This is a genomic window from Robinsoniella sp. KNHs210, assembly GCF_000686105.1.
GTDB lineage: Bacteria > Bacillota > Clostridia > Lachnospirales > Lachnospiraceae > Robinsoniella > Robinsoniella peoriensis.
Genome location: NZ_JMLZ01000002.1, coordinates 2385316 through 2616001, shown reverse-complemented (window position 1 = coordinate 2616001; position 230686 = coordinate 2385316). Strand labels below are relative to the sequence as shown.

General features: G+C 40.6%; 222 protein-coding genes, 5 tRNA genes, 3 rRNA genes and 6 pseudogenes (1 of these 236 cut by a window edge). 187 read left to right on the top strand and 49 right to left on the bottom strand.

Going from position 1 to position 230686, the window contains the following annotated elements:
- Positions 1-149 precede the first annotated feature (149 nt).
- A complete protein-coding gene (locus CD03_RS0118570; RefSeq protein WP_027294912.1) occupies positions 150-2801 on the top strand; it encodes a calcium-translocating P-type ATPase, PMCA-type in 2652 nt (883 codons plus the stop codon).
- 85 nt (positions 2802-2886) lie between these two features.
- On the opposite strand, the gene CD03_RS0118565 is transcribed toward CD03_RS0118570, so the two are convergent.
- The gene (locus CD03_RS0118565; RefSeq protein ID WP_027294911.1) at positions 2887-3522 is read right to left on the bottom strand and encodes a superoxide dismutase; all 636 of its coding nucleotides are present in this window, start codon (positions 3520-3522) and stop codon (positions 2887-2889) included.
- Positions 3523-3697: 175 nt separating this feature from the next.
- Between CD03_RS0118565 and CD03_RS0118560 the strand changes: the two genes are divergently transcribed.
- The gene (locus CD03_RS0118560; protein ID WP_027294910.1) at positions 3698-5740 is read left to right on the top strand and encodes a HelD family protein; all 2043 of its coding nucleotides are present in this window, start codon (positions 3698-3700) and stop codon (positions 5738-5740) included.
- Positions 5741-5789: 49 nt separating this feature from the next.
- Here CD03_RS0118560 and CD03_RS0118555 read toward each other — a convergent pair whose 3' ends face one another.
- Positions 5790-6302, bottom strand: a complete 513-nt coding sequence (locus CD03_RS0118555) for a GNAT family N-acetyltransferase (RefSeq protein WP_052377866.1) — start codon at positions 6300-6302, stop codon at positions 5790-5792.
- A 162-nt stretch (positions 6303-6464) separates the two neighbouring features.
- Here CD03_RS0118555 and CD03_RS34045 point away from each other — a divergent pair, with 162 nt between their 5' ends.
- Positions 6465-7163 (top strand): GNAT family N-acetyltransferase, encoded by a 699-nt coding sequence (locus tag CD03_RS34045; RefSeq protein ID WP_052377865.1) that lies wholly within the window; start codon positions 6465-6467, stop codon positions 7161-7163.
- A gap of 30 nt (positions 7164-7193) precedes the next feature.
- Entirely contained in the window at positions 7194-7367 is a 174-nt protein-coding gene (locus tag CD03_RS37960) for a hypothetical protein (protein ID WP_197041676.1), read from the top strand.
- Positions 7368-7426: 59 nt separating this feature from the next.
- Here CD03_RS37960 and CD03_RS0118545 read toward each other — a convergent pair whose 3' ends face one another.
- On the bottom strand, positions 7427-8194 hold the full coding sequence (locus CD03_RS0118545) for a nucleoside phosphorylase (protein ID WP_027294908.1): 768 nt from the start codon (positions 8192-8194) through the stop codon (positions 7427-7429).
- Between the two features lie 72 nt (positions 8195-8266).
- Positions 8267-8857 carry a TetR/AcrR family transcriptional regulator gene (locus tag CD03_RS0118540; RefSeq protein ID WP_027294907.1) on the bottom strand — a complete coding sequence of 197 codons (591 nt, stop codon included), beginning with the start codon at positions 8855-8857 and terminating at the stop codon, positions 8267-8269.
- Positions 8858-9206: 349 nt separating this feature from the next.
- On the opposite strand from CD03_RS0118540, the gene CD03_RS0118535 reads away from it, so the two are divergent.
- The 9 genes from CD03_RS0118535 (at position 9207) to CD03_RS0118485 (ending at position 18552) form a co-directional block, all read left to right on the top strand.
- The gene (locus tag CD03_RS0118535; RefSeq protein WP_027294906.1) at positions 9207-10457 is read left to right on the top strand and encodes a competence protein CoiA family protein; all 1251 of its coding nucleotides are present in this window, start codon (positions 9207-9209) and stop codon (positions 10455-10457) included.
- A 131-nt stretch (positions 10458-10588) separates the two neighbouring features.
- On the top strand, positions 10589-11350 hold the full coding sequence (locus CD03_RS0118530) for an N-acetyltransferase (protein ID WP_027294905.1): 762 nt from the start codon (positions 10589-10591) through the stop codon (positions 11348-11350).
- Between the two features lie 36 nt (positions 11351-11386).
- Positions 11387-12592, top strand: coding sequence for a helix-turn-helix domain-containing protein (locus CD03_RS0118525; protein ID WP_027294904.1), 1206 nt, complete (start codon positions 11387-11389; stop codon positions 12590-12592).
- A gap of 119 nt (positions 12593-12711) precedes the next feature.
- Complete coding sequence (locus tag CD03_RS0118520) at positions 12712-14781, top strand: beta-galactosidase (RefSeq protein ID WP_027294903.1); 2070 nt, start codon at positions 12712-12714, stop codon at positions 14779-14781.
- 380 nt (positions 14782-15161) lie between these two features.
- Entirely contained in the window at positions 15162-15827 is a 666-nt protein-coding gene (locus CD03_RS0118505) for an HD domain-containing protein (RefSeq protein ID WP_027294901.1), read from the top strand.
- 55 nt (positions 15828-15882) lie between these two features.
- Positions 15883-18117, top strand: a complete 2235-nt coding sequence (gene ppk1, locus CD03_RS0118500; protein WP_330377269.1) for a polyphosphate kinase 1 — start codon at positions 15883-15885, stop codon at positions 18115-18117.
- A 165-nt stretch (positions 18118-18282) separates the two neighbouring features.
- A tRNA-Phe gene (locus CD03_RS0118495) sits at positions 18283-18355 on the top strand.
- 33 nt (positions 18356-18388) lie between these two features.
- A tRNA-Gly gene (locus tag CD03_RS0118490) sits at positions 18389-18459 on the top strand.
- Between the two features lie 20 nt (positions 18460-18479).
- Positions 18480-18552: transfer RNA gene (locus CD03_RS0118485), tRNA-Gly, on the top strand.
- An 86-nt stretch (positions 18553-18638) separates the two neighbouring features.
- Here CD03_RS0118485 and CD03_RS0118480 read toward each other — a convergent pair.
- The 5 genes from CD03_RS0118480 to CD03_RS0118465 form a co-directional block, all read right to left on the bottom strand.
- Positions 18639-19946 carry a tyrosine-type recombinase/integrase gene (locus CD03_RS0118480; protein ID WP_027294899.1) on the bottom strand — a complete coding sequence of 436 codons (1308 nt, stop codon included), beginning with the start codon at positions 19944-19946 and terminating at the stop codon, positions 18639-18641.
- A 426-nt stretch (positions 19947-20372) separates the two neighbouring features.
- Positions 20373-20846, bottom strand: coding sequence for an SHOCT domain-containing protein (locus CD03_RS37290; RefSeq protein ID WP_052377864.1), 474 nt, complete (start codon positions 20844-20846; stop codon positions 20373-20375).
- On the bottom strand, positions 20836-21129 hold the full coding sequence (locus CD03_RS37285) for a DUF4428 domain-containing protein (RefSeq protein WP_044289489.1): 294 nt from the start codon (positions 21127-21129) through the stop codon (positions 20836-20838). Before CD03_RS37285 ends, CD03_RS37290 begins: the two co-directional genes overlap by 11 nt.
- A 4-nt stretch (positions 21130-21133) precedes the next feature.
- Positions 21134-21577 carry an ImmA/IrrE family metallo-endopeptidase gene (locus CD03_RS0118470; RefSeq protein WP_044289488.1) on the bottom strand — a complete coding sequence of 148 codons (444 nt, stop codon included), beginning with the start codon at positions 21575-21577 and terminating at the stop codon, positions 21134-21136.
- A 19-nt stretch (positions 21578-21596) separates the two neighbouring features.
- Complete coding sequence (locus tag CD03_RS0118465) at positions 21597-21995, bottom strand: helix-turn-helix domain-containing protein (RefSeq protein WP_027294897.1); 399 nt, start codon at positions 21993-21995, stop codon at positions 21597-21599.
- Between the two features lie 256 nt (positions 21996-22251).
- Between CD03_RS0118465 and CD03_RS34030 the strand changes: the two genes are divergently transcribed.
- From CD03_RS34030 to CD03_RS33975, 56 genes are all read left to right on the top strand, one after another.
- Positions 22252-22557, top strand: a complete 306-nt coding sequence (locus CD03_RS34030; RefSeq protein ID WP_044289487.1) for a helix-turn-helix domain-containing protein — start codon at positions 22252-22254, stop codon at positions 22555-22557.
- Positions 22558-22559: 2 nt separating this feature from the next.
- Entirely contained in the window at positions 22560-22694 is a 135-nt protein-coding gene (locus CD03_RS38945) for a hypothetical protein (RefSeq protein ID WP_255348099.1), read from the top strand.
- A gap of 404 nt (positions 22695-23098) precedes the next feature.
- Entirely contained in the window at positions 23099-23803 is a 705-nt protein-coding gene (locus tag CD03_RS37280; protein ID WP_081820285.1) for a BRO family protein, read from the top strand.
- Complete coding sequence (locus tag CD03_RS0118440; protein ID WP_027294895.1) at positions 23803-24021, top strand: hypothetical protein; 219 nt, start codon at positions 23803-23805, stop codon at positions 24019-24021. The genes CD03_RS37280 and CD03_RS0118440 overlap by 1 nt, the downstream gene beginning before the upstream one ends.
- 3 nt (positions 24022-24024) lie before the next feature.
- Complete coding sequence (locus tag CD03_RS0118435; RefSeq protein ID WP_027294894.1) at positions 24025-24267, top strand: hypothetical protein; 243 nt, start codon at positions 24025-24027, stop codon at positions 24265-24267.
- 135 nt (positions 24268-24402) lie between these two features.
- On the top strand, positions 24403-24597 hold the full coding sequence (locus CD03_RS0118430; RefSeq protein WP_027294893.1) for a hypothetical protein: 195 nt from the start codon (positions 24403-24405) through the stop codon (positions 24595-24597).
- Positions 24597-24782 (top strand): hypothetical protein, encoded by a 186-nt coding sequence (locus CD03_RS0118425; RefSeq protein WP_027294892.1) that lies wholly within the window; start codon positions 24597-24599, stop codon positions 24780-24782. Before CD03_RS0118430 ends, CD03_RS0118425 begins: the two co-directional genes overlap by 1 nt.
- Before the next feature lie 167 nt (positions 24783-24949).
- Positions 24950-26155, top strand: a complete 1206-nt coding sequence (locus CD03_RS0118420; RefSeq protein WP_330377266.1) for an SNF2-related protein — start codon at positions 24950-24952, stop codon at positions 26153-26155.
- Positions 26152-26457, top strand: coding sequence for a helix-turn-helix domain-containing protein (locus CD03_RS34020; RefSeq protein WP_044289486.1), 306 nt, complete (start codon positions 26152-26154; stop codon positions 26455-26457). Before CD03_RS0118420 ends, CD03_RS34020 begins: the two co-directional genes overlap by 4 nt.
- The gene (locus CD03_RS34015) at positions 26435-26764 is read left to right on the top strand and encodes a hypothetical protein (protein ID WP_044289485.1); all 330 of its coding nucleotides are present in this window, start codon (positions 26435-26437) and stop codon (positions 26762-26764) included. The genes CD03_RS34020 and CD03_RS34015 overlap by 23 nt, the downstream gene beginning before the upstream one ends.
- A gap of 15 nt (positions 26765-26779) precedes the next feature.
- Entirely contained in the window at positions 26780-27337 is a 558-nt protein-coding gene (locus tag CD03_RS34010) for a hypothetical protein (protein WP_044289484.1), read from the top strand.
- Entirely contained in the window at positions 27324-27911 is a 588-nt protein-coding gene (locus CD03_RS0118400) for an HD family phosphohydrolase (RefSeq protein WP_156042949.1), read from the top strand. The genes CD03_RS34010 and CD03_RS0118400 overlap by 14 nt, the downstream gene beginning before the upstream one ends.
- Positions 27908-28189 (top strand): hypothetical protein, encoded by a 282-nt coding sequence (locus tag CD03_RS0118395; protein WP_027294889.1) that lies wholly within the window; start codon positions 27908-27910, stop codon positions 28187-28189. The genes CD03_RS0118400 and CD03_RS0118395 overlap by 4 nt, the downstream gene beginning before the upstream one ends.
- Positions 28186-28392 carry a hypothetical protein gene (locus tag CD03_RS0118390; RefSeq protein WP_027294888.1) on the top strand — a complete coding sequence of 69 codons (207 nt, stop codon included), beginning with the start codon at positions 28186-28188 and terminating at the stop codon, positions 28390-28392. The genes CD03_RS0118395 and CD03_RS0118390 overlap by 4 nt, the downstream gene beginning before the upstream one ends.
- Positions 28392-29429, top strand: coding sequence for an AAA family ATPase (locus tag CD03_RS36780; protein ID WP_063837251.1), 1038 nt, complete (start codon positions 28392-28394; stop codon positions 29427-29429). The genes CD03_RS0118390 and CD03_RS36780 overlap by 1 nt, the downstream gene beginning before the upstream one ends.
- Before the next feature lie 16 nt (positions 29430-29445).
- A complete protein-coding gene (locus tag CD03_RS0118380; RefSeq protein WP_027294887.1) occupies positions 29446-29916 on the top strand; it encodes a hypothetical protein in 471 nt (156 codons plus the stop codon).
- A gap of 31 nt (positions 29917-29947) precedes the next feature.
- Positions 29948-30397 carry a hypothetical protein gene (locus tag CD03_RS0118375; protein ID WP_027294886.1) on the top strand — a complete coding sequence of 150 codons (450 nt, stop codon included), beginning with the start codon at positions 29948-29950 and terminating at the stop codon, positions 30395-30397.
- Positions 30398-30424: 27 nt separating this feature from the next.
- Positions 30425-32167: a hypothetical protein gene (locus CD03_RS0118370; protein WP_242849123.1), complete on the top strand. Its 1743-nt coding sequence runs from the start codon at positions 30425-30427 to the stop codon at positions 32165-32167.
- Positions 32164-32337 carry a hypothetical protein gene (locus CD03_RS37955; RefSeq protein WP_156042948.1) on the top strand — a complete coding sequence of 58 codons (174 nt, stop codon included), beginning with the start codon at positions 32164-32166 and terminating at the stop codon, positions 32335-32337. The genes CD03_RS0118370 and CD03_RS37955 overlap by 4 nt, the downstream gene beginning before the upstream one ends.
- A 16-nt stretch (positions 32338-32353) precedes the next feature.
- Positions 32354-32575, top strand: coding sequence for a hypothetical protein (locus CD03_RS0118360; RefSeq protein ID WP_027294884.1), 222 nt, complete (start codon positions 32354-32356; stop codon positions 32573-32575).
- Between the two features lie 11 nt (positions 32576-32586).
- Positions 32587-32736 carry a hypothetical protein gene (locus CD03_RS37950; protein ID WP_156042946.1) on the top strand — a complete coding sequence of 50 codons (150 nt, stop codon included), beginning with the start codon at positions 32587-32589 and terminating at the stop codon, positions 32734-32736.
- 55 nt (positions 32737-32791) lie between these two features.
- Positions 32792-33040, top strand: a complete 249-nt coding sequence (locus tag CD03_RS0118350; RefSeq protein ID WP_330377265.1) for a hypothetical protein — start codon at positions 32792-32794, stop codon at positions 33038-33040.
- Complete coding sequence (locus CD03_RS0118345; RefSeq protein WP_027294882.1) at positions 33037-33594, top strand: HNH endonuclease signature motif containing protein; 558 nt, start codon at positions 33037-33039, stop codon at positions 33592-33594. The genes CD03_RS0118350 and CD03_RS0118345 overlap by 4 nt, the downstream gene beginning before the upstream one ends.
- Before the next feature lie 56 nt (positions 33595-33650).
- Positions 33651-33845, top strand: coding sequence for a hypothetical protein (locus CD03_RS0118340; protein WP_027294881.1), 195 nt, complete (start codon positions 33651-33653; stop codon positions 33843-33845).
- Positions 33846-34248: 403 nt separating this feature from the next.
- Positions 34249-34752 (top strand): hypothetical protein, encoded by a 504-nt coding sequence (locus CD03_RS38620; RefSeq protein ID WP_242849122.1) that lies wholly within the window; start codon positions 34249-34251, stop codon positions 34750-34752.
- Between the two features lie 34 nt (positions 34753-34786).
- Positions 34787-35266: a DUF7448 domain-containing protein gene (locus CD03_RS0118330; RefSeq protein ID WP_027294879.1), complete on the top strand. Its 480-nt coding sequence runs from the start codon at positions 34787-34789 to the stop codon at positions 35264-35266.
- 31 nt (positions 35267-35297) lie between these two features.
- The gene (locus CD03_RS0118325) at positions 35298-35552 is read left to right on the top strand and encodes a hypothetical protein (protein WP_027294878.1); all 255 of its coding nucleotides are present in this window, start codon (positions 35298-35300) and stop codon (positions 35550-35552) included.
- Positions 35553-35639: 87 nt separating this feature from the next.
- Positions 35640-35867, top strand: coding sequence for a hypothetical protein (locus tag CD03_RS0118315; protein ID WP_027294877.1), 228 nt, complete (start codon positions 35640-35642; stop codon positions 35865-35867).
- The gene (locus CD03_RS0118310; RefSeq protein ID WP_027294876.1) at positions 35864-36076 is read left to right on the top strand and encodes a hypothetical protein; all 213 of its coding nucleotides are present in this window, start codon (positions 35864-35866) and stop codon (positions 36074-36076) included. Before CD03_RS0118315 ends, CD03_RS0118310 begins: the two co-directional genes overlap by 4 nt.
- A 75-nt stretch (positions 36077-36151) precedes the next feature.
- Positions 36152-37975, top strand: coding sequence for a phage/plasmid primase, P4 family (locus tag CD03_RS0118305; RefSeq protein ID WP_242849121.1), 1824 nt, complete (start codon positions 36152-36154; stop codon positions 37973-37975).
- Between the two features lie 281 nt (positions 37976-38256).
- Positions 38257-38598: a hypothetical protein gene (locus tag CD03_RS0118300; protein WP_027294874.1), complete on the top strand. Its 342-nt coding sequence runs from the start codon at positions 38257-38259 to the stop codon at positions 38596-38598.
- 181 nt (positions 38599-38779) lie between these two features.
- Positions 38780-39055 (top strand): phage holin family protein, encoded by a 276-nt coding sequence (locus CD03_RS0118295; protein WP_027294873.1) that lies wholly within the window; start codon positions 38780-38782, stop codon positions 39053-39055.
- Between the two features lie 2 nt (positions 39056-39057).
- A complete protein-coding gene (locus tag CD03_RS0118290) occupies positions 39058-39291 on the top strand; it encodes a hypothetical protein (RefSeq protein WP_027294872.1) in 234 nt (77 codons plus the stop codon).
- On the top strand, positions 39288-40118 hold the full coding sequence (locus tag CD03_RS36230; RefSeq protein ID WP_052377863.1) for a LysM peptidoglycan-binding domain-containing protein: 831 nt from the start codon (positions 39288-39290) through the stop codon (positions 40116-40118). Before CD03_RS0118290 ends, CD03_RS36230 begins: the two co-directional genes overlap by 4 nt.
- 9 nt (positions 40119-40127) lie before the next feature.
- Entirely contained in the window at positions 40128-40463 is a 336-nt protein-coding gene (locus CD03_RS0118280) for a terminase small subunit (protein WP_027294871.1), read from the top strand.
- A 12-nt stretch (positions 40464-40475) separates the two neighbouring features.
- On the top strand, positions 40476-40880 hold the full coding sequence (locus CD03_RS0118275; protein WP_027294870.1) for a hypothetical protein: 405 nt from the start codon (positions 40476-40478) through the stop codon (positions 40878-40880).
- A complete protein-coding gene (locus CD03_RS0118270; protein ID WP_044289483.1) occupies positions 40880-41569 on the top strand; it encodes an HNH endonuclease in 690 nt (229 codons plus the stop codon). Before CD03_RS0118275 ends, CD03_RS0118270 begins: the two co-directional genes overlap by 1 nt.
- A gap of 111 nt (positions 41570-41680) precedes the next feature.
- The gene (locus tag CD03_RS0118265; protein ID WP_027294868.1) at positions 41681-42193 is read left to right on the top strand and encodes a hypothetical protein; all 513 of its coding nucleotides are present in this window, start codon (positions 41681-41683) and stop codon (positions 42191-42193) included.
- 12 nt (positions 42194-42205) lie between these two features.
- The gene (locus CD03_RS0118260) at positions 42206-43339 is read left to right on the top strand and encodes a hypothetical protein (RefSeq protein WP_027294867.1); all 1134 of its coding nucleotides are present in this window, start codon (positions 42206-42208) and stop codon (positions 43337-43339) included.
- 14 nt (positions 43340-43353) lie between these two features.
- On the top strand, positions 43354-44304 hold the full coding sequence (locus CD03_RS0118255; protein ID WP_027294866.1) for a hypothetical protein: 951 nt from the start codon (positions 43354-43356) through the stop codon (positions 44302-44304).
- A gap of 9 nt (positions 44305-44313) precedes the next feature.
- Positions 44314-44616 carry a hypothetical protein gene (locus CD03_RS0118250; protein ID WP_027294865.1) on the top strand — a complete coding sequence of 101 codons (303 nt, stop codon included), beginning with the start codon at positions 44314-44316 and terminating at the stop codon, positions 44614-44616.
- Positions 44616-46367 (top strand): terminase TerL endonuclease subunit, encoded by a 1752-nt coding sequence (locus CD03_RS0118245; protein ID WP_027294864.1) that lies wholly within the window; start codon positions 44616-44618, stop codon positions 46365-46367. The genes CD03_RS0118250 and CD03_RS0118245 overlap by 1 nt, the downstream gene beginning before the upstream one ends.
- Positions 46354-47622, top strand: coding sequence for a phage portal protein (locus CD03_RS33995; RefSeq protein WP_044289482.1), 1269 nt, complete (start codon positions 46354-46356; stop codon positions 47620-47622). Before CD03_RS0118245 ends, CD03_RS33995 begins: the two co-directional genes overlap by 14 nt.
- Positions 47579-48241, top strand: coding sequence for an HK97 family phage prohead protease (locus CD03_RS33990; protein WP_044289481.1), 663 nt, complete (start codon positions 47579-47581; stop codon positions 48239-48241). The genes CD03_RS33995 and CD03_RS33990 overlap by 44 nt, the downstream gene beginning before the upstream one ends.
- 1 nt (position 48242) lies before the next feature.
- The gene (locus CD03_RS33985) at positions 48243-49583 is read left to right on the top strand and encodes a phage major capsid protein (protein ID WP_052377862.1); all 1341 of its coding nucleotides are present in this window, start codon (positions 48243-48245) and stop codon (positions 49581-49583) included.
- Between the two features lie 12 nt (positions 49584-49595).
- On the top strand, positions 49596-49886 hold the full coding sequence (locus CD03_RS0118225; RefSeq protein WP_027294863.1) for a hypothetical protein: 291 nt from the start codon (positions 49596-49598) through the stop codon (positions 49884-49886).
- On the top strand, positions 49879-50217 hold the full coding sequence (locus CD03_RS0118220; protein WP_027294862.1) for a hypothetical protein: 339 nt from the start codon (positions 49879-49881) through the stop codon (positions 50215-50217). The genes CD03_RS0118225 and CD03_RS0118220 overlap by 8 nt, the downstream gene beginning before the upstream one ends.
- Positions 50218-50652: a hypothetical protein gene (locus CD03_RS0118215; RefSeq protein WP_027294861.1), complete on the top strand. Its 435-nt coding sequence runs from the start codon at positions 50218-50220 to the stop codon at positions 50650-50652.
- Positions 50653-50655: 3 nt separating this feature from the next.
- Positions 50656-51006 (top strand): hypothetical protein, encoded by a 351-nt coding sequence (locus tag CD03_RS0118210; RefSeq protein ID WP_027294860.1) that lies wholly within the window; start codon positions 50656-50658, stop codon positions 51004-51006.
- Positions 51007-51008: 2 nt separating this feature from the next.
- On the top strand, positions 51009-51623 hold the full coding sequence (locus CD03_RS0118205) for a major tail protein (RefSeq protein WP_027294859.1): 615 nt from the start codon (positions 51009-51011) through the stop codon (positions 51621-51623).
- A 73-nt stretch (positions 51624-51696) separates the two neighbouring features.
- A complete protein-coding gene (locus tag CD03_RS0118200; RefSeq protein WP_027294858.1) occupies positions 51697-52038 on the top strand; it encodes a hypothetical protein in 342 nt (113 codons plus the stop codon).
- A 29-nt stretch (positions 52039-52067) separates the two neighbouring features.
- Entirely contained in the window at positions 52068-52244 is a 177-nt protein-coding gene (locus tag CD03_RS37945) for a hypothetical protein (RefSeq protein WP_156042944.1), read from the top strand.
- A gap of 15 nt (positions 52245-52259) precedes the next feature.
- Positions 52260-56789 (top strand): phage tail tape measure protein, encoded by a 4530-nt coding sequence (locus CD03_RS36225; protein ID WP_027294857.1) that lies wholly within the window; start codon positions 52260-52262, stop codon positions 56787-56789.
- Between the two features lies 1 nt (position 56790).
- Positions 56791-57639, top strand: coding sequence for a phage tail domain-containing protein (locus CD03_RS0118185; RefSeq protein WP_027294856.1), 849 nt, complete (start codon positions 56791-56793; stop codon positions 57637-57639).
- Positions 57640-57642: 3 nt separating this feature from the next.
- On the top strand, positions 57643-58719 hold the full coding sequence (locus tag CD03_RS0118180; RefSeq protein WP_027294855.1) for a siphovirus ReqiPepy6 Gp37-like family protein: 1077 nt from the start codon (positions 57643-57645) through the stop codon (positions 58717-58719).
- Positions 58720-59631, top strand: a complete 912-nt coding sequence (locus CD03_RS33975; RefSeq protein ID WP_027294854.1) for a hypothetical protein — start codon at positions 58720-58722, stop codon at positions 59629-59631.
- 18 nt (positions 59632-59649) lie between these two features.
- Here the strand turns inward: CD03_RS33975 and CD03_RS0118170 are convergent, their stop codons facing one another.
- The gene (locus tag CD03_RS0118170; protein WP_027293007.1) at positions 59650-59868 is read right to left on the bottom strand and encodes a helix-turn-helix domain-containing protein; all 219 of its coding nucleotides are present in this window, start codon (positions 59866-59868) and stop codon (positions 59650-59652) included.
- A gap of 521 nt (positions 59869-60389) precedes the next feature.
- Between CD03_RS0118170 and CD03_RS0118160 the strand changes: the two genes are divergently transcribed.
- The 4 genes from CD03_RS0118160 (at position 60390) to CD03_RS0118145 (ending at position 61518) form a co-directional block, all read left to right on the top strand.
- A complete protein-coding gene (locus CD03_RS0118160) occupies positions 60390-60647 on the top strand; it encodes a hypothetical protein (protein WP_027293008.1) in 258 nt (85 codons plus the stop codon).
- Between the two features lie 62 nt (positions 60648-60709).
- Positions 60710-60919, top strand: coding sequence for a hypothetical protein (locus tag CD03_RS0118155; RefSeq protein ID WP_027293009.1), 210 nt, complete (start codon positions 60710-60712; stop codon positions 60917-60919).
- Between the two features lie 52 nt (positions 60920-60971).
- Entirely contained in the window at positions 60972-61172 is a 201-nt protein-coding gene (locus CD03_RS0118150) for a hypothetical protein (protein ID WP_027293010.1), read from the top strand.
- Positions 61173-61287: 115 nt separating this feature from the next.
- Positions 61288-61518: a hypothetical protein gene (locus CD03_RS0118145; RefSeq protein ID WP_027293011.1), complete on the top strand. Its 231-nt coding sequence runs from the start codon at positions 61288-61290 to the stop codon at positions 61516-61518.
- Between the two features lie 246 nt (positions 61519-61764).
- On the opposite strand, the gene CD03_RS0118140 is transcribed toward CD03_RS0118145, so the two are convergent.
- Both CD03_RS0118140 and CD03_RS0118135 read right to left on the bottom strand, forming a co-directional pair.
- Positions 61765-62070: a site-specific integrase gene (locus tag CD03_RS0118140; protein ID WP_027294853.1), complete on the bottom strand. Its 306-nt coding sequence runs from the start codon at positions 62068-62070 to the stop codon at positions 61765-61767.
- Positions 62057-62425 (bottom strand): hypothetical protein, encoded by a 369-nt coding sequence (locus CD03_RS0118135; protein ID WP_027294852.1) that lies wholly within the window; start codon positions 62423-62425, stop codon positions 62057-62059. Before CD03_RS0118135 ends, CD03_RS0118140 begins: the two co-directional genes overlap by 14 nt.
- Positions 62426-62617: 192 nt before the next feature.
- On the opposite strand from CD03_RS0118135, the gene CD03_RS0118130 reads away from it, so the two are divergent.
- Genes CD03_RS0118130 through CD03_RS0118120 form a run of 3 tightly spaced genes read left to right on the top strand, consistent with a single transcriptional unit; the run spans position 62618 to position 65394 of the window.
- Complete coding sequence (locus CD03_RS0118130) at positions 62618-63652, top strand: ROK family protein (protein ID WP_027294851.1); 1035 nt, start codon at positions 62618-62620, stop codon at positions 63650-63652.
- A gap of 1 nt (position 63653) precedes the next feature.
- A complete protein-coding gene (locus tag CD03_RS33970) occupies positions 63654-64502 on the top strand; it encodes an MFS transporter (RefSeq protein WP_052377861.1) in 849 nt (282 codons plus the stop codon).
- 1 nt (position 64503) lies between these two features.
- Positions 64504-65394 carry a PHP domain-containing protein gene (locus tag CD03_RS0118120; RefSeq protein ID WP_027294850.1) on the top strand — a complete coding sequence of 297 codons (891 nt, stop codon included), beginning with the start codon at positions 64504-64506 and terminating at the stop codon, positions 65392-65394.
- Between the two features lie 136 nt (positions 65395-65530).
- Here CD03_RS0118120 and CD03_RS0118115 read toward each other — a convergent pair whose 3' ends face one another.
- On the bottom strand, positions 65531-66538 hold the full coding sequence (locus tag CD03_RS0118115) for a substrate-binding domain-containing protein (RefSeq protein WP_027294849.1): 1008 nt from the start codon (positions 66536-66538) through the stop codon (positions 65531-65533).
- 327 nt (positions 66539-66865) lie between these two features.
- Between CD03_RS0118115 and CD03_RS0118110 the strand changes: the two genes are divergently transcribed.
- On the top strand, positions 66866-69247 hold the full coding sequence (locus tag CD03_RS0118110; protein ID WP_027294848.1) for an HAD-IC family P-type ATPase: 2382 nt from the start codon (positions 66866-66868) through the stop codon (positions 69245-69247).
- Between the two features lie 145 nt (positions 69248-69392).
- Here CD03_RS0118110 and CD03_RS0118105 read toward each other — a convergent pair whose 3' ends face one another.
- Complete coding sequence (locus tag CD03_RS0118105; RefSeq protein ID WP_027294847.1) at positions 69393-70277, bottom strand: helix-turn-helix domain-containing protein; 885 nt, start codon at positions 70275-70277, stop codon at positions 69393-69395.
- A gap of 217 nt (positions 70278-70494) precedes the next feature.
- Between CD03_RS0118105 and uxuA the strand changes: the two genes are divergently transcribed.
- From uxuA to CD03_RS40020, 4 genes are all read left to right on the top strand, one after another.
- The gene (gene uxuA, locus CD03_RS0118095; RefSeq protein ID WP_027294846.1) at positions 70495-71562 is read left to right on the top strand and encodes a mannonate dehydratase; all 1068 of its coding nucleotides are present in this window, start codon (positions 70495-70497) and stop codon (positions 71560-71562) included.
- Between the two features lie 41 nt (positions 71563-71603).
- On the top strand, positions 71604-73223 hold the full coding sequence (locus tag CD03_RS0118090; RefSeq protein WP_027294845.1) for a mannitol dehydrogenase family protein: 1620 nt from the start codon (positions 71604-71606) through the stop codon (positions 73221-73223).
- 111 nt (positions 73224-73334) lie between these two features.
- The gene (gene uxaC / locus CD03_RS0118085) at positions 73335-74741 is read left to right on the top strand and encodes a glucuronate isomerase (protein ID WP_027294844.1); all 1407 of its coding nucleotides are present in this window, start codon (positions 73335-73337) and stop codon (positions 74739-74741) included.
- A complete protein-coding gene (locus tag CD03_RS40020) occupies positions 74737-74850 on the top strand; it encodes a DUF6783 domain-containing protein (protein ID WP_442969742.1) in 114 nt (37 codons plus the stop codon). Before uxaC ends, CD03_RS40020 begins: the two co-directional genes overlap by 5 nt.
- Here CD03_RS40020 and CD03_RS40015 read toward each other — a convergent pair.
- Positions 74806-74907 (bottom strand): annotated as a pseudogene (locus tag CD03_RS40015) (DUF6783 domain-containing protein); the annotation flags it as partial. The gene CD03_RS40020 and the pseudogene CD03_RS40015 overlap by 45 nt on opposite strands.
- Here CD03_RS40015 and CD03_RS40010 point away from each other — a divergent pair.
- Together CD03_RS40010 and CD03_RS38940 are read left to right on the top strand one after the other, a co-directional pair.
- Positions 74887-74961, top strand: a complete 75-nt coding sequence (locus tag CD03_RS40010; protein WP_442969741.1) for a hypothetical protein — start codon at positions 74887-74889, stop codon at positions 74959-74961. The pseudogene CD03_RS40015 and the gene CD03_RS40010 sit on opposite strands and share 21 nt — an antisense overlap.
- 22 nt (positions 74962-74983) lie before the next feature.
- A complete protein-coding gene (locus CD03_RS38940) occupies positions 74984-75106 on the top strand; it encodes a hypothetical protein (protein ID WP_255348098.1) in 123 nt (40 codons plus the stop codon).
- Positions 75107-75197: 91 nt separating this feature from the next.
- Here CD03_RS38940 and CD03_RS0118075 read toward each other — a convergent pair whose 3' ends face one another.
- Together CD03_RS0118075 and CD03_RS0118070 are read right to left on the bottom strand one after the other, a co-directional pair.
- Entirely contained in the window at positions 75198-75425 is a 228-nt protein-coding gene (locus CD03_RS0118075; protein ID WP_156042942.1) for a hypothetical protein, read from the bottom strand.
- Between the two features lie 439 nt (positions 75426-75864).
- Positions 75865-76707, bottom strand: a complete 843-nt coding sequence (locus tag CD03_RS0118070) for an AraC family transcriptional regulator (protein WP_027294842.1) — start codon at positions 76705-76707, stop codon at positions 75865-75867.
- Positions 76708-76834: 127 nt separating this feature from the next.
- On the opposite strand from CD03_RS0118070, the gene CD03_RS0118065 reads away from it, so the two are divergent.
- Positions 76835-78319 carry an alpha-glucosidase/alpha-galactosidase gene (locus CD03_RS0118065; protein ID WP_027294841.1) on the top strand — a complete coding sequence of 495 codons (1485 nt, stop codon included), beginning with the start codon at positions 76835-76837 and terminating at the stop codon, positions 78317-78319.
- Between the two features lie 700 nt (positions 78320-79019).
- Here the strand turns inward: CD03_RS0118065 and CD03_RS38935 are convergent.
- Positions 79020-79142: a hypothetical protein gene (locus tag CD03_RS38935; protein WP_255348097.1), complete on the bottom strand. Its 123-nt coding sequence runs from the start codon at positions 79140-79142 to the stop codon at positions 79020-79022.
- Positions 79143-79312: 170 nt separating this feature from the next.
- On the opposite strand from CD03_RS38935, the gene CD03_RS0118055 reads away from it, so the two are divergent.
- Positions 79313-80068 (top strand): N-acetylmuramoyl-L-alanine amidase, encoded by a 756-nt coding sequence (locus CD03_RS0118055; RefSeq protein ID WP_027294840.1) that lies wholly within the window; start codon positions 79313-79315, stop codon positions 80066-80068.
- 260 nt (positions 80069-80328) lie between these two features.
- Positions 80329-81756 carry a L,D-transpeptidase family protein gene (locus CD03_RS0118050; protein WP_044289479.1) on the top strand — a complete coding sequence of 476 codons (1428 nt, stop codon included), beginning with the start codon at positions 80329-80331 and terminating at the stop codon, positions 81754-81756.
- Positions 81757-81975: 219 nt separating this feature from the next.
- Here CD03_RS0118050 and CD03_RS40005 read toward each other — a convergent pair whose 3' ends face one another.
- Positions 81976-82101: a DUF6783 domain-containing protein gene (locus CD03_RS40005; RefSeq protein WP_442969740.1), complete on the bottom strand. Its 126-nt coding sequence runs from the start codon at positions 82099-82101 to the stop codon at positions 81976-81978.
- Here CD03_RS40005 and CD03_RS39560 point away from each other — a divergent pair.
- The 5 genes from CD03_RS39560 to CD03_RS0118025 are packed head-to-tail and all read left to right on the top strand — an operon-like array spanning position 82042 to position 87173.
- Positions 82042-82218 (top strand): DUF6783 domain-containing protein, encoded by a 177-nt coding sequence (locus CD03_RS39560; RefSeq protein WP_334291673.1) that lies wholly within the window; start codon positions 82042-82044, stop codon positions 82216-82218. The genes CD03_RS40005 and CD03_RS39560 overlap by 60 nt on opposite strands.
- Positions 82219-82220: 2 nt before the next feature.
- Positions 82221-84353: a L,D-transpeptidase family protein gene (locus tag CD03_RS0118040; RefSeq protein ID WP_052377860.1), complete on the top strand. Its 2133-nt coding sequence runs from the start codon at positions 82221-82223 to the stop codon at positions 84351-84353.
- Between the two features lie 19 nt (positions 84354-84372).
- Positions 84373-85053, top strand: coding sequence for a DNA/RNA nuclease SfsA (gene sfsA, locus CD03_RS0118035; RefSeq protein ID WP_027294837.1), 681 nt, complete (start codon positions 84373-84375; stop codon positions 85051-85053).
- Between the two features lie 18 nt (positions 85054-85071).
- Positions 85072-86145, top strand: a complete 1074-nt coding sequence (mutY, locus tag CD03_RS0118030) for an A/G-specific adenine glycosylase (protein WP_081820282.1) — start codon at positions 85072-85074, stop codon at positions 86143-86145.
- An 11-nt stretch (positions 86146-86156) separates the two neighbouring features.
- Complete coding sequence (locus CD03_RS0118025; RefSeq protein ID WP_027294835.1) at positions 86157-87173, top strand: glycosyltransferase family 2 protein; 1017 nt, start codon at positions 86157-86159, stop codon at positions 87171-87173.
- A gap of 42 nt (positions 87174-87215) precedes the next feature.
- On the opposite strand, the gene CD03_RS0118020 is transcribed toward CD03_RS0118025, so the two are convergent.
- Entirely contained in the window at positions 87216-88133 is a 918-nt protein-coding gene (locus CD03_RS0118020; RefSeq protein ID WP_044289476.1) for a diacylglycerol/lipid kinase family protein, read from the bottom strand.
- A 238-nt stretch (positions 88134-88371) separates the two neighbouring features.
- On the opposite strand from CD03_RS0118020, the gene CD03_RS0118015 reads away from it, so the two are divergent.
- Both CD03_RS0118015 and pdxR read left to right on the top strand, forming a co-directional pair.
- On the top strand, positions 88372-90036 hold the full coding sequence (locus tag CD03_RS0118015; protein ID WP_027294833.1) for a glutamine--tRNA ligase/YqeY domain fusion protein: 1665 nt from the start codon (positions 88372-88374) through the stop codon (positions 90034-90036).
- 22 nt (positions 90037-90058) lie between these two features.
- Complete coding sequence (gene pdxR / locus CD03_RS0118010; RefSeq protein WP_027294832.1) at positions 90059-91462, top strand: MocR-like pyridoxine biosynthesis transcription factor PdxR; 1404 nt, start codon at positions 90059-90061, stop codon at positions 91460-91462.
- Positions 91463-91535: 73 nt separating this feature from the next.
- Here the strand turns inward: pdxR and CD03_RS36220 are convergent, their stop codons facing one another.
- From CD03_RS36220 to CD03_RS0117995, 3 genes are all read right to left on the bottom strand, one after another.
- Positions 91536-91841, bottom strand: coding sequence for a hypothetical protein (locus CD03_RS36220; protein WP_052377859.1), 306 nt, complete (start codon positions 91839-91841; stop codon positions 91536-91538).
- An 87-nt stretch (positions 91842-91928) separates the two neighbouring features.
- On the bottom strand, positions 91929-92285 hold the full coding sequence (locus CD03_RS0118000) for an ArsR/SmtB family transcription factor (RefSeq protein WP_027294831.1): 357 nt from the start codon (positions 92283-92285) through the stop codon (positions 91929-91931).
- A 243-nt stretch (positions 92286-92528) separates the two neighbouring features.
- A complete protein-coding gene (locus CD03_RS0117995) occupies positions 92529-95408 on the bottom strand; it encodes a heavy metal translocating P-type ATPase (RefSeq protein WP_197041675.1) in 2880 nt (959 codons plus the stop codon).
- Positions 95409-95689: 281 nt separating this feature from the next.
- Here CD03_RS0117995 and CD03_RS36215 point away from each other — a divergent pair, with 281 nt between their 5' ends.
- Complete coding sequence (locus CD03_RS36215; RefSeq protein ID WP_156042940.1) at positions 95690-96739, top strand: LiaF transmembrane domain-containing protein; 1050 nt, start codon at positions 95690-95692, stop codon at positions 96737-96739.
- Between the two features lie 64 nt (positions 96740-96803).
- On the opposite strand, the gene CD03_RS0117985 is transcribed toward CD03_RS36215, so the two are convergent.
- Both CD03_RS0117985 and CD03_RS0117980 read right to left on the bottom strand, forming a co-directional pair.
- Positions 96804-97139, bottom strand: a complete 336-nt coding sequence (locus CD03_RS0117985) for a branched-chain amino acid transporter permease (RefSeq protein ID WP_027294828.1) — start codon at positions 97137-97139, stop codon at positions 96804-96806.
- The gene (locus CD03_RS0117980; protein ID WP_052377858.1) at positions 97126-97833 is read right to left on the bottom strand and encodes an AzlC family ABC transporter permease; all 708 of its coding nucleotides are present in this window, start codon (positions 97831-97833) and stop codon (positions 97126-97128) included. The genes CD03_RS0117985 and CD03_RS0117980 overlap by 14 nt, the downstream gene beginning before the upstream one ends.
- A gap of 470 nt (positions 97834-98303) precedes the next feature.
- Here CD03_RS0117980 and CD03_RS0117975 point away from each other — a divergent pair, with 470 nt between their 5' ends.
- From CD03_RS0117975 to CD03_RS0117925, 8 genes are all read left to right on the top strand, one after another.
- The gene (locus CD03_RS0117975) at positions 98304-98903 is read left to right on the top strand and encodes a YdcF family protein (protein WP_027294826.1); all 600 of its coding nucleotides are present in this window, start codon (positions 98304-98306) and stop codon (positions 98901-98903) included.
- A gap of 1426 nt (positions 98904-100329) precedes the next feature.
- The gene (locus CD03_RS0117955; protein ID WP_027294824.1) at positions 100330-100956 is read left to right on the top strand and encodes a DUF4867 family protein; all 627 of its coding nucleotides are present in this window, start codon (positions 100330-100332) and stop codon (positions 100954-100956) included.
- An 81-nt stretch (positions 100957-101037) separates the two neighbouring features.
- Positions 101038-102522: an L-fucose/L-arabinose isomerase family protein gene (locus CD03_RS0117950; RefSeq protein WP_027294823.1), complete on the top strand. Its 1485-nt coding sequence runs from the start codon at positions 101038-101040 to the stop codon at positions 102520-102522.
- Positions 102523-102708: 186 nt separating this feature from the next.
- Positions 102709-104178, top strand: coding sequence for a xylulokinase (gene xylB, locus CD03_RS0117945; RefSeq protein WP_027294822.1), 1470 nt, complete (start codon positions 102709-102711; stop codon positions 104176-104178).
- A gap of 102 nt (positions 104179-104280) precedes the next feature.
- Positions 104281-104973, top strand: coding sequence for an HAD family hydrolase (locus CD03_RS0117940; protein WP_027294821.1), 693 nt, complete (start codon positions 104281-104283; stop codon positions 104971-104973).
- Between the two features lie 63 nt (positions 104974-105036).
- Positions 105037-105930 (top strand): HAD family hydrolase, encoded by an 894-nt coding sequence (locus CD03_RS33955; RefSeq protein WP_242849119.1) that lies wholly within the window; start codon positions 105037-105039, stop codon positions 105928-105930.
- A gap of 72 nt (positions 105931-106002) precedes the next feature.
- Entirely contained in the window at positions 106003-106809 is an 807-nt protein-coding gene (locus CD03_RS0117930; RefSeq protein ID WP_027294820.1) for an HAD family hydrolase, read from the top strand.
- Positions 106810-106847: 38 nt separating this feature from the next.
- A complete protein-coding gene (locus CD03_RS0117925; RefSeq protein WP_027294819.1) occupies positions 106848-107111 on the top strand; it encodes a glyoxalase in 264 nt (87 codons plus the stop codon).
- A gap of 5 nt (positions 107112-107116) precedes the next feature.
- Here CD03_RS0117925 and CD03_RS0117920 read toward each other — a convergent pair whose 3' ends face one another.
- Positions 107117-107833, bottom strand: coding sequence for a TraX family protein (locus CD03_RS0117920; RefSeq protein ID WP_027294818.1), 717 nt, complete (start codon positions 107831-107833; stop codon positions 107117-107119).
- Positions 107834-107963: 130 nt separating this feature from the next.
- On the opposite strand from CD03_RS0117920, the gene CD03_RS33950 reads away from it, so the two are divergent.
- The gene (locus CD03_RS33950) at positions 107964-108938 is read left to right on the top strand and encodes a TIM barrel protein (protein ID WP_052377857.1); all 975 of its coding nucleotides are present in this window, start codon (positions 107964-107966) and stop codon (positions 108936-108938) included.
- 157 nt (positions 108939-109095) lie between these two features.
- Here the strand turns inward: CD03_RS33950 and tig are convergent, their stop codons facing one another.
- Complete coding sequence (tig, locus tag CD03_RS0117910) at positions 109096-110208, bottom strand: trigger factor (RefSeq protein ID WP_027294817.1); 1113 nt, start codon at positions 110206-110208, stop codon at positions 109096-109098.
- 143 nt (positions 110209-110351) lie between these two features.
- Between tig and scfA the strand changes: the two genes are divergently transcribed.
- The 9 genes and pseudogenes from scfA to tnpB (CD03_RS40000) all read left to right on the top strand — a co-directional run.
- Positions 110352-110495, top strand: a complete 144-nt coding sequence (scfA, locus tag CD03_RS33945; protein WP_044289475.1) for a six-cysteine ranthipeptide SCIFF — start codon at positions 110352-110354, stop codon at positions 110493-110495.
- Positions 110496-110617: 122 nt separating this feature from the next.
- Positions 110618-111979, top strand: coding sequence for a thioether cross-link-forming SCIFF peptide maturase (gene scfB / locus CD03_RS0117900; RefSeq protein WP_027294816.1), 1362 nt, complete (start codon positions 110618-110620; stop codon positions 111977-111979).
- A 31-nt stretch (positions 111980-112010) separates the two neighbouring features.
- The gene (gene secD / locus CD03_RS0117895) at positions 112011-114158 is read left to right on the top strand and encodes a protein translocase subunit SecD (protein WP_027294815.1); all 2148 of its coding nucleotides are present in this window, start codon (positions 112011-112013) and stop codon (positions 114156-114158) included.
- A 79-nt stretch (positions 114159-114237) separates the two neighbouring features.
- On the top strand, positions 114238-115998 hold the full coding sequence (recJ, locus tag CD03_RS0117890; RefSeq protein ID WP_027294814.1) for a single-stranded-DNA-specific exonuclease RecJ: 1761 nt from the start codon (positions 114238-114240) through the stop codon (positions 115996-115998).
- A gap of 15 nt (positions 115999-116013) precedes the next feature.
- On the top strand, positions 116014-116850 hold the full coding sequence (locus CD03_RS0117885; protein WP_027294813.1) for a deoxyribonuclease IV: 837 nt from the start codon (positions 116014-116016) through the stop codon (positions 116848-116850).
- 78 nt (positions 116851-116928) lie between these two features.
- Entirely contained in the window at positions 116929-118521 is a 1593-nt protein-coding gene (locus tag CD03_RS0117880; RefSeq protein WP_027294812.1) for a hypothetical protein, read from the top strand.
- A gap of 843 nt (positions 118522-119364) precedes the next feature.
- Positions 119365-120135, top strand: coding sequence for an alpha-1,2-fucosyltransferase (locus CD03_RS0117865; protein WP_027294810.1), 771 nt, complete (start codon positions 119365-119367; stop codon positions 120133-120135).
- 83 nt (positions 120136-120218) lie between these two features.
- A complete protein-coding gene (locus CD03_RS0117860) occupies positions 120219-121211 on the top strand; it encodes an acyltransferase family protein (protein ID WP_027294809.1) in 993 nt (330 codons plus the stop codon).
- A gap of 150 nt (positions 121212-121361) precedes the next feature.
- A pseudogene (gene tnpB, locus CD03_RS40000) lies at positions 121362-121619 on the top strand (IS66 family insertion sequence element accessory protein TnpB); the annotation flags it as partial.
- Between the two features lie 226 nt (positions 121620-121845).
- Here the strand turns inward: tnpB (CD03_RS40000) and CD03_RS0117855 are convergent.
- The 6 genes from CD03_RS0117855 to CD03_RS37260 all read right to left on the bottom strand — a co-directional run bounded on the left by CD03_RS0117855 (position 121846) and on the right by CD03_RS37260 (position 125413).
- Positions 121846-122043 carry a mobility-associated LCxxNW protein gene (locus tag CD03_RS0117855; RefSeq protein ID WP_027294808.1) on the bottom strand — a complete coding sequence of 66 codons (198 nt, stop codon included), beginning with the start codon at positions 122041-122043 and terminating at the stop codon, positions 121846-121848.
- Positions 122036-122689: an ATP-binding protein gene (locus CD03_RS33940; protein ID WP_334291672.1), complete on the bottom strand. Its 654-nt coding sequence runs from the start codon at positions 122687-122689 to the stop codon at positions 122036-122038. Before CD03_RS33940 ends, CD03_RS0117855 begins: the two co-directional genes overlap by 8 nt.
- Positions 122690-122812: 123 nt before the next feature.
- Positions 122813-124048, bottom strand: a complete 1236-nt coding sequence (gene istA / locus CD03_RS33935) for an IS21 family transposase (RefSeq protein WP_330377482.1) — start codon at positions 124046-124048, stop codon at positions 122813-122815.
- Positions 123979-124362 (bottom strand): hypothetical protein, encoded by a 384-nt coding sequence (locus CD03_RS39200; protein WP_330377259.1) that lies wholly within the window; start codon positions 124360-124362, stop codon positions 123979-123981. The genes istA and CD03_RS39200 overlap by 70 nt, the downstream gene beginning before the upstream one ends.
- 288 nt (positions 124363-124650) lie before the next feature.
- On the bottom strand, positions 124651-124986 hold the full coding sequence (locus CD03_RS38615) for a transposase (protein WP_242849118.1): 336 nt from the start codon (positions 124984-124986) through the stop codon (positions 124651-124653).
- Between the two features lie 232 nt (positions 124987-125218).
- Positions 125219-125413 carry a transposase family protein gene (locus tag CD03_RS37260; RefSeq protein ID WP_052377856.1) on the bottom strand — a complete coding sequence of 65 codons (195 nt, stop codon included), beginning with the start codon at positions 125411-125413 and terminating at the stop codon, positions 125219-125221.
- Positions 125414-125592: 179 nt separating this feature from the next.
- Between CD03_RS37260 and CD03_RS0117835 the strand changes: the two genes are divergently transcribed.
- The 3 genes and pseudogenes from CD03_RS0117835 to tnpC all read left to right on the top strand — a co-directional run bounded on the left by CD03_RS0117835 (position 125593) and on the right by tnpC (position 128220).
- Positions 125593-125958 carry a hypothetical protein gene (locus tag CD03_RS0117835; protein ID WP_027294807.1) on the top strand — a complete coding sequence of 122 codons (366 nt, stop codon included), beginning with the start codon at positions 125593-125595 and terminating at the stop codon, positions 125956-125958.
- Positions 125948-126310 (top strand): IS66 family insertion sequence element accessory protein TnpB, encoded by a 363-nt coding sequence (gene tnpB / locus CD03_RS0117830; RefSeq protein ID WP_027294806.1) that lies wholly within the window; start codon positions 125948-125950, stop codon positions 126308-126310. The genes CD03_RS0117835 and tnpB (CD03_RS0117830) overlap by 11 nt, the downstream gene beginning before the upstream one ends.
- Before the next feature lie 291 nt (positions 126311-126601).
- Positions 126602-128220 (top strand): annotated as a pseudogene (gene tnpC / locus CD03_RS33925) (IS66 family transposase).
- A 239-nt stretch (positions 128221-128459) separates the two neighbouring features.
- On the opposite strand, the gene CD03_RS0117820 reads toward tnpC, so the two are convergent.
- Both CD03_RS0117820 and CD03_RS33920 read right to left on the bottom strand, forming a co-directional pair.
- Positions 128460-128900 (bottom strand): hypothetical protein, encoded by a 441-nt coding sequence (locus CD03_RS0117820; RefSeq protein WP_027294805.1) that lies wholly within the window; start codon positions 128898-128900, stop codon positions 128460-128462.
- An 88-nt stretch (positions 128901-128988) separates the two neighbouring features.
- Entirely contained in the window at positions 128989-129993 is a 1005-nt protein-coding gene (locus tag CD03_RS33920) for an LCP family protein (RefSeq protein ID WP_052377855.1), read from the bottom strand.
- A 276-nt stretch (positions 129994-130269) separates the two neighbouring features.
- On the opposite strand from CD03_RS33920, the gene CD03_RS33915 reads away from it, so the two are divergent.
- Positions 130270-130824, top strand: a complete 555-nt coding sequence (locus tag CD03_RS33915) for a VanZ family protein (protein WP_052377854.1) — start codon at positions 130270-130272, stop codon at positions 130822-130824.
- A 182-nt stretch (positions 130825-131006) separates the two neighbouring features.
- Here CD03_RS33915 and CD03_RS0117805 read toward each other — a convergent pair whose 3' ends face one another.
- Entirely contained in the window at positions 131007-131879 is an 873-nt protein-coding gene (locus CD03_RS0117805) for an AraC family transcriptional regulator (RefSeq protein ID WP_044289474.1), read from the bottom strand.
- 302 nt (positions 131880-132181) lie between these two features.
- On the opposite strand from CD03_RS0117805, the gene gmd reads away from it, so the two are divergent.
- The 5 genes from gmd (at position 132182) to CD03_RS0117780 (ending at position 140767) form a co-directional block, all read left to right on the top strand.
- On the top strand, positions 132182-133258 hold the full coding sequence (gmd, locus tag CD03_RS0117800) for a GDP-mannose 4,6-dehydratase (RefSeq protein WP_027294803.1): 1077 nt from the start codon (positions 132182-132184) through the stop codon (positions 133256-133258).
- Positions 133259-133276: 18 nt separating this feature from the next.
- Positions 133277-134218, top strand: a complete 942-nt coding sequence (locus tag CD03_RS0117795) for a GDP-L-fucose synthase family protein (protein ID WP_044289473.1) — start codon at positions 133277-133279, stop codon at positions 134216-134218.
- A complete protein-coding gene (locus CD03_RS0117790) occupies positions 134219-135286 on the top strand; it encodes a mannose-1-phosphate guanylyltransferase (RefSeq protein ID WP_027294801.1) in 1068 nt (355 codons plus the stop codon).
- A gap of 18 nt (positions 135287-135304) precedes the next feature.
- Positions 135305-137593: a type I phosphomannose isomerase catalytic subunit gene (locus CD03_RS37255; protein WP_081820278.1), complete on the top strand. Its 2289-nt coding sequence runs from the start codon at positions 135305-135307 to the stop codon at positions 137591-137593.
- Between the two features lie 114 nt (positions 137594-137707).
- The gene (locus CD03_RS0117780; RefSeq protein ID WP_027294799.1) at positions 137708-140767 is read left to right on the top strand and encodes a fucose pyrophosphorylase domain-containing protein; all 3060 of its coding nucleotides are present in this window, start codon (positions 137708-137710) and stop codon (positions 140765-140767) included.
- A 122-nt stretch (positions 140768-140889) separates the two neighbouring features.
- Here CD03_RS0117780 and CD03_RS0117775 read toward each other — a convergent pair whose 3' ends face one another.
- Entirely contained in the window at positions 140890-141633 is a 744-nt protein-coding gene (locus CD03_RS0117775; protein WP_027294798.1) for a hypothetical protein, read from the bottom strand.
- Positions 141634-141876: 243 nt separating this feature from the next.
- On the opposite strand from CD03_RS0117775, the gene CD03_RS33910 reads away from it, so the two are divergent.
- From CD03_RS33910 to CD03_RS0117725, 10 genes and pseudogenes are all read left to right on the top strand, one after another.
- Positions 141877-142551 carry a GTP pyrophosphokinase gene (locus CD03_RS33910; protein WP_044290089.1) on the top strand — a complete coding sequence of 225 codons (675 nt, stop codon included), beginning with the start codon at positions 141877-141879 and terminating at the stop codon, positions 142549-142551.
- Between the two features lie 47 nt (positions 142552-142598).
- Entirely contained in the window at positions 142599-143276 is a 678-nt protein-coding gene (locus tag CD03_RS0117765; RefSeq protein ID WP_027294797.1) for a response regulator transcription factor, read from the top strand.
- Positions 143277-144776: a sensor histidine kinase gene (locus tag CD03_RS0117760; RefSeq protein WP_027294796.1), complete on the top strand. Its 1500-nt coding sequence runs from the start codon at positions 143277-143279 to the stop codon at positions 144774-144776.
- Positions 144766-144954, top strand: a complete 189-nt coding sequence (locus tag CD03_RS0117755) for a (2Fe-2S)-binding protein (RefSeq protein WP_027294795.1) — start codon at positions 144766-144768, stop codon at positions 144952-144954. The genes CD03_RS0117760 and CD03_RS0117755 overlap by 11 nt, the downstream gene beginning before the upstream one ends.
- A gap of 572 nt (positions 144955-145526) precedes the next feature.
- A 16S ribosomal RNA gene (locus CD03_RS0117745) occupies positions 145527-147057 on the top strand.
- 125 nt (positions 147058-147182) lie between these two features.
- Positions 147183-147300, top strand: a 5S ribosomal RNA gene (gene rrf / locus CD03_RS0117740).
- A 6-nt stretch (positions 147301-147306) separates the two neighbouring features.
- Positions 147307-147379 (top strand) — tRNA-Ala (locus CD03_RS0117735).
- A gap of 234 nt (positions 147380-147613) precedes the next feature.
- Positions 147614-150499 (top strand): 23S ribosomal RNA (locus CD03_RS0117730).
- Together the 16S, 23S and 5S rRNA genes with 1 tRNA gene alongside form the textbook arrangement of a ribosomal RNA operon.
- 191 nt (positions 150500-150690) lie before the next feature.
- Positions 150691-150804: a maltose acetyltransferase domain-containing protein gene (locus CD03_RS39995; protein ID WP_138003437.1), complete on the top strand. Its 114-nt coding sequence runs from the start codon at positions 150691-150693 to the stop codon at positions 150802-150804.
- Positions 150752-150913 (top strand): annotated as a pseudogene (locus CD03_RS0117725) (DapH/DapD/GlmU-related protein); the annotation flags it as partial. The gene CD03_RS39995 and the pseudogene CD03_RS0117725, both read left to right, overlap by 53 nt.
- A gap of 216 nt (positions 150914-151129) precedes the next feature.
- Here CD03_RS0117725 and CD03_RS0117720 read toward each other — a convergent pair.
- Complete coding sequence (locus tag CD03_RS0117720; protein ID WP_027294793.1) at positions 151130-151666, bottom strand: PadR family transcriptional regulator; 537 nt, start codon at positions 151664-151666, stop codon at positions 151130-151132.
- A 449-nt stretch (positions 151667-152115) separates the two neighbouring features.
- Here CD03_RS0117720 and CD03_RS0117715 point away from each other — a divergent pair, with 449 nt between their 5' ends.
- The 6 genes from CD03_RS0117715 to CD03_RS0117690 all read left to right on the top strand — a co-directional run bounded on the left by CD03_RS0117715 (position 152116) and on the right by CD03_RS0117690 (position 157987).
- Positions 152116-154113: an FAD-dependent oxidoreductase gene (locus CD03_RS0117715; RefSeq protein ID WP_027294792.1), complete on the top strand. Its 1998-nt coding sequence runs from the start codon at positions 152116-152118 to the stop codon at positions 154111-154113.
- A 151-nt stretch (positions 154114-154264) separates the two neighbouring features.
- Positions 154265-154789, top strand: a complete 525-nt coding sequence (locus CD03_RS0117710) for a hypothetical protein (RefSeq protein ID WP_044289470.1) — start codon at positions 154265-154267, stop codon at positions 154787-154789.
- 247 nt (positions 154790-155036) lie between these two features.
- Positions 155037-155675, top strand: coding sequence for a hypothetical protein (locus tag CD03_RS0117705; RefSeq protein ID WP_027294790.1), 639 nt, complete (start codon positions 155037-155039; stop codon positions 155673-155675).
- 244 nt (positions 155676-155919) lie between these two features.
- Positions 155920-156525 carry an imidazole glycerol phosphate synthase subunit HisH gene (gene hisH / locus CD03_RS0117700; protein WP_027294789.1) on the top strand — a complete coding sequence of 202 codons (606 nt, stop codon included), beginning with the start codon at positions 155920-155922 and terminating at the stop codon, positions 156523-156525.
- A gap of 13 nt (positions 156526-156538) precedes the next feature.
- The gene (hisF, locus tag CD03_RS0117695; protein WP_027294788.1) at positions 156539-157300 is read left to right on the top strand and encodes an imidazole glycerol phosphate synthase subunit HisF; all 762 of its coding nucleotides are present in this window, start codon (positions 156539-156541) and stop codon (positions 157298-157300) included.
- A gap of 12 nt (positions 157301-157312) precedes the next feature.
- Positions 157313-157987, top strand: coding sequence for a uracil-DNA glycosylase (locus tag CD03_RS0117690; protein WP_027294787.1), 675 nt, complete (start codon positions 157313-157315; stop codon positions 157985-157987).
- Between the two features lie 159 nt (positions 157988-158146).
- Here the strand turns inward: CD03_RS0117690 and CD03_RS0117685 are convergent, their stop codons facing one another.
- The gene (locus CD03_RS0117685; RefSeq protein WP_242849117.1) at positions 158147-162403 is read right to left on the bottom strand and encodes a 2-hydroxyacyl-CoA dehydratase; all 4257 of its coding nucleotides are present in this window, start codon (positions 162401-162403) and stop codon (positions 158147-158149) included.
- Between the two features lie 286 nt (positions 162404-162689).
- On the opposite strand from CD03_RS0117685, the gene tgt reads away from it, so the two are divergent.
- The 4 genes from tgt (at position 162690) to CD03_RS0117665 (ending at position 168826) form a co-directional block, all read left to right on the top strand.
- Positions 162690-163832 (top strand): tRNA guanosine(34) transglycosylase Tgt, encoded by a 1143-nt coding sequence (gene tgt, locus CD03_RS0117680; protein WP_027294785.1) that lies wholly within the window; start codon positions 162690-162692, stop codon positions 163830-163832.
- An 82-nt stretch (positions 163833-163914) separates the two neighbouring features.
- Complete coding sequence (gene yajC, locus CD03_RS0117675; protein ID WP_044289468.1) at positions 163915-164223, top strand: preprotein translocase subunit YajC; 309 nt, start codon at positions 163915-163917, stop codon at positions 164221-164223.
- 181 nt (positions 164224-164404) lie between these two features.
- Positions 164405-165838 (top strand): extracellular solute-binding protein, encoded by a 1434-nt coding sequence (locus CD03_RS0117670; RefSeq protein WP_027294783.1) that lies wholly within the window; start codon positions 164405-164407, stop codon positions 165836-165838.
- A gap of 12 nt (positions 165839-165850) precedes the next feature.
- On the top strand, positions 165851-168826 hold the full coding sequence (locus CD03_RS0117665) for an EAL domain-containing protein (protein WP_027294782.1): 2976 nt from the start codon (positions 165851-165853) through the stop codon (positions 168824-168826).
- A gap of 37 nt (positions 168827-168863) precedes the next feature.
- Here CD03_RS0117665 and CD03_RS39555 read toward each other — a convergent pair.
- Positions 168864-169031: pseudogene (locus tag CD03_RS39555) on the bottom strand (DUF6783 domain-containing protein).
- Here CD03_RS39555 and leuB point away from each other — a divergent pair.
- From leuB to CD03_RS0117590, 15 genes and pseudogenes are all read left to right on the top strand, one after another.
- A pseudogene (gene leuB, locus CD03_RS0117660) lies at positions 168954-170162 on the top strand (3-isopropylmalate dehydrogenase); the annotation flags it as partial. The pseudogenes CD03_RS39555 and leuB sit on opposite strands and share 78 nt — an antisense overlap.
- Positions 170163-170229: 67 nt before the next feature.
- Entirely contained in the window at positions 170230-171900 is a 1671-nt protein-coding gene (gene ilvD / locus CD03_RS0117655) for a dihydroxy-acid dehydratase (protein ID WP_027294780.1), read from the top strand.
- A 15-nt stretch (positions 171901-171915) separates the two neighbouring features.
- A complete protein-coding gene (gene ilvB, locus CD03_RS0117650; RefSeq protein WP_027294779.1) occupies positions 171916-173589 on the top strand; it encodes a biosynthetic-type acetolactate synthase large subunit in 1674 nt (557 codons plus the stop codon).
- Between the two features lie 99 nt (positions 173590-173688).
- Positions 173689-174771 (top strand): 3-phosphoserine/phosphohydroxythreonine transaminase, encoded by a 1083-nt coding sequence (gene serC / locus CD03_RS0117645; RefSeq protein WP_027294778.1) that lies wholly within the window; start codon positions 173689-173691, stop codon positions 174769-174771.
- 1 nt (position 174772) lies between these two features.
- Positions 174773-175936, top strand: coding sequence for a phosphoglycerate dehydrogenase (locus CD03_RS0117640; RefSeq protein ID WP_027294777.1), 1164 nt, complete (start codon positions 174773-174775; stop codon positions 175934-175936).
- Positions 175937-176024: 88 nt separating this feature from the next.
- Positions 176025-176186, top strand: a complete 162-nt coding sequence (locus tag CD03_RS37930) for a hypothetical protein (protein WP_156042936.1) — start codon at positions 176025-176027, stop codon at positions 176184-176186.
- Positions 176174-177409, top strand: a complete 1236-nt coding sequence (locus tag CD03_RS0117630; protein WP_027294776.1) for a DUF1015 domain-containing protein — start codon at positions 176174-176176, stop codon at positions 177407-177409. The genes CD03_RS37930 and CD03_RS0117630 overlap by 13 nt, the downstream gene beginning before the upstream one ends.
- An 82-nt stretch (positions 177410-177491) precedes the next feature.
- Positions 177492-180020 (top strand): 1,4-alpha-glucan branching protein GlgB, encoded by a 2529-nt coding sequence (glgB, locus tag CD03_RS33905; RefSeq protein ID WP_081820276.1) that lies wholly within the window; start codon positions 177492-177494, stop codon positions 180018-180020.
- Positions 180021-180070: 50 nt separating this feature from the next.
- Positions 180071-180952 carry a mechanosensitive ion channel family protein gene (locus CD03_RS33900; RefSeq protein ID WP_242849116.1) on the top strand — a complete coding sequence of 294 codons (882 nt, stop codon included), beginning with the start codon at positions 180071-180073 and terminating at the stop codon, positions 180950-180952.
- Positions 180953-181062: 110 nt separating this feature from the next.
- The gene (locus CD03_RS0117615) at positions 181063-181380 is read left to right on the top strand and encodes a metal-sensing transcriptional repressor (RefSeq protein ID WP_242849185.1); all 318 of its coding nucleotides are present in this window, start codon (positions 181063-181065) and stop codon (positions 181378-181380) included.
- Between the two features lie 45 nt (positions 181381-181425).
- Positions 181426-182169, top strand: coding sequence for an SIR2 family NAD-dependent protein deacylase (locus CD03_RS0117610; RefSeq protein ID WP_027294774.1), 744 nt, complete (start codon positions 181426-181428; stop codon positions 182167-182169).
- A gap of 40 nt (positions 182170-182209) precedes the next feature.
- Positions 182210-183475, top strand: a complete 1266-nt coding sequence (locus CD03_RS33895; protein ID WP_044289463.1) for an LCP family protein — start codon at positions 182210-182212, stop codon at positions 183473-183475.
- Between the two features lie 225 nt (positions 183476-183700).
- Positions 183701-184978: a hypothetical protein gene (locus tag CD03_RS0117600; RefSeq protein ID WP_027294773.1), complete on the top strand. Its 1278-nt coding sequence runs from the start codon at positions 183701-183703 to the stop codon at positions 184976-184978.
- A 72-nt stretch (positions 184979-185050) separates the two neighbouring features.
- Positions 185051-185123, top strand: a tRNA-Thr gene (locus CD03_RS0117595).
- Positions 185124-185397: 274 nt separating this feature from the next.
- A complete protein-coding gene (locus CD03_RS0117590) occupies positions 185398-185772 on the top strand; it encodes a hypothetical protein (RefSeq protein ID WP_027294772.1) in 375 nt (124 codons plus the stop codon).
- A gap of 590 nt (positions 185773-186362) precedes the next feature.
- Here the strand turns inward: CD03_RS0117590 and CD03_RS0117580 are convergent.
- Both CD03_RS0117580 and CD03_RS0117575 read right to left on the bottom strand, forming a co-directional pair.
- The gene (locus tag CD03_RS0117580; protein ID WP_027294770.1) at positions 186363-186722 is read right to left on the bottom strand and encodes a hypothetical protein; all 360 of its coding nucleotides are present in this window, start codon (positions 186720-186722) and stop codon (positions 186363-186365) included.
- A gap of 78 nt (positions 186723-186800) precedes the next feature.
- Entirely contained in the window at positions 186801-187295 is a 495-nt protein-coding gene (locus CD03_RS0117575) for an MGMT family protein (protein ID WP_027294769.1), read from the bottom strand.
- A gap of 179 nt (positions 187296-187474) precedes the next feature.
- On the opposite strand from CD03_RS0117575, the gene CD03_RS0117570 reads away from it, so the two are divergent.
- The 7 genes from CD03_RS0117570 to CD03_RS0117540 all read left to right on the top strand — a co-directional run bounded on the left by CD03_RS0117570 (position 187475) and on the right by CD03_RS0117540 (position 192415).
- Positions 187475-187765, top strand: a complete 291-nt coding sequence (locus CD03_RS0117570) for a phage holin family protein (protein ID WP_027294768.1) — start codon at positions 187475-187477, stop codon at positions 187763-187765.
- Between the two features lie 331 nt (positions 187766-188096).
- Positions 188097-188492, top strand: coding sequence for a hypothetical protein (locus CD03_RS0117565; RefSeq protein ID WP_027294767.1), 396 nt, complete (start codon positions 188097-188099; stop codon positions 188490-188492).
- Positions 188493-188514: 22 nt separating this feature from the next.
- Complete coding sequence (locus tag CD03_RS0117560) at positions 188515-189363, top strand: DUF5685 family protein (protein WP_027294766.1); 849 nt, start codon at positions 188515-188517, stop codon at positions 189361-189363.
- A complete protein-coding gene (locus CD03_RS0117555) occupies positions 189347-189988 on the top strand; it encodes a DnaJ domain-containing protein (protein WP_027294765.1) in 642 nt (213 codons plus the stop codon). The genes CD03_RS0117560 and CD03_RS0117555 overlap by 17 nt, the downstream gene beginning before the upstream one ends.
- A 182-nt stretch (positions 189989-190170) precedes the next feature.
- Positions 190171-190842 carry a response regulator transcription factor gene (locus CD03_RS0117550; protein WP_027294764.1) on the top strand — a complete coding sequence of 224 codons (672 nt, stop codon included), beginning with the start codon at positions 190171-190173 and terminating at the stop codon, positions 190840-190842.
- Positions 190843-191856, top strand: coding sequence for a sensor histidine kinase (locus CD03_RS0117545; RefSeq protein ID WP_027294763.1), 1014 nt, complete (start codon positions 190843-190845; stop codon positions 191854-191856).
- A 202-nt stretch (positions 191857-192058) separates the two neighbouring features.
- Positions 192059-192415 carry a response regulator gene (locus CD03_RS0117540; RefSeq protein WP_197041672.1) on the top strand — a complete coding sequence of 119 codons (357 nt, stop codon included), beginning with the start codon at positions 192059-192061 and terminating at the stop codon, positions 192413-192415.
- Here CD03_RS0117540 and CD03_RS0117535 read toward each other — a convergent pair whose 3' ends face one another.
- A complete protein-coding gene (locus CD03_RS0117535; RefSeq protein WP_027294761.1) occupies positions 192416-193423 on the bottom strand; it encodes a uroporphyrinogen decarboxylase family protein in 1008 nt (335 codons plus the stop codon).
- A gap of 725 nt (positions 193424-194148) precedes the next feature.
- Here CD03_RS0117535 and CD03_RS0117525 point away from each other — a divergent pair.
- The 9 genes from CD03_RS0117525 to CD03_RS0117485 all read left to right on the top strand — a co-directional run bounded on the left by CD03_RS0117525 (position 194149) and on the right by CD03_RS0117485 (position 203195).
- Positions 194149-194916: an ABC transporter ATP-binding protein gene (locus CD03_RS0117525; protein ID WP_027294760.1), complete on the top strand. Its 768-nt coding sequence runs from the start codon at positions 194149-194151 to the stop codon at positions 194914-194916.
- On the top strand, positions 194909-196894 hold the full coding sequence (locus tag CD03_RS0117520) for an ABC transporter permease (protein ID WP_027294759.1): 1986 nt from the start codon (positions 194909-194911) through the stop codon (positions 196892-196894). The genes CD03_RS0117525 and CD03_RS0117520 overlap by 8 nt, the downstream gene beginning before the upstream one ends.
- Before the next feature lie 175 nt (positions 196895-197069).
- Positions 197070-197663, top strand: coding sequence for a recombinase family protein (locus tag CD03_RS0117515; RefSeq protein WP_027294758.1), 594 nt, complete (start codon positions 197070-197072; stop codon positions 197661-197663).
- Positions 197664-197839: 176 nt separating this feature from the next.
- On the top strand, positions 197840-198088 hold the full coding sequence (locus CD03_RS0117510) for a hypothetical protein (RefSeq protein ID WP_027294757.1): 249 nt from the start codon (positions 197840-197842) through the stop codon (positions 198086-198088).
- A gap of 369 nt (positions 198089-198457) precedes the next feature.
- The gene (locus tag CD03_RS0117505; RefSeq protein WP_027294756.1) at positions 198458-198847 is read left to right on the top strand and encodes a GntR family transcriptional regulator; all 390 of its coding nucleotides are present in this window, start codon (positions 198458-198460) and stop codon (positions 198845-198847) included.
- On the top strand, positions 198825-199727 hold the full coding sequence (locus CD03_RS0117500; protein ID WP_027294755.1) for an ABC transporter ATP-binding protein: 903 nt from the start codon (positions 198825-198827) through the stop codon (positions 199725-199727). The genes CD03_RS0117505 and CD03_RS0117500 overlap by 23 nt, the downstream gene beginning before the upstream one ends.
- Positions 199702-201711, top strand: a complete 2010-nt coding sequence (locus CD03_RS0117495) for a DUF6449 domain-containing protein (protein WP_027294754.1) — start codon at positions 199702-199704, stop codon at positions 201709-201711. The genes CD03_RS0117500 and CD03_RS0117495 overlap by 26 nt, the downstream gene beginning before the upstream one ends.
- 113 nt (positions 201712-201824) lie before the next feature.
- Positions 201825-202814: a 2-hydroxyacid dehydrogenase gene (locus CD03_RS0117490; RefSeq protein WP_027294753.1), complete on the top strand. Its 990-nt coding sequence runs from the start codon at positions 201825-201827 to the stop codon at positions 202812-202814.
- An 84-nt stretch (positions 202815-202898) separates the two neighbouring features.
- Positions 202899-203195, top strand: coding sequence for a DUF3892 domain-containing protein (locus tag CD03_RS0117485; RefSeq protein WP_027294752.1), 297 nt, complete (start codon positions 202899-202901; stop codon positions 203193-203195).
- Positions 203196-203320: 125 nt separating this feature from the next.
- On the opposite strand, the gene CD03_RS0117480 is transcribed toward CD03_RS0117485, so the two are convergent.
- Positions 203321-203893, bottom strand: a complete 573-nt coding sequence (locus tag CD03_RS0117480; protein ID WP_027294751.1) for a xanthine phosphoribosyltransferase — start codon at positions 203891-203893, stop codon at positions 203321-203323.
- Between the two features lie 214 nt (positions 203894-204107).
- Between CD03_RS0117480 and CD03_RS0117475 the strand changes: the two genes are divergently transcribed.
- The 10 genes from CD03_RS0117475 (at position 204108) to CD03_RS0117430 (ending at position 213670) form a co-directional block, all read left to right on the top strand.
- Complete coding sequence (locus tag CD03_RS0117475; protein WP_027294750.1) at positions 204108-205427, top strand: uracil-xanthine permease family protein; 1320 nt, start codon at positions 204108-204110, stop codon at positions 205425-205427.
- 76 nt (positions 205428-205503) lie between these two features.
- Positions 205504-206715, top strand: a complete 1212-nt coding sequence (locus tag CD03_RS33890; protein ID WP_052377853.1) for an ABC transporter substrate-binding protein — start codon at positions 205504-205506, stop codon at positions 206713-206715.
- A gap of 50 nt (positions 206716-206765) precedes the next feature.
- The gene (locus CD03_RS0117465; RefSeq protein ID WP_027294749.1) at positions 206766-207758 is read left to right on the top strand and encodes a FecCD family ABC transporter permease; all 993 of its coding nucleotides are present in this window, start codon (positions 206766-206768) and stop codon (positions 207756-207758) included.
- A complete protein-coding gene (locus tag CD03_RS33885; protein WP_044289461.1) occupies positions 207748-208584 on the top strand; it encodes an ABC transporter ATP-binding protein in 837 nt (278 codons plus the stop codon). Before CD03_RS0117465 ends, CD03_RS33885 begins: the two co-directional genes overlap by 11 nt.
- Complete coding sequence (locus CD03_RS0117455) at positions 208532-209308, top strand: FAD binding domain-containing protein (protein ID WP_027294748.1); 777 nt, start codon at positions 208532-208534, stop codon at positions 209306-209308. The genes CD03_RS33885 and CD03_RS0117455 overlap by 53 nt, the downstream gene beginning before the upstream one ends.
- Before the next feature lie 2 nt (positions 209309-209310).
- Positions 209311-209766: a (2Fe-2S)-binding protein gene (locus tag CD03_RS0117450; RefSeq protein WP_027294747.1), complete on the top strand. Its 456-nt coding sequence runs from the start codon at positions 209311-209313 to the stop codon at positions 209764-209766.
- A 28-nt stretch (positions 209767-209794) separates the two neighbouring features.
- Positions 209795-212089 (top strand): molybdopterin cofactor-binding domain-containing protein, encoded by a 2295-nt coding sequence (locus CD03_RS0117445; protein WP_242849115.1) that lies wholly within the window; start codon positions 209795-209797, stop codon positions 212087-212089.
- Entirely contained in the window at positions 212086-212655 is a 570-nt protein-coding gene (locus CD03_RS0117440) for a nucleotidyltransferase family protein (RefSeq protein WP_027294745.1), read from the top strand. The genes CD03_RS0117445 and CD03_RS0117440 overlap by 4 nt, the downstream gene beginning before the upstream one ends.
- A gap of 114 nt (positions 212656-212769) precedes the next feature.
- Positions 212770-213003, top strand: coding sequence for a hypothetical protein (locus CD03_RS0117435; RefSeq protein WP_027294744.1), 234 nt, complete (start codon positions 212770-212772; stop codon positions 213001-213003).
- 196 nt (positions 213004-213199) lie between these two features.
- Positions 213200-213670 carry a methylglyoxal synthase gene (locus tag CD03_RS0117430; RefSeq protein WP_027294743.1) on the top strand — a complete coding sequence of 157 codons (471 nt, stop codon included), beginning with the start codon at positions 213200-213202 and terminating at the stop codon, positions 213668-213670.
- Positions 213671-213760: 90 nt separating this feature from the next.
- Here CD03_RS0117430 and CD03_RS0117425 read toward each other — a convergent pair whose 3' ends face one another.
- The gene (locus tag CD03_RS0117425) at positions 213761-215056 is read right to left on the bottom strand and encodes an MFS transporter (RefSeq protein WP_242849114.1); all 1296 of its coding nucleotides are present in this window, start codon (positions 215054-215056) and stop codon (positions 213761-213763) included.
- 182 nt (positions 215057-215238) lie between these two features.
- Between CD03_RS0117425 and CD03_RS0117420 the strand changes: the two genes are divergently transcribed.
- Complete coding sequence (locus CD03_RS0117420) at positions 215239-216063, top strand: helix-turn-helix transcriptional regulator (protein ID WP_027294741.1); 825 nt, start codon at positions 215239-215241, stop codon at positions 216061-216063.
- A gap of 37 nt (positions 216064-216100) precedes the next feature.
- Here CD03_RS0117420 and CD03_RS0117415 read toward each other — a convergent pair whose 3' ends face one another.
- Positions 216101-217120: a LacI family DNA-binding transcriptional regulator gene (locus CD03_RS0117415; RefSeq protein ID WP_027294740.1), complete on the bottom strand. Its 1020-nt coding sequence runs from the start codon at positions 217118-217120 to the stop codon at positions 216101-216103.
- A 367-nt stretch (positions 217121-217487) separates the two neighbouring features.
- Between CD03_RS0117415 and CD03_RS0117405 the strand changes: the two genes are divergently transcribed.
- Positions 217488-219875 carry a glycoside hydrolase family 31 protein gene (locus CD03_RS0117405; protein ID WP_027294739.1) on the top strand — a complete coding sequence of 796 codons (2388 nt, stop codon included), beginning with the start codon at positions 217488-217490 and terminating at the stop codon, positions 219873-219875.
- Positions 219876-219982: 107 nt separating this feature from the next.
- Here CD03_RS0117405 and CD03_RS0117400 read toward each other — a convergent pair whose 3' ends face one another.
- Complete coding sequence (locus CD03_RS0117400) at positions 219983-222589, bottom strand: cation-translocating P-type ATPase (protein ID WP_027294738.1); 2607 nt, start codon at positions 222587-222589, stop codon at positions 219983-219985.
- A 992-nt stretch (positions 222590-223581) separates the two neighbouring features.
- On the opposite strand from CD03_RS0117400, the gene CD03_RS0117390 reads away from it, so the two are divergent.
- Together CD03_RS0117390 and CD03_RS0117385 are read left to right on the top strand one after the other, a co-directional pair.
- The gene (locus CD03_RS0117390; protein ID WP_052377851.1) at positions 223582-226518 is read left to right on the top strand and encodes an insulinase family protein; all 2937 of its coding nucleotides are present in this window, start codon (positions 223582-223584) and stop codon (positions 226516-226518) included.
- 181 nt (positions 226519-226699) lie between these two features.
- Complete coding sequence (locus CD03_RS0117385; protein ID WP_027294735.1) at positions 226700-227686, top strand: Gfo/Idh/MocA family protein; 987 nt, start codon at positions 226700-226702, stop codon at positions 227684-227686.
- A 154-nt stretch (positions 227687-227840) separates the two neighbouring features.
- Here the strand turns inward: CD03_RS0117385 and CD03_RS0117380 are convergent, their stop codons facing one another.
- On the bottom strand, positions 227841-229544 hold the full coding sequence (locus CD03_RS0117380; protein WP_027294734.1) for an ABC-ATPase domain-containing protein: 1704 nt from the start codon (positions 229542-229544) through the stop codon (positions 227841-227843).
- A gap of 312 nt (positions 229545-229856) precedes the next feature.
- Here CD03_RS0117380 and CD03_RS0117375 point away from each other — a divergent pair, with 312 nt between their 5' ends.
- The gene (locus CD03_RS0117375) at positions 229857-230429 is read left to right on the top strand and encodes an N-acetyltransferase (protein WP_027294733.1); all 573 of its coding nucleotides are present in this window, start codon (positions 229857-229859) and stop codon (positions 230427-230429) included.
- Between the two features lie 75 nt (positions 230430-230504).
- On the opposite strand, the gene CD03_RS0117370 is transcribed toward CD03_RS0117375, so the two are convergent.
- Positions 230505-230686, bottom strand: partial view of an HD domain-containing protein gene (locus CD03_RS0117370; protein WP_027294732.1) — the 3' portion only. The gene runs 580 nt beyond the window's last position; only the last 182 of its 762 coding nucleotides appear in the window; its start codon lies off the right edge, out of view; it ends in the stop codon at positions 230505-230507.

The following is a 230686-nucleotide window of genomic DNA, read 5'->3' as shown; positions in this document are numbered from 1 at the left end:
ACATACTGACCGTTTGGTCTGGCTTGCCTTAAATAATGAGACTCATGTATAGGACTTATACTATACATGCGCCTTTTTTTGACCCATGTATAGCTTAAGTGCTGTACCTGGGTCTTTTTGATTGCAAAACAAAAAGGAGGAAAAAGGATATGAAATATTATCTGGAGCCGAAAGACAAAGTGGTGCAGTATTTTCAAAGTGATGTTGACAAAGGACTCACATCAAAACAGGCAGAAGAAAGCCGGAGAAAAAACGGTGCCAATATCCTGAAGAAAGAAAAACCGGTTTCTTTAGGAAGGAGAATCTGGGAAGCGGCAAGAGAACCAATGATTATCATGCTGATTCTGGCTGGATTTATTACGCTGGGCGTGAATATTTCAAGAGCTGTGACCGGGGGAGAGGCGGATTATCTGGAGTGCGTTGGTATTTTTGCAGCAATTGCTTTATCGGTAGTAATCACAGTGATTATGGAAGGACGAAGTGCCAGGGCATTTGAAGAGCTGAGTAAAATAACAGACGATACCATGGTAAAGGTTATCCGAAATGGGGAAGTGGCGATGGTCTGTCAGAAGGAGATCGCAGCTGGTGACATCATATGTCTGGCAACGGGTGACAGGATTCCGGCAGATGGACGTTTACTGGAGTGCAATTCTCTTCAGGCGGATGAATCTGCGCTTACCGGAGAGAGCCTTCCGGCACAAAAGGATGAGACCGCAATAATTGAGGATGAAAAGACTCCAGTGGCGGAAAGGGTGAATATGGTTTATTCAGGCTGCTTTATTACCAGCGGTACCGGTAAGATGGTAGCGACCGGAGTAGGCGACCATACTGAATTTGGTAAGATTGCCGCGGAACTTTCTTCTGAGGATAAAACAAGTACTCCGTTACAGGAAAAATTAGCGGTACTTGGTAAAAAAATTACGATTTTGGGAGCTGCGGCAGCAGCAGTGGTATTTTTACTCCAGGTTTTATTATTTACTTTTCATGGGACGGCATCATGGGAGACCATTTCCGAAGCTTTTATTACAAGTATTGTACTGATTGTTGCCGCAGTGCCGGAAGGACTGCCTACCATTGTTGCGGTATCCCTTTCCATAAACATTATAAAAATGTCCAAACAGAATGCATTGGTAAAAAAAATGATAGCCTGCGAGACCGTTGGCTGCATCAATGTAATCTGTTCTGATAAAACAGGAACGCTGACGGAGAACCGTATGACAGTCACAAAAGTCTGTCAGGATATGAATATGGTGTATCCGGATCAGGTAAAGGATGTTCATCTGATCCGCAATTTCTGCATGAACAGTACGGCGGATATCCGGTATGCAGATGGAGAGAACCACTTTATTGGAAATCCCACAGAGTGTGCCCTGCTGGTTGCTGCAAATAAGGCAGTAGGCAATTACAAAAATATACGAAACAGTTTTCAGGCAGCTTATGTATTTCCCTTTTCTTCAGAAACAAAGAATATGACGACTGTTCTTCATAATGCCAAGGGATATCATATTTATTCCAAAGGAAGCCCGGAGAAGATCCTGGAAATGTGCGCATTATCGAAGGAGGAAAAAGAAAAAGCACAAGAAAAGATGTTTGAGTATGAAAGCAAGGCTTTTCGGGTAATTGCTTTTGCCCATAAAAGTCATGGGGATCTGATTGTGGATTTTGAAAAGGAGCGCAAGTCTCTGGAAGATGGACTGCATTTCGATGGATTTTCGGCAATTACGGATCCGCTCAGAAAGGATGTCTGTAATGCGGTGGACAAATGCCGTAAAGCGGGAATTGATGTAAAAATGCTGACAGGTGACAATATTATCACAGCATCTGCCATTGCGAAGGAACTGCGGTTGTTGGATGATGACCATATAGCCGTAGAAGCGAAAGTGTTAGAGAGTCTGACCGAAGAGCAGCTGGCAGAAACACTGCCCAGAATACGGGTGATAGCCAGAAGTACGCCAACGATTAAAATGCGTGTAGTAAAAGCTTTAAAATCCAGAGGTGATGTGGTGGCGGTTACCGGAGACGGGATTAATGACGCACCTGCGATTAAAAATGCCGATGTTGGAATTGCAATGGGAATATCGGGAACAGAAGTATCGAAAGAAGCAAGTGATATTGTACTCCTGGATGACAGCTTTTCAACGATTGTAAAAGCTGTTCAGTGGGGAAGAGGGATATATGAGAATTTCCAGCGTTTTATTCAATTTCAGCTTACCGTTAACTTATCCAGTGTAGTTGTAGTTCTGGCTTCTATTATTGCAGGTTTTGCCGCTCCGTTTTCAGCACTGCAGCTGTTATGGATTAATATAATCATGGATGGACCGCCGGCGCTTACCCTGGGACTGGAACCCATCCGGGGAGATTTGATGAAACAACAGCCAACCAGGCGGAATAGCAGCATAGTTACCAAAAGTATGATGTCAAGAATTGTTATAAACGGGCTATATATTTCAATTGTATTTATGGCTCAGCACTGGTTTAATTTTATGGGAGGTGCGGAAAGAGAACTGCCTACCATACTGTTTACGCTGTTTGTTGTTTTTCAACTGTTCAATGCATTCAACAGCCGTGAGCTTTCCGATACCAGTATCTTCTGTAATCTGGCATCTAACAGGCTGATGCTTGGAGTTTTTGCATTGACCTTTGCACTTCAGGTAATCATCACACAGATTGGAGGTGCCTTCTTTGGTACGGTTCCGTTAGATTTTCTGATGTGGTGCAAAATTATTGTAGTGGCGTTCAGTGTAATCCTGGTATCGGAAATTGCAAAATTAATGAAAAGAGTGTTGATGAGAAATAGATAGTCAGAAGAAAAAGATATAAAAGGGCCTTAAGAGCTGGGATAATGACGGAAAATGTATTTCCTGCATTATCCCATTTGTTTCTTAATCAGGTATAACCATTAATAAAAGCAAGATAATTCTGGCTTACTGTTTTCCAGTTCACTACATGAAACCAGTTGTGGATATAGGCAGGCCGGTTGTTATAGTGCTTTAGATAGTAGGCATGTTCCCATACATCCAGGTTGAGCAGAGGATGCAGATTCATGGAGAGGGGGGTATCCTGATTGGAAGTAGTAATAATCTTTAGTGTTCCATCATGATCTGCAACCAGCCAGGCATATCCGGATCCAAAGACCGACAGGGCAGCCGCAGCCATCTGGTCTTCAAAATTCTGAAAGCTTCCAAAAGCCTGGTTGATATAAAAAGCAAATATCCCTAAAGGCCTGTCGATGCCGGGGCTGGTCATATTATCAAAATAAAAACGATGATTATAGACACCTCCTGCGTTGTTAAGCAGAGGAGTTCTGATATTAGCCGGAAGAGTAGGGGCATACAGAATAAGCTGTTCCAATGTCATATTTTGCAGCTGGGGATTAGCCTTTAAAATAGCATTCAGATTGTCCACGTAAGTCTGCAGATGGCGGTCATGGTGAAGGTGCATGGTTTTTTCATCAATATAAGGCTCCAGTGCATTATAGCTGTATGGCAGTGGGTAATTTACAAAAGGATAGTGTTCACTCAAAGGTATCTGTTCCTTTTCTTTTTCTTCTATTATATGTTGCAGGATAAAATACATAACAAGAAAACACGCTCTAAGAAATACAGATGCCCTGAAACCCTCCACTATACCACCAGACATTTGATCAGCGGTATAATATGGTCTCTCAGTAAATGATTACACCTAAGGAGGAATCAATATGAATGAACCTTTTCCACAAGAACAAAGCCATCTTGAATTTACACAAAAACAATTGAAAAGTGCCTTTGATAAAGCCAATGAGGATTTCACTAAATGTGAAGACGATTACCGGAAATCAAAACGATATCTGGCGGAATATTGGAACGAACTGGATTCTATGGAAAAGTTCTCAAATCAGCGGTCTATCAACCAGATAGAAGGGGCAGGTAATTTATCACTGGATAAAAGAAGGAGAATTGGACAGCTGATGGATTCACCGTATTTTGCCAAAATAAATTTTCTTTACCAGGGGGATGATGAACCGGAGCAGATCTATATTGGAAAATATGCGTTTACCGATGATAGGAATCAGATGCTTATTTTTGACTGGCGTGCCCCCATTTCAAATATGTATTATGAATATGAGCTGGGAAAAGCATCTTACGAGGCGCCCATAGGTAACATAGAAGGAGAAATCACCTGTAGGCGCCAGTTTAAGATTCGAAAAGGAGAAATGGAATATGTCCTGGAAAGCACGATGAATATAGACGATGATATTTTGCAAAGAGAGTTAAGCAGTACTTCTGATGAAAAAATGAAAAATATCATCGCAACAATTCAAAAAGAACAAAACCGGATTATTCGTAATGAAAAGGCGGAAGTATTAATTATCCAGGGAGTTGCAGGCTGTGGGAAAACTTCAATTGCCCTGCATCGTGTAGCGTATTTGCTTTATCGAAATAAGGAAAGACTGTCTGATTCAAATGTTGTGATTATTTCTCCAAACAAAGTATTTGCAGATTATATCTCTAATGTTCTTCCGGAGTTAGGGGAAGAACCTATCATGGAACTAAGTTTTGCAGAGATAGCTGCAGAGGAATTAAACGGGAAGATCAATTTTACGAAAAATATATCGTGGATAGAGATAGAGAATGAGAACGCAGAGGATGTAAAGAGACTGAATTTTAAGGGTTCAGAGGAAATGCTGGCTCTTCTGGATAAATATCTGCGCTACGCCGTTGACAGGTATTTTGAAATAAAAGACTGCAGATTTGGGGAATTTTTTATTTCCAGAGAATACATTGCTGACCGCTGTTATGCCTGCAGCTATCTTCCGGTAATGGAGCGGTTTAAGCAGATAGCAGAGGATATATGGGAGGTATTTAAATCGAAAAACTTAGGGTGGGATAATTTGCCCAGTCAGAATGAGATTGGGAAAAAGCTCAGATCTATGTTTTTGGCCGACAGTACACTTTCTCTTTATGCAGATTTTTATAAATATATTCAAAAAGAAAGCTGGTTTTCGATGAAGCAGAAAGATACTCTGGAATGGGAGGATGTTTATCCTTATCTGTATTTGAAATCATCAATAGAAGGGATTGGTGAATACTCGTTTGTTCAGCATGTGGTAATTGATGAAATGCAGGACTATACCCCGGTACAATATGCAGTGATCAATCGGTTGTTTCGTTGTAAAAAAACAATACTGGGTGATTTTGGACAGTCACTGGTGCCTTCCAATATGTGTTCCCGTGAGATTTTCTGCAGATTGTATAAAAATGCAGAATTTATAGAGCTGAATAAAAGCTATCGTTCTACTTATGAAATTATTGCATTTTCCAGACGGATTAAAAATAATCAGAAGATAGAGGCATTTGAGAGACACGGAGATCAGCCGACGATTAGCTGCTGTCAGAACCTGGAGGAAGAAATAGCCATTATAAAAACGAAGATTGATGAGTTTCATAAAAAAGGTTATGGCTCTATGGGAATATTATGCAAAACACAGACACAGGCAGCCTTATTATATGAAGAACTTGCTTCTGACTGTGAAGTGCATTATTTAGATTTGAACAGTACGAAGTTTGAAAACGGAGTAACCGTCACCACTATTCCCGTATCAAAAGGATTAGAATTCGACCAGGTTACAGTACCCTTTGCCAATTGGGAGAACTACAGAATGGAGTGGGATCGAAACCTCTTGTATGTGGCATGTACAAGAGCGATGCATAAGCTGGATTTTACATGCCAGGGTTCATTTACAAAATTAGTGCTACAGTGAACAATTCAAGCTGGAATTGTTCACTGTAGTACTGGTTAATGTGAACTGATTAGCACAGATCTTTCAACATAAATACATCAGCATACGGATTATTATTATAACGTGAAATTTCATGGAATCCGTTTTTTTGGTATAGGGATATAGCAGATCGGCTTTCCTGTGTTGTATCCAGAAACATCTTCCTATATCCCTGCACAGCAGAATAGCGGATCGCGTGAGTTAAAAGCTTCTGGCCTAAGCCCCTTCCCTGGCAGGCACTGTACAAATACATCATTTTCAGTTCGCAGGTATAGGGAGAAAGACTTTTAACAGCAACGGTGCCTATAATCTGACCTCCATCTGTCAGATACCAGAAAGCATCATAAGAATTTGGAATATCATTTACTGCCTGGTGCCTTCCCAGGGGTTCAAAAGTTCTTCCTGATTCGGGCATACAATTCTCCAGGAATTGGAGAAGATCTTTTTGCAGATTCCGGTTATATTCCAGCAATTTAATATGATCCCATTCGATTGATAGCCCCTTGTCGGGCCTGATATCAGGTGCAGTATTTCGTATCTCCATGTTATCTCCTTAACAGTTCTTTTTTGCTTATTATAACAATGAATGCATAAAAGAAAAAGAACAATTTATACAATAATGGATGTCCCGGCGATGATTATAAGGTATAATAAAACAAAATTATTACAAATATAGAATTCGTATGGATAACAGGAGGAGTATAAAGTGAGTATACCAATAGAAAAGAGATGTGAAATAAAAATTGTCGACCCTCAGGATGCTAATATGCGCAGTGCCTATAACAGCCTGACCGAATCTGTTTTTGGATTTCAGTTTGAAAAATGGTATCAGGAGGGCTTCTGGAAGAAACAGCATGTGCCGTATGTGGTTATGTGTGAGGGGGAAATAGCAGCTAATATCTCGGCAAATATTATGGAATTGAATGTATTTGGCCAGCGTAAGACTTACCTCCAGCTGGGAACGGTAATGACGGCAAAGAAATACAGAGGACAGGGATTTGCAAAGCTAATAATGGAAAAAGTACTAAAAGAGTACAGGGACAGATTTGATCTGATCTATCTATTTGCAAATGATACCGTTTTAGATTTTTATCCCAAATATGGATTTGAGAAAATAACACAGTACTATTATTCTAAAGAAATCATGAGAGGTCAGCAAAATAAGAATCCGATAAATATAAGGAAGCTGGATCTGAACAGGGCTAAAGACAAAGTGCTGGCAATGAAATATATGGAGTTGGAAAATCCATTCTCCAGCCTGACAATGGTTAACAACGTAGAACTGTACATGTTTTATGCAATGATGTTTTATGGAGAGCAGCTTTACTATATAGAAGAGGCGGATACGCTTGTCTTTGCAGAGTATCAGGATGATACGCTGATTCTGGCGGAAGTATTTTGTTAGAAAAAAGTATCATTATCACAGGTTATAGAGATGCTGGCGAATGAAACCATTACACAGGTTAAGCTAATGTTTACGCCAGAGGACAAAGATGGATTTAGGATTGATGAAGTAAAGGAGGAAGAGACCTTATTATTCGGTAAAGGAAAAGATGCGGAATTTTTCCGCGAGAAAAAATGTATGTTTCCGGTATTATCACATACCTGAGAGTGTATAAAAGCTGTATCGGCAGTGTTACAGTGCAAGAGCGTGTCAGAAAGCAATTTTCAGACAAGTGCAAGACCGCATTCAAATGCAAGTGCCATGTATTTTTCAGCATTTGACAGGCCATAGAGTTCCAGATCCCGCGGTTCCCAGCAATCGGAATCCAGGTTATCCGCCCCATATAAAAATTGAATGAAAGGGATATTTCGGAATTGTGAAACAGCCAGCATGGAGGCATATTCCATTTCCACACCGATGCAGCCATTTTCTCTTCTCTGGGCAATGCGGTCCGGTGTTTCTCTGTATATGGCATCTGTGGTCCAGATTTTTCCTTTTACATAGGAGCATCCGAATCTATCCAGACAAGAGGTCAGTACATCAGTTGTCCATCGTTCAGCAGACAGCTCAAAGGAAGCCGGAGCATAGTGATAGCTGGTGCCTTCGTCACGGACAGCAGAAGTAGGAACGATGAGTTTAGATCCTACGGCAGTATCATCCAGGACACCGCAGCACCCGAATAATACAAATTTCTGCGCACCCATGGCGACTATTTCTTCAAAGCCTGCAACGCAGGCGGGAGCACCGACTCTGGAAAGATAGAACGCAATATCCACGCCGCCATAACTGGTCTTATATACGGGCAGTGTTCCGTTAGCTGAGTACAGATGGGCAATTACCTCCACCCCATCTCTTGAGGCAAACTTCTCGATAATATCATTAGAAAAAGTGGAGATACAGATCTCGGGAAAATGCTCTATGGGTTTTATAAAATCACAGGGATTGATAAATGCGGTCTTGGATGAATCAAATTTTTCCAAAATTGCTGCCATAATAATCCTCCTTATTCAGTGAAATGAAATTGTTTTTAGGTTGTTTTAAAGTTGTTTTGAATTTGTTTTGTATCATGCGCCTTCAGGCGGCAGAAGTAATTCTTTTATTTGTCTTACAATGCGGTCCGGAATATCTTTGTCAAGGGGCATAAGACGGCTGTACATTCGTACACCCTGATAAGAAAATACAATCAGATCAAATACAGCCGGAATATCCACCTGTTTGAATTCCTGCTGCTCTATCCCATATTGGATTAATCTGCTCCACATTTCTTTAGACAGCAGATATTGTTCCAGCAGGGCATTTGGAATATGTTCTGACTGGGGAAGGCTGTAAAATTCGTAGATGGCTACACTTAGCGAATTACCGGAATCCAACATTTCCAGGCGGTAACGTTCCAGAACGTCGTTAAGAATACAGAATGCAGATTCCTTCTTCTTGATTTTTTCTGAAAATTCATCTTCCTGGCGTTTTAATAGTTCTTCTAATATTTCAGCAAATATCTGGGACGTACTGTCGTAGTGGCGGTATAGCCCGCCGCGGCTGAGTCCTGTACATTCACAGATATCTTTCATGGTGACCTCTTTAAAACCCTTTTCCGCAAAAAGCGGATATGATTTCTTGAGAATTAGTCTGCGGGTTACGGTTCCTCTTCTATTCATTTTTTACCCCCTTGAATAGCGCAAGCCGGCTTGTGCTGTTCCTAAATTAGTAGTGTAAAAGCGATTTTCTTTATCATTAGATCAATCTTTGGTTATTATGAATTTATTAATGCGACACGCGTGTCTCTTAAAAGAATTATAAGACACGTGTGTCGCAATGTCAAGAGGAATATCAGAAATAAAATATAGGGAGATATACGACACAAAATATATAAAAAATAAGTCATAAAAATATTCAGGTTTATTGATATTGCGGGAGTGGTGTGCTAAATTAGAAAGTAAGAATATTTTTATATATTTTCAATACCGCAGCATTTATTACCGGAGATTGTTTGTGAGGAGGAACGTTATGATAACACAGGAAAATGCCTGCTATAAAAACGAGCTGTGGTGTGTCTATGAGTTAAAAGATGCCCAGGGAAATTATTATGAAGAAACCAGGCTGAAAATGAGAAAAGCAAGCCAGAACAATGAGTTTGTATGTCCGGACTGCGGAGAACACCTGGTTTTATGTGCGGGGAATAAAGTGGAACCTTATTTCCGGCACCATGAAAATGCGAATTGTCCTGTCCGCACCAATGGGCAGGGGAGCCGGCATCTGCTGGCAAGGCGGCTGCTGTTTCAGGCAGCGAAGAGAAGTTTTCCCAATGCAGAGATTACATGCAGCCGTCAGGGCGGTAAATATATATCGGATATATTTATAAAAGATGGGAATATGAAAATGGTATTGGAATATGCAGGACAGGATGTAAAACTGGAATTGTGGGAAAAGAAACATGCGTATTATAAAGAAGAGGGAATTATGGATCTCTGGTTTTTAAATGGGAAAAAATATGCAGATGATGTGCTGGCAACGTTTGAATATCTGATCTATTCTAATCAGGGAATTATTTTGCTGCTGGATATGGAAGATCAGGAGATCCGGCTGAAGCAGCGTTGTACCATACCTTTTAATCAGTCAGAAAGGGTATTTACAAAATCTTTTAAACTGGAAGAGATAACCATAGATCCGTCGGGTAAAATAAACTGCCCATTTGAAACCTGTAAAAACCAATTTATAGAAGATGTGGAAGAAATTTTAAAAAGTAAGAAAAGGGCGTATCAGTATAATGCTGACTCCGGAATATTTGATAAAAATCCTTACCGGGAGCGGGAAGCAGAAAAAGAGAGCGTACAGAAAATTGTTCAAAAATCAGGAGAAGTAATTGAAGTCAATCGGGAATATAAAAGGCTGCATATGGAAGCGGTGAAGGAAAGAGAAATCAGAAGGGACGGCGGAAAAAACTTTGAAAAGGATGGAACGCCCAGACAGGGTACGCTGGATGATAAGCTCCACAGGCGCAGTCTGACTTCTAAAGAAGGACCTTTGACAGTAAGAATGACGGCGATTGGAGAATCCTGGGATCTGCCCCAGTTGAAAGGGAACGAAGCCATGCTGCCAAAAGCAAGTACGAACCGGAAGTCCTATCTGGAAAGTCTGAATTTGAAACTGCAGAATATCCAGGATAGAAAAAAACAGGAGCTGCTCATATCAAAATCCATAGAAAAAATAAATTCCGAATTGAAAATATATTCCTGGCATTGCTATAAGAGAGGCTGAGTTTAAAAGTCTGTGGTAATAATTTATAATATGACACACAGTTGTCATATTCTGTGTCGTAAACTATAGTTATAAAACAAGAAAACGATAAGACACCACAAATAAATGTATCAGGTAAAGGAGACAGGGCGATGGGATTAATAACGGTAAATATAGAAAATATTGATAAGGAGCATATCTGCTGTGCAATTTCAGATAAAAAAGGGGAAACCTGCGTATCATCTAAGAAAGCATGGATGAAGGAACGATTTGCAGATGGTTTGGTATTTCGTAAACTAAATGAAAGAGGAAAAGTCTTTATAGAATATATTCCGGCTGAAAAAGCGTGGTTACCGATGGAAGCTCCCAATTATCTGCATATTAACTGCTTTTGGGTATCCGGTCAGTTCAAAGGACAGGGGTATGCTGATCAACTGTTGGAATCCTGTATCCAAGAAGCACGGGAAAAGAAAATGAATGGTGTAACGGTATTATCAGCAAAGAAGAAAATGCCTTTTTTATCCGACCCCAAGTATTTAAAGTACAAAGGGTTTTTGACTGCCGATACTGCAGCACCGTATTATGAGCTTTTATATTTACCATTAAAAGAAAATGCACCGGTTCCCTGGTTTAAGGAATGCGCAAAGGCAGGAGAGACAGATGAAAAGGGCATGGTGCTCTACTATACCAATCAATGTCCTCATACGGATAAATATGCACCTTTCATTCAGAAAATAGCAAGAGAGCACGGTACCGATGTCAAACTGTGTAAAATAGAAACAACACAGCAGGCTCAAAATGCACCCTCTCCATTTACGACATACAGCTTTTTCCATGAGGGAAAATTTGTCACAAACGAGATACTGAGTGAAAAAAAGTTTTTGAAATTTTTAGAAGACCACGGTATGTTATAATAACAGAGCAACTGCTGCATCACAGGAGGAAAAGGAATGTCAGTAGAATATACCTGCAGTCAGCTGGTAACTATGATACATGCACCGATTCGTGTTATGGATAAAAATGGTATGATAATAATGAGCTATGGCGGCATGGAGGATCATGAGGATCCTCTGGTCTGCGATAGCTCATTTCGGATGGAATTACGGAAGACAGAGCAGACAGGCGTACCCTTAATTATTCAGGAGCCGTGTCAGATTTTATATGGAATCGTCTGGGATTCCCGTGATAATGCCTACGTGGCAGGACCGGTCTGCACAGGCCGTGCCGGAAGAGATGTGAGCCGCAGCCTGGCAAGAAAGCACAAAATGAATCACGAAGAAGCTTATCGTGTGGGTGAAGTGGATATGGAGACATTTGGTGCGGGCATTTTAATGTTAAACGGATTATTAAATAATCAGGAAATTTCCCGTTATGAGCTTTGGCAGAGGAATGGATTAAAAGAAGAAAGCCTGGCTGGTTCCACAAAACAAATATCAGATGAAATATTTGACCGGCAGGAGAGGGCAGTTGCCCATAACCCATACAGTCAGGAAGTACGGGAAATGGACAGCATTCGAAAGGGAGACTGCAAGATGCTGGAAAAGAGCCTGTCGGAAACTTATCCCGGCAAAGTGGGCAAACTTGCCAGAAGCGAGCTGCGACAGGCAAAAAATCTGGCAATCTGTGTCATTACACTTGCATCCAGAGCTGCAATTGAGGGGGGCATACTTCCGGAGCTTGCATTTACCATGGTTGATGGTTACATTCAGAAAATAGAAGATATGGGGAGCGTAATGGAAATAGGTGCCCTGATGCGAAAGGCAGAGTACAATTTTGCCTTCCAGGTGTGGGAAGTGAAGCAAAAAGGAGACATGAATCCTTTGGTAGAACGTGCAAAAGATTACATTTTTAAAAATATGCATGTGAAAATCAGTGTGCAGGATATGGCAATGGAATTGGGAATTCATGCAGATTACCTCTCGGATTTATTTCACCGGACGGAGGGAATCACCCTGCAGCGTTATATTATGCAGAATCGGATTCAACTAAGTGAAAATCTGCTGCGTTATACCGATTATTCAGCCAAAGAAATCGGGTATTACTTTGCATTTCATTCCCAAAGCCATTTCGGGAAGGTTTTTAAGGAAGTTACCGGGATGACTCCGGGGGAGTATCGAAAGAGATTTGCAGTTATGGGGAATGACATTTGCTTGTAAAAGTAGATTTCAGGCATGTAAATATAAGATTAATAGTATTTATACAAGATTTGTGATATATATTGGAAATGCAGTCTGGTAAAATATCAGAAAATGATATTATACAGGAGGTTTTCTTTATGGATCAGATACTTTATGGAGCGGCTTATTATGATGAGTATATGCCCGTGGAACGGCTGGATCAGGATATTAAAATGATGAAGCAGGCGGGAATTAATGTGGTCAGGATTGCCGAATCTACCTGGAGTACTTGTGAACCCCAGGACGGCGTTTTTGATTTTACCCATGTGGAGCGGGTGATGGATGCTATGGAAGCAGCCGGCATATCTGTAATCATTGGCACCCCCACCTATGCAGTGCCGACCTGGATGGTAAAAGCTTATCCGGATGTACTGGCAACTACTGTTAAAGGTAAAGGAATGTATGGACCACGACAGATTATGGATATTACCAACCCGGTCTATCTCTTTTATTCCGAACGTATTATCCGTAAGCTGATGGAGTGTACTGCAAAGCGCAAATGCGTGATTGGCTATCAATTGGACAATGAAACCAAGTATTATGGAACTGCCGGAAAAAATGTACAGGAGAAGTTTGTAAAGTATTTAAGAAATAAATTTCACAATGACCTGGAAGCTATGAACCAGGCATTTGGTCTGGATTATTGGAGCAACCGTATTAATGCCTGGGAAGACTTTCCGGATGTCAGAGGCACAATTAATGGAAGCCTGGGAGCGGAGTTTGAGAAATTCCAGAGGTCTCTTGTGGTGGAATTTCTGGAATGGCAGTCGCAAATTGTTGCAGAGTATAAAAGAGAAAATCAGTTTGTTACACAAAACTTTGATTTTGAATGGAGAGGGTATTCTTATGGGGTACAGCCCGATGTAAATCATTACCAGGCAGCGAAATGCCTGAGCGTGGCAGGAACCGATATTTACCATCCTACCCAGGACGATCTGACCGGTGCAGAAATTGCTTTTGGCGGGGATTCTACCAGATCTCTTAAACAGGATAATTATCTGGTGCTGGAGACCGAAGCTCAGGGATTTCCATGCTGGGTGCCCTATCCCGGGCAGCTGAGGCTCCAGGCTTACAGCCACCTCGCCAGCGGTGCAAATGCAGTGATGTATTGGCATTGGCACTCCATTCATAATTCAATGGAGACTTACTGGAAAGGGTTGCTCAGTCATGATTTTAAGGAAAATGCAACCTATCAGGAAGCGGGAATTATAGGCAATGAGCTAAAAAGGATTGGGACAAAGCTGGTAAATTTAAAGAAGCGGAATAAGACGGCAATACTGGTAAGTAATGAATCCCTGACAGCACTGAAATGGTTCCCGATTGACATGGGAGCATCCACGGCGCCAAAGCTTTATTATAATGATGTGGTTCGCTGGATCTATGATGTACTGCATCAAAGCAATATAGAGTGTGACTTCATATTTCCGGAATCCGATAATCTGGAGCAGTATCAGGTACTGATCGTTCCGGCACTTTACAGTGCACCGTCAGTTCTTTTAGAGAGGATCAATTCCTTTGTGGACCAGGGCGGCCATCTGGTCACTACGTTTAAGAGCGGTTTTACAGATGAGAACGTAAAAGTACGCACTGAACAGCAGCCTGGGATTCTCAGTAAATGTCTGGGCGTAAATTACAGTCAATTTACCTTTCCGAAAAATGTGCGGTTGAAAAATAATATGCCGGATAATGACATGCTGGAGAACGTAATGCCGGAAGACAAATTAAATCAGCAAACCAATCTGGAAGTGAATGGGTTTATGGAATTATTAAAAACGGATACCGCAAAAGTGCTTGCATCTTACGAGCATGCGGCATGGAATAAATACGCAGCTGTTACGGTTAATGGATACGGAAAAGGGACTGCAGTTTATATTGGATGTATGACATCAGCGGAAGTATTGAAAAATATTATTAAATACACGTATCAAAATGCAGGCCTGTGGACAGCGGATCAACAAGTAGCATTTCCTATTATAATCCGAAGCGGGATAAACCAGCAGGGAAAAGAAATCCGTTATTATTTTAATTATTCACCGGAAGAAAGAACGGTAGAATACAGTCATCCCAAGGGGGTAGAATTGTTAAATCATAATTCTGTGGAACCGGGAGAGATGATTAATCTGAAACCCTGGGGGGCAGCAATTGTAGAAGAGGGCTCCAAAGACTAAATTCTAAAATATGCTTTGCTATTATCAGCGATAATATGCATAGCATATTTTTTTGCGTTAAGGCAGGGCAGAAGGCTAAGAATATACAAACTTATCAGGTATTTGATGGTTTGCCGAAGAGAAAACTGGAGATAATGTTAAGTAATAAAAGAATCAGTAACATTACATATATTTTACATATTCTTAACCAAGCCCGGATAGAGAAAGAAAATCTGTACTGCTATGATACATAGTGCAGCGTGTTATCCCGAAAGCACAGTTAACGGCAGATATTGGAAGCGGCTGCAGTGAAATGGGTGCAGGATCCTGCAGATAACATGTGCGGATATCAGGTATCCGCAGTTATTTACGCAATACTGTACTATTAACAAAGGAGATATATGGAGCAGATTACCTATAAGAAAATCAAGGAATCAGAAGAAATAAGAGCATATATAAAAAAGGGAAATGACAATCTGGGTGTGCTGGGATATACGGAGCATTCTCTGAGTCATGCAGTAAAGGTAGCGCAGATCGCCGGAAGAATTTTAAAAGAACTGGGTTATAGCAAAAAGGACATTGAACTTGCTAAGATTGCCGGTTATATGCATGATATCGGCAACAGTATCAATCGGAATGACCATGCCCACAGCGGTGCAATTATGGCATTTACACTGCTTCGCCAGTACGATATTCCGCCGGAAGATGCAGCTACGATTGTCAGTGCCATAGGGCAGCATGATGAGAAGACAGGAACGGCAGTAGATGCAGTATCAGCTGCTGTCATATTGGCTGATAAGACAGATGTTAGAAGGAACCGTGTGAGAAATGCAGTGAAAGAAAGTTTTGATAAACACGACCGGGTAAACTATGCAGCAGTTACTTCAGAACTGACCATTCAGACTGAGACAAAGACAATCCAGCTAAGTGTGGAACTGGATGAAAGTATTTGTTCAATTATGGATTATTTTGAAATCTTTTTGCAGCGGATGCTGATGTGCAAGCGTGCAGCCGAAATGCTGGGGTCGAAGTTTAAGCTGACAGCGAATGGTCATAAAGTCTGTTAAACAGCAAATGTGAGAGGTCATATACAAGAGATAAGAAAATGAGGATGTGAGCCACATGAAAGATAAAGACATGAAAGATAGAGATATGAAATATAAAGATACGAAAGATAAAGATAATAGAGATGTGAAAGATAAAGATACGAAAGATAAAGATATGAAAGATAAAGACATAAAAGATAAAGACATGAAAGATAAAGATAAAAAACATAAAGACATAAAAGATAAAGATATGAAAGGAAATGAGATGTCTTGCTTTGAAAACCGGGAATTATCCTGGCTGAAATTTAATGAACGTGTATTAGAAGAAGCTGCTGATCCAAAGGTGCCCACTTGTGAGCGCCTTACTTTTCTGTCCATTTTTCAGAGCAATTTGGATGAATTTTTTATGGTCAGGGTAGGTTCCCTACATGACCAGATGCTTTTATCAAAAGAAATCAGGGAAAATAAAACGCAGATGACCAGTAAGGAGCAGATGGAGGCCATTTTCAAACGGGTCAGGGAGTTGGGAAAAGCAAAAGACCAGATTTATGAGGAATTAATGCTACTTCTGGAAAAAGAAGAAATTCAAATGGTCAAAGTTAAAGAACTGACAACCGGGGAAATTGATTATTTGGAGCGCTACTTTGAACAGGAGATTATGCCGCTTCTATCCACCATGGTGGTAGGGAAAAAACAGCCGTTTCCATTTCTGAAAAATAACGAGATCTATGCTGCAGCAGTATTAGAAACAAAAACAGACCGTGAAAAATTTGGTATTGTTCCCTGCAGCAGTGAAGTATTCGGAAGACTCACGGCTATTCCGGGAAGAGCTGGAAGCTTCCTGCTGGTAGAAGAATTAATTCTTCATTTTCTGCCAAAAGTATTCAATAAATATCGGGTGAGTGCAAAGTCTCTGATTCGGATAACCAGAAATGCTGATATTGATGCAGATAGTATCTTTGATGAAGATCTGGATTATCGGGAGCATATGGCGGAGGTTGTAAAACTCAGAAGAAGACTTTGTCCCGTAAGGCTGGAATTGAGCAGGGAGCTGGATCATAAGATGACGGCTAAGCTGTGTGAACACCTGTTATTAAAAAAAGAGCAGGTATTTGTGTCCCAATCACCAATAGATCTTTCTTTTGTATTCCAGATTCAGGATCAGCTTAGAATGAAAAGCGAATTGTTTTTTGAAAAAAGAATCCCTCAAAAATCACCTGCTGTAGATGAAAAAAGACCGGTCATCGATCAGATACTGGAGCATGACATGTTACTGTCTTATCCATACGAGAGCATCAGACCATTTATTATGATGCTGAATCAGGCAGCGGAGGACCCTTATGTTGTATCAATAAAAATGACTCTTTACCGCCTGGCTAAGCATAGTGAAGTCATTGGAGCCCTGGTAGAAGCCGCGGAAAACGGTAAGCAGGTAGATGTCCTGGTAGAGTTAAAAGCCAGGTTTGATGAGGAAAATAACATAGAGTGGTCCAGAAGGCTGGAAGAGGCCGGATGCCATGTCATCTATGGCGTGGACGGGCTAAAGGTACATTCCAAACTTTGTCTGATTACCAGGAAAAGAGAAGGACAGATTGAATATATTACACAGGTGGGAACTGGAAACTATAATGAAAAGACAGCCCGCCTCTATACGGATTTATCCCTGATGACTGCGGATAACAGAATAGGTATAGAGGCAGCCGGTGTCTTCCAGGCACTAGCTATGGGAGAAGTAGTGGAATCAGCAGAACATCTTCTGATAGCCCCCAAATGCCTGCAAAACAAAGTACTGGAAATGATGGATGAAGAAATCCGTGCAGCAAAAAATAACGAACAGGCATATATCGGGCTAAAATTAAATTCCCTTACAGATAAGAAAATTATTGATAAACTAATAGAGGCATCAAGGGCCGGAGTAAAGATAGAGATGATTGTACGGGGAATCTGCTGCCTGCGTTCCCGTATTCCGGGGCAGACAGATCAGATAAAGATAATCAGCATCGTTGGCAGATACCTGGAGCATTCCAGAATCTATATTTTTGGTGACAGGGAAAGAGCAAAAATATATATAGCATCAGCTGATTTTATGACCAGGAATACACTGCGCAGAGTGGAAGTAGCAGTACCAATTTATGATACCCATCTAAAAGTGAGAATACATGAAATGTTTATTACAATGCTAAATGATAATGTAAAAGCAAGAGAGCAAATGGAAGATGGTTCCTATCAGAAAGTGGCAGCATCAGAAGTAGCGCTGGATTCCCAGAAGCTGTTTTATCAGGTTGCTTACCAGCATACAAATAAGCAGTAAAATGCCGGAGGACCACGAAATTAAAAGTGTTGTGGTCCTCCATTAGAAATAAATTAAAAAAATTCAAATTAAGTATTGACAAATCTTAGAAATCATTGTAGAATTATCTACGTTGCTGAACGGAACAAATACAGAAAAGCAAACAACAGGAACAGCAGTCTTTAAGCCCAGATAGCTCAGTCGGTAGAGCAGAGGACTGAAAATCCTCGTGTCGCTGGTTCGATTCCGGCTCTGGGCATTGCGAAAGCAAAAGCAACACACAATTTCATATGCGGGTGTAGTTCAATGGTAGAACACTAGCCTTCCAAGCTAGATACGTGGGTTCGATTCCCATCACCCGCTTTTCATCGAAAGATGATTATGCGCGAGTGGCTCAGTTGGTGGAGCGCGACCTTGCCAAGGTCGAGGCCGCGGGTTCGAGTCCCGTCTCGCGCTTTTGTTTTGCCCGTAAATACGGGCTTTTTTGATGTTTAAGATCATCCACACCAGGGTGATTTTTTTATTTGACTACTGTTTGACTACTACATGGATTTTTTTAATAAAAGATCTTCTAAGGTATCCGATGCAACAGAGTTTGATTCTTTTAGAGCATGTGTGTAAATATCCATTGTGGTACTTTTGCGCTTATGTCCTAACAGTGCGGATACTGTGCTTATGTCGGTTTTCTTACTAATCAGCAGTGTAGCGGTGGTGTGCCGCAGACAGTGCAGGTTTATGTCCGGAAGCTTATGTTCATCATCCACAGTCAGATTGTACTTTCTCACAACGCTTTTAAATGCGTGTGTAGGAGTACTGGGGTTCATCTGCCTGCCGTCCCACCTTGTAAATACAAAATTCCCGTCTCGGTTCCAAATTTCCCCCATCTTAATAATTAGCATATTTTGTTGTGCTCTCCATTTCTTTAAGGATTCCATAACCGGAAGTGGTAATACCACATCCCTTTCCGAGTCTTTCGTTTTTGGCTTTTTTGTAATCATCTTCCCTTTTACCATGGCGGAAGAGGTTGGAACGTGAATAGTGTTTTTAGAAAAATCTATATCATCCCAGGTAAGGGCTATTAATTCCCCGCGCCGGAAGCCGCCGAACAATGCCATTTGAAAGAATACTTTTAATGACATGGACATTTGATGGCTCTGCATATAGTCCTTAACGTTGTATTTTCGCCCTGTATCATCGATTCTACCGTGTGCCTTATAAACACTCGTATAGGACATTTCAAGCGCCTGTAAGAAGCGTTCAGCCTGTTCCGCATTGAAGTGTTTAACTTTGTTGTCCACTACTTTATCTTGCGCCGGCTGCGACACGGTAACTTTGCGGCAGGGATTGGAGTCTATAACACCCCATCTTACGGCAGTACTTAATACAGAACTTATTACAGTGTTTATTTTTTGTACACTTCCCAGGCTCAAGCCGCCGGGTTTTCCGTCGGATCTACTACCGTCTTTAAACAGCTTATTATAAAAGGTCTGTAATGTCATAGGTGTAATCTTTGCCATTTTAAGATGACCGATAGCAGGGAGGATATGACGTTTTAAACGATCCTCATAAACTTCCTGTGTAGTCAGCTCTAATTTTTGTTTTGCATAGTCTTCCCACCACTTTTCGGAAAAGTCTTTAAATGTAATTTTTTCACCGTCATAATATTTGCCGGATTTTACTTTTTGCTCAAACTCCATCACAAATACGTCCAGTGCCTTTTCTTGCTTTTTAGGAGTCAGCGACATGTCCATCCTGTAAGTAGTAGTTTCAATAATTTTTTTCCCGGCACAGTCATAGCCATTGCTGACGGTGATCTGATATGTGTTACCTCTTTTTCTTACGCTTGCCATTAAATATCATCCTTTCTCTTAAAAAAGGGTATAAAAAATACACCCTATGAAATTTTAAGGATGTATGTTATAATCTAAGTGACTAATTTAAATTAATCTACATCCATTTTGGTTGATAGGTTATCTAAAACTGTTCGGTACTCCAATACCGGGCAGTTTTTGTTTTCTGTAGTCATTTGTAATCGTAAATTTAAGTAAAAATCACTCTCAAACCCGCATGGTTACTACATTCTTTAGCACTTTAACGTCACACAGTTATTAATATATATATAAATTTCTTATTATATAATAATATAAAAAATTTTTTATAGTTAAAAACATAAAAGATGTTGAGAAAACCTGTAGTACTCGTGGTAACCCTCATAAACACTGGAAAGTAAGCGTAGTAAACCCGTGGTAATTGCGTGGTAAAGTGTAGTAAATTAGTTAAAGATTAAGTAATTGCTTCTTTTTTGCTTCAAATTCTTCCAATGTAATAGCGCCAATATCTAAAAGATTTTTGAATTTTAATATTTCATCTGCTACCGACGAAGTGTTTTGCACCGGATCAGTAACATTTTCAGATTGCCTTACTATTAAATCTAATAGTGATATGATTCGTTCAGATGAACTTTTCATCAGACCATAGGTCATACTGGATTTTTTTGTTTCACTGGACAAAAGTTCTATAGTCATGTTCGAAATCCATTTGTTGTTTAATGAGATACGAATATGCATATCAGTGACAACCGGCTTAGTTTTCTTTTTTCCCGTTGTTCCACCTACTATAGCCCCAACAGCGCCAAACAATGCGCCCCCAACAACAGCGGAGCCGATCCCGCCCTTTGTAATGGTTTCTCCGTCTTCTACATATTCATAATCAATTAATTCATTAAAATGAAATACCTTATTACTGTTCACAGCGTTTTTTTTTGCCGATTTTGAAAAGTTTATTTTTAGTATCTATAAAAATATAAGGATCTTCTTTATTAGTGATCGTAAAAGTATTAAGAAGAATTTCATTGTCTTTGAGACTTTCTCTATATTGATGAAAATCATCAAATGAGTTAATGTTAATCCCAAAAGTTCCGCCAATACTTTTAGTACAGTCACGACATATTTTGCCGTCATTCACGTTTATGCTAAGTAAGCCTGTTTTACCGCCACATATGCCGCATGCTTCTTTTTTACCTAATAATCCCATAATATTATCTCCCATAATCTTTCATTCTTAATTCTATTAATTTCATCCCATAGCCCGTGATTCTTGATATTTGATCGACAGTGAATTCTTTATAATCTGACAGTTCGTCATCTGATATTAATAAATTTACGGCAAAACGATTTGCTTCTACTTCATTTTTGTTGGTGAGCATTAGTGTATGATGTTCTAAGAAGTAGCAGTTCTCTTTTGAGTGCATAATTGCGTGCCCCAGTTCATGCGCCATAACCAACCGCATAAAATACATATCTTCTAATTCAGAATTTATAAAGATACATTTATGCTTTTTTTGATATTTGTAATATCCGCTGATTTCACCTAAAGGAACTTTGAAAACCTCAATACCTAATGACCTGGCAATCTCAAAAGGGTTATTAGTCCCGTATTTTCTTATAAAGAAGGCTGTTAGACATTTTATGTCTTTTTTCAATTTATCCCCACCTACTTTTTTATCTTTTGTTTTTGTACGGATCGTATATTTCCTTATTTTTTACTTTTAGATGCCGAAGGCTCATTTCTATGGCGTCTTGTAACAAATCTAATGAGTCAGGATCTATTTCAGCACCATTATATCTCAATGGTCCATCTTCACCGGATCTTATTTTACCCATTATATTACTTAAATCTTTCGCAATGTCCTTCTCATCCTTAGCCGTTAATTCACGCCCGAGTAAGTAGTCAACCGATACGTCAAAATAATCAGCCACCTTAGAAAGCTTATCCGTATTAGGTGATGAGTTTTTCCATCGGCTAATAGTTCCGTTCCCTAACCCCAGTTCACTTTCTAAATTGGGGAGACTCATATCACGCTGATTTGCTAGTGTTCTAATCCTATCTACTAGAGTCATTTCAGTACCCCTTTCAAAAAAAATAAAATACATGAAAAAAATCATGCAAAAGGTATTGACAACTAGAAAAAAATCATGTAATATGTGTTTATACCAAAGAACACATGAAAAAAATCTACTAAAGCAAACAAGTGTGCGAAACTTGCTGCTATGGTACATGATAATTTGCTGTTACCTTTATGCATATATAATAGATTATTTTCTAGTGTTTGTCAATACTATATTATAAATTTTCTAGTGAAAAGAGGTGAAAAATGTGCTTTTTAAAAGAATTGTAGAGTTATGTAATAGCGAACGTATCACAATTGCCGAATTAGAACGTAATCTTCACTTTGGAAATGGAACGATCCGAAATTGGGAATCAAAAAATCCATCACTTGAAAAAGTGAAAGAGGTGGCGGAATACTTCGGTGTAAGTATTGATTTCCTGGTATCGGAGTTAAAGATTCCGTCGAAGGAGAGTAGGAATTTGGCTTACAAGTTAGATGAATACTCAGATAAACAAAAATCTTTGATCAAATGCTATATGTCATTGATCGAACATGACGAAGTGGAGGTGTAGGGATGAATGAGCGCGATAAAGAATTAGAAAAGAAGATAAAAAAGTTTGACAGGGCGGTACTACATTACTTATTTACTATAGTTTTCAGTATGCTGACCGCCATTTTAACCACACTGGCATTAACCGGGAAACTGTAAAGAGATCCAAAAAGTGATTAATGAAGTGAAAAAGGCTACTACAACCGGAACGAAGAAGGATTTGAATAAAAAAGATTTCATTTTATCCCAGGTGTACTGATAAGGATGTATTCCTAAATGTGTCAAGGTGAAAATACCATGATTCCCAAATTCAAGGTATTCGGTACGGCATAATTCTTTAAGGATAGTAATCATTTCAACTTTTAAATCAGAACAATCACAGACCCTGGATAAATCATTGTGCACACGAATTAAACCATTCTGGTAATGTAATTTAATCGGTTCATTATTTGATAATTTTCTTATACGTTTTAATATTTTCTTACACTGGAATGTCAAAATAAACACCGCCCTTACACTTTAATAATTCAATTATATCATAGAAAAAAGGAGGAATCAAAGATATGAACGAAATTAAGATTTTTGAAAATGCTGAGTTCGGGCAGATACGAACAGTTGAGATTGACGGCGAGCCATGGTTAGTCGGTAAAGATGTAGCAGAAGCACTGGGGTATTCAAATCCACAAAAGGCAGTTAGGGATCATGTTGACACCGAAGATAGAGGGGTGAACGAAATGGTCACCCCTGGAGGAAAGCAAAATTTAACAATAATTAACGAGTCCGGAATGTATGCTTTGATATTTGGTAGTAAGCTGCCGGAAGCGAAGAAGTTCAAACACTGGGTAACAAGTGAAGTTCTTCCTTCTATAAGAAAGACGGGCGGTTACACAATGGGGAATCAGGAAGAAGATAAAAACATTTATTTAGAAGCCGCCCGGATCATGGGGAACATTCCAAGCTCACGACGATATGTGGTTAACATTTTAAGACATATCGTACCGGACATTAATGACGGTGAATCATCCGAAAATAAAACATCGAGTAGCGGCTATACAAAACCGTGGGACGCTATAGGATTTTCAAGTTATTTGGATCGTATCCATATGTCTACATCGGAATTATCAGAACGTAGTGGTTTAGGTAGAAGCCAGATATCCGGCTATCGAAATGGATTTATCAGACCGGGAGAAGTTGCTCGGAAGAAAATAACGGATGCGCTGAACCTGCAAGAAGGTCATTTCAGCAGGGAATCAAGAAGGAGAAAATAATGGAAGAAAGTATTGTCGCATCTGAAAGAAGTTTATCCAAGGAAGATCTAAACTCACTAGTAGGGTACCTCATAACACGTATCGCAGAAGGTATGAGCGATGACGGAACAGATTATGTTGTAATGGATCTTTATAACATCGAAACAAAATTAACAATGGTTTTAGCGCTTGACGAAAATGGAGAAATTCATTTGTCAGAACCTAGGGGAAGGTGGTAAATAATGCAAGAATTAATCAGACGCGGTGACATCTACTGGGTGGAAGCGTTACTATTGACAATTATCACATTTTTGTTACTGCCGGATGTGAGTTTAAGTAATATGCAGGCAGTATGTGCAATATTAGGGATATATACTGCATGGTTATGCTTTGCGGATTATATAAAATCAAAATTGAAAAGGAGATTAAAGTATGAAGAAAAAAAAGATTATCAAAAGTTTGAAACGGATTCAGAAATTCTGTAATGGTAAATCCTGTGATACGTGTCCTATAAACGATGATAGACTCACCTGTCCCGGCTGTATGTTTAGGAGTCGTACACCAAACGACTGGAGAATAAACGATATTGCAGAAAGATTTTCGAAAAAGGAGGAATAAAAATGGGTACGATAAGGAGCCAATTACTGCCGCCGAAGAAAGCCGCAGTATATACGAAACAATATGGCGTCTCGGAAACTGCTATTAGAAACATGCTTAAAAAGCAGGAGATACCGGATGTAATATATACAGGCACAAAAGCCCTAATAAACATGGGGAAGTTGTTTGACTGCCTGGGGATAGTGGAGGAAAAATAATGAAATTAGCATTTACTTTAGCAGAAAGACGCATTTTAGATCATTTGGGAACAATGTTTAACACGGCAAAGCTAAACGTTGAAATGGACGGAAGAGAAGCCGTTATAACAGACAGCAACGGGGATGTATTCCATGCGGTTTACAGTAAGGATATGGACGTCGTATATTTAAAAACCCCCATCTAAGCGGCAACTTAGAAAGGGGAACAACTAACAAAAGTATTGTAACATTTATGTTCCAATATTTCAAGTGAGGTGATGTAAATGACAGAGATAAATCTATACGATCATCAGCGACAGGCGTTAAGTGAAACAGAAAAAAGAAATCGTGTAGCATATTATCTTGATATGTAATGGGACTCGGGAAAACCTTTGTAGGATCTGAAAAAATGTGGCAATTGGATTCAGACGTCAACCTTGTCATTTGTCAGAAATCTAAAGTGGATGACTGGATTAAGCATTTTCAGGATTGCTATTCTTCCTGTATGAACGTTTGGGATCTAACAAATCCCCGGCAATTTGACAACTGGGAAGTAGTAACGAAGCGCCCCCCAGGAGAAAAAATGAATATAGGAGTAATTAACTACGAATTAGCGTTCAGACGTCCGTCATTAGCCAAATTAAGCAATTTTACACTGATGCTTGATGAAAGTTCCATGATACAAAATGAACAGGCTAAACGGTCAAAATTTATCCTTAGGTTGCAACCTGAGAATGTTATTTTGCTAAGTGGTACCCCAACATCCGGCAAGTACGAAAAACTGTATTCACAGATCAAATTGTTGGGATGGGAGATATCAAAAGATGCTTTCTGGAATACCTACATTAAAACCATAGATATGGATTACGGCTGTGGATTTCCGATAAAAAAGGTTGTCGGATACAAAAATGTGGATCAACTTAAACGAAATCTGGCGGACCATGGCGCAGTGTTTATGAAAACAGACGACGTCTTTGACCTACCGGAACAGATAGAGCAGACGGTCAACGTCCCGATGTCCAAAGAATATAAGACTTTCCAGGTCAATTCTTATATAAATGTGGACGGCACAGATCTGGTAGGTGACACCAGTCTCACAAAAATGCTGTATGAGCGTATGTTGTGTGGTCATTACAGTAAGGAAAAACTGCAAGCATACCGGGATTTATTAGAGTCTACCAGGGACAGATTAATTGTGTTCTACAACTTTGATGCAGAACTTGATGCCCTGGTAAAGATAACCCGGGAGTATACGAAACATATTTCTGTGGTAAATGGTAAGAAAAAAGACCTGTCTTCATATGAGAAATATGACGACTCTGTGACCTTTATACAGTATCAAGCGGGGGCTATGGGACTTAATTTGCAGAAAGCAAATAAGATCATTTATTTTACCCTTACACAATGGTGTGAGTTGTTTATGCAGAGCAAGAAGCGTACCCACAGGATCGGACAGAGGAACACTTGCTTCTATTATTATTTAATATGCAGCCGGAGTGTGGAGGAGAAAATTTATAAGGCACTCTCTAAGGGAGTGGATTACACAATGGCGCTTTATGAAAAGGAGGATGACAAATGAATGATTTGACTAGACGTTTAAAGGAATTACGGGAAGAAAAGGGACTTACGCAGGAAGATATTGCGGATATGTTGGACGTAACCCGGAACACTTATGCCGGGTATGAGATGGGGAGGTTTATCCCGAATGCGTGGCAAGTAGCCCAATTGGCGTCTCATTATGGGGTAACAACGGATTATTTACTGGCATTAACAGACAGTAAGCAGCCGTATGTTAAAACCCTGCCGAATATCCCGACTAAAGACTTATTAGAAGAAATTGACAGGAGGATTTCCACAAATGGCGCAAGAAAAGAATTATGAAAATAAGATTAAAAAGTTTTTAAAATCACAGGGTGCATGGTTTATAAAATATTGGGCGGGTGCCCCGTTCACAAAAGCAGGTATACCGGATATTTTAGCTTGCGTCGGTGGGTATTTTGTGGGAATAGAAGTAAAAGCCCAGGAAGGTGTTGTGTCAGAAATACAGAAATATAACATTAAACAGATCCGGAATGCGGGAGGTTTTGCGTTCGCATTGTATCCCAGTGGATATAATCAATTTCAAAAATTTGTTGAAGATCTAAAACAGGAAAAATTTAACCGGAATATACCGGAAATTTTAAAATAACAGGAGGATTTTAAGATGAAATATAAAGTAGGGGATAAAGTCAGAGTAATCGAAGATTTAGAATGGGATGATTCGAGATTCCCGACGGGTGCAGTTACAAAAGAAATGGCTGCTCTACGGGGGAAATGTGTAACGATAAAAGGTATCACATGCATCGGTAGATACGAAACAGTGGAAACTGACAACTGGTGTCCATGGACAGAAGAAATGTTTTCCGGAATAGCAGACTTTACGTTGGATGATTTAGAGACGCGTATGGTTGTGGAAACCAGAAATGGAGACCGGTATCTGGTATTTAGAGACCAGAAAGAAATTCATGTGATGTGCTCAGACGGAAATTTTTACACAAAGTTTGTGGGCGGAAATTACGGGAACCACAATGCAGACATGCGATTTCCCGGAGATACCGATTTAGATGTAATGACGGTGTTCCCGAAAGTTGACACATTTGAAGAAGTAAAAACTGTTAACGATCCTATATGGGAGAGGAAAGAGCCGAAGAAAATGACTATAGCAGAGATCCAAAAACAATTAGGTCATGAAGTGGAGGTAATCGCGGATGTTAAACGATAAGATGATCAAAGAAATAAAGGAATCTCTGATTAAAACAGGGCGTGAAGGTATAGGAGATTTACTTGATTATATGGAGTATGATATTAAATTTTTCTCTTCTCCATGTTCCGGAGCACACCATCTGGCATGTGAGGGAGGTCTTGCGGAGCACAGCCTTAATGTGTTACATGCCGCACAGAAGATCAGTGTTCCACTGGTCGGCGGTAAAAATCTGACAAAAGAATTGCAGGATTCTATTGTAATTTCTGCCTTGTTACACGATTTAGGGAAATGCGGACAGTTTGGGAAACCGGGATATGTGCCAAATATTTTAAAGAGCGGCAAACCGTCAACCGACAAGCCGTATGAAGTAAATAAGGCACTCATAAGCGTCCCACATGAGGTCAGGAGCGTGGCAATTGCCACAATGTTCATTGACCTAACCGAAGAGGAACAGGCGGCTATTTTGTATCACAACGGCTTGTACGGGTGTTTCAAATATGAGATATCCGGGAAAGAAACACCATTGTATATGATCATTCATTGGGCGGATATGTGGGCGTCCCGGGTGACAGAAAAGGAGGAAAAAGATTGAAGAAAAAAGTATTGATTTTAGGTTTATTAACTGCCGTATTATTAACGGTTTCCGGCTGTGAACAGACGATGACAAAAAGCTATGGCGGAAGCATGACAATTGAATTGGAACCGGGTGTGAAGTTGGAAGAAATAACCTGGAAAGATTCTGATTTATGGTACCTCTGCCGCCCTATGCGGGATGATGAACTGCCGGAGACGCACACCTTTCAGGAAAATTCCACAATGGGAATTATGGAAGGAACTGTGACGATTATAGAAAAGGAGATTAAAAAATGAGTAAGTGGAAGCAAATTGAATCGGGTGATGTAATAAATCATTTAGCCAGAGGTAATAAGGTTAGATGCGTTGTGATAAGTGACAGTAGCGCCTTATACACGGGCGTTTATGAACTTAATGACAGAGCCGTAGGTGGTATATTGGAAATGATTCGAGAAGGTTTTAATTTATTTTTTGAAGAAGAGAAGGAGTTGAAAAAATAATGGGTGTAAGTGTATTAATTTTAGGTGTTTCCGGTACAGGAAAAAGTGCGAGCATGAGAAATTTTAAAGGGGATGATATTGCCCTGGTAAACGTAGCAGGAAAGCCGCTGCCGTTTAAAGGCAGATTTGATGATGTGTTATCCAGTGATGACTATAACAAGGCAAAGAACTTCATAAAAGATACGAAAAAACAATCAATTGTCGTCGATGACGCACAATATCTCATGGGGAATGAGTTCATGCGCAGGGCTACAGAAAAGGGATATGATAAATTCACAGAAATGGCACAAAATTTCTGGAAGTTATTAAATGTCATCAAAGATCTGCCGGACGAAAAAATTGTGTATTTGTTGGGGCACATTGAACTGGACGCAAACGGGACAGAGAAATTCAAAACAATGGGTAAAATGTTGGATGAAAAAATCAATGTGGAAGGTCTTTGCACCATCGTTCTTAAGACGAATGTTTCCGATGGTCAATTCACTTTCGTAACCCAGAATAACGGTCATGATACGGTAAAATCACCGTTCGGTATGTTTCCAACTTATGCTATTGACAATGATTTAAAATATGTCGATAACAAGATTAGGAATTATTATGAGTTAGGGAAATATGTATCTGACGATGAAATCGCAGAAGCAGATAAGCAGGCTGCAAAACCGGAAATTGAAAAGCCCGCAGCAGATGGAAAACGTCGCAGAGGAAGAAAGACGGAAGATGAAGCGGTTAAAGAAAAAACTTCCAGGAAAGAACCGGAAGAAGAATACAGCGGAGCAAAAGAAGCATTTGACAAGGCGAAGGAAGAACCAAAGCGCCGCAGTCGTAGATCCCGGGAAGAGGTTCAGGCGGAAAATACCGAAAAGGTTGTTAATTCCGGATTAGAAGAAGCGGGAGACGCCGAAGAGGTGGACTATAACAAAGTAGAAGACCCGAAGACAGAAACACCGCCACGCACCCGAAAGAGACGCGGTGCAGATCAGGAGCCAGAAGCAGAAGAAGAAACGACACCACGTCGTAGACGTCGCAGAGCAGAGTAGAAGGAGGATAAAAAGGATGAAATTTAATAATTTTGTAAAGGCAATTGGAAGTGAAGGTTTTATTTATAAGGACGAAGAGGGCGGGAAGTGGTTGTGCGGTCTGGGATGCGCTTTGAAGATTCCGGAAACTACAGGAAGTGTATGTAGTAGCAAAGAATTTGCTGCTCCCACATGGTTCAATGACATTGTATTTTCCGATCCGGACGATATGCACCCGGTGAAATTGGAAGAGGCTTATTTACCGGATGCGGACTCTAAGACATCCGAGGTACGCCGTGTTTTTGCACTTGATGGCAAATACAGAGTTAACATAAGCAATAAATCATTTAGTCTTATTGAAAAGCGGGACTTCACACAAAGTGTGGAATGTGAACTTCCTAACCGAGATGATGTAATGCTCGGAAGTACCGCACTGATGGTAGTTGATTCCATCAGTGAACCGGATGAACCGAATATTTTAGGTATCATTTTTAACATAGCAGACTAATAAATCAATTGAAAAATAGGAGGATAAGAACATGGATTTTAGCAAATATGACAAAGAGATTGATATTGAAAAGATGCAAAAAGAGATAGAAGAAGCTGAGAAAAACGGCGGTAATACCGAGTTGGAGAAAGGGACATATATTGTCCGGTTTGAAAAAATGGAGTTAGGAGAATCTAAAGCAGGTAAGCCGATGTTCAGAGCAATGGCAAGAATCCAGGAAGGTGATCATAAGAAACAATGTATTTTCGTAAACCGTGTAGTTTATGGTACTAAAAATGACGCGAACATGATTAATTCGGTCGTAGGATTTTTGAAAAAACTGGACTCAGAGGTGGAGCCAATCATTTTTCAGGGTTACAACGATTTTGCAGATCTCATAGAAGAAATTGCGGAAGATATAATGAAAAATATGGAGTATGAGATTGACTATGACCCGGAGGCATTCAATAACGTAACTATCAAAGATGCGTACCAAATTTAAATAAAATGTGCAGGGGTAACACCCTGCATGAATTTTAAGGAGGGTACCATGGTCGTATATGATTTTGAGGTGTTTAAGTATGACTGGCTTGTCGTTATAGCGGATACCTGGGAGCATGAAGTGCATGTAGTGGTCAATGATCCGGATAAGCTACAGAAAATATATGATCGGTATAAAAAACGCATATGGGTGGGGTACAACAGCCGGAATTATGACAAATATATTCTGCAAGCAATTCTTTGCGGATTTAATCCCAAAGAAATAAATGATTTTATTATTGTAGAAGAGCAAAAAGGTTGGGCGTTTAGTAGTGCACTTAGAAAGATCCCGCTTAGAAATTACGATGTTATCCCAAATCCACCTATCGGTTTAAAGACCATGGAGGGATTTATGGGGAATGACATTAAAGAAACAGATGTGCCGTTTGACATAGACCGGAAGCTTACGAAAGAAGAGATTGCGCAGACAATTAAATACTGCACACATGATGTTGGGCAGACAATGGAAGTATTTCTGCACCGTAAGGAAGAGTTTAACAGCCAGATGGCGCTTATAAACACTTTTAAGTTACCGCTTACATTCCTGGATAAGACGGAAGCACAGATCACCGCGGAAATACTGGAATGTAACTATTGCAAATGGACGGATGAATGGGATTTGTTTATGTTGGATACGATCCGGCTTGACAAATATAAATTTGTCGCTGACTGGTTCCTGGACCCTAAGAACCAAGCTTATAAGGATAAGGACGGTAAAAAAAATCAGTTAATCGTAGAAGTTTGCGGCGTACCACATACATTCGGGTGGGGCGGGTTACATGGGGCAAGAAAGAAGTATCATGCCCAAGGTCTGCTGCTGCATGTAGACGTAACAAGTTACTATCCATCCCTGTTAATTCTTTATAAATTAATGAGCCGGGCAAGTAAAAACCCCGGTAAATATGAAGAAATATACAATCAGCGTGTGGCACTTAAGCGACAGGGGAAAAAGAAAGAGCAGGCACCATACAAAAAAGTTCTTAATGCTGCATCCGGCGCTATGAAAGATAAGTATAATAAACTTTTTGATCCGCGAAATAACAACCTTATGTGCGTCAATGGACAATTAATGCTGTTAGATTTGTTAGAACGCTTAGAGGGGCATTGTACGCTCATACAGAGTAATACAGATGGGCTTATTATTGAAATACCTGACACAGATCAGGCATTCGACATGATCGATGATATTTGTTTCGAGTGGGAACAAAGAACCGGAATGGGATTAGGTCTGGACGTCATCCGGGAGATTTACCAGAAGGATGTAAACAACTACCTGTGGGTAGATGAAAACGGAGGACTTGAAAGAATCGGGGCATATGTAAAGGAATTAAGCCCGATTGATAATGACCTGCCAGTCGTAAATGAAGCCCTGGTGAATTACATGGTAAATGGTATCCCGGTAGAAGATACGATAATGAAATGTGACGAGTTAATCCAGTTCCAAAAACTGGTTAAACTTTCTTATAAGTATGAGCACGTTCAGCATAATGGCAAAAAATATACTTACAAGTGTTACCGGGTGTTTGCTTCTAAGAGAGCGGATGACGGTAAGATTTATAAATGCCGGGATGGTTGTAACCCGGCAAAGTTTGGAGGTACCGCAGATCATTGTTTTATAAACAACGATGATATTAAAGGCTTGCGTGTGCCGCGGAAACTTGATAAACAATGGTATATAAATCTGGCGAATGAAAGGCTGTGCCAGTTCGGGGCGTTGGGGGTGAAACAATGACAAATAATGAAGCGGCTTTGATCTTAATGAGGGCGGAAACAATTGTATTTGGTGTACCGGAAGTAGAGTATATCAAAGCAGTAGAAACGGCAATAGATATACTTAAGCGGGAAGAATATAACCCGCCGATCCCACGGGCACAATATGAAGCCCTGGCAAAGTTAGAATAATGGAGGTGATGCAGGTATGTACAAGGACAGAAGAGGGATATATTACAATAATTTTATAGATAGAATTCTGGGAATTGCTTCACCGAGTCTCAATTTACTATATGGAGGGATGGGAGCAGTTCGGGAAAGGGCACTTGAAAGAAACTTTAAAAATGCAGAACGGGTAGAGAAGTGGGAAGTTCGCGCCATGCGCCGCAATGGAAAGTCTTATATAACAGTGTCTAAAAAATCAGGGTAATGGAGGATAACATGAGTAACGAACAATGGAAAGAAAGTGGTAATTGTAATATGTGTCGTAGAAAGAATTATTGTAAGAATAAATGCAAGGCACATAATGTCAGAACAGATCATGAACTTAAAATCGCAGTAACTAAGGCATTATTTGGACAGAAATATTAAAATATGGTCAACTGATAAAAATTGAATGATGATTATTAGGTAGGAGGTTAAGGTTATGGCAATAAAGAATACACTGACGGATCTGAATAATCACTTGTTTGCTGAAATGGAACGCTTGAACGATGAGGATTTGAAAGGTGATGAACTGGACAAGGAAATAGAAAGGGCTAAGGCAATCACCTGTGTAGCATCGCAAATTATTGCAAATGGTTCTTTGGCATTGAGGGCGGAGCAGTTTAAAAGTGATGTGATTTCCGCAACAGAAGCACGTGTTCCGGCTTTTTTGGAGGCGAGAAATGATTGAGAAGAGAATACAAGGATGACGAGATAGCTTTTCTAAAGGAAATTTCGCCAGGGAAATCGTACAACGAAATTGCAGATGCATTTAATGCTCGTTTTAAGGATAGAGATTATGTACTACCTCGTCAGGTAAGAGATGCTATGAAGTATCGGAAGATTCCATACAGTGGTAAGACTGGAAGGTTTCAACCCGGAGTGGCTACGCGCCATGTGCCAGTTGGATCGGTTATTATGTCACAGTTTGGGAAACGAAAAAACGGGGAACGGTACACATATGAAATGGTAAAGGTGGAAGAGCCGAATGTTTGGAAGAAGAAAAGCCTGTTAGTATGGGAAAAGCATTACGGATCACTCCCGGATGGGAAGATAATTATATTTTTGGACGGCAATACACTGAACTCAGATATTGAAAATCTTTATGCAGTAAGTCGGGGAGTACATTTTCGACTTAATAAATATAGAGTAATAAAGCCGAATCGGGAATATATGTTGACCGCCATAAGGATAGCTGAAATCGAAGATGCGATAGAGAGTATTAAGAAGAAAAACAGGAATTGAAATTCGAGAGAAAGAAACTTAAAACCATAGAAATGAAAGTTAGGAGGTTAAAGAGTATGTCAGAAGAATGTAAAGAAAAATTTCCGCGTTCCATTCTACGTATATGTGATGCAGAAATAGCGGCAGAAAATGAGAAATTAAAGCAAGAGATTTATAAACTAAATGAAGAATTGCAAATTGCGAGATCCACTAAGAAAGATTTAGAGGAGTTAGTTATCAAATTAAATATGCGTATGTATTTAAATTATTAGAATTTAACAACTAAAAATCGAAAGGAGTAAGAGGTTTGGTCGACCAATAAAATGCGTTTTACTCCATTAAAGAATGAAGATATTAAGTTGCGGCGCAGGAATGCAAAGTACAGCATTAGCCTTGATGGCTTGCGAAAATGTTAAAGATCCAGGAAAACACCCGTTGGTACCTATCTATGATCTCATAGTATTTTGCGATCTGGGGAAGGAACCGCCCTGGGTATTACATCAGGTGGATTTTATCAGGGCAGCTTGCCAAGTTGCGGGAATTAGATTTGAAATAATAGAATCTCCACTATATCAGGATTATCTAAATAATTTTGGTAATACCAGGGTAGTGTCAATTCCTTTCTGGACTATTGGAGAGGACGGGAGAAAAGGCAAAATGATGCGTAACTGTACGATGGATTATAAAATCAACCTTATACAAAAATTTGTTCGTTGGGAAATACTCGGATATCGGAAAGGACAGCGGGCAAAAGCGGAAGATCTTAAAGCCCATGAAATGCACCTGGGTTTTTCTAAAGAGGAACAGCACAGATGCAGTGAAAACCCGCATAAGATGTTTGTAAACTGTTTCCCACTGGTAGAAATGGGGGTAGAACGTAAAGATAATTATGCTTACGTTCGGGATGTATGGGGATTGGAAACAAAGGCAAGTGCATGTACCTTTTGCCCGTTTCACAGGAACTATTTTTTCCAATATATAAAGAAAAACGATTCAGATCAGTATAACGATCTGATTGAATTTGACAATATGTTGGAACGGGAACAACCAAATACTAAGATTAAAAGTAAACTATATATATCGCGATCACGGAAACGGATTGCAGAGTTAGTTCCGGAAGAGTGCGAAGATGCAGAGTACTTTATGTACGGAGATGAAAAAATATGGAACGGATTTTAATTAACCAAATTTGAAATTTAGTGGAGGCGGCGATATGTTAGGAATTGTAAAAACAATTAAAGAAATAAATAATGCCAGATTAGGGAACATAGGACAGATCGAAGGGCGCAATGGTAGTCGACTTGGTATGACGCAGATACTTAACGCGCTTCGTGAATTTGGTGAATACGATGGATATAAAATAACTACACAAGAACATGAGTTTAATATATTGATTGATAATGGTCAATGCTGTTGTGAAAACTGGGGATATTTTGCAAGTGAAGATGATTTTAGTCAATATATAGGAAAAGAGTTAAAAGAGGTTAATCTTACAGATACAGCTCTAAATAAAGAAAAAGCAGAAGAAAATGGCGCATATGGATATGAAGAGGGCGGTATACAATTTGTAGATTTTGTGTTTACAGATGGCGATGTATTGCAATTTGCAGTATATAACGAACATAACGGATATTATGGGCACGGAATTATATTTGCCAAGGATACAGAGATGTTACTGCAAGATACACTATAAAAAATTTAAATTTAAACTAGGAGGAATGAAAGTGAATATCAAACAAAAAATCGATTTTATGATTTCTTCCTTGGAAGTAGCCAAAGGGGAAATAGAGTATAGCGAGGAATATAAAAGAAAGTTATTAAGCGTGCAGGAGGGGGGATCGCCGGAATGGGAATTTTACCAAATAAACCGGAACCCAAATATTACATTAGCCCGGGAAAATCTTAAAACAGTAAGCCGCTATAGCAGCATTGTGGCAAAAGAGTTGCCAGAAATATTTGGGGAGGAAACAGTTGTGTGATTAGGAAAGAGTGGGTTTACGAGTTATTGGGCTCATTTGAACACGCTGTTAATAGAATTTTAAATTTAACTAAGAAAGGAGTATATAATGGGTGAATCAATGGCAAGTAGAGAGTTGGGTGATATATTGAGAAAGGGATTTGAGAAAGGTTTTAACATGAATTACGTTGAACCAACCGAGGAATTACTCAGGCTATCCGTAAAATTAGTTATGGACTATTGTAAAAATAAGCAAGCCTGTGCAGATTGTAAGTATCAGGGAGCAGACGGTATGTGTCTTTTAGAAAATCCATATCAATGGGAGATTGAAAAATGATAAGTTATCCATGTCAGGGGTGTGAGGACCGGGAAGTGGGATGTCATGGTATTTGTGCAAAGTATAAAAGTGTTTATGCACAGAATATGGAGATTCGGCGTAAACGGGATCTGACACAATTTACGGAGCGGATCGGGATAAAAGAAAGTCAGCGTAGGGCGAGGATAAGTCGGATCACATCGAATGTCATAAAATGCCACAAAAAGTGAGGGTAAGAAATGGACGAATTTTTTAAAGGGTACGTGCCGACAAAAAATAAAAAATGCTTAGTCCCCTTTAAAGGGATGACGTCGAAGCAATTACACACGTATGAGCAGGTTAAGGACCTGGAAGAGTACGCCGGGATTTTGGCAGAAGATGCCGTTCTGGTGGATCTGGACAATTACGAAGAGTCAGAAATATTAATGGATATCATAGACGAACTGCAAATTAACTGCCGGGTGTATGAAACGGATAAGGGAAAACACTTCCTATTTAAAAATAGCGGCATGGAGCGTTGCAAAACTAACAAATTAGTTGCAATAGGGTTGCACGTGGATATAAAAGTGGGGAAACTTGCAAGTTACTGTATCCGGAAATATAACGGACGGGAACGCGAAGTAATATACGACATCTTTGAAGATGAAGAGTATAGCAGCGTTCCCAGATGGCTGTATCCGATATGCACATCCATGGACTTTTTAGAAATGGAAGCGGGCGGCGGCAGGAATGATGCATTATTCCGGTACATTTTAACATTACAAGCCGCAGACTTTAGTGTGGAAGAAGCCAGAGAATGTATTCAGATCATTAATAAATATGTCCTTAAAGATCCGCTTCCTGCTGATGAACTGGAAGTGATCTTGCGGGATGAAGCATTTTCAAAGCCGATCTTCTTTAAGAAGAATACTTTTTTATTCAACGAATTTGCAACGTATTTAAAGAATAACAGGCACATAGTAAAGATAAACAACAACTTACACATATATAAAGACGGGATTTATGAAGAAGGATCGGAAAAAATAGAAGCTGCTATGATTGGATTAATCCCTACATTGGCAAGCCGGCAAAGAGTAGAGGTTTTAAAGTACTTAAGTGTAAGCATTACGGATAATATACGGGCGTCTTCCGCTAATTATATTGCTTTTAAAAATGGTGTTTATAATATTGTAGATGGCAGTTTCGGGGAATTTTCCGATCAGTATATTATTACAAACCGGATACCGCACAACTATGATCCGGATGCATACTCGGAAGTTTGCGACAAAACATTTTTAAGTCTGGCGTGCGGGGATAAAGAAATCAAAATGCTATTGGAAGAAATGATCGGTTATTGTTTTTACAGAAGTTGTTCGGAGTTAAGGAAATGCTTTATTCTAACCGGGGAAAAAAGAAACGGCAAAAGTACATTTCTAGAAGTTATAAATTACTTGCTAGGAGATGAAAACATCGCCGCGTTAGATGTTAAGGAACTGAATGACCGTTTTAAAACATCTGAATTAGTATCTAAGTTGGCGAATATCGGTGATGATATCTCAGATGATTTTATAACAAACCCTGCCGTATTTAAAAAACTGGTATCCGGTAACAGAGTTAACGTAGAGCGGAAAGGTCAAAACCCGTTTGATTTTAATAACTATGCAAAATTGCTATTTTCTTGTAATAGTATGCCGCACATAAAAGATAAAACAGGCGCAGTAAAAGATCGTATGATCTTAATACCGTTCGAAGCGACATTCGAACCTGGGAGTGAGGGATATGACCCGTTCATAAAGCACAAATTAATGCAGGAGGAAGTAATGAGCCATATCATTAATGTTGCACTGGCGGGATTAAAACGTATATTGCAGAACCGGGAATTTACGGAACCTGAAAAGTGTAAACAGTTGGTAGAAGAGTATAACGAGATGAATAATCCAATACTTATATTTTTTAATGAAATTGAAAAAAATGACGTGTTACGGCAACCTGTTGCGGATGTATATTATAAATACAATGAGTTTTGTAATGTGAACGGTTTAAAGGCAGTGGGTAGAATAGAATTTTCAAAAAGGGTAATGCAACATTTTAATGTAAAGTCGGAAAGTAGGCGAATTGGTTACAAATCGGTACGTATTTTCATTAAATAACTAATTTACCACACTTTACCACGCAATTACCACGGGTTTACTACGCTTACTTTCCAGTGTTTATGAGGGTTACTACGGGTACTACAGGTTTTCTCAACATCTTTTATGTTTTTAACTATAAAAAATTTTTTATATTATTATATAATAAGAAATTTATATATATATTAATAACTGTGTGACGTTAAAGCGATAAAGAATGTAGCAACCATGCGGGTTTGAGAGTGATTTTTACTTAAATTTACGATTACAAATTGACTACAGAAATGAGGTGGAAAACGGTTTTGACCGAGGAACATATTAAAAAAATTGTTGCGGAAACAGTATTACAAATAAAAAAACAGGATATGTACGGAGACTGGAAGACGCCTGCATATAAAGAAATGTCAGAAAGATTATTTACATTCTATAGAGAAAAATGTGTAAATGATCCGGAACTGAAAAAAGCTTTGCAGGATATAGCGCACGATGAATACTTTAAAATCATTCCATTATTCTACCGTGATAATGTCACTCTGGAAGCTATATCGGAAGATATGGACGTGGATGATTCTACAATTATACGTAATAAAAAGCGTCTAGCACTGCAACTGCATTTATCATGCGGTGAGGACGCATTAATATAGGGAATGACAGGCTTTTAGAGCGTGGTAGGTGAAATGTATACCTGTCACGCTTTCTTTGTGTATGAGCGTTTAAACGCTTTAGGGGATGTCAGGCGCAGTAGCGTGCATTAGCGCACTCTAAAAATGCATGGGAGGAATTGCTATACTTAGAACATCAATTAACGAATAAGGGGGAAATTGCATGGAAGCTTTACAGAATTACATTAAGCCGGAACTTTTAATACTGGTGCCGGTACTTTACATTTTAGGTGCGGCAGTCAAGAGATCGGAATTTAAAGATAAGTTCATTCCGTGGATTATCGGAGTAGCGGGTGTTATTTTATCCTGTATGTATGTTGGTGGTACCGAAGGGGTTACGGTCATCGGATTATTTACAGCAATTACACAGGGAATCTTATGTGCGGGTGCATCGGTATTTGTGAATCAGCTTTCTAAACAGCAACACAAGGCGGAATAAGTATGGATGCAGAAATCATAGTTGCTTTACTGGCTCTGGTAGGTACACTGGTTGGTAGTTTTGCCGGGATATGGAAAGCAAACCAGATGTCATCCTACCGGATACAGCAGTTAGAGAAGAAAGTGGAAAAACATAACAGTGTTGTGGAACGTACTGCAATTTTAGAAAGAGATATCAAGACGGTATGGCGCAACATTGACGAAATCAAAGAAGATATTAAGGAGGTAGAAAAGTGACAGATAGAGAGAAAGTTGTAAGTATTGCAGCACAGCAGATCGGGAACGTGGGCGGTCAGAAATTCTGGTCATGGTATGGGTTTAGTTACCGGGTAGCGTGGTGTGCCTGTTTTGTAAGTTGGGTGTTAAGACAGGCGGGAGTGGAGAAAAGCGTTTGCTTTAATTACTGTTATTGTCCGACGGCAGTTAACTGGTTCAAAGCGCAAGGGATCTGGCAGGGAAGAAACTATAAACCGAGTCCGGGTGACATTATTATGTTTGACTGGGAGAACGACGGAGTATCTGACCATACCGGAATTGTGGAAAGATGTACTGGCGGAGTAGTTTATACAATAGAAGGGAACAGCGGGGATCAGTGCCGTAGAAAAAGTTATGCGGTAGGATCATCTGTAATTATGGGCTATGGTGTACCCAAATACAAAAACAATGCAACAGTTCCGCCGGATACTAATTTAAACACGTCAGATGTGTACATTGTAAAATCTGGCGATACCTTATCAAGTATTGCGAACAGATACGGAACAACCGTTAAATATCTGGTAGAACTTAACCGGATCAAAGACGCAAATGTAATTAATGTGGGGCAGACAATTAAACTTAAGGACGTTATCGACGTATCCGGATATCCGACGTTACGCAAAGGGAGTAAGGGGGATTATGTAAAGAAATTACAGCAAAACCTAATTGCCCGAAAGTACGGTCTTAAGAAAGCCGACGGAAAGTTCGGAGGAAATACGAACCGGGAAGTGCGTAATTTCCAGGAGATCCACAGGTTAGAAATTGACGGTATTGTGGGACCTGCTACATGGAAGGAATTAAGTAAGTAGGTTGTGCCTATGGAAGAACCTAAAATTAAACCACAGTTGCAATTGTTTGCAATTAATTACAGCGGTAAATGCGCCGGGAATGCAGAGCGTTCCGCCATCGAAGCAGGTTATAGCAAAAGCTATGCCAGGGGCAACGCTCACAAATTGGTTGCGCGTCAAGATGTGCAGGAATACATCAGATATTTAAACAGTAGAGAGAACCATGTGCGGGACATTATGGAACTGTTAGATATACAGGAGTTCTGGACAGAGTGTATAAAAAACAAAGGTTATCGGACGTCTGACCGGATAAGGGCGTCCGAACTATTAGCAAAAAGTAAAGGCGCATTCTTAAGTGAATGGTAAGGAGGTAATAAATTGACATATGGATTTGATGATAATAAACATAAGGTAGAAGTGTTTCCAAAGTCACAATATTTTTTTACACCAAAATATACAATAAATGTACCGAGTAACGGTAGAAATATACGTCAGGAGATCCCTTTACCACTAGGATGGTCATACTTCAACAGCTTTGTATTAGCGGCAAGTGCCATGTTTAATTATAAGCCAGGGATAACAAAAGTCCCCATTTATTTAGATCTGCATGCAGATGCAAAAGAAGACAACTCAGCAAGTGCCGGGTATTTGTTTTCACATTCTATAACATGGGGAGTGAGTAGTCTTATCTTTTCGTGTGATATCTTAGGCTCAGGAGACAGCGGGAAGACTTGTGAGTTTGACACTATACAAATTAGATTGTTAGTATTAGGTGAATCTTAATGTACACACTACAGAACTTCTATAAGAGTAAGAAGTGGGAAGCACTGCTGCCGATCCTAAAAGCACAGCGGCTCAATGCAGAGGGACAGCTTCTATGTGCCTATTGTGGTAAGCCTATTGTAAGGGCTTATGACTGTATAGGTCATCATGTGGAGCAGCTCACTGAGAGCAATGTCAATGATGTTACGGTTAGTCTTAACCCAGACAATATACTGTTCGTGCATCACAGATGCCATAACAAGATACACAATAAGTTAGGCGGGTATGAACGCAGAGTGTATGTAGTGTGGGGCGCGCCGCTAAGTGGTAAGACCACCTGGGTTAAGGAGAACATGAACGAAGGTGACTTGATCGTAGACATTGATTCAATATGGCAATGCATTAGTGGTATGGATAGGTATATAAAGCCTGCCAGAATAAAAAGAAATGTATTCCTTGTGAGGGATGCACTTATCGATCAGGTTAAACACCGGACTGGTAAATGGACAAATGCTTATGTCATCGGGGGTTATCCTCTTATATCAGAGCGGGAAAGACTTGTGTATATGTTGGGCGCACAGGATATCTTCATAGATGTTCCGAAAGAAGAATGTTTGTTACGACTCAATCATTCGAATGACCGGGACAAAAAAGAATGGGAGAGATTTATTCTCGAATGGTTTGACCGCTATACGCCCCCTACTCCTTAAAATTTTTTAGTCAGCGGGGGACTGTTAGGGAGTGCTAAATTGCCGCAGAAAATGAAAAATTGAGATTTTTAAGATTTGAAAATTTGATGAAAAAGGAAAGGGGAAGATAAAGTGAAAAATACTTTAATCTTAGATATAGACCGCGGCGGTATTTGTGACTGCATTGCCACTGTACATGATAAGACAAACACACTTTTTGTGGAAGCACATTCCCCTACCTACGATTCTTTAACATTCAATATTCTTGATGGCGGATATAGTAAGAACCTATCGTATGTGAAAAAGGGCGATAGCTTCCTTGTCGAGATCCCAAAAGAATGTTTTATAGATCACCTGCAGTTTACCCTTAATATTGGTGGTGCAGGAAGTGTTATAACATTGTATTTCTTATGTAATCAGGTTCAGGATGTCGGAAATCTTCTAATTAAGCAGCAGACCGAAAAAGGTTACATTTTAAGGTCATTTATAAAGAATACAACCGGAGTACCGATTGCCACGCGGGATAGTTTAGGTGTTGTAAAGATCGGGAATGGATTGGACATTGAGGGCGACGGTAATCTATCAAGCAAAGGCGGGGAAATAGAAAGTATGACACAAGAAGATATTGACCGGATTTTAATATAGGAGGGAAAAGGAATGGCAAAATATTTAGAGGAAAATGGTCTTGCTTCGGTTTGGAGCAAAATTAAATCCTTAGTAAACTCACATATAAATAACAGAAATAACCCACACCAGTTAACCAAAAGCCAAATTGGATTGAACAACGTAGATAATACCAGTGATTTAAACAAACCAATTTCTACAGCAACACAAAATGCATTAGATGGTAAATTTAAATTTTCGAAGGGTGAGGTTGGAGATGATGATTTAGATACACTTTATAATCAAGGAAAATTTGGTATTTATATAACATCATCAGGGGTTGAGAATGGTCCGGTATCAGGGCACCCCGTGACGGTGTTGGTGTGTATTGCCAATTATAAAAGTACGCAGTTATGTATAGATGATAACAAGTTTTATATAAGATCCCGCGGAGTTAGTGCAACCACATGGGACGCATGGAAACCTGTTGAACATTTTACAACGGAAGAAAAGACAAAGTTGTCAGGAATTGCGGCAAACGCAAATAATTATGTGCATCCATCCACCCACCCGGCGACTATGATCACCCAGGATGCTACACACAGATTTGCTACAGATACTGAAAAAAATACATGGAATAGCAAAGCCAGTACAGCGGTGGCTACGACAACAGCAAACGGTTTAATGGCGGCGGCAGATAAGACAAAGCTTAACGGTATTGCGACTGGCGCAACAAAAGTAATAGTAGAGCAAAGTTTGGTAAATCAGTCCTCCAACCCATTGGCGGGAAAAGTAGTCCAGGAAATGATTGCGAATGTCATGGATGGTGTATCCGAATTAGGAAATCAGTTGGACGGAAAAGTGGATAAGGTTACGGGAAAAGGACTATCCACTAATGACTATACCACTACCGAAAAAAATAAATTAGCAGCATTCGGGGCAGCCAGTACATATGCTCTGAAAGCAGATATAGCAGGAATGTACAAATATAAAGGTTCTGTAGCAGATGCAACAAAACTACCCACTACAGGGCAGGTAACAGGAGATGTCTACAACATCGTAGCGGCGTCGGTATACGGTGGACCAGGTGCAAATGTTGCATGGGACGGTACAAGATGGGATAGCTTGGGAGAAATTTTTCAGATCACATCCATGACTGCAAGCGATATTGACGCAATTTGCGTATAGGATGGTGACGGCTTATGGCAAAATATTTAGATAATACAAACTTACCGACATTATGGACTAAAGTTAAAAATTATGTAAGTAGTAGTGTGGCATCCAATGTAAATGGGTGGGCGTATTGCGGAACTGGCAGTACAACAGCGGCAAAAACAGTATCAATATCAGGGATAAAAACGTTGATTACTGGTACCGTGATAACGGTAAGATTCGGGTACGCAATAGACACTGCAAATAGCACATTAAATGTATCGTCTACCGGAGCAAAACCAATTTACTATAATAATAAACCGTTGTGCATCGGAGCAATTCAAGCGGATGACATTGTGAGTTTCGTATATTACAGCAGCCGGTGGCAGGTAATTGGTTCCTTAAATCAGGCAGGTGTTGCTACAGATTATTTTAACTCGCTTGACTTTAATAAGTATACGGTAGCAGGGCGTTATATAATTCACCGGAGCGGAACAGAGACAATGTTAAACGGTCCGGGATCGAATTTAACCGGATGGCTTGATGTCATGGTCAATCAAGACGTAATAACACAGACGATGACTGACTTTAATGGGAGACTTATTAATGTAAGAGGTTTTTATAAGTCCTGGGGTAAATGGGTTACGTATTCAGGCGCAGGTTCTCCGACAGTTGGTAGCGCGTTGAACTTCAAATCTGGTACCGCCGGAATATCCAGAAATCTAAGTACACAACAGATGATCGGCAATAGATGTTTTGCGGATATTAGCTTTCAGACAAATGCGGCAATTACGGCATATACAAGAATGTATTTTACGGGCTATTATACCCCCATCACAGATAATGATACTAGATTGTTAGTATACGATACAGGCATTCAGTTTCAGGTAAGTTGTTCGGTGTATAATAATGCTTTCTATATTATACCTACATTAAACATAAGCCCTGGATGGCATAGGTTTCAATTCTCATATCAAACAACTGGTGAAATACACGCATAAGGGGGATTTATGACCAGAAAAGAACAATTACTTAAATTGGTAGAAGATAAGCAGGAAATAGTTATTGAACTGGTGGAAGACATTGTTTTCCTGGAAAATCAACTTGATAATCTTAAAAAGTACCCTTTCATTCGTATTAATCCGGACAATCCGGAATTACAGAAAGCCACACCTGCTGCCAAACAGTACAAAGAACTTTTACAACAGTATTCGAACTGTATAAAACTGTTCGGTACATTCTGTAAAGATGGTGGAAGTGACCAGGATAGTCCACTTAGAGAATGGTTCCGGAAAAGGAACGGTGAAGGGTAATGTTAATCCAGGAAAAGAAGATCTGGACGCCTGACAATTCAAGTTTATTACTGTATAAAGAAAAGTGTGAGTGCGGTATTTATGTGATCGGGCAAGATCTTGCGCTTGAATTGCAAAATCTGAATGATGATTTGCATGATGACAGGTATTTTTATGACACAGAAAAGGCACTTCTTAGAATGGACTTTATGGAGAATTGTATCAGGCTTACGAAAGACCCATTTTATAACAAACCAATGGTACTCATGGACTGGCAGAAAGCCCTGATTGAAACAATGTACAGCTTTAAAATGTCGGATACTTACCTGGAAAGATTTAAAAAGATCATGTTACTGATAGCGCGAAAGAATACAAAGTCAGAATTGTGTTCTGCTCTTGCAGACGCGGAGTTTGCAACCGGAAACCCCGGATCTGACATTGTGTGTTCTTCCAACGATGACAGTCAGGCGTCAATCACCTTTGATGCAATTGATTTAATGCGGAAACTGGTTGATCCGGATGATCTGGACTCAAAAAGAAATCAAAGATTCATTTTAAATAAAGTTACCAATACCAAGATCTTTAAAATGTCTGACCGTACCAGAAATAAAGAGGGGCGGAACATCAACTTCGCAATCGTGGACGAAACCCACGAGATGCAGGAGGATGTAATCGGCAAATCCATAGAGCAGTCGCAGTCCCTTAAAGAAAACCCGAAGTTTATAAACATTACGACAGAGGGGTTTGTGGTTGATGGATACCTGGACAATGAATTAATCAAAGCCCGCAAGATTATTTACGGTGAGGATGACAGCAGGGCAGCAGAGCGTTTTCTACCCTGGCTGTACACACAGGACAGTGAGCAGGAGGTATGGGAAGGAAACCGGGAAAACCGATATTGGATGAAAAGTAACCCAACACTCGGTATTGTAAAACGTTGGGACTATTTGGAGGAACAGATCGACGTTGCAAGGGATTCCAAACCTGACAGAATATTTGTTTTAAGCAAGGATTTTAATATAAAGCAGAACGGTGTTGCTTCCTGGCTTGATCTGGAAGATTACACATACAAAGCAGTGTTTGACCTGGAAGAGTTCAGGGGAAATATCTGCATCGGCGGAGTGGATTTATCGGAAACGACAGATTTATGCTGTGCAAAAATCCTGTTAATGAAACCGGGCGACCTTACAAAATACATCCATACGCATTACTGGATTCCCCGGGGGAAACTGGAAGAATCTGACGATAAAAGCGCAGGTGCGAAATACAAAGAGTGGGCGAAAGCCGGACTCATGACCATTACGGAGGGGAATGACATTGAATTGTCTTTAGTGGCAGACTGGTTTTACAAGCTGTATCTGGAATGGGATATAAGACTATGGAAATGTGGATATGATCAGCGATTCTCTAAAGAATTTTTAAACCGTATGGAGCATTACGGATGGACGAAGGGAGACGAAAGCATGATTCTGATTCTACAGAATGCGCAGACCTTAAGCAACGCTATGAAGCTTGTGGAAGCAGATCTAAAACACCAGTTTATAAATTATAACGAAAATGAGGTTGACCGTTGGTGCTTTAAGAATGCAGGTGTGAAAGTGGATGATTACGGGCAGTGTTTATGTGTGAAATCGGAATCGGCAAAGAGGATTGACGGGGCAGTGACCACAATTATTCTGTACGAAACGTTCCGGAGGAACCGGACAGAGTTTAGGCAGATCATAGAAAACAGAAATAAAAGAAAGGCGGTGAAAGACAATGGGGATATTTAGCAAGCTTTTTCGAAAGTCAAGTGCAAACTATAAATATGTAGACACAATGAATGGATTCGCACCGATATTCAGTCAGTTCGGGGAAGACGTTTACAAATCGGATGCTGTACAGCAGTCTGTAAACTGCATTGTGCAGGAAATGGGGAAATTAAGACCTTCGCACATTCGTGAAACTGGCATGGATAGCACTGTGGTAAACGGAGACATTCAGACAGTCCTAAACAACCCTAATCCGCTTATGACAACCAGTGATTTTTTAGAAAAAATTACATGGCAGTTGTTCTTTAATTACAATTCGTTCATTATCCCGACCTTTTACACATGGGTGGGAGAAGATGGAACACTCAGGCGCCGCTTTGACGGGCTGTATCCGGTTCAGCCGTCGTTTGTGGATTTCATAGAGGACGGTTCCGGGGAAATGTTTGTAAAATTACATTTTGCGAACAACTATGAAACCACAATCCGGTACTCGGATGTTATCCACATCCGGCATAAGTTCAGTGTTAATGAATTTATGGGCGGTAATGAATCCGGTCAGCCGGATAATGAAGCACTTCTAAAGACGTTGGATCTTAACGACACCATGTTGCAGGGCGTTGCAAAGGCAATGAAAGCAAGTTTTGCCGTCAATGCCGTAGTCAAATACGACACGTTGTTGGATGACGGTACCGTGGACGCAAACATAAAGGAACTGGAAAAGAAGTTAAGAAATAACGAAAGTGGAATTTTGGGACTGGACACAAAGGGCAGTTTCTCCCCGATTGACCGGAAGATCAAGCTTGTGGACTCTGACACATTAAAATTCATTGACGAAAAGATAATTAGAAATTATGGTGTTTCACTGCCAATTCTAACCGGAGATTATACACCCGCCCAATATGAAGCATTTTACCAAAAAACGTTGGAACCGTTGGTAATTAAAATGTCACAGGCATTTACAAAAGCACTGTTTACACAGAGAGAACGAAGTTTCGGAAATAAGATTAAATTTTTCCCGAAAGACCTGGTGTTTATGAGCACGAAAGAAACACTGGAAATGATCCGGTTACTGGGAGACAGCGGCGCATTGTTCGAGAACGAAAAGCGTGTGTTCCTGGGATTACCACCGTTACCGGAATTAGAGGGAATGCGGAAACAGTCTTTAAACTATGTGGATGTAAATATTGCAAATCAATATCAGATAGATCAGAAAAAGAAGGAGGGTGAAGAAGATGGCGGCGAAGAAGACAACGGAGAAGAAACCCCTAGAGAGTAGAGGTTATTTATTCGAGGTAAGAGCGGAAAACGATGATACCGGGACATATATAACCGGGCGCCCGATTGTTTATGAATCAAAAACCAATTTGGGTTGGTTCGATGAAATCATAGAGCGTGGAGCACTGGATCATACGGACTTGACAGACGTTCGGTTTCTGGTAAACCACGATACCAGTAAAATACCACTGGCAAGGAGCCGAAAGAACAATGTAAACAGTACCATGCAGTTGTCCGTCGATGAAAACGGGCTTGCTATCCGGGTAAATCTGGATATCGAAAATAATACAGAAGCAAAAAACCTGTATTCGGCAGTGATCCGGGGAGACATAACGGGAATGTCATTTATGTTCTCCATAGATACAGAAGAGTGGGAGAACCTGGAATCGGATCATCCCACAAGGAGGATAAGAAGTATTTCAAGCGTCATTGAAGTGTCGGCGGTTACTTTCCCGGCTTATGGCGATACAGAAATAAATGCACGCTGTAAAGAGACGTTGGAGAGCGCCAGACATGCGGTGGAGACTGCAAGGGAACAGCGGAGTGAAACGTCGGTGGAGACTGGCGAAGAATTGGAACTATTAAAATTAAAAACCAAAATTATAACAGGAGGATTTTAGAATGGGAAGAAAAAAAGTATTAGAGAAAAGAATGGCAAGATTGAAAAAGAAAAATGAAGATTTAAAAGCCAGGGCTTTAGCGTCCAATGATGCCGCAGAAGTAAGGGGTATCAATGAACAGTTGGGTGAACTGACGGAAGAGATCGAGGAAACACAGGAAGAAATTAACTGCTTGAGCGAAGACGATCCGGCAGGCGCAGGAGATGGCGGTCACGTTGTGGATGATCCATCACAGCGCAGTAATTTGCCCGCAGGGGCGACAAGAAGTTTCGTACCTATGGCTGCATACCGCCAGAATACAAACGGAGATCCTGCACAGACAGAGGAACGTCAGGAGCCGTTTTCATCTGTAGAATACCGTTCTGCATTTAAGAATTATGTTCAGACCGGTGCACCAATTACAGGGGATATTTTACAGCGTGCCGGAGGGGATGCAGGAACTACTGTTTCTACAGATTTAGGTGCCATTATCCCATCCACAATCATGAACGAATTTATCAAAGAAGTTTCTAAGGTCCGCGGCAAGATCTATGCAAAGGTTCGGAAACTTAATGTTCAGGGCGGTATTAAGTTCCCAATTTCCAAATTAAAAGCACAGTTTAAGTGGATCACAGAAACTACAGTTTCCGGTAAGCAGAAAGCCGGAGAAATCAAAGAGTTCATCGAATTTTCTTACAACATCGGAGAGATCAGGGTTGCACAGACCTTGCTTTCACAGGTTGTTTCCCTGGCAGTATTCGAACAGGAAATTGTCCGGATTATGACGGAAGCTTATGTAGAAATGATGGACAGCGTCATTATTTCCGGTACCGGATCAGGTCAGCCACTGGGGATCACAAAAGATTCCAGAGTTACAAATGTAGTAGAGATGACCGAAGAAGAATTTGCAGACTGGACAGCATGGAGAAAGAAACTGTTTGCAGTTGTTCCACTTGCTAAAAGAGGGCAGGGAGAATTTTTATTCCCTCCATCTACGGTAGAATCTTACCTTTACACGATGAAGGATAAGAACGACAGACCGCTTTACAAAGAAGCAACGGACCTGACGGTTGGCAACGCAGATGGTAAGTTTTTCGGGAGAGACGTTGACTTTGTGGAACCGGATGTTATCGCAGATTTTGGCACAGCAGCGGCAGGGGATGTAGTTGGTATTTTCTGGGTACCGGGAGACTATGCGCTGAATACAAACATGCAGTTTGGGATGAAACGCTACTTTGACGAAGACACAAACGAATGGATTAATAAAGGACTTACGATTGTAGACGGTAAAATCCTGGATACTGCCGGATGTTACCTGATTAAAAAGAAAGATTCTGGGGTGGTAACAAAAGCCGCAAAATAGGAGGATTAGCACATGGTAGGAGAAATTGACATTTTACAGAAAGTAAAGGACGCAACCGGAATATCTGGCGATTACCAGGACGCAACACTAAATGTGTATATAGAAGAGGTTCAGCAGTTCCTACTTGATGCAGGGTTAAAGCAAACAACAGTCAATGGGGAGTCTGCCGTGGGTATCATCTGCCGGGGAGTGATGGATTTGTGGAACTATGGTGCAGGGGAAGCAAGATTTTCCAGATACTTTATGCAAAGAATCACACAGCTATTGCTAATACAGAATGGAAGAGGTGGCGAAAATGTATAGACCCAAAGAACCTTTTATAGTTCCACTGGAATTACTCATCCCGGAGTATAAAACGGTCAAGGGTGTACCGAAAAAGGTATACCCTGCTGCCGGAGAACAATTTTTATGCAGCTTTAAAACATTTGGCGGTACTGACCAGACCGTGAACGGGCTGTACAGCGTCGTAGATACCGCAGAAATTGAATGTTGGTACCGTCCCGATATAAAGTCAGACTGCCGTGTGAAAACGGCTGACGGGGCGGAATACGAGGTTCTGGGAAGCCCGGAAAACATCTCCATGAGGAACCAGTTTTTAAAAGCGAAGATACAGCGGGTGAAAGGTGGTGCGTAGATGGCGAGAAACAAAATTGGTCTGCAATTTGAGGGATTCAAAGAGTATGCGGAACAATTCGAAAAGATGGGCGGGGACCTGAAAAAGACAACAGAAAAAGCCCTGCAAAATACGCACGATTATCTCACACCCGGTATACATGCGGCAATGGCGAAACACAAAGATACCGGGAAAACAGAAGCGTCCATAGTAGACAACGCAAAAGTGGAGTGGGAAGGGACTACAGCAGGTATAGAAATCGGTTTTGATCTTAAAAGTGGGGGACTTCCATCTGTGTTTCTTATGTATGGCACACCCAGGCACGCTAAAAAGCATCCGGGTACCGCGAAAGACAAAGCTTTGTATGATTCCATCTATGGGGCAAAGACAAAAAAAGCAGTTAAGGAACTGCAAAAGAAGACATTCGACAGAGCATTTACAAAGTTAGGGGGGTAGGACGTGGAAGATTTACTAATTAGCGTACTGGAAAGTTTCGGGTATCCGGTTATCCGGCAAGGGAGCCTGGCAGAAGATGCCACATATCCAGAGCATTTCTTTACATTCTGGGAAAACCCCAGTGTATGTGCACATTACGACAACCGGGAAAGCTGTACATTTTATGATTTTGATGTAAATTTCTACAGTACCGACCCGGGACTAACATACAGCAAGTTATTAGAAGCAAGGCAGAAACTAAAAGACAATAAATTTTTCATTTTTGGCAAAGGGCACGATGTTGCCAGTGATGAACCAACACATACGGGCAGGGGGATGAATGCCCTGTACCGGGAACCAATTGGAGGTAAATAATTATGAACGAAATTTTTGAATGGCGTGGTGTAGAAGGACTGGTTGCAGCAGAAGTAACCGGAGATGACAATGAAACAGATGGGGGATATGTGACAGGTGCGGTGTTCGACGTTGCGCCCATGTCGGAACTGGGGAGAACTACCGAAACCAGTTCGGAACCGCATTACTACGATAATGTACCTGCCATCGTGGTAAGTTCTACAGGATCGGACGAAGTAACTGTCAATACCGCAGGTATCCCCCTGGCTGTAATCGCAAAAATAACAGGGCAGACGTATGACGAAACAACCGGTATGTTGGTGGAAGGTGTGAGGGAAACAAAATATTTTGCACTGGGATACAAAACTAAGAAAACGAACGGCGAAGAAGTCTTTGTGTGGAGATTAAAGGGAACCTTTAACATTCCGGATTCCACACATAAAACAGAGGATGACGGCACAGACGGAGAAGGTCAGGAATTAACTTATACCGGAATCTGCACAACTCATAAATTCACAAAGACCGGAAAAGTGGCAAAAGCAATCAACGTGGATCTGGGTAAAGATCTGGCAAATGTTACGGATTTCTTTAAGACCGTACAGACACCGGATACCATTAAAGCAAAATCAGCGGCGTAATAGAAATGTAAATTGAAATCATAAAGGGCACTAAAAACAGGTGCCCTTTTCTAAAAATAAGGAGGAAAACAACATGCAGTTAATGTTAAACATATATAAAAATTCACGGGAAATTGAAAAATCTTATGAGGCGGACACTTACGATTTAATGTTTGGGACGATTGAAGATATTATGTCATTGTTAGACGGGTTTAGCCTGGACGAAGACGGCAACGAAGGGGATATTTTAGAACTTGTAAAAAATGGTATAGGTATGCTGAAACCATTTTTAAAGGATATTTTCCCGGAAGTAACGGACGAAGAGTTAAGAAGGACCAAAGTAAAAGAACTGGTACCGTTATTTATCGACATCTTTAAATTTGCGTTTTCTGAAATAAAAGGTACAGCAACAAAAAAGGTGAAGAAACAGGCGTAAATATCCCGATTTACGACGTCCTGTTTGATTTGGAATATTCGATCTGTGAAGTGTTCAAGGGTATGAATCCGATTATGATTCGGAAGTACCCGGCGCATGAGGTTTTCTTACTTGTGCAGAGAATGAACCGCAGATTGGAGCGGGAAAAGAAAGAGAAGAAGAAACCCGGCGTCATCCGAAAGAAAGCCGGTGACAACTGGTTTTAAAAAGGGGGTGTAATTATGCCGAAGGGTAGCGAGACGACAACAAAATTTAAAGTGGATATATCGGAACTTAAAGCCGGGATGCAGGAAGCGAAAAGAAGTATCGCACTTGCCAATTCGGAGTTTAAAGCATCGACTGCCGGTATGGATAGTTGGGGGAAGAGTGCCGACGGTTTAAGCGCAAAAGTGAAGCAACTGGACAGCACACTTTCTTCTCAGAAAACTATTTTATCTTCTTTAGAAAAACAACATGCTTTAGTGGCAAAGGAGCAGGGGGAAAATTCCAAAGGCGCGCAGGACTTAATGATTAAGATTAATAATCAGAAAGCGTCCATTGGGAAAACAGAGTCGGAACTTAAGAATTATAAAACGAAGTTGGATGATGTAAAAACAGCATCATCCAAAATGGCAGATGAAACCAACGATTCCCGTACTTCTTTAGATAAATTAAAGGATACGATCTCTAAACAGGATAGTCAGCTTGCAAAGTTAAAAACAGCTTACGCAAATGTTGTATTGGAACAGGGTAAAAACTCTAAAGAAGCGAAAGACCTTGCAAAAGAGATCAAGACCTTGTCTGGTGATCTGGACGATAACAAAAAAGAATTGTTAAATGCTGAAGATGCAGCAGAAGATTTGTCAGATAGCTTTGTGGAAGTTGAAGAATCGAGCGATAAGGCAAGCGGCGGTTTTAGTGTACTTAAAGGCGCATTGGCAAATCTTGTTGCGGATGGGATTAGAAAAGCAATTGACGGTATTAAAGAGATGGGGAAGGCGGCACTTGAGTCTTATATGGAGTATGACGAAGGTGCTGACAATGTAATCAAAGCAACCGGAACAATGGGGAAGGCAGGGGAAGAGTTACAGGCATCTTATAAAAAAGTTGCAAAATCTGTAATAGGTGAATTTAGCGATTTAGGGGACACCGTAGGTGAAGTAAATACGAGATTTGGTTTTACCGGATCTGAATTAGAGAAGTGTTCAGAAAAATTCACAAAGTTTGCGGATCTTGCGGGAACAGATGCAAAAGGTGCTGTACAGCTTGTTAGTAGGGCAATGGGGGATGCCGGTATTAATTCAAGCGAATATGCAACCGTATTAGACCAACTTACCGTAGCCGCCCAGGCATCCGGTATCGGAATGGATGCATTGACACAAAATCTCGCAAAATACGGTGCACCGATGCGTGCGTTAGGGTTAACCACGGAAGAATCCATTGCTATTTTTTCAGGTTGGGAAAAGGCGGGTGTTAATACAGAAATAGCATTTTCCGGAATGAAGAAAGCCATAGGAACCTGGGGTAAGGAAGGTAAAGATTCAAGAGAAGAATTCAAAAAGACGTTGGCTGAAATTGCGGCTTGCCCCGATATAGCAAGCGCTACTGCAAAATCTATAGAGGTATTCGGGCAGAAAGCCGGACCGGATCTTGCTGACGCAATTAAGGGTGGTAGATTCGAATATTCCGAAATGCTTAAATTAATTGAAGGTTCGGCGGGTTCGCTAGAAACGACATATGACGCAACCCAAGACGGAATAGACAAAGTCAAGTTAGGTATGCAGGGGGCGAAAGTTGAAATTGCGGATCTGGTAGGGGGGCTAATCAACGAATATCAGCCACAAATTTCTGAATTTATAGGTAAATTTGTTCAGGGTGTGAAAGATCTGGTTGCAAAGATAAAAGAAAACTTGCCGCAAATAATTGAAACTTTTAAAACCGTCATAGGTAGGATTGAAGAAGTTGCAAGCGGGATATGGGAGAAAGTTTCGCCCTGGGTTGATTTATTCAAAGCGGCAGTCACAGAACTTGTAGATTATGTTAAAGACCACATTCCAAAGATTAAAGAAGCATTCATTCAGGTTGGCGAGAAGATAAATGAATTAATCCCGTACATTGTCGGAGTTGGCACAGCAGTAGCGACATATTTTGTAGCAACAAAAATAATTGCATTTACTAAGGCAATAAAAGCCGCGGTTACTGTTGAGAAATTATTAGCGGGGGCACAAGCGGCACTAAATGTAGTGATGAACTTAAATCCTATAGGTATCATAATTTCATTGATTGCCGGACTGGTGGCGGCATTTGTTATATTGTGGAACAAATCCGAAGCGTTTAGAAACTTTTGGATAGGCGTGTGGGAAACTGTGAAATCTGCATTTATGACAGCCTTTAATGCGATTGTAAATTTCTTTACTGTTACTATACCTACAGCATTTAACAACTTCATAACGTTTTTGGGAGGGATCGTAAACAGCATTGTAAACTTTTTCACGGTTACAATCCCAACGGCTTTTAATAATGCTGTTACGGCTGTAGGGAATTTTATAACATCTGTTATTAATTTCTTTACCAGTTTACCAGGAAAGATCGCTACATTTTTGGGAAATGTAATTACCAACGTTGCTACATGGACTTCCAATATGGTTTCTAAGGCTGTAGAAATGGGGACAAATTTTGTCAGTAATATAATGCAATTTTTTTCGGAACTTCCTTCGAAGATTGGTTCAAAACTCGCTACAGTGATAAGTAAAGTTTTAGAATTTGGCAAGAAATTGATCAACTTTGCAAAGACAGAGATACCAAAATTCGTGTCTAGTGTTGTACAGTTTATTTCTCAATTACCTGGGAAGTTCTGGACGTGGTTAACAAACACAATTTCTAAAGTCATATCCTGGGGATCTAATCTTGTGAGCACTGGACGTCAAAAAGCGTCGGAGTTTATCAATGCGGTTATTAATTTTATCCGAGAATTGCCCGGTAAGGTGTGGGAATGGTTAACGAGTACCATCTCAAAGGTAGTCACTTGGGGTAGTAACATGGTTAATACCGGAAAAGAGAATGCTTCATCATTTTTAAAAACCGTTATTAATACTGTGAAAGCATTACCTGGTAGGATTTGGAACGCTATTGTAGGTGCAATAAATAAAGTTATTCAATGGGGATCGGATTTAGCGGCAAAGGGTGCACAAGCCGCAAGTGATTTAGTAAGAGTTGTAGTTGATGGAGTAAAGAGCCTGCCTGAAAAAATGTTAGAAGTTGGCACCAATTTAGTACAGGGGTTATGGAACGGAATATCAAATATGACAGACTGGGTGATCGGAAAGATACAAGGGTTTGGCGATACCGTTTTGCAAGGAATTAAAAACTTTTTTGGTATCAAATCACCTTCACGAGTTTTCCGGGATCAGGTTGGTAAAATGCTTGTGGAAGGTTTAGCAGTAGGTATTGCCAGAAATGCATCGAGCGCAATTAATACCCTGAATAATCTTTGTAAGAAAATGCTCAATAGTGCTTTAAAAGCAAACGGCAATTATAAAACTGCCGGAAGCAATGCTGTGAAAAATTTTGAGGATGGTTTTAAACAGATGATGTCCACATCATCCGCCAATATCGAAAATGCGGTAAATGCATATGTCAAAAAGCAAAATGCAAGGGAAGACAAAAGGCAGCAGGAGAGCATTGACAAGAAAAAGGCGGCAAATGAAGCAGCGAACAAAGAATTAAAGAAGCAGATTAAAAAGAATAACAAAGAACAGATTAATGAGCAGATCAATGCCAATAAAAAGGCGCTTGATAAAGAAATAAAACAAATTAAAGCTGACACAAAGAAGAAAAAAGAAGAGTATTCAAAAGCCGGTAAATCTGTTATTAATGCCTATTCATCTGCAATGGAGAAGGCGGCTGATAAAGTAAAAAATGCTTTATCGAATAAGCTTAATAAAATTGCAGAAGAAACCCAGGCAAAATATGACGAAATCGCCAAGATGGAAGAAGATTTCCGTACAAAATTAGGTGACTACGGAGAACTGTTTTCCAGGGATGAAGACGGTAACATGATCCTGAATGATATTAATAAGGATATCAGTACCTTAAAAACATATGGAACCAATCTCACAAAGCTGAAAGGTAAAATTTCCGAAGAGTTAATGCAGGAAATTGCCGGGATGAATGTAGAGGATGCCGTGGACTTCACAGCCGGATTATTGCAAATGTCCGAAAAAGAATTACAGGAGTACAACAATGCCTATACGCAAAAACTGGCAACTGCAAAACAGATTTCTAAAGCCTTTTATGCGGAGAAGATGGCAGAAATAAAGGCAGAATATACCGATAAAGTAAACAAGGCATTTGCAAATGTGAGCAAAGATTTACAGAATGCGGGAAAAAATGCAATTGACGGATTTATGAATGGTATGACGAAACAGGCGAAAAAGGCAGATAAACAGGTCAAAAAGATTGCGAACAACATTGTAAAACAGTTCAAAAAATCTTTAAAAATTCATTCACCATCACGGGTTTTTGAGGAATTGGGAGTATTTTCCGGAGTCGGATATCTTAACGGATTTAAGGGGAGCATGGCAAACTTTAAAAATACGATTGCGGACAGCGTAAGAAAACAGGCATTAAGTTCAAAAGTGGCAAGTGGAAAAAGCGGAGTGCAGCAGGTTACTTATAATTTCTACCAGACCAATAACAGTCCTAAATCTTTAAACAGATTAGATATTTACAGACAGACAAGAAACCAATTAAATTTTGCAAGGGGGGTATAAGATGTTTACTTTAAAAGCAGAAAATATGTATAACGAGGTTTTGGAATTAACCCATAATCCACAATACAGCGTTTTAAAAATAGACGGTCTTGATCCCCCCAATGCCACAATCAATACCTCCACAATATCCACCGCAGACGGTACTAAATTTAATAGTTCCCGGGTGAACGAAAGAAATCTGGTTATCACCGTCGCACTTAATGGAGATGTCAGCAGGGGGAGGATAGAACTATATAAACATTTCAAAATGAAACATCCGGTCAAAATATACTTTAAAAACTCCATGCGGAATGTGTGTATTGAGGGATACACAGAAGATCTGAACTGTGACCCGTTTGAGCAGGGGGTGCAGGCACAAATTAGTATCCTATGCCCGCAGCCGTATTTCAAAAGCATAGATGAACTGGTAAAAGAATTTTCCAGTACAGAATCATTGTTTGAATTTCCGTTTGCTATAGAAAAACCGGGGATTGAGTTTAGCAGAATGACCATTCTTGCAAAAGAAAATATTATCAACCAGGGGGATGCCGAAACGGGAGTGGTCATTGAATTGTTCTCACAGGGTACCGTTATCAATCCGGTAATTTACAACCTCACAACCCGGGAAACATTGAAACTTAAAGTCACGATGCAGACCGCGGATTTAATCCGGATAAACACTATATCGGGCGAAAAATCGGTAGTTTTACAGCGGGACGGGATTAACTCAAATATAGTCAATGCCCTGGACAAAACAAGTCACTGGATACATGTACAGAGTGGAGACAATGTTTTCACATATGAATGTGAAAGCGGACTGGAATTTTTACAATTAAAGATCCTGCATACGGATAAATTCGAAGGAGTGTAGCGCATGGAAATATATGTATTTAATAAGGATCTGGATACTATCGGATTAATAGATAATTACCAGAGTGTTATATGGACTACCCGCTTTTTCGATACTGGGGATTTTGAATTATATCTTCCTGTATCTATGGATTTAATATCACTGCTAAAAGAAGATAATTACCTGTGCAGGTCATCCGATATTACCGTGTCGGGAAACGACACCATATATAAAAATGTAATGATCATAGAAAACATTACAATTAAAACAGATGTGGAAAACGGTAATTATCTCACGGTATCTGGCAGGAGTTTAAAAAATATATTGTCCCGCCGGATTATATGGCAGCAGACCAATTTGACAGGGCGAGTAGAACTGTGTATACGGCGCATGATAGAAGAAAATGCGGTAAGCCCTATAATTGCAGAGCGGAAGATAAAAAACCTCGAAATGGGCGGTTTATTAGGTCTGGAAGATACGATAGATATGCAGGTCACGGGTGATAATCTGTGTGAAGTCATTGCGGAAATGTGCAAGCAATACGGGATTGGTTTTGACATCTATATCATAAATAAAACGTTCCGGTTTGAACTGTATGTTGGGGAAAACAGATCATATAATCAGGAAAAAAATCCATACGTGGTTTTCAGTTCGGATTACGAAAACCTGTTAAATACAGAATACAAATTTTTAAAGCAGGATTTCAAAAATGTTGCACTGGTAGCCGGGGAAGGTGAAGGACTTGAACGAAAAACAACGGTGGTAGGGACTGCCGCAGGACTTGACCGTTATGAGAAGTTTGTGGATGCCCGGGACGTAAGCAGTAACAACGGGGAGTATACCGAGGAAGAATACCTAAAAATGTTGGAAGACCGGGGAAATAAAAGTCTGGAAGAGAGTAAATCTGTACAGTCGTTTGACGGCAGTACAGAAACCAGAATAAGTTATGAACTTAACAAAGATTATTACCTGGGTGACATCGTGCAGGTAATCAATGAATACGGGATAGAAGCAAGTCCCCGTATACTGGAAATAATAGAAAGTGAAGACGAAAACGGTAAATCTATAATACCAACGTTCAGCACATTGGAGGTGGGATAAATGGCAATAACAAGCGGATTTTTTAACAGCGTTAATGGTGACCGCAGATATAATGCAGAGCAAATAAATGATTATCTGACGGGACTGGTTAGTGGTGGTGTTTATGAGAGCGTAGGCGGCGGATTACAGGTAAAAGTCAATTCCGGGATGAAAGTACAGGTTGCATCCGGAAAGCTTGCTGACAGCAATGGCAGGTGGTTGCAAAATGACAGTACTTTAGTACTTACACTGGATGCGGCAGATCTGGTATTAAACAGGTATGACGCAATAGTGGCAAAGATGGACAGTAACCAGAGCCAAAGAACAGGAACAATTACTATAAAGAAAGGAACAGCCGCCAGTACACCAACGAAACCGACGGCAGAGCGAACGCAGTTCGTTGAAGAGTACATTTTGGCATATGTGTATATTGGTAAAGGTGTGACAGCAATTACCCAGGCACAAATCGAGGATACCAGGGTAAATACTTCTATATGCGGGTTTGTTACCGGATTGATCAAACAAGTGGATACATCACAATTGTTTTTACAGTACCAAACGGCATATGCTCAATTTCTAAACGAATTGAATGATTGGAAAAGACAGCAAAAAACGGCTTTTGATAGCTGGTTTGCAACTTTGACAGATGAACTTAAGATTGACACATATATAGGATGGTCAACAAAGACGTGGAACCGTTCAGAACCTTTAGAAACTGATGATATAACAGACATTTATAATGAGGGTGATTTAGTATTTGTATTCATAAATGGATTACTTGTAAGTCAATGGATTGATTATACAATAATTGCGAACGGTCCCGAATCGAATACGACGTATGTACTCAAACTTAAAAATAAAATACTGAATACTTCCATTAATCCGGTAACTTTCTTTGCGATCAGATCAAAAATAGGATCACAACCGACATAAAAAATAGCCCCATGAGGGCTATTTTTCGTTGTCATCCGGTATATGTTCAATTATATCCGCGGGGGTGCAATGTAATACATTACAAATTTTGTCCAGTACATCTATTGGTAAATGCTTTGCGGTATTGGTACACATAGCGGAAAGCGTCGGGAGACGTATTCCCGTTATTTCAGAAAGTTCTTTTTGCGTCATTTCTTTCAATGCGATTTCTCTTTTTAGATGAAGCTTGATTGCCATAAGATCACACCCTTTCTTAAAATTAAATACATATTCATTGTATAACGATAAACGTTTAAAGTCAATACGATTTTCGAAAAAATATTTACGAAAATAGTAATAAAATACGAAAAACGTATTGACAAATAACGAAAATAGTGATACAATGTTTATATCACCAAGAGAGAGGAGGGAAAGCAATGGATAATAAAAAGAAAAGCAGTGATGAGAGAAGTCTTGCAAACATCATTCTCACCACTGCAATACTAAACTTAATTCGTGCAGTAATCGACTTGATCGACAAACTACTGAATTAAGGGGGATGGGGCGAAAGCCCCAATCCTTTAAGAATATGATAGCTTTTTATTGTCACATTGTCAATGTCTAATATGAAAAATGTAGAAATTATATTTGATGTAGTAGAAATTATATTCAGCATTGTTGTCATTGTAGCCATTCTGAAAATGAAAAAAAGATGATCAGTGAAGTAACTCTAATTAATAACCCGTCCCGTCGGGGATCGGCGGGAGAAAGAAGGAATTATGAAAATGACAAGCAAGGAAGCGTATGGACTAAAGAGCAAAGTTTTAAAAAATGGTTATGGAGAATATTACAAAAAATGGAGGGATTGCGATTGCGATGATCGAGCCATATTTCTATCTATTTATGAAATGCTTATGGAAGCATACAAAGATATGGAAAATATCGAAAACAATTCCATTAGAGTCGCATTTAATCGGTATGCAGATGAACAAAAAAATATTCTTGATAGGATAGTAGAACGGTTTAAAAATAGATAATTAATGATAACTATTAAATAATAACCCGTCCCGGCGGGAAATCCGGGAGAAAGAAGGAAAGTATGCACACTACAAAAATAGCATTCGCAACAGATCAGAAAACAGGAACAAAACTTGTATATGCCAGTTGCAACAACGGGCAGATGTTTGTTCAGCCGTGGTCACAATTGAGTGACGAAATGCAAATGATTTTGCGGGCAGTAGCAAATCCAGACACATGTAAAATAGAAGTTGTAGAAAAAGATTTTGACGATGTAAAGGTAGACCAATAATTTAAATAAATAGATCACCCGCCCCAGTAGAGAAATACCGGGAGAAAGCAGGATGAAAATGGTAAAATTGAAAAGGGAACCATTTGGATATTCCGCGTGTGACGGGAAATTTCAAATTACAAAAGGGATGGTTGGGTGGAATGTGTGGCTATATCATGCAGATATTGCACATATGGGTACGGCATTTTTTGAAAGACTGGAAAATATAAGAGAACTGTCAGAAAAAGAGTTATACAATTCGGTGGAAATATAACCCGCACCCGGTCGGGAAATACCGGGAACATATAAACTTGATATCAGTCAAAAAAACTGATATTATTACAATAAATATATTTTATCCCCGATACGATCGGGAGAAGGGAGTTTTTATGAATACACTTAGTTATATTAGAGGATCGGAAGAAGAAATCAAAGTTGGGGGACAATACTATTTTGGTCAGATCTGGAACGGAAATGGAGACGGTGAAGAATTATTAGAATCCGGAGCCATTGCAATATGGGATTCAGTGGAAGAAGTGGAATATATAATAGATTTTGATGTTGTGGAATCAGATGAGAACATAATGGATACGATAGTTAAGGTTAATTGTATCCGGTAGTAAATTGACTACTATTTGACTACTAAACTTATTATATTTTATTAAATAATACTATATTTTATTGAATTTGAAGAATGCGCTAACCCTATAAAATCAGGTGTTAGCGCATTTTATTATACGATATTATATTTTATTGAATGCATGTAATCACTTTGCCAAGGTCGAGGCCGCGGGTTCGAGTCCCGTCTCGCGCTTTTGTTTTGCCCTGAAAACTAAGGTTTTCGGGGCTTTTTCTTTTATTCCACTTTATTCCACTTTTTTATTAAAGATATCATTCAACTTCTCGGCTTTTTCCTCATCACTGGTAAGACTGAAATAATAGTTGTTGAATGTAGTTTGTAAATCGTTATGCCCAACTTGGTCCTTGACCATGTTGGGTGACATTCCCTTTTCTAACAAGGTAGAAATATAGGTTTTCCGTGTTTTGTGCATACCACGTGTATTTATTCCCGCATATCTGCAATATTTACGAATACTGGTATCTATTGCTCGCTCATTTACTTTGTGACCATCTTGGTCAAGAAAATTCTCCGTATCATTATATTTCATCATCTAAAAGCTGCACCTTGACCACATCTTCAATGCAAGCGGGAGATGTCTCCAGAACAGAGCCGGTGTATGTAATGGATACCGTATTACCGACTTTTAAATCTGTTAACGTAATTTCTGTATGTCTCCATTCTAAATGCGTTTTATCATCTATAGTAAAAAAGAATTCTCCCCGGCTGTTTATGTCGTTAATTTTCAAACCACTAACCATTAAATAGTTATCCCTGATTTCCTCAATAGTGGCATAAAATGTAGTACCGTCAACTGGTGCATGTATATTTTTACCAATAAAGAATCCAATAATGCCAACTATGAACAGCAGTATTACACAGCATATGATATGAATAAGTTTCTTCATTGTGCGATCCTTTCTGATTTTAGTTTTATTATAAATGCTAATTAGTTCAAAATCAACTCTAACCGAGTATGTAAAGTTCAATCTAAAAATCAATACACAAAGACTTGACATAATTAATAACCAGGTATATACTTTTGTTAGAAACTTATATAAGTATATTACAAAAGAATACAGACAGGAGTAACAGCTAACATGAAAGATATATTAGGGAAGCCTCATGCATTGAAACAAGTCAATCTTTCGGTTGTACGCAAGGCGATTAAGGAAAAAGGCTCGGCGACGAGGGCGGAGATCGTGGCAGCAACAAAAATCAGTGTAACTACCGTACGCACACTTCTGACAGAAATGCTGATGAATAATGAAATTGTTGATGCCGGTTACGATGAATCCATAGGCGGAAGAAAAGCAGTTCGCTATGAGCTGAATAAGAACAGATTTTTTGGAGTAGGACTGTGTCTGGATGGTGACAGCATCCGTTATCTAACCGTTAATATCTGTGGTGAGATTCAAGAGAGCGGAGTATTTGCGGCAAATGAAAATGTGGCAGCATCCATATGCGATTTCCTGGATGAACTTGTAACGAAGATAGAAATTAAGTCTATTGGTATCGGTGTTCCTGGAATTGTCAATGGTATGGAATACCAGAGAAAGAATCCGGAAGGACAACTGGAGGATCATCCAATAGGTGAGGCAATCCACGAACGATATGGAATACCGGTCATATTAGAAAATGACTTGAATGCTATTACTCTGGGATTTGGACGCTGCTATTTAAAAGAATATCCGGAAGAGAGCTGTGAAAATATAAACATGGCATATGTACATTTTGATAATGACTGCCTAAGTGCGGGATTTCTTTCGGAAGGAAGGGTTTTGCGGGGCTGGAATAACTTCGTAGGAGAGTTGGGATTATTTCCCGTGGATGAAACCAGAACGCTGGATGATCTGTTGTCATCACCTTTGGAAGACGATCATTATGCACGTATTATTGCAAAATTAATTGCAGGAATTTGCTGTATATTGAATCCGCAGTATATTGCTTTGGGGGGGAATGATTTCCGCAAAGACTGTCTGTCTATGATTAATAACTATTTTGACAGCACACTGCCGGATAAAATGTCTGCTGAAATACTTTATGCAGAAGATATATGGCATGATTATTTTGAAGGAATGGCTTATTTAACTGCTGAACAGATTTTTGCGGATGTTATGCTTGTAAGGGGGTAAAATGAATCATATGATAGAATGCGGCCCGGCTATTCCAACAGGTCGAAGATCATTTAATACACAAGTGGTTTTCGGAACATCTTTTACATTCCTGACCAGCGGAGTTTTTTTGAGTGGTCTGGCTATGTATATGGGAGCAAGCGACTTACTGGTAAGCTATATCAGTATGATTAGCAATATCTGCGGAATATCAATCCTCCTTTTCTCTTCCCTGATTGAGCGGTTTAAAAGCCGGCGGTTTCTGTTTTTTGTTGTGTATATATTTTTGTTTTATCTCATGCTTTCCATAGCTGACAGTTTTACAGTTGTATATATGATGCGTTATCTAAAACTTTCCTATATTGCGACAACCGCCATACAGATGCTGATTTCTTTACCACAGATCTTTTTGCTGGGGATTTGGGGGAAGATCAGTGATAAAAGAGGGCATCAGTTTGCACTCACGGCTTCCATATGGTTTTTTATAGGTGAGACACTTTTTCTTGCGTTGTCAAATTCACACAATTTATACATTTTTATTCCAGCAGCGTTTTTATTTGCGTCAGTTGCCAATGCCGGTTTTATGGTCTCGGTATTCAATCGCCGCTACGAACTGATGCCAAGAGACGGGCGGATTCTGTTTGACAATTTCTTTAGTGCTGCAGTTGGGCTGGCGTTTATCCTGGGACCTGTCATCGGAGGAGCCGTGAAACATCTTTTGGAATCCAGCAGTTGGGTTAAAGGTGCAATACAGTTTGGAAATATCCGGCTTTTATATGTAGTATCCACTGTAGCGATTATAATATTGCAGATTCTGGTGCTGGGTTTTAAGAGCAGAGGTAGTAAATTAACTTTAGAAGGAGGGTGCTGACATGGCAAAAATAGATTTGCATATCCATTCCAGCTGCAGTGATGATGGAGAGTTTTCTATTCCTGAAATTATGGATTTGTGTAAACAATCCCAAATCAAGTATATGTCAATTACCGATCACAATACCGTGAGAGGCATACCGGAGGCTTTGGCACTTGCAGGACAAATGGGAATTCATGTGATATCAGGTGTGGAGTTAGACTGTGCTTATAAGGGACGGAATTTTCATCTGCTGGGTTATCATTTTGATTACACCAAACCTGTATTTTCAGAAATTGAGAAGGGTATTTTGAAGCAGGAGCAAAATGCTGCTGAGCAGAAAATTGAGCTCATTAGAAATGAAACTGGTATTCCTCTTCATACAGAGGAAGTATTACAAGCTTCTGGTGATGGCATTGTAACCGGGGAACTGATTGCAGAAATTTTACTTACAAAAGAAGATGCGAAGAATTATAAAGTACTTTCACCATACCTGCCAGGAGGAAGGCGCTGTGATAACCCATATGTAAATTTTTACTGGGATTATTTTTCCCAGGGTAAACCGGCATATGTGCCCATAGAATATATTTCGATGGAAGAGGGCATTGCTCTGATTCATGAAGCAGGCGGAATCGCAGTTCTGGCGCACCCCGGACAGAATCTGCAGGGTGACTACGCTTTCCTGCAGCAGATTATGAAGACTGATATTGACGGCATAGAAGCATATTCTTCTTACCACTGCAGAATGGAAATAACTTATTTTAATGAGATAGCACAAGAAAACGGATTACTGATTACTTGTGGAAGTGATTTTCATGGGAAAACAAAACCTTCAATTCGTCTGAATGGACATGGTGCAGATGAAAATATCTCAGACATTATCCGTCAAAGGATGATGGAGATCCGCTCGTAGGTTAGGGTTTAGCGTAAATCCCTAATTAAATCTCTAAATGATAGGATTTATCATTCGTTTAAAATTGGCTGAAGCTACATAACAGAAACCGTCTGGTAATGAACCGGATGGTTTCTGTTATGCAGCTTTATTTTTATTATTTATTTACCATTTCTCCATCTTTACCAATCAGATAACCACCTGTATAAATTACCTTATTGTCCGGTTCATCATATGCCGGTATTTCTTTATTTAACAATTGAAGCGCTGTTTCTAAACCAAGTCTGCCCATTTTTTCTGAATCCTGCAGCATGGTTCCGGACATCTCGCCTTCTACAATGGCATTAACCGCCTGCTGGCTTCCGTCAAAGCCAAAAACAAGTACATCCTCTTTACCGGCTTCCTTTAGAGCGCGGGAAGCACCCAGCGCCATTGGGTCATTTTCGGCAAAAAGAACTGTAATATCCGGATGATATAAAATCATTTTCTTTGTTTTTGTATATGCAATATTTTCATCGGAATTCGCGTACTCTACTGCCGAGATCTCATATCCGGCATCCGTCACCTTTGAAATAAAGGCATCCCCGCGGCGATTGGCATAAACGGCAGAGGATTCACATTTCAGCACAGCCATTTCTTTTTTATCGGATGGGGCATCTTTTAATAAACTTAAGGCATACTCTGCCACGGCTTCCCCTCCGGCAGTACAGTCAGATACAATAAGGGCATCTTTGTCTGAACCGCCATCCCCAATATCTACAATGACAATCGGTATGTCTTTCTCGTGTGCCAGGTCTACAATTTCTTCCATATACCCCGGATAACAGGGAGACACTACCAAAGCATCGATGTCTTGTGCGATCAGACTCTTACAGCCCCGCAGCATTTCGTCCGGATCGTTGTTCTGGTTATGGGTAAGCAGTGTGATGCCGAGATTACCGGCATCTTCTTTTAAACTTTTATCCATACGTTTGAAAAAATCATTTTCCAGTGTATAGACAGACCACCCCACGTTAATACCATTTGGGCTTGCAGGTGTGATTTCCTGTATTACGGATTTGGTGACACCCGCTGTTCCAGGATCGGAACAGCCTGGAACAAGTAGAAATAGGGCGCTTGCGGATAAGAAGGTGAAGAATTTTCTGTGATTTTTTTTATGTCTCATATTTAAACACTCCTTTATAGTGGTTATAATTGCGCACATCAGCTTTTATGATATAATAATAATCAGAATTTGTATAGTATGACAGATAAAAAACTATCTAAATATGTGATTTTTTGAGGTTTACGGCTATGATTGATCGTCCTGTTTTGATATATTTTATATTTTCTTCCTATTATTAAAGAAATAATAATATTACCATTTATTGACTTTGCAATTTCTCCAGAGTATAATTAAGTAAAAGTTTTATTCCGTGTGCGAAAGTGCAGCGGCGCTTGGTACAGGAATGACATATACTATACCAGAGACGATGGATAAAGGGATGGGTAGATGACGAACAACTATACGGGACTGAACGATGATGAGGTACAAAAACGTATTAACCTGGGTGAGGTCAATACGGTAGATACGAATATTTCCAAATCGAAAAAGGAAATTGTGAAAACCCATACGCTGACATATTTTAACTTTTTAAACTTGTTTTTAGGCGTATTGGTACTGATATCGGGGCAATTTAAGAATATTACTTTTATGGGAGTTATTATCATTAACTCGGTTATTGGTATTGCCCAGGAATTTAAAGTAAAGAAATTGATTGATAAACTGTCGGTAATAACGGCATCCAAAGCAAAGGTAATCCGCAGTGGTGCTAAAATTATTATCCCGGTAAATGAGGTTGTTATTGATGATATTCTGGTTGTGGAAAATGGAGACCAGGTATGTTCAGATAGTATTGTACTGGAATCTGACGGTATTGAAGTAAATGAGTCTATGCTTACCGGAGAATCCAAGCCGGTGAAGAAGAAACCCGGAGATGTTCTGATGTCAGGCAGCTATCTGGTTGCAGGCAGCGGGATCGGGCGTGTAGAACACGTTGGGGAAGAAAATTATGCAACAGAACTTGCCAAAAAGGCCAAGAGCAAGAAACGTGCAACGTCGGAAATGCAGCGTACTATCAAACGGATTATTAAAGTTCTGGGTATTTTGATTATTCCGGTTGGAATATTATTATTCTGGTCCCAGAAGAGCATTCATGACATTAGTTTTTCCAACGCACTGGTCAGTACCGTAGCCGGTATTATTGGAATGATTCCGGAAGGTCTGGTATTGCTCACCAGTGTTTCTTTCATCCTGGGGGTAGGGCGTCTGGCGAAGCAGCGTGCGCTGGTACAGGAAATGGAAGCTATTGAAGCACTTGCCAGGGTAAATGTACTCTGTCTGGATAAAACAGGTACCATTACAACCGGTAACCTGGAGGTTGTGGAAGTAGTGCCACTGGGTGATACGCAGGAAATCCGTGTTGAGAATATTATGAATGAGATAGCATTCGCCTTTGACGATGTGAATGCTACCCAGAATGCATTGATGCAGCGATTTAAGAAATCAAATCTCTGGAAAGTGGAAGAGAAGATCCCTTTTTCTTCAGAACGTAAATACAGAGCGATCAGGTTTGAGCAGGAAGGTGTATTTGTACTTGGAGCACCTGAGTTTTTAATCCGGGATGACGTAGAATTAAAAGTCCGGGTGGATGGTTATTCTAATCAGGGATACCGTGTTCTGCTCCTTGCAGGCTGTGAAAAAATATCGTCGGAAGATGGAACGGTGGAAGGAGTAACCCCGGTGGGGCTTGTGGTTATTACTGATCAGATCCGTTCTACGGCAAAGGATACTTTCGCATATTTTAAAGAGCAGCAGGTAGAGATTAAGGTTATCTCAGGCGATAATCCGATAACAGTTTCCAATATTGCCGTGAAAGCCGGACTGGAGGGCGGAGAGCATTATGTGGATGCATCCACGCTTCCGGAGGACTTTGAAGAACTTCGTGAGGAAGTTGCAAAGTTTTCTGTATTTGGCAGGGTTCGCCCGGAACAGAAACAAAGTATTGTAAAAGCCTATCAGGCAAACCAGAAGGTTGTGGGAATGGTAGGAGATGGTGTCAATGATGTTCTGGCTTTGAAAGATGCAGACTGTGGTATTGCCATGGCGGCAGGAAGTGATGCGGCAAAACAGGTTGCCCATATCGTGCTGCTGGATTCGGATTTTGCATCGATGAAGAATATTGTACGGGAAGGCCGTATGATTATTACCAACATTGAAAAGGTAAGTGCGCTGTATCTGACTAAGACTATATATTCTGTCATTTTATGCGTCATATTTATATTTTTACAGCGCTCTTATCCGTTTATTCCGATTCAGCTCTCCTGGATCAGCAGTACGGCAATCGGAATCCCCAGTTTTATCTTAACGCTGGAGCAGACAGAAGGTGTAACTACCACCGGTTTTTTAAAGCATGTACTTCGGGTGTCACTGCCGGCTGCATTGACGATGGTTCTTACTATGAGTACGATTCAGGCATTAAGTCCATTCTGGGGTATGAATGAAACCATGACCTCCACATTTAATCTGCTGGTTGGCGGTATGGTGAGTATGCTTGTGGTATTTAGAGTATGTAAGCCAATGAATATGCTCAGAAGAGTCCTGAGTATTGGAGTAGTTGCTATTTTTTGTGCAGGAATTCTGATTGCACCGGGGCTGTTGGGAATATATGATATCTTCCGCTGGGAAGTGATCTTTGTAATACCGATGATCTGTATGGCGCTGGTACTGGAACGTGGATTTGCAAGATTTGTTAATTTCTGCTATGTACTTAAAGATAGGATAGCTAAAAAAATAGATGATAAGTTAAGAAAGCATTATACAGGTATCAGTTGATTTCCCATATATATAGAATTATAAACAGTGGATACGGCTGCAGAATCAGCCAGATTTGGACTTTGTTTTAAGTCCTGCTGGAAGCGATTTTGCAGCCGTATTTTGGTGTAAAGGTGTAAAGAGTTATGCGCAGCGGTATGCATGATTATTGATGAAGGTCATCGGAAAGCTGATACATTTCTTTATAATCTTTTGGTGAGATCCCGTATTCTTTTTTAAATGCCCGATAAAAACTGGAATAATCTTTGAATCCATACTGCTCAAAAACCCTGCTGATGGGGGTACTGCAAAGGATGGCGTCTTTACAGGCATGCAGCCGTTTTTTTGTAATATACTGATGGATGGATATGCCAATGTTGTCTTTAAACGTATGGGAAATATAAAATTTGCTTACATAAAATTTTTGTGCCAGATGTTCCAGTGACAGGTCTGCCTCCAGGTGATCAGATACATAATTACATATATTCAGATAAAGGGATTTTTCGGCCGGATTGGTTTTCTTGTGGTTCTGTTCATAAACCAGTCTGTTCAGGTAGAGAATCAGGGTATTTATCTGAAGGGAAATTTCAGATTCTTTTCCAAAACGGTCATTTCTCGTTTCTTCTATAAGCCGGAAAATCATGGATTGAATCGCATTAAAGGTGATTACTTCCGTATGGAAGACATAGCGTTTAGCCGTAACGGTATACTGCATCAGATAGATATAATCGGTAGAGGCATTGGTGAGCCGGCTGCAGTAGTCTTTGCTGATCCAGAGCACGAACCGCCTATAGGGCTTATCCTGATCCAGAAAACAGGGATGGTGTTTTGTGCCGGGAGGTATCAATAAAAAGTCACCGGGCTTGACAGGATGAGGTGTTCCGTTTATGGAAATGCTCACATTTCCTTCCAGAAAAAAATAAAATTCATAGTAATCATGGCTGTGTGATTCCACAGGGGATAGTCCCAGATCACTGTAATAATAGATTTCGAAATCCTTGGAACGCATATACTGGCGTGTGCTGAAAGCTGTCTGCAGGTTTTTTTTCATAAGAATCCTTCTTTCTTGGAGTATGTCCGAAAAATCCATACTATATAGTTCGCGTATTGGTGTGAACTTTACTATAATACATTATAGCAAGTTTTGCAATGTATACAACAACTATACCAATTGGAATTTTTAAAAATAAAAGTATAATTAGAATTAACAAAAAGAGAGTAACTTGTTGGGAGAATAAGTTAAATAAGAAAGGTAAATGGTGGATTTTATGGAAATGACATTGAGATGGTATGGGAGTAAGCATGATTCAGTAACTTTGGAGCAGATCAGGCAGATTCCGGGGGTGACAGGAGTTATCACTACCTTGTATGATTCCGTTCCAGGAGAAGCCTGGAGCGTACAGGATATCCAGGCAATGAAGGTCGAAGTAGAGGCAGCAGGGCTTCATGTGTCCGGTATTGAAAGTGTAAATATTCATGATGCAATCAAGATTGGAACTCCTGACAGAGATCAATATATCGATCATTATATTACCACACTTGAACGATTGGGGCAGGCAGATATTCATCTGGTCTGCTATAACTTTATGCCGGTATTTGACTGGACCAGAACAGAGCTTGCAAGAAAGAGACCGGATGGTTCTACTGTTCTGGCTTATAATCAGGAGACAGTGGATAAATTGAATCCCGAAGGTATGTTTGCGTCCATAGATTCTGATTCCAATGGATTCGTCCTTCCAGGCTGGGAGCCGGAGAGAATGTCAAAAATCAAAGAATTATTTGATCTTTATAAAGAAGTAAATGCAGAAAAACTGTTTGAGAATCTGAAATATTTTTTAGAAAGAATTATGCCGGTTTGTGATAAATATGACATTAATATGGCAATTCACCCGGATGATCCGGCATGGAGCGTATTTGGACTTCCAAGAATCATTATCAATAAAGAAAATATTTTAAGAATGATGAAAATGGTGGATAATTCTCATAATGGTGTGACTTTCTGTTCGGGGTCTTATGGTACAAATCTGGAAAATGACTTGCCGGATATGATTCGCTCCCTAAAAGGCCGGATCCATTTTGCACATGTCAGAAATCTGAAATTTAATTCCCCAACGGATTTCGAGGAAGCGGCACATCTTTCCAGTGATGGCACTTTTGATATGTACGAAATTATGAAGGCCTTGTATGAGATCGGATTTGAGGGACCGGTCAGACCGGATCATGGTCGTATGATCTGGGGTGAGGTTGCAATGCCGGGTTACGGATTATATGACAGGGCATTAGGCGCCGCCTATTTAAATGGATTATGGGAAGCAATTGTAAAAAGTCAAAAATGAACAATCAAAAACAAATTATTATATAGAAGAGAGGAATCATGATGCAGTTAAATAAAGATGGTTTACAGGATAGGGCAGCATGGGAAAAAGCGGGATATAAACTGCCGGAATTTGACCGGGAAACGGTGAGAAATAAAACGATGGAAAACCCTTTTTGGATACACTTTGGAGCAGGTAATATCTTTCGGGCATTTCAGGCGAATGTGGTGCAGAATCTTTTGAATGAAGGCGTTTTGGACAGAGGATTGGTTGTTGCGGAAGGTTATGACTATGAAATTGTGGAGAAGATGAATGTACCCCATGAGGACTACAGTATTCTGGTTACCTTAAAGGCAGATGGAACCGTGGAGAAAACAGTCGTTGGAAGCGTAGTGGAATCCCTTACTGCAGACAGTGAAAATGACAGGGATTTCAATAGGTTAAAAGAGATCTTTCAGAAAGATTCTCTGAAAATGGTCAGCTTTACCATTACAGAAAAAGGTTATAGTCTGGTAAATGGAAAAGGCGAGCAGTTACCGTCCGTAAGTGTGGATATGGAGCGTGGTCCAAAGAAACCGGAAAGTTATATTGGAAAAGTTGCTGCACTTTTGTATGAAAGATATTTGTCTAAAGAAAAGCCGGTAGCCATGGTAAGTATGGATAACTGTTCCCACAATGGGAGCAAATTATATGACGCAGTTGCAGCTTTCGCCAGAGCTTGGGAAGAAAACGGCACTGTAAAAAAAGGGTTTCTGGATTATGTAACAAATAAAGAAAAAGTATCTTTTCCATGGACGATGATTGATAAAATTACGCCAAGACCGGATCCCTCTGTGAAGGAAATTCTCAAAAAAGATGTTGTAGAACAGCAAGACCCGATCGTAACGTCTAAAAATACTTATGTGGCTCCATTTGTCAATGCGGAAGAGTGCGAATATCTGGTGATAGAAGATGCGTTTCCAAATGGAAGGCCAGATCTGCAAAAAGGTGGTATTATCTTTACTTCCAGAGAGACGGTTGATAAAGTAGAAAAAATGAAAGTGTGCACCTGTTTAAATCCACTGCATACTTCCCTTGCGGTATTTGGCTGCCTCTTAGGATACGATTTAATTTCCAAAGAAATGAAAGATCCCGCTTTAAAAAAACTGGTGGAAATCATCGGATACCAGGAAGGGCTTCCTGTAGTGGTAAATCCAGGGATTCTGGATCCGAAAAAGTTTATTGATGAAGTCCTGAATGTAAGAATACCAAATCCGTTTATGCCGGATACCCCTCAGAGAATTGCTACGGATACTTCCCAGAAGCTGGCAATCCGCTTTGGAGAAACCGTGAAAGCATATCGGAAGTCCGATCAGTTAAATGTAAAGGATCTGAAGATGATACCATTGGTATTCGCCGGCTGGATACGTTACCTCTGTGGTGTCGATGATAACGGAAATGTATTTACGCTGAGTCCGGATCCTCTGCTTGATACTTTACTTCCTCAGATAAAGAATCTGAAGCTGGGGGAAGAGACAGATATTCATTCGATATTAGAACCGATTCTGTCCAATGAGAAGATCTTTGGCGTAAATATTTATGATGCGGGAATGGGGGAACTTGTAGAAGATTACGTAAAAAAAATGACAGCAGGACCGGGAGCTGTCAGAACCTTATTGAATAAATTAACCAGTGGCTGTTAGAGTATGCCTGTAGAATCATTGCACCTGTCTGGCTGCAACCCACAAGGCGGTAACAACCAGCCAGGTAGAAATATTTTTAAGAACGATCTATGGAATGGCAGGGAGGATAAAATGAAACAATTTTTAGACGAAGATTTTCTATTAAAAAGTGATACGGCAAAAACGCTGTATCATAGTTATGCAAAAGAAATGCCAATTTTTGATTTTCATAATCATCTGAGTGCCCGGGAAATTTATGAAGACCGGTGTTATGAAAACATAGCCCAGGTATGGCTTGGAGGGGATCATTACAAATGGAGAGCTATGCGTGCATTTGGTATTCCGGAAGAGCACATTACCGCAATCAAAGGAAATGACTACGAGAAGTTTAAAGCCTGGGCGGAAACAATTCAGGCGGCTATTGGAAATCCACTTTATCACTGGACGCATCTGGAATTACAGCGGTATTTTGATATTCATGAGCCTTTAATGCCTGAAAATGCAAAAGAGGTCTGGGATAAATGCAATGAGTTGCTGGGAATGAAAGAATACTCGGTTCGAAACCTGCTTCGTATGCAGAATGTAAGAGCATTATGTACGACAAATGACCCATTGGAAGACCTGGAATACCACAAAAAGCTGAGAGACGAGCATTTTCAAATACAGGTTATGCCCACCTTTCGTCCGGACAGAGCGATTGCTTTGGAGAAAGATGATTTCGTACTGTATGTAAAAGAACTTGGGGAAAAAGTTGGATATGAACTGACATCCATAGATCTTTTGCTGGATGCGTTAAGGGAACGATTGGAATTTTTTAGGCAGATGGGGTGTCTGGTAAGTGATCACAGCCTGGAGTGCAATATATACCGGTATTCTGAAGGAGACGAGGCAGATTTTATTTATCAGAAAAAACTGGCTGGTAAAGAAATCAGTGATACGGAATATGCAAAATACCGTGGTTTTCTGCTAAGTGCTCTTGGACGTGAATATCACAGGCGCCAAATGGTTATGCAGCTGCATATCGGTGCTCTCCGCAATAATTCATCCAGAATGTTTGAAATTACAGGTGCAGACAGCGGATTTGACGGAATGAATGATTTTCACTATGCTCCTGATATCAGCGCATTGCTGAATAGTATGGATAAAACAGACGAATTGCCTAAGACTGTGTTGTATTGTCTGAATCCCAACGATATGGAGATGCTGGCTGTTATGGCGGGAAATTTCCAGGGCGGACAGATGAAAGGAAAGGTACAGCTGGGTGCGGCATGGTGGTTTAACGACCATAAAACAGGTATGGAAAAGCATCTGGAGGATCTTGCAAATGTTGGAATTCTGCCCACATTTATCGGAATGCTGACTGATTCCAGAAGCTTCTTATCCTTCCCGCGACACGAATATTTCCGAAGAATTCTATGCGGGAAACTGGGCACCTGGGTGGAAGATGGTGAATACCCATCCGACATGGCGTACCTTGGAAAAGTTGTGCAGGATATCTGTTATGGGAATGCAGCTGCTTATTTTGGAATTTTAGATTAATCCCGATCGCCCTAGAGCGTGTTTTAAAATTGCTTTCTGGCACCTGTGCGTCACAGTTTGTGGGAGATTTGTTCCGGATGAAGGGCGCGTAGCGGGCTACGTAACCTGAATTCGGGGCAAATATGCCGCAAAGTGGGGCGTGCAGATGGCAGGAATGAATTTTCAAACACGCTCTAGTACTACAGCAAACAATTTCTTGAATTTGGGTTTTGCTGAGTAATGACGCTTTGTAGATGTAGGTAGTGTACGGAAAGATGGGTGTGGAAAACTGGCATGGGCTCCGTCAGCTGGCCGCAGAACTGGTATTTTCTAACCTTTCCGAAGCGCTTTTTGGCGGCACGCGGGTATTCACCGAGAAATCCTGATGCATTTCTCGGTTCAGTACCCGCTTAGTATCCGATGGGAGCCAGTCGAATACTATCCGCCAAAAAACACTCCGAAAAGGTAAGTAAATACTCAGCTCTGCTCTACGCTTCCTCCGCCCATACCAGTTTCCCACACCCATCTTTCCGAGATAGCATTCGTTGATACAAAGCTGGTTTTCTCAGCAGGTTGTAACCCCTGGGTTGTGGCAGGCTGTTCTTTATTGGATACTGCGCAGTATGTTTCGGCTGTTTGCGTAAAAGAAGAAGAAAGTTTGCTCCTTTTTCTGGTTACAGAATGAAAAACAAATTCCGTTCTCAAGATCAGTTGCTTTATGCCAATCGCGTCCGGCATGCCACAACCCCGGGGCCCCACCCTGCTGAGAAAACCAGCTTTGTATCAATAAATTGCATCCCGGAAAGAGAAGGGGGCGGACCAGGACATTGGTTTGGGAGGCGTATAGCAGAGCTGAGCATTTACTTACCTTCCCGGAGTGCTTTTTGGCGGATACAATTCGACTGGCTCCCATCGGATTGTAAGCGGGCAGTGAGCTGCGAAATGCATCAGGATTTCGGAGCGAATGCCCGCGTGCCGCCAAAAAGTGCTCTGGGAAGGTTAGAAAATGCCAGTTCTGCGGTAAGCCTTCCAAACCAATGTCCTGGTCCGTCCCCTTCTCTTTCCGTACACTACCTACATCTACAAAGCGTCTTTACTCACCTAAACCCCAATTTAAGCTGAAATTGTTCAATCTAGTACAGCATTACTTCCACTCACGGCGGTATTCCTGAGGTGTAACATTCATATGCTTGTGGAAAATTTTCGTAAAATAATTTCCACAGGAAAATCCACAGGATACGGCGATCTGATGAATCGGAAGCGCGGTTTCAAGAAGAAGGGCTGCAGCCTGCTGTAAACGGATGTTTGTCAGGTATTTTATTGGAGGAACTCCGGTTTCTCTGGTAAATTCCCGAGTCAGATGATTTGGTGAAATATCAAGAAGTCCGGCAATTCTCTCTATGCCCTGAATAGAAGCATATTGTGTTTCCATAATTTTAATAGCTGCCTGGGTTCTGCTGGAGTAATCTGCCTCGTTGTGGATTACACTCTGACAGAGCCTGCACAAAAAGCGGTAGGCGAGTTCACTTGCTAAAAACGGATGAAACATTCTGCCGCTTTGGGTTTGGTTATATAAGTCGAAAAGAGTTTGGACTGCGCTGTTATGCAGCGGCAGTTCCAGAATCTTTCCGGCTTTTTTTGTAATTAGTTCATAGTATTTTGAAACGGCTTCTCCGCTTAGCAGCAGAAAAATAAATTCCCAGGGCTGATCTTCATTGTCATCCGGCATGTAGTATTTTTCATCGTCCGGTATATGTATAAAAAATCCCTGTCCAGGCTTAATGGAGAAACGTTTTCCATGGGACTCATAGACACCTTCTCCTTTTAATGTGTATTGGAAAAGGTAGTTGTCGATATTCCGGTCCCGGTTATCGTAGTAATAGCTGGTATTGGATCTCTGTTCGATCCCCATGCAGTTCAGGGAAATGTAGGGATCCTGGAGTTCATCGGGAAATAAAAAGTTATAAAATCCAAATTGATACGCCATCAAAAAATTACCCCTTTTATCATATTAGTCAGATTGATTGTTTGTTGAAAACCATATATTATAGAATTATGATAACACAGGGTATACGTAAAGTATATAGCAAAAAATTACCATATGGAGGGATATTATGAGCTTTAAAGTAGCATTTATCGGAGCAGGAAGTTTAGGTTTTACAAGAGGACTGTTAAAAGATATTTTATCAGTGAAAGAGTTTTCTAATATTGAAGTAGCATTCACCGATATGAATGAAGAAAATTTAAGAATGGTGACACAGCTCTGTCAGCGGGATATTGATGAAAATGGACTTAACATAAAGATTCATTCCACCCCGGACCGTAGAGAAGCATTTAGAGATGCGAAATATGTGATTAACTGTGTAAGAGTCGGAATGTTAGAAGCATTTGAAACAGATGTGGAAATTCCTTTAAAATACGGTGTGGACCAGTGTGTCGGCGATACGCTGTGCATTGGAGGAATTATGTACGGGCAGAGAGGGATTGCAACTCTTCTGGACTTCTGCAGGGATATCCGCGAGGTGGCAAAACCGGGATGTATCCTGTTAAATTATTCCAATCCAAACGCCATGCTGACCTGGGCATGTAATAAATATGGCAAAGTAAAGACTTATGGATTGTGCCATGGGGTTCAGCATGGACATGCGCAGATTGCGAAGGCATTCGGAGTGGAAGTTAAAGATGTAGATATTATCTGTGCAGGACTAAATCATCAGACCTGGTACATAAGTGCAAAGATAAAGGGTGAAGAAAGAGTACAGGAACTCTATGAATTGATGTTAAATCAGCAGGAAATGCTGGACAATGAAAATATCCGTCTGGATGTGATGAAAAATTTTGGCTATTATTCTACAGAATCCAATGGTCACCTGTCAGAATACCTTTCCTGGTACCGGAAACGGCCGGAAGATATGGAAAAATGGATTAATTACAGCAGTTGGATTCAAGGCGAGACAGCCGGATATCTGAGAGTCTGCAAAGAAGGCAGGAACTGGTTTGAAACGGATTTTCCAAATTGGCTGCAGGAACCGGCAAAGGAGTACAAATATGAAGACAGAAGCGCGGAACACGGAAGCTATATCATAGAAAGTCTGGAAACAGGCCGCCCGTACCGGGGACATTTTAATATTATGAACGAAGGGTGTATCTCCAATCTTCCGGATGAATGTGTGGTGGAAGTTCCGTGTTATGTAGACTTCAATGGAGTTTCGGTACCGAAAGTAGGGGATCTTCCTCTTGGATGTGCAGCGATTTGTTCTCAGAGCGTGTGGGTACAAAAGCTCTCTGTGGAAGCAGCGGTACAAGGGGATATCAGACTTTTGTATCAGGCGGCAATGATGGATCCGCTCACAGGCGCAGTATGTACCCCTGCTGAGATCAGGCAGATGGTGGATGAGATGTTAATCGCCGGGGAACAATGGCTCCCCCAGTATGCAGGTGAGATTGAACAGGCTAAAGAGCGTATGCAGGGTGAACTGCTTCCGTATCGCCCCGCAAAAGGATTCACCATGAAAGAAAAGACAGTGGAAGAAATGTCCAGGGATAAAGAAAAGGCAAGAGCTATGGCTGGAGCTGCAGCTAAAGAAAATGTAAAGTAATTTATAAAAGTGGGGTTTAGGTGAGCAAGGGGACGCTTTGTAGATATAGTAGTGTTCGGAAAGATGAGGGGGCGGACCATGGCAGGCGTTTGGACGGCTTACCGCAGAACTGGCATTTCCTAACCTTCCCAGAGCGCTTTTTGGCGGCACGCGGGCATTCGCTCCGAAATCCTGATGCATTTCGCAGCTCAGTGCCCGCTTAGTATCCGATGGGAGCCAGTCGAATACTATCCGCCAAAAAACACTCCGGCAAGGTAAGTAAATGCTCAGATCTGCTATACGCCTTCCAAACACCTGCCATGGTCCGCCCCCTTCTCTTTCCGGGATGCAGTTTATTGATACAAAGCTGGTTTTCTCAGCATGGTGGAGCCCCGGGGTTGTGGCATGCTGTACGCTATTGGCATAGAACACTTAAAAACCATTAAACCAGCTGGATGTTATCACACTGAACTGCCGTAACACACTCTGCTGCATCCAAAAACGAACAGACCGTCACAACCCAAGGGTCTACACCAGGCTGAGAAAACCAGCTTTGTATCAACAAATGCTATCTCGGAAAGATGGGTGTGGGAAACTGGTATGGACGTAGGAAGCGTAGAGCAGAGCTGAGTATTTACTTACCTTTCCGAAGCGTTTTTTGGCGGATAGTATTCGACTGGCTCCCATCGGATACTAAGCGGGCAGTGAGCTGCGAAATGCATCAGGATTTCGGAGCGAATGCCTGCGTGCCGCCAAAAAGCGCTTCGGAAAGGTTAGAAAATACCAGTTCTGCGGCCAGCTGACGGAGCCCATGCCAGTTTCCCACACCCATCTTTCCGTACACTACCTACATCTACAAAGCGTCCTTCCTCAGCTAAACCCAAATTTAAGCTGAAATTGTACGCTCTGGAATCGGCAAAAGAAAGAATGATGCATTAGTAATGAATTATATAAAGTAGCAAACCGACGCCTACGACATATCTTAATTATAAAGGTATGTCAGAGGAGATTTTTATGGCTAAAATTATTTTAGATGCCGGACATGGTGGTACGGACACCGGTGTGATTTACAATGGCCGTCAGGAAAAAGACGATGCATTAAAGCTTGCAAATGCAGTGGGAGCACTATTGGAAGAAAAGGGAATAGAGGTGGTATATACTCGTTCTGAAGATGTATACAGAACACCGATAGAAAGGGCATCTATTGCAAACGATGAACAGGCGGATTACTATATTTCCCTGCACCGAAACTCCAGTCCGGTGGAAAATCAGTACTCTGGTGTGGAATCCTTAATTTATGATGATTCCGGCACAAAAGCGGATATGGCAGATGATATCAATGGAGAACTGGAAGAGGTCGGATTCAAAAATCAGGGAGTAAAAGTCCGTCCGGGGCTGGTTGTGTTAAAAAGGACAAAGATGCCTGCTGTCTGGGTAGAAGTAGGTTTTATGAATAGTGACGAGGACAATCTGATATTTGACAGCCGGTTTGATGATATCGCTCAGGCGATCGTAAATGGAATTATGGAGTCTCTGGACGAAGCTTCGTCGCAGCCTACTTATTATCGTGTGCAGACCGGAACTTTTAGAAGAAAAGATAATGCGGAAAGACTGTTGGAACAGTTGCAAAGCCAGGGCTTCCCAGCATTTATTATTAATGAAGACGGTTATTATAAAGTTCAGGTTGGTGCATTTGAGTTACTGGATAATGCAATTCGCATGGAGGCTACACTTCGCAGGTATGGTTATCCGACTTTTTTAACCACGTAAGGAAATATGAATGGCAGCCGGGACTGATGAGAGGCATAAAATCATACAAATTAGAATAATTATGTTGAGGGGTATTTTCTCCGCTATGGTATTTACGGAACCATGGCGGAGATTTTTTCTGTAAAAAAAGATCATTTATAGTACATGATTTTCATTAGGAATCATATGTATTAACAATATAAGTTTCGAATTCTGCAAAAATGTATGTCTGATGGTTGTTGACGGCTGCAGAACTTAGAAATATAAGAAGGGGTGTATGCATGTATTTTTCACGGGATGCATTATACCAATTTATAGTTGAAAAGTCGAAAAACAAAGTAATGGCAGCCGGTATTCTGTCTGCCAGCGTCTGTATTGTAACTGGTATTTATCTGGGGATTGGTGCTTACTTTTCTTCTCACTTTATTTTCTGTTCATCGATTAATGGAATTGAATGCGGTAAAATGACGGTTGAAGAAGCAGAAAATGAAATGGCAGAAAATCTGCTGGATTATCGGCTGGAGTTGATTGAGCGGGGTGGAGTTATTGAGGTGATTACAGGAAGACAGCTTGGGCTTACATATATTCAGTCGGGGCAGGTTGGACAGATTTTAGAAAATCAAAATGCATTTTCCTGGGGAATATCTCTGGGGAAAAATAAAAATTACAGCGTTGTTCTTCCGGTTGAATATGAAGAAGGTGTGTTAAATGACCTTATAGATGGACTGGATTGTTTCGCACCGGGCAAAATCATAGAGCCCCGGGATGCAGTCATTGTTGAAAAAGATTACGGATTTGAGATACAGCAGGAAATCCTTGGAACTACTTTAAACCGGGAACGTTTTAGAAAAGCGGTTGAAAATGCAATAGCTACCGGAAAATCATCCATTGATCTGGATAAATCCGGGATATACGAATCACCTTCCGTACTTCACACAGACAGGAGTCTTCAGTCAGAAGTAGCACAGTTGAATGAACTGACCACTGCGGATATAACCTTTGATTTTACTGACCAGAAAAAAGAGGTGAACCGCAGTGTTATCCGTGAAATGCTTACTAAAGATACGGATGGCAACTATTTTCTAGATGAAAATAAGGTGGGGGAATGGGTTTGCCAGTTAGCATATGAAACGGATACCTTCGGGCTTTCCCGTCAGTTTAAAAAACACGATGGAAAAACTATAACACTTCCCAGAGGAGGGGATTATGGCTGGTGTATTGACCGGCCCGCAACAACCAAAAAATTATATGAGGCAGTTAAAAATGGTATTTCGGGAAATATGGAACCTGCCTATTTGTATACCGCAAAAGACAGATCCAAAAATGATATCGGGAATACCTATGTTGAAATCTGTATTTCTCAGCAAAGAATGTGGTTTTATAAGGACGGAAAAGAATTGGTCGATACGCCGGTTGTCACCGGTAACCCGAATAAAGGAAATGCAACCCCTTCGAATCATGTATGGGCAATTGACGGAGTCATTCACGGACAGATATTAAGAGGCGAAGACTATGCCCAACCTGTGACATACTGGATGCCTTTTAATGGAAATGTAGGGATTCATGATGCAGGTTCTTTTCGTTCGGCATTTGGGTATGATATCTATCTATGGAACGGATCTCACGGTTGTATAAATACACCGGATAAAGCGGCGGCTGTTATATTTAATAATGTAGAGCGGGGAACACCGGTAGTTGTGTATGATTAAGGAAATTGGGTATCATATTTCATATGGCACAATTGGAGACTATGCTGTAGTATCAGTCAACCTGGAAACAAAGAATAGTAATATGAATATCGTATATTTCAATCCAGATTGAGAAACCTATAGGAAGCGATAAAATTTAAAATTGTTTCTTAATATTATGCATGGGAATCGTTTTTGCAATAATTCAAAATATACCTAAAATTCTTATATTTCTTAAAATTATCGAAAAGTACTTTCTCTAATATGCATAAAATGATATGATAGTAGAAAGCATACTACTAGAGCGTGTATGAAATTCATTCCAGCCATCTGCACGCCCCGCTTTGCGGTATATTTGCCCCGAATTCAGGTTACGTAGCCCGCTACGCGCCTTTCATTCGGGACAAATCTCCCACAAACTGTGACGCGCAGCTGTCAGAAAGCAATTTTCAGACACGCTCTAGAGTGATTAATGAGGGATGAAAATGAAAGAAGAAAAAAGGGAAGAGCTTGAAAATGAGAAAGTCACTGGGGTTGGGAAAGATGCTGAAAACCATATAAATAAAGAGTCCCAGGATAAAACCCCGGATGTTCAGGAGAATAGTGCTGACATAAGTGACAAAGAAAAGCAAGAAGAGAATGCAGAAGAAAAGGCTAAAGAAAAGCAGGAAGAAAATGTTAATGGGCAGGTTAAAGAAAAGCAGGATATAAATGTTGAAGAAAAGCAAGAAATAAAGCAAGAAATAAAGCAAAATGAAGAGGTAGTACTAGAAGTTAAATATGAAGTTGAACATGAAGAAAAAGGAGATACAGAAAATAAAGCAAAAGATGAGGCAAAAGTTGAAGAAAAAGATGAAGCAAAAGATGAAGCAAAAGATGAAGTAAAAGATGAAGTAAAAGATGATGTAAAAGATGATGAAAAAGATGATGTAAAAGATAAAGCAAAAGATAAGGCAAAAGATGATGTAAAAGATGAAGCAAAAGATGAGGCAAAAGATGAAGTAAATCAAGAAGTAAAACAAGAGCAGAAGGATCAGTTAAATGGAGAACTAAAAGAAGAGCAGAAGGATCAGCCAAATGGAGAATCTTTAGAAAAACTTAAAGAGACACAAGATCCAGAGCGAAATGAAGAGACAGGCAATGCCGAAGCACATAGTACCATTGAAAGTAATGAACATGATCAAACAGAAGAAAGTGAAGATGCATCCCGACAGGGAAAAAAAGGCCGGCTATGGAAAAAATTGCTGATTGGTTTCGGATGTTTTCTGCTATTGTGTGTCTTAGGTGTATATATCGGCGGTGCTGTTTACTTCCAGGATAAATTCTTTTTCAATACCAAAGTAAATGGTATTGATGTATCTAAACAGACTGTTGAAATGGTTGATAATTCTATTGCAAATAAAATCCATAAATATACCATTACACTTTCCGAAAGAGGGAAGGTAAAAGAGAAGATAACTGCAGATCAGATAGGATATCACTATGTGTCTAAAGGAGAAGTACAAGGTTTTAAAGACCAGCAAAACCCGTATACCTGGCCAAGAGCGTTATGGGAGAATTACCGCTATAAATTCGATTCCAGTACCACTTATGATGAGAAAAAACTTGCCAAAACTCTGAAATCACTGGAATGTATGAATGAAAAAAATATAGTGGCACCTAAAGATGCATTTATGAAATTTGGCGAAACCACTTATGAAATTGAACCGGAAGTAGAAGGCAACAAGGTTGATTACGATAAAATGGTTTCACTGGTGAAAAATTTGATTGAGCATGGAGAAAAGAAGGCGTCACTGGAAAAGAATGACTGTTATGTGCAGCCGGCAGTCCGATCTGATAATGAGCATTTGAATATGCTGATGAATAATCTTAATCAATACTGCAGAACAAGTATTACGTTTGCATTTGGTGAGAAGAGAGAAGTTCTGGATGGCAAAACCATCAAAGACTGGGTATCACATGATGAGGCGGGTACGGTCACCTTTGATGAAGAACAGGTACGTAATTATGTTGCTATGCTGGCTGATAAATACGACACTTATGACAGACCAAGGGAATTTAAAACCAATGACGGCTCAATGGTTACGGTTAAAGGCGGAAGCTATGGGTGGATGATTGATCAGGAGCAGGAGATCGTAGACTTAACCAAGTTAATCCAGCTTGGAGCCGTTCAGGAAAGAACACCTGCTTTTGCACGGACAGCGGTCAGTTTTGATAACAGTGATCTGGGGCAGGACTATGTGGAAATTGATTTGACAAGGCAGCATCTGTGGATGTATATTGGTGGTCAGGTGGCAGTTTCCAGTGACTTTGTATCAGGAAGCATGGTAAAGGCAGGATGTGCCACGCCTGGCGGTACCTATACGCTGTATTATAAGAAATCCCCGGATGTATTAAGAAGCGATAAACCCGGAGACAGCTATGCTACACCGGTGACTTATTGGATGCCATTTAACGGCGGTATCGGGCTTCATGATGCCAACTGGCGTGGAAGCTTCGGGGGAAATATCTATCAATACAATGGATCCCACGGCTGTATTAATCTGCCAACCGATGCTGCAAGACAGATTTATGAACAGATTTATAAGGGTTTTCCAATTATCTGTTACTATCGATAAAGAATAGGATGTAAAGAATATGCAATATGAAAATATGGAAAAGGGAATCTTTTTAGACAGACCGAACCGTTTTATTGCGAATGTAGAAATCAGGGGCGTTAAAGAAGTCTGCCATGTGAAGAACACAGGTCGGTGCAGGGAGCTTTTAACGCCCCATGCCAGTGTGTACGTTCAAAAAAGCAATAATCCGAACCGAAAAACGAAATATGATTTGATTGGAGTAATAAAAGGCGATATAATGATCAATATGGATTCTCAGGCGCCGAATAAAGTAGTTCAGGAATGGATACAGGAAAGTAATTATTTCAAGAATGTTACTTATATCAAACCGGAAATGAAATATGGTAAATCTAGATTTGACTTTTATGTGGAGGCAGATGGAAAGAAGATTTATATGGAAGTAAAAGGTGTCACGTTAGAAGAAAATGGCACAGCGAGATTTCCGGATGCACCTACTCAGCGTGGAGTGAAGCACATCATGGAGCTGATAGGCTGTTTAGAAGAAGGTTATGAGGCATATATCTTTTTTGTTATTCAGATGAAACAGATAAATGAATTCCGTCCTAACGATCTTACTCACCCGGAATTTGGTGATGCACTTCGGCTGGCGAAAAAAGCAGGTGTACATATACTGGCATTCGACAGTATTGTAACAGAGGACAGCATAAAAATTGATAAAGAGATTACCGTTATTTTATAATAAATATTAGGAGAATATATGTTAAATGAAATCGTGGAGCCGCTGCTTATGTGGTTCCGGGCAAATGCCAGGGTACTTCCCTGGCGGGAAGATAAGGCAGCATATCGGATCTGGGTTTCAGAGATTATGCTGCAGCAAACCAGAGTTGAGGCAGTGAAGCCGTTTTTTGAACGATTTACAAAGGCATTGCCGGATGTACATGCATTAGCGGTATGTGAGGAAGATAAACTGCTAAAATTCTGGGAAGGCCTGGGGTATTATAACCGGGTAAGGAATATGCAGATTGCTGCAAAAACCATAGTAGAAGAGTTTGACGGACAGCTTCCGGCGGATTATGAAGCATTACTGTCCTTAAAAGGAATTGGAAACTATACAGCTGGTGCAGTTGCGTCCATTGCTTATAATATTCCGGTTCCGGCAGTAGACGGGAATGTATTGCGGGTGATCTCCCGGGTGTTGGCAAGTGAAGAAGATATTATGAAACAATCTGTGCGTAAGAAGATGGAAGAGGATATAAAAGCCATCATGCCAAAAGACTGCCCCGGTGATTTTAACCAGGCATTAATGGAACTTGGGGCCACTGTCTGTGTACCGAACGGTATGGCAAAATGCGATATCTGCCCCCTGGCATCAATTTGCAAAGCAAAAGCATTGGATATCGTCATGGAATTGCCGAAGAAAACAAAACAAAAGCCAAGGCGTATCGAAGAAAAAACGGTGCTGGTAATAAAAGACGGGGATAAAGCAGCGATTAGAAAAAGGCCTAAAAAGGGACTTTTGGCAGGCCTGTATGAATTGCCTAACCTGGAAGGGCATTTGACAGCAGATGAAGTGCTGGAGTATATAAAAGAGCGTCAGCTTGCACCTATACGGATCAGGCAGCTCAGAGAGTCTAAGCATATATTCAGTCATGTGGAATGGAGAATGACAGGATATGTAATTCAGGTTGAAGAACTGGAAAATGCTAAAGATACGGGAATGCTGTTTGTAGAGCCCTGGAAAACCCAGGAAGAATATCCAATACCGGCAGCTTTTGGCGCATATGCGGATTATCTGCAAATTAAACTAGGACAGGAAAAATACGAAGTATAGGGGAAAATAACATGAAATTATTATCAATTGCAATTCCATGCTACAATGCGCAGGAGTATATGAGAAAATGTATCGAATCTCTGCTGGTGGGTGGAGAAGATGTGGAAATTCTGGTAGTGGATGATGGTTCCAAAGATAATACTGCAGAGATTGCAGATGAATACGAAAGAGAATACCCTACCATAGTGAAAGCAATCCATCAGGAAAACGGCGGTCATGGAGAAGCTGTAAATGCCGGACTTAGAAATGCCACCGGTATCTATTTTAAAGTAGTAGACAGCGATGACTGGGTAGATCCCGATGCATATCTGACCATTCTTGGTAAAATAGCAGATATGATAGGTGGTCCCAATACCGTGGATATGTTTATCAGTAACTTTATTTACGATAAAGTCGGGGTACGCAGAAAAAAAGTAATGCAGTATCGTTCTGCATTTCCGCAAAATGAAATTTTTACCTGGGATGAAGTACACAAGCTCCGAAAGGGCCATTATATCCTGATGCATTCTGTAATCTACAGAACCCAGCTTCTGAAAGCCTGTGGACTGGAATTGCCGAAGCATACTTTTTACGTAGACAACCTGTTTGTATTTCAGCCTCTGCCTTATGTAAAAAATATGTATTATCTGGATGTAAATTTCTACCATTATTTTATTGGAAGAGATGATCAGTCTGTAAATGAAGAAGTTATGATCCGCAGGATTGACCAGCAGATCCGGGTAAATAAAATTATGATTGATACAATGGCTTCGGCTAAAGTTTCAAATAAGAAGCTTCGTAAATATATGCTGAATTATCTTGATATTATTATGACAGTGTCTTCGATTATGCTGATACGTTCAGAAACAGATGAAAACTTTGAAAAGAAGAAAGAACTTTGGTCATATTTAAAGAAAGTAGACCGGGGACTTTATATAAAGATACGTACAGGTCTGCTTGGACGTACGGTTAATCTACCGGGCAAAAGCGGAAGGAATGTATCTGTAGCCGCATATAAATTAACCAGAAAGTTTTTTGGATTTAATTAAAGAGAAAGCTCTCCCTTATCCAAAAATAGAGAAAGCTCCCCCTTATCCTCGGATAAAGGAGAGCTTTTTTGATTCAAAAGAGATTTCAAGATCAGATCGGAAATCAAAAGATTCTCCGTCAGCATGGACGGCGAGAGGTACTTCCGTCTGTATACGCGCCTGGTGGCAGTGGAAAATATGTACACCTTTTGCTCCGGTATGTTTTCCCAAAAACGCTGTAGGGAGCAGTAATAATACCTTTAGCTTGGACATTTTTTCTATAACGCAGATATCCAGGATATCATCCGATGCATCCGCTTTTGGACAGAACTTAAATCCGCCCCCTTCATACGGAGTGTTCATAGCTGTAATAAAATATGCATTTTTATAGAAATGTTTCCTTTTATCATCCATTGTCAGTGTCATGGAAGCCGGTTTTAAGAGGAACAGCTGCTTTAATGCAATCCCAACATAGGTCAGTTTACCAAGTTTAACTTTGTTCAAAGCTTTTTTTAAGGTGGAGTGCAGGGCTTCGTGGCAGACTGCTGCATCGAAACCAATACCGGTACTGACGATAAAGTTCCTGCATTCCTGTTTGCTTTGATTGACACCAATGCTGACCTTTTGAATTCTGGTTGGATGCAGAACTGCATTCAAGGCATCCAGGGGATTCGAAGGAAGACGCAGGCCTCTTGCAAGGTCGTTACTGGAACCGGTTGGAATATAACCAAACACGATGGAGTCCAGATTTTTAAGCCCGTTGATTACTTCATTTGCGGTTCCGTCTCCGCCCACAGCAGTAATCGTACAAGGATTTTTCGTAGTAGATATTAGTTCAGCCAGACGAAGGGCATGGTTTTTCTTTTTGGTAAAATAGACGGTGTATTTAATTTTACGCTCTCTCAATTCCTTCTCCAGCATATTCCAGATCTTTCGGCCTTTACCGGAACTGGATTTTGGATTTACAATAAAATAATACATAATAGTTCCCCCAAAGTTGATATGATAACATCATAATATAAGAGAAGGGAAAAGTAAATATTTTTATTCAGGAGGGCCTTACTCAGCGAACCCCCAATTTAATAATTTCCAACTTCAAAGTCTACCCTGTTCAGAAGATACCAGATGCATAATTAGTACTTTTCTAACGTTTACAGCGTTGTAATTTTGAGAAAATTATGGTATTATGAAAAACAGACTATATCCTAGGAGGAAAGACATGGAAAAAGAGACAGTTTCCAAAAATTTTATTGAGCAGATTATTGAAAAAGATTTAGCAGAAGGACATTGCGAGACAGTATGTACCAGATTCCCGCCAGAGCCAAACGGCTATCTTCATATAGGACATGCAAAGTCAATCTTGTTGAATTACGGATTGGCACAGGAGTATCATGGCAAGTTTAATATGCGATTTGATGATACCAATCCTACAAAAGAGAAAGTGGAATTTGTTGAGTCTATCAAAGAAGACATTAAATGGCTTGGTGCTGACTGGGAAGACCGCCTGTTTTTTGCATCCAATTATTTCGAGCAGATGTATGAGTGTGCAGTGAAGCTGATAAAAAAAGGAAAAGCCTATGTCTGTGATTTGAATGCGGAACAGATCAGAGAATATCGCGGAACCCTCAAGGAGCCGGGAAAGAACAGCCCATTCCGGGACAGAAGCGTTGAAGAAAACCTGGAATTATTTGAAAACATGAAAAATGGCAAATATGAAGACGGTGAACGGGTGTTAAGAGCAAAAATTGATATGGCATCTCCGAATATCAACATGCGTGATCCGATTATTTACCGTGTTGCACGTATGACACATCATAATACCGGTGACCAGTGGTGCATTTACCCGATGTATGATTTTGCCCATCCGATTGAGGATGCAATTGAAGGTATTACACATTCCATCTGTACTTTGGAATTTGAAGATCACAGACCTCTTTACGACTGGGTGGTTCGTGAACTGGAATATCCCCATCCGCCAAAACAGATTGAATTTGCAAAGTTATATCTGACCAATGTGGTTACCGGAAAGCGCTACATCCGTAAGCTGGTGGAAGATGGCATTGTGGATGGCTGGGATGATCCGAGACTGGTTTCCATTGCTGCCTTAAAACGCCGCGGATTTACACCAGAGTCTATTAAAATGTTTATGGATCTTTGCGGAGTGAGCAAAAGCCAGAGCTCTGTAGATTATGCCATGCTGGAATACTGTATCCGCGAGGACTTAAAACTGAAGAAACCACGTATGATGGCCGTTTTAGATCCGATTAAATTAGTGATAGACAATTATCCGGAAGGACAGATTGAGTATCTGGATGTTGATAATAATCTGGAAAATGAAAGCCTTGGCAAACGTAAAGTTCCATTCTGCAGGGAATTATATATTGACAGGGAAGATTTTATGGAAGAGCCTCCAAGGAAATATTTCCGCTTGTTCCCGGGTAATGAAGTACGTTTAATGAATGCGTATTTTGTGAAATGTGAAAGCTTCATAAAGGATGAAGATGGTAACGTAACAGAAATTCACTGTACCTATGATCCCGAGACAAAGTGCGGCACGGGCTTTACAGGACGTAAGGTAAAAGGTACCATTCACTGGGTAGCGGCACCGACAGCGTTAAAAGCAGAAGTACGTCTCTATGAAAATATTATCGATGAAGAAAAAGGTGTCTACAACGAAGACGGAAGCTTAAACCTGAACCCTAATTCGCTGGTTATTTTAAAAGAATGTTTTGTGGAGCCAAACCTTGCAGATGCGAAAGCATATGACAGCTTCCAGTTTGTGCGCCAGGGCTTTTTCTGTGTGGATGCAAAAGATTCCAAACCGGATGCACTGGTGTTTAACCGAATTGTATCTCTGAAGAGTTCTTTTAAACTGCCAAAATAGATTATGGCAGCGGGGGGAATATATGAACGAATTAACAATCAGCCTGGATGTTCAATCTTCCAGGCCCCTGTATGAGCAAATATATGAGTATATCAAAAATGATATCCAAAATGGAGGGCTGCCTTGTAAAAAGAGGCTGCCCTCCACCCGCAATCTGGCAAAACATCTCCAGGTAAGCAGAAGTACGGTTGAATTGGCTTACGAACAGCTATTGTCAGAGGGATATATAGAGGCTGTTCCCTGTAAAGGCTATTTTGTAAGTGATCTGGATGGCTTGTACCATCTTTCTACCGCAGCTCAGGCGCCGAAAAGGGCAGTACAGGAAATAAAAGAGTATTTTGCTTATGACTTTTCACCCAGTGGTGTAGATTTAAACAGTTTTCCCCATAATGCCTGGAGAAAAATTTCAAAAAATATTCTGCTTGAAGATAATAAAGATTTTTTTCAGCTTGGTGAACCCAAAGGAGAGAGGGAACTTCGTGAGACGATTGCAGCATATCTGCACCAGGCACGAGGTGTAAACTGCAGTATGGAGCAGATTATTATTGGGGCAGGTAATGATTATCTGCTTATGCTTTTATGTAATCTTCTTGGAAGAGGCCATATCATAGCAATGGAAAATCCAACTTATAAAAAGGCTTATGATATTCTGAACGTACTTTCTAATGAGATGCTGGTAATTAATATGGATAAGAACGGAATGGATGTGGCAGAGCTTGAGAATTCCAGGGCGGATATTGCCTATGTTATGCCGTCCCATCAATTTCCTCTGGGGACCATTATGCCAATCAAACGGAGAATGCAGCTTTTAAAGTGGGCGTCAGAAGACGAGAAGCGCTATATTATCGAAGATGACTATGATAGTGAATTTAGGTACAAAGGGAAACCAATACCGGCGTTACAGGGCTATGACAGCCATGACAAGGTGATTTATATCGGAACGTTTTCCAAGTCAATTGCACCTGCGATCCGTGTGAGTTATCTGGTTCTGCCAAAAAGGCTGTTGGCGGTATATGATGAAATCGGTAAAATATTTTCTTCTACGGTGTCCAGAGTAGATCAGATGATTATTTCCAGATTTCTGAATGAGGGTTACTATGAGAGACATTTAAATAAAATGCGTGCAGTTTACAAAAGCAGGCATGATGTATTGCTGGAAAAGCTCAAAGGACTGGAAAGTATCTGTACCATATCGGGAGAAAATGCAGGTGTTCATATATTATTGAGCTTTGTAAATGGAATGTCGGAAGATGATGCCATAGAGAAGGCGCGCCTGAAAGGCGTTAAAGTCTATGGGCTGTCTGCTTACTATGTGGCAGCGCCCAGGAAGACTACGATGCCTACAGTAATTCTGGGATATGCAAATCTTTGTGAAGCAGATATCGCCGAGGCGGTGCACCGTCTGATTCATGCGTGGATAGTATAGAAATCTTGTATATGTTATAAAAACACCAACGAATTCCGCTGGTGTTTTTTGAATGTTATTTTAACACAATTATTTATTCCGCTGTTTTGCTTACTTCGCCTTCATCATCAGTCTGTCCATCTGTTTCATCAGCAGAAGCGTCTTCCGGAGTTTTTTCAGGCGTATGAGATTCTTTTGGAATTGTGACGTATTCTCTTGCTACCGGAGTAACATCATCTTCTTCATCCAGATCATCCTCAAAGTCGTCTTCGAAGTCTTCGAAATCATCCTCCCATGTATCATCTTGTTGTTTGCATTTATTTAAGTAATAGATACCTCCTGCGATAGCAACACCTATTACAGCAGCACCAAGTAAGAATTTTCTATTTTTTTTAGCCATAATCCTGACTCCTTTCATAATTTATGACAACATAATTACGTTTATTGTAATACTTTTTTCTGAAAAAGGAAAGGGGTAATTACAAATTTATTCTTCCACATGTTCCAGCCCCTGATTCAGAATCGTAGATACATGGGTATCTGCCAGAGAATAATAGATCGTTTTTCCATCTCTGCGGAATTTTACCAGATGGCTTTGCTTTAGAACCCGCAATTGATGGGAGATGGCACTCTGGCTCATTCCAAGCAGGTCTGCAATGTCACAAACGCACAGTTCAGAAGCAGACAGTGCATAGAGAATCCGGATTCTGGTAGGATCCCCAAAGATTTTAAACAGGTCAGCAAGCCGGTAAAGATCTTCTTCTCCCGGAATAACCGTATTTTGAATTTCATGATGGATGTGGTTGCCATCACAACAGTTTTCTATCATATCCTCGTTGTTCATAATTTCCTCCATTCGTACGTCTGGATACGCACACACAGACAGATAGAAAAGATATTCTCTTCTTAATATGCCCGTATTACTTATTTTATTTCATGCAATTAAAGATTACATGACGTTATCTGAATTCTGAAAATATAAAAACAGAATTTCCTCTAATACATAGTTTAAAGAAAATCCTGTTTTTTGTCAATGTAATTCTTTGTCGAGACATGCTGCCGGTGAATGCATTATTATTCCGTGATGCTATTTCTTCTTATAAAGAATTCTTACAGAGTTCAGAACACACAGCATAGCTACACCGCTGTCTGCGAATACAGCCATCCACATAGAAGCAAATCCCATGAGCCCAAGGATCATAACAAGTATTTTAATTACCAGGGCAAAAATAACGTTTTGTCTGGAAATCAGACCGGTGGAACGTGCAATTGCAATAGCATCCGGGATAGCAGTAACGCTGGAATTCATAAATACAACATCCGCTGCTTCAATAGCAGCGTCAGCGCCGCTTCCCATAGCCGCTCCAACATCAGCACCAGCCAGTACCGGTGCATCGTTAATGCCATCACCGACAAACATGACACGTCCGTGTGCATCTCTGATTTTCTGCAGCTCTGTTAGTTTTTCCTGAGGAAGAAGTTTTGCATGGACTTCATCGATACCGGTTTCTTTTGCAACAGCATTAGCGCTGTCTAAAGCATCACCTGTTAACATGGCTGTTGTGATACCCAGAGATTTTAATCTCTTAATTGCAGGTGCGGCATCTGCTTTTACCGTATCAGAAATTACGATATGGCCTGCATAGGTTCCGTTCACGGCAATGAGTACTTCTGTACCAAAGCTGTCTTTTTGGAAATTTTTCAGGGAAACCTTATAAGCGTCCATCAATTTCTGATTGCCGCAGAGGATATCTCTGCCATTGATTACGGCGTGGATTCCTTTACCGGCTAACTCTTCTACAGATGCGGGGCGGTTCAGTTCCATTTTTTTATTTCTGGCTTCGCTTACAATACTTGTTCCGATTGGATGTGTGGAATCCAGTTCACATATGGCAGCAAGTTTCAGGATTTCCTGTGAAGTAAATCCATTGGCAGGAACGGCATGCTGTACCTGGAAGTTTCCTTCTGTTATGGTTCCAGTTTTATCCATAATAACGGTAGTAACATCTTTTAATGCTTCCAGTGAAACGCCGCCTTTGAATAGGATACCTCGTTTGGAACCTGCGCCAATACCGGAGAAAAATGCCAATGGTACGCTGAGCACAAGAGCACAGGGGCAGCTGATTACCAGGAAGGTAAGTGCTGTGTAGATCCAGTGATTCCAGTCACCTGTAATCAGGGATGGAATAATAGCAGTGCAGACAGCAAGAGCCACAACAAATGGTGTATAAATTCGGGCAAAACGCGTGATAAAGCGATCGATCTTAGGCTTGCTTGCAGCGGCATTTTCTACGGAATCCAGAATTCTGGTTACCATGGAATCCTCCAGAACTTTTTCAACACGGATTTTTATCAGTCCTGAGGTATTCATACATCCGGATGTTACTTCATCTCCATAGCCTGCTTTTACAGGTACAGGTTCTCCGGTTACCGGTGAAGTATCAATACGGCTTTCCCCTTCTATAATAACCCCGTCCAATGGGATACGGTCACCGGGACGTACAACCAGAATGTCGCCAACCTGAGCATCACCGGCAGGAATAACCTGCACTTCATCTCCGATAGCAAGATTTACTACTTCCGGTCTCATATCTACGGCATCCATGATCTGACTGCGGCTTTTTTCTACGGCCCGGTCTTCAAAATATTCGCCTACCCGGTAGAAGAGCATAACGCCAATCGCTTCCGCATAGTCACTGATAACAAATGCGCCAATTGTTGCAATACTCATCAGGAAGTTTTCATCAAATACATGGCCTTTGGTAATGTTCTTTATCGCAGTCCACACAATTTTCCAGCCCAGAACAAGATAAGAAATGGCATAGACGATAAAAACGGGTGTTGGTCCAATATTTTTGGACTCCATTACTTTAGCAGCAATTAAGAGAAGTGCGCCAACAATAATTTCGATTATGGAGCGGTGCTCATGAAAGAAAACAGTTCTTTTAGGCAGATCAGTTACTTTTTTGGAAAGAATATCTCTGCCTTTCGGTGAGGTATCTCTTGCCTTAATTACAACGTCCGGCTCAATGGATTTTGCTATTTTTTGTATTTCCGGAATTAATTTATCCGGATCCTTTGCAGTTATACGAAGCTGCTTTGTCGCATAAGTAACGGTAGCGCTGGTTACCTCCGGAAGATTGTTGATCATACGTTCAATTTTGGCTGCACAGTTGGCACAGTCCAATTCTTCGATGGTATAAGTATTTGTCACCTGGATACCTGGAGTTTTCCCGCCTCTTGGGACGATTTTTACGTCCGGTTCGATAGAAGCACAGATTTCCTGCATCCTGGGAAGGAGAGCATCGGGGTTTGGTGCAGATACCCTTAATTGTTTTGTTGCAAAAGCAATTGCTGCATAAGACACATCCGGGAGATCTTTGATTTTACGTTCCATCTTTGCGGCACAATTTGCACAGCCCAGATTTTCCAGCAGATAAACCTTTTTAATATTATTTTCGTCCGGCATTCTGCAAGTACATTTAGAAAGGCTTTCTCCGCAGACATCACAATATTCTACATGTGGATTGCACAACTCACATGTACAGTCTTCAGGATGACCGGGAGTCTGAATATGCAGGCATTCAAAATGCGTATGGGACCCGCAAAATGATTCTGCATTTGCTGCATCATCTTCATGACTATGGTCGCAGCCGCAGGCACATTCTGGGTGAGAACGATGATGTTCCTCATGATCCTGGTTGTCATGCACGTGATCGTCATGCTCATGATCACAGCCGCAGGTACATTCTGAGTGAGAATGATGTTTTTCCTCATGATTCTGGTCATTATGCTCGTGACCGCATTCACAGGAACATTCCTTGTGAATATGTGAGTGATCTTCGTGCTGTTGCGCATGATCCGCATGGGAATGACCGCATCCGCAATGCTCTTCATGATGATGTTCCTGCACAGCACTGGAGTTTAAAGATTTATTGCTTCTTTGTTCTGTTTTATGATCTTTCATAACAGGTACCTCCTGATTTGATTTTTACTTGAAACACATGAACAACTATTCATATGTTAATATAATCATATCTTTAGGAAAATGTCAATACAAAATTATTAATATCATAAAAATTAATAAATGTGACAAAAGTCACTGGTGTTTTTTAGGAGAAACGTTTATACTATAAGGTAAGAAATAAAGTAGTCGTATTCATATAAGTAAAATGAAGTATAATGAAGTATGTTTCATTTTTATGATAAGCCAGATTAAAAGGCAGAGGGGAATTAAGGTGATGTATAGTGCGTAAACGTATATCGAGTATATTGTGGGGAATTTTCTGGTTGGTTCTGGGGTTAGGGATAGCAGGAAATATGTTGGGAATTTTGAATTTTTCTCTGTTCTTTAACGGGTGGTGGACAATGTTTATTATTATTCCTTCTTTTTTGAGTTTGATTGAACATAAACCCAGGTCATCAAATGTGATAGGGCTGTGTATTGGCATCTTCTTTTTGCTAAGTTCATGGAATCTGCTTAGCTGGGGCATGGCCGGGCGTCTAATCTGGCCAACGATTCTTGTGGTAGCCGGTGCAGGATATCTGGTAAAGCATCAGAGAATCGGTTATCAGGAACATAAGCGGGTAGGCAGCGGTTGTGATGGAGCAGCCTGGTACGGCGGTCATAACAGCGGCAATTATCGTAAATTTGAAAATGATGGAAGAAATTCGGGCTTTGGAAATAGCAGTGGACAAGGATCTCAGAACAATCAAAATGAGAACTGGCGTCAGGCGCCCGGCGGACAGAGTGGATACCGGGAAAGAAATGACCAGAGAAATGAATATCAGGGACAGCAGGAATATCGTGGGCAGCAGACATATCAGAGTTATAACCAACAGAATTACCAAGAGGCTCCAAATCATCAGAGGAATCAGAATTATGCCGGTGGATTTCAGGGACAGCAGTCATATCAGGGACAAAGACAGGATCCATCAGAAATACACAGCGTAGAGAAGAGCGGTGCAGTTCAGAATATGCCAAGCTTCACAGCTTTATTTTCTTCTAGAAATATAAACTATAATGGTGATATATTCGATGGCGCTTTAGTGAATGCGGTTTTTGGAGGCGTGGAACTGGATTTGAGATATGCCATTTTTGAAACGGATGTCAGAATTGATGTAATGTCTCTGTTTGGGGGTATTGAAATTAAGGTGCCTGAGTATGTCAATGTAAAGGTTGATGATACGCCTATTCTTGGCGGGGTGTCTAACAAGGCCAGATTGATGCCAGTGCCGGGAGCACCTACCATTTATATCAGGGCAACTTGTATTTTAGGAGGATTAGAAATAAAATAAAAATAACTGTCGGCGGTTGAGGCTCAACTGTCCGGCAGTTTTCTATTTACTGGAGCAATTTGGTTTACTGGAAGAGTACCTGTACAAGAAACATATAAAGCAGCGTACCGCCTCCAATGCTGATCAGAGTATTCCTTTTCCAAACATGTAAGAAGACGATGACAACCAGTGCAATCAATTCCGGTATACCAAAAGGAGCTGATATAACGGAGACATTTTTAAAACAATATACAACCAGCATACCGATAATTGCAAAAGGAAGAACTTTACCTAAATACATGATATATGCAGGGGTCTTCTTATTTCCGGGAAATAGAAGGAAAGGAAGCCCACGGATGAAAAAGGTAACACCAGCCATAATCAGAATCATTATAAAAGCCTGTGAATCAGGAATTCTCATTGCTTAGGTCACCTCGCTTTTCCAATTGTTTACGAAATACAGTCAAAAGAACAGATATGGATATCATGGATGGAATGATAAAATTACCGCTTCCAAACAGGATCAGGCAAATGACAGAGCATACCAGACCAATCAGTGCCGGAATATGATTTTTGCTTGTGAGCCATTGTTCCGTAAAAATAACGATAAACAGTGCAGTCATGACAAAGTCTATGCCCTTTGTATTAAAATCAATCATAGAGCCCAAAACCGCGCCCAGAGTACAGCCGATAATCCAATAGCAGTGATCTAATACAGAGATGAATAAATAAAACCATTCTGCATTGACTCCTTTGGGGGGAACGGCGGAACAGATCAGAGAATAGGTTTCATCTGTAAGTTCATGGATCAATAACGGTTTTTTACGTCCGACAAAACGATACTTATCAATCAGTGACAGTCCATAAAACAGATGGCGTATCTGAATCATTACCGTCATAAATGCCGTATAAAGAAAAGTAACACCACCAGCAAGCAATTCAATAGCAACATATTGCATAGAACCGGCATAGATAATGATACTCATAAAAAAAGCCCAGATAAAGGAAAAACCTTTGCTTTCCAAAAGGATTCCAAATCCCAGACCTAGAAACAGGTAGCCAGCCATAATAGGCAATGTTAGTGGAAAGGCTGCCTTCAGCGCTTTGCGTCTCATTTGTATATCTCCTTCCAGCTTTTTATCTGGGATAGTATAGCACGTTAATGTGCGAATGTCAAAATAATGTTTATATTGTCAAAATAAGATTACTAATCGATATTCAAGAGTGCACAGGTTAGAAAGGGTTTACTATTAAGAAGGAGACACTTTGCAGCTGAGATAGTGTAAGGAAAGAGAAGGAGGTGGGCAATGACAGGAGCGTGGAAGGCTTACCGCAGAACTGGCATTTTCTAACCTTCTCCAGCGCTTTTTAGCGGCCGGCAGGCATTCGCTGTGAAATACGGATGGCTTTTGCAGCGCTACATCTTATCGTACACAACCTTTATATAGAAAGCGTCTTTAATCTGCTAAACTCAAAACTTAAATGTTTCCCATCCGGAGAACTTAGTGCTACAATATTGGAAGAAAAGAAAGAAAATTAAGATAAGAAAGATAAGAAAGATAAGAAAGATAAGGAGGATTATGGCTTGAAGCATTTTTATGATGATATTACAGAGTTCATTTTTGTAGAAAACGATCCTGTTCCGTCCGATATGATTTTTATTCCCGGCGGGAGTTATGGAGAAATTGCGTTACATGCAGCTGATTTATATAAAGGGGGTTATGCAGACCGTATTATGGTTTCCGGGAAATTCAGTGTTTTAAAGGGAAAGTTTGCAGGAGTTGATTCACCTCTAGACTACTGTGGAATGGATTTTCAAACGGAAAGCCAGTTTCTAAGCAAAGTTTTGCAGGATGCAGGCGTGCCGGCAGTGTCAATTTATATGGAAGAAGAGGCAACCTTTACTTATGAGAATGCAATCTACTGTAGAAAGCTGGCAGAGAAGCTGGGGCTTCAGATAAACAAAGCAATCATTTCCTGCCAGGCATATCATGCAAGAAGGTGTCTGATGTATTATCAGCTTATGTTTCCGGAAACGGTATTTTATGTATGCCCTGCTGAAACCCGGGGAATTAACAGGAATAATTGGTTTATGGAAGAAAAAAAGATTGATCAGGTGTTGGAAGAAGTAGAGCGCTGTGGCAGGCAGTTCCATAAAATTATGCATGATTTGATTGACAAATAATTTTATTTTATCCCTCCGAATTTAGGGAAGGGCCAGGGGACCTGCAATTTACAGACTAACACAAACATAGAAGGACAGGAATATCGAATTAACAGTTTCGGTGTTCCTGTTTTTTGTGTAAGGCTGTACTAATACTACAGCAAACAGTTTGTAAGGGGCTTATGGCTCACTATTCCAAATAATCGTATGAGTCATTACTTGGAATAGAGACTTCCTGCAGGATTGTTATATTTGGGTTTAGATGAGTAATGACGCTTTGTAAATGATAGGTAGTGTACGGAAAGAGAAGGGGGCGAGCCAGGACATTGATTTGGAAGGCTTACCGCAGAACTGGCATTTTCTAACCTTCCCAGAGCCCTTTTTGGCGGCACGCGGGCATTCGCTCCGAAATCCTGATGCATTTCGCAGCTCACTGCCCGCTTAGTATCCGATGGGAGCCAGTCGAATACTATCCGCCAAAAAGCACTCTGGGAAGGTAAGTAAATACTCAGCTCTGCTATATGCCTTCCAAATCAATGTCCTGGCTCGCCCCCTCCTCTTTCCGAGATAGCATTCGTTGATACAAAGCTGGTTTTCTCAGCGTGATGGGACCCTGGGGTTGTGGCATGCTGAACAATATAGGCGTTAAGCAACTGATCTTGAGAACGGGATTTGTTTTATATTCTGCAATCAGAAAAAGGAATAGACTTTCATCTTCTATTATGCATAAACTGTCAAAATATACCGCTCTACATCCAATAAAGAACATCCATCTACACCCAGGGAATCTATCATGCTGAGAACGAGTAACATAAGGCAACTGAACTTATCACAGTGATTTGTTTCTTCATTCCAGAAAAAGCAGCAAACTTTCATCTCCTTTTACGCTTAAATAGCCGAAATATACTACGCTACATCCAATAAAGAACAGCCTGCCACAGCCCAGGGGTCCGACCATGCTGAGAAATTCAGCTTTGTGGCGGCAACCTGGATCTCGGAAAGATGGGTGTGGGAAACTGGCATGGGCGGAGGAAGCGTAGAGCAGAGCTGAGTATTTACTTACCTTTTCGAAGTGTTTTTTGGCGGATAGTATTCGACTGGCTCCCATCGGATACTAAGCGGGTACTGAACCGAGAAATGCATCAGGATTTCCCGGTGAATACCCGCGTGCCGCCAAAAAGCGCTTCGGAAAGGTTAGAAAATACCAGTTCTGCGGCCAGCTGACGGAGCCCATGCCAGTTTCCCACACCCATCTTTCCGTTGCACTATCTTCATCTACAAAGCGTCCCCTTACTCAGCTAAACCCCAATTTAAGATGAAATTATTAGGCAGGAGAAAAAGTATATGGGATTTGTAAAAAACAGTTGACAAAATTACCAAACAAGAAGTATACTGTGGATATAAAGTTTAGTAAATGAACTAATTATTTCAGAAAGCATAAAGGAGGATGAATTCTGTGCTTGAAACTTACAAAGTAACCGATGAAAAGTTCAGAAAGTATGGCCGCATTGTAAAAGATATTGACTGCGGTGAATTAATTGAGAAGATGAAATCGACACCCCTTCCGGAAGATGTAATCTATGTTCCATCTGTTTCAGAACTGGAAGAGCTGCCGGTATATGAGAGGATGCAGACAATAGCATACGGCGAATTACCAATACAGATTGGTTACTGCAACGGACATAATCATTTATTAAATGCAGTAGAATATCACCGTTCATCAGAAGTAAATGTGGCAGTGACAGATTTAGTACTTATGCTGGGAATGCAGCAGGATATCGAAGCAGACTATACATATGATTCGTCAAAAATTGAAGCATTTTTTGTTCCGGCGGGAACCGTAATAGAAGTCTATGCAACAACTCTTCACTATGCACCCTGTAATACCCGGGAAGAGGGATTCCAGTGTGTGGTAATTCTCCCAAGAGATACAAACCTTCCTTTGGACCAGTGCCATGGAGGAGATCAGGAAGATAAACTTTTAACAGCTAAGAATAAATGGCTGGTTGCGCATCCGGATGCAAAAATCGATGGGGCATTTAACGGAATCAAAGGGGAAAACCTTTCTTTATAGGAAAACCAGGTCTTAAAACATAGTAAGAAAGAAAATATTAAAATAACCATAAATCATAGTATTTTATTCAGGAGGAAAAAAATGAACAACATGCCAAAAGTTAAAATCGGTATTGTAGCTGTAAGCAGGGACTGTTTCCCGGAATCTTTATCCGTATCCAGAAGAGAAGCTCTGGTAAAAGCGTATAAAGAAAAATATAATGCAGAAAACATTTATGAATGTCCAATCTGCATCGTTGAAAGTGAAATTCATATGGTGCAGGCATTAGAAGACGTAAAGAAAGCAGGCTGTAATGCACTGGTTGTATATCTGGGGAACTTCGGACCGGAAATTTCCGAAACATTGTTAGCAAAACATTTTGATGGACCATCCATGTTTGTTGCAGCAGCAGAAGAAAGCGGAGACAATCTGGTTCAGGGCCGCGGAGATGCTTATTGCGGTATGTTAAATGCCAGCTATAATTTAAAACTTCGTAATATTAAAGCATACATTCCGGAATATCCGGTTGGAAATGCAGAAGAATGCGCAGATATGATTGAAGAATTTGTTCCGATTGCAAGAGCAGTTGTGGGACTTTCTAAATTGAAAATCATAAGCTTTGGTCCTCGTCCTTTGAATTTCCTTGCTTGTAATGCACCAATTAAACAGCTCTATAACTTAGGGGTAGAGATTGAAGAAAATTCAGAACTGGATTTATACGAAGCATTTAATAAGCATGCAGATGACCCACGTATCGCAGATGTAGTGAAAGATATGGAATCTGAGCTTGGAGAAGGTAATAAAAAACCGGAAATTCTTGCTAAACTTGCACAATATGAACTGACACTCTTAGACTGGGTAGAAGCGCATAAAGGCTATAGAGAATATGTAGCAATTGCAGGAAAATGCTGGCCTGCTTTCCAGACACAGTTTGGATTCGTTCCATGCTATGTGAACAGCCGTCTCACCGGAATGGGAATCCCGGTATCCTGTGAAGTGGATATTTATGGAGCACTCAGTGAATTTATCGGAACCTGCGTAAGCGAAGATGTTGTTACTTTACTGGATATTAACAATACTGTTCCAAATGATATGTATGCTGATGATATCAAAGGCAAATTTGACTATACTCAGAAAGATACTTTCATGGGCTTCCATTGTGGTAACACCAGTTCTAAAAAATTATCCTTCTGTGCTATGAAATATCAGATGATTATGGCAAGAGCGCTTCCGGAAGAAGTAACACAGGGTACTTTGGAAGGAGATATTGTTCCTGGAGACATTACATTCTACAGACTGCAGAGTACGGCTGATTCCAAACTGCGTGCATACATTGCACATGGTGAAGTTCTCCCGGTAGCAACACGTTCCTTCGGTGCGATTGGTATCTTTGCAATACCGGAAATGGGAAGATTTTATCGTCATGTATTAGTAGAAGGAAATTATCCTCATCATGGAGCAGTTGCGTTTGGACATTACGGAAAAGCACTTTATGAAGTATTCAAGTTCATCGGTGTAGATGTAGAAGAAATCGGATTTAACCAGCCAAAAGGAATGTTATATAAGACCGAAAATCCATTTGCATAACAACGGCAGTGTAATTTAAGAAAATAGGAAGCTCGCAGTGCGGGCTTTCTGTTATTGAAATCAAAATGATACGGCTGATGTGAAAGCATTGCTTTGTAATTTGGCTGAATATTGTGGCAGTCAGCAATGCACAGGTGATGTTACATGGGCAGGGATATTTTTTAAAGGAAGAGAGGAAACGGACAGATGTTATATATAGGAGTAGATTTAGGTACGTCTGCGGTAAAGCTTTTGTTAATGGAAGCAGATGGTACCATTAAAAATGTAGTTTCAAAAGAGTATCCGCTTTATTTTCCGAATCCCGGATGGTCTGAACAGAAACCGGAAGATTGGTGGAGTGCAGTAGTAGCGGGAATACAGGAACTGACAGCAGATTGTAATAAGGCGGAGGTTGCCGGAATCAGCTTTGGCGGACAGATGCATGGATTGGTGATACTGGATGATAAGGATGAGGTAATCCGCCCGGCTATTCTCTGGAATGACGGCAGAACCGGAAAAGAAACCGACTATTTAAATGAAGTTATCGGAAAGGATAAATTATCCGAATATACGGCGAATATTGCATTTGCCGGTTTCACGGCACCAAAAATTCTCTGGGTTAAAAATAATGAGCCGGAAAATTTTGCAAGAATAAAAAAGATTATGCTGCCAAAGGATTATCTGGCATATAAATTATCCGGAGCGTTCTGTACCGATGTATCCGATGCTTCCGGTATGCTGATTTTTGATGTGAAGAATAAATGCTGGTCCAAAGAAATGCTGGATATCTGCGGCATTACAGAAGAACAGGTTGCAAAGATCTATGAAAGTTATGAGATAGTCGGTACCTTAAAACCGGAGGTCGCAAAAGAGCTGGGTCTTCCGGAAACTGTGAAGGTTGCTGCAGGTGCAGGAGATAATGCGGCAGCAGCTGTGGGAACCGGTACCGTGGGAGATGGGATGTGTAATATTTCTCTTGGTACCTCCGGAACAATTTTTATTTCCAGTAAAGATTTTGGCGTAGATGAGCACAATGCACTTCATGCTTTTGCCCATGCAGACGGACATTACCACCTGATGGGATGCATGTTAAGTGCCGCATCCTGCAATAAATGGTGGATGGATGAAATTATCGGTACCAAAGATTATGCAAAAGAGCAAAGTGAAATCACAAAATTGGGACAGAATAATGTGTTTTTCCTGCCATACCTAATGGGAGAGCGTTCCCCTCACAACAATCCAGATGCAAGAGGAACCTTTATCGGCATGACCATGGATACCACTAGGGCAGATATGACCCAGGCTGTATTAGAAGGGGTTGCATTTGCAATCCGGGATTCATTCGAAGTAGCGAAATCCTTAGGGATTCATATCGAAAGAACGAAGATCTGCGGAGGCGGTGCCAAGAGTCCCCTTTGGAAGAAGATTGTTGCAAATGTATTAAACATTAAAGTGGATGTCATTGCCAGTGAAGAAGGCCCGGGACTTGGCGGAGCAATGCTGGCGGCAGTTGCCTGCGGCGAATACAAAAATGTGGAAGAAGCGGCAGCCGGTATTGTGCGTGTAGTGGATACAATTGACCCCACACCTGAAATTGCTGCAAAATACGAAGAAAAGTATAAAAAGTTTGTGAAGATTTATCCAACAGTAAAAGATTTGTTTCAGGAGATCATCTAGTACAGTAAGTTCCCCGGGTCATTGACTCGGGGAATTTTTCGTGATATTCTAGTATTTTGAAGAAATAACAATATTCACCAGAGCAAAGAAAGAGGAGATATTATGATTAAAGTATGTATCTTTGACCTAGATGGGACACTGGCTGATACAGTAGAATCATTGGCCTATTGTGGAAACCGCGCGCTTGAAGCCATGGGACTATCCGCTTTTCCGACTGACCGGTTCCGGTATTTTGCGGGAGACGGATCAGCAGAGCTGGTACGAAGGTGCCTGAGGGAAAATGGTGACTTGCAATGCGAAGGTTTTGATGAGCTTAGCCGTTTGTACGGTACTTATTTTGCAAAGGATTGTATGTATCATGTGAAGCCGTTTCCGGGAATTGTAGAATTGTTGGAGTGGTTAAAAGGCCATAATATTAAAATCAGCGTTTTTTCGAATAAGCCTCATGAACAGGCGATAGATGTAGTAGAATCACTATTTGGCAAAGGCTATTTTGATTACATACAGGGACAGCAGGAAGGAATTCCAAGAAAGCCGGCCCCGGATGGAGCGATCAAGATTGCAGAATATTTTCAGGTTTCGTGTGATGAATGCCTGTATATAGGGGATACGAATACCGATATGCAGACAGGAAATGCGGCAGGAATGGATACGGTGGGTGTTTTGTGGGGATTCCGTGACAGAGTAGAGTTAGAAGAAAATCACGCCAAAAGAATTGTAAACAGTCCTTCGGAAATCTCAGTAATTCTGGAACAGGAAAATCTCAGGTCTGCTTGCGATGTACGGAGGAGATAAGGTTGAAAGAAAATTACGATGCAGAAAGGACGCCACGATGTGATTCTTTCAACCTGTTTGATTGTGGCAGTATTGCAGGCAAGCCTGCAATATGCAGTGGGAATAAATATGATTAAGTTAATTGCAAGCGATTTAGACGGAACTTTATTGCAGAATGGCGCGCAGGAGTTAAATCCCGGAACTGTCCAGCTGATTCATGAACTGACAAAGCAGGGGCGCATTTTTGTAGCGGCCAGCGGAAGACAGTATCCAAATCTGAAAAGGCTGTTTGCTCCGGTCAGTGATGAGATTGCTTTTATTTGTGAGAATGGCTCCCTTGTGGTATACCAGGATAAGATATTAGCGAAGCATATCATTCCAAGAACTACCGGTCAGGAGATTCTGAATGCGATGATGGAGCGGGAAGGATGTGAAGCTCTGCTGTCAGGTGTAAATACCTGTTACATACAGCCAAAGGATGAGGCATATATGATACACATCCGTGATGTGGTTAAAAATACAGTAACGGTAGTAGATGACATTCTGAAAGTAGAAGAACCTTATCTGAAAATTTCAGTTTATGAAAAAAACGGGATTAATAATTCTGAGGATTATTGGAATGAACGGTTTGGAAAGGAAGTTACGGTTGTGACCTCCGGCAATCTTTGGCTGGATACCGTTCCAAAAGGTATCAATAAAGGAACAGCGATGCAGGATCTGTTCCGTGAACTTCAGGTTACACCACAGGAGACAATGGCATTTGGGGATCATTATAATGATGTGGAAATGCTTCAAAATGTTTCCTATAGTTTTGCTATGGACAATGCCCAGCCGGGGATTCTGGACATCTGCAATTTTCATACAGATCAGGTAGAAAAAACCCTTGAAGAAGTATTGGATGGAAAATATGATAATAAATTACATGCAAATAGAACGGATATGAGCCATAGAAAATGCAGCACGGGAGGAAAAGTTTGAAAGAATAGCGTTTTCAAACTACTTATTAAGGCAGTATCGCAGGCAGGCCTGCGATATGCAGGAGGTAAAACTATGATTAAATTAGTTGCATCAGATATTGATGGTACATTGCTGGTAGAAGGAAGCGATAAAATAAATGAAGAAATTTTCGATGTGATCCTGAAATTAAAAGACCGGGGCACTCTTTTTGCGGCTGCAAGCGGAAGGCAGTATGCAAGTATCCGCAGATTGTTTGCACCAATCGAAAATGAGATGATATTTGTTTCTGAAAACGGCTCAAATGTGGTCTGCAGAGGTTATGAAGTGTCATCTACCGTACTAAACCGTAAGGATGCAGAAGAGCTGATCCGATTTATCCGCAGGCAACCGGGATGTTATTTGACCGCATCTACCAGGGGGCCAATGTATATCGAAGATAATGACGCGGATTTTTGGAAATTGCTGACGGATGGATACCACAATGATATGCGTCTTGTCCCGGATGTACTGAAAGAAGATATTGAGATTATCAAAATTTCAATCTATAAAAGTACCGGTGTTCAGGATATTTCGGAGGAAGTGATTGCACAGTGGAAAGACAGGTTCCATGTGACGATTGCAGGAGAACCATGGATTGACTTTATGGATTTTGATGCAGATAAGGGAAAAGCACTGCAGACTATCCAGCAGACTCTTCGTATTTCCAGAGAAGAAACCATGGTATTTGGTGACAATAATAATGATCTGGGTATGATTGCCAGCGCAGAAGAGAGCTATGCTGTTGCCAATGCACAGCCAAAAGTATTGGAAGCGGCAAAACACATTGCTGATGAAAACGTAAATGACGGTGTTTTAAAAGTTATGAAAACATTGTTGGAATCTAAGGATGTTTCATTTTAAAGTAAACATACCGAAACACACTAAGAGGAGGAATATGAATGTATAAATATGATGATATGTGCCTGAATGCATTTTTAGAAAACCAGTTACAATTATTTGATGAGAAAGTTGCAGAAACACCTGAAGAAGCAGATGAGTTTCTGGATGATGTAATGGCGGTGGTAGTTGATACACTGGAAGATGTCAGAGATTATTTTGAAGAAGCCGGAATGGACACTTCGGATATGTCCGGGGATGAACTAAAAGAGGCTTCTGAAGTATTCCATCTTCCAGATGGACGTTATCTGATCGTTGAAGGATAGAACGTCTAATTCGTAAAGAAAATCATGTTAACAGCGGCAAGAATCAATATGTGCACCGGATAAAACCAGTAGAAGAAATATTTCATGGAACGTCCCCGCTCCCCGTTATAAAACCAAATGGGAATAAAGGATAAGGCGGCTGCAGGTTCCCACAAAACGGAAATTGCTCCGCTGCACACCTGGTTTCTTCTGTTAAAGCGGAAGAAATACAGGACTTCCAATAGGAAAATGCCCATATAGCTATAGTCTACGTTTAGCAGGTAACCGGACAGCATTCCGATGATAAAAATGATCAGCTGAAATAAGATTTTTCCTTCAAAGCGGGAAGCGGCTATCATGACAAGCAGGCCAATAAATAAAGTAAAGAAAATATTCTGCTGACTGAAGTCAAAGAATGTTCCCCCTATTGACAGATCAAAAGGAACTTCTGAAATGAATGCAAAAAGAAGCAGCCTAAGAGCGTATTTCCGTACATTTTTGGTATGAAGGAAACCTTCTACTAACAGAAAACAGAAGATTGGGAATGCCAGACGGCCGATCTGACGCATCACTATATAGAGGATTTTCAGATTCTGAAAAAGGACAGGATTGTTCTGAACATAATCCTGATATAATAATCCTTCCCCAAGAGTAAATGCTCCAATGTGGTCTATGAGCATGGTGATAATAGCGATCATTTTTAATGTGTATCCTGTAATAGAAAATTGTTTGTTCAGCTTCATAATGTCATCCTTTGCTATTCATTGTTTTAAGAATTATAGCTTATTTTGTCATGGCTTGCAAGGGCATGGCTGAAAAATCATTGCACCGGTATTCAAAAGGTGAAGAAACATAATAAAGAGGTGGAAAAGAATGAAACGGATGATAAATCTGACAGATAGCCCGGATGACCTAAAGCGTTTTCACGGAGATCAGGACTTACTGGCATTTTGCCATAAATTTGAATGTGACGGATATGAGTATATGAATATTGGGTTAAATGATACCTGTAAGATCCCGGCTGAACAGGTGATAGGAGTCCATTTGATTTCTTTTAATGCCTGGATGGATTTATGGATGGAGAATGAAGAGGCTTTGATTCGGGAGTATGACAATATGGATACAGTAGAAGAAGTATTCGGCGGCAGAACCAGGGAGGCATTGCTTCAGAAAATTCAGAAAAATCTGGATTTTGCACAAAGTGTAAATGCAGAATATGTTGTATTTCATGTCAGCGAGGTTAAGATACAGGAGTCGTTAACGTATCAGTTCGATTACACAGATGAAGAAGTTATCCAGGCTGTATGTCAAATGGTGAATACCCTTTTGGATGATAAGAATTATACGTTTTATTTTTTGATGGAAAATTTGTGGTGGCCTGGATTTACATTTACGAACCCCAGGATGACACAGATGCTTATGGACGGCATCCACTACGGGAAAAAAGGGATTATGCTGGATACGGGACACCTGCTCCATACAAACCCGGATATAAAAGACCTGGGGGAAGGAGTTGCTTATATTCAAAAGCAGCTGGATGAGCATGGGGAATTATGCAGCTGGATCAAAGGTATTCATTTGAATCAGTCGCTGACCGGTGAGGTTGTAAAAGAGATGCAAAAAGCAGAGATTGCCTGGAAGGACTGTTATTATGAACGCTGGTCTCAGATCTTTACTTATATTTTTCAGATAGATCTGCATCTGCCTTTCACAGATCCGCAGGTACCCGGGCTGGTGAAACGGATCAGCCCGCTGTTTCTGACTTACGAGTTCATCAGCAGAAGCCGTGAAGAGCATGAAATGCTGCTGGCTGGCCAGAGCGCAGTTTTCCAGCAGTCAGGGGAATAAACGATAGTAGTTTTATAAAATTAATCTGAGTATTTGTTTCATGGAGTTTGTAAGAAGAAAAGAAAGGAGTGGGCAGGCCCGAAAAGTACGGGAACTGTCCACTCCTTTTTTAATGATTTACTTTTGACATTTGGGAGCATCCGGAGCTATACCTAAGTTAAGCTGCAGTCTCTGTCTCGCTTTCCAGGGCCTCGGTATCGTCCATTGGCGGTTCAGTTTCATCACCGAATTCATCGCCTTCGCCGTCTTCACTATATTTTTCGTCTTCCGTAACCTCTGTAACCTGAGCATTGTCAACCAGGAACTGGCATACTTTATCTTTAAGCAGTTCACTCATAACACTGTCTTTGTCGTTATTTTTTTCAAATTCTTCTACAGAAGTTACTTCATAATATTCAAGATTATCATTTACATAAGATTTGTATTCTTCATCAGTAACACTTATTTTTTCTTTTTCCGCAATTGCTTCGATAGCAAGCTGTTCATTTACGGTACTGATTACAGTCTGTTTGATATCTTCTTCACTTCCGGCCAGGTCTTCTATGGTAACACCAAATAATTCTGCGTAATAGGCATTACTTTCATCTACCTGCTTTTTACATTTTTCATATAAATCATCCGGATAACCGTTAAAAGTTGAATTTGCTATAACTGTATTAATGGCATCATCTTTTAAGGTATATTCCGAATCTTCTTCCTTACTTGCAAGAAGTTCGTTTTTCAGATTCTCTTCGTAATCTGCGGTGGTCTTAAAATCAGAAATACTGCTTACGAATTCATCGTTATAGGTTGCAGGAATGATTTCTTTAATTGCCTTTACCGTTACAGAGAAGACAGCTTCTTTGCCATTTAAATTATCATCGCCGTAATCTTCCGGGAAGGTAACCGTAACATCCTTTTTCTCATCTTTTTTTACCCCGACTAACTGTTCTTCAAAACCTTCGATAAATTCACCGCTTCCCAGTTCCAGGTCATAATCTGTGGCAGTACCTCCATCAAAAGCGGTACCGTTAACTTTTCCTTCAAAGTCCATGGTAACCGTATCCCCTTCTTTGGCAGCCCTGTCGGTGATCTCAGTTGAAGTTGCATTGTCTTCCAGAGCAGTGTCAATCTCGCCTTGTACTTCATCGTCTGTGACTTCGGGTACTACTTTTTCAAGTTTAAGACCCTTATAATCTCCCAGGGTGACGTATTTTTTTTGGCAGCCGCTTAAGGCTAAAGTTGCTGTCATGCACAAAGTGAGTGCAAAAACAATGAATTTCTTCTTCATAAATGATAAATCCTTTCTTTGGTATGTAGTTTATTTGACTACTATAACACACAAATGTGAAAAAAGTGTATAAAAAAACACTTTTAAAATAAAAAAATATATGTTATAATAGCACAAGTTCATGAAATAAGGAGGCTAAGACCATGAAACATATTAAAACATTAAATACACAGGTACTTCAGAATACGATGAAAAAAGGTGGCTGTGGAGAATGTCAGACTTCCTGCCAGTCAGCATGTAAGACATCCTGTACGGTTGGAAATCAGAGCTGCGAAAATAATAAATAAGAAAACAATATAAGCAGCGATCATGCGTCGCTGCTTATTATACGAAATGAATACTGCTCTTAAACCCGTCAGGTATTTGCCGGGTATTTTTTTCATGGAGTGGATTTGAAAGGGGATATACAGTGGTCCATCAATATAAAAATAATGGCTTTAACATCATTCTGGATGTGAACAGCGGAGCCATCCATGTAGTGGATGACATCGTTTATGACGTGGTTCCTTTTATAGAAGAAGGACTGAAGCATGAGGAAATCGCAGACCGGTTAAAGGATACATATGGCAGTACAGAGATTATGGAAGCGATTGCTGAGTGTGAGGAATTAAAAGAAGCAGGTGTACTTTTTACCGAAGATATTTATGAACAAGCAATTATCGATTTTAAGAAAAGGCAGACAGTTGTAAAAGCACTTTGCCTGCATATCGCACATGACTGCAATCTTGCCTGTAAATACTGCTTTGCAGAAGAAGGGGAATACCACGGAAGACGGGCTCTTATGAGTTTTGAAGTTGGAAAGAAAGCTTTGGATTTTCTAATTGCCAACTCAGGTTCCAGAAAAAATCTGGAAGTGGATTTCTTTGGCGGAGAACCGCTGATGAACTGGCAGGTAGTAAAAGATCTGGTCAAATACGGAAGAGAGCAGGAGAAGATCCATGGCAAGAACTTCCGGTTTACATTGACAACCAATGGTGTTCTTCTTAATGAGGAGATCATGGAATTTGCCAATAAAGAAATGGCAAATGTGGTACTTAGCATTGATGGACGACAGGAAGTCAATGATCTTATGAGACCTTTCCGTAATGGAAAAGGCAGTTATGATTTAATCGTCCCCAAATTTCAGAAATTTGCAGACAGCAGAAATCAGGAAAAATATTATGTGAGAGGAACCTTTACCAGAAACAACCTGGACTTTGCCAAAGATGTACTGCACCTGGCTGATCTTGGCTTTGAGCAGATATCGGTGGAACCGGTAGTATCCCTTCCGGAAGAAGAGTATGCAATCCGTGAAGAAGATATTGCATCTGTCTGTGCAGAATATGATAAGCTGGCAGCAGAAATGGTAAAACGTGAAAAAGAGGGTAAAGGATTTAACTTCTTCCATTTTATGATAGATTTAACAGGGGGTCCCTGCGTGTACAAAAGGTTGTCAGGGTGTGGTTCCGGTACGGAATATCTGGCAGTCACTCCATGGGGGGATCTGTATCCATGCCATCAGTTTGTAGGGGAAGAAGAATTTCTGATGGGAAATGTGGATGAAGGTGTAACAAAGACGGATATGCGCGATGAGTTCAAATGCTGCAACGTCTATGCAAAGGATAAGTGCAGGAAATGCTTTGCCAGATTTTACTGTAGCGGTGGATGTGCAGCAAATTCATTTAAATTCCACGGGCAGATTAATGATGCCTATGACATTGGATGTGAATTGCAGCGCAAGCGTGTTGAATGTGCAATTATGATTAAAGCGGCACAGGCGTCTTTGGATTAGAGATTACAAAAGAGAGAGAAGGAGAAGCATCATGAACAAGCAAAAAGCGATTATTGTAGTTGTTGCCATGACGATTTTATTGGGGCTTTTGGCATTTACTACAGCAGTGGGATTTGGTCCTACAGGAACTGGTTCTGCCAGAAATATTAAGACCGGTCTGGATTTATCCGGCGGTGTAAGTATTACATATCAGGCAGTGGGAGATGAGACTCCGTCTGAAGAAGATATGAAAGATACCATCTACAAATTACAGCAGCGTGTATCTCAGTACAGCACGGAAGCGCAGGTTTATCAGGAAGGCAGTGACCGTATCAACATTGAAATCCCTGGTGTAACAGATGCGAACAAGATTCTGGAAGAACTCGGCAAGCCAGGTTCTCTGCAGTTTGAATTAACAGATGGTTCTGTTGTGTTAAATGGTACGGATGTTGACAGTGCGGAAGCAAGAGTTCAAAACGATGAAATGGGAAATAAGGAATATGTTGTTGAACTGCTTCTGACAAAAGAAGGAACCACCAAATTTGCAGATGCTACTGCAGCAAATGTTGGAAAACAGATTAAGATTGTCTATGATGGCAATGTAATCAGCGCACCAAAAGTAAATGAGGCAATTACCGGCGGAAAAGCATATATCTCCGGTATGGCTGATCAGGAAGAAGCAGAAACACTGGCGTCCTCTATTCGTATTGGTTCCCTTTCACTGGAACTGGAAGAACTTCGTTCTAACGTGGTAGGAGCACAGCTTGGTGAAGAAGCAATTTCAAGCAGTTTAATTGCAGGTGCTATTGGTCTTGCAGTCGTAATTATATTCATGATCGTGGTATATCTGCTTCCGGGTATTGTTGCCGGTATTTCACTGCTGATTTACACAGGACTTATGCTTTTATGCCTGAATGCATTTGATTTAACACTAACCTTACCGGGTATTGCAGGTATTATACTTTCCATTGGTATGGCGGTGGATGCAAACGTTATTATCTATGCCAGAATCCGTGAAGAAGTTGCAGCAGGAAAAAGCGTTAAGTCTGCAATTAAGTCAGGTTTCCAGAAAGCATTCTCAGCAATTATTGATGGTAATATCACAACCCTGATTGCAGCAGCAGTACTTGGGTTAATGGGTACCGGCAGTGTACAGGGATTTGCACAGACACTGGCACTTGGTATTGTATTATCCATGTTTACGGCACTTGTAATTTCAAGACTGATCATCAATGCCTTCTTTACGCTGGGCTTAAAGGGTGAAAAGTTATATGGAAAACAGAAAGCAAGGAAAACAATCAATTTCCTGAGCAAAAAAAATATTTTCTTTATTATATCAATTGTTCTGATTGTGGTTGGACCGGCATCTATGATATTTAACAGTACGCAGGGAAATAAATCATTGAATTACAGCCTTGAATTCATGGGTGGTACTTCAACAAATGTAACGTTTAATGAAGATCTGAGTATATCAGATATTGATTCTAAGGTTAAACCTGTGGTACAGGGTGTAACGAAGGATGCAAATATTCAGACACAAAAAGTAAGCGGAACAAATCAGGTAATAATCAAAACAAGAGAACTGAATCTGGATGAGAGACAGGAATTAAGCGATGCATTGAAGAAAGATTTTGATGTAGACACCACACTGATTACTGCAGAAAGTATTTCTTCCACTGTAAGTTCAGAGATGAGAACCGATGCTATAGTAGCGGTTGTGGTAGCTACAATCTGTATGCTGATCTATATCTGGTTCCGGTTTAAAGATCTTCGTTTTGCCACAAGTGCGGTTGTTGCACTGCTTCATGACGTATTAGTAGTACTGGCATTCTATGCACTGGCAAGAGTATCGGTAGGTAATACATTTATTGCATGTATGCTGACAATTGTTGGTTATTCTATTAATGCGACTATTGTTATATTCGATAGAATCCGTGAAAATATGGCAGCAATGAAGAATAAGGACAATATTGCAGAGGTTGTAAATGTGAGTATTACGCAGACACTCACAAGAAGTATCTACACATCCCTTACCACTTTTATTATGATCGCAGTGCTGTTTGTCATGGGTGTATCTTCGATCCGTGAATTTGCATTGCCGCTGATGGTTGGTATTGTATGTGGAGCTTATTCTTCTGTATGCATTACCGGTGCACTCTGGTATGTATTCAAAACAAAGATTAAGACTAAGAAAAAATAATAATAAATGAAAGTACCTCTGGTATGCGAGTACCGGGGGTATCTTTCATTTTCAGGTTATATACAAAGGAGAATTTATTTTGGAAAAATGGTTTGTAACAGCAAAAAGAGCAGATTTCAAGGAAATTTCCAGCAAATTTGGAATTAATCAGGTGACCGCCAGGATTATTCGCAACCGGGATATTGTAGGGGATGAAGCGATTAAGGAATACTTGAATGGCGGATTGGCGGATCTTCATGATCCTAAACTTTTACGTGGTGCCCGGGAAGCTGTCGCTCTTTTGAACAATAAGATCAATGAAGGCAAAAAAATCCGTATTATTGGAGATTATGATATTGACGGGGTCAATGCGACCTATATCCTATATAAGGGCCTTCTGCGGTGCAATGCCAATGTAGATTACGAGATCCCTGACAGAATGAAAGATGGATACGGAATCAATGAACAGCTGATACAGTATGCATATGAGGAAGGTGTGGATACCATTGTAACCTGTGACAATGGCATAGCCGCAATAGACCAGATTGCATATGCGAAAAATCTGGGAATGACAGTTATTATTACGGATCATCATGAGCTGTTATTTAAAGAGGAAGAAAGAGAAAAGATATGTATCCGACCAAATGCAGATGTGATTATTAATCCCAAGCAGCCGGAATGTAATTATCCTTTTCCCAATCTCTGTGGTGCGGCAGTGGCATTCAAACTGATATCCTGCATGTTCGAAGATCATAAGATACCCAAAGAAGAAGCAGAAGCGTTTATTGAATTTGCAGCAATTGCTACCGTTGGTGATGTTATGGACCTGATCGGAGAAAATCGTATTATCGTCAAAGAGGGGCTCAGGCGCCTGACTAATACGCAAAATAATGGTTTGAAATCCCTGATAAAAGTAAATGGTCTGGAAGAGTCTGATATATGCGCTTATCACATTGGTTTTGTCCTTGGGCCATGCATTAACGCCAGCGGGCGTCTGGATACGGCTAAACGTGCCCTTGCGCTGCTTCTTGCTGAATCAGAGGGAGATGCGCTTAGGATGGCGGAAGAACTGAAAAGTCTGAATGATGAACGTAAGGCTATGACGCTGAAAGGATTTGAACAGGCAGTTGAACTGGTGGAGACTACAGAATTAAAAGAGGATAAGGTGCTGGTTGTCTATCTTCCGGACTGCCATGAAAGTCTGGCTGGTATTATTGCGGGGCGTATCCGTGAACGTTTTCATAAGCCGGTTTTTGTACTGACGGATGCAGAAGATGGAGTGAAAGGTTCCGGGCGATCTATTGAAGCCTATAATATGTTTGAAGAAATGGTGAAATGCCAGGAATTATTTACAAAATTTGGCGGACATCCAATGGCGGCAGGATTGTCTATAAAAAAAGAAGATGTGGAAACGTTAAGGATTCGTTTAAATGAACTTACAACATTGACTGAGGATGATTTTATTCCAAGAGTTTCCATTGACGTTGCCATGCCAATCGATTATATTTCAGAAGAACTGATAGAAGAGCTGGAGGTATTGGAGCCATTTGGAAAAGCTAATCCCAAGCCTGTATTTGCAGAAAAAAATCTGAATGTGTTAAGTGCCAGAATTCTTGGGCAGAATAAAAATGTAATCAAAATGCAGGTTTTAAATTCCCAGGGAATGGTAATGGATGCCATGTATTTTGGAGATGTGGAAAAATTTAATACTTATATTACGGAAAAATTCGGTACTGCAGAAGTAGAGAAAATGTACCAGAACCGGGAAAATACAATCAGTATTTCGGCAACGTACTACCCGCAGGTAAATGTGTTTCGAAATGTGAGGAATATGCAGATCGTTATACAGAATTATAATTAAAAAGGAGGATACGAAATGTTAAATATAGGAAGTCATATTTCTTCTTCAAAGGGATATTATGCGATGGGGAAGCAGGCAGTGAAGCTGGGAGCCAACACCTTTGCATTTTTTACGCGTAATCCAAGAGGAGGAAAAGCGAAAGAAATAGATGAAGCAGATGTTGCTAAATATCTGGAACTTGCTCAAGAACAGGATTTTGCAAAAATAGTCGCACATGCACCCTATACTTTAAACGGCTGTTCTGCAGATGAGGGACTTCGCAAATTTGCCAAAGATACAATGGCAGACGATCTGCGCCGTATGGAGTATACGCCCGGAAATTACTATAATTTCCATCCGGGAAGCCATGTAAAGCAGGGAGTGGAGATTGGAATAGATTATATTGCACAGATGCTAAATGAAATCTTAAAACCGGAACAGAATACAATTGTTTTGCTGGAGACGATGGCTGGCAAAGGAAGTGAAGTTGGACGCACTTTTGAAGAATTAAAAGAAATTATTGATAAAGTGGAATTATCGGATAAACTGGGGGTATGCCTGGATACCTGCCATGTCTGGGATGCAGGATATGATATTGTAAATGACCTGGATGGGGTGATCACACACTTTGACAGCGTAATCGGACTGGACCGTCTTCGTGCCATACATCTGAATGACAGCCAGAATCCATTCGAGAGCCACAAAGACAGACATGCCAAAATAGGCGAAGGAAGTATTGGTATCGAGGCATTCGGCCGGATTATCAATCATCCGGCGCTCTGTGGTCTGCCCTTTGTACTGGAAACTCCTAATGATGATGAAGGATGGGCGAAGGAAATTGCCATGCTCCGGGAAATGTTTATACAAAATTAATTTGTATTTCAAAGCAGTATAACGTATAATTGTTGATTATACGATAATATTTATCACATAGTTGGAGAGGAGATTTATATGAAAAAGTTTGGTTGGAAAGTCCTGGCGGTCATTGCAGCTCTTTTGATCGCGGGAATCTATTACTACGTAACTTTGCCTGCTATTAATATTCATGCATCCGGATTCTGGACATTTTTAATGGCAGCTGTGGTCATCGTAGTTATTATTTACGGCTTACCGAGAATTAGGACGGTAGAGGATGCCAAAGACAGCAAAGGTCTGAAATTTGGTATCGGCATACTGGCATTGGTAGTTATCGTTTATATAGGAGGAAGTATTCTTTCTTCCCCGATTATCAATGCAAATAAGTACCAGAAGCTGATCACTGTGCAGACAAGAGATTTTAATGAGGATATCAAAGAGGCGGATTATTCTAAAATACCTCTTTTAGACAGAGATTCTGCAACACTTTTAGGAAATCGTAAAATGGGCAGTATGGTAGACATGGTTTCCCAGTTTGAAGTCAGTGATCTGTATACACAGATTAATTATCAGGATACTCCGGTTAGAGTAACACCCCTTGTATATGCCAATCTGATTAAGTGGTTTACCAACCAGTCAGAAGGAATACCGGCATATATCAAAATTGATATGGCAACTCAGGACACAGAACTTGTAAAACTGGATAAGCCGATCAAATATTCACAATCAGAGCATTTAAACCGGAACATTGACAGACATCTCAGGTTCCGCTATCCGACTTATATTTTCGATACACTTAGTTTTGAAATCGATGATAATGGTACCCCATACTGGGTATGCCCGGTAAAAAAATACAATATCGGGTTATTTGGCGGTGTCACTATCGGAAGAGTGGTACTTTGCAATGCCATAACAGGAGAAACACAGGATTTTGCAGTAGAAGATTGTCCGCAGTGGGTTGATCATGTGTATTCTGCTGATCTTTTGGTTCAGCTCTATGATTACTATGGAACCTTAAAGAATGGTTATTTTAACAGCGTTCTGGGACAGAAAGGCTGTCTGCGCACCACAACAGGATACAACTATCTGGCATTAGAAGATGATGTATGGGTTTATACCGGTATTACTTCTGTCAGTGGTGATCAGTCCAATGTAGGATTCGTGCTGATGAACCAGCGAACGATGGAAACCAGATTTTACGAGATCAACGGAGCCGAGGAATACTCAGCCATGGGTTCTGCAGAGGGCCAGGTACAGCATCTTGGGTACAAATCAACCTTCCCGCTCCTTTTGAATATAGCGGGAGAGCCGACCTATTTTATGGCATTGAAGGACAGTGCAGGACTTGTCAAAATGTACGCTATGGTTAATATTCAAAAATACCAGAACGTTGCTATCGGAGATACAGCGGCTGAGTGTGAAAAATCATATCGAAGCCTTCTAAAGCAGAATGGAATAGCCGTGGAGGAAACAAGATCAGTAAATGAAGCCAAAGGCAAGATTCAGAAAATAGCCCAGGGCGTTGTGGATGGAAATTCCCATTACTATATTATGTTAGAGGGGAATAAGGAGATCTTTGATGTCTCAGTTGTAGATTATCTGGATATTATTAAATATAATGAGGGTGATCAGATTACACTGGAATATACGCCGGGAGATAAGGCGAATACGGTATTGAGTATTAAATAATAAGAAAAAATCGGTATTAGATTTATTGATAATCTAGTACCGATTTTTATTTTTTCGAAATTCCATATTAAAAGTGAATTTTATCGTTAAATAAATCAAATAGCTGAAAGAGCTTTATTAAAATAAAAAAGTAATTCATTACAAAAACCTGCATTTCATTACATCTTACTTCATAAACTTTATTTTAATGTTATAATCAAGAACTATCAATTGATTGGTTAACCAACTGGTTGACTATGGCATTAGAAAATTGTGCAGAGGGGAAGAGGTTAGATGATCAATCCATGGAAATTAAAAAAGCAACTGATTAATACAGATATATGCAGAAATTGTTTCAATAAAAAATATGGACTTAATTTGCAAAAAGAAGACATTCTTTATAGCTATTATGCTGCGAAATGTAGTGAATGCAATGCTCTTAAACATACAGTAAAAGGCTTTAGAGTTAAAGGAATGATAAAGATATTGTGTTGTAAAAGAGGTTTCATTAAGAAATCATATTAGAGATAAGGATTATTTGACGGTACAGGTATTAATCAATGGTTTATAAAAGGTCTACTTTTAATTATAAAATTATTGGTACAGAAAAAGTTATTTGTAAATTTACCAGGCGTAAAATTGGAAAAAGAGCTGGATTGCTTGAAAATCGTGGGAAAATTGGTATTACGTGATAAAATTAGAAAAAAATAAAATGGCTGGTAAATAATGTAAAAAAGCTTGATTTTATGGGGGTTTTGAGGTATAGTGGGAAGAAAGAATGGTGGAAAAACGTTGGATTAATAGTAATATGGGATATATTGAAACCAGAAGGAAAGATATCCTCAAGGTGATATAACAGCCGATTTGAGTTTTTTTGATGCTAATAATGTACATAATGGCTATGAGTTACAGAAAGTATTTGGTATTGACATCCCAAAATGCAGTACTGAGATTTCTTTACGCTACCAAGTTAGAGATGGACTAATATACAGACTTCTTCGAAAAATTGGTATGTATTATGCAGGTTACAAATACACTGTGCGTGATATAGCTGAAGGATTTGATCCTCGTTTTCTCAAACATTTTAAGTCAGATGATTATCTGTTCGGGTTTTGGCAATCAGAGAAATATTTTAATGGACACAGAAAGCAAATTCTAAAGGCGTTCACATTTCCAATGTATATTGAAGTAGATAATATTCGTGTTAGTGCAGAAATGAGAGAGAACAATTCAATCGCTATGCACGTTCGGCGGGGAGATTATGTACATAATAAAATGTTTGTCAACTTAGCGGATATAGGATATTATGATTGTGCGATATCAAAAATAATAGAAGTAGCTCCAAAAGAACGAAAATGGTATATTTTTTCTGACGATATTGGTTGGTGCAAGGAGAATCTTCCTCTGCAGAATGAGTGTGTGGAATATGTAAATTGGAACACAAAGGGGAATAGTTTTCGGGATATGCAGTTAATGACAGAGTGCAACTATGTAATTGTTGCAAATAGCTCTTTTTCTTGGTGGGGTGCATATCTGAATCAGTATGCGAAGGTTATAATAGCACCAAAACAATACTACGTGAATAATGATGGATTTAATAAGGATATTTGTCCTGATAGTTGGATAAAAGTATAACTTTAAATCGGAATTGACTGATTCCATGAAAAGTATTGTTAAATCTTGAAATAAAAACGGTTGTATTGAGGAAGGTGATAGAAGTGGACATAAAAAATAAAAGAAGAAAAGAAATTGATATTTTACGCGGTCTGGGAATAATGGTGGTTCTTGTAGGCCATGCAATTCAGTGCAACTTAATAGAAGGACAGAGTAGTGTGATTTGGAAAATAATTTTGTCTTTTCAAATGCCATTACTATTTTTTGTAAGCGGCATAAGTGTGTCCTTTTCAATGCCTACTAGTAATACAATAGGATTTATAAAAAAGAAAATACAAAGGATAGGTATCCCGTATATGTGTTGGGCGTATACTCATTACTTTCTTGTTTGTGTGATTCCTACTGATTATCGAATTTTGAGTATTAGGGGGGTGTTCTACGAGTTTATAAAGTCGGATTTCTGGTTTTTGCGATATTTATTAGTGTTTTTTTTAGTTGTTGCAATCGGAAATGTTGTTGTTAGTAGAAGTGAAGAAAAAAAACAGAGATACTTATTATTGGTTTTTCTGTTTGTATGCATTCCTATTATTGCGATTCTATCTAAAGTAAAGATTCTTAGTTATCTTATGAGAACGTGGTATTACATAAGTTTTGTAATGGGATATGCATTTAATCTATTGTTGGCTGATAAGATTGCTTCTAAAGAGAAAAACAAAGCTTATAAGGTGTTTTTATTAATAGCAAGTGTAATTATAATGTGTATTTGTTATTGTGTTAAACTACCAGATCGAGTATTATGTGTTTTAATGATATGCGCTTTATATTGTTTTGCATTAGGATTATCAGATACTTTTTTGTCTTCTTGGTTGATTAAATTAGGAACAATTACATTACCTCTTTATGCGATTCATTGGTGTATATTCTTTTCACCGTTATGGAGATTAAATGTATATGAGATTATTCTAGGAAAAATGCCTACTTTATTAAGTGCCTCTATAACCACTGCTGTGTGGCTGGGAGTTTCTTTAATTTTCATTAAATTATTGAGAAAAAAACAAATAACAAAATGGATACTATTAGGTGAAAAGATACAATAGGCGGCAGATAGTAGGTTACAGAAGAGAAAGAGAGCATTTGCATAAGGATCCATTTCATAAGTATCCCAGATAAGTTAATAAGACCATCAATACTGCGTCTCATATTAGTGTGGCCTGTTTATCCGAATATTCGAATAAACAGGCCACACCGATATGAGAAAGGCTATTGATGGCTTGGCTGGAATCGTACAACAGAACTTTAAACTTGATCCCTTTTCAAACAGTCTATTTCTTTTCTGTGGACGCAAGACAAACCGACTGAAAGCACTTTATTAGGAAGGTGATGGATTTATTCTCTTATATAAACGGTTGGAAAACTCTCGTTATCAGTGGCCCAGAAACCAAGATGAGGTTCGCATGATCTCTGATCAGGAGTTTCGCTGGTTAGTTGGAAGGAGTAGCAATTGATCACCCCAAAGCTGTTCAAAAAATCAATCCAAAGGTCACACTTTAAAGTGCTGATAATCTCTGTATTTACTGAATCTAACAGTGGTTTGTGGTATACTATAAGTAATAAAAACTAGATGCAGGCATTTGAGTATTCCGTTCCAATAGAACACCTTTTTCGGAAATCCAGAGCACCCTTTTCCGGAAAAGCAGTGCATACCTTTCCGGGGGAGAGTGCAACTATCAATTAGTACTCTGACGGAATCTCTATTCCGTGTTCTGTCAGAAGTGCCTGTAATCGGTCGATATAATCTTGCAGGTGCTGGATTTCTATCCAGTTTCCGTGACACAGTTCATCGGCTTCCTCTAATTCGTGGCGGTTTAATTCATAATCTGTCCACTTGATACATTTATGGTTTTTACTGAAAGCACAATAATTAGTCATTGGCAGCTCCTTTCCGGGAGGCTTTGATGCCATGACGTTCCCTCATAGATACACGACCATCTATCATTACTTCGTAGGAATTATGAATAATCCGGTCAATGATTGCTTCACAGATGGTTGCATCACAATCACCACCTATACGGCTGTACCAGCCCTTGGGTTCGAACTGGGTGCAAAAGATAACAGAGCCTTTTATGCTGCGGGCTTCAATGATTTCAAGGAGTCCCCTTGTCTGCTCGGTAGATACTGGGCTTAACAGGAATTCATCCAGAATCAAAAGGTCGATTTTCTGATATGCCCTGATAACTTTTTTCAGCGTACCATCACCATGTGAAACAGTCAGCTCATTTAAAAGATCCGGCAAACGCACATAACGTACCTTTATAAAGTTCCTGCAGGCTGCGATACCAAGTGCACATGCGATATATGTTTTCCCGTTTCCGGATGCCCCTTTTAGAATGATATGATGGTCAACTGAAATATACCGACAGGTGGAAATCACCAGCATCTGCCCTTTGTCCAGATTTCTGTCAGGGTGATACTCAATGGCTTCCACACACGCATTCGGATAACGGAATTCTGCACCACGGATAAGCTTTTCTATCTTTGTGCATTTTCGCTTATCCCACTCCCTGTGGACCAGCATTCCAACGCGGTCTTCAAAGGATAATCCCTGATAGGTATCAGGATCAGCACACTAGGCTTTCAAAGGCATCTGACATGGTAGATAATCGCATATCATGCAGTTTATCTATGGTTGACTGGCGAATCATAAACGGTCACCTCCTTCGTAGTAAGAGGCACCTCTTGTAATACCATACTTGGAGCTTTCTTTATTGGAGGCACTGAAAGAATCTTTTTCTAATGCCACTTTGTCCTGACCATTTTTCAGAATGGTACTGATATTTTTAAGGCTTGGACTTGGTGTGTAACTAAGTGCCTTGACGCAGGTGTTTTCCAAACGTTCTGTACCATAGCGGTCAGCAAGCTTCATCAGCGATACGCAGGATTTATACCCCTGTTGTTCTACCTTGTGCATATATAAGAAATGTTTTACCACAATGAGAGTGGAATGACCGACATTCTTACTCCAATTCAGAAAGCTTTCTGTGCTGTATTCCAGAAACTTTCTATGATTTTCAGGCATGTGTTCCGGCATATAAATCGGATCCGGTGAATAAGACCTATGCACATGCGATGCGATACGATTGTTATGATAGAATACTTCGATACTGTTTTCGGTAGTACGAATGTCTACTTTTTTACCAATAAATTCATACGGAACAGAATACTTGGAATTCCCGACAGTTATGAGATAATCGAGTTGTATGGTGGCAGTTGTCCAGACAGCCGTTTCATATGGGGAAGCAGGTAAGGGCATGAGGAAGTCTTTTTCTTCTTCGATAAATGCGGACGACCGGCTTCCTTTCTTTTTCTGGAAAGGTTTTGCATTGAATTCCTCAAGTTTTTCACAGATGGCTTTATTAAGCTCATCGAAGGTGAAAAACTTCCGGTTTCGGAGTGCGGCAAGAATCCATGTTTCAATCACCTTTACAGTACCCTCGGCATTAGGATTGTCCTTGGGCTTTACCGGTCTGGCCGGAATGATAGCCGTTCCGTAATGCTCTGCCATTTCGTGGTAAGAACGGTTAAGCACGAGCTCTGTCCGTGTATTCTTAATCACTCCGGTTTTTAGATTATCCGGTATGAGAATACGGGTTACACCACCAAAGAAGGAATACGCATAAATATGTGCTTCTATCCAGTGATTGGATTTCATATCCGGAAAAGCCTCTGCATATCCGTACAAACTGCATGGAAGAACGGCAACAAATATATATGCCGGTATATCACTGCCGCTGGCGGCATCATAGACCTTGAGGGTGTCGCCCACCCAGTCTACTTCCATGGTTTCGCCAGGCTTACGCTTAATTCTTAGTGTCGCTTTCTTTGATACAGCATAAGCATGATACTTATCATTAAACTGCGTATGCTGATACGGGATAGTGTGCTCTGCTTCGCATTTAGCACAGTATTCGGCCCAAAAAGAGAAAGTGTTACACCCGGTTTAGCCAGTTCGCTGTAGACATACTCGTAATCTGGGAGTCTCCTTCCCTCATTATTGCCTCTGTCAGGATAAAACAGATGTTCAATGTCACTGTTCGTCAGTGCCTCGGGGATGGGCCATCCCAAAGAATGTGTTTCTGCAAGTTTAATTGTTTCAGAAACCGTGTTGCGCGAACAATACAGGCTGTTAGCAATCGCAGCATTGCTAAACTCCAGACTTTTTAGTCTGATGATTTCTCGATAATCAGTCATGGTTATCGACCTCCTATAATAAATTTACACATCTATGTGCATGGATTCATTATAGTGGATTGCACTCTGGAGCGGAAACACCTGCTCTGAAACTTCGGATTTAGGTGCTCTGAATTTCCGAAAAGAGTGCACTATTTAAACGGAATATCCACGCAGAATGCAATAATAGCGCTATATCATTTATAGAATAACCCTCACCCCGTTTTTTCTGTGCAAACAAGATCCGCTCCCGGCGGTTCCGGGTGTCATAGAGTACCTGCATTTCTGGATTTGATACCGTTGCAGGGATTACCAGCCTTGATGGAAAAAGACGATACATATATTTTTCAAAGCATCTGATAAATTTTTAAGCAAATGGAATCGGTCACTAACCTGTATTGCATTTGGATGGGATTTCTGCACCGCAGACGAATAGGTTTGAGCCCCATCTCTGGATATTACTTCTAGATGAGGGTAAGATTTAAGCCATTCCTCCACCTTTTTCGTTTCACGGGAATCTATAATACCAATAATCCTATGGGTGTCCAAATCTACCATGACAGAACCATATGTATAACGTTTTCGGAAAGCGAAATCATCCACACAAACATGGATTACTGAAGATTTATCCACAATCGTTGGCATTTTTTTTAAGCAGATCGCAGATGCTGCTTTTGCAAACCTTGACAGAACCCGTTTTTAGTAAAGATGCTGCACTGACTGAGCTCAATTTTGTAGACGTAACCAATATTTTTTCAATAAGCCTGTTTGTTTTCTTCCCTTTTGGAGTTACAAAATCAAATCTTTCAGAAAAGGTTTTAAAGCTGCATTCGGGATTATCACAGAACATCTTTCTAGTGGATAGCAAAAGAATGGTCTATCTATCCAGAAACGGGATATCCTGAATTTCACGTACATAAGTTGAATGTACTCTGTTTGACGAATATCCACAATATGGACAACTGACTTTTTCTTTGACAGATTGAATTGCCATAACCACTTGGTTTCCCTTTATTTTACTATTGATGCATTCTAAACTGTTGTCTAATAATTTTATAAGTTGCTGTTCCATACAATCACCTCCTGGTTTATGATTCAATAATACCACTATTTAATTGCATAATCAACGTAAACGCCAAATAGTAGTAAGTACCTTTTCAAAATCATCATATGTGAGATAATAGACATATCACTATAAAGTCAAAAAAGTTTTGTAATCAACTTTTTTGACCAGACTACAGGAGGTGAGTCATGAAATCTCATACAAGTTTAGTTGCACAGCAAACTCGTTTGAGTGAATGGGCCGAACTGGTCAGAGATTGTCAAAATCGCCCACAGGGCATGAAAATCAATGAATGGTGTAAGCTGCACGACATTACGAAAGCGAGTTATTACTGGAGACTCCGAAAAGTTCGGGAAGCTTTTCTGGCTGCTGCTGACAACACACCAGATTTTATAGAAGTTCCTTCTTCTGCAATCCAGTCAGAAAATATAGCACCGAATCATAAAACGGCTGCTATGATCAGAGGTAGAAACCACCTCATATTGGAAATCACAGACCAGGCATCTGCTTCATTTCTTCATACACTTTTGGGAGTGATGATGGATGCTCAATGATGGTACTGGATTCGAAAAAGTATACATTGCCACTGGTTTTACGGATCTTCGCAGAGGAATTGATGGCCTTGCCAGAATCATACGTTTCCAGTTCCATCTCGATCCTTATGATAAAAATACATTATTCTTGTTTTGTGGCAAGCGTACTGACCGGATAAAAGGACTCCTCTGGGAAGGCGATGGATTTCTCCTTTTGTACAAGAGGATTGAAAACGGTAACTTTCGATGGCCGCGTACAAAAGACGAAGCACTGGAGATTACCGCAGACCAGTATCAAATGTTGATGCAGGGCTTGGAAATCATTGCCAGAAGTCCGATTGAGGAAGTTCCGGATCCGGCGTTTTCCATGTAATTTGTGCAAAAAAGCGAAAATAAAATCATTTTTATTCATGTTGATTTATTCTGTGCAATTAAAATTTGAAGTTATTCACATTATAAAAGTTTCATGTGAGTTTTTATATTTACATGACTCAAAAACTTTTCGGATTGTGGATAACAGTCATAAATATCTGAATTTTCAGCGTTTCTTTTCAGGTTTTCATGACTGTTATCCACCGTCAAAATGACGAAGATGACACAAATCAAAAATGGCTAAAATCTGCGGTTTCTGCTATAATACCACTCAGGAAAGTGAGGTTCGGTTATGGCAGTTAAGTATACGGAAGAACAATTAAATACAGTTGATAAGTCGTTTCTTATCCATCTGCTTTTACAACAGCAGGAACAGTTGGAAGCCTTAACAAAGGAACTTCATGCATCGAATGAAAAAATGCAGCTTCTGATGGAACAGGTAATCCTTGGTAAACAGAATCGTTTTGGCAGATCTTCTGAAAAGATGGATGATACCGATCAGATCAGTTTTCGCGAAGTGGATGGAAGCATCGAATTTTTAACGAAGCCGAAGCGGTATGTGATCTTAGTGTATCAGAACCGGAAGATCTGGAACTCAAATTTCCAAAGCAGCCAAAACGCAAAGGAAAGAAAGAAGCTGATCTTTCCGGACTTCCGATCAAGCGGATCGACCACTATTTGTCCGAGACCGAATTAGAAGAAGAATTCGGTGAGAAGGGCTGGAAACAATTACCGGATGCGATCTCCAGAAAATATCATTTCGTGCCAGCAAAGGTGGAAGTGGAAGAACATCACATTGGTGTATATGCCAGCAAAACAGATGAACATATGTTCAAAGCAGACCATCCAAAGTCTTTGCTACATGGAAGTCTGGTATCCCCCTCTTTGGCAGCTGCATTCATCAACGGTAAGTATATGAATGCAGTACCACTCTATCGATTAGAACAGGAATTCCGGCGCTATGGTCTTCAGATCACAAGGCAACATATGGCAAACTGGTGCATCCGTCTCGGAGAAGAATATTTGTCGGTTCTTTATGATCATCTTCATGAAGAATTGTATTCCTATCATGTGATACAGGCAGATGAAACACCGGTGCTTGTAAACCATGATGGACGGAAAGCAGGTTCCAAAAGCTGGATGTGGGGATATCGTTCTGGACATCTATATCACAACCGCCAGATTGTCTTATATGAATATCAACAGACGAGAAATGCATCTCATCAACGGGAATTCCTGAAAGGGTATGATGGCATCTGTGTGACAGATGGATATCAGGTCTGCCATACTTTAGAAAAGGAGTTGGAAGAACTGACTATTGCCGGCTGCTGGGTTCATTGCCGTCGCAGATTTGATGAAGCTTTGAAACTAATCAACATATCGCATCAAAAGGAATCCGGGGCGTTTCTGCTGATGAAACAGATTCAGGTAATCTACCGGGAAGAAGGGAAGTTGAAAGACCTTTCTTCTGATGAACGGCTTAAGCAACGGCAAGCGGTTATAAAGCCACTTGTGGATGCGTTTTTTGCGTACCTGAAAAACATAAAGGTATTCAGAAAGGATAAATTTGGAGATGCAGTTGGTTATGCTCTGAACCAGGAAAAATATCTTCGGGTATTTCTCACAGATGGAGATGTTCCAATAGATAATAATGCATCTGAAAGGGCAATCCGGGGCTTTTGTATCGAGAAGAAAAATTGGCAGATGATAGATACAATCAATGGAGCCAAGACTTCCGCAATCATTTACAGTATTGTAGAAACAGCAAAAGCCAACAATCTGAAGCCCTTTGATTATGTACAGTATCTCTTAGAAGAGATTCCGCAACACATGGATGACACCGATTATTCATTCATGGAAGATCTTCTTCCATGGTCAGAAAAACTTCCGGCAGAAATCCGCAAAGCTTAAATATAGGTGGCTGCAAAGCAGCCGCCTAAAAATGTCAAGGTACTTGCTATTTTGCGTTTACTAATCAACTAAGCTTGGAAAGAACCTATTAAGCGCTTACCTTACATTAATAGAAATCTACTAATTCATAAGCTTTGTAAAATGATACAATACAGTCGAAACATCAAAAAACCTGCCGCCCAAAAAGGCAGCAGGCTCATAACCCAACAGTATACCCAATATTCACAAACATTTCTGTATTATTTCTTGTCTACTAAAAACAGTACCGGTGACAGAGATTTAAATGTCACAGTTACTTCCTGATCCTCCACACTATCCGGTGTAAGTACTTCCCACTTGTCATCTTTCTGTAAATGAAGAACTTTTACGTTTTCATCTTTCTGGATGCTTGGGATAGCAAAAGTAATAGAAACTTCATCAAAATCAACTCCATCCAGGCTTACGTCAACTGCATAAGCAATTGCCATATTCTTCAGGGAAGGATCAACTGTTGCAGGATCTACGGTTACTTTTGTTTTTGTGATTTTCAATTTGCTGATATCGATGCTCTTACCATTTACCATTACTTTAGTTGCTTTTACGTTAACAGTAGGACTTGGAGCAGCGAATGCTGACATTGTAAAGGAAAGCATTAATGCAAATGCCAATACAAGAGAGCCAATTCTTTTTATGTTTTTCATGTTTGTTACCTCCATTTTGCGTTAAATTATATTGTGAATACCCCTACAGAAATGTAAGTGTATACTGTCCACCAATTTGAGGAGAGTTTTATTTTTGCTTTGTGTAGAAGAGATCCAGAACCAGTTCTTTCAGTCCCTTTTCATCTGCATGGAATTCAGCATAAATTTTCCCCTCGGTAAGCTTTCCGGGAACCATATGGAAATTTTCATCTCCAAGACCGGATTTTGCGAATTTGTCAAATAAAGTCTGCATTTGAGCAGTGTTTAAATCGGTTACAACATATTTCTGAATCTGTTTATAAAGCGTAAGGATACTAAATGGATCTTTCGATGTTTCAGACGCCAACTTTTTCGTAAATGCAGTAATATATTGTTTTTGGCGCTGAATTCTTAACTGATTGGAATCCAATTTATCGGTATCGCGGTATTTTACGTATTGTAAAGATTGTTTTCCTTTTAATTCAACTGTTTTTCCTTTTGCCAAAGCAGGATCCTGGCTGGTAAGGTCTTCCAGTACTTCTACGGATACCCCTCCGATAGCGTCGTTAATCGTAGGAATAGCGGCCATTTTCATAGCAACATAATGGTCAATTTTGATGCCGCCAAATAAGTTTGACACCGCTTTTACTGTATTCAGACAGCTTTGTTCCTTGCCATCCCCATATCCATGGGAAAGTGCGATCTGAAGATTTGCGGTTCGAAAATATTCACCATAGATATCCAGCATATCCACATCTGTCATGGTATCCCGGTTGATTCCAATAATTTGGCTCTTGCCGGTATCTTTGTCCGATACAACTAAGAACAGACAGTCAGCCATTCCGCTATCCCCAAGGGAATCAACAGTGCCATCTTCCTGTTCATTGTTTACGTTGTCAATACCCATGAACAATGTTGTCTCAATATTGGATTTCAGAGTATAAGTTTCCTTGTTATATGTAATCTTGGATTCGGCTTTTTTTGTTTCGCCTTGATTTTTTGCATCCGCAGCATGTACAAACTGTGTACTGCACAGTATATAGGTTATACTAAGAATGCAGGTACAAATCAGTGCTAATTTCTCAAATATAGTAAACCCTTTTTCTTTGTACATAAATAATACACCACCTTTCATTTGGATTTAGGATATCTCGTTTAGCAGAATTTGTCAATGAATTTATGCGATTTAGTACAATGACTGAGAGTATATTTTACAAAATTTAATGATAGAAAACATAATTCATTCAGTGAAAATTCTTTAAGAATATATATGGCAAATATTAATAAAAACAATTAGAATATTCGTACATGGTATGGTATCATTAAAATTTAATTATGTCATTTCAATTTATCTGAGAAAAGAAAAACATTAGCAGGGAAGTTTATCATTATGAAAGCACTTATTATTGAAGATTTTACAGAATTTATTATTGAATACGGATTTAGAGGTATCCTGCTGGGGATGGGAATTGTACTTATTTATATCGCAATCCTATGGTGTGTTAAAAAATTTCATAATCCGCAGATGAAAATAAGAGCATCTCTAATACCGGTTATCTATATATTTTCTGTTTATTGTTATCTGGTTCTGGAGATCGCCTATTTTTCAAGGGAACCAGGATCACGTACAAGAGCTGATTTAATGATCGGAGCTACATTTCAAAATACACCAAGAGCAATTTCATATGTTATCGAGAATATTATTATGATGATACCTTTAGGAGTCTTGGTACCTGTACTATGGAAACGGATTCATACGGTCTGGAGATGCCTTGCCGTTGGATTCTTTACAAGTTTGGTTATAGAAATATTCCAGTTTGTATCTGAACGGGGATTTTTCCAGACAGATGATATAATTACAAATGTATTTGGAACTTTGATTGGCTATTGGATCTATTTATGTATTTTGAAAATTCGCTCAAAGTTTAATATGAATATTATATAAATCGGTTAATGATTAGAAAAATGAGTTCGATGGAGCCAATAGATATTCATAAATTATAAAATCCAACATCTCTGAAGAAAAGTGATGTTGGATTTTTATGATGAAGAATAATGTTCCATATAATATTTAGACAGGTATATCAGAAAATAATAAATGAAATTAAATATCAGCTGCCAAATCTTTTACCACTTCCTACGATATTCCGCCGGGGTAATCCCTTCCGAAGACTTAAACTGCTTTATAAAATAATTTGCATCATAAATGCCACACAAAGTGGCAATTTCTGAAATACTCTTATCACTAAACCGTAACAATTCTTTTGCATTGTTAATCCGCTTGAGGGTCAGATAAGTAACAATGCTTTCTCCGTATTTTTTTTTAAATTCCCTGCAGAGATAATATTTACTGATAAAAAATGTGTTAGCAAGCTGTTCGAGATTGATTTTTTCTGTAAAGTGCTTGCTCAAATATTGTCGTACGAGGCTTAGCTTTTCGTCCATAGAATCAGACGAGGAAGACTGCAGCTTGGTTTTTCTGGGTGTAGTAATGATTAGGGTTAGCAGTTGTACAATCATACTGGAACTGAGAGCTTCACAATACGGAGGCTTTTTTTGATTTGTATGAATAAGGTTCCAGATCAGAGCAATGATATCAGCAGTTTCTACCGGATAAAAAATATTAGAAGAGCTTCGCATTGTATATTTATAGTATTCCCTGGAAGTTGCACCATTAAAATGTACCCATAACAGTTCCCAGGGATTTTCTTCGATACTCTCATGGGAATAAGGTTCCATGCAGTCCAGGAAAAAGCAGGCACCTTTTTCTACTTGCGTTTTTTTGCCGTGGTAAGTGAAATACCCGGAACCTGAAAGTACGTAAATGAATAAGTAGGAATCCAGATTTTCGCGCCGGCTGATATGAGGTTTCAAACTCTTTAAATAGCCTGTTTCCTGTACATAGAAAAAACTTTTCTTGGCTATATTTGTTGGTGTTGTAATAACAGATTCCCGCTGTCCTTTCTTACCGGATATTTCGGAGTCAAATATTGAATTCATTTCTTTTTACCCTTTCATAAAATTTTCAAATACTCATTACATTTAATCATTTGGCAATTAGCAGTTGGATACTGGTGTAGCATAATTACTATTTTTCCAAAATGATAAAATATAAAAAACAGTTTTCACAAAATAACAATAGTAAAATATTGCGAATAACAATATTTTACTATTAATACTATAAACTGAGCAATTTTTAACATTGTTTTGCCTAGTATACCACTATATAATGCAAAAGACAATTATAAACAAGAGAAAAATAATCACAAAATTATACAGTTTAATAGAGGAGACTAAAAATCATGGTGAAAGTTGCATTGATAACAGGAATTACCGGACAGGATGGTTCTTATCTGGCAGAATTATTATTAGAAAAAGGATATGAAGTTCATGGAATCATTCGCCGGCACAGTACCGTGTGTACGGACAGGATTGATCATGTATTAGAAAATAAAGATTATAAGAAAAGATTTTTCTTGCATTATGGAGATCTGACAGATTCCAGTAATTTAAGTCTTCTAATGATGAAGATTAAGCCGGATGAAGTCTATAATCTGGCTGCACAGTCTCATGTGGCTGTTTCATTTGAAGTTCCGGAGTATACAGCGGAAGCCACTGGTGTGGGGACAATCAGACTTTTGGAGGCAGTCAGACAGAGCGGATGTAATTGCCGTTATTATCAGGCATCCACATCAGAACTTTATGGAGGGCTGCCAGGAACAGCACCGCAAAGCGAGCAGACACCATTTTATCCCAAGAGCCCTTATGGGGCTGCAAAGCTGTATTCTTACTGGATTACAGTAAATTACAGGGAATCCTATGATATGTTTACATGCAATGGAATTCTATTTAACCATGAATCGCCAAGAAGAGGGGATAATTTTGTTACCAGAAAAGTTACTTTAGCAGTGGCCAATATCTGTGCCGGCAAACAGGAAAAGCTTTCTCTTGGAAATATGGATGCAAAACGTGATTGGGGATTTGCAGGAGATTATGTAGAGGGGATGTGGCGTATGCTGCAGCAGGAGAAACCGGGTGATTATGTATTGGCGACGAATGAGACTCATACCGTTCGGGAGTTTGTGGAAATGTCTTTTAAAGAAGTTGGAATTACCATTGAATGGAAAGGCAGCGGAGTAGAGGAAAAAGGATACGATATGGAAACAGGGCGTCTGTTAGTAGATGTGGATCCTCAGTTCTATCGCCCGGCAGAAGTGGAACTGCTTTGGGGAGACAGCAGCAAAGCGGAGAAAGAACTGGGCTGGAAGAGAAAAGTGAATTTTCCGGAACTGGTAGCTATGATGGTTGATGAAGATATGAAGACATGCGCGGGAGTCGGATCAGAAGAATTTAGAAATGCAGAGAAGGTTGCATGCTAATCACGAAAGGACAGAATAATGGAAAAGTCATCAAAAATATATGTAGCAGGACACCGGGGAATGGTTGGATCTGCGATTGTTAGAAAATTAGAAAAAGAAGGATATACAAATATTATTGGACGTTCTTCAAAAGAACTGGATTTGTGCAGACAAAATCAGGTAGAAGATTTTTTTGCTGATGAAAAACCGGAATATGTATTTCTGGCAGCGGCTAAAGTAGGCGGTATTATGGCAAACAGCCTGCATAAGGCAGATTTTTTATATGAAAATATGATTTTAGAAATGAATGTGATAAAAGCGGCATTTGATATTGGAGTAAAAAAATTAATGTTTTTAGGCAGTTCCTGTATTTATCCCAGAATGGCACCGCAGCCAATGCCTGAGAGTTGTCTGCTGACCAGTGAATTGGAGCAGACAAATGATGCATATGCACTTGCTAAGATATCCGGTTTAAAGTACTGTGAATACCTGAATCAACAATATGGTGCTGATTACATCAGCTGTATGCCTACAAATCTATATGGTCCCAATGATAATTACCATCCGGAACATTCCCATGTCCTGCCTGCATTAATCCGCAGGTTTCATGAAGCAAAAGTAAATCAGTCTGAGGAAGTGGTGATCTGGGGAACTGGTTCACCACTCCGTGAATTTTTATATGTAGATGATCTCGCAGATGCATGCTTATTCCTGATGAATCACTATTCTGGAAATGAGACAGTGAATGTGGGAACTGGCAAAGAGGTAACGATATCAGAATTAGCAAGCCTTGTGAAGCAAAGGGTTGGTTATAAAGGAAATCTTCGTTTTGATACTTTAAAACCAGATGGAACCCCGCGTAAACTTTTGGATGTTCATAAACTTACAGAACTGGGATGGAAATATAAAACTGAACTTTCTGAAGGAATAAGCATTGCATATGATGATTTCTTACATAGTGAAATGAGGGCGGAGAGGTAAATGAAGGTATATGGTGTGATTATGGCAGGTGGTCAGGGAACAAGATTCTGGCCCCTTAGCCGGCAGGCAAAGCCAAAGCAGTTGTTGAATCTAAGCGGTAAGGAGCTCATGATAAATGAAACAATTGAACGGTTGGCAGGGATCATAGACAAAGCGAATATGTTTATTGTAACAAATCAGGTACAAGCGGATGCTATGGCGGCAGCAGTTTCCGGGAAACTGGATAAGGGTCATATTCTGGTGGAACCGGATGCCCGTAATACAGCGGCATGCATTGGATACGCAGCATGTGAGTTGTTAAACAAATTCGGTGACGGTATCATGTGCGTATTTCCAGCAGATCATTATATTGAGGATCAACAGGAGTTCGAAAGAATATTAAAAGTTGTAATCCGGGAAGCAAGCTTGGGGGATAAGCTTCTTACTATTGGGATAACACCTGTATTTGCATCCACTGGATACGGATATATGAAATATGGTGGCAATAGTAATGAAGTTCTGAGAAAAGTAGAAGAATTTAAAGAAAAACCGTCTGTAAACATGGCGAAAACTTATCTGGAGAGTGGAACTTATGCATGGAACAGCGGAATGTTTGCCTGGAAAGTATCCGTGATACTGGATAATTTCAAAGATTATTTGCCAGAAATTTATCAGTATCTGATGCAAATTTATGAAAGTATGGGAACGGCGGAAGAAAGGGTGCTGATAGAAGATATTTATCCAAGGATACCATCGATATCTATAGATTATGGCATTATGGAACGGGCGCAACAGGTCTATATGGTATTGGGAGACTTTGGGTGGAATGACGTGGGCAGTTGGGAGACGCTGAATACCTTTTACGATCCGGATCAGGATGGAAATATAGGCATGGGGAATCATGTACGGATTGATACAAAAAATTGTATCCAGTTTTCGGATAAAAAGTTGATAGCAACTATAGGAGTTGAAAATCTGATCATTGTGGAAACGGAGGATGCACTTCTGGTGTGCAGCAAAGATCGTGCCCAAGATGTGAAAATGGTGGTTGATCAGTTGAAGGCTACAGGAAAGAATCAATATCTGTAAGGAGCATTGGAGGAATTTATGAAATGTCTGGTATTAGCGGGGGGAACAGGAGATCGCCTGTGGCCTGCGTCGAGAAGGAATTATCCGAAACAGTTTATGAATGTGAAAGAAAACCGCTCTCTGTTTCAGGAGACAATAGCAAGAAATATGCCCTTTTGTGATGAGTTTTATATTATGACAAATGAGAAATACCAGTATATTGTAGAAGGACAAATGCAGGCATTTCAAGGATTAAAATATCGGTGCTTTCTGGAGCAGGCAGGGAGAAAAACAGCTCCAGCGGCAGCAATTATCTGTATGTGTATCAATCCTTCTGATTTGCTATTAATTGTTTCTACAGATACAATCATAGATGGAGGAGATTACAGGAAAGCAATTCTGGATGCAAAAAATCTTGTAAATGAAGGATGGTTAGTTAGTCTTGGTGTAAGTGGAAAACGAGGAGTGAAGTTATTTACGCCAAATGCTAAATTAAATGAGAGTACATGTTATGAAATTGGTTTAGTGGATGCTGGAATATTAATGCTTAGAGCCGGAGATTACCTTCATGAGTTAAAAATATGCAGTCCATATATTTATGAACCATGCCGCTTTGGAGTGAACAGCTTAAACACTGCAGGAAAAATAATTTTGTTAAAGAGGCAGTGGATGGAGAATATCCCCGCGGAAAGCATTGCCAGTGCTATTACTCAGAAGTCCGAAAAGGTCAGGATATATAAAGCAGATTTGAACTGGAGCCGTATACTGGATCTGGAATCCCTGTCGGAATATCATGAATTTCGCCAGGAAGGCAGAGTTATTGAAGAAAATTGCAGAGACATATCTATTCTGAATTATGCAAAAGGGAAAATTGTGATCGCTAACGAAATGGAAGATACGGTGATTGTGAATACCAACGATGCAGTTTATGTATCCAGAAAAGGGAAAACTCAGGCCATTAAGGACATAATGCGGAAACATTACAGGGAAGAGAAAAAAGTTTTTGATGAAAGCAGTATTTGTTATCAGCCCTGGGGAATGAAAGAAATTTTGACGTGTACACCGGAGTATAAAGTAAAGCGAATTACTATTTTCCCGGGAAAAGTTCTGCCTGGACATAAACACCAGTTCCGCAGTGAACATTGGGCAATTGTAGGAGGAGTTGCAACGATTACTTTAAATGAGGAAATCCGGGAGTATGGCAAAAAGGAATGTGTGTATATACCGATGGGCACACTCCATCAGATTGCAAATTACACTTCGGAGAATATTATTGTAGTGGAAACCAGCATTGGAAAAATATTGGAAGAAGCAGATTATGTAAAAAACGGGTTAACAAGCGGTTTGGAAGTGGAAATAGAAGATACGGATCTTGTTAAGCTGGAACCGGCATTTAAAGATTATTTGTGGGGTGGAAGTAAACTTCGGGATATTTATCATAAACATTGTGACTATGACTGTATTGCTGAAAGCTGGGAGTTGTCTACTCATGGGGCGGGACAAAGTGTAGTAGCAGAAGGAAAATATAAAGGGCTGCTTTTTGGGGAATATATCGCAAGAATCGGTCGTGAAAACTTGGGTTGGAAATGCCAGTCTTATGAGAAATTCCCATTATTGATTAAGTTCATAGATGCCAGGGATATGCTTTCCATTCAAGTTCACCCAGGAGATGATTATGCTCTTCCGGTTGAGGATGAATACGGGAAGAACGAAATGTGGTATATAATGGATTGTGATGAAGATGCATACATATACTATGGTTTCAATAAAGATGTCGCCGAAGAAGAAGTGCGTAAAAGAATTGATGAGCAGACTTTGACGGAGATCCTGAATAAAGTACCAGTTCACAAAGGAGAATCTATATTTGTTGAAGCGGGAACTGTTCATGCGATTGGTCCTGGTATTCTGGTCTGTGAAGTTCAGCAAAATTCAAATGCTACGTATCGTCTTTACGATTATGGAAGAAGAGACTGTTATGGAGAATTGCGGGAACTACATATTGAAAAAGCACTGGATGTAATTCAAAAGACAAGAACTATAATAAAACCGACAATCACAGAAGATGAAATCTTAACAGAAGGATATACTACGAAGCTGCTAGGAGAGTGTAAATATTTTTCCTGTACGAAGTACCATGTAAAAACATTTGTCAGAATAGTAGGAGATGAGTCATCTTTTTATTCTATCATGATTTTGAGCGGATCAGGGGAACTACAGGTGGAAAATACAAGGCAGTCCTTTAAACCAGGAGAGAGTTTTTTTGTACCAGCAGGAAAAAAGAATGTACAGGTAACAGGCCATTGCGAATTTTTGCTGACGCAGGTGTAAAGTAATAATTATCACGTAAACTGTAAAAATTGACTGTAAAAATACATTGGAATTACTCATAGAGAATGATATAATAGTTAAGCATAAGCAATAAATACTCTAAGGAGAAAACCAATGAATACAAAATATAGAAAAATGAAGAATCTGTTCTTACGTCAGAGCTATCTGGATTCCTGGGATGACTATATAAGAAGTCTTAGAAAAAGCAATTTTATTAAATGGGATTATATCATTTTAACAGCCTCTAATGAAGAACAAGCGGAGGTATATCGTCAGCAGATCAATGCTCGTCTGGAAAATCATTTACTGCCGGATACAACCAGATACGTTGTTCTGCCGGATCCCGATGGTAAAAGGGTAGGATCCGGAGGGGCTACTTTTAATGTCCTCAGATATATTGCCCAGGTTGATGGAGAAGTCAGGGAAAATTATTTTGCAGGAAAACGTATTTTGGTGATTCACTCTGGTGGTGACAGTAAGAGGGTACCTCAATATTCAGCATGCGGAAAACTGTTTTCGCCGGTTCCCAGGGAACTTCCAAATGGCAGGCCGTCCACTCTGTTTGATGAATTTATTATAGGAATGTCAGGAATTCCATCCAGATTTAAAGAAGGAATGTTAGTGCTGTCCGGAGATGTTCTTTTACTGTTTAATCCGCTTCAAATCGATTTTCAATATAATGGGGCAGCAGCTATTTCCATTAAGGAGCCGGTAGAAACAGGAAAAAATCATGGAGTATTTTTGAATGACGGAACTGATTATGTAGGACGTTTTCTCCATAAACAGTCTGAAGAACAGTTAAAGCATATGGGGGCAGTAAATGATCATGGATATGTTGACCTTGATACGGGTGCAGTCATTATGGACAGTCAGATGCTCCAGGCGCTGTTTCGTTTGATCAGTACTGATAATAAAGTAGACGATACTAAATTCCACAAGTTTGTAAATGAAAAATCCCGCATCAGTTTTTACGGAGATTTCTTATTTCCCCTGGCAAAAGAGTCAACCTTAGAAGAATATTACAAAGAGGCTCCAGAAGGAAGTTTTTGCGAAGAACTGACGGACTGCCGTACAAAAATATGGGAGAACCTGCACAACTTCAGCATGAAATTACTTTGTGTATCACCAGCGGAGTTTATTCATTTTGGGACCACCAGAGAACTGCTGAATTTAGTTACCAGTACTATTGATGATTATGAATTTTTGGACTGGAAACGTCAGGTTGTGACTAATGTCTGTGACAATAGAGAATTTGCTTCACATAATAGTTTTATTTCCGACCTGGCAAAGGTGGGAGAAGGATCTTATATTGAGGACAGTTACTTGCTGGATGGAACTGTTATTGGAGAACATTGCATCATTTCCAACGTTAGTATAAAAAATATGCAGATACCCTCTTCGGTTGTAATGCATGGACTATTGATGCCTCAGGGAAAGTGTGTCGTTCGTACTTATGCGGTGGAGGACAATCCCAAAGGAATGTTAAGTGCAGATACAGTTTTTTTGAAAACAACTTTAAGTGGATTTATGGAAAAGAATCATCTGTGTCAGGAAGATCTGTGGGTTGGGGATGATACTTATCTTTGGTTTGCTAAGCTATACCCTCTTTGTAATACCATGAGTGATGCCTTAAAGCACGCTGGTATATTGATAAAGATGGCTGAAGGTACAGCGTCAGCGGAAGAAATCAATAATTGGAAAAATAGCGATAGGACAAGTCTTTACAGCAGTTTTAATGAAGCAGATGTTCAGGCAATTGTTCCTTGGAAACGGGAGCTTGAGAACCAGATATTGGTGAAAAAATTTATTACCAGGGTTGAAAAGGGGGACTACTATCAGGATGCGCTGCAGGTATTCGGTGATGCCGGTATAAATGCAGACCAGTATCATCTGCTAATGGAGGCGGCAAAGAATAGTGATTTTTCTACCAGAATACGTATTTATTATGATCTTTCCAGATTTATGAAGCGGGAGCATTGCGTGTTTGAGGGGAATTCCTACGATAAATTAGAATCTTTATGTTTTCAGACTATACAGGATGTGATCTATGAAAATGGCGCTTCTATGATCAAAAAGGATAATTCGTTTAAGATCGCATTGGATGAAGTAAATGTGGCTTTGCCTGTTCGGGTAAATTGGGGCGGCGGCTGGACCGATACACCTCCTCATTGTAACGAAAAGGGGGGGGTAGTGCTAAATGCTGCAATTAAATTAAAGGGGATCTTGCCTGTTCAGGTATGTGTCAGACGTCTCGATGAACTTCATGTTGAATTTGAAAGTGAAGACATCGGGGTATTTGGTACGGTGGAAACGGTTCAGGAAATACAAAATTGCCATGATCCGTTCGATTCTTTTGCTCTTCATAAAGCAGCATTGATCGCATGTGGTATTATTCCCATAGAAGGAGATTATGATTTAAAAGAAATACTGAAAAATCTGGGAGGTGGAATATATCTTTCGACCCAGGTAAAAGGTGTGCCGAAAGGATCTGGACTTGGAACCAGCAGTATATTATCTGGAGCTTGTGTAAAAGGTATTTTTGATTTTCTGGGGCAGGATATCAGCGATGGTGAGCTTTATGAGATCGTACTTTGCATGGAGCAGATCATGAGTACCGGTGGCGGTTGGCAGGATCAGGTAGGAGGGATTACTCCGGGAATTAAATATATAACTACCGAACCTGGTATCAGTCAGGAAATTAATGTGAATACGATGAAGCTGAAGCCCGAAGTTCTTCAGGAATTACAGGATCGTTTTGCGCTTATTTATACAGGGCAGAGAAGGCTTGCGCGTAATCTGCTTCGGGATGTTGTGGGTGGATATCTGGGAGGCAGACCGGAATCAGTGGAGGCACTTCATAAGATGTCCCGCATGGCTGCCCTTATGAAATTTGAATTAGAACGCGGCGATATTGAAGAATTTTGCAGGTTGCTGAATGAACATTGGGAATTATCAAAGAAATTAGACAGCGGTTCAACAAATACGTGTATCGATCAAATTTTCATGGCATGTGAAGACTTGATAGATGCAAGATTTATCTCAGGTGCAGGCGGTGGCGGATTTTTGCAGGTGATTTTGAAAAAAGGAATCAAAAGAGATCAACTTCGTCAAAGATTGTATGGCGTTTTTCAGGACAGTGGGGTAGATGTTTGGGACTGTGAGATTTTAGTATAATCACATTGTTATTGTATCAATGAGTCTTTTAAAACAACTTTATTAATATATAAAATGATTTATATAGAACATTTAATGGACTTGCAGACTCAGAAAGGTTACTTCCTATGAGTCTGCATTTCCTATATATCCATTTCTCTGCTGGTATGGACTGCAGCCGGCTCCTCACTTTCCCCAATCCGCACCAATCGCCCGTCCATCCTCATCCACCCGGACAACGTCACCATAACCTGCCCCGGTATATAAAACACCCATACCATACTGGGGGCAATCCGGTACCAGCTGTCCAGCCATCCCCCTCTGTTCAATTCTACATATAAGGTCAGATTTCCTATCCCCACATGTATATCGCAAAACAGCAGCAGGCAGATCCCAAGAGCAAACAGTCCCATCTGTCCCTTCCATGCATTTACCAGATTAAACAAAAGACAGAAGAAGTAAACCGCCGCCAATGCAGCAGTAATGTTAATATCAATCGAAACCAGCCAGCAGATCAGGCAGAACAAAAAGCTTCCGCCAACTCCAAATGACAGCATATTCCAAACGTTCTTCTGAATAATTTTACAGTAGCAGATCTGCACAATCAGAAACATACAGATTCCCAGGAAATAAAATTTTGTGAATATAAGAAAATAATCTGCAAATAATGAGAAAAATAAAGATGCAGTAATAAAAATAATATAGTGGCTGGAAGACTTTGAGCTCAGCTGATACCAGATGCTGAAAAAGAGGCAGGTCAGTACGGTACAGAATTTCAGCATGGTAATGGGCAGATGTGGAAATAATCCGAGAAAATCGGATAAAAATATCATAGAATAAAAAGATATCTCAATTAAAAGAAAACACTTCAAAGAAAATTTTTCCATTGCTCTGCCACCTCTTTTTCTCATAGTTTGGTATGTATCTTTATATTTGACAACATAACCATAATATTGCCAAAAGAGCCTTAAAATAAACGTTAAAATAGTATAAACTTTTGCTTTTGCCTTGTATGGCTGCAACACTTATGCTAGAATAAGGAAGGTATTATGAGACGCCCTTGCAGCTGCAAAAGTATGCAGGGCTGGCGTTTTGGTATTACAAAGGAGGAGATTACTTTGGAAAAAGAAATGAGTTTTATAAATAAACGCATTATTCCGGATTCAGCAGGCCCGTTGTTCAGACAGGCGAAAGAATTCGATGAATTGATGATGATGTATAATTGTGCAATACGTGAAATTAAAACAAAACTGGAAGTGTTAAATGACGAGTTGTCTGTAAGATATAATCGCAATCCCATTGAATTTATTAAATCCCGGATTAAAAAACCCATTAGTATTGCGAACAAACTCCAGAGCAGAGGGCTTGAAGTTTCGATAGATTCGGTTGTGAATAATTTAAATGACGTAGCAGGTATCCGTGTTATCTGCTATTTTATTGATGATATTTATGATGTGGCTAAGATGTTGGCAAGGCAGGATGATGTGAAGCTTCTGGAAGTAAAGGATTACATCCGCAATCCCAAAGAAAATGGATACCGAAGCCTGCATATGATCGTGGAGGTGCCGGTCTTCTTTTCCAAGGCAAAACAGAACATGAGAGTAGAGGTACAGATTCGTACCATCGCTATGGATTTCTGGGCAAGCCTGGAGCACCAGCTTCGTTATAAAAAGAATATAGAAGATATCAAAGACAGCGAAGACATCAGTCTGGAACTTAAGAAATGTGCTGAGGTTATTGCAGATACCGATTGCAAAATGCAAAATATTCGTGAACGGATTGGGGTTTTCACAGAACTGACATAATTTGTTGTTATACTTCATACAGAATACAGGTTCGGAGGTTGGAGATAATGGATAAATTAAAAGTTTTAGTTGTAGATGACGAAAGCAGAATGAGAAAGCTGGTAAAAGATTTTCTTGTAAAAAAAGACTTTGTCGTATTAGAAGCGGAGAACGGAGCGGAAGCTCTGGACGTTTTTTTTGAAGTGAAAGATATAGCGTTGGTGATTCTGGATGTAATGATGCCAAAAATGGATGGATGGCAGGTGTGCAGGGAAATCCGTACTTATTCCAAGGTGCCCATTATTATGTTAACGGCAAAAAGTGATGAACGAGATGAGCTTCTTGGATTTGAGCTAGGTGTTGACGAATATATTTCCAAACCTTTTAGTCCAAAGATTCTGGTTGCAAGAGTAGAAGCGATTCTTAGAAGAACAAATTCTATTTCACCGGATGAAATCATTATAGCAGGTGCAATCGAGATTAATAAGGCGGCCCATCTTGTAAAAGTGGATGGAAAGCCGGTAGATTTAAGCTATAAAGAATTTGAGCTGTTGGCTTATTTTGTGGAGAACCAGGGACTGGCACTTTCCAGAGAGAAGATTCTGAACAGCGTTTGGAACTACGATTACTTTGGTGATGCCAGAACGATTGATACACATGTGAAAAAACTCCGCAGTAAATTGGGAGAAAAAGGTGATTATATCAAAACGATCTGGGGGATGGGCTACAAGTTCGAGGTGGAATAGATGAAGCATTCAATTCGGAAACAAATGGCGCTTATCTTTATCGGACTGGTATTGCTGATGTTGATTGCAAACTGGCTGATCAATAACTTTTTCCTGGAAAGTTACTATGTGGTAAAGAAAGAGAAAGTGTTGGTAAATGTATTTCAGGAAATAAATAAAGAAGATATCAATAGCAACTATTACACAAATGAATTTTTAGAAAATGTAAATAGTTACTGTGCCCAGAATAATATTATTATGGCTATCTTAAATCAAAATCTGTTGCCTTTATATACAAGTAATGACAGCCAGGACGTAAGAAACATGGTAGGCAGGGTGTTTGGATATGTTATGGGAACGGATAATTCAGATATCCGTATATTGAGACGGGAAGATAATTTTCTTGTCCAGAAAAACTGGGATGATAAATCAAAATCAGAATATCTGGAAATGTGGGGCATTTTAGATTCCAATGACTATGTGATCATGCGAATTCCGCTGGATAGTATCCGGGATAATGTTAAAATTTCAAATGAATTTCTGACGTATATCAGTATTGTTTTCATTTTACTGGCAATTATTATTATCTGGTGGTTGTCGAATCACATAACAGCACCGATTCTGGAACTTACCGATTTATCTAAACGGATGGCAAGCCTGGATTTTAATGTAAAATACAAAAGCGGCGGCAAAAATGAAATCGGTCAGCTGGGAGAACATTTTAACCAGATGTCAGAAACTCTGGAGACAACAATTTCAGAATTAAAGACTGCTAATAATGAACTGCAAAAAGATATCGAGCAAAAAATACAAATAGATGAAATGCGCAAAGATTTCTTATCGAATGTGTCTCATGAATTAAAAACGCCGATTGCCCTGATTCAGGGATATGCGGAAGGACTTAGAGAATGCATTAATGATGATGAAGAGAGCCGGGACTTCTATTGTGAGGTTATCATGGATGAAGCCTCGAAGATGAATCAGATGGTCAAAAAACTTCTGACTTTGAATCAGCTTGAGTGTGGTCAGGAAAAAGTCATTATGGAGCGATTTGATTTAACAGCGCTGGTACGTGGTGTCGTACAGTCCGCCGGCATCCTGGGACAGCAAAAAGGGGCAAAAATAATTTTCGAACAGGAACAGTCTGTCTATGCATGGGCAGATGAATTTAAAATAGAAGAAGTGATCACCAATTATGTCAGCAATGCACTCAATCATGTGGCAAATGAAATGATTGTAGAAGTTAAGATTTGCAGCGTAAATCAAAAAATACGTGTTTCTGTATTTAACACAGGACTTCCGATACCGGAAGAAGACCTGGATAAGATATGGATTAAATTTTATAAAGTGGATAAAGCCAGAACACGTGAGTATGGCGGTAGTGGTATTGGTCTGTCCATTGTAAAAGCGATTATGGATTCTTTCCGTCAGAAATGTGGTGCGATCAACTATGATAATGGTGTAGAATTTTGGTTTGAACTGGATGGAGATGAAGCGAGAGGAGCAGAATATGAAGCGTGATCTTATCATCTGCACCTGTAATGGAGTGACTGCAGGTCAGATTGAAGATGCTGTTTATGGAGGTGCCAGAACATACGAAGATGTACAGGAACTTCTTCATATAGGAAAGCAATGCATCAAATGCAAGGAGATGGCAGGCTTTATTATAGAAAGTCTGGCAGAAGAACTGGATGACTAAAGGCATTTCCCGCAAAGTTTGATACATTAATGTCAGAAGGCAATTTTTAAACATGTTCCCGCAAGGATTCGCCAGATTAGCCAGAAATCATGAACTGATACAAATCAATAATATGTGGTATTTATTAATATCAGACACAATATATTGTGGGTATGCATATATCAAAAATTCCGAAGAAAATTCTTCGGAATTTTTTGTAAAAAAAGGTAATTTTATTGTTGACAATTAACGAATGAAATGGTATTATATCAAAGTCGCTTAAAACAAACGACAAGAAACACAAAAAAAGTCCAAAATGTGTAGGAAATTCAACTGAATAACACACATAAAACTTTTTGAAAAAGTTGTTGACAAGCATTTGGCAGTGTGATAGGATATAGAAGTTGCGCTAAAGAGTACAACAACAAAGAAAAGTAAGCAGAACCTTGATAATTGAACAGTGAAACAACCTTGAAAGATTCTATTAAAAGAGATTTCAAAATTAAGAACCGACACATTCGTGTGTCAACCTTAAAACAGTAATAAAGGGATAAAATTAGCTAGTAGTTGATTTTTGAACTAAGATCAAAACTTTATTTGAGAGTTTGATCCTGGCTCAGGATGAACGCTGGCGGCGTGCTTAACACATGCAAGTCGAGCGAAGCATTTAAACGGAATTCTTCGGAATGAAGTTTTAATGACTGAGCGGCGGACGGGTGAGTAACGCGTGGGTGACCTGCCTCATACAGGGGGATAACAGACAGAAATGTCTGCTAATACCGCATAAGCGCACAGTGCTGCATGGCACAGTGTGAAAAACTCCGGTGGTATGAGATGGACCCGCGTCTGATTAGCTAGTTGGTAAGGTAACGGCTTACCAAGGCGACGATCAGTAGCCGGCCTGAGAGGGTGAACGGCCACATTGGGACTGAGACACGGCCCAAACTCCTACGGGAGGCAGCAGTGGGGAATATTGCACAATGGGGGAAACCCTGATGCAGCGACGCCGCGTGAAGGAAGAAGTATTTCGGTATGTAAACTTCTATCAGCAGGGAAGAAAATGACGGTACCTGACTAAGAAGCCCCGGCTAACTACGTGCCAGCAGCCGCGGTAATACGTAGGGGGCAAGCGTTATCCGGATTTACTGGGTGTAAAGGGAGCGTAGACGGCATGGCAAGTCTGGTGTGAAAGGCAGGGGCTCAACCCCTGGACTGCATTGGAAACTGTCAGGCTGGAGTGCAGGAGAGGTAAGTGGAATTCCTAGTGTAGCGGTGAAATGCGTAGATATTAGGAGGAACACCAGTGGCGAAGGCGACTTACTGGACTGTAACTGACGTTGAGGCTCGAAAGCGTGGGGAGCAAACAGGATTAGATACCCTGGTAGTCCACGCCGTAAACGATGAATACTAGGTGTCAGGGAGCAAAGCTCTTTGGTGCCGCAGCTAACGCAGTAAGTATTCCACCTGGGGAGTACGTTCGCAAGAATGAAACTCAAAGGAATTGACGGGGACCCGCACAAGCGGTGGAGCATGTGGTTTAATTCGAAGCAACGCGAAGAACCTTACCAAGTCTTGACATCCCTCTGACCGGACAGTAACGTGTCCTTTCCTTCGGGACAGAGGTGACAGGTGGTGCATGGTTGTCGTCAGCTCGTGTCGTGAGATGTTGGGTTAAGTCCCGCAACGAGCGCAACCCTTATCTTCAGTAGCCAGCAATTCGGTTGGGCACTCTGGAGAGACTGCCAGGGATAACCTGGAGGAAGGTGGGGATGACGTCAAATCATCATGCCCCTTATGATTTGGGCTACACACGTGCTACAATGGCGTAAACAAAGGGAAGCAGCCCTGTGAAGGTGAGCAAATCCCAAAAATAACGTCTCAGTTCGGATTGTAGTCTGCAACTCGACTACATGAAGCTGGAATCGCTAGTAATCGCGAATCAGAATGTCGCGGTGAATACGTTCCCGGGTCTTGTACACACCGCCCGTCACACCATGGGAGTCGGAAATGCCCGAAGTCAGTGACCCAACCGTAAGGAGGGAGCTGCCGAAGGTGGAGCCGGTAACTGGGGTGAAGTCGTAACAAGGTAGCCGTATCGGAAGGTGCGGCTGGATCACCTCCTTTCTAAGGAAAGAATGAGTAGAGGTTGTTTTACTGTTCAATTATTAAGTAATGAAATGAGTATTTCGGGAAGCTGAGCGAAAGCCGGCAGAAAGAAATACAATAAACTACCTTAATAATATAAAATTTCTGGTGGCGATGCGCTTAGGGGAAACACCCGTACCCATCCCGAACACGATGGTTAAGACTTAAGCGGCCGATGGTACTGCACTGGTAACGGTGTGGGAGAGCAGGTGGCTGCCAGATTTTTATGGGGGTGTAGCTCAGTTGGGAGAGCACCTGCCTTGCAAGCAGGGGGTCAAGAGTTCGAATCTCTCCATCTCCATTCGGTTTTTTGAAATGGCAGCATTTGACTGTTAAAATTTAAAAAACCACGAAAAGAACATGTACCTTGAAAATCACATATAGAAATAATCAAAAATATCTAAATTAGATAAGACATCCGAGGTAGTTATCTTTTAAAAAGGTAATTATTTTAAACTAGCAACAAAACTAAACCAACACCAAACAACGCTATGTGAGGTGGAAAAGTGTGAGAGTAACCCTTTCACATGAAAATGGTTAAGCGAACAAGAGCGCAGGGTGGATGCCTTGGCACTAAGAGCCGATGAAAGACGTGATAAGCTGCGAAAAGCTTCGGGGAGGAGCAAATATCCTACGATCCGGAGATATCTGAATGGGGAAACCCACTTGAGCAAACCTCAAGTATCCATACGCCAATAAATAACGTATGGAAGGGAACCCGGGGAACTGAAACATCTAAGTACCCGGAGGAAAAGAAAGAAAACTCGATTCCCAAAGTAGCGGCGAGCGAAATGGGAGGAGCCTAAACCGGAATGCGTGCATTCCGGGGTTATGGACTGCATAACGTGACTTGAATGGTAAAAGAACGGTTTTGGGAAATCCGGCCAGAGAGGGTGAAAGCCCCGTATTTGAAACCAGAAGAGAGCAGGCAGTATCCAAAGTACCACGAGACACGAGAAACCTTGTGGGAAGTCGGGGGACCACCCCCCAAGGCTAAATACTACTTAGTGACCGATAGTGCATAGTACTGTGAAGGAAAGGTGAAAAGAACCCCGGGAGGGGAGTGAAAAAGAACCTGAAACCCTGTGTTTACAAGCTGTGGAACCACTTTATATGTGGAACCGCGTACTTTTTGTAGAACGGTCCAGCGAGTTACGCTGGCTGGCAAGGTTAAGCACTCAAGGTGTGGAGCCGGAGGGAAACCAAGTCTTAACAGGGCGAAAGAGTCAGTCAGAGTAGACCCGAAACCGGGTGATCTATCCATGTCCAGGTTGAAGTTACCGTAAAAGGTAATGGAGGACCGAACGCACATCCGTTGAAAAGGGTGGCGATGAGGTGTGGATAGGGGAGAAATTCCAATCGAACCCGGAGATAGCTGGTTCTCCTCGAAATAGCTTTAGGGCTAGCCTCATATTAGTCTAACGGAGGTAGAGCACTGAATTTCCTAGGGGGCGTCAAAGCTTACCAAAGAATATCAAACTCCGAATGCCGTATAGATGATGTATGGGAGTCAGACTGCACGAGATAAGTTGGGCAGTCAAAAGGGAAAGAGCCCAGACCTCCAGCTAAGGTCCCAAAGTGTGTGTTAAGTGGAAAAGGATGTGGGATTTCGAAGACAACTAGGATGTTGGCTCAGAAGCAGCCATACATTAAAAGAGTGCGTAATAGCTCACTAGTCGAGAGGTCCTGCGCCGAAAATGTCCGGGGCTGAAACACAACACCGAAGCTGAGGAATGACATAGTCATTGGTAGAGGAGCATTCTTAACTGAGACGAAGCTGTACCGTAAGGAGCAGTGGATTGTTAAGAAGAGAGAATGCTGGAATGAGTAGCGAGAGGAAGGTGAGAATCCTTCCGGCCGAATATCCAAGGTTTCCAGAGTAAAGCTGATCTGCTCTGGGTAAGTCGGGGCCTAAGGCGAGGTCGAAAGACGTAGTCGATGGACAACAGGTTGAGATTCCTGTACTATAGTATAACAGAACTGTGGGGACACAGATGGAAAGCACAATCCGGGAATGGAAAAACCGGTACAAGCGGGGCAGGAGTAGTAAAGGCAAATCCGTACTACAATCCGAAGACGTGACGTGGAGCGAACTAAAGTAGCGAAGTGTGTGAGCCAGCTGTCAAGAAAAGCCGCTATTGTTTATATTATACCCGTACCGTAAACCGACACAGGTGGATGAGGAGAGAATCCTAAGGCCGACGGAAGAAGCATTGTTAAGGAACTCGGCAAAATGACCCCGTAACTTCGGGAGAAGGGGTGCCTCGAAAGAGGCCGCAGAGAATAGGCTCAAGCAACTGTTTAGCAAAAACACAGGTCTATGCAAAACCGCAAGGTGAAGTATATGGGCTGACGCCTGCCCGGTGCTGGAAGGTTAAGAGGAGATGTTAGCGCAAGCGAAGCATTGAATTTAAGCCCCAGTAAACGGCGGCCGTAACTATAACGGTCCTAAGGTAGCGAAATTCCTTGTCGGGTAAGTTCCGACCCGCACGAAAGGCGTAATGATTTGAGCACTGTCTCGACAATGCATCCGGTGAAATTGAAATACCAGTGAAGATGCTGGTTACCTGCGCCAGGACGGAAAGACCCCATGGAGCTTTACTCCAGCTTGATACTGGGATTCGGTATTGCATGTACAGGATAGGTGGGAGACTAAGAATTCACAACGCCAGTTGTGAAGGAGTCATTGTTGGGATACCACCCTTGCAGTATTGGATTTCTAACCAGCCACCGTGATCCGGTGGTGGGACAATGTCAGGCGGGGAGTTTGACTGGGGCGGTCGCCTCCGAAAGGGTATCGGAGGCGCTCAAAGGTCTTCTCAGAATGGTTGGAAACCATTCGCAGAGTGCAAAGGCAGAAGAAGGCTTGACTGTGACACCGACGGGTGGAGCAGGTACGAAAGTAGGACTTAGTGATCCGGTGGTATAAAGTGGGATTGCCATCGCTCAACGGATAAAAGCTACCCTGGGGATAACAGGCTTATCACTCCCAAGAGTTCACATCGACGGAGTGGTTTGGCACCTCGATGTCGGCTCATCGCATCCTGGGGCTGTAGTAGGTCCCAAGGGTTGGGCTGTTCGCCCATTAAAGCGGTACGCGAGCTGGGTTCAGAACGTCGTGAGACAGTTCGGTCCCTATCCGGCGTGGGCGCAGGATATTTGAGAGGAGCTGACCTTAGTACGAGAGGACCGGGTTGGACTGACCTCTGGTGTACCGGTTGTTCTACCAAGAGCATGGCCGGGTAGCCAAGTCGGGAAGGGATAAACGCTGAAGGCATCTAAGCGTGAAGCCCCCCTCAAGATGAGATATCCCCCGCATAAGCGGTAAGACCCCTTGAAGACGACGAGGTAGATAGGTTAGAGGTGGAAGTGCAGTAATGTATGGAGCTGACTAATACTAATAGGTCGAAGGCTTATCCATAAGGTTTAGGATAATGTCAATAAAGTTGATATGATCAACGAAGTTGGTAATGCAAGAACGGATGATAATTTGATGAATTTCTATGTGTGATTTTGAAGGTATATGCATGTGAGGCAGCTAAGGATAGCTGCTTTTTTTGTATAAAATTTAATTATAAAGATGATGCAAAATTCAATATCAGGGAGAGACCTATGACAGAACGAGAAAAAATGCTGGCAGGAATGCTTTATGATTGTGGAGATGAAGAATTACAATGTCTGGATTGGAGGGGGCGCTATTATTCTTCCGGAAGTGGAAATTGGTGACAATGTAGTAATAGGAGCAGGCAGTGTGGTAACCAAATCCATCCGGGAAAATTCCGTGGCACTTGGAAGTCCCTGCAGAGTAGTTAGGGAAAATAAGAATCAAGAGTAATATAAAAGTTTTGGAATGAAATATATTTTTAAATATGATGTTTTACGTTCGGTGTAGAGTAAGCTATGGTTACAATTGTTACCTTAACTTACTTTACGCCTTTTTGTTTTTCAGCAGTGGCGGTACCACATATGCAATGCTCTTATATACTCTTCTTCCGCCATGCCTGTGTTCGCCCGTGGGCAGGACACCACATGTGTAATGTTCTTCTATACTCTATACTTCTAATAATTCCAGTGATTCTGTTATCCAGTCCAATGTCATGTTTTCCCGCATAATTGCACTTCGTAAAATTAGATAATCTCCAAATGCAGATGTTCCTGGTTTTGGAAGTTCCTGAAATTCAGCCATATTTTTTTCCAGGTTTTTTAGTTTTTCGAAATGTTTTGACTGTTCGCTGAGAAACATGTCTTTCATTTCCGCTGTTGTGTAATTTTCACAGAAATAAATGCGAAGCCTGAATTTATCTTTTGGGGTAGGATCTAAGGGCTCATCTTTGGAGAGCCAGTTCATCAGATCGGCTTTTCCGGCTTCTGTTATGGTATAGCGCTTTTTCTCCTGAATTGTGCCGGTTATTTCCACTTCACATGAAATCAATCCTTCGTTACATAATTTGTTTAGTTCAGGATAAATCTGGCTGTGTTTTGCATACCAGAAGTTATTAAGAGTTTGATTAAAATATTTCATAATGTCATAGCCGGTGGATGGGGAGCGATTAATTATTCCCAGTAAAGCATATTTTAGTGTTCTCATTTAGAAAGACTCCTTATGAAGTTATATAGTAATTTTAATTATTAATATCATTTCAGGTATCAGATCAATACCATCATACCTTCTTGCTTATTTTATCATAGTTTTCTTTAAAAATATAGACATATGAAAAAAATATATAAATATAAACATGTAAATATTGACATAGTTTAAAAGGAGTTTTATAATGAAGCTAATTTAAATGAAAGGAGTGGAGCAAGATGTATGTTAAGGATAGTATTTTAAAGGTGGTAGAAACTATTCGAAGTGAGGTTAAAAGGGAGGGGAAATGCTGACAGCATTTGCTGCCAGATATTTAGCATAACCTAGGAAGAACACAAAGTATGTTATAAGATATTAAGCAAAACCCAGGAAGAACACAATGTATGTTATAAGATATTAAGCAAAACCCAGGAAGAATACAAAGTATGTTTAAGAAATGGAGAATAGATATGAATCAGAAATATAAGAATTTATTTACACCGGTGAAAATCGGGAATGTACAGCTGAAAAACAGGTTTGCCATGGCGCCTATGGGACCGCTGGGATTGGGAGATTTTCAGGGAGGATTTAATCAGCGAGGTATTGATTATTATGTAGAACGTGCCAAAGGAGGAACGGGCCTGATCATTACCGGTGTAACCTTTGTAGATGAAGAGATTGAGCAGCATGGTGTTGGCAATACACCGTCGTCCACGTTTAATCCGATTCAGTTTATCCGTACTGCAAAAGAAATGACGGAGCGGATTCATGCTTACCAGGCTAAAGTGTTTTTACAGATGTCCGGTGGTTTTGGACGTGTTACGATACCTACAAATCTTGGAGAATTTCCTCCGGTTGCACCGTCTCCGATCCAACATCGCTGGCTGGATAAGACTTGCAGGGAGATTACTGTCCAGGAAATACATACCTTAGTGAAGCAAATGGGAAAAGGTGCGTACAATGCAAAGCGTGCAGGATTTGACGGCGTTCAGATTCATGCGGTACATGAAGGGTATTTAATTGATCAGTTTGCCATCGCACTTTTTAATCATAGAGAAGATGAATATGGCGGCTCCCTGGAAAACAGGCTTCGATTTGCAAAGGAAATTGTGGAAGAGATCAAACGGACCTGTGGAGCAGATTTTCCGGTTACACTGCGCTATTCACCGAAAAGTTTTATAAAAGATTATCGGAATGGTGCATTGCCGGGAGAAGTATTTGAGGAAAAGGGACGTGATCTGGAAGAGGGAATAAAGGCGGCAAAAATGCTGGAAGGATACGGTTACGATGCCCTGGATGTAGATGTTGGTTCTTACGATTCCTGGTATTGGAGCCATCCGCCGATGTATCAGGAAAAAGGACTTTACAGACCATATGCAAAGCTTATGAAAGATACCGTACAGATCCCCATTATCTGTGCAGGAAGAATGGATAACCCGGATATGGCATCGGAAGCAGTTGAAGACGGAACCTGCGATATGGTATCTCTTGGCAGACCGCTGCTGGCAGACCCGGACTATGTACAGAAGCTGCGAAGTGGAATGGAGAAGAGAATCCGTCCCTGTATTTCCTGTCAGGAGGGATGTATGGGAAGAATCCAGCAATATTCTGCATTAAACTGTGCGGTGAATCCCCAGGCAGCGCGGGAACGTGTAAATGCTTTTACACCGGTATTTCGTCCGAAAAAAATCCTGATAGCCGGAGGCGGGGCAGCTGGCTGTGAAGCGGCCAGAGTATTGGCAATCCGCGGACATCAGGTGGCGCTGTATGAAAAAGGAAAAGCGTTAGGCGGCAATCTGCTGGCAGGTGGAGCACCTGATTTTAAAGAAGATGATATTGCATTGGCGAAATGGTATGCGGGAGAGCTTCAGGAATTAAACGTAGAGGTACATTTAGAGACGGAACTAACAAGAGATATGGTATTAGAAAAGAATGCGGACTGTGTTATTGTGGCAACCGGATCAAAGCCGAAGGTATTTTCACTTGGGGATGATGACCATACCTATACAGCATCTGAGGTACTACTGCAGGAAAAAGAAGTTGTGAATACCTGTGCAGTAATCGGAGGAGGCCTGGTTGGCTGCGAGACAGCCCTTCATCTTGCGAAACAGGGAAAGAAAGTGACTATACTGGAAGCCCTTGATAAGATCATGGAACTCAATGGTCCGATCTGTTCGGCAAATAAGGAGATGCTGGAAAAACTGCTGCCGTTTTACAATGTTGAAATTTGTACCGGGGCCAGGGCAAGCTCTTTTGCGGATGGAATTTTAACATATGAAACAAAAGAGGGTACAAAATCATTGACCTGCGACAGTGTGATTTTATCAGTAGGTTATCAGGAAGAAAATTCCTTATATAAAGAGTTAGAAGAACTTCTGCCTGAAATATACCTGCTTGGAGATGCGAAAAAAGTAAGTAATATTATGTATGCGGTTTGGGATGCATTTGAGGTTGCAAACCACATATAAGAAGTGTATAGGCCGGATAAATGAGGAATCCACAATTAACAGCTTCTGCATTAACAGCTATCTGCGGTTGTCTTTCTCGTAAAGATACGCTATAATTACAAACGTAGCAAATACGGGAGTGAAGATGATATAAATAGAAAGGATTTTTGGCATGTTAAAGACAATTTTAGATAAAGTAAAGGAAGCTGACCTTATTTTAATAGGAATAGGAACTGATTTTAAGGGAGCTCATAAAAAAGAGGATGTAAAAAAGGCCTATGATAAATTAAAAGAGCTGGTTGGAGGTAAGTCATATTTTGTAGTGACATTGAATACGGATGATTTCATTTATGAATCTGATCTGGAGAAGGAGCGGATTGTGGCACCCTGCGGGAGTGATGCGGTAAATAATGTGGTTACCAATGAGAATTATGATGAATCGATCTATCTTCCCCAGTGGGAGGTGTATACAAAATGGCTTCAGAATACGCTGAACAGAAAGCTTTGTATTCTGGAATTAGGTGTAGGATTCCAGTATCCTTCTGTTATCCGCTGGCCCTTTGAAAAAACGGCATATTTTAACCAGAAATCCAGTTTTATACGGGTTCATGACAAATTAGCGCAGCTGACACCGGAGATCCGGGAGAGAAGTATTTCTGTCAGTCAGAATCCGGTTAGCTTATTGATTGAAGAATAAGATTATGTAAAATCTTGAATTCATATCTAATAAAAGGAAAACTGCACATTGTTGTGAAAATATATGTGATAAACGTGAAATTATCTTTCTAATTAAGGATAAATATGGTAAAATATTTCTGGAACCTGTTTAGATAAGCATGGAAAAGTACTCATCAATCTGAAAGTCTTGATGAAAGCAATGATTAATTTCTAAACAGCTTTTTGTTGATGAACCGGATCATGTATTGAAATAAGGAGGATTGCGTATGGAAACACGTGCAGTAAAAATTAAGTCAAAAGCAAATTCAATGGTAGCGATTAAGGTCATCCAGGGACATTTTGCAACAAATCATTCTCATATCAATTATTATATTGACATGACCACTTTAAAGGCAAGACAGAGTGAAGCGGCTGCTGCGGCAGAACTTCTGGCGAGAAAGTATGAGATGACGACTTTTGTGGATACGATTGTCTGTATGGATGGCTGTGAAGTAATCGGGTCATACCTGGCCCAGCAGCTTAGCCAGGCAGGCATTATGTCTATGAACCAGCATAAGACAATTTATATCGTTACACCGGAACTGCATACAGGCGGTCAGTTGATTTTCCGGGATAACATGCAGATGATGATCCGCGGAAAGCATGTGGTTCTCTTACTATCCTCCATTACAACCGGTAAGAGCATTAGCAGAAGCCTGGAGTGCATCCGGTATTACGGCGGAGAGATTGCGGGAATTTCTGCAGTTTTCAGCGCGTACCATCCAAAAGATGTGGAGATTAACTCTATTTTTACGGAGAAGGACATTCCGGATTATCAGACCTATGATTTTTCTGCCTGTCCGATGTGTGCCAGGAAAGTTCCTGTGGATGCGATTGTAAACAGTTATGGATACTCGAAGATATAAAGGTGCATGGACTTGAGCCTGTCCCTTGCCAAAGGTGACTTTAACTGGGCAGGCGGAGTTACTGTATATAGGCTTGCCTGTGAACAGTAATTATTTTACCGCGATACAGTGCGAAATTCGTCGATTTGGAATTGTATCTTGAAAATAAATATGATAAACTGTAAAGGAATGCTGCAAAATAGAGGCAGCATTCCTTTTTCAATGGATTTTATAATAATGATAACCCGGATAAGGAAGTGACAACATGATAGCGATTATTGATTATGATGCAGGTAATTTGAAAAGTGTAGAAAAGGCTTTGATGCACCTTGGAGAAAATCCGGTAGTATCAAGGGACAGAGAGGTAATTCTAAAGGCGGATAAGGTTATTCTGCCCGGTGTTGGCTCCTTTAAGGAGGCAATGGAGAGATTAAAGGAATATAAATTAGTTGACGTGATTCATGAAGTGGCAGATATGCAGAAACCTTTTCTTGGAATCTGCCTTGGTTTGCAGCTGCTGTTTGAGAGCAGTGAAGAGAGCCCGGGCGTAGATGGCCTTGGCATATTGAAAGGCAGGATTGTGCGGATTCCGGATAATCATGATTTGAAAATTCCCCATATTGGATGGAATTCTTTGAAATATCCCAATGAGGGAAAGCTTTTTGCGGGACTTGAAGAGGATGCGTATGTTTACTTTGTACACTCTTATTATCTGCAGGCAGAGGAACCGGAAACAGTGGCTGCTACTACCTGGTATGGAACGGATATCCATGCAGCTGTGGAAAAGGGAAATGTGTTTGCCTGTCAGTTCCATCCGGAGAAAAGCAGTGATACAGGACTTCAGATACTGAAAAATTTTGCAGGGTTATAGGAGGATATTTAAGATGTTTACAAAAAGAATTATTCCCTGTCTGGATGTACATAATGGACGTGTGGTAAAAGGTGTTAATTTTGTCAACCTGAAGGATGCAGGGGATCCGGTTCAGATTGCGGCGGCATATGATAAGGCCGGTGCTGACGAGGTCGTATTTCTGGATATAACGGCTTCTTCCGATGCAAGGGAGACTGTTGTGGACATGGTCCGGAAAGTGGCTGAAAATGTCTTTATTCCCTTCACAGTGGGTGGTGGAATCCGTTCGGTAGATGATTTTAAGGCGCTTCTTCGGGAAGGTGCCGATAAAATTTCAATCAACTCCTCTGCAATTGACAATCCCAGACTGATCAGTGAAGCGGCAGACAAATTTGGCAGCCAGTGCGTTGTGGTGGCAATTGATGCCAGAAAGCGGGAAGATGGCTCAGGCTGGAATATTTATAAAAACGGCGGCAGAATTGATGTGGGAATGGATGCTGTTGAGTGGGCAATGAAAGCAGATAAAATGGGGGCGGGCGAAATCCTGCTGACCAGTATGGACTGTGACGGGACAAAAGCGGGATATGATTTAGAGCTTACCAGAACCATTGCAGAAAATGTTTCCATTCCGGTTATCGCATCGGGTGGAGCCGGAACCATGGAGCATTTTTACGATGCATTAACAGAAGGAAAGGCAGATGCAGTTCTGGCGGCATCGCTGTTTCACTATAAAGAACTCGAGATAAAAGAACTAAAGAAATACCTGGCAGGAAAAAATGTGCCGGTAAGATTGTAAGGAGGAGTGAGTATGCCACCAATCAGTAACGACTGGTTAGTACCTTTAAAACCGGAATTTAAGAAACCATATTATGCAAATCTTTATAAGAAAGTAATGGAAGAGTATCAGACAAGACTGATCTTCCCGGCAGCAGATGATATCTTCAATGCATTTGCATTTACGCCTTTAGAACAGGTAAAGGTCGTGATTTTAGGACAGGATCCCTATCATGGGGACGGTCAGGCACATGGGCTTTGTTTTTCCGTAAAGCCTGATGTGGAGATTCCGCCGTCGCTTGTGAATATCTATCAGGAACTGAGGGATGATGTGGGCTGTTATGTTCCAAATAACGGACATCTGACGAAATGGGCAAAGCAGGGTGTTCTGCTTTTGAATACAGTTTTAACCGTAAGAGCGCATCAGGCAAATTCTCACAGAGGAATCGGCTGGGAAGAGTTTACTGATGCGGCAATCCGCATATTAAATCAGCAGGACAGACCAATTGTATATATCCTTTGGGGACGTCCTGCCCAAATGAAAAAGGCTATGCTTAATAATCCGAAACATCTGATTCTGGAAGCGCCGCATCCAAGTCCGCTGTCTTCCTACAGAGGTTTTTTTGGCAGTAAGCCTTTTAGTAAGACCAATGCATTTCTTAAAAGTAATGGGATGGAAACAATTGACTGGCAGATTGAGAATATCTGATGGTTTGCTGTACCCAGGGATCGATGCTTAAAACAAAAAATCCTTGATTTGGATTATAAAATTGCATTATGAAATTAGAAAAGAGAAAGAAATCCCACGACTAGCGGATTTCTTTCTCTTTTAACTTCTATTACATTTACTATAAATGGATTCCGAAACTTATGCATCCATTTCTTTTTTTAGATTTTTCTGAGCCGTGGAAAGCATCAGTTTAATACGGTTCAGCTGGTTAACCTCACTTGCTCCCGGATCATAATCAATTGCCACGATATTGGAAAGCGGGTATCTGTGCCGCAGTTCTTTGATAACACCTTTCCCTACGACATGGTTTGGCAGGCATCCAAATGGCTGGGTACATACAATATTATTGGTACCGCTGTGTATCAGTTCCAGCATTTCTCCGGTCAGGAACCAACCTTCTCCGGTCTGGTTTCCAATAGAGACAATTGGATTAGCAAATTCAGCCAGATCCTCAATTTTTGCCGGTGCATGGAAGTGAACGCTTTTTTCCAGTTCTTTGGAAGCGGCACTTCTTATAAATTCAAGTGCCTTGATACCTGCGTTTGCAAACTGGGCGGAGGATTTCTTCATCCCTAAGTTTTCTGCTTTGAAATTGGTGTTATAGAAACAGTAGAGCAGGAAGTCCATCAGATCCGGCACAACTGCTTCCGCACCTTCCGCCTCTAAAAGTTCAACCAGATGGTTGTTGGCAGCGGGCAGGAATTTAACCAGAATCTCACCTACGACACCGACTTTCGGCTTTCTGATATCCAGGATAGGCAGTGCATCAAAGTCCCTGATTAACTGGCGGCATAACTTTTTAAATTCCAGGAAAGACGGATGGCGCTGGGAGATAAACCGCATGCAGCGTTCTTCCCATTTCTGGTGCAGCGCATTGGCACTTCCTCTTACTTTTTCATAAGGACGCATACGGTAGAGGCATCGCATGAAAAGGTCACCGAATACTACGGCATACAGTCCTTTGGTTATCAGGGAATAGTTGATTTTAAATCCAGGGTTTTTCTCAAGTCCGCTTAAGTTAATGGAAATAACCGGGATATTCGGGTAACCTGCTTTTTCAAGGGCACGGCGGATAAAACCAATGTAATTACTTGCCCTGCAGCCGCCGCCAGTCTGGGAAATCAGGACTGCTGTTTTATCCAGGTTGTATTTTCCGGAGTGTACGGCATCCATAATCTGTCCCACTACGATCAGTGAAGGGAAGCAGGCATCGTTATTCACGTATTTCAGACCCATGTCAATTGCGGCCTTATCATCTGTATTTAATACCTCTAACCGATAGCCGGAAGTGTTGAAAGCGGCTTCCAGAAGACCAAAGTGAATCGGTGACATCTGGGGACAGAGGATCGTGTAATCTTTCTTCATCTGCTCGGTAAAAACAACGCGTTTCATATTAGCCGGCTGAATACAGCGGCATATTTTACGTTCTTCTCTTACGCGGATAGCAGAGAGAAGTGAGCGGACACGGATTCTGGCAGCTCCCAGATTGTTTACTTCATCGATTTTCAGGCAGGTGTAAATTTTACCTGAGTTGGCAAGAATGTCATTCACCGAGTCGGTGGTAACGGCATCCAGCCCGCAGCCGAAGGAGTTTAACTGGATAAGATCCAGATTTTCCGTAGTCTTAACATAGTTCGCAGCAGCATAGAGCCTGCTGTGGTACATCCACTGATCCATAACAATTAAGGGACGTTCCGGCTGATTTAAGTGGGAAACACTGTCTTCGGTCAGAACTGCTACTCCATAGGAGTTGATCAGTTCGGGAATACCGTGATTAATTTCAGAATCGATGTGGTATGGCCGGCCGGCAAGGACAATTCCGTGTCTTCCGGTTTCCTTTAAATAGGCAATGGTTTCTTCCCCTTTGCGGTACATTTCAAGCCTTGTACGCTCCAATTCATCCCATCCTGCCTGTACAGCTGATTTGATCTCCGCTGCCGGAATACGCGGAAAGGTTTTGTATAACTGTGAGCAGATGGTTTCTACACTGGTAAATGCCAGGAACGGGTTGGAGAAGTTAATCTTTTCAGTCTTAATTTCTTCAATATTATTTTTGATATTCTCTGCATAAGAGGTTACAATCGGACAGTTGTAATGGTTGTTAGCTTCCGGGAATTCGTTCCGTTCATAAGGAATACATGGGTAAAAAATGAAGTTAATTCCCTGACGAATCAGCCAGGTCACATGACCATGAGCTAATTTTGCCGGATAACATTCCGATTCACTTGGTATGGATTCAATGCCAAGTTCATAAATCTTATGGGTGGAAGGAGGGGAGAGCACAACTTTGTATTTCAACTGGTTAAAAAATGTAAACCAGAACGGGTAATTATCATACATGTTCAGAACCCTTGGAATACCTACGGTGCCGCGGACTGCTTCGTCCTCTTCCAGCGGTGTATAGGAAAACATCAGTTTATTTTTAAAGTCAAACAGGTTTGGAATATTGTCTTTATTTTTCTCTTTTCCAAGACCGCGTTCACAGCGGTTGCCGCTTACGAACTGGCGTCCGCCGGTAAAACGGTTTACCGTCAGGCGGCAGTGGTTGGTACAGCCTTTGCATTTCGCCATAGTAGTAGTGAACTGCAGCTTATTGATCTTGTCGATAGAAAGCATGGTAGTTTCTTTATTTTCGTCATAACGTTCTCTGGCGATCAGAGCGGCACCAAATGCCCCCATGATACCGGCAATATCCGGTCGGATTGCTTCACAGTCTGCGATCTTTTCAAAGCTTCGCAGAACAGCATCGTTGTAGAAAGTACCACCCTGAACCACAATATGACGTCCCAGTTCTGAAGCATCTGAGACCTTAATAACTTTATATAATGCATTTTTAATAACAGAATAAGCAAGGCCGGCAGAGATATCGGAGACATCTGCACCTTCCTTTTGTGCCTGCTTTACCTTGGAGTTCATGAATACGGTACATCTGGTACCAAGGTCAATGGGATGCTTCGCAAAAAGAGCGGCTTTTGCAAAATCCTGTACGCTGTAATTCAGGGATTTGGCAAAGGTTTCTATAAAGGAGCCGCATCCGGAGGAGCAGGCTTCATTTAACTGCACGCTGTCAACGGTATGGTTCTTGATTTTAATACACTTCATATCCTGGCCGCCAATGTCCAGGATACAGTCAACTTCCGGGTCAAAGAAAGCTGCAGCATAATAGTGGGAAACCGTTTCCACCTCGCCTTCATCCAGCATGAGAGCCGCTTTTATCAGAGCTTCCCCATATCCCGTAGAACAGGAGTAGGCGATAGCTGCAGAATCCGGCATCAGGGAATAGATTTCTTTGATTGCGGAAATCGTAGTGTTCAATGGACTACCGTTGTTGCTGCTGTAAAATGAATATAATAGAGAACCGTCTTCGCCTACGAGAGCAGCCTTTGTTGTTGTTGAGCCGGCATCAATGCCCAGGAAGCAGAGCCCTTCATAAGAACTCAGGTCATCTGTTACCACGTTATAGTTACTCTGTCTTACGTTAAACTTCGCATAATCTTCTTCCGATTCAAACAGTGGTTCCATTCGTGCCACTTCAAACTCCATCTTAATGGCAGAGGAGAGCTTCCCGGTCAATGCTTCCAATGAAGTTAAAACCTTTGGATCATGATTCAGTGCCGAACCAATCGCTGCAAACAAATGGGAATTGTTTGGCGTAATCGCATGTTCGTCATCCAGGTTTAAAGTACGGATAAATGCCTGTTTTAACTCGGAAAGGAAGTGAAGCGGTCCTCCCAGAAATGCTACGTGGCCGCGAATCGGTTTTCCGCAGGCGAGACCACTGATGGTCTGGTTTACAACAGCCTGGAAAATAGATGCGGATAAATCTTCTTTTGTTGCCCCTTCATTGATCAGAGGCTGGATATCTGATTTCGCAAAAACTCCGCAGCGGGCAGCAATCGTATAAAGAGAGCTGTAGTTTTTCGCGTACTCATTTAGTCCCGTAGCATCTGTCTGAAGGAGGGATGCCATCTGATCAATAAAAGAACCGGTACCTCCGGCACAAATACCGTTCATACGCTGTTCCACGCTGCCGCCTTCAAAGTATATAATCTTAGCGTCTTCGCCGCCAAGTTCAATGGCAACATCGGTCTGCGGTGCATAATCCTGAAGCGCTGTAGACACAGCGATTACTTCCTGGACAAATGGAACACCCAGGTGTTTGGCGAGGGTAAGTCCCCCGGAACCGGTAATCATAGGAGCCAGGGAAAGTTCCCCCAGCTGGTTAAAAGCTTTTTTTAATAAAGAAGACAAGGTCTCCTGAATATTGGCATAATGTCTTTCATAGTCTGAAAACAACAGATTCCGGTTGTGATCCAGAATTGCAATCTTAACAGTGGTAGAACCAATGTCAATTCCCAGACTATGTAAGGCAGTTTCATTTATATCGTTTTGCATTTATGTGCCTCCAATCTATGTGAGAGTTGCTGTGCAGCAGGCCAGAACAGCATGAATAGCCAAAGAGGCCGGCTGGTATACTACATCTTGTATGGCATTGAATACCACGCTACATTATACGACAAATCAAATTAAAATACAATCCTAAATTGCGGAAATGATTTCCTATTAAAAGATGATTAAAAGATGTCGGATTGCAAAACTTGTACTTTAAGGAAAGATATGTTAAAATACTCTGGAATGTTTTTTAACATAAACTAAAATAAACATAAAGCAGGTAATATCAATGTACAAACTTATAAAACAAGACGGTAAAGCAAAAAGAGGCGAGCTGCACACGGTACATGGAGTTATTCAGACTCCGGTATTCATGAATGTGGGGACTGCAGCGGCGATTAAGGGAGCTGTGGCAACAACGGACCTCCAGGAGATCGGTACGCAGGTAGAACTTTCCAATACCTATCATCTGCATGTACGTCCAGGCGACGATGTAGTCAGGAAAATGGGCGGACTGCATAAATTCATGGTATGGGACAAACCTATTTTGACCGATTCCGGCGGATTCCAGGTGTTCTCCCTGGCCGGACTTCGTAAGATAAAAGAAGAAGGTGTATATTTCAGTTCCCATATTGACGGCAGAAAGATATTTATGGGACCGGAAGAGAGCATGCAGATACAGTCGAATCTGGCATCTACCATTGCCATGGCATTTGATGAATGTCCATCCAGTGTGGCAAGCAGAGAATATGTACAGAATTCTGTTGACCGTACCACAAGATGGCTGGCAAGATGTAAGGAAGAGATGGCACGACTGAACAGCCTGGAAGATACCATTAATAAAGACCAATTATTATTTGCGATAAATCAGGGGGCGATTTACGAAGATATCCGTATTGAACATGCGAAAACGATTGCACAGATGGATCTGGACGGATATGCAATCGGCGGCCTGGCAGTAGGAGAAACACATGAGGAAATGTACCGGATACTGGACGCGGTGGTGCCGCACCTTCCTTTGGAAAAGCCAACCTATCTCATGGGAGTGGGAACACCGGCAAATATTTTAGAAGCAGTAGACCGGGGGGTGGATTTCTTTGACTGTGTATACCCCAGCAGAAATGGACGCCATGGGCATGTCTATACCAATCAGGGCAAGCTGAATCTGTTTAATGCAAAATTCGAACTGGATGGCAAGCCAATAGAAGAAGGCTGCCAGTGTCCGGCGTGCCGGCATTACAGCAGAGCATATATCCGCCATTTGTTAAAGGCGAAGGAAATGCTGGGAATGCGGCTGTGCGTACTTCATAATCTGTATTTCTACAATCACATGATGGAAGAAATCCGGGAAGCGATAGAACAGGGACGGTACACAGAGTACAAAAAAGCCAAATTAGAGGGTTTTGAACAGGGAAACATTAAAATTCGCTAAATTATTAAAAAATACTTGATGATTTGGCAGAATTTGTGTATTATGTAATTTATGAGTGAAAAAGAAATGGAGGAAGTCACACATGAGTAATGTTTTGAGTGCCGGCGGAGCTGCAGGTGGAATGGGTCTTTTAATTCTCTACGTAGTAGTAATTGGTGCAGCAATGTACTTTTTTGCTATCAGACCGCAGAAGAAGGAGCAGAAGAGATTAAATGCAATGCTGTCTGATCTTGCTGTAGGAGATAGTATCGTAACTACCGGAGGATTTTACGGTGTTATAATTGATATTACAGATGAAGACGTGATTGTAGAATTTGGAAGCAATAAGAATTGCAGAATTCCAATGAGAAAAGCTGCAATTGCAGAAGTTGAAAAGCCAGAAGCTGAATAAGGTTTATTGAAGATACCGGGATGCCGGTATCTTTTTTGTTGTGAATTTTCTGGAATTGGGAGCAATAATATTATCCTTTCATCCAAATATAATGGTATCTCAGTTGGTAAAAATATGATATAATAGCCTCTATATGCATCCTTAAATAAAAAGAGATTATAATACGGAAAGAGTGAAAATTATGAAAAAGAAATTGTTGGCTTTTGGGATTGCAGCAGGGTTATTTGCAGTTGCATTAGGTGGGTGTAGTTCAAAAGGAAAAGTAAAGTTAGATCCAAAGAATCCGGTGAATATTGACATCTGGCATTATTACAGCGGAAACCAGCAGAATGCGCTGGACAATATGATTAAAGAATTTAACAGCACGGTTGGACTGGAAGAAGGAATTGTTGTAAGTGCTTTAAACTGCGGGAGCATACCGGAGTTATCGGAAAAAGTGCTGGATACTGCGAACAAGAAAGTCGGAACTTCCGATATGCCCAGTATTTTTCTGGGTTATACCAATACGGTGTATGAAATAGATAAAAAGGGTCTGGTTGCAAATTTAGATGATTATCTGAGTAAAGAAGAACTGGAACAGTATGACCCGGCTTATATTGAAGAAGGACGAATGGGAGAAAAGAATGAATTGAAAATTTTCCCAACGGCGAAGTCAACAGAGATGATGATGCTCAATAAGACAGACTGGGACAAGTTCGCTGCGGAAACAGGGGCAGATATAAATGAACTAGGGACATTAGAAGGATTGATTGACGTTTCGGAACAATATTATGACTGGTCCGGCGGAAAGGCATTCTTTGGCAGGGATGCAATGGCGAATTATCTACTCATTGGAGCAAAACAGCTTGGGACAGAAATTTTTAAAGTGGAAAATGGAAAAGTGGAGTTTCAGCTAGACAAAGAAGTGATGAAAAAGATCTGGGACGGCTACTATGTTCCTTACATAAAAGGTTATTTCGGAGCCTATGGCAAGTTCCGTTCCGATGATGCAAAAGTAGGGGATCTTCTGGCTTTTGTGGGATCTACCACATCCGCTACTTATTTTCCGAAAGAAGTCTTTATCGATGACAGCAACAGCTATCCGGTTGAAGCAATGGCATTAAAAGCTCCGGTTTTTGAAGGCGGAGAAAACTATGCGGTACAGCAGGGAGCGGGCATGGCAGTTACCAAATCCACTCCGGAAAAAGAGTATGCTTCCGTAGAATTTATGAAATGGTTCACAGATACTGAGCAGAATATGGCTTTCTCCATTGAATCTGGATATCTTCCGGTTAAAAAAGAAGCAAAGACAAGTGAAAAGTTGAAATCAACCCTGGCAAATTATGAGGATGGGAAAATTGATTCCGTTATGAAAGAAACTCTGAATATTGCATTTGAGATGTCCGATACTTACAAATTTTATACAGCCAAAGCTTTTGAAGGAAGTGAAACAGCCAGGGATATTCTGGAATACAGTTTGTCGGATAAGGCAAAGGAAGACAAACAGGCTATTGATGCATTGATAAAAAATGGTACGGGCAGGGATGAAGCGATTGCCAAATATAATACACAGGAAAATTTTGAAGCATGGCTGAGCCAGTTAACAGAGAAGTTGGAGACAACGCAGGCCAATTAATGGGGAAGTAAGATGAAAAGATCAAAAACATCATTATTGAAGAAAATTTTAATTCCAATTTTGATCGTCATGCTATTTCAGGCAGGATTGTTTTACTGCGTTGTTTTTGAAAGCGGAACGATGGACAAGCTGAAGAATAATTCTTTTCATATCTTTAGTGAAAAAGTGAATAACCGTAGAAATTCTCTCCAAAACGATATGATATCAAGGTGGGGGAATGTCAAAGGTACTTCGGAGGATATTACATCAGCGGTTCAGACAATTTTAAGCAAACAGGGGAAGACACCTCAGGATATTGTGATGAACAGTGAATGCAGCAAAGAAATTTTAAATAAAATTTCAGACTATCTGTTGGAAATGATGAGAAGGAATGTGGTAAGCGGTGCATTTGTTATTTTTAACGGAGATGGAAGCGATGACAAAAGTGGAATCTATTTCAGGGATTCCGACCCGACTACCACCACAGGAGATTATTCAGACCTGCTTGCACTTCGGGGTCCTTCCTATATCACCAATAAATATCGTATTGCTCTGGACCGTTTTTGGACTCCGGGCTTTCAGATGGATGAGAGTGATACGGATGATGCCTTTTATTACCGCCCGTTTGAGGCGGCAAAAGAACATCCGGAAATTGAAAGTAAAGATCTTGGATACTGGAGCAGCCCATTTTACCTGAATAAAAGTGAAGCAGGAGATTCCGTTCCAATTATTACCTATTCCGTACCCATTATACTGGGGGGAGAACCAATCGGTGTTATGGGTGTGGAAATGTCTCTGGATTACCTGAATACAGAACTGCCTTTTAAGGAATTGGACAACCAGAACTATGGAAGTTATATACTGGCAATGGGGCAAAGTGATGTCGAAGAGGTTCCTCTGACCTACCGCTTAATTACCCAGACCGGAATTATGTCAAAACAACTGTTCCCGGAAATCGGCGGGCAGCTGGAACTGGAAGATAACCTTACCAATAACTATTTTTACCCAATTAAATCAGACGGTAAGAAAACTTATGGATGCGTGCAGACGATAAAACTGTATAATACACATACGCCCTTTGAGAATGAACAATGGGTTTTAATTGGTGTTGTTTCCGATGATCATCTGCTTTCCTTTTTTTATAGTTTCCGTACCAGTATTATGGTGATGATCATACTTTCGCTGCTGATTGGTGTTGCAGCAAGTTTTGTAGTGTCGAAACTGGTAGCGAATCCCATTACGGCGCTCAGCAGAAAGTTGAAAACACTGAATCCGGATAAACCCATTCATCTGGAAAGACTGGAAGTATCAGAAATAGATGAACTGTCAGATACAATTGAAAATCTCAGTGTGGAAGTGGCGAATAATGCCAATAAACTTTCTACAATCCTGGCAATGACAGATATTAAAATGGGCGCCTGTGAATATAATCATGAGAAGCCCGAAAGAGTATTTTGCACCGAGCAGTTTTGTGAAATCCTGGGAATTGAAAAGGATGAAAATTATGTAGAATCGGGTAAGGTGAAAGCGGCTATTCGAAAATTGCTGCCTTATCTGGTCAGCAGGGATAAGAATGAAGGGGTATATATCCTGCATATAGATGAAGCAAAGTACCCTTACTGGCTGAGAGCCAAGGTAGTCACAAAAGAAGGCAGAACCCTTGTTGTCCTTACTGATATCAGTAAGGATATGGAAGAAAAGATAAAGATAGAGCATGAAAGGGATTATGATATCCTGACTAATCTCTTTAACCGCAGGGCATTCTGTGCCAGACTGGACCGGCTGTTTGAAGAACCCCAGAAGTTGAAACAGGGCGCGATGGTAATGCTGGATCTGGACAATCTGAAGTATGTAAATGATACTTACGGTCATGATTATGGTGACGAATACATCAGACTGGCGGCAGATGTATTAAAGAAATATCCGGATCCCCAGTCAGTTATTTCCAGACTGTCGGGAGATGAGTTTATGATCTTTGTTTATGGCTATCAGAATCAGGAAGAGATCCAGCAGAAATTTGCAGAAATGTTTGCAAAATTCAAGGACGCGAAGATTACGTTCCAGGATATGACTTCCATTCAGGTAAGGGCTTCCGCCGGTATTGCAGCATATCCTAAGGATGCGGTAAATTATCATGATCTTATCCGGTATGCGGATTTTGCAATGTATCTGGTCAAAAAGACCAACAAAGGGCAGATGGAAGCTTTTAACGTGGATATCTATAATAAAGAATCTTATCTGTTACAGTGTAAAGAAGAACTGAATAAGCTGATTGAAGAAGAACTGCTGGATTACATGTATCAGCCGATTGTCTCTACAACTACCGGAGCGGTATTTGCCTATGAAGCACTGATGCGGCCCCGGACAACAAATATCAAAACGCCGTTTGAGCTTTTAACATTGGCAAGGGCGCAGTCGAAACTGCATGAAATTGAACGGCTGACCTTTTCAAAAGCACTGGAAGGATTTGTTAAGCTAAAGGAATCTTCCGGAGACGGCAGGCTGTTCATAAATTCCATTGCCAACCAGTGTATGAGTGAAAAAGAAATCGCTGACATTGAATCTCAGTACGGAAAATATTTATCCAGGATTGTTTTAGAAATTACCGAGGAAGACAAACTGGATGCACCGCTTATGGAGCGGAAGAAGGAAGCATTAAAATCCTGGGGAGCACAGCTTGCAATTGACGATTTTGGAACCGGATATAACTCCGAAGGAGTTCTCTTAAGTATCCGTCCCGATTATATTAAGATAGACAAATCCCTTGTAGAGGGTATCTGCCAGGATAAAAATAAACAGATGCTGCTGCGCCACCTGGTTACTTATGCACAGGAACATCAGATTAAAACCATTGCGGAGGGTGTGGAAACGGCAGATGAAATGCAGGCTCTGATTCTGGAAAAGATTGATTACCTGCAGGGGTATTATCTGGCAAGACCTGGATTTATTCCACCCGGAATACCGGAAAAAGTACGCAGGCAGATCGTAGATTTAGGAAAAAATCGGTAAAAATAGGGATTATAGTTGAAAAGTGCATAAAAATGCATTATGATATTGGATAAAGATTAGAGCGTGATTGAAAATTCATTCCTGCCATCCGCACGCCCCACTTTGCGGCAGATTTGCCCCGAATTCAGGTTACGTAGCCCGCTACGCGCCCTTCATCCGGGACAAATCTCCCACAAACTGTGACGCACAGCTGCCAGAAAGCAATTTTAAAACACGCTCTAGGATAAATAGAAACAGAAGGGAAGATATCACTATGAATTTTCAAATTGCATTGATTCCGGGAGATGGAATCGGACCTGAGATTGTGGGGGAAGCAAAAAAGGTACTGGACGCGGCAGGCAAAAAATATAATTTCGCGTTAAATTATACAGATGTACTATTAGGCGGAGCATCCATCGATGTCCATGGTATTCCGCTGACTGATGAAGCTGTACAGACAGCGAAGTCAAGTGACGCCGTATTAATGGGTTCCATTGGAGGAGATGCAGCTGTGTCTTCCTGGTACCAGTTACCGCCGGACAGAAGACCGGAAGCCGGACTTTTAAAAATCCGTAAAGAATTAAATCTGTTTGCCAATCTGCGCCCGGCATACCTCTATGAAGAGTTAAAGGCAGCATGCCCCCTTCGTGATGAAATTATCGGAGAAGGCTTTGACATGATGATTATGCGGGAACTGACCGGAGGACTGTATTTCGGAGAGAGAAAGACAGTTGAAGAAAACGGCATTAGAAAAGCAATGGATACCCTTACATATGACGAAAATGAAATCCGCAGAATTGCCAAAAGGGGATTTGATATTGCCAGAAAGAGAAGAAAGAAAGTGACCAGCGTTGATAAGGCTAACGTGCTTGATTCTTCCAGGCTGTGGAGAGCAGTAGTGGAGGAAGTGGCTAAGGATTATCCGGACGTTGTTTTAGAGCACATGCTGGTAGATAACTGTGCAATGCAGCTGGTGAAGGATCCGGGACAGTTTGACGTGATTCTCACAGAAAATATGTTTGGTGATATCTTATCCGATGAAGCAAGCATGGTAACCGGTTCCATCGGAATGTTGTCATCTGCAAGTTTAAATGAAACAAAATTCGGACTTTATGAACCAAGCCATGGTTCTGCACCGGATATTGCCGGTATGGACATTGCCAATCCAATCGCCACTATTTTATCAGCAGCGATGATGCTTCGTTATTCACTGGATCTGGATGAAGCGGCAGATGCCATTGAAGAAGCAGTCAGACAGGTATTAAAAGATGGATTCCGTACCGGAGACATTATGTCAGCGGGATGCACTAAGGTTGGATGCAGGCAGATGGGAGACTTGATTGCTGAAAGAATTTAGATAAATTAAAATTACGGGTCCGGCAGTCAGCCGGATCTGATATAACAAACAGATAAGGAGATCAGACATGAAGAGTGATGCAGTAAAAAAAGGGATGCAGCAGGCACCCCACCGGTCATTATTTAATGCCCTGGGCATGACAAAAGAAGAGATGGACAGACCGCTGATTGGTATTGTCAGTTCTTTTAACGAAATTGTTCCGGGACATATGAATCTGGATAAAATTGTTGAAGCGGTAAAACTGGGTGTTGCAATGGCAGGCGGTACGCCAAGAGTATTCCCGGCAATCGCAGTATGCGACGGAATTGCAATGGGACATATTGGAATGAAATATTCCCTGGTAACCAGAGATTTAATAGCAGATTCAACAGAGGCTATGGCGATTGCCCATCAGTTTGACGCACTGGTATGCGTACCAAACTGTGACAAGAATGTACCAGGGCTTTTAATGGCCGCTGCGCGCGTCAACATACCCACAGTGTTTGTCAGTGGCGGACCAATGCTGGCTGGGCATGTACACGGACAGAAAACAAGCCTCTCCAGCATGTTTGAAGCAGTAGGTACTTACGCTGCCGGAAACATGACGGATGAAGAAATCGACGAATTTGAATGCAAGGCCTGCCCTACCTGCGGTTCCTGCTCCGGAATGTATACAGCTAACAGTATGAACTGTCTAACAGAAGTACTGGGCATGGGGCTTGGAGGAAACGGAACGATTCCGGCAGTCTATTCCGATCGTATCCGTCTTGCAAAACACGCCGGAATGAAAGTAATGGAAATGTTAGAGAAAAATATCCGCCCACGGGATATCATGACAAAAGATTCATTTATGAATGCGCTGACGGTAGATATGGCACTGGGATGTTCCACCAACAGTATGCTGCATCTTCCGGCAATTGCCCATGAAGCGGGAGTGGAATTGAATTTAGATATTGCAAATGAAATCAGTGCAATTACACCAAATCTGTGCCATCTGGCACCAGCCGGACATACCTATATTGAAGAATTGAATGAAGCCGGAGGGGTTTATGCGGTTATGAATGAACTGGATAAGAAAAACCTCCTCCATACAGATCTCATTACCGTTACCGGCAAGACAGTAAAAGAAAATATTGAAAATTGTAAGAATCTCAATCCGGAAGTAATCCGTCCAATTGAAAATCCTTATAGTGAAACCGGTGGTATTGCAGTATTAAAAGGTAATCTGGCACCGGATTCCGGTGTTGTAAAACGTTCTGCAGTAGCTCCTGAAATGATGGTACATGAAGGTCCGGCTAGAGTATTTGACTGTGAAGAAGATGCCATTGACGCAATTAAGAACGGTAAAATTAATGCAGGAGATGTGGTAGTCATCCGATATGAGGGACCAAAAGGGGGACCGGGTATGCGTGAAATGTTGAACCCGACTTCTGCAATCATGGGAATGGGCCTGGGTTCCAGCGTAGCACTGATAACAGACGGACGTTTCAGCGGTGCCTCCAGAGGAGCGGCAATAGGACATATATCACCGGAAGCGGCAGTAGGTGGACCGATTGCCCTGGTGGAAGAAGGAGATACGATCCGGATCAATATCCCGGAAAATAAACTGGACTTCGTAATTTCTGAGGAAGAACTGGAAGCAAGAAGGGCAAAATGGCAGCCGAGAACACCAAAGATTACTACAGGCTATCTGGCACGCTATGCAGCAATGGTTACTTCCGGCAACCGCGGCGCAATCCTGGAAATACCAAAGAAATAGAAAAGAGGTAAGCAGATGAGATTAACAGGTTCTGAAATCGTAATAGAATGTTTAAAAGAGCAGGGAGTAGATACCGTATTCGGATATCCGGGCGGTACCATCCTCAATATTTATGATGCATTATATAAGCATGACGGAGAAATCCGTCATGTCCTCACCTCACACGAGCAGGGAGCAGCCCACGCTGCAGACGGATATGCCCGTGCAACCGGAAAAGTCGGTGTCTGTATGGCAACTTCCGGACCGGGTGCTACGAATCTGGTAACCGGCATTGCGACAGCATATATGGATTCTGTTCCCCTGGTGGCAATTACGGCAAATGTTGCGGTACCCCTTCTTGGAAGGGACAGCTTCCAGGAAATTGACATTGCAGGTGTGACAATGCCGATTACCAAACATAATTTTATTGTAAAAGATGTAGAAAAACTGGCTGAGACCATCCGCCGTGCATTTATCATTGCAAAAGAAGGAAGGCCGGGACCGGTTCTGATTGATATTACCAAAGATGTTACGGCAAATGAAACAGAGTTTGAAATGGTAAGACCGGAACCCATTGAACGTAAAACAGACTATATCAAAGAAGACGATCTGGAGGCAGTAATCGCCTTAATTAATAAATGCAAAAAACCATTTGTATTCGTAGGCGGAGGAGCAGTAATTGCAGAAGCATCGGAAGAATTAAATGAATTTGTGGAGAAAGTGCATGCACCGGTTGCAGATACCCTGATGGGAAAAGGTGCATTTGACGGAACCAGCGAACTGTACTGCGGTATGCTGGGAATGCACGGGACAAAGACATCCAACTTTGGGGTTACCCAGTGCGACCTTCTCATTACCATCGGTGCAAGATTCAGCGACCGTGTTGTGGGGAAGGCTGAACGATTTGCAAGAAATGCAAAGATTGTACAAATCGATGTAGACCCGGCTGAAATAAATAAAAATATCATAGTAAATGAAAGCATTATCGGCGATGTAAAAGAAGTACTAAAGAGGTTGAATGCCAGAATTGAAGAACATCGTCATGACGAATGGCTGGCTCAGATTGCAGATCTGAAGCAGAGATTTCCATTAAAATATAATGAAGAAGGCTTAACCGGCCCTTATATTGTAGAAGAAATCTACCGTGTAACCAAAGGGGATGCGGTGATTACCACAGAAGTTGGACAGCATCAGATGTGGGCGGCACAGTATTACAAATACAAAGCGCCCCGCACGTTTATTACTTCAGGCGGGCTTGGAACCATGGGATATGGTCTGGGTGCCAGTCTTGGAGCAAAACTGGGATGCCCGGATAAAACGGTTATAAATATTGCAGGAGATGGCTGTTTCCGTATGAATATGAATGAAATTGCTACCGCAGCAAGATACAATATTCCGGTCGTTCAGGTTGTTATCAACAATCATGTTCTTGGAATGGTACGCCAGTGGCAGACATTGTTCTATGAGAAGCGTTATTCACATACCATATTAAATGACGCCGTTGATTTTGTAAAGCTGGCAGAAGCCATGGGAGCCATTGGTATTCGTGTTACGAAAAAAGAGGAAGTAGCCCCCGCTCTGGAAAAGGCAATTGGCCTTGGAAAACCGGTTGTAATCGATTGTCAGATCGATTGTGATGATAAAGTATTCCCGATGGTACCGGCAGGTGCTGCGATAGAAGAGGCATTTGACCAGGATGATTTAAAATAACCTATTGACTATTTTTTAGCATAGCGATAAAATAGTGCTTATGAGTCCGATTTAGGATGGTAAAGTAAAAAAGTGTTTAATTATGAGGAGGAAACAAAAGTGAGCAGAGTGTACAATTTTTCAGCGGGTCCGGCAGTATTACCGGAAGAAGTACTTAAGGAAGCAGCAGCAGAAATGCTGGACTATAAGGGGTCCGGAATGTCCGTAATGGAAATGAGTCACCGATCTCAGGTTTTTGATGAAATTATCTGCGAAGCAGAACAGGATTTACGTGATCTGATGAAGATACCGGACAATTATAAGGTACTGTTTTTGCAGGGCGGTGCGTCACAGCAGTTTGCCATGATACCAATGAATCTTATGAAGAATAAAGTTGCAGATTACATTGTTACCGGCCAGTGGGCAAAGAAAGCTTACCAGGAAGCACAGAAGTACGGCAAAGCGAATAAAATTGCTACTTCTGAGGATAAAACATTTTCCTATATTCCTGACTGCTCTGATTTACCAATCAGTGAAGACGCAGATTATGTATATATCTGTGAAAATAACACAATTTACGGGACGAAGTTTAAGACCTTGCCAAATACAAAGGGTAAGACTCTGGTAGCAGATGTTTCTTCCTGTTTCTTATCAGAACCGGTAGATGTGACAAAATATGGAATTATTTATGGCGGCGTTCAGAAAAATATCGGTCCTGCAGGTATGGTAATCGTTATCATCCGGGAAGATCTGATTACGGAAGATACTCTTCCAGGAACACCAACCATGCTGCAGTATAAGACACATGCAGATGCAAAATCTCTGTACAATACACCAAACAGCTACTGCATTTATATGTGCGGCAAAGTCTTCAAATGGCTGAAGAAAATGGGCGGTTTGGATGCAATGAAATTACATAATGAAAAGAAAGCAGCAATCCTCTATGATTTCCTGGATAACAGCAGATTATTCAAAGGAACGGTAGTGAAAGAGGACCGTTCTCTTATGAACGTTCCATTTGTTACCGGAAATGACGAGTTAGATGCGAAGTTTGTAAAAGCAGCAAAAGCAGCAGGATTTGAGAACCTGAAAGGTCACAGATCCGTGGGTGGTATGAGAGCCAGCATCTATAATGCAATGCCAATAGAAGGTGTTGAAAAATTAGTGGAATTTATGAAGAAATTCGAAGAGGAGAACCTGTAATATGTTGAAATATAATTGTTTAAATCCCATCGCTGAAGCGGGGACCTGCCTGTTTACAGAGAACTATGAAAAAGTGGATAATTATCAGGATGCAGATGCTATATTGGTAAGAAGTGCGGCAATGCATGATATGGAATTTCCGGAAACCATTGAAGCGATTGCAAGAGCCGGAGCCGGAGTAAATAATATCCCCCTTGACAAATGCGCAGATCAGGGTATTGTAGTATTTAATACACCGGGAGCAAATGCAAATGGTGTTAAGGAACTGGTAATTGCCGGTATGCTATTAGCTGCCCGTGACATTGTAGGCGGTGTAAACTGGGTTCAGTCTGAAAGACAGAACGAGTTAATTGCAAAAGCGACGGAAAAGGAAAAGAAAAACTTTGCCGGATCGGAAATACAGGGAAAAAAACTGGGTATTATCGGTCTTGGAGCAATTGGTGTAGCTGTTGCAAATGCAGCAACACATCTTGGAATGGAAGTTTACGGATATGATCCGTACATTTCGGTAGATGCAGCATGGAACCTCTCCAGAAGCATTAAGCATATCCAGCAGGTAGATGATATTTACAAAGAATGTGATTATATTACCATTCATGTTCCGCTGATGGATGCCACAAAGAAGATGATCAATCAGGATGCAATTGCATTAATGAAAGATGGCGTTGTAATTTTGAACTTTGCCAGAGATCTGCTGGTAGATGAAGATGCTATGGTAACTTCTCTGCGTACAGGTAAGGTAAAGAAATATGTAACGGATTTCCCAAATCCGACTACAGCAGGAGAAAAGGGATGCCTGGTAATTCCTCACCTTGGTGCATCCACTGAAGAATCAGAAGAAAATTGTGCAATCATGGCAGTCAAACAGTTAAAGGATTATCTGGAAAACGGTAACATCAAAAACGCCGTAAATTATCCAAACTGTAATATGGGTGAATGTTCCCATGTATGCCGTATTGCAATTAATCACAGAAATACCAAGAATATGATCGGACAGTTTGCATCCGTTCTTGGTTCCGCAGATCTGAACATTGCCAATATGACGAATACAAGTAAGGGTGATTATGCATATTCGTTATTTGATTTAGATACCCATCTTCCGGAGGCCGTAAGGGATACTCTGAAGAATATCGAAGGCGTGCTGAAGGTTCGAGTGATTAAATAATGATTAACATAATTGTCGCAAAATGTGAGGTTTTGCGGCAATTTTTGTATCAGTAAAATAGTGATAAATCTGAGACAGGAGGTATTTTATGTTGTATCAGGTGAAAAAGGTTTTAAAGCCTGTGAGGGCAGCGAAAACAGTTGCCAGAGCGGTAAGAAAAAACCGCAGGGAATATGGGATATTGTGGGATAAATTACAGAAAGAATTACAGAAAATAATGAAAGGCAGGAAAAATTTATGGCAGAAGTAAAGGCATTTCGGGCAATCCGGCCAAGAGAAGACCTGGCATCGAAAATTGCGGCACTTCCGTATGATGTTTATAACAGGAAGGAAGCAAAAGAGGAAGTTGAAAAGGAGCCCTATAGTTTTCTGAAAATTGACCGTGCAGAAACACAGTTTCCGGATGAGGTGGATACCTATGATCCGTGTGTATATCAGAAAGCCCATGATATTTTGTGGCAGATGAAAGAGGACGGGGAATTTGTGCAGGATGAGTCATGCTGTTATTATCTCTATGAGCTGGTCATGGATGGCAGGTCACAGACAGGTATTGTTGCCTGCGCTTCCATCGATGATTATATGAGCGGGGTGATTAAAAAGCATGAGAATACCAGAGCAGATAAAGAACAGGACCGTATCCGCCATGTAGACAGCTGTGATGCCCAGACGGGGCCGATCTTCCTGGCTTACCGTAAAAATGAGGTGTTGAAAAAGCTGGTCTTACAGGGGAAAACAGAAGAACCTGTTTTCGATTTTGAATCACCGGATGGGATTATCCACAGAGGATGGAAAATAGGGGATGCAAAACTGATCCGGGAGATTGAGGAAGCATTTGGAAAGGTTGGGCATATATACATAGCGGACGGGCATCACCGTGCAGCATCAGCTGTAAAAGTTGGTTTAAAGCGCAGAGAAGCTTATCCGGACTATGACGGTTCAGAAGAATTCAATTATTTCCTATCGGTTTTATTTTCAGAAGAAGAACTTATGATTCTGGATTACAACCGGGTTGTAATGGATTTAAATGGAATGACCGTAGAAGAGTTCAGGAAAAAGGCGGCAGAGAAATTTGACATCCAAAAATCTGAAGTACCGGTAAAGCCGGAAGCAAAGGGAATTTTAGGTATGTATTTAACAGACGGATGGTACCGCCTGCAGGTGAAACCGGAATACCGCACGGAAGATCCGGTAAAAGGCCTGGATGTATCTGTTCTGCAGGATGAGCTATTACATCCGGTGCTTGGAATCGGAGATCCCAAAACGGATAAAAGAATTGATTTTGTTGGCGGAATCCGCGGGCTTGCAGAGCTGGAAATGAGAGTGAAAGAGTGTGGCGGTGTGGCATTTTCCATGTATCCTACATCCATTGGGGAACTGTTTGCAGTGGCAGATGCCGGGCTCCTGATGCCTCCAAAATCTACCTGGTTTGAACCCAAACTCAGAAGCGGATTGTTTATCCACAGCCTTACGTAAAACCGCGGGTACAGTTTTAGTTCCATTCATAAGATAAATGTGGTAAAATAGCCATATAGAAATGGGACAAGGAGGGTATGCTATGAATGAAAAATTATACGAATTAATGGATTGGGCAGCAATTGAGGCAATTGTTTATTCAGAAGAGGACAATCCCCATTCATTATTGGGAGCACATCTTACAGAAGAAGGCGTATTAATACAGGCATTTATTCCACAGGCAGTTCAGGTTGCCGTGAGCATAGATGGGGTGAAAAAAGAGTACGGGATGGAACTGGAAGATGAGGCGGGGTACTTTGCAGTCTTGATACCAAGAAAGAGCATTCCTGATTATACGTTTAAAATTACCTATGATACCGGAGAAACGGCAGAGATAAAAGATCCGTATGCGTTTGCACCACAGATTACGGAAAAGGAAACGAAAAAGTTCAATGCAGGAATCTGCTATGATATTTATGAAAAGCTGGGAGCCCATCCCATGACACTTGGAGGGACTGAAGGCGTGTACTTTGCAGTATGGGCACCTAATGCAGCCAGAGTCAGTGTCGTAGGCGATTTCAACTCATGGGATGGCAGGCGTTTTCCTATGAGAAGATTGTGGGACAGCGGAATTTTCGAACTTTTTATCCCAGGTGTAAAAGCAGGGGACATCTATAAATACGAAGTAAAAGCAAAAGGCGGGCTTACTTATTTGAAAGCCGATCCTTATGCCAATGCTGCGGAGCTAAGGCCAAACAATGCATCTGTAGTGGCTGATCTTCGTGGTTTTAAATGGACAGACGATGCCTGGCTTGCGAAAAGAAAGAAAACAGATACCAAAAAAGAACCCATGGCTGTTTATGAAATGCATTTGGGTTCCTGGAGACGCCCTGAGGAAGAAGGAAGGGATTTCTTTAACTACAGGGAACTGGCACCTCAGATCGCAGAATATATCAAAGAAATGGGATATACCCATATTGAGCTGATGCCGATTATGGAACATCCTTTTGATGGTTCCTGGGGCTATCAGGTAACCGGTTATTATGCACCAACCAGCCGTTATGGAACACCCGAAGATTTTATGTTCTTCATGGATTATATGCATCAACAGGGAATTGGTGTAATTCTGGACTGGGTTCCGGCACATTTTCCAAGAGATACTTTTGGACTTTGTACTTTCGATGGAACGTGCCTATATGAACATCTGGATCCAAGACAGGGATCACATCCTCACTGGGGCACGCTGATTTACAACTACGGGCGCCCGGAAGTAAGGAATTTCCTGATTGCCAATGCGATGTTCTGGGCAGAAAAATATCACGTTGACGGAATACGCATGGATGCGGTAGCCTCCATGCTCTATCTGGACTATGGCAAAAACGATGGCGAATGGGTTGCCAATATGTATGGCGGCAATGAGAATCTGGAAGCTGTAGAATTTTTCAAACAGCTCAATGGGGCTTTTAAGAAAAAAGAAGGCGGAGCGATTCTCATCGCGGAAGAATCAACGGCATGGCCGAAGATTACTTCTCCGCTGGAAGATGACGGACTGGGATTTGATTATAAATGGAATATGGGCTGGATGAATGATTTTATCCACTACATGTCCCTTGATCCGCTGTTTCGGGGCGGACATCATGGGGAATTGACTTTCAGTATGGTATATGCTTACAGCGAAGACTTCGTTTTAACACTTTCCCATGATGAAGTGGTCCATGGCAAAGCTTCTATGATCGGCAAAATGCCAGGGGAACCAGAAAGCCAGTTCGCCAATCTGAGAGCCGCTTACGGATATATGATGGCACATCCCGGTAAAAAACTTTTATTCATGGGCCAGGAATTTGCACAGTATTCTGAATGGTCGGAGGAAAAAGAGCTGGAGTGGGACATGCTGGATGTCAAACAGCATAAACAGATGCAGGATTATGTAAAAGCATTAAATGCATTTTATGCGAAGAACCCGGCACTTTATCAGCTGGATTATGATCCGAAAGGGTTTGAATGGATTAATAATATATCTGCAAATGAAAACATGCTGGTATTTACCAGAAATACACGCAAGAAGGATGAAATGCTGTTAATCGTTTGTAATTTTTCACCGCTTGTTTATGAAAATCATAAAATCGGGGTTCCTTACCCTGGTAAGTACAAAGAGATATTTAACAGTGACAGAAAAGAATTCGGCGGTACCGGAATGGTGAATCCACGTGTGAAGCCTTCTAAAAAAGAGGAATGCGATGACCGTCCAAATTCCATTTCCATAAAAGTTCCGCCAATGGGGATTTCAATTTTCTCTTACACCAGAGCGGTGGAGAAAAAGGCTGAACAAAAGCCTGTAAAAACCAAGGCAAAGAAAAGTAATTTAAAGGAAGAACTTCAGAAGAAAATCGAAGAAGCAGAAAGTCAGAGCGCAGTACAGGCTGTGGAACCGGCAGTGTCTGTTAAGTCTGAGATATTGAAGCCGGTTGAAGTGAAAATAGAAAAATTAGAGCCGGTGGAGACAAAAAAGTTATCAAAAGCAGCAAAGAAAACTGTTGTAAAGAAAACGGCTGTAAAGAAAACTGCTGTAAAGAAAACGGCTGGCACTGCCAGAGCAAAAAAGAAACAGGGTGCAGATAAAGATCAGAAATAATAGATCACAAATAATAGATCAGAATTAAAAGAGATGAAAGGGTAATTAAAATGGAAGACACAATTGCGGATCAGGTAGAGAAGGCGAATGCTGTTGTAAAATATTTTGAGCAGAAACTTCCGGGTATCGCCGACTTTGGAATAAAAATCTTAATTGCCCTGCTTGTATTTTTTATTGGAAGTAAGATGATAAAGTGGATGTTAAAGCTTCTGAAAAAACCATTCCTGCGTGCAGGTTTGGAGGAAGGTTCCGTACATTTCCTTAATTCACTGGTAAAGGCAATTCTCTATATATTGTTAGTATCGGGAATTGCAACTTATCTGGGAGTAAAAGAAGCTTCCATAGCGGCATTATTAGGTTCTATGGGTGTGGGTATTGTCCTGGCACTTAAGGAATCGCTGGGTAATCTGGCAGGAGGATTTATTCTCCTGCTGATGAAGCCGTTCAGTATAGGTGATTATATCAAAGAAGATGTGAATGACAATGAAGGTACGGTCAGTAAGATAGATTTATTCTATACCACCTTACTGACACCGGACAACCGGACAATCAGCATACCGAATGGTTCATTATCCAATACAAGCCTGACGAATTTATCAAGGCAAAGCAAAAGGCAGCTGAGACTGGTGATCGGCATATCTTATAAAGCTGATATCAGAAAGGCGAAAGAGATACTGGAGGAAATCCTGAATAACGATATTGCAATATTAAAGGAAGAACCGATAGAGATCTTTGTGGATAATCTGGCTGCCAGCAGCGTGGAATTAGGTTTCCGCTCCTGGGTTAAACCGGAGGATTACTGGCCGGCAAGATGGAGAATCATGGAGCGTGTAAAATATGCGTTTGACCAGGAAGATATTAACATTCCCTATAACCAATTAGACGTTACAATAAAAAATGCAGAGGTACAAAACGAGATAAACAGGAGGTAACTGTAATGGCAGTATCAAGAGAAACGGATGAAGAAAGGAATAGCGAAGCACAGGAACATCTGTCCGGAGCCCATACACATGTAAGGGAGGATGGGACTGTGTATGAACATATGCATATGCATGTTCATGAAAATGAATCCGTTCCCCATTCTCATGGCCATGTACATTCCCATGAGAGTACAAAAGCGGTTATTAACCGTTTATCACGGGCAATCGGGCATCTGGAATCCATTAAGAGGATGGTAGAAAGCGGAAGGGACTGTAGTGAAGTCCTCATCCAGTTATCAGCGGTAAAAGCAGCAATTAACAATACAGGAAAGGTCATTCTGCACGACCACATTCAGCATTGCCTGATTGATGCAGTTGAGTCGGGCGATACACAGGCGATTGAAGAATTGAATAAAGCTATAGACCGTTTTATAAAATAAAATATCTTGCAATGTGCAGATTGCTTTTAGGAAAGGGATGAGTTTATGAAGATAGACTATTTAATCAAAGCAATACAGCAATCTGAATATCTGGTGGCCCTTGGCGGCTTGAATATGATGCGAGAGGTAGGGATTTCTCATTATCACGACAAAGATGAGGCCTATCGAATTGAAAGAAAGTATGGGTACTCTCCGGAAGAATTATTTTCTGCCCGTTGCTTTGCAACCAATCCGGAAAAATTTTATAATTACTATAAAGATGACATTCTGGCCACAAATGAAGAAGAACCAGGACCTGCATACTATGCACTGGCAAAACTGGAGGCTATGGGGCGATTAAAATATATTATCACAAGAGAAATATATAACCTTCCACAGCGGGCAGGATGCAAAAAAGTCATTAACCTTCATGGAAACATATATGAAAATAATCATTGCCCGCGATGTTTAAAACAATTTACACTGGATTATATTAAAAAAGCAGATGGTGTTCCTTTTTGCGATGAATGTAATATTCCGCTTCATCCGGGGGTCCGTCTGGTAGGAGAAATGGTGGATAACCATGTAATGAGTAAGGCAGCTGAAGAAGTGGCAAAAGCAGATGTACTGCTGGTACTTGGATTACATCTGAAAACAGAATTATGCAGAGAGTGCATACAATATTTTCAGGGTCAAAGGTTAATTTTAATAAATTCCCAGGAACATTATGCTGACAATGTAGCAGATATGGTGTATCATGACAATGTGCAGACATTTTTTCCAAATGTAGTGGATATGATTCAACTGTGACAGAAAATAAAATACGGGATTATAAAGGAGCATTAATCCAATGGACAAAGAAAAAGTGGATAAAGAAGATCCAGGTTATAAGAAACGCAAGAAAAGAAAGATTCTGATTATCGTAGGAGTAATTCTACTTTTGATTGCAGCGGCAGTGGCAATTGCATATTCTTATGTACAAAGTAAGTTGGGGAAAATACAGTCCAGCGAGATGAATATGGATGAAGTAGTTGTAAATGAAGAACTGGAAACGAATAAAGTTATAAAAGGATATACGAATATAGCACTCTTTGGGCTGGATACCAGAGATGAAGATCTCTCCAGGGCAAACAGTGATGCAATTATAATTGCCAGTATTAATAACGACACAAAAGAAGTAAAACTGGTATCTATTTACCGTGATACGTACTTATACATTGGTGGAGATTTATACAGAAAAGCAAATGCTGCTTATGCAAATGGCGGAGCGGAAAGGGCTGTATCTACCTTAAATGAAAACTTTGATTTGAAAATTCAGGATTATATATCCGTTGATTTTAATGCATTGGCAGAGATCGTGGATTTATTGGGCGGTATAGAGCTGACAGTAGATGAAGCGGAGAGCGTGCATCTGAATAATTATTGTGTGGAAACTTCAGAAGTAACAGGCAAGAGCTACGAAAAACTTCCGGGTGCAGGTACTTATAATATGAATGGTGTTCAGGCAACTTCCTATTCCAGAATCCGTTATACCGCAGGAAATGATTTCAAGAGAACAGAACGGCAGCGGGAAGTAATTGAGAAAATCGTTGAAAAGGTGAAAAAGGCTGATGTAGGGACATTGAATAAAATCATGGATGGAGTATTTCCAATGATTCGCACCAGTATGTCCCAGTCTGAGATGATATCTATGGGAATGGGAATGCTGTCCTATAATATATCAGAAACAATTGGATTCCCATACGATCATAAGACCGGCGGTAAGGGTGGATCAGGAGATGATGAAATTCCTCAGACACTGGAAAGCAATGTAGTAAAACTTCACGAATTTCTGTTTGGTACAAAGGATTATAATCCTTCAGCCAGAGTCAAAGATCTGAGTGAAAAGATTCAGAAACTCACCGGAGTAGGCCCAAAAGAAGAATCTACAGAGAAAACTACAGAGAAATCATCTGAAAATTCATCAGAAACATCATCCGGAGATACAACGGAAGATTCCAGTGAAAAGACTACAAAAGAATCGGTTAGTAAAGGTTCGGGAAAATCATCGATAAAAGGGACCACTGCTGAGACAGAGTCAGAATCAGAGTCAGAATCAGAGTCAGAAACAGAATAAGAAACAGAATAAGAACGGTTTTTATATTAAATCTGACCCATAAATATACAATAGCCTCTACGTAATAAACTATTTAAATGCAGATTACTGTACCCACGGTAAGCTGCATTTTTATTTGGTGTTTGTAACGATATCATTGCGGTCAGAGCCAAAATGCGTTATACTCATGGTAAAAGATACCAGTTCAGTTTACCTCGCTGTTAAGCTGGGATAGGGAGAGATGAGATGAAAGAAAATCTATGGAATGCATTGGTTCATCCAGACAGGATAGAAAAACTTCACATACCGGATTCAGTCGCGGATGCTAATTTAAAGGCTTGGAGATATAGAAGACGCTATGAGTATATAATGCTTTTTAGTTCTTATGTTGTGTTTGAGATACTTACATATATATTTCGTGAGACACCAAGTAAATCAACAAAATGGTTAGTAATAATACTCCTTCCTTCTATAATAGTCTGTATTTGTGATGCGGCTTATAACTGTTATAGCGGATTTCCCGATAAATCAGATGTAGGAACAAGAAATCTGATCGGATTAGTATTCTGTTATTTTATAGGCATAATGGTTTTTTGGCTGCTGTTATATACTTTAAAAATATTTGAAGGACCAAATGGAACCAGGCTAAGCTTTTTAGCCGGTATAACTGCAGGTACGGCAGCAGCGTTGTTTGTATATGCTGATATGGCAATCATTTATCATCAGTATTTAAAGAGGATCAGGATAGGTGTAACCGACAAACAGATCCTTGTAACCAAGGTGATTTTCAGTATTTGTACAGGTGTTTTAGTGGTTCTCTTTTTAGCACTTTTTTTGTATCCTCTCCTGTCAGTAGAACTGGAGGACCATACTTATCAGACTGAAGTTGATCAAATTAACCGGGGAATAGAAAGCTATAATAATTTGAATAAATTTAAGATTAAGGGATTTGAGAATATCCAATATGATAATGGAAAAATTGAGACTTTGGAAGGCACAGTTTGGAGCAGCATCACATCAGATGGAACTAAGAGCGTTTCCAGCCTCTGGGACAATGAAGTATATACAAAAGACCATCCACAGATTGTATCTGATATATATAACGATGAGAAAGAAGAAATGAAGATTTATATTCAGGGGCAGGGCTGGGTGGAATTTTCTGACTTGCCGGAAGATAATGAACTATTAAAAGATGGGATGGAATTGTATCTCAAAAATGGTTTGCTTGATTTGCAAGGGAGAGACATAAAAAATATATCAGTGAAAATGGATGGGGATTATATGGTATATACAGTTTTGTACAAAGATAATGCAGTAACATTAAATTTTGGAGATGTGGAAATAGAGCCCCAAAAAGATGTTTATTGGATAAATAAGTCCAATATTCTGGAGAAGTGGATACTGTCCCAGAAGGTATCCGGTGGTTCCGAAGAAGGGAATTCAATAGAAAACAGAGAGTACCGGCTGTTGGATTATAATTCCAGTGAAATAGAAAAAGAGATAGAAGAATTTTTGAAGAAATAGTAAAAAAAGCTTGCAAAATTCCAAAAATTTGTATATAATAATTTAGGTCGGTGGTTGAAATTTCAACCACATGCTTCTGTGGCTCAGCTGGTAGAGCGCCGCATTCGTAATGCGTAGGTCGCCGGTTCAAATCCGGCCAGGAGCTTGGAAAAACCCTTGAATTTCAAGGGTTTTTTGTTGTTTTAAGAATAAATATTGGAATTAATGAGCCCTTGGGATTATATCCCTGCATTTACCTGAGTTTAGAACAAAAAAACAGGACTGAAAATTAAACTGAATATTATATCACAAATTTAAATATGTTTTATTAAAATGTACCGAAAAGTCGATTATGTGTCATGAATAGAAGACTAACCTTGATTAAAACAAATATTTTTAGTATAATAAAGCAGAAGAATTAATAAAGAAAGGTGCATGACATGAAAGATGAACCGACTCTAAAAGAAAATGCAAATCCATATCAAGTATTACCTAGCCTGATATCGTATTTCTATGAACGGTCTAAACAGGTCTGTATGATTTTATATTTGAGCCATGTGAGAAATGCATGTGATAATATGACGATTACCAAACAGGCTATCTGTCATATTATGTGCATTAAGGATAATTTACTTGAAATTGTAAGTTTCGATAATGATATTTATAAGGAAATATTAAAACTTACTGATTGTATAGATAACATATCGAATAGTTTATTATCAGCTAAATATAAGAATATTGCTTATCATTTGAAGGAAGCAAAAGAACTGAAAGACAATTTGATTAATAAAATGTTTGCTATGGATATTATTTAAAATACAAACTCTGTTATATATCAATAAAGGGCTACGATGTTATAATGAAAGGATCCCTGTTGGGAGGATATAATCTCATTTACAATTATTATAGATGATTCAGACAATTCTCTAAACGGATACTTTCTTACAACCCAATATTTTTATTTTTCCTTTTGCTGTAAAGCCTTTCACGGTATGTTTAAACTCATTACATACGCTGCATTCTGATGCATAATAGGTATATAAGAAGTATTCTTTTTGTAAATTAGTTCTATATTTATTATTGAAACAGTTTCTGCATATCTCTGAATTAATGAGCTGCTTTTTCAATTTCCACGGATTTATCATATCTCTCATTCTCCTTAGCACTATTTTTAATATTCATTGCCATAGTGTATTGATAGTTATACCAATAACAAATTACAAGAATAATACACTTTACCAGCATTTCTATTGCAGAATATTATAACTTATTTTTTATCTGTAAAGTTCTATGATGTATTAAAGAGTACGTTTGATGTAATGAAATTTTCTATAATAAAATACCCCTGGGGATTGCGTCCAGGGGCTAATACTGCAGGCAAACAAGAGATTTAGTTACATGCATTTTATTTGATTTCAATAAAATAGTGAATATCTACATTTTGCACAGTAATTGTCATAAAAGGATTGCCAAAGTTTTTTCTAACTTCTTTTGCAACATTTATGAAGGATTCTCTAAAAATGTCACTATCTTTAACTTCTGAAGGATTTCTTGTTGTAGATACAATATATGCCGTTTCGCCTAGATTACACCCTCTTACTGTTCCACACACCAGGCTATTCACGTTTATGAGACTGGTTACAAATACGCCGGAGCTGAAATATTCTTTATTTGCACTTTCTTCCCATAAATGAGCAACAAATTCATTTGTATAATATTTAGTGTTAAGGCCATAAAATGTTACAATATACTTTTCTGTTATCATGATGCAACCAATTTAGAATTTCTTATTATATAGTATGACGGAGATATGTATTTAATACGCAGTAATCATAATATCGGATCAAACAGTCAGAATATCCGTTAAATCAAAAAGTGAGTTTTCATAGTTCTTAACATAATATTTTATGTTGGTTCTTCCTTTTTCAATAATGGTATGGCCCTCTTCTTCCAGTTTTTCTTTTTGTGCTTCAACCCCGCCCGGGTATTTTGCATTTAATTCCCCGTTTGCTTTTAGAGTCCTCCAATATGGGGTTTTATCATCTTTTCTCTGGTAACTGGCCCATGCTGCAATGGACACAAAGATTCCTGCGGTGATTGGCTCGGTGAAATTGGCTCCATTTGCTTTTGCAAAGTATGCCCGTATTTCACCAATCGTTAGAACTTTCCCGTAGGGGACAGCTTTCATCACATTGTCGTATGCGACAGGCGGAGCGAAATACATTCTGTTACCGCCATATTTTTCTATACTCTTCTGGTCAGTGATTGTCTGAAATTTGGGCATATCCTTCGCATCATTTAACATTGCATTAAAATCTTTTTTGTCTTCGTTTGGCATATCTACCACCTCCTGCTACAAGTATAATCTATTTTGCAACACCATGCAATGAGACGGTTTTAAATTATATATGGTATATTTTCATTTTCATCCGCAGCGTAAATATGCAAAAGTGAATGCGGCACATGAGGAACAGTAGAAGCATATAAATAAATCATCATAGAGAGAGGGAGAGCAGCATGGATATTATGGATTATATAAAGCCGGGTCTGATTGTAGTTGCAATAATATTGTATTTTATTGGTATATGGCTGAAGCAAAGTACTTTGCTTCCGGATAAATTCATACCACTGGTGGTTGGTTTCATTGGAATCGTTATTTGCGGCATCTGGGTGGTTGCTACGTCCACCTTTATAACAGGACAGGATATAGCTTTGGGCTTATTCACCGCAATTGTACAGGGTATATTGGTTGCAGGTTTGAGCACATATGTCAATCAGATTATCAAACAGATTAATAAACAGGAATAGCGGTCTTTATTTTGTTCCTGTATGAGTAAAATAAATATAAAATCCCCGGCACTGTGCCGGGGATGTAAATAACAATAAATTTTTGGGAGTACCCCGCAGTTCTTGGGGAAGTCTGCGGAGCGCGAGTTGTGAAACGTACTAGATTTTTACCAATACGTAAAAATTCTACCATATTCTGCAAATTGTGACAAGAAAAATATTTTGCTAAATTCTTACATAAATCGACAAAGAAAACTGTTTACAAAAATTTTATGAATCCTTTATTGATTTAAATTTTCATACAACCTATAATACTATTAATGATGGAAATAATATTTAGGAGGATTTGGAAGTGAAGGAAAAGTTTCAGAGGTTTATGATGGGGCGGTATGGAGCTGATGAATTATCGAGATTTATGATAATTGTTGCTTTTGTCCTGGTGATTTTATCAATTTTTATAAGAAGCGGATTGTTTTCCTGGGTTCCGTTGATTTTACTGGTTTTGATTTATGTGCGTATGTTTTCGAAGAATGTTCAGAAACGCTATGCGGAAAATCAGAAGTTTATGGAGTTAAAAGACAGGGTGACAGGATTATTTCACGGACAGAAAAAGCGTCTGGAACAGAGTAAAGATTTCCATATTTACAAATGTCCAAAGTGCAGACAGAAAATTCGTATCCCCCGGGGAAAAGGAAAAATTTCAATTACCTGCCCTAAATGCGGGGATCAGTTTGTAAAGAAGAGTTGATAGAAAAGCAGAGGATAGAGCGATGTTCGGATATGTGACGATTAATCAGGATGAAATTAAAATAAAGGATTATAAGACCTACCGGGCATACTATTGCGGACTGTGTAAGCGGTTAGGAAAGCAGTATGGAGTCAGGGGGAAGGTGCTGCTGACTTTTGACATGACTTTTCTGGGTCTTCTGTTATCAAGCCTTTATGAATCTCAGGGTGAGCTTAAAATGCAAAGGTGTGCGTTACATCCTACAAAAAAAGAATTGATAGCAGAAAATGAAATGCTGGATTATGCGGCGGATATGAATGTACTTCTTGCTTACCATAATTTTATGGATGACTGGTTTGATGACCATAATGCAGCCAAACTTACTCTTGCTAAAATGATACATAAGAAGTATAAAGAAACGGCAGAAAGATATCCCAGACAGCGCAGGGCAATACAAAGATATATGAAAAAGATGCGCGAGTGCGAGGTACGAAAAGAAAAAGATCTGGATGTGGCAGCGGGGCTTACCGGAACCGTATTAAAAGAGTTGTTTATGTATAAAAAAGATGAGTGGAAGGAACCTTTGGGTCAGATGGGCTTTTACCTGGGTAAATTCATCTATCTTATGGATGCTTATGAAGATGTGGAAAAGGACAAAAAGGCAGGAAATTATAACCCTTTGATACCAATGATGAATGATGCTGATTATGCCGGTAAATGTAAAGACATTATGATGTTGATGATGGCAGAATGCTCCAGAGCATTTGAGAGGTTGCCAATTTTAGAAAATGTTGATATACTAAGAAATATATTGTATTCCGGAGTTTGGGTGAAATACGAAAAAGTAACGAAGGAAAGAGCAGGAAATAAGAATGATAATGGATCCATATAAGGTGTTGGGAATTCCGTCTTCAGCATCTGATGATGAGGTAAAAAAAGCATACAGGAAATTGAGCAGGAGATATCATCCCGATGCAAACCTGAATAATCCCAACAAGGATCAGGCCGAAGAGAAATTTAAAGAGGTGCAGCAGGCTTACGACCAGATTATGAAGGAACGTACCGGCGGATATAGCGGACAGAGCAGTCAGGGCTATGGACAGGGGCAGGGATTTGGCGGCTATGGCGGCGGTTTTGGTCAGCGCCAGTATGAAAGCGGCGAGCCAATTGAATATCAGGCAGCGGCAAATTATATTAATGCCGGCCATTTCCAGGAAGCTCTGAATGTTTTAAATAATATTTCACAGCGTAATGCCAAATGGTATTACCTGAGTGCTCTTGCCAATGCTGGTATCGGCAATAATCTCAATGCAAAGGATTTTGCATCGAGAGCCGCTGCTTTGGAACCGAATAATTTCCAGTATCAACAGCTTAAGAGACAGTTGGAGTCCGGTGGGCAATGGTATCAGACCATGGGCAGCGGATATGGCGGAATGCCCCAGAATTTTGATACAAGCTGTTGTACACAGCTTTGCTGTATGAATATGTTGTGCGGCTGTTGCTGCAGACCATGCTGATATAGAAAGAGAAGGTGGGAATCCTTCTTTTTTTGTGCCATTAACAGGTCGGTAAATGATCAGGGAGAGTGGCTGGTCTGCTTGACAGATGAGAGGTTAAATACTATGATGGAGGTACAGTATATTAAAAAGTGGGAAAGATTATACTGATAACAAGCGCATGATAGTGAAAGGATGACAGAATGTATAAAATATTGATTGTGGAAGATGATATGGTAATCGCTTCGTCTGTGAAGGATTATTTGCGGACATGGGGGATGGAAACCAGTGTTGTCACAGATTTTGAGAAAGTCATGGAAAATTTTATTGCATTTGATCCGCAGCTGGTATTGATGGATATTACACTGCCGTTTTTCAATGGATATCACTGGTGTCAGGAAATCAGGAAGATCTCTAAGGTTCCGATTGTTTTTCTTTCTTCTATGAGTGATAACATGAATATTGTTATGGCGATAAATATGGGTGGAGATGACTTTATAACCAAGCCATTTGATTTAACGGTACTTGCGGCGAAAGTTCAGGCAATGCTTCGAAGAACATATGCATTTCAGGGTCAGACTAATGTATTAGAACATAATGGTGCTATACTAAATTTGAGTGATACCACTTTATTATATCAGGAACAAAAAACAGATCTGACAAAAAATGATTTTAAAATCCTTCAGATCTTATTGGAGAATGCAGGGAAGGTGGTATCCCGTGAAGCTATTATGGAGCGTCTATGGGAAAGTGACAGCTTTATTGATGATAATACGCTGACTGTTAATATCACCAGGCTGCGTAAAAAGTTAGAAGATATAGGCCTTGCCGGATTTATTGTAACAAAAAAGGGAATAGGATATATGGTGGTCTGAATGGAAAAAATCAAGGAATATAAGATAATCGGCAGATATATAATAGACCATCTGATGCAGATATTGGCAATCTTCATATTTTCCTTCATCTTCCTGCTGATTTTTTATTTATATGGCATTCCGGCTAAGATCTATAGTTATGCATTTTTACTGTGCTTTGCTGTTGGAGCTGTTATGTGTACGATTAGTTATTGGAAATATCGTAGCAAGCATTTAGCACTTTATGGGCTTTTTGGCAGGATTACCGTAGAATGTAATGATTTTCCAAATGCAGGAAATTTACTGGAGAAAGATTACCAGGAAATATTATTAAAACTTTTTCGTTACAGTGCTCAGGAAAAAGAACAGGAAGAGCGCAGCAAAAAAGATATGATGGATTATTACACATTGTGGGCACATCAGATCAAAACTCCGATTACCGCAATGCGCCTTCTGATTCAAGTAGAGGACAATGCCAGAAATCAGGGGCTTTTACAGCAGCTGCTTAAAATTGAGCGGTATGTTGATATGGTATTGCAATATCTGCGTATGGAGAATATGTCGGCAGATTTAAAGCTTCAGGAATATAAAGTACTGGATTTGGTTCGAAAAGCGGTAAAGCAGGATAGTTCTGTGTTCATTTACCGTAAGATTCCTTTCGAATTAAAAGAAATGGATAATACAGTGATAACTGATGAAAAATGGATGGTTTTTGTGATCGAACAGATTTTATCTAACTCACTTAAATATACCAATGAAGGAAAAATATCGGTTTACATGGATCCAGATGAACGTGAGACCTTAATTATCGAAGATACCGGTATCGGGATTCAGGAAGAGGATCTTCCCCGTATATTTGAAAATGGATTTACCGGATATAATGGACGAATGGGAAAGAAGTCTACCGGAATTGGGTTATATCTTTGCAAGAAGATATTAGATAGGCTTGGACATTCCATAAAAGTTTCTTCAAAGGTTGGACAGGGCACCCGGATTGCAATTGATCTGTACAGAGAACATCTGGAAACGGAATAAATAGATAGTAATATATGATTTAAATTAAGGAGCGGCTCCAGTGGGAGCCGCTGTTTTTGGTAAAGATTTCATTTTCAGGATCATACTTGATGGTGTAGTTTTGATGTCATTGATAAAATATACTAAAGGCACATTAAAGTATGAAAAGTACTTGAAAAGCGCTGAAAATGGAGTGAAAGTGAGTAGAGAGGAGTGGTGCAGAATGAATATAATGGTGGTTGACAGTAATCAACAGCATCTGGATGATCTTGTAGCTAAAATACAGATGGTGTTTTCAAATGATACAGTAGTTTCTTTTACAGATCCTTTGCTGGCAGTTAAATACGCACATAACAGTCGTGTAGATCAATTATTTACAGAGGTTTTAATGCGTAGAATAGATGGATTTATGCTGGTATCCAGGGTGCGTAAATGTAATCCGCAGGCCAATGTCATTTTTGTAACGGAAAACGACCGATATATTCGGGAAGCAACCGCCATTTGTGCAGATGGATATCTTATCAAACCTATTTCTATAAAAAAACTTGAGGGATGCATGGAGTGGCAGCCCTATACATAATTAGTTGTAAAATTCATTCACTGCTGCAAAAAAAGCATCTATATTTTCCCATTTTGAAAGCGGTGGGATATCACAACCGGAAGAAATAACAAAATTAGGATACTTACAGCAATCGTTCATCACCTTAAGTGTAGCTTCACGTATGGATTCCGGTGAGCCATTACGAAATTCTGCTGCCGGATCCACATTGCCCATTGCTATGGTATCTTCCGGTATATGAGTCATCATATCAGCCATACTGATTGCATTTCCAAAATGGTAAGCTGCGGAACCAGTACTTAAGATGGAATCAATAGTCTGGATGGTACTATTTCCACAGTTGTGGTAAATGACAAGAAAATGATCATCCTGGACAGAATCTACTATTTTTTTAACATACTCACTTGAAAACTCTTCGGCTAAAGAAGGAGACAAAAGCCCTGCTAAAGGTTCAGCCATTACAATACCATGAGCCCCAACTGCTTTATATGCATTTGCATATTTTATCAAGAATTCTGTCACTTTTTCTAAAAGAGTATGTACCATATCAGGCTCTTCATAACAGTAAATCATAGCTTCCGTAACATCCAGCAGACGTCCAGCCAGTGAGAAAGGTCCAATAATACCAGCAAATACAGGTCGGTCCGTAATTAACTTACATGCTTTTTCAATTGCTTCAATATAAATACGGGTTCTTCCGGCGCCGATTTCGGGTATTTTAAGAGCTTCTGCTTCTTCCTCAGTGGAAATAATGCTCCCGATCACGGTAGGAACTTCATCATCAGAATATCGGATTGTAGAACCGAAACATTCTGCTTCTAATGATAAATCCATTAAACTGACTGATGCAGCCGCATCTACTCTGTCTGCAATTAACTTCATGCCCTTCGCTTGCAGGCTGCTGTCTGAAATTAATTCATTTACCGTTATTCCCATCAGCTGAATGGCGGGGAAAGACAATACGGGGAGCCCTTTTTTTACGGTTGATTTCTTCATTTCTTCTAACCAAAGTCTCATATTTTTCTGCATATATTTATTCCTCCTGAATTTATTTTATAGGCTAAGAATAGCAAAAAACAGATAGGATTTACCTGAAATACTTTTGAAGTTCAGGAATATTTATTGAGGATCAAAAACTTATATCAGGCATATGAGGCAGGCAGTAGAAATATTTTAGGGTACAATAATAGTAAGATAAAAGGGAAATTGATGTTTAAAGATCATTATGTGAAAATGAAAATGGTAAAAATTTTGCAATTGCATCTTAAATACAAAATTATTACCTGAATACCCGCGAAAGAAATTACTAAAAATACAAAAAAAGTGCTAAAATAGGATAATTAGAGGGGGCAGTGAAGAGTATTGCCTGACTGATATCAGACTGCAGGTTAAATTTGGTGATACAGCCAATAAGCCTTTAACTGCTTAACCGCAGTTATGGGCTTATTTAACGTATTATTTTATGAATGCCTGGAATGAAAAAAATGATTATGCTTTTACCTGGGATGATTTTGCTTTATAATAACAAAATACGAGTTTCACCCGAAGGCTGGCGCAGATATTGATCAGTCTAGACATTGGATAGAGTCTATAATATAAAAAAATATAGTAATACTATTTTATTAGAACTATAAGATGATATTCAACCTTACAGAAATGTAAGCTATCGAATAGAAAATGTAAGCTAATATTATGGCATTCCATTTCTTTTTTTATTACAATAAGATCAGAAAAAGTTAGAGAGGAAGAAGACTATGGCACTTTTAGAAGTTAAAAATTTAAAAAAAATATATACCACCCGTTTTGGAGGGAATCAGGTACAGGCATTAACCGATGTGAATTTCTCTGTTGAAGAAGGCGAGTATGTCGCAATTATGGGGGAGTCCGGATCCGGTAAAACCACGTTATTGAATATACTTGCATCTTTGGACAAACCAACCAGCGGAGATGTTTTGTTAAATGGAAATAGTATGTTGTCGGTAAAAGACAAAGGTCTTGCGGCATTTCGCAGAGAGAACCTGGGTTTTGTTTTTCAGGATTTCAATTTGCTGGATACTTTTTCATTAGAAGATAATATTTATCTGCCGCTGGTTTTATCAGGTAAAAATTATAAAGAGATGCGTCAGAGACTGGAACCTCTGGCAGAGAAACTGCACATTCAGGATATTTTGAAGAAATATCCATATGAAGTTTCCGGAGGTCAGAAACAGAGAGCAGCGGCGGCAAGAGCTTTGATTACAAATCCCCAGATTGTATTGGCAGATGAGCCTACCGGTGCGCTGGATTCAAAATCATCGGATCAGATGTTAAAGTTGTTTTCCCGTATTAATAAGGAAGGGCAGACAATTCTAATGGTAACCCACAGTACCAGGGCTGCAAGCCATGCGCAGCGCGTATTGTTTATAAAAGACGGTGAGGTATTCCATCAGTTATACAGGGGATCTATGAATAATGATGCCATGTTCCAGAAAATAACGGAGACCTTGACGGTATTAGCGTCAGGAGGTGAAGAGAATGCGTAATTCTTTTTACCCTAAAATGGCAGTAACGAACATTCGTAAAAATGCCGGAATGTATGTGCCTTATATGCTGACCTGCATATGTACGATTATCATGTATCTGGTTATGAGTGCTATTTCGGGCAATCCGGGAATCGATGAGATGCGTGGGAGTGAATCGTTAAGAATGGTATTGCAATTTGGGCAGTCAATCATAGCAATTTTTTCAGTGATTTTTCTGTTCTATACGAATAGCTTCTTAATGAAGCGCCGGAAAAAAGAACTGGGGCTATACAGTATCCTGGGCCTGGAAAAGCGCCATATAGGCAGAATATTGCTCTATGAATGTATTTTTACCTCTGCCGTATCCCTTGGGATTGGATTATTGGGGGGAATTTTAATTAGTAAACTGATGTTCCTTATCCTGCTTAAGCTGATTCAGACAAATGTTGATTTTGAATTTATCATGAGTAGGGATGCGATTTGCAGTACGCTGATTCTTTTTGGGATTATATTTGCCTGTACGCTGCTTTCAAATCTTTTTATGACTGGAAAAAGTAAACCGATTGAGCTTCTCTACGGAGGGAATAAGGGGGAAAAAGAGCCCAAGGCAAGATGGATCACAGCTCTTATTGGATTAATATGTACGGCTGTCGGCTATTTTATGGCAATTACAGTGAAATCTCCGATTGATGCATTGATTCAGTTTTTCATTGCAGTTTTGCTTGTCATTGTAGGCACCTACCTCTTGTTTATTACCGGAAGCATAGCGCTTCTTAAAATACTGAAGAAAAACAAGGCGTTTTATTACCGGCAAAAGCATTTCACATCTGTTTCCGGTATGATCTACCGCATGAAGCAGAATGCAGTAGGACTTGCAAATATCTGTATTCTCAGTACAGGGGTTCTGCTCAGTATCGCAACAACGATTTCTCTAAATATCGGAATTGAAGAATTGATTCATAATATGTATCCGGAGCAATATTCTATGACTTCCTACCATGCAACAGAAGAGGAAGTGGAGCAGATGAAGAATATTGTATATCAAGAAGCTGAAAAAAATAATATCAAGGTAAAGGATTATTTTCAATACCGCTATAATTCACTGGGAGTTTCTCAGATAGATAATGAATTACAGTTAGTGGGAGTGGATCAGGGAAATCTCAGCGCCTGTATGTTAATGACCGTTGACAATTATAATGAGGTAATGGGTACGGATAAGAAACTGGCAGAAGATGAGGTGCTGATCATTGACTTTAAGAAAAGCTTTGCCTATCCAACCTTAAGAATAGGGAGCAGTGAATATAAAGTATCTGAAGAAATCAAAGATAATGATATGATAGCAAACCTTACAATTAATATGCTGGATGGGTATGGAGTCGTTTTTGCAAATCAGGAGATTATCAATAATATTTGTATAGCCGCAGGTACAGACATAAATTCGGGAAGTGAGGAACCGGATACTTTTATTGGATTTAATGCAGACGGAGACCAGAAAACGCTGGATCATTTTACTAATGTACTTCATAAGAAATTGAGGACAATGCTGGAAGCAAGTGAAGATCTTTTTATTAACCTCAGCGACAGAGACAGTGGAGCAGCTATGCTCAGGGCATCAATTAGCAGTTTCTTATTTATTGGTGTATTTATAGGAGTCTTATTCCTGATGGCAACTGTTTTGATTATTTATTATAAGCAGATTTCTGAAGGATATGAAGATAAAGAACGATTTTCTATTATGCAGAAGGTGGGGATGAGTAAAGGGGAAGTAAAAAAGAGTATCAGGAGTCAGATTCTCACGGTCTTTTTCCTCCCATTGGTAGTTGCGATCCTGCATGTAGCAGCAGCATTTAACATGATGAGCAAACTTTTATTTATGTTTGGTTTATTCAATACGGATCTATTTGTAATATGCACAATCGGTACCATTATCATTTTTGCCATCATATATAGTTTTGTATTTACAATGACGGCTAAGACATATTATAAAATAGTTGGCTGATATTTAAAAAGTAACATCTATAAAAACAGTACTTTTTCTTTATTTCTAACGAAATAGAGGCAGAAAGTACTGTTTTTTCTTGTAATAATGGTAATTACCATAAATTGGTAATAATTTTCTGCTCATTTTCCGTTATCATAATTTCATACGAAAGAAGAAAGGATATGATGAGATTATGAAAACATACGGTTATATCAGAGTGTCATCCAAGGACCAGAACGAGGATAGGCAGCTGCTTGCACTACAGGCACTGCCTGTTTTAATGGAGAATATCTATATGGATAAGCTCAGTGGAAAGGATTTTAACCGGCCCGCATATAAAAAGCTGGTACGAAGGATGAAAGAGGGGGATTTGCTGGTGATTAAGAGCATTGACCGGCTGGGGAGAAATTATGAAGAAATTATTTATCAGTGGAGAGTATTGACAAAAGAGAAAAAAATAGATATCTATGTGCTGGATATGCCATTGCTGGATACCAGGCAGGGTAAGGATCTGATGGGTACTTTTATTGCTGATTTAGTGCTGCAGCTATTAAGCTTTGTAGCGGAAAACGAAAGACAGAATATAAGAACCAGGCAGGCGGAGGGGATTGCAGCAGCGCGTTTGAAAGGGGTTCGCTTTGGAAGGCCGCGGAAACCGATTCATCCGGATTTCCCGAAATGGAGAAAGGTTTGGCTGAATGGAGAAATATCCAGCCGCAAGGCGGCAAAGAAAATGGGAATTTCCCATCAGACATTTCTTAATTGGTTAAAAATGGAAAATAATTAAATTTTTATCAAAAATTGTAGACTTTTTTTGCCAGTTAAAGTAGACTTTTTTTGACATACTATGTATAATACTAAATGTAGGGTTAAATGCTATTATTTACCACTTTCTAATCTGTCAAAAAAAGTCTACTTTTCTAGACGGATGTTATCATATTGTTCGGAAAGGAAGCACAAATTATGGAGAACTTTAATAAGTCTGTACTGGATATTTTAGCGCAGGAGCTTGACTGTTATGTTTCAGACTTGCGCCAGGTAAATACAAAATACAATAAGACAAAGATATGTGCAGCCATCAAAGGTATCCCGGCATTGCAATTCCCGGCAAGTGAATGGAATGTAACCATAAACTATATGTTAGAAGAAGATGCAGACTATCAGAATTCCGAAGAAGCCAGAGATTATTTGTTAAAAAGCTTAGGAGCGTAGGTGCACATAAATATAATATATACATTCATACATATCAGGGAGTAAAAGAGCTTTTGTATTGAGTATGTGGGCGGTAAGAGTCAGTATGGAAAAAATTCAAAGAAATGGTACGAATTGTGCAGCAATCCGGGTAGTTTTCACGCATAGGTGAGAATAGCCCGGCTTTTTTTGTGCGGAATCTTAAAGATTCCCATTTGATAAAGTAAGATTTCTGAACTACCGAATGTAAAGTGCGGTCTTCAGGCTAAGTAGAATTGATGTTTTAAATCTTTAGATTTTCCTAAGAAATATAGCGTTGACAAAAACAATGTATGTGTACTAATATAGATAGTACAGATAATATGGCAGTATTTCAGAAAGGAGAGTCTCATGATTATTGTTGACTACAAAGACAGGCGGCCCATTTATGAGCAAATTGTGGAAAAGTTTCAAATGCTGATTGTGAAGGGTGTAATGGAGCCTGACAGTCAGATGCCTTCTGTACGCAAGCTGGCAATGGATTTATCAATCAACCCCAATACAATCCAGAAAGCTTATACGCAACTGGAGCAGCAGGGATTTATCTACCCTGTAAAAGGAAAGGGGAATTTTGTCACAGGAGACAGAAATCTGCTGATACAAAAGAAGAAAGTTGTTTTTGATGATTTTCAGACGGTTGTATCACAGGGAAAGGAATTAGGAATCACGAGGGATGAATTTTACATTAAAGTTGATGAGGTGTATGGGGAGGTAAAGTATGATAGAAGTAATGTCCATTAGTAAGTCATTTGGCGACATTAAAGCAATTACGGATATCAGCACTACGATTCGGGAGGGTTCCGTATTTGGCTTGGTTGGAACCAACGGAGCCGGGAAAAGTACCTTCATGAGAATTCTGAGTGGGATATTAAAGGCAGACAAAGGATCTGTCAAGATTGATAATATGGAAGTTTTTGAAAATATTCAGGCAAAAAAGTTAATTTGCTTTATCCCCGACACACCGTATTATTTTAACAATGCTACGGTAAAGGAAATGATGGAGTATTATAAAATTATCTATCCGGAGTTCAGTGAATTTCGATTTATAGAACTGATAGAAAAATTTGGACTGGATATGAAACGCAAAATCAATACATTTTCAAAAGGTATGAAAAAACAGGTATCTGTATTGCTTGGAATTTGCACTAACACGAAATATCTGCTGTGTGATGAAACGTTTGACGGGCTTGACCCGGTTATGAGACAGGCGGTAAAGAGTATCTTTGCTAGTGAAATTTTAAACAGGGAGTTTACGCCGATTATTGCGTCCCATAACTTAAGAGAGTTGGAAGATATCTGCGACCACGTGGGTCTGCTGCATGAAGGCGGTATCCTGTTGTCAAGAGATCTGGAAGATATGAGATTTGAAATCCATAAGCTGCAGTATGTAATTCAGAACCCTACGGCGGAAGAGGAAATTCTAAAAGAGCTGGATGTAATGCAGTATGAAAAGAGAGGTTCTCTTGTATCCCTCACCGTACGCGGTAAGAAGGAAGCAATTCTGGCATTGGTTGGAAGCAAGAAACCTTTATTTTATGAAATACTTCCACTGTCGCTTGAGGAAATATTTATTAGTGAAACGGAGGTGGCAGGATATGACATCAAAAATCTCATTCTCTAAGTTATTGAAGCAGGATTTGAAACGAAGCGGCGGCATTATAGCGATTATCTCTCTGGTATTTTTCCTGCTATTTACGGTACGGGGGATATTTACCTTAGACCAGATGCTGGCAAGCCTTAAAAATGGAGGCTGGACCATGAAAGAAGTAACGGCACAGTTTGCCGATCTTCTGAGTTATAACGGTGTCATTATTTTTCTCACAGTATCCAGTGCAGTTTTGTGCGGTGTATCCAGATTTTGCTATCTGCATTCTTCTACAAAACTGGATTTTTACCACAGTCTTCCCATTAAGAGAGACCGCTTCTTCTGGGTGCAGTTTTTAAGTGGAATTTTGCAGTTTGTGGTACCTTTTCTTGTAAATATGCTGATTGTTCTGTTCATCGGGGCACTTAGAGGAGTAACTACCGGCGGAGTAGTGGGTCAGGTGCTGCTGGGAGGATTTATTCATATTTTATTCTACCTGCTGCTTTATATAACGGTAATTCTTGCCATGATGCTCACAGGTAAAATTGTGGTGGGTATACTTGCTGTAACCGTATTTTTGTTGTATCTGCCCGGAGTTATTTTCCTGGCGACAGGACTATTTAGTATCTTCTTTAAAACATTTTATCAGAATGAAAGTTTCTGGATGCAGCTGGCGGAATATTTTTCACCTCTTTTCCTTTATGGACTAACGGTTGGAGCTGCCAGTGAGGGATCAATGTTCCTGAAAGAACTGCTGATTGCAATAGCGGCATTCGCAGCAATGCTTGTAATCGTGCTTTATCTGTACCGTATACGCTCTTCTGAAGCATCTGAGCGTGCAATAGCATTTCCAAAATCAGAATCGGTTATTAAATTCCTGTTGGTAGTTCCCATATCAATCGGGTGCGGATTTATAGCCCATATGATGGCAATTGAAGGTAAGGACCTTTGGCTGGCATTTGGTGTGATTTTTGGCGGAGTAATAAGCAGTGCGATTATTGAGTTTATTTATCATATTGATTTTACAAAAGTATTGGCTAGAAAGAAACTGATGCTGGCATCGCTGATCGTATCATTTGCGATTATTGGAATATTCCGGTTCGATGTATTTGGTTATGACCGCAATATACCTAAAGAAGAAAATGTGGAAAGTGCAGCTATCTGGATTGACGGCCTGGCAACCAATGTATACGAGAAGTGGAGTGACAATGGAATTTACATTTCCGGTACCGATACGAAATCATATGTACTGGATCATATGCAGGTGACAAAGATGGACAGCATTTATGAAATCGTAGAGTCTGCTATCAATAAACCGGAAGATGTATCAACGAATTATGTGATTGTGAAATACCGTCTGAAAAACGGAAAAGAAAAGATTCGTTCCTATCAGGCAGAGCATAGTGTACTTGAAAAAGCATTAGCAGATCTTTATCAGACACAGGAGTTTAAAGAAGGATTATATCCGGCAATTAATCTGACTGGAGATGAGGTCGGCAAGATAGAGCTGGTGAAAACGGATGAATCCATTCAGCTGAATCTGAACAGCAAGCAGCTTATTTCTCTGGTTGATACCTTCCGGGAAGAACTTGCAAATATGAAATACGAAGACATGAAAGCATCCAGCCTGGTCAGCATCCGGTTAGAGGGAATCAATAAAAAGGTTCCAAGTGGAACGTATACCTTATATCCCTGCTTTGAAAAAACCCTGGCACTGTTGAAGGAATATGGTTACAGTGTAGACGCAAAACTTGACCCGGATAAGGTGATTTCAATGAGAGTTTTGAAGTATGAAGAAAAGGGCAGCCGGGAAGAAGTCTTTAGCTCGAAGGAAGATTTCAAGGAAATTGCGGAAAATCTGGTAAATTCAGGTGGAAATGACTACTTCCTGTTTCCCCAGTCTTCCGCTTACGATGTGAACGTAACTTATAAAAATGAAAAGGGTGATACCATAACAAGCTATATGTACTTGTATAATGATAACATCCCCCAGTGTATCAAGGACAGATTTGGTGATTGATGAAAAATCAGAGCCTATCATCCAATTAAAAAGCGTGTTATAATAATAGAGCATCCTGTGACTTTTGCTGCAGGATGCTCTATTACCTTTTAAATAAGAAGAGGAGGTATCACATGAAGATTTTATTTTTTGGAACAAAGAATTACGATGAAGAATTTTTTTCGAAAATACTGCAGGATAAAACATATGAAGATCTTGACATCACATATATAGAGCCAAATCTGACACCGGAAACGGCCAGTCTGGCATGGGGATATGATGCAGTCTGCGCATTTGTAAATATGGATTTGAGCGCACCCGCTATAGATATGCTGAATAAATGCGGTGTGAAATTAATTCTGATGCGCTCTGCAGGATATAATAATGTAGATCTGGACCAGGCAAAAAAATATGGCATTACGGTTATGCATGTACCCGGGTATTCACCGGAAGCGGTGGCAGAACATGCAATGGCGCTGGTTCTGACCGCAAACCGTCATACTCATAAGGCTTATATTAAAGGCCGTGAAAATGATTTCAGCTTAAGCGGTCTAATGGGAGTTAATCTCTATGGTAAAACTGCCGGTATCATAGGCACCGGTAAAATCGGAATAGCAATGGCACGAATCTGCAGAGGATTTGGCATGCGGGTGATCGGATACGACCTTTATCCTAACAATACGCTGGACTTTTTGGAATATGTGGATCTGGATACACTGTTAAAGGAATCGGATTTGATTTCCCTTCATTGTCCTATGTTTGAAAATACCTATCATTTAATTAATACGGAAACGATTAATAAAATGAAAGATGGTGTTATACTGGTCAATACATCCAGAGGCGGACTTATCAAAACAGAAGATCTCATAAAGGGAATCAGAGAAGGAAAGTTCTTTGCCGTGGGTCTGGATGTGTATGAAGAAGAAAATGGCAGTGTGTATGAAGATCTCTCTGAGAGAATACTGGGTCATTCTACAATGGCAAGGCTATTATCTTTTCCGAATGTAATGGTTACATCCCACCAGGGATTTTTTACAAAAGAGGCATTAAATGCAATCAGTGAGACAACGGTTGATAATGCTATGGCATTCATAAACGGGGTTAAAAACGGAAATGAATTATAATAAATTTTAGCGGGTGTAAAGGAAAGATCTATGTATAACCTGCGGGGATTTGCAGACACTATTTCTGACAGGAGGTGTCATACAATGGAAGATAATAATACATTGGGTATTGCCCTGGCACGTAATGCCTTAGATCAAATTCCCAATCCTCAAAGTGATGCACAAACAATTATAGGCCTTGTTAAGAATGGGGGACGTGTTACCGGTTATCAATTATCGGACGGTTCAACCGTTTCTAAAGAAGAAGGAGTATTCCTTGCAAAAGAAGGGGGTATCCGGGGTGTGGGTATTGCACACCGCAATGGTTCGGAATACCTGAAGTCACTACCTGACGATACAGAAAATAATAACCTGAGTAATCTGCCATCTGTATCAGGCTGAGCGAAGTAAATCTGACGGTCAGAAGTTTCAGACAATTTAAAAGGATGGTATGCCATAAAGAAATTTTGTTATGGCATGTCATCCTTTTTATATAATCCTTTTTAATAGGAAATGATAGAGAATATTTATCCGCGGAATGTTAATCCGTCATCAGTCATAGATTCTACAATGGCAAGAGATTCCAGATGAACGCCCTGTTCCCGTATCATGGAGCCGCCTTCCTGAAATCCTTTTTCAATGACGATTCCGGCGCCTTCAATAGTTGCACCGGCCTGTTTCACAATTTCTATCAGTCCTCTGAGCGCGCATCCGTTTGCCAGGAAGTCATCGATAATTAATACATGGTCATCTGCGTTTAAGAAACGTTTTGACAAAATGACATCGTATGTACGTTTGTGGGTAAAAGATTCTACCTTTGACTGGTATACATCTCCATCAATATTAATACTCTGTGCTTTTTTTGCAAAAATTACCGGAACGTTAAAATATTGAGCTGCAATACAGGCAATGCCGATGCCGGATGCTTCTATGGTTAAGATCTTAGTAATCTTATCGCTGGGAAAGCGTCTTCGGAACTCTTTTCCGATTTCATTAATTAACTGGATGTCCATCTGATGATTCAAAAAGCTGTCCACTTTTAATACATGACCGGGCTTTACTACGCCATCTTTTAAAATACGATCTTTTAATAACTGCATTTCTTTAATTCCTCCACTGGGTTGATGTTATTTTATCATACAATATTCTAAACGGTATTACAATCATTTCTTGTAGAAAAATCTGTTTTTATGTGGAAAAATCTTTTTTTATGAAAGTGTCGGTTGTCAGAAAAGTAACAATATGTTAGAATGCTACAGTACAGTTTTGTAAGGAGTACAAAACTGAGAAAAATGAAGTTACAGGAGAGAAAAGATGAAGGAAAACAAAAACGGCAGTATCTATGAACTGAACGGAGTAGTTCCCCTGCGAAAGGCAATTCCTCTGGGGATTCAGCATGTCCTGGCAATGTTCCTGGGAAATATTTCCCCTCTGATCATTGTATGCGGTATGCTGGATATGGCTCTGGATTTAAAGACCAGTCTCATTCAGAATGCAATGTTTATTGCAGGTGTGGCAACGTTAATTCAGCTGTATCCGATTTGGAAAGTCGGAAGTAAGCTTCCCATTGTAATGGGAACCAGTTCCGGTTTTATCGGAACGGCGAAGGCAGTAGGAGCAAGCTTTGGATACGGGGCACTTATGGGAGCATCCCTTGTGGGTGGTATTTTTGAGATTATACTTGGTTTTTTTATCAAACCTTTGCGGAAATTATTCCCACCGGTTGTTACAAGCCTGGTAATTATATCGATCGGATTATCCTTACTTCCGGTTGGAATTAAATATTTTGGCGGTGGTGCCGGGAGCGAGGATTTTGGAAGCTGGCAGCATTTACTGGTAGGAACGGTGGTTATTCTTGTAATCATAGTTCTGAAACAGTTTAAGAAAAGCTTTTTAAGTACAGCATCTATTTTAATTGGAATCATTGTGGGTTACATATTGGCAATCTGTTTGGGAATGGTTAATTTTACTCAGGTACAGGATGCAGCCTGGTTCAGCCTTCCAACTTTTATGCCCGTGAAAATGGAATTTAACCTTCAGGCAATTATTGCAATGGGAATTATGTTTATTGCAACAACTGTGGAGACTGTAGGTGATATTTCCGGTATTACAAACGGAGGTCTGGACAGAGAACCTACTCATGAAGAACTTCAGGGCGGTGTCATTGCAGATGGTTTTGGGAGTTTTCTAGGAGCATTGTTTGGTGTCCTTCCAAATACTTCCTTTAGCCAGAATGTCGGTCTTGTTGCAGTTACTAAGGTGGTAAACCGTTTTGTTATTATGACCGGTGCGGTATTTTTAATCCTTTGCGGTTTCTGCCCGAAACTCAGCGCATTGTTTTCCGTAATGCCTCAGTCTGTACTGGGAGGAGCGGCTGTAATTATGTTCGCAATGATTCTGGTAAGCGGACTGCAGTCACTGCTTCGTGAAAAAATTGATGACAGAAATGGTCTGATCATTGCGATGGCAATCGGTCTTGGCGTAGGAATCGGAAATGTTCCGGAAGTACTGGCGCAGATGCCGGCATGGGTTGGTAACATTTTTGCACAAAACGGTATCATTATGACATTTGTAATTGCTACTGTTTTGAATCTGGTACTTCCAAAATCAAAGACAGAAGCAGCAGAACAGTAAGAAAAGGGTCTGTTACAGGGATATTATAATGTCCGGTTTCAGGCTGTGTTACTGAAAATTGGATGGAGAGAAGCATATGAAAAACAAATTTGTAAATAAAATTACCGGTATGATGTTGGCGGCAACACTGGTAATCGGTTCGTTAGCCGGCTGCGGTGCAGCAGCGGATCAAAAAACGGAAACACAGGCGGCAACATCAGCCCAGTCAGAAACGGCTGCAGAGACAGCAAATACAGAACAAACAGAAAACGGGAAACAGACAGAAAAGGGGAAACAGACAGAGACAGGTCATCAGACGGAAACAGCGGAAGATGCGGATACGCAGACAGCTTCTGATTCCGAAGGCACAGCGGCAGCAGAAGGGGAAATTACCGTAACGGATCAAATCGGCAGAGAGGTTACCCTGAAAGCGCCGGCTAAGAAAATTGTTTCTTCTTATTATATATCAACTGCCATTGCCATTGCTCTTGGTCTTCAGGATGATCTGGTTGGAATTGAAATGAAGGCAGATACCCGTGAACTGTATAAGAAAGCGGCTCCTGAATTATTAGAACTTCCGGCTGTTGGTTCCGGTAAAGGAATCAACGTTGAGGAAACGGCAAATTTAGAACCGGATGTAGTAATTCTGCCTAAGAAGTTAAAAGACTCTGTGGAGCAGTTTGAAAAACTGGATATTCCGGTAATGGTAGTGGATCCGGAAACTTTGGATAACTACATGGATTGTGTGTCACTCATGGGCACAATTGCCGGTGTATCGGATAAAGCATCCGAATTAAATGATTACTATCAGCTGAAGATGGATGAAGTAGAAGAGATGACCAGAGATCTGACGGATAAACCTACCGTTTATCTTGCAGCAGGAAGCAGTTATTTAAGTACCTGTACCTCAAAAATGTACCAGAACGATCTGATAGCAATGGCTGGCGGCACAAATGTGTCACAGGGGCTGGAAGATGGATACTGGGCGGAAGTCTCACCAGAACAGCTGTTAGAATGGAATCCCGGGTATATCTTTGCAGTAAGTTATGCAGAATATAATCTTACCGATATTACCTCAGATGCGAAATTATCTGAAGTGCAGGCAGTAAAAGATGAAAATGTAAAAATGTTCCCATCTAACATAGAGCCTTGGGATTATCCGACGCCGTCATCGGTGCTTGGAATTCTCTGGCTGACGCATGTACTTCATCCGGATCTATATTCAGAAGAGGAATATATACAGGAAGCCCAGGATTTCTACCAGAATTTCTTTGGCTTTCAGGTAGAGGCATCTGATCTGGGGCTGTGATTGAAAAGTAATTGCCGCAGGATGCTGACTAAGATTTAAAAAGGAGTTATATGAATACGAGAAAAAGGTTTTGGATTTTGACGATCATATTAGTTTGTGTCATATTTTTGTCTTGCTGTGTAGGGCGGTACGAGTTATCCCTGTCGGATATCTTCGCCATTATAACAGGGCAGGGTAAAAGTGTAATGGACAGGAAACTATTTTACCAGATTCGTCTGCCCAGAACCTTTTTCGTCGTCTTATCCGGAGGGGCATTAGCGCTGGCCGGTACGGTATATCAGGCAGTTTTCCAGAATCCTTTAGTATCACCGGATGTTCTGGGTGTGAGCAGCGGATGTTCTGTGGGAGGGATTCTGGGAATTCTGTTTCTGGGACATTCGGCTCTGATTGCACAGGGAGTGACTTTTGCATTTGGAATGGGTACCGTAGCACTGGCTATGCTGCTTGTTTCCTGGATGCGGGGAAACAAACGTTATCTGATGATTATTGCCGGAATTATAGTAGGATCTTTAGCGGATTCAGTTATTATATTTCTGAAGTATACGGCAGATCCCAACCGGGAACTGGCTGCAATCGAATACTGGCTGATGGGGAGTTTTCAAAATGCAGGATGGGATTCCATCATCAGAGTGCTGCCGTTTATGGCCGGGGCAGGACTTTTACTTTTTTTATTCCGCTGGAAAATGAAAGTTTTAATTCTTGGAGATGAAGAAGCGGACGGCCTGGGCATTTCGCCGCATTTTGTAAGGAATATTTCTTTGATATGTGCTACAATACTGGTAGCGGTCGTAGTAAGCGAGGCAGGCGTGGTATCCTGGATTGGTCTGATTGCACCGCACCTGATCCGGATGTTCAACGGAGACGATTATGTTAAGAATTTTTTCCAAAGTATTTTATTGGGCAGTATCCTGCTGCTGTTAGCTGACATCTGTTCCAGGAGCCTGGCACAGTCGGAGATACCAATCAGCATTTTCACCTCTTTCTTTGGAGCAGCAGTATTGGTGATATTCTTATGCAGAGGGAAAAACAGACATGAAAATTAGGGTAGAAAACGCATCGGTTTCATTTGGAAAAAAAGAGATATTACAAGGAATTAGTATATCCCTGCCGGAAAAAGAACTGGTTATGGTCATTGGACCGAATGGCTGCGGGAAAACAACGTTTCTGCGCCTGCTGATGGGATTTCAGAAACCACAGAGCGGCATGGTGTTTTATAATGATATTTCGCTTCAAGACCATACCGTTCTGGAAAAAAGCAGAAAAATGGCTTATATGCCGCAAAATCCCCGCAGACAGGAAGATGATGAAGTATTTGATTATGTACTGTTAGGGGTTACTCCTTATCTGAATTATTTTTCCCTTCCGGGAAAGGAAGAGAAGGAGCAGGCTGAGCAGGTATTGGCAGAACTGGGACTTAGCGAATTTAAAAACCGCAGAATGGGTACCTTAAGCGGCGGTGAGCAGCAGATGGTGAACTTTGCCAGAGCCAGAATGCAGAATACGCCCTGGCTGATTTTAGATGAGCCGATGGCTTCTCTGGATTATAGCCGCCAGCATGAATTTATGCACCGTCTGGTAGAGTACGAGAAGCGGTACGGGCAGGGAATTCTCATGAGTGTCCATGATCCGAATTTTGCACTGCGTTATGCAGACAGGGTTATTGTAATGGGATATGGTAAGATAGAGGGCATAGTAAGCCGCAGGGAAAATGAATTTGAAAATAAGCTGACCGGGATATTGAACAAGTCATACGATGGTCATTTACAATTAATAGAAAAAGAAGATTATCATTTTTATTACTGGAAGGAGGAAACACATGTTTCGTGCAAAGGAATTTGTGAAAGCAGAGAGTCTGAAAGAAGCTTATGAATTAAACCAGAAGAGAAGCAGCATTGTTCTGGGAGGATTCGTCTGGCTGAAGATGGGCGACAGGAATAAGCAGACAGCGATTGATCTGTCTGGACTGGGGTTGGATACCATTGAGGAGAATGATTTAGAATTTTCCATTGGAGCGATGTGTTCGCTACGGATGCTGGAAACCCATGAGGGGCTGAAAAAAGCTTTTGGGGATATTTTTAAAGAATGTACCCGCCATATTGTAGGTGTACAATTTCGTAATTGTGCAACAGTGGGAGGGAGTATTTTCGGGAGATTTGGATTTTCGGATATCCTTACCTGTATGATGGCGCTGGATACTTATGTGGAATTATATAAGGGAGGAATAATTCCTCTGAAGGAATTTGTAAATTTGCCAAAGGATTCAGACATACTGGTACGTGTGATAATCAAAAAGGATGGCCGTAAGGCGGCTTATATGTCAGAGAGACAGACTAAGACAGATTTTCCGGTCATAGCCTGTTGTGTGGCAAAAGATAACGACAGATGGTATGTGGCAGTGGGTGCCAGACCTTACCGTGCTATGCAGGTTACGCTGACTGCAGATGAGACAAAGACTTTGGAGGATCTGGCAAAAGAAGCATCCGTCAGATTTTCTTATGGCAGCAATTTAAGAGGAAGTGCAGAGTACCGGGAACATCTGGCAAAAGTCTGTATCAGGCGCTGTGCCTGTAAAATTACAGGAGGTGAGGCATAAGTATGGAGATTAAATTTCTTTTAAACGGAAAACCGGTAACTGCAAGTATTGAAGCAGATGCTGTTTTGTTAGATGTAGTACGTGAAAAAGGCTGTTACAGCGTCAAGCGGGGATGTGAGACAGCGAACTGCGGACTGTGCACCGTTCTGGTTGATCAAACTCCGGTATTGTCCTGTTCCACACTGGCGGCGCGGGTTAACGGGAAACAGGTCATGACACTGGAGGGAATGCAGGAAGAAGCAAAGGCATTTGGGACATTCCTCGCTAACGAAGGAGCGGAACAGTGCGGGTTTTGCAGTCCCGGTTTTATTATGAATGTGTTGGCCATGGAAAAGGAATTGGTAAAACCTACCGAAGAGGAAATAAAAGAATACCTGGCCGGCAATCTTTGCAGATGCACGGGATATATGGGGCAGCTTCGGGCGATCCATAAATATTTGAACAGGGAGGAGAAATAGTTTGAAGGTACGGAGACAGGAGGAACGTATGGAGATGAAACAACGATTAGTAAATACACCTGTGATGAAAAAAGATGCCATGGCGCTGGTAACAGGACAGCCCGTATATACAGAAGATCTGGCTCCCAAAGACTGCCTGATTGTAAAAGTACTCAGAAGCCCTCATGCCCATGCTATTATTGAAGAAATAAACACTGCGGCAGCACTTAAAGTTCCGGATATAACCGGTATTTATACCTATGAGGATGTACCGGAGAAAAGATTTACAATGGCGGGGCAGACCTATCCGGAGCCCAGCCCTTATGACCGTCTGATTCTGGATCAGAGAGTACGGTTTGTGGGAGATGCAGTTGCAATTGTTGCAGGAGAAACAGAAAAGGCCGTGGACAGGGCGATGCGCCTGATCAAGGTGAAATACCAGGTCTGCGAACCTGTGCTTGATTTTCACAAAGCAAAAGGAAATGATATTTTAGTTCATCCGGAAGAAAACTGGAAAAGTCTGTGTCCGGTTGGGGCTGATAATAAGCAGAACCTCTGTGCCCGGGCCAGTGATGAACACGGTGATGTGGAAGGCGTTCTTGAAAAATGCAGATACCGTGTGGAACAGACATACCACACCAAGGCGAACCAGCAGGCGATGATGGAAACTTTCCGTACGTTCACTTATATGGACGTCTATGGAAGGCTGAATATTGTATCCTCAACCCAGGTGACGTTCCATGTAAGAAGGATCCTGTCACATGCACTGGATATTCCCAAATCGAAGATTCGTGTCATAAAACCCCGAATCGGCGGTGGGTTTGGAGCTAAGCAGACTGTTGTAGCGGAGGTTTATCCGGCATTTGTCACCATGCAGACAGGAAGAGCGGCGAAGATCATTTATTCCCGGTATGAGTCACAGATTGCCTCTTCTCCACGGCATGAAATGGAGATCAAAGTAAGGCTGGGTGCGGATGAAGAAGGAATCATCAGGGCAATTGATGTCTATACCCTTTCTAATACAGGCGCTTACGGGGAACACGGACCGACTACAGTTGGGCTTTCCGGACATAAATCCATTCCCCTCTATGGAAAGGTGGATGCATTTAAGTTTGCCTATGATGTTGTGTATACCAATGTAATGTCTGCCGGTGCATATCGCGGATATGGGGCAACACAGGGGATATTTGCAGTGGAATCTGCAGTGAACGAACTGGCGGCACAGATGAAAATGGATCCGATCGTATTGAGACAAAAAAATATGGTGCAGGAAGGCCAGGTTATGCCTGCGTACTATGGAGAAACAGCCAACAGCTGTGCCCTGGACCGGTGCATGGCACGGGGCAAAGAGATGATAGGCTGGGATGAGAAGTTTCCCTGCAGGGATATGGGAAATGGAAAAGTCAGGGGTGTAGGGGTAGCAATGGCTATGCAGGGATCCGCTATTTCTAATGTAGATACTGCATCGGTTGCCATCAAAGTCAATGATGACGGATTCTACAGCCTGATGATCGGAGCTTCCGATATGGGAACGGGATGTGACACCATACTGGCACAAATGGCGGCAGACTGTCTGAACTGCCGCATGGAAGACATTGTGGTGCATGGAGTTGATACGGACATCTCGCCTTATGATTCCGGTTCCTATGCATCCAGTACCACTTACCTTACCGGGATGGCAGTAGTGAAAACATGTGAAAGTCTGATCCGCAAGATCTGTGAAAAGGGTGCATGTTATCTGGGTCTTAAGACAGAACAGGTGGATTTTGACGGTGAAAAAGTATATGAGACAGAAGGGGATAAATCCATCTCCTTAAAAGATATCGGTAATCATGTAATGTGTAATAATGAAGAGGCGCTTATGGCTTCCGAAGCGCATTCTTCTCCTGTATCACCTCCGCCGTTTATGGTTGGATTGGCGGAAGTAGAGATTGATAAAGAAACCGGACATATTGAATTGATTGATTATGTGGCGGTTGTGGACTGTGGAACAGTGGTGAATACTAATCTCGCCAGAATTCAGGTGGAGGGCGGCATTGCCCAGGGAATCGGCATGGCGTTATTCGAAGATATTACCTATTCCGAAAAAGGACAGATGTATCAGAATTCATTTATGCAGTATAAGCTGCCAGGCAGACAGGATGTAGGAAATGTCAGGGTGGAATTCGAAAGCAGCTACGAGCCCACAGGACCATTTGGAGCAAAATCCATTGGAGAGATCGTAATAAATACACCTTCACCGGCAATTGCACATGCAGTATATAATGCAGTCGGGGTGCAGATACGGACACTCCCAATCACTTCTGAAAAAATATATTTTCATATGCAGGAGAAAGATTCATGAACCTGGCATTAATTCTGCTGGCGGCTGGAAACAGCCGCCGTTTTAAAAGCAACAAACTGTTATATGAAATAGATGAAAGTCCTATGTATCTCCATATTGTGAAAGAAATTGAAAAATTACCCGGGGATACATTTGTATCAAAAATCATTGTTACGCAATATCCCCAAATAGAGCAGGAAATGAAAAAGAGAGGATACCGCACGATTCGGAATGCCCACAGTGAATGGGGGATTTCTCATTCCATTAAGTTAGGCATAACAGCGCTTTGCAGCGAAAATAATATTGTGGATGGAATCTGCTTTGCTGTTTGTGATCAGCCCTTTTTAACAGCGCAAACCATAACGGCACTGATTCAGACCTGGACGACGGGCCAAAAAGGTATTGCCTGCCTGAAATATAAGGAACATACCGGTAATCCGGTTATCTTCCACTGGAAATACAAAGATGAACTGCTGGGTCTGGAAGGTGATACGGGAGGGAAAAAAGTCTTGAACAGGCATAAGCAGGAGGCAGTGTATTGTGAGATTACGGATGGAAGAGAATTAGAAGATATGGATTTTCAATAAAGGACTCTTTGTATAATTAATGTGCCAAAATCGGGAATATAACTCAGCAGCGCCGAATATATATAATACAGGAGAATTTTATTTGCAGGGGCAAAGGTAAAAGGGGGCGATTATATGAAGCGGCTGAATCACGTATTTCCTGTAATAGTACTGATACTGTCATGTGTTTTCAGTGCATTTCTGGTGCTTGATTTTTGCAATCCGGCGATGAATCTGGTGGATACGAAAGTTTCTCATTTGTTGTTATGGGCATTTTGCATTCTATCTATCATATGCACCGTGAACCGGATGTATGAGCAGCGCAGGCAGGAAGTTTTATTTGGGGATGATCCTCAAGAATGGTGCTGAATTAAGGGGCAGACAGGGCAAATAGTAGAAAAATATTTTCAGGATGGTAAATAATGAAAATATATATTATAATAAATCTGAGCATATCTGAAAATTCAATAAATCCGGATAAGAGGTAAAGATGCACATCCGGATTCAGATCATTTTCAGGTTGCGGATGAATACTATATTTGAATTATGAGAGGAGCATTGTATTATGAAAGATGAATACATTGAATTCACCATCGGTAAGCAGAAGAGTATTGCCCTGATTGCCCATGATGGAAAAAAACAGGAATTAATTGACTGGTGTGAAGCGAATAAAGAAATCCTGAAAAATCATTTTCTATGTGGAACAGGAACGACAGCAAGAATGATTACCGATAAGACAGGACTTCCTGTAAAAGGCTACAACAGCGGTCCATTAGGCGGAGATCAGCAGATCGGTGCTAAAATTGTGGAAGGCAATATTAACTTTGTAATTTTCTTTTCTGATCCTCTGGAAGCACAGCCTCATGATCCGGATGTTAAGGCACTTCTTAGAATTGCCCAGGTTTATGACATCCCCATCGCAAATAACAAGGCTACGGCAGACTTTATGATCACTTCCAAATTCATGGACAGTGAGTATAATCATCAGGTCATCAACTTCAAGAGAAATATTCAGGAGAGAGCAAAAACATTGTAAAAGAGATGTTTTGAAAATGAATATGGTGAAGAAATAAAAGTCTTTTTTCCAGAGAGTTGTGGAAAAAAGACTTTTTTGAATTGTATATCTTTATATCTTCTTAAGTACAAAATGCACATAACAGGAACATCCAATGATCAGTCCACCTGACAGCACGAACAGGAACTGCATTCCGCTGACAGCCATGCCAAGGAGATTCCCTGCAGGCAATATGGTTAAGAGTGCAGCGCCCAGCAGACTGGATGCAAATCCGATCATACCGGCATAGGCACTGTTGGCTCCTACAAAAAGCATTTGCTTGTTATCCGGTGCATACTGGTATTGCACGTTAAATACCGAAATGGCAATTCCACCCCAGGCGATTCCGGACAGTGACTGGAGAATTGGCTGCAGGACCAGGCAGGTTTCTTTTGTCATAAAGAACCAGCTGATATGTACACAACCAAGAAGCAGCATGGAGGTCTTGGTAACCCAGAGCCAGGATTTGCGATCCGCCAGCCTTCCCCAGATGCCGGATGCAAATACTCTTGATAAAGATGCGATCAGCCCCAAAAATGTCATATAGGTGTAATCCAGGTTCAGCCCGGTTACCATATAAACACTGAAAAATGGAGCAGCAATCTGGAGACCCAGATTCCAGAATCCATAAAATCCGATGATTTTACGAAATCCTTTATTTTTTAATGGTTCCGTAAAAACGTGTTTCAGGCGGGTCCGTTCTTTGTATTCCTCCTGGATCGGCTCTTTGGCGGAGGAAAAACAATAGAAATTAACAAATGTCATGGCAAGGACTGCCAAACCGATTGTTAAAAAGCCTGCCTGTTCGGCATTCTGATAGCGGAACCAATCCAGCAGTTTTCCCATGGAAAGAGAAACGATGGTGGTAAAAGCCAGTGCCTTTGCATCCCGTTTGCCAAGGTAAGAACCAAGTTCTCTTCCGGGTACCAGTTTTCTCAGCCAGTTTCCCGCTCCGGTTCCGATAAATGCTCCGCATCCATGTGCTGCTGCGAAAATGCCTACCACGGCGGCAAGCCGGAAGGCAGGTTCTCTGACAAACAGAGGCACAAAGAAAATCAGGGTCAGCAGCAGGCGGTGCATCAGGGCAAGAAATGCGATGATAAATTTTTTCTCACGGAGGTTTTCCAGAACTACCGTGGAAAAAAGCTGTACCACGCAAAGCAATGTGGGGATTGCGCCGATAATTCCATTCAGGGAGTCATCGGCCCCCATCATACTTGCGTATCCGGAGAGGAAGGCTCCGCTGGTCAGGGCGAGAACCCCGTTTGCCATGCTTCCTTCCAGGACGAACAGGCTGCGGCTTCTCTTAAAATCGGCTTCATTCATTGGCTGACGGCTGTAATAGGTATCAGAAATAAATGTTCTCATGTGAGTTATAGCATACATGATAAAAATACCCTTTCTTTTTTTCGCAATATTTGATATTCTGTATGTAATTTGAGGCGCCATCAAATTAACTCTATTTTGTCATTAACAGGCGTTTTCTACAAGAAGAGAAATGGCGATAAAAACATGAAAATTCCGACTTTTCAAATACATGGGAGGAAATGATGGAAAGCTTTTTACACTTGAAAGGAATTCTTCCGGTTACAGCATGGAATGCCGGATATTTTAAAAGCAGGGGACTTGGAACCCATGCAGACCGAACAATTGATTCATTTGAAATTATTTATGTGAATTCAGGAACACTTGGGATTTATGAAGAAGGGAAAAAATTTGAAGTTCCAAAAGGGCATGCTTTGATATTGTTCCCGGGAAGACATCATTGGGGAAGCAGACAGTTTGAAAAAGACCTTACATTTTACTGGATTCATTTTCAGATAGACAAGAAGGCGGAAGCCGGGGATGATATGATGTCACTGCCTCAATTGGTGCGCCTTGCGAAACCCGAACAATTTGTGGAGCTTTTCCGGCGTTTCATAAAACGGCAGGAACGGTATAGTGAAGACAGAACGGTATTAAATTTGATATTACTGGAAATTTTATGTGAATTATCTGACTCGGCATATCCCCTGGAAATCAGCACGACCAAAGTGGTATTGGCAAACCAGGCAGATCAGTATATCCGCCTGCATTTGAACGAGACCCTGTCATCTAATCTGATTGCAGAGGCATTATCCTGTAATCCCGACTATCTGGGGCGCATTTATCATGAGATATATAATAAGACACTGACGGAGGCGATTCATACATATCGGTTGAATAAAGCCAGCCGGCTTCTGATCGAAACGTCTGCCAATGTAAATGAAATTGCAGACCTGTGCGGGTATCCGGATGCCGATTATTTTCGGAAAAACTTCAAAAAGTACCGGGGCATGACACCCAAAGAGTATCGACAGACTTACTGTCTGGTCTCTACGGATATTGAGGAGTAAAAGGATTTGCCAAAATAATTACACTGGCCCTTTAAAACTAATCAGTGAAATTCAGATCCTTAACGGAAGCACGTTCTACCAGCGCTACATCCAGTGTAATTTTCAGTGTGCGGGCATCCTTGTTTTCTAACTGTAAAAAGAGCTGGCTTGTAACAGTTTTTGCTTTTTGTATGATGTCCTGGCGGATGGTGGTAAGTGGAGGTGTGATCTGGCGGCTCAGTGGAAAATCATCAAAACCAATTACCGATACGTCCTGGGGCACATGAATATCATATTTTTTAAAACCTTCGATCAGTGAAAAGGCGATCTGGTCTGCGGTAACGAAAAGCCCGGTAACTTTTGACAAAAGAGGCTTTAATTTCCGGGCAAGGGTAGGATCATTTACCGGATCGTGAAAAGGGAAAATATATTCTTTTCTTAATGGGCAGCCGTGTTTAGACAATGTATCCTGAAAACCCTTTAAACGCTGTTCCACAACCCCATTTTTCTGAGTGATCTCAGGGCTGATAAATGCCAGGTCAGTATGACCGTTTTTGATAAAATATTCTGCCGCAAGTACTCCGCCTTTATAATCGTCAATTCCTACATTTGTGATCTGGGTGATGGGACTGTAGCTGTCTGTGAATACCAGCGGGATTTTATTGGCTGTGAGGATTTCACTCATGACTGAATCAAAAGCGCCTACGAAAATGGCACCTTCCACATTCCAGGAGCGCAGGCTGTATGTAACATCTTTATAGTCACTGACATAGCGCAGAATCAGAAAATACCCTTTTTCCTGTACATAGCGGGTAACTTCTCCCAGAAAAATAGCATGGTAAGAATCTTCCAGGGGGTTACCGCCTCCATGGGTAAGCATGAGAAGAGCAATCAGCCTGGAAGATTTCGCTGCCAGAGCCCGGGCGGATGAATTAGGAACATAACCCCGCTTTGCTGCAATTTCTTTTATTTTAACAGCTGTTTTTTCCGAAACTTTCGTTGTATTTCCATTCATAACGCGGGACACAGTCATGATGCTGACGCCTGCTTCTTCGGCAATATCTTTTAGTGTGATCATATGCTACCTCTTTCCTTAACCCTGAACATGTTTAAAATGCCTGAACCCGGCTGGTTATTCCACTTTGCGTGATGTGGCTGTGGAATTTCAACCTTTATGTGAATAGACATATTATACAAATATTATAGAGGAAAATCAAGATATTGTACAAAGTTTAAAAAGGATATTGACATTGTTAATCGTGAATGGTATATTTATATCATGGTTAGGTTAGCGCTAACCTAAGGTCCGGATAACAAGTCGGATATCTGCAGGAAACGGGGTATCTGACCCTCCCGGCAGCCGCCATACGGACGTAATCGCATGTCCGCCTGGCGGCTGCCGGGGGGAAATAAAAAATTGACAGTAAAGAAAGGAATTGAAAATGATGGATCCCATTTATAAAATTGATGCCAGTCCTTTATGCAGTGAGGGTGCTGCAGTTCAGGGTGAGCATTACCGTATTACCGTTTTGACAGCCCAGTTAATCCGATTAGAATTCAGCGAAGAAGGAAGGTTTGAAGACCGGCCTACACAGAGTGTCTGGAACCGTAATTTTCCAGTCCCGGAGTTTCAGGTATTTGATAAGGGTGGGAATCTGGAAATTGTAACTGAATTTATACATATGATTTATAATAAGGAGAGATTTTCCTCCAATGGGCTGTCCCTTCAGGTCAGCGGCAAAGGATGTACGACGCATAATATCTGGCACTTTGGGGAAGAATCAACGGATCTTAGAGGTACGGCAAGAACGCTGGATGAAGCAGACGGCGCAATACCCCTGGAACATGGTCTGATTTCAAGAAATGGCTATGCAGTTATGGATGACAGCAGATCCCTGTTACTCACGGAAGAAAACTGGGTAGAGCCGCGTAAAGGTGAAGTCATGGATTTCTATTTCTTTGGATACGGACACGAATATGAGAAATGCCTGAAGGATTTTTACCATCTCTGCGGCAAGACGCCCTTGCTCCCCAGATTTGTGTTTGGCAACTGGTGGAGCCGATACCATAAATACACGGAAGAAGAGTATAAAGAATTGATCCTGCGTTTTGAAAGAGAGAAAATTCCTTTTTCGGTCGCAGTAGTTGACATGGATTGGCATTTGGTTGATGTGGACCCCAAATATGGAAGCGGCTGGACGGGATATACCTGGAATAAGGATTTCTTCCCGGATCCCAAAGCATTTATGGCATGGCTTCATGACCATCATTTGAAGATAACATTGAATGTACATCCTGCAGATGGAGTCAGGGCATTTGAAGAACCTTATCTTGCTATGGCGAAAGAACTTGGGGCTGACTGGGAGAAAGAAGAGACGATCAACTTCGACGTAACCAGTCAGGAATTTTTAAATGCGTATTTTAAATACCTGCATCATCCAAACGAAGAGGATGGTGTGGATTTCTGGTGGCTGGACTGGCAGCAAGGGAAGAATACGGCGATCGAGGGACTGGATCCGCTTTGGATGCTGAACCACTATCACTATCTGGACAGCAGGCGTAACGGGAAAAGGGCTCTGACTTTCTCCAGATATGCAGGGCTTGGAAGTCACAGGTATCCGGTTGGCTTTTCCGGGGATACGGTTATATCCTGGGAATCCCTGGATTTTCAGCCTTATTTCACCGCAAATGCAAGTAATGCAGGATACGGATGGTGGAGCCATGATATTGGCGGTCACATGTTTGGTTACCGGGATGATGAATTGTCAGCCAGGTGGGTACAATATGGTGTATTCTCTCCCCTTTTAAGACTGCATAGTACGGCAAATCTCTTTTCCGGAAAGGAGCCCTGGAAGTACAATAAAATTGCAGAAAGCATTATGAAAAAATACCTGAAGCTGCGGCATGAACTGATTCCTTATCTCTATACCATGAATCGCTATGCCAGCCGTGACGGGCAGCCGCTGGTACGCCCAATGTATTACCTGGAGCCGGAGCAGAAGGAAGCTTATGAGGTATCAAATGAATATTATTTTGGAACAGAGCTGATTGCCTGCCCGATTACAAAACCGGTTGACAAAAAAGCAGCGGCAGCTTCATTTACAGCCTGGCTGCCAAAGGGAATCTGGTATGATATTTTTAATGGACGGGTTTATGAGGGCGGCAGGAGATTATCCTTGTACAGAGGAATCGAGGATATTCCGGTATTTGCCCGGGCTGGTGCAATTGTACCCATGGCGGATCTGGATGAGTATACAAATTCAACCACGAATCCTGAAAAATTGAAGATTGCCATTTATGCAGGGGCGGACGGAGAGTTCCACCTTTATGAGGATGATGGAAATTGTCCGGAGGATTTAGATGAAAATTGGGCTGATACAGAGATGACAATCAGATGGGCTGAAAAAGCAGTATTTACTATTGGCGCGGCAAAAGGGAATACTTTGGTTATCCCTCAGGAGAGATCCTATACCCTGGAAATCACAGGAGTTACAGAAAGTCCGGTAACTGTTCTTGCAAATGGCAGGCAGGCCGGGGCAGATGTAAGCTATGATGAAAGTAAGCATACATTAACGGTCAGAATCCCGAAAAGGGCTGTTACAGAGGAAGTCATCGTTTCCTTTGAAGATGGAGTGGAGCTGGCAGAAAATGATGTGGTGTCCGAGACATTTGCTTACCTGGAAAAGACACAGTTAGAATATAATCTGAAGGAAGAGATTTATTTCATTGTAAGAGATGCAAAGAATGCGCTCCAAGCTGTGTCAGCTTTGCAGGCACTGGGGCTGGATGAGATGGTGTTTGGGGCTTTATGTGAGATTTTAACTGCAAAATAAGGGAAATATAAAACAATTGAAATCAAATCAAGTGAAATACAAAACAAGCGCTCCGGGAACAAATATTTGTTCTCCCGGAAGCGCTTGTTTTGTTTCAATGCAATGTTCTATTTTCTACGGCTTCTGATTGCCTTTAATACCTGAATAACCGGAAGATTGACAAGAGCCAGACCATAAACGGTAAACAGCTGCTGCATACTCAGGTCAGCAACCTTAAATACGCTGTGTAAGCCTGGTGTCAGGAGTACTGCGTTGATTAAGACAAAACCAATTAAGAAAGCGCCGATCAAAAACTTGTTATTAAAGAACTTTCTCGTAAAGATTACAGGATGGTCGGATTTACTGTTGAATCCATGAACCAGTCTTGCCATACAAAGTGTTCCGAATGCCATTGTGCTTCCAACGGCTGCACCGCCTGCACTGTTGCCAAGTAAAAAGGCAATCATTGTAGTAGCGCCGATAGAGAGCCCTTCCACGCCAATTCCAACCAGAAAATCTTTCGTAAGGATAGATTCATTTTTTGGGCGGGGCTTTTCTTTCATTACATCGCCGGTATGAGGCTCAAGACCCAGGGCGATTGCCGGGAGACTGTCTGTCAGCAGGTTGATGAACAGCAGGTGTACCGGGGCAAAAGGTACCGGCAGTGCCATGATAGAAGCGTAAAGTACAGCTAAAATCGCACCAAAGTTTCCGGATAAGAGGAATTTGATGGAATTTTTAATGTTAGCATAGACATTACGTCCATTTTCTACTGCTTTTACGATAGTAGCGAAGTTATCATCGGTTAATACCATAGAGGCAGCATCTTTTGCAACTTCACTTCCGGTAATTCCCATAGCAACACCAATATCCGCTTGCTTCAGTGCAGGTGCGTCATTAACACCATCGCCGGTCATGGATACAATGTTGCCTTTGTTCTGCCATGCCCGGACTATACGGATCTTATGTTCCGGTGAAACTCTGGCATATACACTGATGTGCTCTACGAAATTTTCAAGCTCTGCATCCAAGAGATTTTCAATATCTGCACCTTCACAGGCTTCCGAGATATCTTTTAAAATACCGATTCTTTTTGCGATCGCAGCAGCAGTTATTTTGTGGTCACCGGTAATCATAATCGGTTTAATACCGGCTTGAATACATTTTGAAACCGCTTCAGCGGATTCTTCTCGCGGCGGATCCATCATGGCAATCAATCCCAGGAAAGTAAGGTCATCTTCAAAATCCACGGAAAGTGATGCAGGTGCAGGCAGGACTTTGTATGCAAATGCCAGGACTCGAAGTCCATTCATGGAGTAGTGTTCATTCATTACGGCAAGATCTTCAGCATCCTCCGGAGTAAACGGACAGGCTTCCCCTTTTTTCTGAATGGAGGTAAGGCGGTTGCTTAATACATCTACGGCACCTTTTGTAATCATGATGATTCGTCCGTCAATGTTGTGTAAGGTGGACATAAGCTTACGGTCACTGTCAAAAGGTATTTCACTGATACGCGGGAATTTTGCACGTGTAGGAAGTGCTGCCACGCCTACCTTGTCACCAAGGTTAATCAGTGCAGTTTCCGTAGGATCACCGATTTCTTTTCCGTCCAGATTCGTAGAATCATTGCAGAGAATACTGGAATATAATAGTTGTTTTTGGTAAGAGTCTCCAGAATCAATGTCTTTGGCTGCAATGTTTTTTCCGTCAATATAGTAATGTTCTACTGTCATCTTATTCTGGGTCAGTGTACCTGTTTTATCCGAACAGATAATAGAAACGCTTCCCAGTCCTTCCACTGCCTGCAGCTTTCTGACAATCGCATGTTCCGCTGCCATTTTCTGTGTTCCGAAAGAAAGCACAATGGTTACAATCGAGCTTAAGGCTTCCGGTATGGCGGCTACAGCTAATGCAATAGCAAATAAGAAGGAGTCTCCGATTGGATTTCCACGGAAAATGTTAATGCCAAATACCAGAGCACAGACTACTAAAATAAGTATGGACAGCTTTTGCCCAAAGTTATCCAGATTAACCTGCAGTGGGGTCTTTTTCTCAGAAGTGGATTTTAAAAGACTGGCAATTTTGCCCACTTCCGTTTCCATACCGATTGCGGTAACCAGGAAAGATCCTCTTCCATAGGTTACAAAACTGCCGGAAAACAGCATATTAGTCTGGTCACCCAGAGGCTTTTCTCCTGAAAGTACCTGATCCGTCTTCTCTACGCTGACACTTTCACCGGTAAGAGCGCTTTCATTTATTTTAAGGCTTGCATTTTCAATAATACGTCCATCTGCTGGAATATAATTCCCGGCTTCCAGAACAACCAGGTCACCAATGGTTACCTCGGCGGATGGAATTTCATGTACAATACCGTCTCTCATAACCTTGGCGGATGGAGCAGACAGTGTCTTTAAACTATCCAGTGACTGTTCTGCTTTCAGCGTCTGGACAGTACCCAATATTGCGTTTATGGTGATAACAACAAGAATTACAATTGTGCTCTCAATATCTCCTAAAAATCCGGATACGACAGCGGCAACGATTAAGATAATAACTAAGAAATCTTTGAATTGTTCCAGAAAAATCTGTAAAGTGCTTTTCTTTTTTCCCTCAACCAGTACATTTTTACCGTATTTGTTCTGATTTGCAATGGCTGCATCAGTGGTCAGATATTCACTGCTGCCATTTACCTGTTCCATAACTTCTTCTTTGGAAAGGGTGTAATAATTCTTCATATGAATGCCTCCTTTATATGGTTCCTTGTATGCATAAAAAAAACGATCCTCCTATTGCATACAATTCACGCTGCAATAAAAGTCTCGCTACTTAGTTACGATACGGATGGAAACCATCGTACTGACGACATCGTAAACACTTGCGTGTTAGCTACTCCCTTTTACTTCTTTAATAAAGATAAGACAAAATTGAGAAAATGTCAAGGGAAAAATATTTTTTAAACCTGGCAGAATTGTATTTGCAGCATTATATCTGTAGTATTTGACAAAAAAGTGGAAATTACTCAAAAGTTTTTGATGAATATGGGAATCAGTGAAGCTAACAGGCTAAACATGATGACAAATGAAATTCCCAACAATATTATTTGTCCGTTGTTTAAAAGCGTAATACCGTTTAAAGAATATCTGAAGAATATTCTCATATAGATCCAAAGTATGAGAATGAAAATAAATGCAATTAATATAGTAATCTGCAGCCACATATAACATTGATTTCTCAATGCCGTATCAAGGATCCGGCTATTTACATAAAAGCTGGGCTGAAAGGACAATAATCCGCCAGTGGTAAAAACTACCATGACTAGAATGAATTCCAACTTTAAACTATTATGTTTTAAAATATATAGACACGGTACCAGACATATAATTGCGATGAAGTCGTAAATATTAAAGAAACTTAGATAAAATGTTATTTTCATAATTAAAAATGTAAGGTTTGTTTAAATGCAGATATATAATACTATCTTTGTGTTTATTAAAGATCATAAATGTATTGAAGTGTAAATTTAATGTCGTGAATTATGATTTCATTCAGGAATCAGGATTTGTTCGTTAATGCACAGGTTTTCTAAATTAAGGTGTGAATACGGGGGGATATGGTTCTGGAAATCCCTTGAGGTACTGCAAGATAGGAGTAAATGGTTGCGTATTCTGAATTTATCGACTATATTATAAATAGTTATAAATTTTAATATGTATAAAGGAAAACAATAGTGACAGAGAAAAATAGCAATATTTTAGAAATGACAGATCCGGTATCCGGATTTCGGGTAAAAGAGAAAAGCGTGATCGGACAATTAGGAGCTGATATTACATTATTTGAACATGAAAAGAGTGGTGCCCAGGCAGCATGTATAAAAAACGATGATCCGGAATTGGGATTTAGTATCATCTATAGGACTCCATATGTGGATGAAACAGATACCAATCACGTATTTGAACATGCAATTCTGGCATCTTCCGAAAAATATCCCAGCAAGGATATCTTCTTTGATATGGGTAATAAGAGTTATAATACTTTTTTTAATGCCTTTACCTATCCAACGTTCACGATTTATCCGGTGTGCAGTAAGAGTGAAGACCAGCTGATGAAAATGATGGATGTTTACTTAAGCTGTATGGTCAGTCCCGATATATTAAAGAATGATAATTTCTTTAAAAGAGAAGCATTGCGGTATGAACTGGAAGATGTGGATAGTCCTATTCTCATGAAGGGAACGGTTCTGAGTGAAGACTTTGGTTATTTGACAGATGTTGAGAGTAATGCAGATGATAATCTGATTCATGCATTGTATCCCGGCTTATATGCCTCAAACTGTATTGGGAAAGCCCACCTGAATTATAAGGGACTTACTTATGAGCATACTTTGCAGACTTATGAACGTTTTTACTCTTTCAGCAATAGTCTGATCATTCTTTATGGAGATATGGACTTTAAAAAAGTAATGGACTTCATAGAAAAAGAATATCTTTCCAAATCGGAAAGGAAACAGATCGATTTAAGCCAATATACCAACGAGCAGGTCCGGCCCGGCTATGTGGAACAGATAGTGGATAGCCCGGCATATGAAGAAGATAACGCAGACCATGCTTCTATTGTGGATTATGCCGTGGATTTGTCCGGGTGTTCCTGGGATGATTTAATATATTGGGGCTTTATTACCGATATGATGAATAATGAAAGTTTTGTATGGCATGATTATGCAAAAAAGGCAGGTCTTCATAATTCTATGACCGCTTTTATTAATGTAGATACTTCTTTTCCCTATCTGGTATTCCGCCTGTTGGATGCGGATGTAATGCAGAAGGAGTCGTTTAAAGATTCGATAAACAGGGCGTTAAAAGATTTGTCCGAAAATGGATTCAGTCCGGAAATATACCGGGCATGTATGAAGAGCAGAGAACTTGCAGAATCACTGATGCGGGAGGCAACTGCTGTGGCAGTTGATGTTTCGGAGGAAATTGCCACCTATTGGACCAGTACAGGCAGAATCGATTATCATAGCAGATATCAGGACTGCTTTTGCAGAATTTCCCGGGATAAGGAGCAGTTGATTTTAAAACGGCTGGTAAAAGAAGCTTTAGTGCCCAAACGGAGTGCTTTTGTTGTGACGATACCCAAGCCGGGGCTGGCGGAACAGATGGAGCAGGAACGGGATGATTATCTGAAGAAGATGAAAGAGTCTATGTCAGTGGGGCAGCGACAGCAACTGGTAGAAGATACCAGGAAGTTTCGGGAATGGAATGAAACGGAACAAAGTAACAGCAGTTTTATGATTCAACCAAAGGAACTGCCGGATCTGGAAAAGGCAACTTCTTATAGAAAGAAAAAATTTGGGGATATGGTAAGCTATACTTGTGCGGCACCGATTGAACATGCGGGCAGTTTTCGGATTTATTTTGATATCAGTTCCGTGCCGGAAGAGGATTTCTTCTACTTGGCACTTTATGAATTGCTGCTTACAGAACTGGATACTGAAAAGTACACGGCAGACAAGCAGAAAAATATTGCAGAAGAATACTTATATGATTTATCGGTTCATGAACTGTATCCCGGTGCAGAAGCTGGGGAAAACAGCAGGCCCATGTTAGTGGTGAGCTGGGAGGGGCTGACAGAGGATTATGGAACCGCACTAGATTTTCTCCTGGAAGTGATGGGTAATATTAAGTTTCATCAAAGAGAAGAAATGATCCGGGTATTGAATAAATCCCTTCCGGATTATGATTTGTCCAGAACCGATGACCCCATGACATTGGCGGAAGATCTGGCACTGGGGTATATCAGGAACAGTGCCCGGTTTTATAATGCGGTAAACGGACAGGATTTATATCGTTTCCTGAAAAAGATTCTTCAAAAACTGGAGCAGGATGCAGACTATCTTAGCAGTGTAGTAGTTAAATTAGAAGAAATAAAGAAGAGTGTGATGCATAGAGAGAAGATTATCATAGCATCTGCGGCAGCTTCCAAAGCACTGTCAAAGATAGAGAAAACGGCGGTCGATAAACTCAGCCAGCTGCCGGTACTGAAAAAGAAGATGCTGAACTACGGTGATTTTATGGATGCTAAGAGAAAGAAGGGAATCTGCGTGGAGTCTTCAAATCAATACAGTGCTGCAGTGGGAGACTTCAGGGGCGATAAAAATTTTAAAGGGAGATATCTGCCATATTTAATGGCGGCTAAAGACAAGTATATCATACCTCAGATCCGTTTCCGTTCAGATGCCTATAGTGCAGGCGTCACGGTAGGAGATCCTACAGACGGAACATTCTGTCTTTACAGTTATGGGGATCCCAATGTAAAATCTACTCTGGATATTTTTGCGGGTACGGCAGATTTTCTAAAGAGGATGGAGATTACGAAAGAAGAACTGGATGGTTATATTTTAAATGCATATGGTCTTGTGACAAAGCCTTTGGGTATTCTTGACAGAAGAATGTGGGATATGCGTCTGGCCATAAGCGGCGCAGATCCGGCTGTGGTGAATCATATGATAGAAGATATTAAAAACGCATCGCTGCAGGATCGGGAAGCTGCTGCAAACACCATAGGGGATGCTTTGAAAAGGGGAGCTGTGGTGACGGTGGGAAATGAGTCGAATATCAGGGCAGCCGGAAATGTTTTTGATGAAATAATAAATTATAAAGAATAAGCAGTGAATAATTTTATCTTAAATTTGGGTTTAGCTGATTAAGGACGCTTTGTAGATGTAGGTAGTGTACGGAAAGATGGGTGTGGGAAACTGGCATGGGCTCCGTCAGCTGGGCGCAGAACTGGTATTTTCTTACCTTATAAAACATATCGAATAAACAAATAAGAGGAGGAAGAAACAAATGATAAATTTCGCAGTTATTGGAACAAATTTTATAACAGACCGGTTATTAAAAGCCGCAGAATATTGTGCCGGTTTTCAGCTGTATGGGGTATATTCGAGAACAGCCCAGAGGGCAAAAGAATATGCAGCCCGGTATGGAGCTCCCAAAACGTATACAACGTTGGAAGAACTGGCGGCAGATGAAAATGTAGATGCAGTTTATATCGCAAGTCCTACTTTTTTACATGCTTCCCAGTCTCTTCAGATGTTAAATGCAGGAAAACATGTCCTATGTGAAAAACCGATTGCTTCTAATACATCTGAATTAAAGAAAATGCTGGAAGCGGCACAAAAAAACAATAAAGTGTTATTGGAAGCTATGCGTCCTGTTTTTACTCCCGGTATGAAGGCGGTGGAAGAGGGAATGAAGAAAATTGGAACAGTGCGCAGGGTTCATTTTACCTATTGCCAGTATTCTTCCAGATATGACAAATTCAAAGAGGGGATTGTTGAAAATGCATTTAAGCCGGAGTTGTCAAATGGGGCGATTATGGATATAGGAACCTATTGTATTTATGCTGCGTCTTATTTGTTTGGGAAACCAAAAGAAATTAAAGCTGTTGGTGTGCAGCTGGAGGGCAGCATTGATGGTACGGGTTCTGTGCTCGCAGATTATGGCGACTTTCTGGCGGAACTTGTTTATTCTAAGATAACTAACAGTTATCAGGTCAGTGAAATTCAAGGGGAAAAGGGATGTATGATCATTCCGCATATTAACATTCCGGAAGAAGTAAAAATCCGTTATTATACAGGGGAAGAAGAGTGCTTATTTGCAGAAGGACTGCAGGATGATATGCAGTATGAATTAAATAGGTTTATGGGTTTTATGAATCATAAAGAAGAAAAAGAAATTAAGATTTACCATGAAGCCAGTCTTAATACTATGTGGATGATTGATGAAGCGCGCAGGCAGCTTGGAATAAAATTTCCTGCAGATTTGAATTAATCAGAATGGAAGATGGCTGTAACACAAGCCGCTGGGGTCAGGCCGGATACAAATGGTTTCAGGAGGTTTTCCTGAAACCATTTTTTTGTAAACACCCATTTTCTTTACAGTTATGTGTCTATAGCCTGAGGTATCCGTGGAAATATTAGATAACTTATAAATGGAAAGACCGGTAACGGTTAAAGCAGGCAAAAATTTCCTGATCCCTTGGCATAGCCAGATTCACGGGGAGGTAACTGCCGGATACAATGCCTGACAGCCCTTTGCGTTCAACCATACTGCGTATGGTTGAGACAATACTGCGCAGGTCATTTCTGCCATCCAGCAGGTGGTTCTCGGCATATGCCAAAATGTAGCCAAGTGCGGCTGTCTGTTCGGAATCTACAAGCTGCTCTACGAAGCGTAAATCTATTGCTTCATGATTAATCAGTAAAGAATCTTTACCCATAGTCTTCATTTTCAGCCGGTTGTTGTTTTTGACATCGGGGTTGGTACTGGCGGCACGTTTGTAGGAAGGCATAGGTGGTACTGATTCCGGCTGTGTTACTGCGGGAAATGCCTGAGCTTCCTCTTTGGCAAATGCTGTAATCTCTTTAGGTTCGTATCGGTCCATCTGCAAAATACAGTCTGCGATATGAAAATAGGATCCGGAACTGCCGGCAACTATAATGGAGGAGATTCCTTTTTCTTCAAACAGATAACGAGCTCTTTCAATAAAAGGAGTAATCGGTTCCTGATTCCGGTGTACAACACGCTGCATCAGTTCATCCCGAATCATAAAATTGGTAGCACAGGTATCTTCATCAATCAGAAAGAGCGAAGTGCCGCTTTCCATTCCCTCTATGACATTTGCCGCCTGGGAAGTACTGCCACTGGCATCTTCCGTACAAAATGAGGTGGTATCTTTTTTGTTTGGCAGATTGTTGACAAACATTGAAATGTCTGTGCTTTTAATGCTTCTGCCGTCTTCGGCGCGTATCTTTAATGCCGAATTCTCCGTTATGACATATTCTCGTCCGTCACCGGAAATGTGGTTGTAAACGCCTAGTTCCAGGGCCTTTAAAAGAGTGGATTTACCATGGTAGCCACCGCCGACGATTAAGGTGATTCCTTTTTTTATACCCATTCCGCTGATACTTCCGCGGTGGGGGAGCGTAAGCGTAACCTTTAAGGATTCCGGAGAAACAAAAGCAATTCCATCCTTCATGGGTCTGGCTGAAACACCGGATTCTCTTGGCAGAATAGACCCATCTGCAACAAAAGCAGTAAGTCCCAGCAGGGGAAGCTGTTCCCGGATATACTTCTGGTCTTCTGCGAGTGAGATCACTGCTTGTACTTTCCCGGGATTTAATTTGCCATAGAACAGCGTACTGTTTACGCAATCCGGTAGGAAATCAAAGAGAATACGAATCAGTTGGGAGGCGTTGATGGTTCTTCCGTTTGCCGGAAAACCGGCTTCAAATCTGACGAGTACCTTACCCGTGGATGGATCTATTTCACAGGCAGTCCGTTCCAATATTTCCTGTCCGCAATGGCTGACGGTGATCAATCCGCTTTTGCCGGAACCTTTTGCCTTGAAATTATACTGGCTGATTTTCTGACTAAATAAACGAAGCAGATAATCCTGTAAAGCAATGCGTTTATGCGGGCAGTCAAATAAAACGGAAGGAAATCCCGCTTTTTTGCCGTCTACAGTCACGCTGAGTTTGGAGGGTGATGCAAAAGGATCGCCCTGAACATGGTCGATATTTAAGGTGTAAGTGCTAAAATCATAGCTGCCCCGGGTATCTTTGTATGCGGGATAGCTTTTGTGATCAATTGTTTGAAGCAGACGCTGCAGATCATTTGAATTTTTCATCTATGTCAGATCCTTTCTTTAGAGCAAATTATAGGTGTTCTTTTCTAAAAAACATATTACAGTAAAAGATGGAAAGATACAAGTATTTCGTTACGGATCTATTTGGGTTTTGCTGAATAAGACGCTTTGCGGGGATGGAAGTTATCGTCACAAAGCGTCTTAATCAGTAAAACTATATTGTTTTTTAAAGTTTTTTAAGGTATAATAGCGAATACAAAGCTTTAATTCGGAAGCAAATATTTAGAAAGATTGAGCTTGTCTGAAGAATCTATGCACAGATTGGTATGTTCAAACAAGCGGCAGGTAATTGAAATGAATTTAAGAAAATTAACACTGGAACAAGTCAGGGAAATTTATGCAGAACACCTGGTTTTTGATTTTCCTGAAGCAGAGGTAAAACCATTTTCACGTATCGAGGGTATGTGGAATGAAGGAGTTTATTCAGCCTATGGTTTATTTAAGGAAGAAGAGCTGACAGGCTATGCACTTTTTGTAACACCAGGAGAAGAACATTATGTTCTGTTGGATTATTTTGCAATATGCAGAGATAAAAGGTGTGGTGGATACGGCAGCCTGTTCTTAGAACTGCTTGCAAACAATATGACTCATGTGAAAGGAATTATCCTGGAGGTAGAAAATCCTGATTTTGCAGAAAAAGAAGTAGATCTGGGGATCATGCTGCGCAGAATAGCGTTCTATGAGAAAAACGGACTGCATCAGACGGAGATCACAAGTAAGCTGTTCGGTGTAGAATACCGAACCATGATACTGCCATTTAACGGGGGAGACGAAGTAAATGTCTATGAGGAATTAAGCAGAATTTACCACTGCATGTTTGAGGATGCTGTTTTTGAGAGATGGGTGGAAATAAGAGATAAGAAATAAACAGAACTTGAAATGTTACAGGGTACCATCAGAATCCGTCTTGTTTTATCACAAGCGGGGCTGATGGTATCTTTTTTAGGCTTTGCCGACATATTCTTTCAATGTATGTTGCATTTCATCCATGATTTTGCAGGTGTCAGGATTTTCATAGGGAATGCGTTTTATGATACGGCTGATAAATTGATGTTCCTCTATAATCTGCAGGCTTTCCCGGAAATTAATGTCAAAGAAATAAGCCAGATAGGATATCCAATAAT

What these genes read in the sequence shown, in the direction of transcription:
- CD03_RS0117925 (WP_027294819.1), top strand. Translation starts at nt 106,848, where the DNA reads ATGTATAAATATGATGATATGTGCCTGAATGCATTTTTAGAAAACCAG.
- tig (WP_027294817.1), bottom strand. Translation starts at nt 110,208, where the DNA reads ATGAAGAAGAAATTCATTGTTTTTGCACTCACTTTGTGCATGACAGCA.
- CD03_RS0117615 (WP_242849185.1), top strand. Translation starts at nt 181,063, where the DNA reads ATGCATATGCATGTTCATGAAAATGAATCCGTTCCCCATTCTCATGGC.
- CD03_RS0118290 (WP_027294872.1), top strand. Translation starts at nt 39,058, where the DNA reads ATGGATGCAGAAATCATAGTTGCTTTACTGGCTCTGGTAGGTACACTG.
- CD03_RS0117510 (WP_027294757.1), top strand. Translation starts at nt 197,840, where the DNA reads ATGGAGAACTTTAATAAGTCTGTACTGGATATTTTAGCGCAGGAGCTT.
- CD03_RS0118270 (WP_044289483.1), top strand. Translation starts at nt 40,880, where the DNA reads ATGTACACACTACAGAACTTCTATAAGAGTAAGAAGTGGGAAGCACTG.
- xylB (WP_027294822.1), top strand. Translation starts at nt 102,709, where the DNA reads ATGTTATATATAGGAGTAGATTTAGGTACGTCTGCGGTAAAGCTTTTG.
- CD03_RS33975 (WP_027294854.1), top strand. Translation starts at nt 58,720, where the DNA reads ATGGCAATAACAAGCGGATTTTTTAACAGCGTTAATGGTGACCGCAGA.
- CD03_RS0118200 (WP_027294858.1), top strand. Translation starts at nt 51,697, where the DNA reads ATGCAGTTAATGTTAAACATATATAAAAATTCACGGGAAATTGAAAAA.
- CD03_RS0118155 (WP_027293009.1), top strand. Translation starts at nt 60,710, where the DNA reads ATGCACACTACAAAAATAGCATTCGCAACAGATCAGAAAACAGGAACA.
- CD03_RS37285 (WP_044289489.1), bottom strand. Translation starts at nt 21,129, where the DNA reads ATGGGATTATTAGGTAAAAAAGAAGCATGCGGCATATGTGGCGGTAAA.
- CD03_RS0118145 (WP_027293011.1), top strand. Translation starts at nt 61,288, where the DNA reads ATGAATACACTTAGTTATATTAGAGGATCGGAAGAAGAAATCAAAGTT.
- CD03_RS37930 (WP_156042936.1), top strand. Translation starts at nt 176,025, where the DNA reads ATGTTGTATCAGGTGAAAAAGGTTTTAAAGCCTGTGAGGGCAGCGAAA.
- CD03_RS0117385 (WP_027294735.1), top strand. Translation starts at nt 226,700, where the DNA reads ATGATAAATTTCGCAGTTATTGGAACAAATTTTATAACAGACCGGTTA.
- CD03_RS0117930 (WP_027294820.1), top strand. Translation starts at nt 106,003, where the DNA reads ATGATTAAATTAGTTGCATCAGATATTGATGGTACATTGCTGGTAGAA.
- CD03_RS0118505 (WP_027294901.1), top strand. Translation starts at nt 15,162, where the DNA reads ATGGAGCAGATTACCTATAAGAAAATCAAGGAATCAGAAGAAATAAGA.
- CD03_RS0117760 (WP_027294796.1), top strand. Translation starts at nt 143,277, where the DNA reads ATGAAGCATTCAATTCGGAAACAAATGGCGCTTATCTTTATCGGACTG.
- CD03_RS0118280 (WP_027294871.1), top strand. Translation starts at nt 40,128, where the DNA reads ATGGAAGAACCTAAAATTAAACCACAGTTGCAATTGTTTGCAATTAAT.
- mutY (WP_081820282.1), top strand. Translation starts at nt 85,072, where the DNA reads ATGTTAAATGAAATCGTGGAGCCGCTGCTTATGTGGTTCCGGGCAAAT.
- ilvB (WP_027294779.1), top strand. Translation starts at nt 171,916, where the DNA reads ATGAGATTAACAGGTTCTGAAATCGTAATAGAATGTTTAAAAGAGCAG.
- CD03_RS0118535 (WP_027294906.1), top strand. Translation starts at nt 9,207, where the DNA reads ATGATAACACAGGAAAATGCCTGCTATAAAAACGAGCTGTGGTGTGTC.
- CD03_RS0117630 (WP_027294776.1), top strand. Translation starts at nt 176,174, where the DNA reads ATGGCAGAAGTAAAGGCATTTCGGGCAATCCGGCCAAGAGAAGACCTG.
- CD03_RS0117465 (WP_027294749.1), top strand. Translation starts at nt 206,766, where the DNA reads ATGAATACGAGAAAAAGGTTTTGGATTTTGACGATCATATTAGTTTGT.
- tnpB (WP_027294806.1), top strand. Translation starts at nt 125,948, where the DNA reads ATGCTCAATGATGGTACTGGATTCGAAAAAGTATACATTGCCACTGGT.
- secD (WP_027294815.1), top strand. Translation starts at nt 112,011, where the DNA reads ATGAACAAGCAAAAAGCGATTATTGTAGTTGTTGCCATGACGATTTTA.
- CD03_RS0117400 (WP_027294738.1), bottom strand. Translation starts at nt 222,589, where the DNA reads ATGAAGAATTATTACACCCTTTCCAAAGAAGAAGTTATGGAACAGGTA.
- CD03_RS0117705 (WP_027294790.1), top strand. Translation starts at nt 155,037, where the DNA reads ATGGAAACACGTGCAGTAAAAATTAAGTCAAAAGCAAATTCAATGGTA.
- ilvD (WP_027294780.1), top strand. Translation starts at nt 170,230, where the DNA reads ATGAAGAGTGATGCAGTAAAAAAAGGGATGCAGCAGGCACCCCACCGG.
- CD03_RS0117790 (WP_027294801.1), top strand. Translation starts at nt 134,219, where the DNA reads ATGAAGGTATATGGTGTGATTATGGCAGGTGGTCAGGGAACAAGATTC.
- CD03_RS0117780 (WP_027294799.1), top strand. Translation starts at nt 137,708, where the DNA reads ATGAATACAAAATATAGAAAAATGAAGAATCTGTTCTTACGTCAGAGC.
- CD03_RS0117485 (WP_027294752.1), top strand. Translation starts at nt 202,899, where the DNA reads ATGGAAGATAATAATACATTGGGTATTGCCCTGGCACGTAATGCCTTA.
- CD03_RS0117995 (WP_197041675.1), bottom strand. Translation starts at nt 95,408, where the DNA reads ATGAAAGATCATAAAACAGAACAAAGAAGCAATAAATCTTTAAACTCC.
- CD03_RS0117575 (WP_027294769.1), bottom strand. Translation starts at nt 187,295, where the DNA reads ATGCCAAACGAAGACAAAAAAGATTTTAATGCAATGTTAAATGATGCG.
- CD03_RS0118135 (WP_027294852.1), bottom strand. Translation starts at nt 62,425, where the DNA reads ATGAAGAAACTTATTCATATCATATGCTGTGTAATACTGCTGTTCATA.
- CD03_RS34020 (WP_044289486.1), top strand. Translation starts at nt 26,152, where the DNA reads ATGAATGATTTGACTAGACGTTTAAAGGAATTACGGGAAGAAAAGGGA.
- CD03_RS0118525 (WP_027294904.1), top strand. Translation starts at nt 11,387, where the DNA reads ATGTCAGTAGAATATACCTGCAGTCAGCTGGTAACTATGATACATGCA.
- CD03_RS0117855 (WP_027294808.1), bottom strand. Translation starts at nt 122,043, where the DNA reads ATGACTAATTATTGTGCTTTCAGTAAAAACCATAAATGTATCAAGTGG.
- hisF (WP_027294788.1), top strand. Translation starts at nt 156,539, where the DNA reads ATGTTTACAAAAAGAATTATTCCCTGTCTGGATGTACATAATGGACGT.
- yajC (WP_044289468.1), top strand. Translation starts at nt 163,915, where the DNA reads ATGAGTAATGTTTTGAGTGCCGGCGGAGCTGCAGGTGGAATGGGTCTT.
- CD03_RS0117545 (WP_027294763.1), top strand. Translation starts at nt 190,843, where the DNA reads ATGGAAAAAATCAAGGAATATAAGATAATCGGCAGATATATAATAGAC.
- CD03_RS0117500 (WP_027294755.1), top strand. Translation starts at nt 198,825, where the DNA reads ATGATAGAAGTAATGTCCATTAGTAAGTCATTTGGCGACATTAAAGCA.
- CD03_RS0118245 (WP_027294864.1), top strand. Translation starts at nt 44,616, where the DNA reads ATGTTAATCCAGGAAAAGAAGATCTGGACGCCTGACAATTCAAGTTTA.
- CD03_RS0117665 (WP_027294782.1), top strand. Translation starts at nt 165,851, where the DNA reads ATGAAAAGATCAAAAACATCATTATTGAAGAAAATTTTAATTCCAATT.
- CD03_RS33990 (WP_044289481.1), top strand. Translation starts at nt 47,579, where the DNA reads ATGGCGGCGAAGAAGACAACGGAGAAGAAACCCCTAGAGAGTAGAGGT.
- CD03_RS0117490 (WP_027294753.1), top strand. Translation starts at nt 201,825, where the DNA reads ATGAAGATTTTATTTTTTGGAACAAAGAATTACGATGAAGAATTTTTT.
- CD03_RS0117505 (WP_027294756.1), top strand. Translation starts at nt 198,458, where the DNA reads ATGATTATTGTTGACTACAAAGACAGGCGGCCCATTTATGAGCAAATT.
- CD03_RS0118180 (WP_027294855.1), top strand. Translation starts at nt 57,643, where the DNA reads ATGGAAATATATGTATTTAATAAGGATCTGGATACTATCGGATTAATA.
- CD03_RS0118540 (WP_027294907.1), bottom strand. Translation starts at nt 8,857, where the DNA reads ATGAATAGAAGAGGAACCGTAACCCGCAGACTAATTCTCAAGAAATCA.
- CD03_RS0117405 (WP_027294739.1), top strand. Translation starts at nt 217,488, where the DNA reads ATGGATCCCATTTATAAAATTGATGCCAGTCCTTTATGCAGTGAGGGT.
- CD03_RS0117535 (WP_027294761.1), bottom strand. Translation starts at nt 193,423, where the DNA reads ATGCAGAAAAATATGAGACTTTGGTTAGAAGAAATGAAGAAATCAACC.
- CD03_RS0117795 (WP_044289473.1), top strand. Translation starts at nt 133,277, where the DNA reads ATGGAAAAGTCATCAAAAATATATGTAGCAGGACACCGGGGAATGGTT.
- CD03_RS37955 (WP_156042948.1), top strand. Translation starts at nt 32,164, where the DNA reads ATGACAAATAATGAAGCGGCTTTGATCTTAATGAGGGCGGAAACAATT.
- CD03_RS0117475 (WP_027294750.1), top strand. Translation starts at nt 204,108, where the DNA reads ATGAAGGAAAACAAAAACGGCAGTATCTATGAACTGAACGGAGTAGTT.
- CD03_RS33900 (WP_242849116.1), top strand. Translation starts at nt 180,071, where the DNA reads ATGGAAGACACAATTGCGGATCAGGTAGAGAAGGCGAATGCTGTTGTA.
- CD03_RS0117375 (WP_027294733.1), top strand. Translation starts at nt 229,857, where the DNA reads ATGAATTTAAGAAAATTAACACTGGAACAAGTCAGGGAAATTTATGCA.
- CD03_RS0117835 (WP_027294807.1), top strand. Translation starts at nt 125,593, where the DNA reads ATGAAATCTCATACAAGTTTAGTTGCACAGCAAACTCGTTTGAGTGAA.
- CD03_RS0117715 (WP_027294792.1), top strand. Translation starts at nt 152,116, where the DNA reads ATGAATCAGAAATATAAGAATTTATTTACACCGGTGAAAATCGGGAAT.
- CD03_RS0118055 (WP_027294840.1), top strand. Translation starts at nt 79,313, where the DNA reads ATGGCTAAAATTATTTTAGATGCCGGACATGGTGGTACGGACACCGGT.
- CD03_RS0118400 (WP_156042949.1), top strand. Translation starts at nt 27,324, where the DNA reads ATGTTAAACGATAAGATGATCAAAGAAATAAAGGAATCTCTGATTAAA.
- CD03_RS0117455 (WP_027294748.1), top strand. Translation starts at nt 208,532, where the DNA reads ATGTTTCGTGCAAAGGAATTTGTGAAAGCAGAGAGTCTGAAAGAAGCT.
- CD03_RS0118020 (WP_044289476.1), bottom strand. Translation starts at nt 88,133, where the DNA reads ATGTATTATTTTATTGTAAATCCAAAATCCAGTTCCGGTAAAGGCCGA.
- CD03_RS0118000 (WP_027294831.1), bottom strand. Translation starts at nt 92,285, where the DNA reads ATGAACAACGAGGATATGATAGAAAACTGTTGTGATGGCAACCACATC.
- CD03_RS0118370 (WP_242849123.1), top strand. Translation starts at nt 30,425, where the DNA reads ATGAATTTTAAGGAGGGTACCATGGTCGTATATGATTTTGAGGTGTTT.
- CD03_RS0118340 (WP_027294881.1), top strand. Translation starts at nt 33,651, where the DNA reads ATGTCAGAAGAATGTAAAGAAAAATTTCCGCGTTCCATTCTACGTATA.
- CD03_RS0117380 (WP_027294734.1), bottom strand. Translation starts at nt 229,544, where the DNA reads ATGAAAAATTCAAATGATCTGCAGCGTCTGCTTCAAACAATTGATCAC.
- glgB (WP_081820276.1), top strand. Translation starts at nt 177,492, where the DNA reads ATGAATGAAAAATTATACGAATTAATGGATTGGGCAGCAATTGAGGCA.
- CD03_RS0117525 (WP_027294760.1), top strand. Translation starts at nt 194,149, where the DNA reads ATGGCACTTTTAGAAGTTAAAAATTTAAAAAAAATATATACCACCCGT.
- CD03_RS0117415 (WP_027294740.1), bottom strand. Translation starts at nt 217,120, where the DNA reads ATGATCACACTAAAAGATATTGCCGAAGAAGCAGGCGTCAGCATCATG.
- CD03_RS33895 (WP_044289463.1), top strand. Translation starts at nt 182,210, where the DNA reads ATGGACAAAGAAAAAGTGGATAAAGAAGATCCAGGTTATAAGAAACGC.
- CD03_RS39995 (WP_138003437.1), top strand. Translation starts at nt 150,691, where the DNA reads ATGACAGAACGAGAAAAAATGCTGGCAGGAATGCTTTATGATTGTGGA.
- CD03_RS33915 (WP_052377854.1), top strand. Translation starts at nt 130,270, where the DNA reads ATGAAAGCACTTATTATTGAAGATTTTACAGAATTTATTATTGAATAC.
- CD03_RS0118015 (WP_027294833.1), top strand. Translation starts at nt 88,372, where the DNA reads ATGGAAAAAGAGACAGTTTCCAAAAATTTTATTGAGCAGATTATTGAA.
- CD03_RS0118315 (WP_027294877.1), top strand. Translation starts at nt 35,640, where the DNA reads ATGGGTGAATCAATGGCAAGTAGAGAGTTGGGTGATATATTGAGAAAG.
- CD03_RS0117765 (WP_027294797.1), top strand. Translation starts at nt 142,599, where the DNA reads ATGGATAAATTAAAAGTTTTAGTTGTAGATGACGAAAGCAGAATGAGA.
- CD03_RS0117520 (WP_027294759.1), top strand. Translation starts at nt 194,909, where the DNA reads ATGCGTAATTCTTTTTACCCTAAAATGGCAGTAACGAACATTCGTAAA.
- CD03_RS0118440 (WP_027294895.1), top strand. Translation starts at nt 23,803, where the DNA reads ATGGAAGAAAGTATTGTCGCATCTGAAAGAAGTTTATCCAAGGAAGAT.
- CD03_RS0117820 (WP_027294805.1), bottom strand. Translation starts at nt 128,900, where the DNA reads ATGAAAAACATAAAAAGAATTGGCTCTCTTGTATTGGCATTTGCATTA.
- CD03_RS0118430 (WP_027294893.1), top strand. Translation starts at nt 24,403, where the DNA reads ATGGGTACGATAAGGAGCCAATTACTGCCGCCGAAGAAAGCCGCAGTA.
- CD03_RS0118350 (WP_330377265.1), top strand. Translation starts at nt 32,792, where the DNA reads ATGGCAATAAAGAATACACTGACGGATCTGAATAATCACTTGTTTGCT.
- CD03_RS0117940 (WP_027294821.1), top strand. Translation starts at nt 104,281, where the DNA reads ATGATTAAAGTATGTATCTTTGACCTAGATGGGACACTGGCTGATACA.
- CD03_RS0117480 (WP_027294751.1), bottom strand. Translation starts at nt 203,893, where the DNA reads ATGCAGTTATTAAAAGATCGTATTTTAAAAGATGGCGTAGTAAAGCCC.
- CD03_RS33970 (WP_052377861.1), top strand. Translation starts at nt 63,654, where the DNA reads ATGAATCATATGATAGAATGCGGCCCGGCTATTCCAACAGGTCGAAGA.
- CD03_RS0118215 (WP_027294861.1), top strand. Translation starts at nt 50,218, where the DNA reads ATGGCGAGAAACAAAATTGGTCTGCAATTTGAGGGATTCAAAGAGTAT.
- CD03_RS0117885 (WP_027294813.1), top strand. Translation starts at nt 116,014, where the DNA reads ATGTTAAATATAGGAAGTCATATTTCTTCTTCAAAGGGATATTATGCG.
- scfA (WP_044289475.1), top strand. Translation starts at nt 110,352, where the DNA reads ATGAAACATATTAAAACATTAAATACACAGGTACTTCAGAATACGATG.
- CD03_RS0117515 (WP_027294758.1), top strand. Translation starts at nt 197,070, where the DNA reads ATGAAAACATACGGTTATATCAGAGTGTCATCCAAGGACCAGAACGAG.
- CD03_RS0117430 (WP_027294743.1), top strand. Translation starts at nt 213,200, where the DNA reads ATGAAAGATGAATACATTGAATTCACCATCGGTAAGCAGAAGAGTATT.
- CD03_RS0117880 (WP_027294812.1), top strand. Translation starts at nt 116,929, where the DNA reads ATGAAAAAGTTTGGTTGGAAAGTCCTGGCGGTCATTGCAGCTCTTTTG.
- hisH (WP_027294789.1), top strand. Translation starts at nt 155,920, where the DNA reads ATGATAGCGATTATTGATTATGATGCAGGTAATTTGAAAAGTGTAGAA.
- CD03_RS0117590 (WP_027294772.1), top strand. Translation starts at nt 185,398, where the DNA reads ATGAAAGATGAACCGACTCTAAAAGAAAATGCAAATCCATATCAAGTA.
- CD03_RS0117450 (WP_027294747.1), top strand. Translation starts at nt 209,311, where the DNA reads ATGGAGATTAAATTTCTTTTAAACGGAAAACCGGTAACTGCAAGTATT.
- CD03_RS0118425 (WP_027294892.1), top strand. Translation starts at nt 24,597, where the DNA reads ATGAAATTAGCATTTACTTTAGCAGAAAGACGCATTTTAGATCATTTG.
- CD03_RS0118040 (WP_052377860.1), top strand. Translation starts at nt 82,221, where the DNA reads ATGAAAGAAGAAAAAAGGGAAGAGCTTGAAAATGAGAAAGTCACTGGG.
- ppk1 (WP_330377269.1), top strand. Translation starts at nt 15,883, where the DNA reads ATGAAAGATAAAGACATGAAAGATAGAGATATGAAATATAAAGATACG.
- CD03_RS33910 (WP_044290089.1), top strand. Translation starts at nt 141,877, where the DNA reads ATGAGTTTTATAAATAAACGCATTATTCCGGATTCAGCAGGCCCGTTG.
- sfsA (WP_027294837.1), top strand. Translation starts at nt 84,373, where the DNA reads ATGCAATATGAAAATATGGAAAAGGGAATCTTTTTAGACAGACCGAAC.
- CD03_RS0118025 (WP_027294835.1), top strand. Translation starts at nt 86,157, where the DNA reads ATGAAATTATTATCAATTGCAATTCCATGCTACAATGCGCAGGAGTAT.
- CD03_RS37260 (WP_052377856.1), bottom strand. Translation starts at nt 125,413, where the DNA reads ATGGAACAGCAACTTATAAAATTATTAGACAACAGTTTAGAATGCATC.
- CD03_RS0118220 (WP_027294862.1), top strand. Translation starts at nt 49,879, where the DNA reads ATGTATAGACCCAAAGAACCTTTTATAGTTCCACTGGAATTACTCATC.
- CD03_RS0117980 (WP_052377858.1), bottom strand. Translation starts at nt 97,833, where the DNA reads ATGAGACGCAAAGCGCTGAAGGCAGCCTTTCCACTAACATTGCCTATT.
- CD03_RS0118090 (WP_027294845.1), top strand. Translation starts at nt 71,604, where the DNA reads ATGCAGTTAAATAAAGATGGTTTACAGGATAGGGCAGCATGGGAAAAA.
- CD03_RS33985 (WP_052377862.1), top strand. Translation starts at nt 48,243, where the DNA reads ATGGGAAGAAAAAAAGTATTAGAGAAAAGAATGGCAAGATTGAAAAAG.
- CD03_RS38620 (WP_242849122.1), top strand. Translation starts at nt 34,249, where the DNA reads ATGGATTATAAAATCAACCTTATACAAAAATTTGTTCGTTGGGAAATA.
- CD03_RS0117440 (WP_027294745.1), top strand. Translation starts at nt 212,086, where the DNA reads ATGAACCTGGCATTAATTCTGCTGGCGGCTGGAAACAGCCGCCGTTTT.
- CD03_RS0118435 (WP_027294894.1), top strand. Translation starts at nt 24,025, where the DNA reads ATGCAAGAATTAATCAGACGCGGTGACATCTACTGGGTGGAAGCGTTA.
- CD03_RS0118070 (WP_027294842.1), bottom strand. Translation starts at nt 76,707, where the DNA reads ATGGCGTATCAATTTGGATTTTATAACTTTTTATTTCCCGATGAACTC.
- CD03_RS0117670 (WP_027294783.1), top strand. Translation starts at nt 164,405, where the DNA reads ATGAAAAAGAAATTGTTGGCTTTTGGGATTGCAGCAGGGTTATTTGCA.
- CD03_RS0118255 (WP_027294866.1), top strand. Translation starts at nt 43,354, where the DNA reads ATGGCAAAATATTTAGATAATACAAACTTACCGACATTATGGACTAAA.
- CD03_RS0118480 (WP_027294899.1), bottom strand. Translation starts at nt 19,946, where the DNA reads ATGGCAAGCGTAAGAAAAAGAGGTAACACATATCAGATCACCGTCAGC.
- CD03_RS0117435 (WP_027294744.1), top strand. Translation starts at nt 212,770, where the DNA reads ATGAAGCGGCTGAATCACGTATTTCCTGTAATAGTACTGATACTGTCA.
- CD03_RS0117920 (WP_027294818.1), bottom strand. Translation starts at nt 107,833, where the DNA reads ATGAAGCTGAACAAACAATTTTCTATTACAGGATACACATTAAAAATG.
- CD03_RS33940 (WP_334291672.1), bottom strand. Translation starts at nt 122,689, where the DNA reads ATGCTGGTCCACAGGGAGTGGGATAAGCGAAAATGCACAAAGATAGAA.
- CD03_RS0118050 (WP_044289479.1), top strand. Translation starts at nt 80,329, where the DNA reads ATGTATTTTTCACGGGATGCATTATACCAATTTATAGTTGAAAAGTCG.
- CD03_RS0118140 (WP_027294853.1), bottom strand. Translation starts at nt 62,070, where the DNA reads ATGATGAAATATAATGATACGGAGAATTTTCTTGACCAAGATGGTCAC.
- CD03_RS0118170 (WP_027293007.1), bottom strand. Translation starts at nt 59,868, where the DNA reads ATGGCAATCAAGCTTCATCTAAAAAGAGAAATCGCATTGAAAGAAATG.
- CD03_RS39200 (WP_330377259.1), bottom strand. Translation starts at nt 124,362, where the DNA reads ATGACTGATTATCGAGAAATCATCAGACTAAAAAGTCTGGAGTTTAGC.
- CD03_RS0118150 (WP_027293010.1), top strand. Translation starts at nt 60,972, where the DNA reads ATGAAAATGGTAAAATTGAAAAGGGAACCATTTGGATATTCCGCGTGT.
- CD03_RS0118115 (WP_027294849.1), bottom strand. Translation starts at nt 66,538, where the DNA reads ATGAGACATAAAAAAAATCACAGAAAATTCTTCACCTTCTTATCCGCA.
- CD03_RS0118465 (WP_027294897.1), bottom strand. Translation starts at nt 21,995, where the DNA reads ATGACTCTAGTAGATAGGATTAGAACACTAGCAAATCAGCGTGATATG.
- gmd (WP_027294803.1), top strand. Translation starts at nt 132,182, where the DNA reads ATGGTGAAAGTTGCATTGATAACAGGAATTACCGGACAGGATGGTTCT.
- pdxR (WP_027294832.1), top strand. Translation starts at nt 90,059, where the DNA reads ATGAACGAATTAACAATCAGCCTGGATGTTCAATCTTCCAGGCCCCTG.
- CD03_RS37950 (WP_156042946.1), top strand. Translation starts at nt 32,587, where the DNA reads ATGAGTAACGAACAATGGAAAGAAAGTGGTAATTGTAATATGTGTCGT.
- CD03_RS0118185 (WP_027294856.1), top strand. Translation starts at nt 56,791, where the DNA reads ATGTTTACTTTAAAAGCAGAAAATATGTATAACGAGGTTTTGGAATTA.
- CD03_RS37255 (WP_081820278.1), top strand. Translation starts at nt 135,305, where the DNA reads ATGAAATGTCTGGTATTAGCGGGGGGAACAGGAGATCGCCTGTGGCCT.
- CD03_RS37960 (WP_197041676.1), top strand. Translation starts at nt 7,194, where the DNA reads ATGCTGGCGAATGAAACCATTACACAGGTTAAGCTAATGTTTACGCCA.
- CD03_RS0117600 (WP_027294773.1), top strand. Translation starts at nt 183,701, where the DNA reads ATGAAAGAAAATCTATGGAATGCATTGGTTCATCCAGACAGGATAGAA.
- CD03_RS0118330 (WP_027294879.1), top strand. Translation starts at nt 34,787, where the DNA reads ATGTTAGGAATTGTAAAAACAATTAAAGAAATAAATAATGCCAGATTA.
- CD03_RS36780 (WP_063837251.1), top strand. Translation starts at nt 28,392, where the DNA reads ATGGGTGTAAGTGTATTAATTTTAGGTGTTTCCGGTACAGGAAAAAGT.
- CD03_RS0118560 (WP_027294910.1), top strand. Translation starts at nt 3,698, where the DNA reads ATGAATGAACCTTTTCCACAAGAACAAAGCCATCTTGAATTTACACAA.
- CD03_RS0117570 (WP_027294768.1), top strand. Translation starts at nt 187,475, where the DNA reads ATGGATATTATGGATTATATAAAGCCGGGTCTGATTGTAGTTGCAATA.
- CD03_RS34015 (WP_044289485.1), top strand. Translation starts at nt 26,435, where the DNA reads ATGGCGCAAGAAAAGAATTATGAAAATAAGATTAAAAAGTTTTTAAAA.
- CD03_RS0117685 (WP_242849117.1), bottom strand. Translation starts at nt 162,403, where the DNA reads ATGCAAAACGATATAAATGAAACTGCCTTACATAGTCTGGGAATTGAC.
- CD03_RS0117710 (WP_044289470.1), top strand. Translation starts at nt 154,265, where the DNA reads ATGTTAAAGACAATTTTAGATAAAGTAAAGGAAGCTGACCTTATTTTA.
- CD03_RS37280 (WP_081820285.1), top strand. Translation starts at nt 23,099, where the DNA reads ATGAACGAAATTAAGATTTTTGAAAATGCTGAGTTCGGGCAGATACGA.
- CD03_RS0117805 (WP_044289474.1), bottom strand. Translation starts at nt 131,879, where the DNA reads ATGAATTCAATATTTGACTCCGAAATATCCGGTAAGAAAGGACAGCGG.
- CD03_RS0118530 (WP_027294905.1), top strand. Translation starts at nt 10,589, where the DNA reads ATGGGATTAATAACGGTAAATATAGAAAATATTGATAAGGAGCATATC.
- CD03_RS0118205 (WP_027294859.1), top strand. Translation starts at nt 51,009, where the DNA reads ATGAACGAAATTTTTGAATGGCGTGGTGTAGAAGGACTGGTTGCAGCA.
- CD03_RS0117720 (WP_027294793.1), bottom strand. Translation starts at nt 151,666, where the DNA reads ATGAGAACACTAAAATATGCTTTACTGGGAATAATTAATCGCTCCCCA.
- uxaC (WP_027294844.1), top strand. Translation starts at nt 73,335, where the DNA reads ATGAAACAATTTTTAGACGAAGATTTTCTATTAAAAAGTGATACGGCA.
- CD03_RS0117420 (WP_027294741.1), top strand. Translation starts at nt 215,239, where the DNA reads ATGGAAAGCTTTTTACACTTGAAAGGAATTCTTCCGGTTACAGCATGG.
- CD03_RS0118310 (WP_027294876.1), top strand. Translation starts at nt 35,864, where the DNA reads ATGATAAGTTATCCATGTCAGGGGTGTGAGGACCGGGAAGTGGGATGT.
- CD03_RS0118260 (WP_027294867.1), top strand. Translation starts at nt 42,206, where the DNA reads ATGGCAAAATATTTAGAGGAAAATGGTCTTGCTTCGGTTTGGAGCAAA.
- CD03_RS0118390 (WP_027294888.1), top strand. Translation starts at nt 28,186, where the DNA reads ATGAGTAAGTGGAAGCAAATTGAATCGGGTGATGTAATAAATCATTTA.
- CD03_RS0118225 (WP_027294863.1), top strand. Translation starts at nt 49,596, where the DNA reads ATGGTAGGAGAAATTGACATTTTACAGAAAGTAAAGGACGCAACCGGA.
- CD03_RS0117640 (WP_027294777.1), top strand. Translation starts at nt 174,773, where the DNA reads ATGTTGAAATATAATTGTTTAAATCCCATCGCTGAAGCGGGGACCTGC.
- CD03_RS0118065 (WP_027294841.1), top strand. Translation starts at nt 76,835, where the DNA reads ATGAGCTTTAAAGTAGCATTTATCGGAGCAGGAAGTTTAGGTTTTACA.
- CD03_RS0117955 (WP_027294824.1), top strand. Translation starts at nt 100,330, where the DNA reads ATGAATTCTGTGCTTGAAACTTACAAAGTAACCGATGAAAAGTTCAGA.
- CD03_RS0118420 (WP_330377266.1), top strand. Translation starts at nt 24,950, where the DNA reads ATGGGACTCGGGAAAACCTTTGTAGGATCTGAAAAAATGTGGCAATTG.
- CD03_RS0118570 (WP_027294912.1), top strand. Translation starts at nt 150, where the DNA reads ATGAAATATTATCTGGAGCCGAAAGACAAAGTGGTGCAGTATTTTCAA.
- CD03_RS0117425 (WP_242849114.1), bottom strand. Translation starts at nt 215,056, where the DNA reads ATGAGAACATTTATTTCTGATACCTATTACAGCCGTCAGCCAATGAAT.
- CD03_RS33920 (WP_052377855.1), bottom strand. Translation starts at nt 129,993, where the DNA reads ATGTACAAAGAAAAAGGGTTTACTATATTTGAGAAATTAGCACTGATT.
- CD03_RS34010 (WP_044289484.1), top strand. Translation starts at nt 26,780, where the DNA reads ATGAAATATAAAGTAGGGGATAAAGTCAGAGTAATCGAAGATTTAGAA.
- CD03_RS0118120 (WP_027294850.1), top strand. Translation starts at nt 64,504, where the DNA reads ATGGCAAAAATAGATTTGCATATCCATTCCAGCTGCAGTGATGATGGA.
- CD03_RS0118250 (WP_027294865.1), top strand. Translation starts at nt 44,314, where the DNA reads ATGACCAGAAAAGAACAATTACTTAAATTGGTAGAAGATAAGCAGGAA.
- CD03_RS0117690 (WP_027294787.1), top strand. Translation starts at nt 157,313, where the DNA reads ATGCCACCAATCAGTAACGACTGGTTAGTACCTTTAAAACCGGAATTT.
- CD03_RS0118305 (WP_242849121.1), top strand. Translation starts at nt 36,152, where the DNA reads ATGACGTCGAAGCAATTACACACGTATGAGCAGGTTAAGGACCTGGAA.
- CD03_RS38615 (WP_242849118.1), bottom strand. Translation starts at nt 124,986, where the DNA reads ATGCCAACGATTGTGGATAAATCTTCAGTAATCCATGTTTGTGTGGAT.
- CD03_RS0117445 (WP_242849115.1), top strand. Translation starts at nt 209,795, where the DNA reads ATGGAGATGAAACAACGATTAGTAAATACACCTGTGATGAAAAAAGAT.
- CD03_RS0118295 (WP_027294873.1), top strand. Translation starts at nt 38,780, where the DNA reads ATGGAAGCTTTACAGAATTACATTAAGCCGGAACTTTTAATACTGGTG.
- CD03_RS0118545 (WP_027294908.1), bottom strand. Translation starts at nt 8,194, where the DNA reads ATGGCAGCAATTTTGGAAAAATTTGATTCATCCAAGACCGCATTTATC.
- CD03_RS38945 (WP_255348099.1), top strand. Translation starts at nt 22,560, where the DNA reads ATGAATGAGCGCGATAAAGAATTAGAAAAGAAGATAAAAAAGTTTGAC.
- CD03_RS36225 (WP_027294857.1), top strand. Translation starts at nt 52,260, where the DNA reads ATGCCGAAGGGTAGCGAGACGACAACAAAATTTAAAGTGGATATATCG.
- CD03_RS0118130 (WP_027294851.1), top strand. Translation starts at nt 62,618, where the DNA reads ATGAAAGATATATTAGGGAAGCCTCATGCATTGAAACAAGTCAATCTT.
- CD03_RS0117580 (WP_027294770.1), bottom strand. Translation starts at nt 186,722, where the DNA reads ATGATAACAGAAAAGTATATTGTAACATTTTATGGCCTTAACACTAAA.
- uxuA (WP_027294846.1), top strand. Translation starts at nt 70,495, where the DNA reads ATGGAAATGACATTGAGATGGTATGGGAGTAAGCATGATTCAGTAACT.
- CD03_RS33995 (WP_044289482.1), top strand. Translation starts at nt 46,354, where the DNA reads ATGGGGATATTTAGCAAGCTTTTTCGAAAGTCAAGTGCAAACTATAAA.
- CD03_RS0118520 (WP_027294903.1), top strand. Translation starts at nt 12,712, where the DNA reads ATGGATCAGATACTTTATGGAGCGGCTTATTATGATGAGTATATGCCC.
- CD03_RS33885 (WP_044289461.1), top strand. Translation starts at nt 207,748, where the DNA reads ATGAAAATTAGGGTAGAAAACGCATCGGTTTCATTTGGAAAAAAAGAG.
- CD03_RS0117775 (WP_027294798.1), bottom strand. Translation starts at nt 141,633, where the DNA reads ATGGAAAAATTTTCTTTGAAGTGTTTTCTTTTAATTGAGATATCTTTT.
- CD03_RS0117985 (WP_027294828.1), bottom strand. Translation starts at nt 97,139, where the DNA reads ATGAGAATTCCTGATTCACAGGCTTTTATAATGATTCTGATTATGGCT.
- CD03_RS36220 (WP_052377859.1), bottom strand. Translation starts at nt 91,841, where the DNA reads ATGGCTAAAAAAAATAGAAAATTCTTACTTGGTGCTGCTGTAATAGGT.
- CD03_RS0118110 (WP_027294848.1), top strand. Translation starts at nt 66,866, where the DNA reads ATGACGAACAACTATACGGGACTGAACGATGATGAGGTACAAAAACGT.
- CD03_RS0118555 (WP_052377866.1), bottom strand. Translation starts at nt 6,302, where the DNA reads ATGGAGATACGAAATACTGCACCTGATATCAGGCCCGACAAGGGGCTA.
- CD03_RS0117550 (WP_027294764.1), top strand. Translation starts at nt 190,171, where the DNA reads ATGTATAAAATATTGATTGTGGAAGATGATATGGTAATCGCTTCGTCT.
- CD03_RS0117560 (WP_027294766.1), top strand. Translation starts at nt 188,515, where the DNA reads ATGTTCGGATATGTGACGATTAATCAGGATGAAATTAAAATAAAGGAT.
- CD03_RS33950 (WP_052377857.1), top strand. Translation starts at nt 107,964, where the DNA reads ATGAAACGGATGATAAATCTGACAGATAGCCCGGATGACCTAAAGCGT.
- CD03_RS0118105 (WP_027294847.1), bottom strand. Translation starts at nt 70,277, where the DNA reads ATGAAAAAAAACCTGCAGACAGCTTTCAGCACACGCCAGTATATGCGT.
- CD03_RS0118380 (WP_027294887.1), top strand. Translation starts at nt 29,446, where the DNA reads ATGAAATTTAATAATTTTGTAAAGGCAATTGGAAGTGAAGGTTTTATT.
- tgt (WP_027294785.1), top strand. Translation starts at nt 162,690, where the DNA reads ATGTACAAACTTATAAAACAAGACGGTAAAGCAAAAAGAGGCGAGCTG.
- CD03_RS0117540 (WP_197041672.1), top strand. Translation starts at nt 192,059, where the DNA reads ATGAATATAATGGTGGTTGACAGTAATCAACAGCATCTGGATGATCTT.
- CD03_RS0117755 (WP_027294795.1), top strand. Translation starts at nt 144,766, where the DNA reads ATGAAGCGTGATCTTATCATCTGCACCTGTAATGGAGTGACTGCAGGT.
- CD03_RS0117950 (WP_027294823.1), top strand. Translation starts at nt 101,038, where the DNA reads ATGAACAACATGCCAAAAGTTAAAATCGGTATTGTAGCTGTAAGCAGG.
- CD03_RS0118360 (WP_027294884.1), top strand. Translation starts at nt 32,354, where the DNA reads ATGTACAAGGACAGAAGAGGGATATATTACAATAATTTTATAGATAGA.
- CD03_RS0118375 (WP_027294886.1), top strand. Translation starts at nt 29,948, where the DNA reads ATGGATTTTAGCAAATATGACAAAGAGATTGATATTGAAAAGATGCAA.
- CD03_RS0118160 (WP_027293008.1), top strand. Translation starts at nt 60,390, where the DNA reads ATGAAAATGACAAGCAAGGAAGCGTATGGACTAAAGAGCAAAGTTTTA.
- CD03_RS0117610 (WP_027294774.1), top strand. Translation starts at nt 181,426, where the DNA reads ATGAAGATAGACTATTTAATCAAAGCAATACAGCAATCTGAATATCTG.
- CD03_RS0117495 (WP_027294754.1), top strand. Translation starts at nt 199,702, where the DNA reads ATGACATCAAAAATCTCATTCTCTAAGTTATTGAAGCAGGATTTGAAA.
- CD03_RS33890 (WP_052377853.1), top strand. Translation starts at nt 205,504, where the DNA reads ATGAAAAACAAATTTGTAAATAAAATTACCGGTATGATGTTGGCGGCA.